This window comes from Bacteroides sp. AF20-13LB (genome assembly GCF_003603065.1).
GTDB lineage: Bacteria > Bacteroidota > Bacteroidia > Bacteroidales > Bacteroidaceae > Bacteroides > Bacteroides uniformis.
Genome location: NZ_QTMH01000004.1, coordinates 57,672 through 288,357, shown reverse-complemented (window position 1 = coordinate 288,357; position 230,686 = coordinate 57,672). Strand labels below are relative to the sequence as shown.

194 protein-coding genes, 11 tRNA genes, 2 pseudogenes and 2 riboswitches (2 of these 209 only partly in view) are annotated in these 230,686 nt (G+C 47.3%); of the genes and pseudogenes, 139 read left to right on the top strand and 68 right to left on the bottom strand.

The features are described from left to right. From DWX62_RS06280 to nqrF, 7 genes are all read left to right on the top strand, one after another. On the top strand, positions 1 to 792 hold the 3' portion of the coding sequence (locus tag DWX62_RS06280; protein ID WP_117713465.1) for a C1 family peptidase. The gene continues 609 nt to the left of window position 1, outside the view; the window shows 792 of its 1,401 coding nt (coding positions 610–1,401); the start codon falls outside the window, past its left edge; it ends in the stop codon at positions 790 to 792. Between the two features lie 220 nt (positions 793 to 1,012). Next, complete coding sequence (locus DWX62_RS06275) at positions 1,013 to 2,362, top strand: Na(+)-translocating NADH-quinone reductase subunit A (protein WP_008663256.1); 1,350 nt, start codon at positions 1,013 to 1,015, stop codon at positions 2,360 to 2,362. A gap of 53 nt (positions 2,363 to 2,415) precedes the next feature. Next, complete coding sequence (locus DWX62_RS06270) at positions 2,416 to 3,585, top strand: NADH:ubiquinone reductase (Na(+)-transporting) subunit B (RefSeq protein WP_005828314.1); 1,170 nt, start codon at positions 2,416 to 2,418, stop codon at positions 3,583 to 3,585. A 14-nt stretch (positions 3,586 to 3,599) separates the two neighbouring features. Continuing rightward, positions 3,600 to 4,289 carry a Na(+)-translocating NADH-quinone reductase subunit C gene (locus DWX62_RS06265; RefSeq protein ID WP_044468080.1) on the top strand — a complete coding sequence of 230 codons (690 nt, stop codon included), beginning with the start codon at positions 3,600 to 3,602 and terminating at the stop codon, positions 4,287 to 4,289. Between the two features lie 4 nt (positions 4,290 to 4,293). After that, positions 4,294 to 4,932 (top strand): NADH:ubiquinone reductase (Na(+)-transporting) subunit D, encoded by a 639-nt coding sequence (locus DWX62_RS06260; RefSeq protein ID WP_005836455.1) that lies wholly within the window; start codon positions 4,294 to 4,296, stop codon positions 4,930 to 4,932. A gap of 113 nt (positions 4,933 to 5,045) precedes the next feature. Continuing rightward, entirely contained in the window at positions 5,046 to 5,672 is a 627-nt protein-coding gene (gene nqrE / locus DWX62_RS06255; RefSeq protein ID WP_005828321.1) for an NADH:ubiquinone reductase (Na(+)-transporting) subunit E, read from the top strand. A 17-nt stretch (positions 5,673 to 5,689) separates the two neighbouring features. Then, entirely contained in the window at positions 5,690 to 6,964 is a 1,275-nt protein-coding gene (gene nqrF, locus DWX62_RS06250) for an NADH:ubiquinone reductase (Na(+)-transporting) subunit F (RefSeq protein ID WP_016272690.1), read from the top strand. Between the two features lie 263 nt (positions 6,965 to 7,227). On the opposite strand, the gene DWX62_RS06245 is transcribed toward nqrF, so the two are convergent. The 5 genes from DWX62_RS06245 to DWX62_RS06225 form a co-directional block, all read right to left on the bottom strand. Next, positions 7,228 to 8,460 (bottom strand): DNA recombination protein RmuC, encoded by a 1,233-nt coding sequence (locus tag DWX62_RS06245; RefSeq protein WP_008663263.1) that lies wholly within the window; start codon positions 8,458 to 8,460, stop codon positions 7,228 to 7,230. A 21-nt stretch (positions 8,461 to 8,481) separates the two neighbouring features. Then, the gene (gene map / locus DWX62_RS06240) at positions 8,482 to 9,336 is read right to left on the bottom strand and encodes a type I methionyl aminopeptidase (RefSeq protein ID WP_005828329.1); all 855 of its coding nucleotides are present in this window, start codon (positions 9,334 to 9,336) and stop codon (positions 8,482 to 8,484) included. 101 nt (positions 9,337 to 9,437) lie between these two features. Then, a complete protein-coding gene (locus DWX62_RS06235) occupies positions 9,438 to 12,860 on the bottom strand; it encodes an AAA family ATPase (protein ID WP_120172650.1) in 3,423 nt (1,140 codons plus the stop codon). Between the two features lie 15 nt (positions 12,861 to 12,875). Next, positions 12,876 to 14,087 carry an exonuclease SbcCD subunit D C-terminal domain-containing protein gene (locus DWX62_RS06230; protein WP_120172649.1) on the bottom strand — a complete coding sequence of 404 codons (1,212 nt, stop codon included), beginning with the start codon at positions 14,085 to 14,087 and terminating at the stop codon, positions 12,876 to 12,878. Positions 14,088 to 14,114: 27 nt separating this feature from the next. After that, complete coding sequence (locus DWX62_RS06225) at positions 14,115 to 14,744, bottom strand: HU family DNA-binding protein (protein WP_009036951.1); 630 nt, start codon at positions 14,742 to 14,744, stop codon at positions 14,115 to 14,117. Positions 14,745 to 15,044: 300 nt separating this feature from the next. Between DWX62_RS06225 and DWX62_RS06215 the strand changes: the two genes are divergently transcribed. From DWX62_RS06215 to DWX62_RS06190, 6 genes are all read left to right on the top strand, one after another. Next, on the top strand, positions 15,045 to 16,097 hold the full coding sequence (locus DWX62_RS06215; protein ID WP_243636248.1) for a hypothetical protein: 1,053 nt from the start codon (positions 15,045 to 15,047) through the stop codon (positions 16,095 to 16,097). A 93-nt stretch (positions 16,098 to 16,190) separates the two neighbouring features. Then, positions 16,191 to 16,520 (top strand): PAS domain-containing protein, encoded by a 330-nt coding sequence (locus DWX62_RS06210; protein ID WP_022401044.1) that lies wholly within the window; start codon positions 16,191 to 16,193, stop codon positions 16,518 to 16,520. A 16-nt stretch (positions 16,521 to 16,536) separates the two neighbouring features. Next, positions 16,537 to 17,406, top strand: coding sequence for an aldose 1-epimerase family protein (locus tag DWX62_RS06205; protein ID WP_005836467.1), 870 nt, complete (start codon positions 16,537 to 16,539; stop codon positions 17,404 to 17,406). Between the two features lie 104 nt (positions 17,407 to 17,510). Next, a complete protein-coding gene (gene araJ, locus DWX62_RS06200) occupies positions 17,511 to 18,653 on the top strand; it encodes an MFS transporter AraJ (RefSeq protein ID WP_120172647.1) in 1,143 nt (380 codons plus the stop codon). Positions 18,654 to 18,710: 57 nt separating this feature from the next. Beyond that, positions 18,711 to 19,145: a hypothetical protein gene (locus DWX62_RS06195; protein ID WP_005828348.1), complete on the top strand. Its 435-nt coding sequence runs from the start codon at positions 18,711 to 18,713 to the stop codon at positions 19,143 to 19,145. Positions 19,146 to 19,155: 10 nt separating this feature from the next. Then, entirely contained in the window at positions 19,156 to 19,569 is a 414-nt protein-coding gene (locus tag DWX62_RS06190) for a hypothetical protein (RefSeq protein WP_005836471.1), read from the top strand. Between the two features lie 65 nt (positions 19,570 to 19,634). On the opposite strand, the gene DWX62_RS06185 is transcribed toward DWX62_RS06190, so the two are convergent. Further along, entirely contained in the window at positions 19,635 to 20,546 is a 912-nt protein-coding gene (locus DWX62_RS06185; RefSeq protein WP_008663283.1) for an RluA family pseudouridine synthase, read from the bottom strand. Positions 20,547 to 20,606: 60 nt separating this feature from the next. Continuing rightward, complete coding sequence (gene rlmD, locus DWX62_RS06180) at positions 20,607 to 22,028, bottom strand: 23S rRNA (uracil(1939)-C(5))-methyltransferase RlmD (protein ID WP_008663284.1); 1,422 nt, start codon at positions 22,026 to 22,028, stop codon at positions 20,607 to 20,609. 203 nt (positions 22,029 to 22,231) lie between these two features. On the opposite strand from rlmD, the gene ppdK reads away from it, so the two are divergent. Continuing rightward, a complete protein-coding gene (ppdK, locus tag DWX62_RS06175; RefSeq protein WP_120141132.1) occupies positions 22,232 to 24,952 on the top strand; it encodes a pyruvate, phosphate dikinase in 2,721 nt (906 codons plus the stop codon). 167 nt (positions 24,953 to 25,119) lie between these two features. Beyond that, complete coding sequence (locus tag DWX62_RS06170) at positions 25,120 to 26,004, top strand: HAMP domain-containing sensor histidine kinase (protein ID WP_119992770.1); 885 nt, start codon at positions 25,120 to 25,122, stop codon at positions 26,002 to 26,004. A 21-nt stretch (positions 26,005 to 26,025) separates the two neighbouring features. Here the strand turns inward: DWX62_RS06170 and DWX62_RS06165 are convergent, their stop codons facing one another. Next, entirely contained in the window at positions 26,026 to 26,634 is a 609-nt protein-coding gene (locus DWX62_RS06165) for a thiamine phosphate synthase (protein WP_117681537.1), read from the bottom strand. A 166-nt stretch (positions 26,635 to 26,800) separates the two neighbouring features. Beyond that, complete coding sequence (locus DWX62_RS06160; protein ID WP_005828364.1) at positions 26,801 to 27,421, bottom strand: superoxide dismutase; 621 nt, start codon at positions 27,419 to 27,421, stop codon at positions 26,801 to 26,803. A gap of 144 nt (positions 27,422 to 27,565) precedes the next feature. On the opposite strand from DWX62_RS06160, the gene DWX62_RS06155 reads away from it, so the two are divergent. The 11 genes from DWX62_RS06155 (at position 27,566) to DWX62_RS06100 (ending at position 32,252) form a co-directional block, all read left to right on the top strand. After that, positions 27,566 to 29,920 (top strand): UvrD-helicase domain-containing protein, encoded by a 2,355-nt coding sequence (locus DWX62_RS06155; RefSeq protein WP_120172646.1) that lies wholly within the window; start codon positions 27,566 to 27,568, stop codon positions 29,918 to 29,920. Positions 29,921 to 30,061: 141 nt separating this feature from the next. Beyond that, positions 30,062 to 31,207: a carboxynorspermidine decarboxylase gene (gene nspC / locus DWX62_RS06150; RefSeq protein WP_117681539.1), complete on the top strand. Its 1,146-nt coding sequence runs from the start codon at positions 30,062 to 30,064 to the stop codon at positions 31,205 to 31,207. 111 nt (positions 31,208 to 31,318) lie between these two features. Further along, positions 31,319 to 31,391: transfer RNA gene (locus tag DWX62_RS06140), tRNA-Gly, on the top strand. Between the two features lie 28 nt (positions 31,392 to 31,419). Next, positions 31,420 to 31,501: transfer RNA gene (locus tag DWX62_RS06135), tRNA-Leu, on the top strand. Positions 31,502 to 31,544: 43 nt separating this feature from the next. Next, a tRNA-Leu gene (locus DWX62_RS06130) sits at positions 31,545 to 31,628 on the top strand. A gap of 14 nt (positions 31,629 to 31,642) precedes the next feature. Continuing rightward, positions 31,643 to 31,715, top strand: a tRNA-Gly gene (locus DWX62_RS06125). 27 nt (positions 31,716 to 31,742) lie between these two features. Next, a tRNA-Leu gene (locus DWX62_RS06120) sits at positions 31,743 to 31,824 on the top strand. Positions 31,825 to 31,867: 43 nt separating this feature from the next. Continuing rightward, a tRNA-Leu gene (locus DWX62_RS06115) sits at positions 31,868 to 31,951 on the top strand. 14 nt (positions 31,952 to 31,965) lie between these two features. Then, positions 31,966 to 32,038 (top strand) — tRNA-Gly (locus tag DWX62_RS06110). A 27-nt stretch (positions 32,039 to 32,065) separates the two neighbouring features. Beyond that, positions 32,066 to 32,147: transfer RNA gene (locus tag DWX62_RS06105), tRNA-Leu, on the top strand. Positions 32,148 to 32,179: 32 nt separating this feature from the next. Then, a tRNA-Gly gene (locus DWX62_RS06100) sits at positions 32,180 to 32,252 on the top strand. Between the two features lie 72 nt (positions 32,253 to 32,324). Here the strand turns inward: DWX62_RS06100 and DWX62_RS06095 are convergent. Together DWX62_RS06095 and yihA are read right to left on the bottom strand one after the other, a co-directional pair. Then, a complete protein-coding gene (locus DWX62_RS06095) occupies positions 32,325 to 32,921 on the bottom strand; it encodes a DUF4923 family protein (protein ID WP_005836520.1) in 597 nt (198 codons plus the stop codon). 11 nt (positions 32,922 to 32,932) lie between these two features. Next, a complete protein-coding gene (yihA, locus tag DWX62_RS06090) occupies positions 32,933 to 33,541 on the bottom strand; it encodes a ribosome biogenesis GTP-binding protein YihA/YsxC (RefSeq protein WP_005836522.1) in 609 nt (202 codons plus the stop codon). 175 nt (positions 33,542 to 33,716) lie between these two features. On the opposite strand from yihA, the gene recR reads away from it, so the two are divergent. The 3 genes from recR to DWX62_RS06075 are packed head-to-tail and all read left to right on the top strand — an operon-like array spanning position 33,717 to position 35,392. After that, positions 33,717 to 34,334, top strand: coding sequence for a recombination mediator RecR (recR, locus tag DWX62_RS06085; protein WP_005824669.1), 618 nt, complete (start codon positions 33,717 to 33,719; stop codon positions 34,332 to 34,334). A 49-nt stretch (positions 34,335 to 34,383) separates the two neighbouring features. Beyond that, the gene (locus tag DWX62_RS06080) at positions 34,384 to 34,842 is read left to right on the top strand and encodes a hypothetical protein (protein ID WP_035448319.1); all 459 of its coding nucleotides are present in this window, start codon (positions 34,384 to 34,386) and stop codon (positions 34,840 to 34,842) included. A gap of 13 nt (positions 34,843 to 34,855) precedes the next feature. Continuing rightward, positions 34,856 to 35,392, top strand: coding sequence for a GNAT family N-acetyltransferase (locus DWX62_RS06075; RefSeq protein ID WP_005836529.1), 537 nt, complete (start codon positions 34,856 to 34,858; stop codon positions 35,390 to 35,392). Here DWX62_RS06075 and DWX62_RS06070 read toward each other — a convergent pair. Continuing rightward, positions 35,385 to 35,978, bottom strand: a complete 594-nt coding sequence (locus DWX62_RS06070) for a YqgE/AlgH family protein (protein WP_057281303.1) — start codon at positions 35,976 to 35,978, stop codon at positions 35,385 to 35,387. The genes DWX62_RS06075 and DWX62_RS06070 overlap by 8 nt on opposite strands. 140 nt (positions 35,979 to 36,118) lie before the next feature. Here DWX62_RS06070 and DWX62_RS06065 point away from each other — a divergent pair, with 140 nt between their 5' ends. After that, the gene (locus DWX62_RS06065) at positions 36,119 to 39,226 is read left to right on the top strand and encodes a SusC/RagA family TonB-linked outer membrane protein (RefSeq protein WP_009036965.1); all 3,108 of its coding nucleotides are present in this window, start codon (positions 36,119 to 36,121) and stop codon (positions 39,224 to 39,226) included. A gap of 19 nt (positions 39,227 to 39,245) precedes the next feature. Further along, on the top strand, positions 39,246 to 40,826 hold the full coding sequence (locus DWX62_RS06060) for a SusD/RagB family nutrient-binding outer membrane lipoprotein (RefSeq protein ID WP_057281202.1): 1,581 nt from the start codon (positions 39,246 to 39,248) through the stop codon (positions 40,824 to 40,826). A 27-nt stretch (positions 40,827 to 40,853) separates the two neighbouring features. On the opposite strand, the gene DWX62_RS06055 is transcribed toward DWX62_RS06060, so the two are convergent. Further along, positions 40,854 to 42,170 (bottom strand): pyridoxal phosphate-dependent aminotransferase, encoded by a 1,317-nt coding sequence (locus tag DWX62_RS06055; protein ID WP_005836540.1) that lies wholly within the window; start codon positions 42,168 to 42,170, stop codon positions 40,854 to 40,856. Positions 42,171 to 42,335: 165 nt separating this feature from the next. Here DWX62_RS06055 and DWX62_RS06050 point away from each other — a divergent pair. Together DWX62_RS06050 and DWX62_RS22225 are read left to right on the top strand one after the other, a co-directional pair. Further along, a tRNA-Asp gene (locus DWX62_RS06050) sits at positions 42,336 to 42,409 on the top strand. A 217-nt stretch (positions 42,410 to 42,626) separates the two neighbouring features. Continuing rightward, positions 42,627 to 43,199: pseudogene (locus DWX62_RS22225) on the top strand (phage integrase SAM-like domain-containing protein); the annotation flags it as partial. A 267-nt stretch (positions 43,200 to 43,466) separates the two neighbouring features. Here DWX62_RS22225 and DWX62_RS06040 read toward each other — a convergent pair. Beyond that, positions 43,467 to 44,264, bottom strand: a complete 798-nt coding sequence (locus DWX62_RS06040) for an AraC family ligand binding domain-containing protein (protein WP_243636247.1) — start codon at positions 44,262 to 44,264, stop codon at positions 43,467 to 43,469. A 153-nt stretch (positions 44,265 to 44,417) separates the two neighbouring features. Here DWX62_RS06040 and DWX62_RS06035 point away from each other — a divergent pair, with 153 nt between their 5' ends. Then, positions 44,418 to 45,635: a sugar MFS transporter gene (locus tag DWX62_RS06035; RefSeq protein ID WP_005825389.1), complete on the top strand. Its 1,218-nt coding sequence runs from the start codon at positions 44,418 to 44,420 to the stop codon at positions 45,633 to 45,635. On the opposite strand, the gene DWX62_RS06030 is transcribed toward DWX62_RS06035, so the two are convergent. Both DWX62_RS06030 and DWX62_RS06025 read right to left on the bottom strand, forming a co-directional pair. Then, positions 45,627 to 46,151, bottom strand: coding sequence for a chromate transporter (locus tag DWX62_RS06030; protein ID WP_005825387.1), 525 nt, complete (start codon positions 46,149 to 46,151; stop codon positions 45,627 to 45,629). The two genes, DWX62_RS06035 and DWX62_RS06030, sit on opposite strands and share 9 nt — an antisense overlap. Continuing rightward, positions 46,148 to 46,699 (bottom strand): chromate transporter, encoded by a 552-nt coding sequence (locus DWX62_RS06025; protein WP_005825383.1) that lies wholly within the window; start codon positions 46,697 to 46,699, stop codon positions 46,148 to 46,150. The genes DWX62_RS06030 and DWX62_RS06025 overlap by 4 nt, the downstream gene beginning before the upstream one ends. 192 nt (positions 46,700 to 46,891) lie before the next feature. Here DWX62_RS06025 and DWX62_RS06020 point away from each other — a divergent pair, with 192 nt between their 5' ends. The 5 genes from DWX62_RS06020 to DWX62_RS06000 all read left to right on the top strand — a co-directional run bounded on the left by DWX62_RS06020 (position 46,892) and on the right by DWX62_RS06000 (position 51,379). Then, positions 46,892 to 47,287, top strand: coding sequence for a hypothetical protein (locus DWX62_RS06020; RefSeq protein WP_005825381.1), 396 nt, complete (start codon positions 46,892 to 46,894; stop codon positions 47,285 to 47,287). A 2-nt stretch (positions 47,288 to 47,289) separates the two neighbouring features. Further along, positions 47,290 to 48,579: a DUF3440 domain-containing protein gene (locus DWX62_RS06015; protein ID WP_008663311.1), complete on the top strand. Its 1,290-nt coding sequence runs from the start codon at positions 47,290 to 47,292 to the stop codon at positions 48,577 to 48,579. Further along, entirely contained in the window at positions 48,576 to 49,109 is a 534-nt protein-coding gene (locus DWX62_RS06010; protein WP_005825377.1) for a ParB/RepB/Spo0J family partition protein, read from the top strand. The genes DWX62_RS06015 and DWX62_RS06010 overlap by 4 nt, the downstream gene beginning before the upstream one ends. Positions 49,110 to 49,274: 165 nt before the next feature. Continuing rightward, entirely contained in the window at positions 49,275 to 50,210 is a 936-nt protein-coding gene (locus DWX62_RS06005; protein WP_005825375.1) for a UDP-glucuronic acid decarboxylase family protein, read from the top strand. A 41-nt stretch (positions 50,211 to 50,251) separates the two neighbouring features. After that, positions 50,252 to 51,379: a response regulator gene (locus tag DWX62_RS06000; protein WP_005836562.1), complete on the top strand. Its 1,128-nt coding sequence runs from the start codon at positions 50,252 to 50,254 to the stop codon at positions 51,377 to 51,379. Positions 51,380 to 51,499: 120 nt separating this feature from the next. On the opposite strand, the gene DWX62_RS05995 is transcribed toward DWX62_RS06000, so the two are convergent. The 4 genes from DWX62_RS05995 to uvrB all read right to left on the bottom strand — a co-directional run bounded on the left by DWX62_RS05995 (position 51,500) and on the right by uvrB (position 61,070). After that, positions 51,500 to 54,391, bottom strand: coding sequence for a PD-(D/E)XK nuclease family protein (locus DWX62_RS05995; protein ID WP_117588768.1), 2,892 nt, complete (start codon positions 54,389 to 54,391; stop codon positions 51,500 to 51,502). A 43-nt stretch (positions 54,392 to 54,434) separates the two neighbouring features. Continuing rightward, the gene (locus DWX62_RS05990) at positions 54,435 to 57,773 is read right to left on the bottom strand and encodes a UvrD-helicase domain-containing protein (RefSeq protein ID WP_347812557.1); all 3,339 of its coding nucleotides are present in this window, start codon (positions 57,771 to 57,773) and stop codon (positions 54,435 to 54,437) included. Between the two features lie 93 nt (positions 57,774 to 57,866). After that, positions 57,867 to 58,922, bottom strand: coding sequence for a linear amide C-N hydrolase (locus tag DWX62_RS05985; protein WP_117588770.1), 1,056 nt, complete (start codon positions 58,920 to 58,922; stop codon positions 57,867 to 57,869). 87 nt (positions 58,923 to 59,009) lie between these two features. Then, positions 59,010 to 61,070 carry an excinuclease ABC subunit UvrB gene (uvrB, locus tag DWX62_RS05980; RefSeq protein WP_117681542.1) on the bottom strand — a complete coding sequence of 687 codons (2,061 nt, stop codon included), beginning with the start codon at positions 61,068 to 61,070 and terminating at the stop codon, positions 59,010 to 59,012. Positions 61,071 to 61,186: 116 nt separating this feature from the next. On the opposite strand from uvrB, the gene DWX62_RS05970 reads away from it, so the two are divergent. From DWX62_RS05970 to DWX62_RS05950, 5 genes are all read left to right on the top strand, one after another. After that, a complete protein-coding gene (locus DWX62_RS05970) occupies positions 61,187 to 62,485 on the top strand; it encodes a phenylacetate--CoA ligase (protein WP_005825361.1) in 1,299 nt (432 codons plus the stop codon). A 52-nt stretch (positions 62,486 to 62,537) separates the two neighbouring features. Further along, positions 62,538 to 62,963, top strand: coding sequence for an amino acid-binding protein (locus DWX62_RS05965; protein WP_005825359.1), 426 nt, complete (start codon positions 62,538 to 62,540; stop codon positions 62,961 to 62,963). Between the two features lie 189 nt (positions 62,964 to 63,152). Continuing rightward, the gene (gene bamD / locus DWX62_RS05960) at positions 63,153 to 63,971 is read left to right on the top strand and encodes an outer membrane protein assembly factor BamD (protein ID WP_005825357.1); all 819 of its coding nucleotides are present in this window, start codon (positions 63,153 to 63,155) and stop codon (positions 63,969 to 63,971) included. Positions 63,972 to 63,995: 24 nt separating this feature from the next. Further along, positions 63,996 to 64,331, top strand: coding sequence for a DNA-directed RNA polymerase subunit omega (locus DWX62_RS05955; protein WP_005825356.1), 336 nt, complete (start codon positions 63,996 to 63,998; stop codon positions 64,329 to 64,331). Further along, a complete protein-coding gene (locus tag DWX62_RS05950) occupies positions 64,331 to 64,792 on the top strand; it encodes a DUF4293 domain-containing protein (protein ID WP_005825355.1) in 462 nt (153 codons plus the stop codon). The genes DWX62_RS05955 and DWX62_RS05950 overlap by 1 nt, the downstream gene beginning before the upstream one ends. A 169-nt stretch (positions 64,793 to 64,961) precedes the next feature. Here the strand turns inward: DWX62_RS05950 and DWX62_RS05945 are convergent, their stop codons facing one another. Then, positions 64,962 to 65,663 (bottom strand): porin family protein, encoded by a 702-nt coding sequence (locus DWX62_RS05945; RefSeq protein WP_008663316.1) that lies wholly within the window; start codon positions 65,661 to 65,663, stop codon positions 64,962 to 64,964. A gap of 80 nt (positions 65,664 to 65,743) precedes the next feature. Beyond that, positions 65,744 to 67,534 (bottom strand): LysM peptidoglycan-binding domain-containing protein, encoded by a 1,791-nt coding sequence (locus DWX62_RS05940; RefSeq protein WP_057255993.1) that lies wholly within the window; start codon positions 67,532 to 67,534, stop codon positions 65,744 to 65,746. 189 nt (positions 67,535 to 67,723) lie between these two features. Between DWX62_RS05940 and uvrA the strand changes: the two genes are divergently transcribed. From uvrA to DWX62_RS05920, 3 genes are all read left to right on the top strand, one after another. Continuing rightward, the gene (gene uvrA, locus DWX62_RS05930; RefSeq protein ID WP_057255991.1) at positions 67,724 to 70,558 is read left to right on the top strand and encodes an excinuclease ABC subunit UvrA; all 2,835 of its coding nucleotides are present in this window, start codon (positions 67,724 to 67,726) and stop codon (positions 70,556 to 70,558) included. A 17-nt stretch (positions 70,559 to 70,575) separates the two neighbouring features. Then, positions 70,576 to 71,055, top strand: a complete 480-nt coding sequence (gene ybaK, locus DWX62_RS05925; RefSeq protein WP_057256108.1) for a Cys-tRNA(Pro) deacylase — start codon at positions 70,576 to 70,578, stop codon at positions 71,053 to 71,055. A 117-nt stretch (positions 71,056 to 71,172) separates the two neighbouring features. Further along, complete coding sequence (locus DWX62_RS05920; protein WP_057252567.1) at positions 71,173 to 72,693, top strand: peptide MFS transporter; 1,521 nt, start codon at positions 71,173 to 71,175, stop codon at positions 72,691 to 72,693. An 89-nt stretch (positions 72,694 to 72,782) separates the two neighbouring features. On the opposite strand, the gene DWX62_RS05915 is transcribed toward DWX62_RS05920, so the two are convergent. Beyond that, complete coding sequence (locus DWX62_RS05915; RefSeq protein ID WP_057255989.1) at positions 72,783 to 73,280, bottom strand: GNAT family N-acetyltransferase; 498 nt, start codon at positions 73,278 to 73,280, stop codon at positions 72,783 to 72,785. Between the two features lie 107 nt (positions 73,281 to 73,387). Here DWX62_RS05915 and DWX62_RS05910 point away from each other — a divergent pair, with 107 nt between their 5' ends. From DWX62_RS05910 to pseI, 15 genes are all read left to right on the top strand, one after another. Beyond that, positions 73,388 to 74,848 (top strand): monomeric [FeFe] hydrogenase, encoded by a 1,461-nt coding sequence (locus tag DWX62_RS05910; RefSeq protein ID WP_005825346.1) that lies wholly within the window; start codon positions 73,388 to 73,390, stop codon positions 74,846 to 74,848. 16 nt (positions 74,849 to 74,864) lie between these two features. Continuing rightward, entirely contained in the window at positions 74,865 to 75,923 is a 1,059-nt protein-coding gene (gene hydE, locus DWX62_RS05905; protein WP_057255988.1) for a [FeFe] hydrogenase H-cluster radical SAM maturase HydE, read from the top strand. 52 nt (positions 75,924 to 75,975) lie between these two features. Next, on the top strand, positions 75,976 to 77,394 hold the full coding sequence (gene hydG, locus DWX62_RS05900; RefSeq protein WP_057255986.1) for a [FeFe] hydrogenase H-cluster radical SAM maturase HydG: 1,419 nt from the start codon (positions 75,976 to 75,978) through the stop codon (positions 77,392 to 77,394). 11 nt (positions 77,395 to 77,405) lie between these two features. Beyond that, entirely contained in the window at positions 77,406 to 78,596 is a 1,191-nt protein-coding gene (gene hydF, locus DWX62_RS05895) for a [FeFe] hydrogenase H-cluster maturation GTPase HydF (RefSeq protein WP_120137661.1), read from the top strand. Positions 78,597 to 78,818: 222 nt separating this feature from the next. Further along, a complete protein-coding gene (locus DWX62_RS05890; protein ID WP_005825341.1) occupies positions 78,819 to 79,145 on the top strand; it encodes a PadR family transcriptional regulator in 327 nt (108 codons plus the stop codon). 82 nt (positions 79,146 to 79,227) lie between these two features. Beyond that, entirely contained in the window at positions 79,228 to 80,337 is a 1,110-nt protein-coding gene (locus tag DWX62_RS05885; protein WP_057281191.1) for a PspC domain-containing protein, read from the top strand. Between the two features lie 542 nt (positions 80,338 to 80,879). Next, positions 80,880 to 81,416, top strand: a complete 537-nt coding sequence (locus tag DWX62_RS05880; RefSeq protein WP_117887276.1) for a UpxY family transcription antiterminator — start codon at positions 80,880 to 80,882, stop codon at positions 81,414 to 81,416. Positions 81,417 to 81,451: 35 nt separating this feature from the next. Then, on the top strand, positions 81,452 to 81,940 hold the full coding sequence (locus DWX62_RS05875) for a UpxZ family transcription anti-terminator antagonist (protein WP_117887275.1): 489 nt from the start codon (positions 81,452 to 81,454) through the stop codon (positions 81,938 to 81,940). Positions 81,941 to 81,954: 14 nt separating this feature from the next. Then, the gene (gene pseB / locus DWX62_RS05870; protein ID WP_005836599.1) at positions 81,955 to 82,977 is read left to right on the top strand and encodes a UDP-N-acetylglucosamine 4,6-dehydratase (inverting); all 1,023 of its coding nucleotides are present in this window, start codon (positions 81,955 to 81,957) and stop codon (positions 82,975 to 82,977) included. Beyond that, on the top strand, positions 82,974 to 84,137 hold the full coding sequence (gene pseC / locus DWX62_RS05865) for a UDP-4-amino-4,6-dideoxy-N-acetyl-beta-L-altrosamine transaminase (RefSeq protein ID WP_120137662.1): 1,164 nt from the start codon (positions 82,974 to 82,976) through the stop codon (positions 84,135 to 84,137). The genes pseB and pseC overlap by 4 nt, the downstream gene beginning before the upstream one ends. Then, positions 84,134 to 84,817 (top strand): pseudaminic acid cytidylyltransferase, encoded by a 684-nt coding sequence (pseF, locus tag DWX62_RS05860; protein ID WP_005829500.1) that lies wholly within the window; start codon positions 84,134 to 84,136, stop codon positions 84,815 to 84,817. The genes pseC and pseF overlap by 4 nt, the downstream gene beginning before the upstream one ends. A 4-nt stretch (positions 84,818 to 84,821) precedes the next feature. Then, on the top strand, positions 84,822 to 85,799 hold the full coding sequence (gene pseG / locus DWX62_RS05855) for a UDP-2,4-diacetamido-2,4,6-trideoxy-beta-L-altropyranose hydrolase (RefSeq protein ID WP_005836604.1): 978 nt from the start codon (positions 84,822 to 84,824) through the stop codon (positions 85,797 to 85,799). Further along, the gene (locus DWX62_RS22220; RefSeq protein WP_243636246.1) at positions 85,790 to 86,725 is read left to right on the top strand and encodes a hypothetical protein; all 936 of its coding nucleotides are present in this window, start codon (positions 85,790 to 85,792) and stop codon (positions 86,723 to 86,725) included. The genes pseG and DWX62_RS22220 overlap by 10 nt, the downstream gene beginning before the upstream one ends. Beyond that, positions 86,722 to 87,861, top strand: a complete 1,140-nt coding sequence (locus tag DWX62_RS05845; RefSeq protein WP_005829494.1) for an ATP-grasp domain-containing protein — start codon at positions 86,722 to 86,724, stop codon at positions 87,859 to 87,861. Before DWX62_RS22220 ends, DWX62_RS05845 begins: the two co-directional genes overlap by 4 nt. A 7-nt stretch (positions 87,862 to 87,868) precedes the next feature. Continuing rightward, the gene (gene pseI, locus DWX62_RS05840; RefSeq protein ID WP_005829491.1) at positions 87,869 to 88,885 is read left to right on the top strand and encodes a pseudaminic acid synthase; all 1,017 of its coding nucleotides are present in this window, start codon (positions 87,869 to 87,871) and stop codon (positions 88,883 to 88,885) included. Between the two features lie 136 nt (positions 88,886 to 89,021). Here pseI and DWX62_RS05835 read toward each other — a convergent pair whose 3' ends face one another. The 3 genes from DWX62_RS05835 to DWX62_RS05830 are packed head-to-tail and all read right to left on the bottom strand — an operon-like array spanning position 89,022 to position 90,077. Then, a complete protein-coding gene (locus DWX62_RS05835; RefSeq protein ID WP_034525799.1) occupies positions 89,022 to 89,435 on the bottom strand; it encodes an N-acetylmuramoyl-L-alanine amidase in 414 nt (137 codons plus the stop codon). Positions 89,436 to 89,437: 2 nt separating this feature from the next. Beyond that, on the bottom strand, positions 89,438 to 89,545 hold the full coding sequence (locus tag DWX62_RS21885) for a smalltalk protein (protein WP_005829485.1): 108 nt from the start codon (positions 89,543 to 89,545) through the stop codon (positions 89,438 to 89,440). 46 nt (positions 89,546 to 89,591) lie between these two features. Then, positions 89,592 to 90,077, bottom strand: coding sequence for a DNA-binding protein (locus DWX62_RS05830; protein WP_005829481.1), 486 nt, complete (start codon positions 90,075 to 90,077; stop codon positions 89,592 to 89,594). Positions 90,078 to 90,285: 208 nt separating this feature from the next. Here DWX62_RS05830 and DWX62_RS05825 point away from each other — a divergent pair, with 208 nt between their 5' ends. Beyond that, complete coding sequence (locus tag DWX62_RS05825; RefSeq protein ID WP_005829478.1) at positions 90,286 to 90,504, top strand: DUF4248 domain-containing protein; 219 nt, start codon at positions 90,286 to 90,288, stop codon at positions 90,502 to 90,504. A 124-nt stretch (positions 90,505 to 90,628) separates the two neighbouring features. Here the strand turns inward: DWX62_RS05825 and DWX62_RS05820 are convergent, their stop codons facing one another. Next, positions 90,629 to 92,404, bottom strand: coding sequence for a DUF3987 domain-containing protein (locus DWX62_RS05820; protein ID WP_120137663.1), 1,776 nt, complete (start codon positions 92,402 to 92,404; stop codon positions 90,629 to 90,631). Between the two features lie 51 nt (positions 92,405 to 92,455). Beyond that, positions 92,456 to 93,088: a BT4734/BF3469 family protein gene (locus DWX62_RS05815; protein WP_182420063.1), complete on the bottom strand. Its 633-nt coding sequence runs from the start codon at positions 93,086 to 93,088 to the stop codon at positions 92,456 to 92,458. Positions 93,089 to 93,654: 566 nt separating this feature from the next. Here DWX62_RS05815 and DWX62_RS05810 point away from each other — a divergent pair. The 19 genes and pseudogenes from DWX62_RS05810 to DWX62_RS05715 all read left to right on the top strand — a co-directional run bounded on the left by DWX62_RS05810 (position 93,655) and on the right by DWX62_RS05715 (position 113,956). Next, positions 93,655 to 94,407 (top strand): aminotransferase class V-fold PLP-dependent enzyme, encoded by a 753-nt coding sequence (locus tag DWX62_RS05810; RefSeq protein ID WP_005829465.1) that lies wholly within the window; start codon positions 93,655 to 93,657, stop codon positions 94,405 to 94,407. After that, entirely contained in the window at positions 94,404 to 94,778 is a 375-nt protein-coding gene (locus tag DWX62_RS05805) for a hypothetical protein (RefSeq protein ID WP_005829463.1), read from the top strand. Before DWX62_RS05810 ends, DWX62_RS05805 begins: the two co-directional genes overlap by 4 nt. Positions 94,779 to 94,802: 24 nt before the next feature. Beyond that, on the top strand, positions 94,803 to 96,113 hold the full coding sequence (gene aepX, locus DWX62_RS05800; protein WP_005829461.1) for a phosphoenolpyruvate mutase: 1,311 nt from the start codon (positions 94,803 to 94,805) through the stop codon (positions 96,111 to 96,113). Positions 96,114 to 96,147: 34 nt separating this feature from the next. Continuing rightward, the gene (aepY, locus tag DWX62_RS21880) at positions 96,148 to 97,275 is read left to right on the top strand and encodes a phosphonopyruvate decarboxylase (protein ID WP_005829459.1); all 1,128 of its coding nucleotides are present in this window, start codon (positions 96,148 to 96,150) and stop codon (positions 97,273 to 97,275) included. A 3-nt stretch (positions 97,276 to 97,278) separates the two neighbouring features. Then, the gene (locus DWX62_RS21875; protein ID WP_005829457.1) at positions 97,279 to 98,007 is read left to right on the top strand and encodes a metallophosphoesterase family protein; all 729 of its coding nucleotides are present in this window, start codon (positions 97,279 to 97,281) and stop codon (positions 98,005 to 98,007) included. Then, positions 98,008 to 99,003 carry an NAD(P)-dependent oxidoreductase gene (locus DWX62_RS05790; RefSeq protein WP_005829455.1) on the top strand — a complete coding sequence of 332 codons (996 nt, stop codon included), beginning with the start codon at positions 98,008 to 98,010 and terminating at the stop codon, positions 99,001 to 99,003. It begins immediately after the preceding gene. Further along, positions 99,000 to 99,740, top strand: coding sequence for a DUF6564 domain-containing protein (locus tag DWX62_RS05785; RefSeq protein WP_005836616.1), 741 nt, complete (start codon positions 99,000 to 99,002; stop codon positions 99,738 to 99,740). The genes DWX62_RS05790 and DWX62_RS05785 overlap by 4 nt, the downstream gene beginning before the upstream one ends. An 8-nt stretch (positions 99,741 to 99,748) precedes the next feature. Beyond that, positions 99,749 to 100,756 carry an acyltransferase family protein gene (locus tag DWX62_RS05780; protein WP_120172660.1) on the top strand — a complete coding sequence of 336 codons (1,008 nt, stop codon included), beginning with the start codon at positions 99,749 to 99,751 and terminating at the stop codon, positions 100,754 to 100,756. Further along, a complete protein-coding gene (locus DWX62_RS05775; protein ID WP_005829450.1) occupies positions 100,744 to 101,931 on the top strand; it encodes a hypothetical protein in 1,188 nt (395 codons plus the stop codon). Before DWX62_RS05780 ends, DWX62_RS05775 begins: the two co-directional genes overlap by 13 nt. 642 nt (positions 101,932 to 102,573) lie before the next feature. Further along, positions 102,574 to 103,880, top strand: a pseudogene (locus DWX62_RS05760) (Gfo/Idh/MocA family oxidoreductase). A gap of 44 nt (positions 103,881 to 103,924) precedes the next feature. After that, entirely contained in the window at positions 103,925 to 105,001 is a 1,077-nt protein-coding gene (locus tag DWX62_RS05755; protein ID WP_005829445.1) for an EpsG family protein, read from the top strand. A 46-nt stretch (positions 105,002 to 105,047) separates the two neighbouring features. Further along, positions 105,048 to 105,998: a hypothetical protein gene (locus DWX62_RS05750; RefSeq protein WP_240054012.1), complete on the top strand. Its 951-nt coding sequence runs from the start codon at positions 105,048 to 105,050 to the stop codon at positions 105,996 to 105,998. A 19-nt stretch (positions 105,999 to 106,017) separates the two neighbouring features. Then, entirely contained in the window at positions 106,018 to 107,268 is a 1,251-nt protein-coding gene (locus tag DWX62_RS05745) for an oligosaccharide flippase family protein (RefSeq protein ID WP_117599515.1), read from the top strand. Continuing rightward, positions 107,268 to 108,104 (top strand): LicD family protein, encoded by an 837-nt coding sequence (locus DWX62_RS05740; RefSeq protein WP_005829440.1) that lies wholly within the window; start codon positions 107,268 to 107,270, stop codon positions 108,102 to 108,104. The genes DWX62_RS05745 and DWX62_RS05740 overlap by 1 nt, the downstream gene beginning before the upstream one ends. A 13-nt stretch (positions 108,105 to 108,117) precedes the next feature. Beyond that, positions 108,118 to 109,305, top strand: a complete 1,188-nt coding sequence (locus tag DWX62_RS05735; protein ID WP_229031910.1) for a glycosyltransferase family 4 protein — start codon at positions 108,118 to 108,120, stop codon at positions 109,303 to 109,305. Between the two features lie 38 nt (positions 109,306 to 109,343). Continuing rightward, on the top strand, positions 109,344 to 110,174 hold the full coding sequence (locus DWX62_RS05730; RefSeq protein WP_005829436.1) for a glycosyltransferase: 831 nt from the start codon (positions 109,344 to 109,346) through the stop codon (positions 110,172 to 110,174). Between the two features lie 121 nt (positions 110,175 to 110,295). After that, positions 110,296 to 111,291 (top strand): NAD-dependent epimerase/dehydratase family protein, encoded by a 996-nt coding sequence (locus DWX62_RS05725; RefSeq protein WP_005829435.1) that lies wholly within the window; start codon positions 110,296 to 110,298, stop codon positions 111,289 to 111,291. A gap of 23 nt (positions 111,292 to 111,314) precedes the next feature. After that, positions 111,315 to 112,265, top strand: coding sequence for a glycosyltransferase family 4 protein (locus tag DWX62_RS05720; RefSeq protein WP_057255928.1), 951 nt, complete (start codon positions 111,315 to 111,317; stop codon positions 112,263 to 112,265). A gap of 128 nt (positions 112,266 to 112,393) precedes the next feature. Then, on the top strand, positions 112,394 to 113,956 hold the full coding sequence (locus tag DWX62_RS05715; protein ID WP_120137728.1) for an ATP-binding protein: 1,563 nt from the start codon (positions 112,394 to 112,396) through the stop codon (positions 113,954 to 113,956). 78 nt (positions 113,957 to 114,034) lie between these two features. Here the strand turns inward: DWX62_RS05715 and DWX62_RS05710 are convergent, their stop codons facing one another. From DWX62_RS05710 to DWX62_RS05685, 6 genes are all read right to left on the bottom strand, one after another. Next, positions 114,035 to 114,823, bottom strand: a complete 789-nt coding sequence (locus DWX62_RS05710) for an N-acetylmuramoyl-L-alanine amidase-like domain-containing protein (protein WP_005829430.1) — start codon at positions 114,821 to 114,823, stop codon at positions 114,035 to 114,037. 97 nt (positions 114,824 to 114,920) lie between these two features. Next, a complete protein-coding gene (locus DWX62_RS05705) occupies positions 114,921 to 118,142 on the bottom strand; it encodes a glycoside hydrolase family 2 TIM barrel-domain containing protein (protein ID WP_120137729.1) in 3,222 nt (1,073 codons plus the stop codon). An 8-nt stretch (positions 118,143 to 118,150) separates the two neighbouring features. Further along, entirely contained in the window at positions 118,151 to 119,038 is an 888-nt protein-coding gene (locus DWX62_RS05700) for an alpha/beta hydrolase (RefSeq protein WP_120137730.1), read from the bottom strand. 18 nt (positions 119,039 to 119,056) lie between these two features. Next, positions 119,057 to 121,048 (bottom strand): oligopeptide transporter, OPT family, encoded by a 1,992-nt coding sequence (locus DWX62_RS05695; RefSeq protein WP_120172645.1) that lies wholly within the window; start codon positions 121,046 to 121,048, stop codon positions 119,057 to 119,059. Between the two features lie 182 nt (positions 121,049 to 121,230). Next, positions 121,231 to 121,626 (bottom strand): DUF1573 domain-containing protein, encoded by a 396-nt coding sequence (locus DWX62_RS05690; protein WP_117599729.1) that lies wholly within the window; start codon positions 121,624 to 121,626, stop codon positions 121,231 to 121,233. A 91-nt stretch (positions 121,627 to 121,717) separates the two neighbouring features. Next, entirely contained in the window at positions 121,718 to 122,425 is a 708-nt protein-coding gene (locus DWX62_RS05685) for a precorrin-2 C(20)-methyltransferase (RefSeq protein WP_171030463.1), read from the bottom strand. Positions 122,426 to 122,548: 123 nt separating this feature from the next. On the opposite strand from DWX62_RS05685, the gene DWX62_RS05680 reads away from it, so the two are divergent. The 7 genes from DWX62_RS05680 (at position 122,549) to DWX62_RS05650 (ending at position 130,144) form a co-directional block, all read left to right on the top strand. Beyond that, complete coding sequence (locus DWX62_RS05680; RefSeq protein ID WP_035448396.1) at positions 122,549 to 123,406, top strand: helix-turn-helix domain-containing protein; 858 nt, start codon at positions 122,549 to 122,551, stop codon at positions 123,404 to 123,406. 90 nt (positions 123,407 to 123,496) lie between these two features. Next, complete coding sequence (locus DWX62_RS05675; protein ID WP_005829413.1) at positions 123,497 to 124,087, top strand: DUF417 family protein; 591 nt, start codon at positions 123,497 to 123,499, stop codon at positions 124,085 to 124,087. A 4-nt stretch (positions 124,088 to 124,091) separates the two neighbouring features. After that, positions 124,092 to 125,447 (top strand): FAD-dependent oxidoreductase, encoded by a 1,356-nt coding sequence (locus DWX62_RS05670; RefSeq protein ID WP_120137732.1) that lies wholly within the window; start codon positions 124,092 to 124,094, stop codon positions 125,445 to 125,447. 102 nt (positions 125,448 to 125,549) lie between these two features. Beyond that, a complete protein-coding gene (locus DWX62_RS05665) occupies positions 125,550 to 126,719 on the top strand; it encodes an ABC transporter substrate-binding protein (RefSeq protein WP_009038557.1) in 1,170 nt (389 codons plus the stop codon). Beyond that, a complete protein-coding gene (locus tag DWX62_RS05660; protein WP_034529853.1) occupies positions 126,719 to 127,756 on the top strand; it encodes an iron ABC transporter permease in 1,038 nt (345 codons plus the stop codon). The genes DWX62_RS05665 and DWX62_RS05660 overlap by 1 nt, the downstream gene beginning before the upstream one ends. After that, complete coding sequence (locus tag DWX62_RS05655; RefSeq protein WP_009038555.1) at positions 127,749 to 128,768, top strand: ABC transporter ATP-binding protein; 1,020 nt, start codon at positions 127,749 to 127,751, stop codon at positions 128,766 to 128,768. The genes DWX62_RS05660 and DWX62_RS05655 overlap by 8 nt, the downstream gene beginning before the upstream one ends. After that, positions 128,765 to 130,144 carry an MATE family efflux transporter gene (locus tag DWX62_RS05650; protein ID WP_005829402.1) on the top strand — a complete coding sequence of 460 codons (1,380 nt, stop codon included), beginning with the start codon at positions 128,765 to 128,767 and terminating at the stop codon, positions 130,142 to 130,144. Before DWX62_RS05655 ends, DWX62_RS05650 begins: the two co-directional genes overlap by 4 nt. A gap of 13 nt (positions 130,145 to 130,157) precedes the next feature. Here DWX62_RS05650 and DWX62_RS05645 read toward each other — a convergent pair whose 3' ends face one another. The 17 genes from DWX62_RS05645 to DWX62_RS05565 form a co-directional block, all read right to left on the bottom strand. Then, the gene (locus tag DWX62_RS05645) at positions 130,158 to 131,243 is read right to left on the bottom strand and encodes a choloylglycine hydrolase family protein (protein ID WP_005829400.1); all 1,086 of its coding nucleotides are present in this window, start codon (positions 131,241 to 131,243) and stop codon (positions 130,158 to 130,160) included. A 67-nt stretch (positions 131,244 to 131,310) separates the two neighbouring features. Further along, on the bottom strand, positions 131,311 to 131,985 hold the full coding sequence (locus DWX62_RS05640; protein WP_057255916.1) for an outer membrane beta-barrel protein: 675 nt from the start codon (positions 131,983 to 131,985) through the stop codon (positions 131,311 to 131,313). Further along, positions 131,982 to 133,877, bottom strand: coding sequence for a cobalt-precorrin-5B (C(1))-methyltransferase CbiD (cbiD, locus tag DWX62_RS05635; protein ID WP_120172644.1), 1,896 nt, complete (start codon positions 133,875 to 133,877; stop codon positions 131,982 to 131,984). The genes DWX62_RS05640 and cbiD overlap by 4 nt, the downstream gene beginning before the upstream one ends. A 32-nt stretch (positions 133,878 to 133,909) precedes the next feature. Beyond that, on the bottom strand, positions 133,910 to 135,763 hold the full coding sequence (gene cobM / locus DWX62_RS05630; protein WP_022401024.1) for a precorrin-4 C(11)-methyltransferase: 1,854 nt from the start codon (positions 135,761 to 135,763) through the stop codon (positions 133,910 to 133,912). A gap of 11 nt (positions 135,764 to 135,774) precedes the next feature. Then, on the bottom strand, positions 135,775 to 137,043 hold the full coding sequence (gene cbiE / locus DWX62_RS05625; protein WP_120172643.1) for a precorrin-6y C5,15-methyltransferase (decarboxylating) subunit CbiE: 1,269 nt from the start codon (positions 137,041 to 137,043) through the stop codon (positions 135,775 to 135,777). Positions 137,044 to 137,142: 99 nt separating this feature from the next. Next, complete coding sequence (gene cobJ / locus DWX62_RS05620) at positions 137,143 to 138,552, bottom strand: precorrin-3B C(17)-methyltransferase (protein ID WP_034529850.1); 1,410 nt, start codon at positions 138,550 to 138,552, stop codon at positions 137,143 to 137,145. 99 nt (positions 138,553 to 138,651) lie between these two features. Then, positions 138,652 to 139,551, bottom strand: coding sequence for a helix-turn-helix domain-containing protein (locus DWX62_RS05615; protein WP_005836667.1), 900 nt, complete (start codon positions 139,549 to 139,551; stop codon positions 138,652 to 138,654). A gap of 209 nt (positions 139,552 to 139,760) precedes the next feature. Continuing rightward, positions 139,761 to 140,585, bottom strand: a complete 825-nt coding sequence (locus DWX62_RS05610; protein ID WP_057087706.1) for a sirohydrochlorin cobaltochelatase — start codon at positions 140,583 to 140,585, stop codon at positions 139,761 to 139,763. A 34-nt stretch (positions 140,586 to 140,619) separates the two neighbouring features. After that, positions 140,620 to 142,689, bottom strand: coding sequence for a TonB-dependent receptor (locus tag DWX62_RS05605; RefSeq protein WP_207806020.1), 2,070 nt, complete (start codon positions 142,687 to 142,689; stop codon positions 140,620 to 140,622). Positions 142,690 to 142,804: 115 nt separating this feature from the next. After that, on the bottom strand, positions 142,805 to 143,137 hold the full coding sequence (locus tag DWX62_RS05600; protein WP_005829376.1) for a DUF2149 domain-containing protein: 333 nt from the start codon (positions 143,135 to 143,137) through the stop codon (positions 142,805 to 142,807). A gap of 21 nt (positions 143,138 to 143,158) precedes the next feature. Next, a complete protein-coding gene (locus DWX62_RS05595) occupies positions 143,159 to 143,764 on the bottom strand; it encodes a MotA/TolQ/ExbB proton channel family protein (protein WP_005836673.1) in 606 nt (201 codons plus the stop codon). A gap of 33 nt (positions 143,765 to 143,797) precedes the next feature. Further along, a complete protein-coding gene (locus DWX62_RS05590; protein ID WP_120172641.1) occupies positions 143,798 to 144,355 on the bottom strand; it encodes a hypothetical protein in 558 nt (185 codons plus the stop codon). A 16-nt stretch (positions 144,356 to 144,371) separates the two neighbouring features. Beyond that, entirely contained in the window at positions 144,372 to 148,283 is a 3,912-nt protein-coding gene (locus DWX62_RS05585; RefSeq protein WP_120172640.1) for a cobaltochelatase subunit CobN, read from the bottom strand. 15 nt (positions 148,284 to 148,298) lie between these two features. Then, positions 148,299 to 149,813, bottom strand: a complete 1,515-nt coding sequence (locus tag DWX62_RS05580; protein WP_005836677.1) for a PepSY domain-containing protein — start codon at positions 149,811 to 149,813, stop codon at positions 148,299 to 148,301. A 69-nt stretch (positions 149,814 to 149,882) separates the two neighbouring features. After that, positions 149,883 to 150,830, bottom strand: a complete 948-nt coding sequence (locus DWX62_RS05575; RefSeq protein WP_117681281.1) for a sirohydrochlorin cobaltochelatase — start codon at positions 150,828 to 150,830, stop codon at positions 149,883 to 149,885. 17 nt (positions 150,831 to 150,847) lie between these two features. Next, a complete protein-coding gene (locus DWX62_RS05570) occupies positions 150,848 to 152,152 on the bottom strand; it encodes a hypothetical protein (protein ID WP_117599539.1) in 1,305 nt (434 codons plus the stop codon). A gap of 21 nt (positions 152,153 to 152,173) precedes the next feature. After that, complete coding sequence (locus DWX62_RS05565; protein ID WP_009038544.1) at positions 152,174 to 154,534, bottom strand: TonB-dependent receptor; 2,361 nt, start codon at positions 154,532 to 154,534, stop codon at positions 152,174 to 152,176. A gap of 121 nt (positions 154,535 to 154,655) precedes the next feature. After that, positions 154,656 to 154,864: riboswitch (cobalamin riboswitch) on the bottom strand. Positions 154,865 to 154,906: 42 nt separating this feature from the next. Continuing rightward, a riboswitch (cobalamin riboswitch) is annotated at positions 154,907 to 155,112 on the top strand. A 134-nt stretch (positions 155,113 to 155,246) separates the two neighbouring features. On the opposite strand from DWX62_RS05565, the gene accC reads away from it, so the two are divergent. The 4 genes from accC (at position 155,247) to DWX62_RS05545 (ending at position 160,719) form a co-directional block, all read left to right on the top strand. Next, a complete protein-coding gene (gene accC, locus DWX62_RS05560) occupies positions 155,247 to 156,758 on the top strand; it encodes an acetyl-CoA carboxylase biotin carboxylase subunit (protein ID WP_005829359.1) in 1,512 nt (503 codons plus the stop codon). A 45-nt stretch (positions 156,759 to 156,803) separates the two neighbouring features. Then, positions 156,804 to 157,319, top strand: a complete 516-nt coding sequence (locus DWX62_RS05555; RefSeq protein ID WP_005829357.1) for an acetyl-CoA carboxylase biotin carboxyl carrier protein subunit — start codon at positions 156,804 to 156,806, stop codon at positions 157,317 to 157,319. Positions 157,320 to 157,373: 54 nt separating this feature from the next. After that, on the top strand, positions 157,374 to 158,906 hold the full coding sequence (locus tag DWX62_RS05550; protein ID WP_009038542.1) for an acyl-CoA carboxylase subunit beta: 1,533 nt from the start codon (positions 157,374 to 157,376) through the stop codon (positions 158,904 to 158,906). Between the two features lie 127 nt (positions 158,907 to 159,033). Next, the gene (locus tag DWX62_RS05545) at positions 159,034 to 160,719 is read left to right on the top strand and encodes a putative transporter (protein ID WP_009038541.1); all 1,686 of its coding nucleotides are present in this window, start codon (positions 159,034 to 159,036) and stop codon (positions 160,717 to 160,719) included. A 95-nt stretch (positions 160,720 to 160,814) separates the two neighbouring features. On the opposite strand, the gene DWX62_RS05540 is transcribed toward DWX62_RS05545, so the two are convergent. Next, positions 160,815 to 161,555, bottom strand: coding sequence for a nucleotidyltransferase family protein (locus DWX62_RS05540; protein ID WP_009038540.1), 741 nt, complete (start codon positions 161,553 to 161,555; stop codon positions 160,815 to 160,817). 25 nt (positions 161,556 to 161,580) lie between these two features. Next, positions 161,581 to 163,011 (bottom strand): RNase adapter RapZ, encoded by a 1,431-nt coding sequence (locus tag DWX62_RS05535; RefSeq protein ID WP_117681283.1) that lies wholly within the window; start codon positions 163,009 to 163,011, stop codon positions 161,581 to 161,583. 94 nt (positions 163,012 to 163,105) lie between these two features. On the opposite strand from DWX62_RS05535, the gene DWX62_RS05530 reads away from it, so the two are divergent. The 5 genes from DWX62_RS05530 to DWX62_RS05510 all read left to right on the top strand — a co-directional run bounded on the left by DWX62_RS05530 (position 163,106) and on the right by DWX62_RS05510 (position 167,791). After that, positions 163,106 to 164,515, top strand: a complete 1,410-nt coding sequence (locus tag DWX62_RS05530) for a cobyrinate a,c-diamide synthase (RefSeq protein WP_117681284.1) — start codon at positions 163,106 to 163,108, stop codon at positions 164,513 to 164,515. Positions 164,516 to 164,565: 50 nt separating this feature from the next. Next, entirely contained in the window at positions 164,566 to 166,284 is a 1,719-nt protein-coding gene (locus tag DWX62_RS05525; protein WP_120172639.1) for a fimbrillin family protein, read from the top strand. A gap of 143 nt (positions 166,285 to 166,427) precedes the next feature. After that, positions 166,428 to 166,625: a hypothetical protein gene (locus DWX62_RS05520; protein WP_005836934.1), complete on the top strand. Its 198-nt coding sequence runs from the start codon at positions 166,428 to 166,430 to the stop codon at positions 166,623 to 166,625. After that, positions 166,625 to 167,218: a zeta toxin family protein gene (locus DWX62_RS05515; protein ID WP_120172638.1), complete on the top strand. Its 594-nt coding sequence runs from the start codon at positions 166,625 to 166,627 to the stop codon at positions 167,216 to 167,218. Before DWX62_RS05520 ends, DWX62_RS05515 begins: the two co-directional genes overlap by 1 nt. A 3-nt stretch (positions 167,219 to 167,221) precedes the next feature. Then, complete coding sequence (locus DWX62_RS05510; RefSeq protein WP_035448420.1) at positions 167,222 to 167,791, top strand: cob(I)yrinic acid a,c-diamide adenosyltransferase; 570 nt, start codon at positions 167,222 to 167,224, stop codon at positions 167,789 to 167,791. Positions 167,792 to 167,822: 31 nt separating this feature from the next. On the opposite strand, the gene pncB is transcribed toward DWX62_RS05510, so the two are convergent. The 4 genes from pncB to DWX62_RS05490 form a co-directional block, all read right to left on the bottom strand. Beyond that, positions 167,823 to 169,007 (bottom strand): nicotinate phosphoribosyltransferase, encoded by a 1,185-nt coding sequence (gene pncB / locus DWX62_RS05505; RefSeq protein ID WP_120172637.1) that lies wholly within the window; start codon positions 169,005 to 169,007, stop codon positions 167,823 to 167,825. A 240-nt stretch (positions 169,008 to 169,247) separates the two neighbouring features. Continuing rightward, complete coding sequence (locus DWX62_RS05500; protein WP_120172636.1) at positions 169,248 to 171,638, bottom strand: ABC transporter permease; 2,391 nt, start codon at positions 171,636 to 171,638, stop codon at positions 169,248 to 169,250. After that, complete coding sequence (locus DWX62_RS05495; protein ID WP_005836940.1) at positions 171,635 to 172,630, bottom strand: efflux RND transporter periplasmic adaptor subunit; 996 nt, start codon at positions 172,628 to 172,630, stop codon at positions 171,635 to 171,637. The genes DWX62_RS05500 and DWX62_RS05495 overlap by 4 nt, the downstream gene beginning before the upstream one ends. Positions 172,631 to 172,642: 12 nt before the next feature. After that, complete coding sequence (locus DWX62_RS05490; RefSeq protein WP_120172635.1) at positions 172,643 to 174,070, bottom strand: TolC family protein; 1,428 nt, start codon at positions 174,068 to 174,070, stop codon at positions 172,643 to 172,645. A gap of 176 nt (positions 174,071 to 174,246) precedes the next feature. Here DWX62_RS05490 and DWX62_RS05485 point away from each other — a divergent pair, with 176 nt between their 5' ends. From DWX62_RS05485 to DWX62_RS05465, 5 genes are all read left to right on the top strand, one after another. Next, positions 174,247 to 175,764 (top strand): cobyric acid synthase, encoded by a 1,518-nt coding sequence (locus DWX62_RS05485; protein ID WP_172679964.1) that lies wholly within the window; start codon positions 174,247 to 174,249, stop codon positions 175,762 to 175,764. Next, a complete protein-coding gene (locus DWX62_RS05480; RefSeq protein WP_117589517.1) occupies positions 175,757 to 176,791 on the top strand; it encodes a threonine-phosphate decarboxylase in 1,035 nt (344 codons plus the stop codon). Before DWX62_RS05485 ends, DWX62_RS05480 begins: the two co-directional genes overlap by 8 nt. A gap of 3 nt (positions 176,792 to 176,794) precedes the next feature. Then, positions 176,795 to 177,763, top strand: a complete 969-nt coding sequence (gene cbiB, locus DWX62_RS05475; protein ID WP_120172634.1) for an adenosylcobinamide-phosphate synthase CbiB — start codon at positions 176,795 to 176,797, stop codon at positions 177,761 to 177,763. Between the two features lie 108 nt (positions 177,764 to 177,871). After that, a complete protein-coding gene (locus tag DWX62_RS05470) occupies positions 177,872 to 179,752 on the top strand; it encodes a HAMP domain-containing sensor histidine kinase (protein ID WP_120172633.1) in 1,881 nt (626 codons plus the stop codon). Then, a complete protein-coding gene (locus DWX62_RS05465; RefSeq protein WP_118264384.1) occupies positions 179,749 to 181,710 on the top strand; it encodes a HAMP domain-containing sensor histidine kinase in 1,962 nt (653 codons plus the stop codon). The genes DWX62_RS05470 and DWX62_RS05465 overlap by 4 nt, the downstream gene beginning before the upstream one ends. Here DWX62_RS05465 and cobC read toward each other — a convergent pair. Genes cobC through cobU form a run of 4 tightly spaced genes read right to left on the bottom strand, consistent with a single transcriptional unit; the run spans position 181,691 to position 184,581 of the window. Continuing rightward, positions 181,691 to 182,230 carry an alpha-ribazole phosphatase gene (cobC, locus tag DWX62_RS05460; protein WP_044467839.1) on the bottom strand — a complete coding sequence of 180 codons (540 nt, stop codon included), beginning with the start codon at positions 182,228 to 182,230 and terminating at the stop codon, positions 181,691 to 181,693. The two genes, DWX62_RS05465 and cobC, sit on opposite strands and share 20 nt — an antisense overlap. 16 nt (positions 182,231 to 182,246) lie before the next feature. Beyond that, positions 182,247 to 182,990 (bottom strand): adenosylcobinamide-GDP ribazoletransferase, encoded by a 744-nt coding sequence (gene cobS, locus DWX62_RS05455; protein WP_117703333.1) that lies wholly within the window; start codon positions 182,988 to 182,990, stop codon positions 182,247 to 182,249. Position 182,991: 1 nt separating this feature from the next. Beyond that, entirely contained in the window at positions 182,992 to 184,029 is a 1,038-nt protein-coding gene (gene cobT / locus DWX62_RS05450; protein ID WP_120172632.1) for a nicotinate-nucleotide--dimethylbenzimidazole phosphoribosyltransferase, read from the bottom strand. Between the two features lie 30 nt (positions 184,030 to 184,059). Continuing rightward, positions 184,060 to 184,581: a bifunctional adenosylcobinamide kinase/adenosylcobinamide-phosphate guanylyltransferase gene (gene cobU / locus DWX62_RS05445; protein ID WP_005829269.1), complete on the bottom strand. Its 522-nt coding sequence runs from the start codon at positions 184,579 to 184,581 to the stop codon at positions 184,060 to 184,062. A gap of 141 nt (positions 184,582 to 184,722) precedes the next feature. Between cobU and DWX62_RS05440 the strand changes: the two genes are divergently transcribed. The 12 genes from DWX62_RS05440 (at position 184,723) to proS (ending at position 200,907) form a co-directional block, all read left to right on the top strand. Next, a tRNA-Gly gene (locus DWX62_RS05440) sits at positions 184,723 to 184,795 on the top strand. 335 nt (positions 184,796 to 185,130) lie between these two features. Further along, the gene (locus tag DWX62_RS05435; protein WP_005829254.1) at positions 185,131 to 185,877 is read left to right on the top strand and encodes a GntR family transcriptional regulator; all 747 of its coding nucleotides are present in this window, start codon (positions 185,131 to 185,133) and stop codon (positions 185,875 to 185,877) included. A gap of 11 nt (positions 185,878 to 185,888) precedes the next feature. After that, positions 185,889 to 188,357, top strand: a complete 2,469-nt coding sequence (locus DWX62_RS05430) for a sodium/solute symporter (RefSeq protein WP_120172631.1) — start codon at positions 185,889 to 185,891, stop codon at positions 188,355 to 188,357. Between the two features lie 37 nt (positions 188,358 to 188,394). Further along, entirely contained in the window at positions 188,395 to 189,312 is a 918-nt protein-coding gene (locus DWX62_RS05425; protein WP_005829247.1) for a dihydrodipicolinate synthase family protein, read from the top strand. A 166-nt stretch (positions 189,313 to 189,478) separates the two neighbouring features. Next, positions 189,479 to 192,658: a TonB-dependent receptor gene (locus tag DWX62_RS05420; protein WP_005836952.1), complete on the top strand. Its 3,180-nt coding sequence runs from the start codon at positions 189,479 to 189,481 to the stop codon at positions 192,656 to 192,658. Between the two features lie 31 nt (positions 192,659 to 192,689). Further along, positions 192,690 to 194,183, top strand: a complete 1,494-nt coding sequence (locus DWX62_RS05415) for a RagB/SusD family nutrient uptake outer membrane protein (protein WP_120172630.1) — start codon at positions 192,690 to 192,692, stop codon at positions 194,181 to 194,183. Between the two features lie 13 nt (positions 194,184 to 194,196). Continuing rightward, the gene (locus DWX62_RS05410) at positions 194,197 to 195,828 is read left to right on the top strand and encodes a sialidase family protein (RefSeq protein ID WP_057087653.1); all 1,632 of its coding nucleotides are present in this window, start codon (positions 194,197 to 194,199) and stop codon (positions 195,826 to 195,828) included. Positions 195,829 to 195,857: 29 nt separating this feature from the next. Then, positions 195,858 to 196,526, top strand: a complete 669-nt coding sequence (locus tag DWX62_RS05405) for a D-lyxose/D-mannose family sugar isomerase (protein ID WP_005829234.1) — start codon at positions 195,858 to 195,860, stop codon at positions 196,524 to 196,526. Positions 196,527 to 196,531: 5 nt separating this feature from the next. After that, positions 196,532 to 197,617 (top strand): aldose epimerase family protein, encoded by a 1,086-nt coding sequence (locus tag DWX62_RS05400; protein WP_005829232.1) that lies wholly within the window; start codon positions 196,532 to 196,534, stop codon positions 197,615 to 197,617. Then, positions 197,614 to 198,693 (top strand): metallophosphoesterase, encoded by a 1,080-nt coding sequence (locus DWX62_RS05395; protein WP_005829230.1) that lies wholly within the window; start codon positions 197,614 to 197,616, stop codon positions 198,691 to 198,693. Before DWX62_RS05400 ends, DWX62_RS05395 begins: the two co-directional genes overlap by 4 nt. A gap of 47 nt (positions 198,694 to 198,740) precedes the next feature. Further along, the gene (locus DWX62_RS05390; RefSeq protein WP_005829228.1) at positions 198,741 to 199,298 is read left to right on the top strand and encodes a YhcH/YjgK/YiaL family protein; all 558 of its coding nucleotides are present in this window, start codon (positions 198,741 to 198,743) and stop codon (positions 199,296 to 199,298) included. Between the two features lie 115 nt (positions 199,299 to 199,413). Then, positions 199,414 to 200,907: a proline--tRNA ligase gene (gene proS / locus DWX62_RS05385; RefSeq protein ID WP_005829226.1), complete on the top strand. Its 1,494-nt coding sequence runs from the start codon at positions 199,414 to 199,416 to the stop codon at positions 200,905 to 200,907. Positions 200,908 to 201,075: 168 nt separating this feature from the next. Here the strand turns inward: proS and DWX62_RS05380 are convergent, their stop codons facing one another. Both DWX62_RS05380 and DWX62_RS05375 read right to left on the bottom strand, forming a co-directional pair. After that, complete coding sequence (locus DWX62_RS05380) at positions 201,076 to 201,411, bottom strand: type II toxin-antitoxin system RelE/ParE family toxin (RefSeq protein ID WP_005836958.1); 336 nt, start codon at positions 201,409 to 201,411, stop codon at positions 201,076 to 201,078. After that, positions 201,402 to 201,635, bottom strand: a complete 234-nt coding sequence (locus tag DWX62_RS05375) for a hypothetical protein (protein ID WP_008663499.1) — start codon at positions 201,633 to 201,635, stop codon at positions 201,402 to 201,404. The genes DWX62_RS05380 and DWX62_RS05375 overlap by 10 nt, the downstream gene beginning before the upstream one ends. Before the next feature lie 176 nt (positions 201,636 to 201,811). On the opposite strand from DWX62_RS05375, the gene DWX62_RS05370 reads away from it, so the two are divergent. Then, positions 201,812 to 201,994: a hypothetical protein gene (locus tag DWX62_RS05370; RefSeq protein ID WP_005829223.1), complete on the top strand. Its 183-nt coding sequence runs from the start codon at positions 201,812 to 201,814 to the stop codon at positions 201,992 to 201,994. Positions 201,995 to 202,223: 229 nt separating this feature from the next. Continuing rightward, positions 202,224 to 203,354: a glycosyltransferase family protein gene (locus tag DWX62_RS05365; RefSeq protein WP_005836959.1), complete on the top strand. Its 1,131-nt coding sequence runs from the start codon at positions 202,224 to 202,226 to the stop codon at positions 203,352 to 203,354. Here the strand turns inward: DWX62_RS05365 and DWX62_RS21870 are convergent. Together DWX62_RS21870 and DWX62_RS05360 are read right to left on the bottom strand one after the other, a co-directional pair. Beyond that, the gene (locus DWX62_RS21870; protein WP_005836960.1) at positions 203,351 to 203,452 is read right to left on the bottom strand and encodes a smalltalk protein; all 102 of its coding nucleotides are present in this window, start codon (positions 203,450 to 203,452) and stop codon (positions 203,351 to 203,353) included. The genes DWX62_RS05365 and DWX62_RS21870 overlap by 4 nt on opposite strands. 54 nt (positions 203,453 to 203,506) lie before the next feature. Continuing rightward, positions 203,507 to 204,016, bottom strand: coding sequence for an HU family DNA-binding protein (locus tag DWX62_RS05360; RefSeq protein ID WP_005829218.1), 510 nt, complete (start codon positions 204,014 to 204,016; stop codon positions 203,507 to 203,509). Between the two features lie 277 nt (positions 204,017 to 204,293). On the opposite strand from DWX62_RS05360, the gene DWX62_RS05355 reads away from it, so the two are divergent. Beyond that, positions 204,294 to 204,554, top strand: a complete 261-nt coding sequence (locus tag DWX62_RS05355) for a DUF4248 domain-containing protein (RefSeq protein WP_005829216.1) — start codon at positions 204,294 to 204,296, stop codon at positions 204,552 to 204,554. 129 nt (positions 204,555 to 204,683) lie between these two features. On the opposite strand, the gene DWX62_RS05350 is transcribed toward DWX62_RS05355, so the two are convergent. Then, positions 204,684 to 206,813 carry a VapE domain-containing protein gene (locus DWX62_RS05350; RefSeq protein WP_120129005.1) on the bottom strand — a complete coding sequence of 710 codons (2,130 nt, stop codon included), beginning with the start codon at positions 206,811 to 206,813 and terminating at the stop codon, positions 204,684 to 204,686. Between the two features lie 122 nt (positions 206,814 to 206,935). Further along, positions 206,936 to 207,259: a hypothetical protein gene (locus DWX62_RS05345; protein WP_005829213.1), complete on the bottom strand. Its 324-nt coding sequence runs from the start codon at positions 207,257 to 207,259 to the stop codon at positions 206,936 to 206,938. Between the two features lie 761 nt (positions 207,260 to 208,020). Between DWX62_RS05345 and DWX62_RS05335 the strand changes: the two genes are divergently transcribed. The 21 genes from DWX62_RS05335 to DWX62_RS05235 all read left to right on the top strand — a co-directional run bounded on the left by DWX62_RS05335 (position 208,021) and on the right by DWX62_RS05235 (position 228,892). Then, positions 208,021 to 208,554 carry a UpxY family transcription antiterminator gene (locus DWX62_RS05335; RefSeq protein WP_022400855.1) on the top strand — a complete coding sequence of 178 codons (534 nt, stop codon included), beginning with the start codon at positions 208,021 to 208,023 and terminating at the stop codon, positions 208,552 to 208,554. A 617-nt stretch (positions 208,555 to 209,171) separates the two neighbouring features. After that, the gene (locus tag DWX62_RS05330) at positions 209,172 to 210,608 is read left to right on the top strand and encodes a lipopolysaccharide biosynthesis protein (RefSeq protein ID WP_332055709.1); all 1,437 of its coding nucleotides are present in this window, start codon (positions 209,172 to 209,174) and stop codon (positions 210,606 to 210,608) included. Positions 210,609 to 210,633: 25 nt separating this feature from the next. Beyond that, positions 210,634 to 211,746, top strand: coding sequence for a hypothetical protein (locus DWX62_RS05325; protein ID WP_243636244.1), 1,113 nt, complete (start codon positions 210,634 to 210,636; stop codon positions 211,744 to 211,746). Between the two features lie 316 nt (positions 211,747 to 212,062). Further along, on the top strand, positions 212,063 to 213,820 hold the full coding sequence (locus DWX62_RS05320) for a thiamine pyrophosphate-binding protein (protein WP_005829203.1): 1,758 nt from the start codon (positions 212,063 to 212,065) through the stop codon (positions 213,818 to 213,820). A 213-nt stretch (positions 213,821 to 214,033) separates the two neighbouring features. Beyond that, entirely contained in the window at positions 214,034 to 215,146 is a 1,113-nt protein-coding gene (locus tag DWX62_RS05315; protein ID WP_034525766.1) for a polysaccharide pyruvyl transferase family protein, read from the top strand. 36 nt (positions 215,147 to 215,182) lie between these two features. Further along, the gene (locus DWX62_RS05310; protein ID WP_005829197.1) at positions 215,183 to 216,070 is read left to right on the top strand and encodes a glycosyltransferase family A protein; all 888 of its coding nucleotides are present in this window, start codon (positions 215,183 to 215,185) and stop codon (positions 216,068 to 216,070) included. An 86-nt stretch (positions 216,071 to 216,156) separates the two neighbouring features. Continuing rightward, on the top strand, positions 216,157 to 216,771 hold the full coding sequence (locus DWX62_RS05305) for a GDSL-type esterase/lipase family protein (RefSeq protein ID WP_022400854.1): 615 nt from the start codon (positions 216,157 to 216,159) through the stop codon (positions 216,769 to 216,771). A 54-nt stretch (positions 216,772 to 216,825) separates the two neighbouring features. Next, positions 216,826 to 217,578 carry a CatB-related O-acetyltransferase gene (locus DWX62_RS05300; RefSeq protein WP_117589526.1) on the top strand — a complete coding sequence of 251 codons (753 nt, stop codon included), beginning with the start codon at positions 216,826 to 216,828 and terminating at the stop codon, positions 217,576 to 217,578. An 87-nt stretch (positions 217,579 to 217,665) separates the two neighbouring features. Continuing rightward, positions 217,666 to 218,646 carry an EpsG family protein gene (locus DWX62_RS05295; protein ID WP_057258535.1) on the top strand — a complete coding sequence of 327 codons (981 nt, stop codon included), beginning with the start codon at positions 217,666 to 217,668 and terminating at the stop codon, positions 218,644 to 218,646. Between the two features lie 21 nt (positions 218,647 to 218,667). After that, the gene (locus tag DWX62_RS05290) at positions 218,668 to 219,864 is read left to right on the top strand and encodes a glycosyltransferase (RefSeq protein WP_005829189.1); all 1,197 of its coding nucleotides are present in this window, start codon (positions 218,668 to 218,670) and stop codon (positions 219,862 to 219,864) included. A gap of 3 nt (positions 219,865 to 219,867) precedes the next feature. Continuing rightward, entirely contained in the window at positions 219,868 to 220,884 is a 1,017-nt protein-coding gene (locus tag DWX62_RS05285) for a glycosyltransferase (RefSeq protein ID WP_034525763.1), read from the top strand. A gap of 2 nt (positions 220,885 to 220,886) precedes the next feature. Next, positions 220,887 to 221,960: a polysaccharide biosynthesis protein gene (locus DWX62_RS05280; protein WP_005829185.1), complete on the top strand. Its 1,074-nt coding sequence runs from the start codon at positions 220,887 to 220,889 to the stop codon at positions 221,958 to 221,960. 100 nt (positions 221,961 to 222,060) lie between these two features. Continuing rightward, positions 222,061 to 222,282: a hypothetical protein gene (locus tag DWX62_RS05275; RefSeq protein WP_005829183.1), complete on the top strand. Its 222-nt coding sequence runs from the start codon at positions 222,061 to 222,063 to the stop codon at positions 222,280 to 222,282. After that, positions 222,279 to 222,683, top strand: coding sequence for a putative toxin-antitoxin system toxin component, PIN family (locus DWX62_RS05270; RefSeq protein WP_005829181.1), 405 nt, complete (start codon positions 222,279 to 222,281; stop codon positions 222,681 to 222,683). The genes DWX62_RS05275 and DWX62_RS05270 overlap by 4 nt, the downstream gene beginning before the upstream one ends. Before the next feature lie 40 nt (positions 222,684 to 222,723). Continuing rightward, positions 222,724 to 223,872 carry a capsular polysaccharide biosynthesis protein CapF gene (locus tag DWX62_RS05265; protein WP_005829179.1) on the top strand — a complete coding sequence of 383 codons (1,149 nt, stop codon included), beginning with the start codon at positions 222,724 to 222,726 and terminating at the stop codon, positions 223,870 to 223,872. A 25-nt stretch (positions 223,873 to 223,897) separates the two neighbouring features. Beyond that, the gene (gene wecB / locus DWX62_RS05260; protein ID WP_005829178.1) at positions 223,898 to 225,079 is read left to right on the top strand and encodes a UDP-N-acetylglucosamine 2-epimerase (non-hydrolyzing); all 1,182 of its coding nucleotides are present in this window, start codon (positions 223,898 to 223,900) and stop codon (positions 225,077 to 225,079) included. Positions 225,080 to 225,088: 9 nt separating this feature from the next. After that, positions 225,089 to 226,321, top strand: a complete 1,233-nt coding sequence (locus DWX62_RS05255; RefSeq protein WP_005829176.1) for a glycosyltransferase family 4 protein — start codon at positions 225,089 to 225,091, stop codon at positions 226,319 to 226,321. A gap of 73 nt (positions 226,322 to 226,394) precedes the next feature. Continuing rightward, complete coding sequence (locus DWX62_RS05250) at positions 226,395 to 226,586, top strand: hypothetical protein (protein ID WP_005836975.1); 192 nt, start codon at positions 226,395 to 226,397, stop codon at positions 226,584 to 226,586. Continuing rightward, positions 226,583 to 226,903: a hypothetical protein gene (locus tag DWX62_RS05245; protein ID WP_005829173.1), complete on the top strand. Its 321-nt coding sequence runs from the start codon at positions 226,583 to 226,585 to the stop codon at positions 226,901 to 226,903. The genes DWX62_RS05250 and DWX62_RS05245 overlap by 4 nt, the downstream gene beginning before the upstream one ends. Positions 226,904 to 226,912: 9 nt before the next feature. Beyond that, positions 226,913 to 227,893: an NAD-dependent epimerase/dehydratase family protein gene (locus DWX62_RS05240; RefSeq protein WP_005829171.1), complete on the top strand. Its 981-nt coding sequence runs from the start codon at positions 226,913 to 226,915 to the stop codon at positions 227,891 to 227,893. A 51-nt stretch (positions 227,894 to 227,944) separates the two neighbouring features. Then, complete coding sequence (locus DWX62_RS05235) at positions 227,945 to 228,892, top strand: glycosyltransferase family 4 protein (protein ID WP_120172629.1); 948 nt, start codon at positions 227,945 to 227,947, stop codon at positions 228,890 to 228,892. Positions 228,893 to 229,264: 372 nt separating this feature from the next. Here DWX62_RS05235 and DWX62_RS05230 read toward each other — a convergent pair whose 3' ends face one another. Continuing rightward, on the bottom strand, positions 229,265 to 230,686 hold the 3' portion of the coding sequence (locus tag DWX62_RS05230) for a S9 family peptidase (protein ID WP_120172628.1). Its footprint extends 702 nt past the window's final position; only the last 1,422 of its 2,124 coding nucleotides appear in the window; its start codon lies beyond the right edge, outside the window; it ends in the stop codon at positions 229,265 to 229,267.

Here is a 230,686-nt window from a genome sequence, read left to right as displayed (position 1 = left end):
GAGTATGGTCTGCAACTGCGTGACATGGCTGCCGCCGGTGCCAAGCCCGAAGCTCTGGAGAAGGAGAAAACTACGATGCTCGGAACCATCTACCGCATGCTGGTGCTGAACCTCGGTGTACCTCCCACGGAGTTCGACTATGTCCGCCACGATGCCAAGGGTAATCCTGTGGAGACAGAGCATCACACTCCCATGTCTTTCCTTGAGAAATATGGAGACAAACAACTGCTGACCAACTACGTAATGCTGATGAACGACCCCAGTCGCGAGTATTACAAGTGCTATGAAATAGACTATGACCGCCACCGTTACGACGGCAAGAACTGGACTTATGTCAACCTGCCCGTAGAGGAGATCAAAGAGATGGCCATTGCCTCCTTGAAGGACAGCACCATGATGTACTTCTCTTGCGATGTGGGCAAGTTCCTGAACTCCGAACGCGGTCTGCTCGATGTGAAAAACTATGACTACGAATCACTGATGGGCACCACCTTCGGGATGGACAAGAAGCAACGTATCCAGACTTTCTCCAGTGGCTCTTCCCACGCCATGACCTTGATGGCCGTTGACTTGAACAAAGACGGAAAGCCCGTAAAATGGATGGTAGAGAACAGTTGGGGAGCCGCTTCCGGTTATCAGGGACATCTCATCATGACCGACGAGTGGTTCAATGAATACATGTTCCGTCTGGTAGTGGAGACAAAGTATGTTCCCGCCAAAGTGATGGAACTGTTTAAACAAAAGCCCGTCTGCCTGCCGGCATGGGACCCGATGTTCGCTGAAGAAAAGTGATGATAAGGATTAGGGGTTAGGGATTAAGGATTAGTGGGCTGCACTATGATTCCGCAGGGTATTAATCCCTAATTCTTAACCCCTAATCCTTGTTCTCGTGTTCGTTAACGAAAGGGATTACGGAAATTTCTCCGTAATTCCTTTCTTTTTTACTCTTTATTCACGTTCTTTTTTGCTACTTTTGCGGCAAATTAATGAAACCATTATTTTAAATAAACGCATGGCAAATGTAATTAAGTTACGTAAAGGCCTTGACATCAACCTGAAAGGCGCTGCTGCCCAGGAACTTGTGTCTGTTAAGGAACCGGGATTCTATTCGCTGGTTCCCGATGACTATACAGGCATCACTCCGAAAGTGGTGGTCAAAGAGCAGGAATATGTGATGGCCGGGGGACCCTTGTTTATCGACAAGAATCATCCTGAATTGAAATTTGTTTCGCCCGTTAGCGGCGTAGTGACAAGCGTGGAGCGTGGTGCACGCCGCAAGGTGCTGAACATCGTCGTAGAGGCTGCCACTGAGCAAGACTATGAGGAATTCGGCAAGATGGACCCGTCCAAGATGAGCGGCCAGCAAGTAAAAGAAGCTCTTTTGCAAGCAGGTATGTTCGCTTTCATCCGCCAACGTCCGTACGACGTTATCGCTGATCCGACGGTAACTCCGAAAGCTATCTTCATTTCGGCTTTCGACAGCAATCCGCTGGCTCCCGATTTTGAATTCGCGCTGAAGGGAGAAGAAGCAAACTTCCAGACGGGACTCGACGCTTTGTCAAAGATGGCAAAGACGTATCTGGGTATTAGTGTAAAACAAAAGTCTGCTGCTCTTGTGCAGGCAAAGAACGTTACCGTAACAGCTTTTGACGGACCACATCCGGCAGGCAACGTGGGTGTACAGATTAACCACATCTCTCCGGTAGTGAAGAGTGAAACGGTCTGGACCATCAGTGCCGAAGCCGTACTCTTCATCGGACGTCTGATGAATACCGGTCGTGTGGACATGACCCGTACGGTGGCTGTAACGGGTTCCGAAGTGTTGAAACCCGCTTATTGCAAGCTGAAAGTCGGCGCTCTGTTGACGAACGTTTTCAAAGGTAACGTGACTACCGACAAAGACCTCCGCTACATCAGCGGCAACGTGCTGACCGGTAAGAAAGTTTCTCCGAACGGCTTCCTCGGCTCTTTCGACAGCCAATTGACCGTTATTCCCGAAGGAGATGAAATCCATGAAATGTTGGGTTGGATTATGCCGCGTTTCAATCAGTTCAGCGTCAACCGCTCTTACTTCAGCTGGTTGATGGGCAAGAAGGAATATGTGATAGATGCCCGTATCAAGGGTGGTGAACGTCACATGATTATGTCCAACGAATACGACCGCGTATTTCCGATGGACATCTTCCCCGAATACTTGGTGAAAGCAATCATTGCAGGTGACATCGACCGTATGGAGGCTCTGGGCATCTACGAAGTAGCTCCCGAAGACTTCGCTCTCTGCGAATTCGTATGTTCTTCCAAAGTGGAAGTGCAGCGCATCGTACGTGCAGGGCTCGATATGCTTCGTGCCGAAATGGCATAATCGGGGCGTATGGCAAATCGTAAATTGTAAATCGTAAAATCGTAAATATATTAATGAAAGCGTTAAGAAATTATCTCGACAAGATAAAGCCGAACTTTGAGGAAGGCGGCAAATTCCACGCATTTCGTTCGGTGTTTGATGGCTTCGAAACATTCCTGTTCGTGCCCAATGCCACTTCGAAATCGGGAACGCATATTCACGACTCCATTGACAGCAAACGCATCATGTCGATGGTGGTCATTGCGTTAGTACCGGCGCTGCTGTTCGGTATGTATAACGTAGGTTACCAGCATTTCCACGCTACCGGTGCTGCCGGAGGCTTCTGGGAAATGTTCATCTACGGTTTTCTGGCTGTATTGCCAAAAATCATTGTATCTTATGTAGTAGGTCTCGGCATTGAGTTCGTAGTGGCTCAGTGGAAGAAGGAGGAGATTCAGGAAGGCTTCTTGGTTTCCGGTATCTTGATTCCGATGATTGTTCCGGTAGACTGCCCGTTGTGGATTCTGGCGGTGGCTACTGCATTCTCTGTAATTTTTGCTAAGGAAGTATTCGGTGGTACGGGTATGAACGTGTTCAACGTAGCTTTGATTACCCGTGCATTCTTATTCTTTGCTTATCCTACGAAGATGTCCGGTGATGCCGTTTGGGTATCGGGCGACAGTATCTTCGGTCTGGGACAGTCGGTAGATGGTCTGACGGTAGCTACTCCGTTGGGTGCAGCCGCTACCTCGGGAGCCGTTCCGGAGTTCTCCTGGGACATGGTGACCGGCCTTATTCCGGGTTCCATCGGTGAGACAAGTGTTATCGCCATCGCTCTGGGTGCCATTCTGCTGTTGTGGACGGGTATTGCAAGCTGGAAGACGATGTTCTCCGTATTCGTAGGCGGTGCCTTCATGGCATGGGTGTTCAATGCAATCGGTCCCGACACTCCGATGGCACAGATGCCTTGGTACGAACACCTCGTGCTGGGTGGTTTCTGCTTCGGTGCCGTGTTCATGGCTACCGACCCCGTTACATCGGCACGTACAGAGACCGGTAAGTATATCTTCGGATTCCTGATTGGTGCCATGGCTATCATTATCCGTGTGCTCAACCCCGGTTACCCCGAAGGTATGATGCTTGCCATCCTGCTGATGAATATCTTCGCTCCGCTGATTGACTACTGTGTGGTACAGGGTAACATCAGCCGTCGCGAGAAACGTGCAATCAAGTCTAACAATTAAATACCGGAAAAGAAATGAATACCAATAGTAATAGTTATACTATCATTTATGCTTCGGTAATGGTTGTTATCGTTGCATTCCTGCTGGCATTCGTAAGTTCTTCCTTGCGCGAGACGCAGAACAAGAATGTGGAACTTGACACGAAGAAGCAGATTCTTGCTGCACTCAACATCAAGGACGTGAAGGATGCCGAAGCTGAATATAATAAATATGTAAAGGGCGATATGCTGATGAACGTTGACGGTACTCTGACAGAGAATACCGGTGCATTTGCTACCGCTTACGAGAAGGAAGCCAAAGAAAATAACCGTCTGCACGTATTCGTGGCAGAGGTTGACGGTGAGAAGAAATATGTATTTCCCGTTTACGGTGCCGGTCTTTGGGGCGCTATTTGGGGATATGTTGCACTGAACAGCGACAAGGATACCGTTTACGGTGTTTACTTCTCCCATGCCAGTGAGACTCCGGGTCTGGGTGCCGAAATTGCCAGTGCGCACTTCCAGGGAGAGTTCCCCGGCAAGAAAACGTTGGAGAACGGCGAGGTAGTCCTCGGTGTTGTGAAGAACGGCAAGGTAGAGAAACCTGACTATCAGGTGGACGGCATTTCCGGTGGTACCATCACTTCTGTAGGTGTGGATGCCATGTTGAAGGCTTGTCTGAGCAGCTACAAAAACTTTTTAACTAATAATAATGAGGAGGAATAAGAATATGGGACAATTGTTTTCAAAGAAGAATAAAGAAGTATTCTCTACTCCGCTGGGACTGAACAATCCCGTTACCGTGCAGGTATTGGGTATCTGTTCTGCTTTGGCTGTTACTGCCAAACTGGAGCCTGCCATTGTGATGGGTCTTTCAGTGACGGTGATTACAGCATTCTCCAATGTAGTGATTTCACTGCTGCGCAAGACGATACCCAACCGTATCCGTATCATCGTTCAGCTGGTGGTTGTTGCCGCGTTGGTAACTATTGTAAGTGAGATTCTGAAAGCTTTTGCTTACGATGTAAGTGTGCAGCTTTCTGTATATGTAGGTCTGATTATTACCAACTGTATCCTGATGGGACGCTTGGAAGCATTTGCCATGCAGAACGGTCCCTGGGAATCTTTCCTTGACGGTGTGGGTAATGGTTTGGGATATGCCAAGATTCTGGTAATCGTAGCCTTCTTCCGCGAGCTTCTGGGTTCGGGAACGCTGCTCGGTTTCAACATCTTGAACTATGAACCTCTGCAGAAGTTGGGCTATGTGAACAACGGCTTGATGCTGATGCCGCCAATGGCGTTGATTCTCTGCGCTTGCATCATCTGGTATCAGCGTGCACGTCACAAAGAATTGCAGGAAAAGCAGTAATAAATAAATGAAGAATGAAAAATGAAAGAATGAAAAATGGGCTGCTCTGCTGCAGTACAAGTTCTCATTGCTTTAATTCTTTAATTCTTTAATTCTTAATTTATCGAAGAGATATGGAACATTTAATAAGTTTATTCGTCCGCTCTATCTTTGTGGACAACATGATATTCGCGTTCTTCCTCGGTATGTGTTCTTACCTTGCCGTATCGAAGAATGTGAAGACTGCCGTAGGACTGGGTATCGCCGTAACTTTCGTGTTGGTGGTTACGCTTCCGGTCAACTATTTATTGCAGACCAAGGTGCTGGCTGCCAACGCAATCATTGAAGGCGTTGACCTCAGCTTCCTGAGCTTTATTCTTTTCATTGCTGTAATCGCAGCTATCGTTCAGTTGGTGGAAATGATTGTAGAGCGTTTCAGCCCTTCGCTGTATGCTTCACTGGGTATCTTCCTGCCGCTGATTGCTGTAAACTGTGCCATCATGGGTGCTTCTCTTTTCATGCAGCAGCGCATCACGCTGGGTGAGAGCGACCCGAAATTCATCGGTGGCATTGCTGATGCTGTCTCTTATGCGTTGGGCTCCGGTATCGGTTGGTTGCTGGCTATCGTGGGTTTGGCTGCCATCCGTGAGAAAATGGCCTATTCTGACGTTCCTGCTCCGTTGAAAGGGCTGGGCATCACGTTTATCACTGTAGGTCTGATGGCAATGGCATTTATGTGTTTCTCTGGTTTGAACATCTAAAAGAAAGGAATAAAACAATGGATATGAATATGATATTAGCAAGCATTGGAGTATTCCTCGTGGTTGTCATCCTGCTTGTTGTTATCCTGCTGGTTGCCAAGAATTTCTTGGTGCCTTCGGGTAATGTAAAACTGACTATCAATGGTGATAAGGAACTGGACGTAGCTTCCGGTTCTACATTGCTGAATACGCTGTCTGTAAACGGTGTGTTCCTTTCCTCCGCTTGCGGTGGTAAAGGTTCCTGCGGACAGTGCAAATGCCAGGTAATGGAAGGTGGGGGTGAAATCTTGCCTTCTGAGACTCCGCACTTCAGCCGTAAGCAAATACAAGATCACTGGCGTCTGGGTTGCCAGGTGAAAGTGAAAGGCGATATGGCCATCAAGGTTCCCGAAAGCGTACTGGGCGTAAAAGAGTGGGAGTGCGAGGTTATCTCCAACAAGAATGTGGCTACGTTCATCAAAGAGTTCATCGTTGCATTGCCCAAAGGCGAGCACATGGATTTCGTTCCGGGTTCTTATGCGCAGATTAAGATTCCTAAATATTCGATGGATTATGATAAGGACATCGACAAGAGCCTTATCGGTGATGAGTATCTGCCTGCATGGGAGAAATTCGGTCTGCTGGGCTTGAAGTGCCGCAATGACGAAGAAACCATCCGTGCCTATTCTATGGCCAACTATCCTGCCGAAGGCGACCGCATTATGCTGACGGTACGTATCGCCACGCCTCCGTTCAAGCCGAAAGACCAGGGCCCGGGCTTCATGGATGTAATGCCGGGTATCGCTTCTTCTTATATCTTTACCCTGAAACCGGGTGATAAGGTAACCATGAGTGGCCCTTACGGAGACTTCCATCCGATATTCGACTCCAAGAAGGAGATGATGTGGGTCGGCGGTGGTGCCGGTATGGCTCCGTTGCGTGCACAGATTATGCATATGACGAAGACACTGCACACTACAGATCGCGTGATGAATTACTTCTACGGTGCACGTGCATTGAATGAAGTGTTCTATCTGGAAGACTTCCTGCAGATTGAAAAGGATTTCCCCAACTTCAAGTTCCATCTTGCACTGGACCGTCCCGATCCGGCAGCCGATGCAGCGGGCGTGAAGTACACTCCGGGCTTCGTACACAACGTAATTTACGAGACTTACTTGAAAGACCACGAAGCTCCCGAAGACATCGAATACTACATGTGTGGTCCCGGCCCGATGTCGAAGGCTGTTGAGAAGATGCTCGACGACCTCGGCGTTCCGGCTCAGAACCTGATGTTCGATAACTTTGGCGGATAATCTTCCTTGTCCGTCTTGAGATAAAAAAACTCCGGCTTGTCCTTCAGGGCTTTGCCGGAGTTTTTTGTTCGGGGCATTTCCTCTCTATTGAAAGAAAGTGGAGTGGATTCTTCGTCGCTTTTTCTTTATTCCTTGATATGAATCGGTGCATTTGCCAGAATGGCTGTTACTTCTCCGGTGGTAATTCCTGTTGACACAGACCTCGTATGAACGGTTCTTGGTGAAGGAGAATGCGGTCTTTCAGAGTTTTCATGTTGGATGTTTTATTGAATGTTATTGTTTTCCTCTTCTGTTTCTTCTTGAATGGTGTCTTTGGGCAGCAATCTTGGAGAAATGCGTTTCTTGGGAGTGAGGCTCATGCCTTTCAGCATTTCGGCTTGGCGCACTACGCTGCCGTTACCGTCCGAGAGCTGGTTGAAGGCTTTGTCGTAATCCCTTTGCAGACTGGCCAACCGGTCGCCGATACCGAGGAAGGTATCGGTAAAGCCTGCAATCTTTTCATATAAGATGGTGCCGCGCTTGATGATGGCCTGCACATTCTTTACCTGGTTCTCCTTCTTCCAAAGGTCGAGCGAGAGGCGCAGGGCACTAATCAGGTTGGTGGGGCTCATCAGTACCACCTTTTTGTTGTAGGCATATTCCCAGAGGTGGGCATCACTTTGGATGGCGAGGAGGTAGGCACCTTCGGTGGGGATGAACATCATAACGAAATCCGGTGATTGGGCGTCATAATGCGAGTAGTCTTTATGGCTGAGCTCGTCGATATGGGCGCGGACGGATTGCAGGTGTGCTTTCAGGAAGTGTGCCTGCTCCTCCTTGCTTTCGGCAGAGGTGTAGGCAGCATAGGCAGTCAGCGACACTTTGGAGTCGATAATCATTTCCCGTTCGTCGGGGTACTTCACGATGATGTCGGGCTGCATCTTCTGCCCGCTTTCCTCGTTGATGATGGCTTCGCCCCGTTCGTCTTTTAGAAACTCCTGGCGGAAGTAGTGTTCGCCTTCAATCAGTCCGGAGGCTTGCAACAGACGTTCCAGAATCATTTCGCCCCAGTTGCCTTGCATTTTGGAGTCTCCTTTCAGGGCACGGGTCAAGTTGTTGGCATCTTCGCTGAGGCGGTTGTTCAGCTCCATCAGTTCCTTGATGCGTTCACCCAGCGAGAAGCGTTCTTTGGCTTCGGTGCTGTATACTTGTTCCACCTTTTGGCGGAAGTCCTTCAGGTTATCGCCCAGCGGGCGGAGCAGATTGCCCAGGTGTTCGGTATTCAGCCTGGTAAAGTCTTCGGCTTTGCTCTGGAAGATACGGTTGGAGAGATTCTCGAACTCGGTGTTCATGCGCTTGTGCAACGCTTCGGCTTCTTCCTTCTGCAGCTTCAATAATTCTATTTCCTTCTTTGTCCCGCTGATTTCTGCCCTCAGTGCGGCAGACTTGCGGTCTGCCGCCAGATAGCCGACTACGGTTCCGATGATTATCCCTATAATCAGTAATACTATCTCCATAGGTGTTTTGAAGTGTCCGCCTTATTGTGTCAATATTTCGTTTCCGTCTTCAGTAATCAGGATTTGGCTTTCCCATTGGGCAGAAGGCAGTCCGTCGTCTGTGCAGACGGTCCATCCGTCGGCTTCGTCGATAAAGACTTCGTAGCTTCCCATGTTAATCATCGGTTCGATGGTGAACGTCATGCCCGGCACTATCAGCATGCCCGTACCACGTTTGCCGAAGTGTTCCACATCCGGTTCTTCGTGGAACTTGACGCCGCAGCCATGTCCGCAGAGGTCGCGTACCACGCTGTATCCGTTCTTTTCCGCATGCTCCTGGATGGCGGCGCCTACGTCACCGAGGCGTGCCCAGGGCTGTGCGGTCTGTATGCCTATGTCACGGCATTCTTTGGTGACCTGTACCAGTCTCTGCATGTCGGGGCTGACTTCGCCAATCATGAACATGCGTGATGCGTCGGCAAAGTAACCTTTGTAAATGGTGGATACATCGACATTTACAATATCACCGCTTTTCAGGAATTCCCTGGTGCTGGGAATGCCGTGGCACACTACATCGTTGATGCTGGTGCACACACTTTTGGGGAAGCCTTCGTACATGAAGGGGGCGGGGATGGCGTCGTGGTCTGTGGTGAAGCAATACACCATATGGTCAATTTCGGCTGTGGACATGCCTTCGCGAATGTTCTCGGAGAGATAATCCAGCAGGGCCGTGTTGATTTTGGCGCTTGCGCGGATACCGGCCAACTGCTCCTCGGTGCGGAGTGCGCTTCGCATCGGCAGTTTATATCCTTCTTTCTTATAATGTTGAATTTTGGCTTCTACTTCGTCGGAATAGTTTTTAGGAGTAAACCGGACTCCTTTCATGAACTTTTTCATTGTCTTTTCTTTTTTATGAGACTGCAAAAATACACAATAATGCAGGTGCTTGTACTATCAAGAGCCGAAAAAACATTCGTTTTCTTTATCCCGATACCAGCTTAGAGGGTATTCACCACTTTTATTTCGCTTCTTGAACTGTCTATCCTCCGTACTTGTATCTGGGTCTTTATGCGCTCTTTCAGTCCTTCCACGTGACTGATGATGCCTACCTTCTTGCCGCCCATCTGGTGCAGTTTTTCCAATGTGTCCATAACGGTGTTCAGGTAGTCGCTGCTCAGTGTGCCGAAACCTTCGTCGATGAACAGTGTGTCTACCGAGAGGCTCTGGCGGCTGAGGGAAGAAAGTCCGAGGGCAAGTGACAGAGATACTAGGAAGCTTTCGCCGCCCGATAAGGTGCATGCCGGACGTGCCGCACCTCCTTGATGGAAGTCGCGCAGCAGGATGGTGAGCGAACCGGCCTGGCATTCCAGTTCGTAGCGGTCGGTCAAGCGTTGCAGATAGAAATTGGCGCCTGCCAGCAGTTCTTTCAAGACGAAGCTCTGGGCTATGTTGCGGAAGTTCTTTCCCCGTTCGTCACCGAAGTGACGGCAGAGGCGGTCCCACTTCAGATACTCTTCGCGTAACCGGTCGGCACGTTCCTTTTCTTCCTTTATCCGGTCGATGTTACGGGTGTTTTCTTCCAGGCGTAACTTCTGCTGGCCGATGGATTGGTTGCCGACGGTTATCTTTTCTTCGAGATTCGCGATGAGTGCATCCAGGGTTTCGAGGTTCTCGTTTTCTTCTATTTCGGGCTTCCGGCTGATGTGCTCTTCCACTTGTCCGGTGGCCAGATGAAAGGCGGTCGATGCAGCTACTTCTTCCTCTTTAAGTGTCTGCAATGAGGCACGCAATGCTTCTATCCGGGAGCCGGACCAAGCGGATAGGACGGTGATACGCTCCTCGTCGAGAGTGGGGTTGGCGGCATAGAACCCGGTTAAATCCTTTTGCAGCCTTGCCATTTGTTCTGCGGTGGAGGATATGCTTTGTTTCAGTCCGCTTGCTTGTGTATTCAGATTATTCCAGGCAATCCCCAGGTCCTTGATTTCCATTTCCTGTGTTGCTGCAGGTGCGTTGCGCCAGTCGGGGAATGCGGCATCGATGCTTTCCTTGTTGATGTTTATCCCTTCCAGCTCTTTGTGGATAAGGGCAATGGCGGATTTCAGTTCTCTTTGTTTTTCCTGCGCCAGACGGTAGTTGCGCGTAGCTTGCGTCAGGCGGTCAATAAAGGAGAGGGGGGAGTTCTCCCATTCCGTGTTCCATCCTTCCCAGAGGATGTGGGGAGTGACGCGGTCCATGGTGGCACGTATGTTCTCCTTTTCGTTGGCGGTGAGCGACTCGTAATTGACGATGTTGTTTTTCAGCTCATTCAGCACTCTGTCGGCAGAGTTGAAGGCTTGGCGTGCAGCGTCCACATGTTTTTGGCATTCGTCCTTTTGCCGTTGCAGAGTTATGATTTGTGCGCTGAGCATTTGAACTTCAGTGAGCTTTTCGTTCAGTTTGTCTGCTTCCAGCTTGTTCTCTTCCAGTAGCTTCTTCAGGGTTTCGCCGGTGGTTGTGGAGAGGCCGATGCCGTTGCATTGGGCGCATTTGGCTTGTGCGTCAGTGTGGGCAAGGTTGTAGCTCCGGAGCGCTCTTGCTGTGGACTGACGGGCATTCTCTGCCAGCGTTCCGTAGGTATTGGATTCTGTCCGGTTGTTGTTCAATGCCTGCTCGGTTTCCTTGTATTCTTTCTCTTTTGTTTCCAGGGAGGTGCGTATGGGAGCAAGGACAGACTGGAAATCTTCATCTTTGCAAAGCGATTTTATTTCTTGTCCGCACACGGGGCAAGTATCCCCGACGACAAGCCGGGAGCGTGTTTCCTTTGCCCACTCTTCTACGGCTTCCTTTTGCTTGTCGTAGAGGGTGCGGATGTCATCATAACTTGTTTTCTTGCTGTCGAATGCCGTTTGCAGGAGGACGTATTGCTTTTGGCACGCCTCCACTTTGGCGTTCAAAGCCTTTTCGTTTTCCTTCGCCTCGTTCAGTGTCCTTTCCGTTTCAGCCAGTAAAGACAAGGCGCTCAATGCTTGCAGCAGGTTCTCCCGTCCGGCATCGAGTTTGTTTTTCTTGTCTTGCAGGGCAGGGCGGTCCATGGTTTCAAGCTGCTTGTTCCGGAGGTTTATTTCGTTTTGCAATGTATGGTTCTCTTGTTCTTTCCGGGTGAGGGCAGCTTCCTTGTCGGTACGCTCCTTGACTTTTACGGGTTGTTGCGCGGCAAGTCTTTCAAGGTGCGCGTTGTAGGTGCCGATGCGTGTTTGGGCATCGAGTGCGGATTTTAGGCCGGTAATGATGGATTGGCTTTGCTCGAACATGGGCAGTAAGGGCGAATGCTCTTGCAAGTACTTCTCGGCACGATGCAGCTTGTCTTCTTGCTCTTTCAGGAAACCGCATAGCCACTTGCTTCCTCCGTCCAGCCGGGCAAAGGATGCTCTTAACATTCCGGCTTGTGCATGGTTCTGTTGTTGCTGCTGTTGCTGCTGTTTCAAGGTAGAGAGCCAGTTGCGGGCGTCGGCGGTGGCATTCCATTCTTTAATCAGGAGTTCTTTCTGTTTGAATTCGTCCGATTGCAGTTGCGCTTGCTTCCCTTCCCACATCTTCTTTTGCTGTTCACGGGTGAGGAGGAGTTCGGAGTATTTCTTCAGCCAGTCCCTTTTTGCGAGGGCGATGGTTTTCTGCTCATTGGCTTCCTTGACTCCAGCATTTTGCGTGGCTATGGCTTCCTTGATTGCAGTGACTTCTTCTTCTGCCAGGATGTGGATGCCTTCCAGCTTCCGGTTCTGGTTTTCGTATTCCGTCCGTCTTTCCTTGGTGGCGGCATATATTTCGGCACCTATTTCGGAGTAGATACTTGTACCGGTCAGCTTTTCCAGAATATCCGATTTTTCGCTTTCCTTGCTTTGCAGGAACTTGGTGAAGTCGCCTTGCGCCAGCATGGTGGTGCGGCAGAATTGTTCGAAGGTCAACCCCACTGCAGCTTGTATTTCTGCCTTTATCTCATTCTTTTTGTTGAGCTGTGCGCCGCTTTTCTTGTTTTCCAGTGTCCAGCGCACATCTTGCACGGCTCCTGAAATCTTGCGGTGTGCCCGTGCCACGTACCATCGGGCGGTGTAGGGCGTTTCGTTCGAGCCGGTAAACTCCAGCTCCGTCCATGCTTCACTGGTGTTACGGCGCATCAGTTGCCTGCTGTCGTTGATGGCAACATCTTCCTTTTTGGCAGAGAAAGTCTGGCTCAGGTCTTTGTATTTTTCGTTCTCGGCATGGTCCATGCGGGGCGTTTCGTTGTAGAGTGCCAGGCAGATGGCGTCGAGAATGGTTGTCTTCCCTGCACCCGTCTCACCGCAGATAAGGAAAAGGGATTCCTCGCTTAGCGGTCCGTTCTCAAAGTCGATGACGGCATCTTCTATGGAGGCAAGGTTCTTTATGGTGAGTTTCTGGAGTTTCATGTTCCGGACAAATGATTAGGAGTTGTTCTTGCTTTTCACTTTTTGCATGACAGTCTCCATCAGCTGGCAAAGTTCTGGGTCCATCTCTTCTCCTTCGGTTTCGCGGTAGTAGAGTCTGGCTATTTCCAGGGGAGACATTTCCTGCATCTCTTGGATGGAGATAGGCTTGCTCTCGTCAGTGTCGGCCTGCCGCTCTCGGGTAGTCTTGATGTAGCAATATTTGCATGCCTTGCCTTTGGCGGCGTTCGAGGCTTTTTCGTTGCAGTCGGGGGGCAGGTAGCCTTTTGTCAGCACATTCAGACGGAGGTATGCAGGTTTCTCTTCCGGATATTCTTCCAGCAGTTTCAAGGCGTCTTCGAAAGGTGTCGGGTCATGGGGAAGTGTGACGAGCGGAATCGGATTTTCAATTTCCCTTGTACTGATTTGTGGCTCTGCCCCTTTCTCCAACTCGATGATGGAGACGGAGTGCGGATAGGTTTCGTCGAAGCTGACGGGGAGGGGAGTGCCGCAATAGCGTGCGTGGTGATGACTGCCTTTGATGTCCTGAGGGCAATGGATGTGTCCGAGTGCCAGGTAGTCGTACCCTTCTCCCATAGCGCTGAGGGGAACATACTCTATTCCGCCGATACTCTCATCGTGCCCGCTACGGTCGCTGCCTTCAATGGAGAGATGGGCCATGAGGACGACGGGAAGCTGTGCCGTATTCCGTTTCTTCACTTCGTCCAGCAGTGCCTGGAAGAAGCGTGCCTGCCGTTGGTCGCGCGGTGTTTCAGTGTCCAGCAGGGGGAAGTTTTGCGGATAGACGTGGGGCACGGCAATGACGTAGCCTATTGTCTTTTTTTCATTGTTTATCTCGATGATATGCTTGTCCAGATTCACTTCCTCGGCTGTACGTTCGATGTTTCCCACGACATTCAGGCCGAAGTGCTGCCAGAGGCTGCTGTCTATCTCCAGTTTCGAGCTGCTGTCGTGGTTTCCGGCGGTGACTACGATGGCCATTCCGGGGCAGGCTTGATGGATGTTCAGCATGGCGTCGGTGTACATCTTCTGCGTGGCGGCAGCGGGAGAGGAGTAGTGGTAGATATCTCCGCTTACCACCATGGCGTCGGGCTGCTCTTCGGTTACTATGCGGGTGAGTTGCCGTAGGAAGGCCTGCTGTTCGGCGGTACGGTCGTAGTTGTAGAGGGTGTGTCCCAGGTGCCAGTCGCTGGTGTGTAGTATCTTCATTGTTTTTATGGTTTCAATGGATGTGGGTTATGGTTTCCTTAGAATATAAATCTTGTGTGTTCCTCGTCCTTTGTAGTCGATGCCCGATTCGGGATTGGCTATCCATTCGCGCAACTCGCGGGAGGCGGCAGACTTCAATAAGCCGGTCAGTTGGCAATAGTCGGCTTGGGTCATGAAGCTGTTCTTTTCCAGGTATTTTTTTGCCCGTTCCAGCCGTTCCTGCGGAGAAAACACTTGTGAGGAGCGTTGGAATTTGTCGGTGGAACGTTTCAGGTGGCAATGGCGAGCGGTACGGTACAGTAGTTCTTTGTCCACCTTGAAATGTATGTCCTTCAGGCAGATGCTGACGGCGTTTCGCTTGGTGTCTCCTTCTTCGCCCGTCTCCCGTTCACGGTCTTGCCGCAGACCGAGGGCAGGGGTGAATACTCCTAAGTTGTCAATCTTCACGGAGTAACCTTGCCCCATTTGGTAGGCTATTTCGTCGGTGATGGCTTGCATCAGTCCGATGATGTCTCCTCGTGTGAAGGATGAGGCGTATGCTATCTTTTCGGTGATGGTTTCCAAGTCCACCTGCCCGTATAGTTTCATTCGTGGGTAGAGAATGCGTTTGCCGTCTTCTCCCGGCAGGTTCAGTTCCTGCATGTTGTATTCTGCCATGATGGTAGCGTTGTTATGAGGTTCGTTTGTTTATTGGGGCTTACAGAGTTTGTCCCAAGGTTGCGGATGTGTATGCCAAGGTTGGGGATTTCTATCCCAAGGCTTGGGATAGACAAACCAAGGGCGAAGGTAATTCTTTATCTCTATACTTGCAAACTTTACTATTAGTAGTTAGGAAGTTTTTTATTGGTAGTCGGGAAGTTTTTTGTTATAGGTTTGAGAGAGGAATTGAAAAAAACGTTATCTTTGTTACATAAGAGAAGTGCATGAATGATGAACAAAACTAAAATTAAGCGATATATGAAACATTATCCGGACTTATTATTGTTGTTTGCCTTATTGTCCGTTACCACAATGATTAAAGCACAAATATCGATAAGACCTTATAGCGAATGGGAAGCAACCCAGTTTGTTGCAGTGAACGGACATCAGCCCGAAGACTATGTAAAGCCAGATAATAATTGGGAAATACTATACAATTTACGGACTCCACGTACTCAAGCCGAACTTCGTGAAATGGGTATTAAATGCTCTGATAGCCAATTATTGTTATTGGAAGTAGGTGGACTTGTCAGTAAAACAAAAGGAAAATGGAAAGCTACTATACCCATTCTCGACAAAGAACAGACCAATTCTCTAAGAAGCTTAAGTAAGGAGATTGCTGAATCCATGTATGTCAAAACAAAGGCAGACTTTATATCATTGGCACAAACTATCAGTGAAATGGGATTCAAGAACAATGTACTCTCACTTGTTTTTTCATACCTTCTGGATGGAAAAATGTGGACAAAGTTAGTCTTGTTTGAGGATGTTGACAATTATACAAGCTGGAGTGGCTGTTACTGGGTATTATACGAATCAAGAAATGGCTTTGCATGCGGTACGAATGGTTTCGGAGAACAGAATTTGATTTTGACTTACATCAATAGCGGCATTGCTCCTGACAACGACATTATGGACCATTGTGCTGATGAAATAGCACAATTCGGAAAAGTAACAGATGCCAAACTCGTTTCTCAGTTAAAACCTTATGGGCTGGTAGATGATAATGGAGATGTATTATTTCCTATTATAAAGAAACGGCAAGACCGCTTTCATCAAATAACTGAAAAATTGGTAAACTCTATCAGTGCGGAACTAAAGAATAATTGTGGCTCCTTAGCAAGCCAATATGGTATTGACAATGAAAAAGTGGCAATGGTGATGCTGTACCATGAAATCATGTGGGATTTGGTAGATAATCTGATTCAAGATAGGATAATCTTCACTCCAGCTATTTTCAAAGATGAAGAATCGAATAAAGAACGATTGAATGAAGTCGTTTTCTTCATAGAAGGAGGATTAATGCAATAATAATTCGATAGAGAAAAGGACATTTGACTTTGAAGAGTTTTCTGTAAATGTATTTCAAGTGCATAGAAAATAGCCAATTAAAAATAAAGAATTATGTACGAATGGGCCAATGAAATGAACTGTGCCGTAACTGTATGCGACACAAAGGGAATCATCCTATATATGAACGAGAAAGCATGCCGTACGTTTGCCAAACACGGTGACCTGATAGGCAAGAATCTCTTTGATTGCCACAACCCGCAATCGCAGGCCAAGATACGCGAACTGCTGGAGACGGGGGAAGTGAATGCCTACACCATTGAGAAGAACGGTGTCAAGAAAATGATTTATCAGACGGCATGGAAACAGGACGGAGTAGTCGGTGGCCTGGTGGAGATTTCGATGGAAATACCCGGAGAGATGCCACACTATATGAGAAAATAACAAAATGATATATGATATGAAAACACTTTCTAATTCAGAACTGACAATTAAAGTCTCCCCACATGGGGCCGAGTTATGCAGTATCTTGCATGATGGAAAAGAATATCTTTGGCAGGCAGACCCCGCTTTCTGGAAACGGCATTCTCCGGTGCTTTTTCCCATTGTAGGCAGCGTTTGGGAGAATGAATACCGTCACGAAGGCGTTTCCTACGCATTGACGCAACACGGTTTTGCCCGCGATATGGATTTTGAATTGATGCTTGAACTGGAAGATGAAGTGCGTTATCGACTGGTTGACAGTGAGGAAACACGCAAGAAATATCCTTTCCCGTTTTGCCTTGAGATAGGCTATCGGATAGAGGGAAAGAAGATTGAGGTGCTTTGGAAAGTCATCAATACCGGAACACGCGAAATGCACTTCCAGATAGGGGCCCATCCGGCTTTCTATTACCCGGACTATGATACGGAGACAACGGACCGTGGATATTTCGGCTTTGATAAGACGGAAGGTTTGCACTATATCCTTATCTCCGAGAAAGGATGTGCCGCTCCGGATAAGGAATATTTGCTTGAGTTGACAGATGGCCTGCTGCCTTTGGACATCCACTCCTTTGATAAAGATGCCCTGATTCTGGAAAACAGTCAAGTGAAAGAAGTTACATTATATAATAAGGAGAAGAAGCCCTATCTCAGTCTGTATTTCGACACTCCGGTGGTGGGGTTGTGGTCGCCTCCGGCCAAGAATGCTCCGTTTGTCTGCATCGAGCCGTGGTACGGGCGTTGTGACCGTGCCCATTATAAGGGCGAATATAAGGATAAGGACTGGATGCAGCACTTGGCGCCGGGAGGAGTCTTTAAAGGTGGGTATACAATTGATATAAGATAAAAAATGAAGAAGGATACTGAAAATAATTCGGTATCCTTTTTATTTGGAGAATGCAATGTCATTATCTTTGCGCCCGGTAAAAAATATAGGTTGTTTTTTAAGGTATGAAGAAGAGTCTTATTGCATTGGCGTTCGGCACATTGGGGCTAGGGATTGCCGAATTTACGATGATGGGTATTTTGCCCTATGTGGCTACTGATTTGGGAATCAGCATTCCCGTGGCCGGTCATTTCATTTCTGCGTATGCGTTGGGTGTTTGTTTTGGTGCGCCCATGCTGCTCCTGGCCCGTAAACGCCCGTTGAAGCAGATTCTGCTGGTCTTGATGGCATTAATGATTGTGGGTAATATTTGTGCGTCTATGGCACCCAATTATTGGGTCTTGCTGTTGGGACGTTTTGTTTCCGGACTTCCTCATGGCGCTTATTTTGGGGTGGCTTCCATTGTTGCGGGAAAATTGGCTGATAAGGGGAAAAGCTCGGAGGCGGTTTCAATTATGATAGCGGGAATGACTGTGGCCAATCTGTTTGGGGTGCCGTTGGGTACTTCGTTGAGCCATACACTGTCTTGGCGTGCCACGTTTCTGCTGGTAGGTGCCTGGGGATTGATAACATTGTACTACATTTGGCGTTGGGTACCGCAGGTCGAAGGACTGAAAGACACGGGATTTAAAGGACAGTTCCGTTTTTTGAAGAAGCCGGCGCCGTGGCTCATATTGGGAGCTACGGCTTTGGGCAACGGTGGCGTATTCTGCTGGTATAGCTACATCACCCCGTTGCTGACCGAGGTTTCCGGTTTTAGTGCGGAAAGCATTACAGCGCTGATGGTACTGGCAGGATTCGGAATGGTTGCCGGCAATCTGGTCAGTGGGCGCATGTCCGACCGGTACACTCCGGGGAAGGTAGGTACGGTGGTGCAAGGGATGATATGTGTTATTTTATTATTGATATTTTTACTCTCGCCCCATCCGTGGTGTTCGGCAATATTGATGACACTCTGTACGGCAGGTTTGTTTGCCGTCTCCAGTCCGGAGCAGGTGTTGATGATTCGTGTGGCCCCTGGAGGAGAAATGTTGGGAGGCGCTTGTGTGCAGATGGCCTTCAATTTGGGGAATGCTATCGGAGCCTATATCGGAGGTCTTGCCTTGAGTGGAGGATACCGTTATCCCGCATTGGCAGGCGTACCGTTTGCACTGATGGGATTTATTTTATTCCTTGTCTTCTACAAGAAATTCCAGGATAAGTATTAAGTGTTTCATTTTTTTTGTGTATGTTTGTCCGCAAGTATTAACTAAACTCGATAACTTATGAAGACTTTGAATTATGTGAAGATATTGCTGTTGTGTGTATTTACGATTGGGCTGGCGTCTTGTGGGGATGATGTGTATTATACTATGCAGAATAGCGACGACAAATTGTGTGGGAAGACGTGGATAGAAGAATATCAGACGGAAAACAAAGATGGAGTTGAAGTGTTATGCAGTCATCAGCTGAAGTTTGCCAAGGCTGATAATTCTGGACAGGAAATCTGGGAGTATTATCGCGGAGGCGAGTCCCGTCCCTATGAAACGACTTCACGTACTTTTACTTGGAAATGGATGGATAAGTCTATGGAGGGGTTGACTCTGAATTATGGTGCCGGTGAAATCAAGTACTTTGATAATGTATGGGTGCGCGAACATTATTTATCCGGTAAACTGGATGGAGTGGTTGTTATGATGGTAGATGCTAATTATAAATAAAGTATGGCTTATGAATAATATGTTGAAATACACAAAAATGTTATTGTTGTTTGTCCTTGTATTAGGATTGACATCATGTGATAGTGAGGAAGAAACGGAATATAATCTGCCCGGTGAATGGTATACATCTGAAGAAATAGATTTCGGGGCATATACTTGGGGTAGGGGGACGATTATGACCTTTAACGCGCGCAACCAAGGTACTATTGGTTCATATGGCGACCCGAATTATTTGCTTTTCAGATGGAATTGGGTTAGTGGGGCTTACAATCTGATGGAATTGGAATTCTATGATGATGGCAGCATGGCTTACATTGAAGGAGCCATGGCTGATTCTTATTCTTTCAGTGGTACTTGGTATAATAGCTGGAGGGAATATCAAGATAATATTCACGGACAGCCTTTTCGTATGCGTCGGCAATGACGACATGCTTATCAATAAAAAACGGAGCAAATCAATTGCTCCGTTTTTTATTGTATGTCAGCTTTTTACTTATTCTTCAAAACCAATTTCTTGAACTCTCCCGGATAAGGTGTTTCAAACCGCATCAGCTCTCCCGTGACGGGATGATAGAAACAGAGTTTGAAAGCATGCAGGGCCAAGCGTCCGATAGGATTTACGTCTTCCAGTCCATAGCGTCCGTCGCCGATAATGGGATGCCCCAAATCCTGCATGTGTACACGTATCTGGTTTTTTCGTCCCGTTTCCAGGTTCAGTTCAACGAGAGAGTATCCATTGGCTCGTTTGATGGTACGGTAATGCGTAATGGATTCTTGTCCCCCGTCATCTGTCGGACTTGAATATACATACAGCTTGCGGTCTGTCAACCAAGAAACCACGGTTCCTGCATCTTTTTCCATCTCGCCGACCACTACGGCTACGTATCGCCGGTCTGTTACAATGTCATGCCAGTTATCGCGTAGTGTACGTTGGGTCTTCTCGTCTTTGGCAAACATCATCAAGCCGGAGGTGTCACGGTCCAGGCGGTGCACGATGTGTACACGGTGCTGCTTGCCCGAGCGTTGCACGTATTCATTCAAGATGGTATAGGCGGTACGTTCCTTTTGCCGGTCAGTGTTGACGGACAGCAAACCCTGCATCTTCTCTATCACGATGATATAGGCATCCTCGTATACAATCTTCATCAGTTTATGGTTGAACTCTTTACGTCCCTTCTCACGGCTGATTTGTACTTTCATACCCGGTTTCAGAGGAAAATTGTATTGTGTAGTGATAACGCTGTCCACATATATAATGCGTTTGCTCAGCAATGATTTCAGCTTGGTGCGGCTGGCGTCCGGCATTTTAGCTGCCAGAAACTCCATGAGCTCCATCGGTTCCTTCACCATGTAGTCCGTATATTGTGTGCGGGCTCTTGCTGTAATTTTTTCTTTTGCCACGACTGGTTTTAATTTACGATTAGACAATTTACAATTTACGATTGAAAACTACTTGTACTTTCAATCTTTTAATTCCAATAATACTACGTTTTCCACATGGTGGGTGTGCGGGAACATGTCTACCGGTTGAACGGCCTTCACTTTATATTTCGCATCGAGCAGTTGCAGGTCGCGCGCCTGCGTAGCCGGATTACAGCTGACGTATACGATGCGTTTGGGCTCGGCAAACAGAATGACATCCACTACATCCTGGTGCATTCCGGCACGGGGAGGGTCGGTGATGATGACATCGGGACGGCCGTATTGGTTGATGAAGTCTTGTGTCAGCATGTCTTTCATATCTCCGGCAAAGAACAATGTGTTTTTAATTCCGTTAATCTCGGCATTGACCTTGGCGTCTTCAATGGCTTCGGGCACATATTCTATGCCGATTACCTGGCGTGCGTGCTTGGATACGAAATTGGCAATGGTACCCGTGCCGGTATAAAGGTCATAAACAAGCTCGTTACCGGTCAGTCCGGCAAAGTTGCGTGCTACTTTGTAGAGGTTGTAGGCTTGTTCGGAGTTGGTCTGATAGAAAGATTTGGGACCTACCTTGAAGCGCAGTCCCTCCATTTCCTCGAAGATGTGGTCTTTTCCCTTGAAGGTGTGTACCTCGAGGTCGGTGATGGTATCGTTGCACTTATTATTAATAATGTATAGCAGGGAAGTGATTTCGGGGAATGTATCTGCTATGTATTGCAGCATTTGCTTGAACAGAGCCATTTCCTCCTCTTTCTCTATCTTGCAGATGAGGATTACCATCAGTTCGCCGGTGGTAGAGGTACGCACAATCATATTGCGTAGCATTCCTTCATGCGTACGCAGGTTGATGAAGGAATAGTTGTGCTGGTAGGCATAGTCGCGTACCGCATTGCGGATGCGGTTGGATATATCGTCCTGCAACCAGCACTTTTCTATGGCAAGCACTTTATCGAAAGCATTGGGAATATGGAAGCCTACGGCATTCATCTGTTCGTACACTACATTCTGCTGAACCTCTTCTGTCGTCAGCCAACGTTTGTTGGAAAAAGTGTACTCCAGTTTATTCCGGTAGAACTGAGTTTTTTCTGAACCTAATATCGGAGAGATTTCCGGCAATTCGATTTTGCCGATGCGGGTGAGGTTGTCCGTTACTTGTTTTTGCTTATACTTGATTTGCTCGGAATAGGGGAGAACCTGCCATTTACAACCGCCGCATACACCATAATGTTGGCAGAATGGAACTGCCCGTACTGCCGAATATTCATGGAATTTCACAGCCTCGGCTTCAGCATAATGATGCTTTTTTCTCTTAATTTGCAGGTCAACTACATCGCCGGGGACGACATATGGTACGAAAATCACCAAATCATTGACTTTTGCGATGGCTTTTCCTTCGGCAGCCACATCCGTAATTGTCACCTTCTCCAGTAGGGGAAGTTCTTTTCTCTTTCTTGCCACTTTTACACCAATCTAATAAATTCTTCGGCAAAAATAGACATTTTTTCGGGATTTCTCTCTATGAAATGAAATATTAAAGATTGCAATGTCGAAATTGCATTTTAGCATAAAGTTTTTTCTGAAAAAGTTTTCTAGTCTGCGAAATATACTTAGATTTGCGAGCAGAAAAGAGAAATCACTATCAAAAACTTTAAATTTATATTATGGACAAAAAAAGAGTTTATACCTTTGGTAACGGCCAGGCAGAAGGAAAGGCCGATATGAGAAACCTTTTGGGTGGGAAAGGTGCTAACCTTGCAGAAATGAACCTTATAGGGGTTCCGGTTCCTCCGGGCTTTACAATAACGACAGAAGTTTGTACGGAATATTATGAAATGGGGCAGGATAAAGTCGTTGCTCTGTTGAAGAATGAAGTTGAACAAGCCATTGCCCATGTGGAAACACTGATGCGTTCCAAATTCGGTGATGTGGAGAATCCGTTGCTGGTTTCCGTACGTTCGGGTGCGCGCGCTTCCATGCCGGGCATGATGGACACTATCCTGAATCTTGGCTTGAATGACGAAGTGGTGGAAGGCCTGACGCGCAAGACGGGCAATGCACGCTTTGCATGGGACTCTTACCGTCGTTTCGTGCAGATGTATGGCGACGTGGTGCTGGGCATGAAACCGGTGAACAAGGAAGATGTAGACCCGTTCGAGGCTATTATAGAAGAGGTGAAACATGCTAAAGGCGTAAAGCTGGATAACGAGCTTGAGGTGGAAGACCTTAAGGAACTCGTGAAGAAGTTCAAGGCTGCGGTGAAAGAACAAACCGGAAAAGACTTCCCGACTTGTGCCTACGAGCAGTTGTGGGGTGCCGTTTGTGCCGTATTCAACTCCTGGATGAACGAACGTGCTATTTTGTATCGTAAGATGGAGGGAATTCCTGACGAATGGGGTACTGCCGTAAGCGTTCAGGCTATGGTATTCGGTAATATGGGCGAGAGCTCTGCTACGGGTGTTTGCTTCAGCCGCGATGCTGCTACCGGTGAGGACCTTTTCAATGGCGAGTATTTGATTAATGCACAAGGTGAAGACGTGGTTGCCGGTATCCGTACTCCGCAACAGATTACAAAAATCGGTTCTCAACGTTGGGCTGAATTAGCCGGTGTAAGCGAAGAAGAACGTGTCAGCAAATATCCTTCCATGGAGGAGGCTATGCCGGAAATCTATAAGGAACTGGATGCTTTGCAGACAAAACTCGAAAATCACTACCGTGATATGCAGGATATGGAGTTTACAGTACAAGAGGGTAAACTCTGGTTCCTCCAGACCCGTAACGGTAAGCGTACCGGAGCCGCTATGGTGAAGATTGCCATGGACTTGCTCCATCAAGGTATGATTGACGAAAAGACTGCATTGATGCGTTGTGAGCCCAATAAGTTGGACGAACTGCTCCACCCGGTATTTGACAAGACAGCGCTGAAGCAAGCCAAGGTATTGACCCGTGGTCTTCCCGCTTCTCCGGGTGCCGCTACGGGACAAATCGTATTCTTTGCCGATGATGCTGCCGAATGGCATGCTGCCGGCAAGCGTGTGGTGATGGTACGTATCGAGACTTCTCCGGAAGATTTGGCAGGTATGGCAGTTGCCGAAGGTATCCTGACTGCCCGCGGTGGTATGACTTCGCATGCGGCAGTGGTTGCCCGTGGTATGGGTAAGTGCTGTGTGTCCGGTGCAGGTGCCTTGAACATCGACTACAAGGCGCGTACAGTGGAAGTGGATGGTGTACTGTTGAAAGAAGGTGACTATATCTCCTTGAACGGAAGCACCGGTGAAGTATATAAAGACAAGGTGGAGACAAAAGCGGCTGAGCTGTCCGGTGACTTTGCGGAACTGATGGATTTGGCTGATAAATATACGAGACTACAAGTTCGTACCAATGCGGATACTCCTCATGATGCCGCAGTAGCACGTAATTTTGGTGCGGTGGGTATCGGTCTTTGCCGTACGGAACACATGTTCTTTGAAGGCGAGAAGATTAAAGCCATGCGCGAGATGATTCTGGCAGAAAACGCCGAAGGACGTCGCAAGGCTCTGGCTAAGATTCTTCCTTACCAGCAAGCTGACTTCAAGGGTATCTTCAAAGCAATGGCCGGTTGTCCGGTGACTGTACGTCTGCTCGACCCTCCTTTGCATGAGTTTGTTCCCCATGACCTGAAGGGACAGCAGGAAATGGCAGATACGATGGGCGTAAGCCTCCAGTATATCCAGCAACGTGTTGAGGCACTTTGTGAGCATAATCCGATGTTGGGTCATCGTGGTTGCCGTTTGGGAAATACATATCCTGAAATTACGCAGATGCAGACGCGTGCTATCCTGGGCGCTGCTTTGGAATTGAAGAAGGAAGGCGTTGAAACCCATCCTGAAATCATGGTGCCTCTGACCGGTATCTTGTATGAGTTCAAGCAGCAGGAAGAAGTGATTCGTGCTGAGGCTGCCCAGTTGTTTGAAGAAGTGGGTGACAGCATCGACTTCAAGGTAGGTACAATGATTGAGATTCCGCGTGCCGCCTTGACTGCCGACCGCATTGCTTCCTCTGCCGAGTTCTTCTCATTCGGTACGAACGACTTGACTCAGATGACATTTGGTTATTCACGCGACGATATCGCTTCCTTCCTCCCGATTTATCTGGAGAAGAAGATTCTGAAAGTAGACCCGTTCCAGGTACTCGACCAGAATGGTGTAGGACAGTTGGTGCGCATGGCTACTGAAAAGGGACGTGCTATCCGTCCGGATTTGAAGTGCGGTATCTGCGGCGAACATGGCGGTGAGCCTTCTTCTGTGAAGTTCTGCCACAAAGTTGGCTTGAATTATGTCAGCTGTTCTCCGTTCCGTGTGCCTATTGCACGTCTGGCTGCGGCGCAGGCTGCCATTGAAGGCTGATATCAATAATACTGAATAATGACATTTATGGGCTGCATGCTTTACTTGGTAATGGCATGCGGCCCATTTTGTTGGAAAAAACTGTAGTTTCTATTAATTTATTTGTGTTTTCTTTAGTATATTTGCTTCCTATAATTTTATAGTTTCCAATAAGCAAGCAATAAACGATGATATTAACAATTACGGCAGCATATGATGTCTGGACCAGCGACCTCTATCAGAAGAATGAAGCACTAATATACAGTTTTGGAATGATTGTCATTCTGCTCTTGGTCATCATGATAATCATTTCCATCAGCAAGAGCAAAAGGTTGAAGACGTTGCAGCGCATCAATGAGGTTGCCGAAGAATCCAATCAGCTGAAGAATGCTTTCATAGCTAATATGACTCACGAAATACGTACTCCTTTGAATGCTATTGTAGGCTTTACAACCATGCTTGCCGAAATGGATAATCTGGACAGAGAAACCCGTATGGCTTTCCTGAAAGAGATTAATGATAACAAGGACTCGCTGCTGCAACTGGTCAATGACTTGCTGGACTATTCGAAGATTGAGGCAAATACCCTGGAATATAACGATGGAGAAGTGGATGTAAACGCGCTGATTGATGAAGTCTGCACGACGGAGAATATGCGCTCGCATCCCACGGGCATTCAGGTGGAGTTTGTAGAACGGTTGCCTCAATGCCGTTTGGTGGTAGACCGTGTGCGTTTTGCCCAAGTCATAGGTAACTTGGTGAGGAATGCCTTGAAGTTTACGGAAATGGGCAGTGTGAAAATCGGTTGCAGGAGATTGAGCAACCATAACTTCTATTTTTATGTGGCAGATACAGGCTGTGGTATCGATGAAGTGGGAAGACATGCCATCTTTGAACGGTTTGTGAAGATGAACTACAATATCAAAGGTACGGGGTTGGGGCTTTCCATCACCAAATCTATTGTGGAGCACTATGGGGGAGGTATCGGTGTGGAGTCTAAGAAAGGGGAAGGCTCCACCTTCTATTTCACGTTGCCTGCCGGTATTGAATACAAAGAGTACGGTAAATTTTGATTTGCCAGTCCAAGGCAAGGCTCAATCAGCCATTTTTTTTAACTTCTTGAAGTGGCAGATTACTTCCAGATAATCGCGGTCGGTGCAGGCATTGAATTTATTCCATAAATCACCCATTACAACGGCACCACCGAATCCGTAATCCTTAATCTCCAGTATGTTGTCGGGAGTAATGCCTCCCAAAGCCATGACTCTACTGTCTATGACCTTACTTTTTCCTGCTTGCCGCAACTCTTCGGCTGTGAAGCCGGACGTGACTCCGGACTTTGTGATGCAATTATATATCGGGCTTAGGAACAGATAGTCATAGAAATGCTTCTTGTTCTGCACTTCGTCCAGTGAATGGCAGGTGCAACTGATGTGGCCCGAATAGTCGTGGGGCTCTTTGGGATTGCGGGTGTTTAGATGAATCCCCATCAGGCTGAACTCTTCCTGCAGGTAGAAGTGCTCATGGGTAATGATGCGCTTATGGTATTTTTCGGGTATCAGCGTTAAAAGCCGTTCTGAATACATGGCGGGAGTTTCCGGCTTCCTCAGATGTAGAATATCCAGCCCCTCTTCGAATAGTGCCGTGATAATCTTGTCTTCTTCCACAAAAAATGTGGGTGCTGTTACTACGATGAGTTTCATTTCTTTTGTTTAACTTTTAAGTTTAGCAAAGTTAATGAATACTTATGGTAGAAGCCAAAGAATTTCTTTAAAATATGTTAGATGGCTATTTTAAACAAGAAAACGCATTCTTGAACCTTAGTTGCTCAAGAATGCGTCATTAACATGTTTAGTGGGACCTTGTTGCTTATTTCAGTCTTTTACCTACTACATCCCAGTCGATGATGCTCCACAGTTCGTTCACATGGTCGGCACGGCGGTTCTGGTAATCAAGATAGTAGGCATGTTCCCACACGTCGAATCCGAGTAGCGGAACAAGACCGGCGCGTACCGGATTGCTACCGTTGGCTTCTTTGGTGATGTGGAGTTTGCCGTTCTTGTCGGCAGACAACCAAGCCCATCCGGAGCCGAACAAGCCGACAGCTGCCGCGTTGAATTCCTTCTTGAAATTCTCAAAGCTGCCGAAGTCGCGTTTGATGGCTTCTGCCAGCTTGCCGGTAGGCTCGCTGTGGGCAGGCTTCGGAGCAAACTGTAAGAAGTATAATGTGTGGTTCAACACTTGTCCTGCATTGTTGAAGATGGCACCGTCCGGTGCTGTGGCAACAATGGTTACCAGGTCTTTGCCTTCAAATTCCGTTCCCGGAACGAGGTTGTTGAGGTTGTTCACGTAGGTTTGCAGATGTTTACCGTAGTGGTAATCTATGGTTTGCTGACTGATTACAGGTTCCAGTGCATTGTTGGTGTAGGGAAGTTTTGGCATTTCGTAAGTCATAACTGTTATCATTAAAATCGTTAATATTGTATTCATAAGTTTCAATTATTTAATTTTGGAACTTTACTATATAAACACTATAACCTATAGAAATGTTCGTACGTCTCCGAAGCTTTTTTTATCTTTGCCTCCGTAAAAACAAAGGAAGAAAAAATATCATCATTTTAAGATTATACGGATATGCCCGATTATATAGAGGAACTGAACGAAGGACAACGGAACGCGGTGTTATACAATGACGGTCCGTCACTGGTGATAGCCGGTGCCGGTTCGGGAAAGACGCGCGTGCTGACCTACAAGATTGCTTATCTGCTGGAGAATGGCTACCAGCCTTGGAACATTCTGGCATTGACCTTTACCAACAAGGCGGCGCGCGAAATGAAGGAGCGTATAGCCCGTCAGGTAGGGCCGGAGAGGGCGCGCCATCTGTGGATGGGAACCTTTCACTCCATGTTCCTGCGCATTCTGCATGTCGAGGCCGGGCATATCGGCTTCACTTCGCAGTTTACCATTTACGATACGGCAGACAGTAAAAGCTTGATACGTTCCATTATCAAGGAAATGGGGCTGGATGAGAAAGTGTACAAGCCGGGGATGGTGCAGGCGCGTATCTCGAATGCCAAGAATCATCTGGTTTCTCCGGCAGGCTATGCCAACAACAAGGAGGCTTACGAAGGAGACCGTGCAGCCAAGGTTCCGGCGCTTCGCGACATCTACCAGAGATATTGGGAGCGTTGCCGGCAGGCAGATGCGATGGACTTCGACGATTTGCTGTTCTACACATTCCTGCTGTTCCGGGACCACCCCGAGGTGTTGGCGCGTTATCAGGAGCAGTTCCGTTACATTCTGGTGGATGAGTATCAGGATACCAATTTTGCACAGCACAGCATCGTGCTGCAACTTGCCAAGAACCATCAGCATGTCTGTGTGGTGGGGGATGATGCACAGAGTATCTACTCCTTCCGTGGTGCCGATATTGACAATATTCTCTACTTTACGAAAGTATATCCCGATACGAAGGTCTTCAAGCTGGAGCAGAATTACCGTTCCACCCAGACCATTGTCCGCGCGGCCAACAGCCTGATAGAAAAGAACCAGTGGCAGATACGCAAGGAAGTGTTCTCGGAAAAGGAGAAGGGAGAGGCCATTGGTGTGTACCAGGCATACAGTGATGTGGAAGAAGGGGATATTGTGGTGAATAAGATAGCTGAACTGCGGCGTGAAAAGCGCTATGCCTACTCTGATTTTGCGATACTCTACCGTACCAATGCGCAGAGCCGTATCTTTGAGGAAGCCATGCGCAAACGCAGTATGCCTTACCGTATTTACGGAGGCTTGTCGTTCTATCAACGCAAGGAAATCAAAGATGTTATTGCTTACTTCCGTCTGATAGTGAATCCCAATGATGAAGAGGCTTTCAAACGTATTATCAATTATCCTGCACGGGGTATCGGAGATACGACAGTGGGAAAAATCATTGCTGCCGCCACCGGGCACAATGTAAGTTTGTGGACCGTGCTTTGTGAGCCGTTGGCGTATGGCTTGAACTTCAATAAAGGTACGGTGGGAAAGTTGCAGGCATTCCGCGAACTTATATCCGCCTTTATCACAGATGCTGCGGAGAAGAATGCCTACGAGATCGGTGCCGACATTATTCGCCAATCGGGCATCATCAATGATGTGTGTCAGGACAACTCTCCCGAGAATCTGAGCCGTAAGGAGAATATAGAGGAGCTGGTGAACGGTATGAGTGATTTTTGTGCCCAACGGCAGGAGGAAGGAAACCCGAACGTGTTGTTGGGTGACTTCCTTTCGGAAATTTCCCTTCTTACCGACCAGGATTCGGATAAGGATGGGGACGATGAGAAGATAACCCTGATGACTGTACATTCGGCCAAGGGATTGGAGTTCAAGAATGTGTTTGTAGTGGGGATGGAGGAGAATCTTTTTCCCAGCGGCATGGTGGGTGACTCTCCCCGGGCATTGGAGGAAGAACGGCGGCTGTTCTATGTAGCCATCACACGTGCCGAAGAACACTGTTTCCTATCGTATGCAAAGACGCGTTTCCGATATGGCAAGATGGAGTTTGGCAGTCCCAGCCGTTTCCTGAAGGATATAGATATACGTTTCCTGCGTCTGCCTCAGGATGCGGGAATGTTCCGCAGGGTAGAGGAGGAAGCCGCCGCTTTCCGCAGGGAGAACGCCAGAGGTTTTGCGCCTGATAGGGAAGATGCTCCGTATGGAGGAAAAGAGCGTGTGTCTGTACGACCGAAACAGCAGATTATTGCGCCGACCGTTCCACGTAATCTGAAACGGGTGGCGCCTTCTGCAAATACGGCAAGTACATCGCCTTCTGCCGGCGGGTCTGCCAATCGTGTACAGCAGGGACAACTGATAGAGCACGAACGTTTCGGCCTGGGTGAAGTTTTGAAAGTGGAGGGCGAAGGAGACAATGCGAAAGCCACCATCCGCTTCAAGAATGCGGGAGACAAACAACTTTTGCTGCGCTTCGCGCGTTTTAAAGTGCTGTCATAGGATAGTCGCATCTTTTGTCTCACACAGAAACGGGATATTTGTAAGAGGATGATGGCATAAGTGTAGGACCGTGGTATCTTAAAAAAAGACAGTTAGAACGATACATACGGACAATTTAGAATAGTAAATATAGATAGAAGAATGACAAATAAAGACTTTTCCCTTTTCCCTTCTCCCTGCTATATTATGGAAGAAGGATTGCTGAGAAAGAACCTCGCACTGATAAAAAGTGTGGCCGACCGCGCAGGTGTGGAGATAATCCTCGCTTTCAAATCATTTGCCATGTGGCGTTCCTTTCCCATTTTCAGGGAGTATATAGACCACTCTACGGCAAGTTCCGTCTACGAAGCCCGTCTGGCATTGGAGGAGTTCGGAAGTAAGGCGCATACGTACTCACCGGCCTATACCGAGGCCGATTTTCCGGAGATAATGCGGTGCAGCAGTCATATCACTTTCAATTCGCTTTCGCAGTTCCACCGCTTTTATCCGGTAGTGGTGGCGGAGGGAAGCGGCATTTCCTGCGGTATCCGCATCAATCCCGAATACTCTGAGGTGGAAACGGAGCTTTATAATCCCTGCGCACCCGGTACCCGCTTCGGTGTAATGGCCGACCAGCTTCCCGAAGAACTTCCGGCGGGTATTGAAGGTTTTCACTGTCATTGTCATTGCGAGTCTTCTTCCTACGAACTGGAACACACATTGGAGCACTTGGAAGGAAAATTCTCCCGCTGGTTCTCACAGATTAAGTGGTTGAATTTAGGAGGCGGGCATCTGATGACGCGTAAGGATTATGATGTAGAGCATCTTGTCCGTCTGTTGCAAGGCTTGAAGGGGCGCTATTCGCATCTTCAAATCATTCTTGAGCCCGGTTCCGCTTTCACTTGGCAGACCGGTGTGCTGAGCTCGGAGATAGTGGACATCGTGGAAAACCGCGGCATTCGTACTGCCATTCTCAACGTTAGCTTTACGTGCCACATGCCGGATTGCCTGGAGATGCCCTATCAGCCTGCAGTGCGTGGAGCGGAGATGGGTGATGCGGGTCCTTATGTCTATCGTCTTGGAGGAAACTCCTGCCTAAGCGGCGACTATATGGGACTGTGGAGTTTCGACCATGAGCTGCAGATAGGGGAGAGAATCATCTTTGAGGACATGATACATTACACCACTGTAAAGACGAATATGTTCAATGGAATTCACCATCCGGCCATTGCAATGTGGACAAAAGAAGGAAAAGCTGAAGTTTTCAAGCAATTTTCTTATGAAGATTATCGTGGGCGAATGAGTTGATAATCAAAAGTCTGCTTGTATGCCTGGCGAAAATGTACACTTTTCTGTGTGAAAAAAGTCTGCGGAATGTTTGCAGGTTTAAGGAAAATATCTACCTTTGCATCCGCAATCGCGGAAATAGCTCAGTTGGTAGAGCATAACCTTGCCAAGGTTAGGGTCGCGAGTTCGAGTCTCGTTTTCCGCTCAACGCAGTTTAGATTGCAATTACCTATGCCCAGGTGGCGGAATTGGTAGACGCGCACGTTTCAGGTGCGTGTGTCGAGAGGCATGCAGGTTCGAGTCCTGTTCTGGGCACAAAGGTAAAGCAGTCGGTTCTTTGAATTGTTGAAAGTAAGTTGGAGAGGTGGCGGAATTGGTAGACGCGCTACTTTGAGGGGGTAGTGACAATTATGTCGTGGGAGTTCGAGTCTCCTTCTCTTCACGCTTTTATACATTGCGGAAATAGCTCAGTTGGTAGAGCATAACCTTGCCAAGGTTAGGGTCGCGAGTTCGAGTCTCGTTTTCCGCTCTTTCAGATGTATTGAAGATGACCTATGCCCAGGTGGCGGAATTGGTAGACGCGCACGTTTCAGGTGCGTGTGTCGAGAGGCATGCAGGTTCGAGTCCTGTTCTGGGCACAAAGGTAAAGCAGTCGGTTCTTTGAATTGTTGAAAGTAAGTTGGAGAGGTGGCGGAATTGGTAGACGCGCTACTTTGAGGGGGTAGTGACAATTATGTCGTGGGAGTTCGAGTCTCCTTCTCTTCACGCTTTTATACATTGCGGAAATAGCTCAGTTGGTAGAGCATAACCTTGCCAAGGTTAGGGTCGCGAGTTCGAGTCTCGTTTTCCGCTCTTTCAGATGTATTGAAGATGACTTATGCCCAGGTGGCGGAATTGGTAGACGCGCACGTTTCAGGTGCGTGTGTCGAGAGGCATGCAGGTTCGAGTCCTGTTCTGGGCACTTTACTCCTCAAAAAAGGAGAGTCATCCCATGCGGAAATAGCTCAGTTGGTAGAGCATAACCTTGCCAAGGTTAGGGTCGCGAGTTCGAGTCTCGTTTTCCGCTCTTTTCAGATAAAAAAATCCCGCAAGCATTGTTCGGTGCTTGCGGGATTTTTTTGTTGTATGGAAGTTGTTGTTACAGTTTCTGTAATGAGAATCCGAGCATCATTCCGTCGTAGCTGTTGGCCAGCGAGCCGATACTCTTCAGAGTGGAGTTGCTGCTTTTGCTGGAGAGGAAGGTTATCAGTTTCAGTAGCTTGTCCGATTCGAACAGCAGGTCCATAGTTGTGGAGGTAGCGTTGACCTTGGCATTCATACCTATCAGCTTGGCGAATTTCAAGTTGACCTTTTGGGTGGATGCATCGTAGGAGTAGCTTCCCTTCATGCTCTTTTGCCCTACTTTGGCGCTGAATGTGCTGTCGGCGTTGAATGTGAATGACATTTGCCCGGCTTTGATGCCTACTTTGGCAAGCTGTTCGTCCAGTTTCTTTTCTGCGGCTGTGGCGGCAACGGCACCGCCGGCTTTCTGCAGCAGGTTGTCCGATTCGAATTCAATGGCGGAGCCGGTATACGACCAAGTGCCGGTCATATCCGCTGTTGACTTGCCGGTCACGGCATTTACCGCCTTCTCTATATTTTCTTTGTTGAACAAATCCTTGATGGATTGTGCATGACTATTGCTGGTCAGCAGTAGTGCGGCAACAAACAGTTGCCAAAAAACTAATCTTTTCATTTTACTTATTTCTATTGTTTGCTATTCAGGCTTTTGTTGATACTTTCGATATAGTCCAGCAGTTCTTTCCGTCCCATGCGGTTTTCAGAAGAGGTGATGAAGTAGGGGGGCAGCTCTTCCCATTGTTCCTTCAACTGTTCCAGGTATTCGTTGATGTGGGTGTTCAGTCTGCCGCCTTTCAGTTTGTCGGCCTTTGTGAAGACGATGGCAAAGGGTACACCGTTCTCGCCCAGCCATTCCGTAAACTCGAGGTCGATGGCTTGGGGAGCCAGCCGGCTATCTATAAGAACAAACAGACAAGTCATCTGTTCGCGTTGCAGTATATAACTTTCTATAATACGTTTGATTTGTTCCTGCCCTTTCTGTCCCCGTTTGGCGTAGCCGTATCCCGGAAGGTCTACAATGTACCAGCTCTTGTTGATGAGGAAATGGTTGATGAGCATGGTCTTTCCCGGTGTGGCAGAGGTCATGGCGAGCCCTTTTCTCCCGGTCAGCATATTGATGAGACTGGATTTTCCTACGTTGGAGCGTCCGATGAAAGCATATTCGGGAAATGTACCGGTGGGGCATTTCCGCACGTCTGTGTTACTGATGACGAATTCAGCGTTTGTAATATCCATTTTATTGCCTTTTTGGGGTTTTACGTGTGGCAAAGGTAGCACTAATTTCATAAGTTTGCACTATCTTTGCCCAGAAAGCGAAGATAGGCTGCACCTCAGCATAAAAAATGAACGAGTTCATTTTATTCTGCATTCGGTTTGCACTATCTTTGTGGCCAATAGGAGAATTTTAAGTATGAATGGACAGTTTCCCTCTACATTATTGGAGAAGGCGGTAAATGAGTTTGCCAAGTTGCCCGGAGTGGGACGCAAGACGGCTATGAGGCTGGTTCTTCACCTGCTCCGCCAGGATACGGCAGTGGTGGAAGCGTTCGGCAATGCCATCGTGACGCTGAAGCATGAAGTGAAATATTGCAAGGTATGCCATAATATATCAGATACGGAGACGTGCCGTATCTGTTCCAGTCCGCAACGGGACGCCTCTGTGGTTTGTGTGGTAGAGAACATCCGCGATGTGATGGCTGTGGAAGCCACACAACAGTTCCGTGGTTTGTATCACGTGCTGGGAGGCGTCATCTCGCCGATGGATGGCATTGGCCCCGGAGACTTGCAGATAGAAAGCCTTGTGCGGCGGGTAGCCGCCGGCGGCATCAATGAAGTGATTCTTGCGCTGAGCACGACGATGGAGGGAGATACTACTAACTTTTATATCTACCGCAAGCTGGAAAAACTGGGTGTGAAGCTCTCCGTCATAGCCCGTGGCATTTCCATCGGTGACGAATTGGAGTATACGGATGAAGTGACTCTGGGACGCAGTATTGTGAACCGTACTCCATTTTCCGGAACTGCCTGATTGTTTGGGGCCATTATCAATTATTCATTATCCACTATCAATTTACTAAATGGAAGAACAAATAAAGAAGACCGCAGCGCGTGTCCGAACAACTTTTGCCTATTTCTGGATGCTTCCCATCCTGTTCGTTCTACTTGGAGAAACCGGAGGCGGATTGGTAGGTATGTATGCTGGAGATGTACGTGCCACCTATATGGCTGAGACGGTAACCATTCTGCTGGCTGCCTCTTGCGTACCCATAGCCCTGAAACTCTTTTCATGGGTATTAATCCGGAAAATAGATGTAGTGACGCTTCCCGAAGCCCTCCGTCTCTATGCGCTGTGGAGTGGCGTGCGGCTGGCATTGCTTGCCATACCGGTGCTTGCAGGCTTTTTCACCTATTATATCATGTTGAGCAGTACGGGTGCACTGTGTGCACTGATAGGACTGACGGCTTCTCTGTTCTGCCTGCCGGGTGAGGGACGCCTGCGTAAAGAACTGCATATCAATAAAGAAGAAGAAATGTAACCGACTGGAAAATATGAATAAATCTTATTTCTGCAGTGAAAGGGTGCGTCTCCGTGCTATGGAGCCGGAAGACCTGGAAGTGATGTATGCTATGGAGAATGATTCCCAGACTTGGGATGTGACGAACTTCACCGTACCCTATTCCAGATTTGTCTTGAAACAATATATTGAGAATTCCGAATGCGATATGTTTGCCGACCGCCAGCTGCGTATGATGATTATACGTGTAGAGGATGATGCGGTGATAGGCACCATCGATATTACAGAGTTTTCTCCCATGCATGCCCGGGGAGAGGTGGGTATTGCCATACGGAAGGAGTATCAGGGCAATGGTTATGCCAAGGAAGCGCTGCGTTTGCTGTGCGACTATGTTTTCAGTTTCCTATATCTGAAACAGTTGATAGTCCATATCTCGGTGGATAATGAGGCAAGTATCTGCCTTTTTGAATCCTGCGGTTTTGTGCGTTGTGGGCTTTTGAGGGAGTGGTGGCGCGTAGGAGGGTGCTATAAGGATGTCGTACTGTTGCAACTTCTCCGCAGCACTAATTGAACGTTGGAATCTGGGGGAAGCGCGACCATATTTCATATTTTGCTCCCAGCTTGCACAATGCCTTCTTCCAGAGTGTGCCGCTGGCCGCCTCGTCCATTAGCGAACTGATGTTTTCTTTGCCTACCAGCCAGGTGTTTTCTTCAATTTCCCGGCCCAGCTGTTCGTACTCCCAGCCGGAGTATCCCAAAAAAAATCTGATTCTGCCTTTAACGGGATTTCCCTGCATGATGTAGTCTTTAATGGCTTCAAAATCACCGTTCAGGTAGAAGCCTTTGCCGATGGACAATGCTCCGGTAATGCCCTCGAGCGTGTGTAGATAGAACAACGTATCTGTGCTGAGCGGTCCTCCTTTATAGATAGGTATGTTTTCCGGGCAGTCGAAGTCTTTCAGCACATCATTCAAGAATAGGGGGAGCGGTTTGTTCAGAACCAGTCCCATTGTGCCGTCATGTGTATGGTCCACCAGTAGAATGACGGATCGCCCAAACATATGGTCACACAAAAAGGGTTCGGAAATCAAGACCTTTCCCCGGGCAGGAACCACATGGTTTGTTTCTATCTTGAATAGATCTATATTGCTATACATGCCCCTAATATACATAATATTCCACAATAAACAAAAGTTCTTCGCTGTTTTTCATTTTAAAAGTTTCTTTTCTCAGATTTTATGGCTTTTTTTATTCGGAGAAAATACTTAAGTTTGCAAGTAATTGGCAATTTAATGCAATGAAATATACTACATTATATACGTTAATTTTAGGGCTGTTTTCTATAGGATGGACGGATTGCCCGGAGGATTTTATGGAGCGTATGCAGCGTCCGGGACATTCTGAAATACAGCTTTCTAAAGTGACGATAAGTGGCCGTGTGCTGGATGAAAGCGGGTTTCCGCTGGCCGGTGCCACTATTCAAGAGAAAGAAACTGCCAATGGTGCGATAGCGGATTCGGAAGGAAAATTCACTCTGGTGGTTGCCGATAATGCAGTGCTTCGTGTTTCGTTTATCGGCTACATTTCCCAGGATATTGAGGTGGAAGGACGTTCGACCTTTCATATCACGCTAAGAGAAGATATGATAGAGCTGGATAACGTTATTGTTACCGCTTTGGGTATCGAAAAGAAAGAAAATTCTCTTTCTTACGCCACAGATTTAATAAAAAACGAGGAGTTGACGCGAGTAAAAATGCCCAACTTAATTACTTCGTTGACCGGCAAGTCGGCAGGTGTGCGTGTCAATCAGGTTTCTTCCGGTCTGGGAGCCTCAGCCAAAGTCAGTATCCGTGGAATCCGCTCGGTGGCGAGTGACAACCAACCGCTGTATGTGATAGACGGTGTTCCCATTCTGAACTCCACTTCCGAGCAAGCATACTCTGCCATAGGTGGAACGGCCAATGCCGGCAACCGTGACGGAGGAGATGGCATTTCCAATCTGAATCCTGAGGATATAGAGAGTATCAGTATCCTGAAAGGAGCTCCAGCGGCAGCTTTGTATGGTAGTCAGGCCGCCAATGGGGTGATACTGATTACTACAAAGAAGGGGCAGTCGCACGGGCAGCGCAGTGTTTCTTTCTCGACGAGCCTGATGTTCGACAATGCTTTTGCACTACCCAAGATGCAGAACCGCTATGGAGTAAGTGACGGTGTGGACAGTTGGGGAGAACGGGCAAACCTTCCCGAATATGATAATCTGAGAGACTTCTTCTCTACTGGTGTCACCTCCATAACTTCCATCTCCTTGAGTCACGGCAATGAGAAGTTGCAGAACTATTTCTCCTATGCCAATACTACGGGGCATGGCATCATTGGGAAACATAACCTTTCGAAGCACAACCTCACTTTCAGAGAGACTTCCGTTCTGTTGAATTCCCGTCTGAAGTTAGATGGCAGTATGAACTTGATGCGCCAGGTGGTGAAGAACAAGCCTACCGTGGGTGGTTTCTACATGAATCCTTTGGTGGGGCTCTACCGTTTTCCACGGGGTGAGGATATTTCTTATTATAAGGAGAACTTCGAGGTTTATGATGAGGGTAGAAACCTGAACATACAGAATTGGCATACCTCCTACGAGGATTTTGAGCAGAATCCCTACTGGATTACCAATCGCATATTGAGCAAGGAGAACCGTATGCATGTCATAGTCTCCTTATCTGCCAATCTGAAGATAAACGATTGGTTAAGCCTGCAGGCCCGTGGCAATGTAGACTATATTAACGACAAGGTGCGCCAGCAGTTCTATGCCTCTACCGCTCCGGCGTTAGCGGGAGCCAATGGGCGTTATATCGAGATGGACTATCAGGAAACCCAATATTACGGAGACGCCATACTGATGATGAAAAAGCAGTGGGATGCATTCTCTCTCAACGCGGCGCTCGGTGCCAGTATCAATGACAAGACAGTGAACTCCACCCGCTATGACTCTAAAACAGCTTCGCTGAAATATGCCAATGTGTTCAATCTGGCCAATATCATCATGAATGGTTCCGCTGGGCTGGACCAGAAGATTGATGCGCGGCGCCAATTGCAGTCCTTGTTTGCGACGGCACAACTGGGCTACAACGAGTTTGTCTATCTTGATTTGTCGGCCCGTAATGACTGGTCCTCCACGCTGGCTTATACATCTCATGAGAAAAGCGGGTTCTTCTATCCCTCCGTGGGATTTTCGCTGATATTCAATAAGCTGATGACTTTACCCCGATGGGTGTCACTGGCAAAGATAAGGGGGGCATACAGCATGGTGGGCAATGATATTCCCATGTTCATCACAAATCCTTCCTCGCATATCACGGCGGGTGGAGAGTTCCTGGCAAGTGATGCCGCGCCGTTCAAGGATATGGAACCGGAGATGACGCATTCCTTTGAGGCGGGTATAGAAGCGCGTTTTTTAAAGAACCGCATTGGTTTGAATGCCACTTTCTATAAGACGAATACCCGGAACCAGTTCTTCAAGCTTCCCACTCTGTCGGGCGATAAATATGCCTACCGTTATGTCAATGCGGGTAATATACAGAATGTGGGGTGGGAGGTTTCATTGGATGCCGTTCCTTTGCTGACAAACCATTTCAAGTGGAAAACAGAGGTAAACTTCTCCACCAACCGCAACAAGATAATTTCACTGCACGAAGCGCTGAAGGAGTTTCTTTACGGTCCTACCAGCTTCTCGTCCAGTTATGCCATGAAATTGGTGAAAGGGGGCTCTATCGGTGACATCTACGGAAAAGCTTTTGTACGTGACGATGCGGGCAATATCGTTTACGGCACGGAAGGAGACAATACCGGCATGCCTTTGGTGGAAGGTGATGGCAATACGGTGAAAGTGGGCAATGCCAATCCAAAACTGATGCTGGGCTGGAATCATATGCTGTCTTACAAGAATTTTTCTTTCTATTTTCTGGTGGATTGTCGCTTTGGAGGCGATATTTTGTCCCAGACGCAGGCGGATATGGATATGTATGGCGTTTCTGAAGTCACGGCCCGGGCCAGAGACAAAGGTTATGTAATGCTTGAAGGTAACCGGATAGATAATGTGAAAGGATTTTATAAGAATGTTGTAGGCGGACGGGCCGGGGTGACGGAATATTATATGTATGATGCCACGAACATCAGGCTGCGTGAGCTGTCCGTGGGCTACCAACTGCCTGCAGCCTGGATGGAAAAGACCAAAGTCCTCAAGCGGGCACAACTGTCCTTTTCGGGACGCAACTTGTTCTTCTTCTACAAAAAGGCGCCTTTCGACCCTGACCTGGTACTCTCTACGGGCAATGATAACCAGGGAATTGAAGTCTACGGTATGCCTACCACGCGTAGTTGGGGATTTTCTTTGAAGTGTGAATTTTAAGAGGGGGGGGAGACTTGATATGAAGAGGATTATAGTACTGATTGGCATGGTTTTCGTGTTTCTGGCTTGTACGGGAGACTTTAAGGAAATCAATACGGACAAGTCCGGTGTGACGGACGAGAACTTGCAGGCCGACTATAACGAACATGGCATCCGTCTTGGAATCATCCAGCAAGGCATCTATTTCAATTACGACTACGGAAAGGGGAAGAACTGGCCTTTTCAGTTGACCCAGAATTTGAATGCCGATATGTTCAGCGGTTACATGCACGATGCCAAGCCTCTGAATGGAGGTTCGCACAATTCGGACTACAACTTGCAGGATGGATGGAACAGCGCCATGTGGGGACATACCTATGAGTATGTTTTCCCGCAGATATATCAGTCGGAGAATGCCACACGTGATCGCATGCCTGCCTTTTTCGGCATTACCAAGATACTGAAGGTGGAAGTGATGCACCGTGTCACGGACTATTACGGCCCTATTGTGTATAGTCATTTTGCCGATCTCGAAGCCCGTTATATGCCCGACACGCAGAAAGAGGTCTATAATGCATTTTTCTGTGAACTCGATACGGCTGTAGCTGTACTTTCCGATTATATTGTCGAGCATCCGGGAGCTTCGGAGTTTGCGCGTTTCGATATGTTGTTGGACGGTGATTATGACTCTTGGATAAAGTTTGCCAACTCGTTGAGGATGCGGCTTGCCATGCGCATTGCGGTAGCCAGTCCGGAGAAGGCAAAAACGGAATTCCGTAAAGCGATGGATAATGAATACGGAGTCATTCGGGAGGCGGACGAGTCGGTGGCGGTTTCCACGGCGAGTGGATATACCAATCCGTTGGGCGAGATAAACCTTGTTTGGAATGAAGCTTATATGGGAGCGCCGATGGAGTCCATACTGAACGGATATGAAGATCCCCGTCGTGAAATCTATTTTGCCACTTGCCAGGATGAACAGTTTGCAGGCGAGTATCGCGGCATTCGTCAGGGTACATGCTTTGCACATAACTATTATAATACACTCTCAAAATTGAAAGTTACCCAGCAGACTGATGCAGTGTTGATGCCGGCAGCAGAAGTCTGGTTCCTGCGTGCCGAGGCTGCCCTACGGGGATGGACCGATGAGTCGGTGAAAACCTGCTATGAAGAAGGGGTAATGGCTTCTTTCCGTCAGTATGGCATCTTGCAGTCCGATGCTTATCTGGAGAGCGACTTGTTGCCTGCCGATTTTGTGGATACCTACGATATGGAGAATGATATTACCGCCCGTTGTCAGGTTTCGCCACGCTGGCTGGAGTCAGCGGATAGGGATACGAAACTGGAGAAGATTATTACCCAAAAATGGATTGCCATGTTTCCCGAAGGGTGTGAAGCTTGGGCGGAACAGCGCCGGACGGGGTATCCCCGGCTATTCCCCGTGCGCTTTAATCACAGTAAAGACGGGTGTATAGATACTGAGACAATGATTCGCCGTCTGAACTTTCCCGGCGGACTGAAGACGGAGAATGCCGAGCAGTATGCCGCTTTGGTAGAGGCACTGGGTGGAGATGACAATGCCGGTACCCGATTGTGGTGGGATACCGGCATCAACTGGTAGAGATACCTTATTATATAGGGATATTTTTTATTGGATGGGGTGATTCTCGGCAAAAATTGCCATACGTTCGTCCAACTGGTCGTACTGATGGTCTTGGATAAAGGAAGTGCAGGCACGTAATCCTTCCTGATGGCTTCCGGTGGTCACCAGTGAAATGGCGCTTACACCGTAGTACATTAGTTCCCGCGCAAGTTCTCCGCTACTCATGCCCGGGTAACCGATGGTGAAATAGAAACCGTCGGCAACGGGATCACCCAAATCATTGTCGTATACCAAGTGGAAACCGTGGCGCAAGAAGATTTCTTTCAGGCGGCGGGCACGTTCACCGTATACTTTCACTTCATCAAGAAAGTTGTATTGATCTTCATTAGCTGCTTTAAGCATGGCGGCAAGAGCATACTGAGCAGAGTGGCTGGTGCCGGAGGAGAGTGCATAGAGTACGCGGTGGATGAATACTGTGCCGAAGGTGCCGCCGCCGTAGCGTTGTGTCAGCCCGGGATAGGCCCGGTGATACAGTTTGTCCGAAATGCAGCTGACACCGATACGTTGACCGGCATAGCTGAAAGCTTTGGAACCGGAAATGAGCAGCACGTAATAGTCCGTATAGTGTGCCACAGAAGGTTGGTAAGGCGCTTGGAACGGTTTGCTCAAGTCTTGGCGGAAGTCCATGGCAAAGTAGGCGAGGTCTTCCAACACAATGACGTCATATTGGGTTGCCAGTTCGCCGATGATGCGCAACTCTTCTTCTTTCAGGCAAATCCAGCTGGGGTTGTTGGGATTGGAATAGACGATGGCAGAGATATTGCCTTTGCTGAGGTAACTTTCCAGCTTCGCTTTCAACTTGTCGCCACGGTAGTCATATACGTCAAAGGTTTCATATTTCTGTCCCATCACGACCAGCTGCTGCTTCTGTACCGGGAAACCGGGATCGATGAAGAGAATGGTATCCTTTTTCTCATCGCACTGGCTACATGTGAGGAATGAAGCGAAAGTTCCTTGCATGGAGCCGGTAACTGGTACACAACCTTCGGGGGCTACATCTACATTGATAAAGGCTTTGATAAAACGTGATGCTTCCTCTTTCAAGGCGGGAAGTCCGTTAATGTCCGGGTAGAGGCTGGCAATACCATTCTGCAATGCCTCCACCTCGGCCTTTACGCCGACGGCTGAGGGGGGGAGTCCGGGTACACCCATTTCCATTTTTATGAATTCCACACCCGATGCCGCTTCGGCATTGGCTGCAATGGCTTTTACTTCACGGATGGTTGCTTTGGCAAAGTCTGTGATATGAAAATCTGCGATAGTTTCATCTATCAACTTACGTTCAATAGGAGTATTTCTCATGATTTCAATATTAATTTAGTTTTGCAAAGGTAACATAAATCTCTTATAATCAAGCTATGTTAAAAAAAAGATGATTTTTTTTCTTTCAAGCTATTGCAGATATAAGAATTTTGTCTACCTTTGCAACCGCAATCGAGAGAGATAGCAACGAAAGAATGAAATAATGGTGCGTTAGTTCAGTTGGTTAGAATACATGCCTGTCACGCATGGGGTCACGGGTTCGAGTCCCGTACGCACCGCGAAAGGGAGTAACATTAGTTACTCCCTTTTTTGTTGTGTATCAAGCAATTAAGGCGTTGGGAGTAGATGGAGAACATATAAAAATTGGGTGCATATTTACCGGAAACTTACCAGTATTTCCCGATTTTTACCGATATTTTCACCTATAATGATACCGCCTTTGATACCATTTTTTTATTGTAGCGATAATCAGTAGATACCAAAACTCAAAAGAATATGAAATATCCGACAATGAGATTCGTCTTTGACCGTAAAAAGGTTGCGACAAAGACACACAAGGGACTCGTTCAAATTGAAGTTTTGAGCGAAGGTAAGAGAAAATGGATCGGAACCGGCGTTAAAGTCTATTCCGACCAATGGAATGATCGAAAGAAGATAATCAATTCGGTTGAAATGATTCAATTGAACCAGTGTCTTGATGAACAACTCCGGATTATCCAAAATTGGATTAATGAACTTATCAGCAAAAAGGAAGTTTTTGATTTTGATAAGCTGGATAGATTTTTGAGATATACCAATAAATCGGAAAGTTTTGTTGACTTTGTAGAAAGAAGAATTGAAGAGCGTGGAGATATAACGGAAAGTACCAAAGCTTCCCATCGGACATTTGCGACCTCATTACGTGAATTTGACAGAATAATATATTTTTCTGATCTCACAAAAGCCAATATCACATTGTATGATGATTGGTTACATGCTAAGGGCTATTCACAGCCGACAATATATAACTATCATAAACGTAACAAACGTTATATCCACGAGGCCATAAAGTTTGATTTGCTAAAAAATGATCCGTATAAGGGGGAGCGTTTTTCCCGTGGCAAACATGCCATCAGGAAATATTTGACTGCCGAAGAATTGAAGAAAGTGAAAGATGCTCAAATAGACTCGGAAACGATCTGTAGAGTCCGTGACCTTTTTATTTTTCAGGCATATACTGGAATATCCTATGCTGATCTTGCTAAATTCAATTTCAAACGTGACGTACAAAAACGCGGCAATAAGTATGTTATATTGGATATTCGTTTAAAGACAGAAGAAAACTATTTTATCGTATTACTGTCTCCTGCAATGGAAATATTGAAAAAATATGATTATGTGCTTCCGATTATCAGTAATCAACAATACAATTTGCGGCTTAAAATAGTTGCTGATTATGCAGGGCTTGATAGAAATTTGACCGTTCACATGAGCAGGAGTGATGCATAGTTTATCGGCATAGAATTGTACAGAATGCTGCTCCCGGAAGTGCTCCCCAACCAATTCGAAGAATCGGCTGAGGTGGAAGCTGCTGATATCTTTATGTGGCTCCTTACCCGTCTCCGGAGGGATAGAGGTGCGGTAGGCACGGTTGAGTAGCATGAGGACTTCGTAAAGTAAGGCGCGTAATATGCCCGTATCGTGTGGGTGGAAAGAGTCGATTTCGACCTTTATGTCGTGCAGAAGTTGGAGTATTCGTACATAGAGCCCGTTCGGCAGTTGGAGTTTGTCTACCATTTTTCCCATTCGGAAGAACGGGAGGTGCTGCACGAATAGTGGGTCTTTGAAGAAAGAGGTCAAAAAGGTATCCTCAAAAATTAGAGCATGACCGTTGCCGATACGGTCTGTGTCCCAACTGCGCACCTCACCTGGTTTGGAGAAGAATACATCACCGGGAGCTGCCAAGTGTGTCCGGTTACCGATAGTGAATTCTCCTTCTCCTTCTGTGATGAAGGTGATGTCATAGTAGGTCAGAATATGTACTTTTCCCTGGGTCAAGAATTTCCGGGTATACTGCAAATCAACGACATCTATCAGAAGTTCGCTTCCGTACTTAGTTTTGTAGAAATTGTATCGTGGGATGGCATTTTTCATGGCTTAACATTGTATGATGGCAGTAAAGTTAGAGAAAAAGCTGCTCCGTACAATAGCGAATAGGAAAATGTTGGGTAAAGACCGGGAGTTTTGTTTATCTTTGCACCCGCAATTATCAATCGCCTTGCAACGATTGTCTGGAATTATCATATTATGAAACAGAAACGAATACCATTGGTGGGCAGACAATACCTTGTGCCCTTCATTTTGATTACCTCTCTTTTCTTTTTGTGGGGATTTGCCCATGCCATTCTGAATGTACTGAACAAGCACTTTCAAGAGATACTGGATATCACGAAGACACATTCGGCCTTTATACAGATGACGATGTATATGGGATACTTCATTATGGCCATTCCTGCAGGATTTTTCATCAGTCGCTTCGGATACCGCCGGGGTGTGGTATTCGGTCTGTTGCTTTACGGCGTCGGTTCGCTGCTCTTTATCCCCGGGCAGCATTATCTGTCTTTTAATCTTTTCTTGTTTGCATTGTTCGTGATAGGCTGTGGACTGACGTTTCTTGAAACTGCCGCCAATCCTTATGCCACAGAATTGGGCGCAAAGGAAACTGCTGCCAGCCGGCTGAATTTCGCGCAATCCTTCAACGGTCTGGGATGTATCTGTGCACCGGTACTGGCTGGACTGCTGCTCTTCTCGAAGGATGGGCAGACGGGCTCGGGTAATGTCGCATTGCCCTATATCTGCATGGGGGTAATTGTGTTGCTGGTAGCGTTGGTCTTTTCAAGAATCAAGTTGCCCGAGATTGAACATAGTGTGGAGGTGGACGAAGCTGGTAATAAGGTCGGATTGTGGTCACACCGGCTTTTCATTTTCGGGCTGATAGCCTTGTTTGCCTATGAGGTCGGCGAGATTTCCATCAACAGCTTCTTCATCAACTACGTGGTGGAGCAGAATTGGATGAATGCCCGCGAAGCTTCCGTAGTGCTTTCTTTCGGTGGACTGGGATTATTTATGTTAGGACGTTTTGCCGGTAGCTGGATTATGGGACGTGTGCGTGCCGAGAAGATGTTGCTGGTTTGTGCTACGGGCACTGTGATGACTACCTTGTTGGTGTTGCTGGATGTAGGAATGGTGTCGCTTGCAGCTCTGTTGTGCGGATATGCATTTGAGGCTATTATGTTTCCCACGATTTTTGCACTTTCCTTGCGCGGGCTGGGCAACCATACCAAGAGGGCTTCCTCTTTCCTGATGATGTCTCCCGTGGGAGGCGTGGTAGGTCCGCTGTTGATGGGACTGGTGGCAGACCATACGACGATGGTGTGGGCGTTCATCGTACCGCTGGTTGCCTATTGCGTGGTGTGGGCATATGCCCGCAAGATGGTGTCCGTCTCTACCGCTTCTTCAATATAGAAGGAAGCCTGCGACTCCGGCAAGGATTATCAGTAAGATAGGGTGGAGGTTCCACTTCCACGTCACGCCGAAAGCGGCTGCAAAGATAAGTATGCTTTTGTAATCTATGAAATTTTCCTTGTTCATCAGCAATAGGGCAGCAGCAGCTATCAATGATACGGACATGGGCAGCAGTCCCGACATTGCCGCCTTGATGTATTTGTTGTCCTTGCATTTCACGAAGAAGTAAGAGATGAGCAATACCAGGATGAACGAGGGAAGACATACTGCAATGGTGGTCACGACAGCTCCCCACACGCTTTGAGTAACTGCATAGCCCACATAGGTGGCACTGTTGATGCCTATCGGACCAGGCGTCATCTGCGAGATGGCCACTACGTCCGTGAATTGTTGCAGGGTGAGCCAGTGATGGTGGTCCACCACCTCATATTGGATGAGGGACAACATGGCGTAACCGCCTCCGAAACCGAACATTCCGATTTTTAGATATACCAATATCAGCTGCCAATAAATCATATCTGTAATTTTCTCAGTTTATCTTTTAACCATAATGTATAGAGCATTCCTCCTGCAATTCCTGCAAGGACAATGTATACGGGGGATAGCCCGAATTGCCAGATGAGTATGGTGGCGATGGCTGGAAGCACCAGTTGCCAATACTTCAGCTTCAGTGCCCGTGCAGCCGAAATGCAGGGTATCACAATCAGTGCGACTACTGCCGGACGGATACCGTTAAAGATGCGTATCATCACCTGGTTGTCCTGAAAATGAGCGAAGAACATGGCTATCAGCATCATGATGACAAAAGAGGGGAGGATTGTGGCAAGTGCACACACCAGGCTACCTTTTACTTTATGCAGCTTGTAGCCGACGAATATGGATATATTGACAGCAAAAACACCGGGAAGTGACTGGGTCAACGCAAACATTTCCATGAAATCTTCTTTACTCATCCATCTCTTTTTTACGATTTCCCGTTCAATGAGAGGTATCATAGCGTATCCGCCACCGATAGTGAACATTCCTATCTTGGCAAAGGTCATAAAAAGCAGTAAATATTTCATTATTTCTCTTCGGGTGACTTTCTTTTGCAAAGAAACCCAAATTAATCAACATATACAAATTAGGGGGATAATATTTATTTATTAATATTTTATATTACAGGGCTATATTCTTAAATCTATTTAAAAGGAGAATATTCCGTCGTAAATAAGCTTTATCTTTAACACGTAATTACAAATAATATAAATGTAGATATGATACAGATAGTGCAATTACATGGTACGGATAAAAAGCTGTACGAGCTTGTAGCCCCTTTGGTTATGAGCCCGGAAGTGCTGAAACAGAACTACAATTACCCTTTCCGGACATCGGAAGAGTACGAGTGGTTTGTTGCTCTGGATAATAAACATGTTGTAGGTTTTGTGCCGGTGGAGCACAAGAAGTATGAATGTGTCATCAACAACTATTATATTAAGGAAAGGAATGTTGACACGCTAAAATTGCTTCTGGAAAAGGTACTTGAGAAGCAGGGCGAGGAGAGTAGTCTGACGGCTGTTAGCTTTGTTGAAGATAGGGATGTCTTCAGCGAGCTGGGCTTTTTGGAAGACAAGGTATGGACCCGTTATGTGAAAATGAAGAAAAACAGATAATTATGGCTACACCCAAAAATGTGTATGAACTGGCGCAAGAACGTCTTGATGTGATTTTTAGGGAATTTGACACGATATGCGTCTCTTTTTCGGGAGGAAAAGATAGTGGAGTGTTGCTGAATTTGTGCATAGACTATATCCGCCGGAACCGGCTGAACCGTAAACTGTGTGTATTCCATATGGACTATGAGATACAGTACAGCATGACCATTGATTATGTGGACCGGGTATTGGAGGCGAATAAGGATATATTGGAGGTGTATCGTGTTTGTGTGCCTTTCCGTGTAACGACTTGTACGTCGATGTACCAGAGTTACTGGCGTCCGTGGCAGGAGGATTTGGAGGACATTTGGGTAAGGAAGATGCCGAAAGGCTGCCTCACTAAAGAGACGTTTCCTTTCTACACTCCCGAAATGTGGGATTATGAGTTCCAGATGCACTTTGCCAAATGGCTGCATGAGAAGAAGGATGGAGTGCGTGCCTGCTTTCTCATAGGCATCCGTACGCAAGAGAGTTTTAACCGCTGGCGCAGCATCCATCTGAACCGGAAGTATCAGATGTACCACAATTACCGCTGGACCTCGAAGATAGGCAATGACATTTTCAATGCTTATCCCATTTATGATTGGAAGACGACGGATATCTGGACGGCCAATGGCAAATTCGGCTTTGACTATAACCATTTGTATGACCTATATTATAAAGCCGGAGTCAATATCGAACGCCAGCGTGTGGCAAGCCCTTTTCTTTGTGAGGCACAAGAGAGCCTGAAGCTGTATCGTGTCATCGACCCGAATACTTGGGGAAGAATGATAGGGCGGGTCAACGGGGTGAACTTTACCGGTATTTACGGAGGGACGCGTGCTATGGGGTGGCAGACGGTCCGACTGCCCGAAGGGTATACGTGGAAAGGCTTTATGCAGTTCCTGCTTTCCACCTTGCCGGAAGAGACCCGGAGGAACTACTTGAAAAAGCTTACCGTCAGCATTGAATTCTGGCGTACAAAAGGGGGGTGTCTGGCTGACGAGACCATCCAGAAGCTGAGGGATGCAGGAGTGTCCATTGAAGTGATAAATACCACGAATTACAAGACAAACAAGAAGCCGGTGCGCATGGATTATCTGGATGATATTGACATCGCGGAATTCCGGGAAATTCCCACTTATAAGCGGATGTGCATATGCATCCTGAAGAATGACCATGCCTGCAAGTACATGGGTTTTGCCTTGAACAAGGAAGAGGCATACAAAAGAGACAAGATAATGGAACAATTCAAAAATATGATGTTATGAGCGTAGATAAAAGTCCGGTATATAACGTAAGGGCAATTCCAATAGAGAAAATACAAGCAAACGATTACAATCCGAATGTAGTGGCACCGCCCGAAATGAAGCTTCTGGAGCTTTCCATCTGGGAAGATGGTTTCACCATGCCTTGTGTCTGTTACTATGATGAGGAAGAGGATAACTACATCCTGGTGGACGGTTACCACCGTTATCAGGTGTTGAAGACATCCAAAAGAATTTATCAGCGCGAAAACGGGTTGCTTCCCGTGGTCGTGATTGACAAGGAACTTTCCAACCGTATGGCGTCCACTATCCGTCATAATCGTGCCCGTGGTACGCATAATATCGAGTTGATGTGCCATATTGTTGCGGAATTGGACAGAGCCGGTATGTCTGATGAATGGATAATGAAGAATATCGGAATGGATCGCGACGAAGTGTTGCGTTTAAAGCAAATTTCGGGTCTGGCAGACTTGTTTGCGAACAAGAACTTCAGCATTCCGGATAAGAAAGAAGAGTATGTGGCGGATAAATAAATGAATATTTCAGGGGTGGATTTTTTAATCTGCCTCTTTATATTCATTAACAAGTGAAATATTTCGTTGCAAACTTGCATAATTTAGTCAAATCGCCTACATTTGTCAGCATCAAAACAAACAGAATAGGTCCTATGTGCTTTAAGGCACTATAAAAAACATTACATGAAGAAAATTTTGGTTAGTGGCGGTGCTGGTTTTATAGGTTCTCATCTTTGTACCCGATTGATAAACGACGGGCATCAGGTGATTTGTCTGGATAATCTTTTCACCGGTTCGGAAGGAAATATCACTCATCTGAAGAGCAATCCCCGCTTTGAATTTGTACTGCATGATGTGGAAACCCCTTATGAGGCAGATGTGGACGAAATCTATAATCTGGCTTGTCCTGCTTCTCCCATCCACTACCAATATGATGCCATTAAAACCATCAAGACTTCTGTATTGGGCGCCATCAATATGCTGGGACTGGCCAAAAAGACGAATGCCAAGATATTGCAGGCTTCTACCAGCGAAGTGTACGGTGACCCCGTTATTCATCCCCAAGTGGAAAGTTATTGGGGAAATGTAAATCCAATTGGCCTCCGTTCTTGTTATGATGAAGGGAAGCGTTGTGCCGAGACATTGTTTATGGACTATCACCGCCAGAATGGAGTGCGGATCAAGATTATCCGTATATTCAATACGTACGGTCCTCGGATGTTGCCGAATGACGGACGGGTGGTTTCCAATTTCGTGGTTCAAGCATTGCAGAACCAGGATATTACAATATACGGTTCGGGTAATCAGACGCGAAGTTTCCAATATGTAGATGACTGTATAGAAGGTATGGTGCGGATGATGAACACGGAGGACGATTTTATCGGTCCGGTAAACTTGGGAAATCCGAATGAATTCTCCATATTGGAACTGGCGGAAAAGGTCATTAGGCTGACGAATTCCAAGTCGAAACTGATTTTCAAGCCACTGCCTCATGATGATCCCAAACAGCGTCAGCCGGACATCACTCTGGCAAAGGAAAAGTTGGGCTGGGAACCGACTATAGAGCTGGAAGAGGGTTTACAGTATATAATAGAGTATTTTAAGGAATATCGTTCCTAACTAAATAGTAATTTTGATAACGGGAAAAACAATATAGAAAGATGAACATGGAAATAAATCCTTCCGAATACAAGATTCTCATCGTTGACGATGTGATGTCAAACGTTTTATTGTTGAAAGTGCTTTTGACAAATGAGAAATTCGCGATTGCTACTGCAAGTAACGGGCGGCAAGCGTTGGAACAGGTGGAAAAGGAAAATCCTGATTTGGTTTTGCTTGACGTAATGATGCCGGACATGAGTGGTTTTGAAGTAGCTCAACATTTAAAGTCAAATCCGAATACAGCTGATATTCCAATCATCTTTCTGACCGCACTGAATAGTACGGCAGATATTGTGAAGGGGTTTCAGGTTGGCGCGAATGACTTCATCTCTAAGCCTTTCAATAAGGAGGAATTGATTATCCGTGTTACCCACCAAATATCTTTGGTAGCTGCCAAACGGTTGATTTTGAGTAAGACGGAAGAACTGCAACGTACTATTGCCGGGCGTGACAAGCTTTATTCGGTGATTGCCCATGACTTACGTTCTCCGATGGGATCCATCAAAATGGTGCTGAATATGCTGATATTGAACTTGCCATCTGAGAAAATTGGCGCCGAAATGTACGAGCTTCTGACGATGGCTAATCAGACTACGGAGGATGTGTTTTCATTGCTGGATAACCTGCTGAAATGGACAAAGAGTCAAATCGGTAAGTTGAACGTGGTTTATCAGGATGTGGACCTCGTCGAAGTGACAGACGGTGTCATTGAGATTTTCAGTATGGTGGCAAGCCTGAAGAAGATAAGAATCCGCGAGATGAAACCGGAAAAAATGATGGTCAACGCTGATATTGACATGCTGAAGACAGTGGTCCGTAACTTGTTGAGTAATGCCATTAAGTTCAGTAAGGAGAACTCAGAGGTACTGGTGAAGATGGAGGAAGTAGATGGTATGGCAGTTGTCAGCGTCCAGGATTATGGCTGTGGCATCAGCGAGGAGGGGCAGAAGAAGTTGTTGCATACTGATACGCATTTCAGCACGTTCGGCACGAACAACGAAGAAGGCTCGGGACTGGGCTTGTTGCTATGCAAGGATTTTGTCGTGAAGAATGGCGGTAAACTGTGGTTTACTTCCAAGGAAGGCGAAGGCTCCATATTCAGCTTCTCTATTCCGGTGAAGAAGTGATAACGAAGAAAATAGAACGGATGGTCCGTTGAAGTAAAACAGACCATCCGTCAGACTCAAATAGACCGTCTGTTACGGTCGTACAGACCATCTGTTTCTTATGAACGGATGGTCTGTTTTTTATCTCTTACACAGACTGCGGAAATCGCAATATTCACATTTCCGGGTATCCTCTGTTTGGCTGAATGTTTCTTCTTGGCTGAATATCTCCTGCAGGAGTCCGTGCAGCCGTTCGCGAAACTCGTCTTCGAAGAAAGCGAAGTTGTTGACCGGTACCTTGGGTTGTCGTGGCGCTCCCATTTCGATGACCGGGGAGTAGCTTTCGGAAGCTGCCCGGTGGATGTAGAGCAGGGAAGGGGCTACCTTCAGCGATTGCTTGCGGCAGAGGATGGCGGCGTACAGAAACGTCTGGAAAATATAGTTGGGACGGTTGTCGGCGGGAGTAAACAGTTGTTCTATATTTTCGGGAGTCTTGGGAGTACCGCCTGTCTTGTAGTCCACGATACGTAGCGTGTCTCCTTTGCTGTCCAGGCGGTCGATGGTACCGCCTATCTGTAAGGCAAGCTTTCCTTGCGGAGTATCTATTTCCATCATTTCTCTGACGTCCTGTTCCATGCCCTCCATACGGAACGGGGCGTATTGCAGGTCATTGCGCAGGAGCTGGCGCAGGTAAGAGGCGATGACTTTGGAATGGATGAGCTGCGTACCGTTATACTCCGGTTGCTCCGTAAGGGGCACATGGAAGAACTTTTCTTTGAAAGCATTGTCCACATAGGCTTGCAGGCGAACATCGTCTTTCAGTAATTGTTCCAGGTCGTCTTTACGTATCTCCCGTCCGTTGGCTGTCAGTTCGTTGTACACCAGTTCGGCGGAACGGTGGAAGATGGTGCCGAAGAGGGCGGAGTCTATCTCGGCGCTTACTTCATCGGGAGCTTTCAGGCCGGCTACGTATCGGTAGTAGAATTTCAGGCGGCAGTCCAGATAGGCATTGAGGGCAGAGGGGGAGAAGAACGCTTTGGGACGTTGGTGGATGTTGTAGGCGTCGAACATCTGTTGCAACATCTCCGGTGTCTTGTGAATCTCAATTTCCCGGGCTTGCTGTGGAGATTGTCCGGCTTCAAGGTACTCAAGGGAGATGTTGTGCGGCGACTCTACCAGGAATTGCAGCATGAAGCGGGACATTTCCCCGCGGTTCAGTCCGTCCGAAGAGGTGTTATATAATAAGGTGACGTTTTCTGCCCGTTGGATGAGGCGGTAGAAGTAGTAGGCATAGACGGCATTCTTGTGTTCTATGGTGGTCATGCCGAAGGCCTTCCTCAGGTTGTAGGGAATGAAGGAGGAGTCGCCTCCGGCTTTGGGCAATTGCCCTTCGTTGAGGGAGAGCATGATGAGGTTACGGAAATCGAGGTTACGCGTTTCCAGCACCCCCATTACTTGCATGCCGATGGCGGGTTCTCCGTGGAAGGGAATGTTGGCAGAGGTAAGCAAGCGGTTCAGCAGTCGCTTCAGCGTGTCTGTGCGCACACCACTCAATTCGCCGGTCTCTATCAGGCTGAGCAGGCGGTTGACGAGGGTGTAGCTTTTGAACAGAGACTCGCGGTACAGCTGGTTGAAGATGTCTTCCACGTCTTTTTCCTGGCGGTAGAGGACGGCCACTTCGCGAAGCAGTTCGGTGAGGTAGCTGCATAGGGCGGCGATGCCGTTCTGTGGTGTAAAGACTTGTTCAAGGAATGCGTCCTGCTTCAGCTCCGAGGGAAGGGGATAGAAGCGGTTGTCCCGGGTAAGCTGTTTTTCCAGTGTTTCGGCATTGGGGGAAAGTTGCCGGGTGTAAGGGTGTTTCAGCAGCGTGATTACGGTTTCGTAGATGTATCGTCCGGTACCTGCATGGTAGCCGGTAGTCTGTAGCTCTACAAGGGCGTTGATAAAACTGTACACCGGAGTTTGGGCAAGGGGAAATCCCATTGTGATGTTGACGTTCTTTACCTCTGCCGGAATGGAGTGGAGGACGGGAAGCAGTAGGGATTCGTTGCAAAGGACAACGGCAGTGTCTTTGAATGAAGAAGGGGTTCTTAATTCTTCATTCCCCCTAATCCATTGCGGCAAGTAGCGGGCTTGTGCATTTTCGGTAGAAGCGGAGATAAAGCGTACGTTCTTGGGTTTCCGCAGTACATCAAAAGAAGTTTCGGGCAGTTGGTTGGGAAACAGCTTTAGGTTGCGGAGGATGAATTCGCCTGCTTCGTGGGTATAGGGCGGCTTTTGCTCAAGGGGAAGACGGGTGTAGAACACGTCGTAATCCCAATAGAACATTGCTTTCCCGGCATCCTGCAAGAGCTGGAAGAAACGGGTTTCTACTCTATTCAGCACGTTGAAGCCGACAAATACATAGCGGTCGTAGCGCAGTCGGTCGGTGTCGAGTTGCTCCATGACATTGCGGTACATCATGCCTTCGTAGGCGATGCCCAGTTCTGTAAGATTGCGGCGGTAGTGGCGGTAGATGTCGCCCAGTTTATCCCAGAGGGAGATGAATTTGGCTTTCAGCTCCGTGCGCTTTTCTATGGAAAAGTTCTGGAAGAACTGGCGGATGGCTTCTTCTTGTTCTTGGTCGAGGAAGTCGTAATTGTCCATAATGTTCTTCAGTTCTTGCAGGTTGCTGAAGAGTTTGTCGGCATCTACAAGGTTTTTGTCTACGTCATCGAAATCGCTGATGAGCAGTTCTCCCCAGAAGTAGAAGTCATCCAGAGTTTCTTCGCTGCGGGTCTCTTCGCGGAATACCTTATACAATTCGCATACCAGACGGATAGGGTCACCGGACTTCAATGGAGAGAGTTGCCGGAACAGTTCGCTGATGCTGACGTAGGCAGGCGACCACAAAGGGCGGTCCGTTTCAGCTGCCAGATATTCGTTGAAGAACAGACTGGCACGTTTGTTGGGGAAAACGATGGCGGTGCGCGAGAGGTCGTTTCCTATTTTGGCGTAAAGGTCGCGGGCGACCAGTTGGAGGAATGTTTCCATGATTTAGTTGATAATTGATAATTAATAGTGGATGGGGAGTGAGTTATACCGGTTCTATGTTGTTCTCCTCTACATACCACAAGTAACCTCGTATATTTTCTGCGACATACCCCATGCGGACCAGCAGTTGCATGTATCCCTGCACCTGCTTGTTGTACTTCTTGTTCGGCTTTCCGAACTTGAAGTCCACCACTACGATTTCTTCGCCACGCATCATCACGCGGTCCGGGCGGCGTGTCCGCAGTTCACCGTTTTCCTGCCAGATGATGTCGCATTCATTGAATAGCTGCCACGTTCCTGAATACCAGTCCTTGACTTGAGGCAGGGAGAAAGCGCGTTGGGTGAGGTTGCGTATTTCTTCTTCCGTCTCACTCCGTCCAATCACACCTTCAAAGACGAGCTGGCTGATGGCATTGTCAATGTCTTTTTCCGTTTCGATGGCAGAGAATAGGGTATGCAGCAAACGTCCCCGGTTGATGAAGCGCTGGCTGGACTCTGCTTCGTCCACTCCTGCTATGAAGTCTGCCGAACGGTTGGATTGCCGGAACTCGATGTCGTGGAGCATGCTCTCCATGTGGACGGGCAGTTTGACCGGCTTTTGTGAAAGTCTGTTGACTGGTTGCTGTTCGTAAACCTCAGGTTTACGTTCGCAGTATAGAGGTTTCTGTTCGTAGTATAGAGGTTTAGCTTCGTCGTTAGCAGGGTTGTCTGCGTCATGCTGTGAGACGGGGACGGGGGAAGGGCAAATCTTGCCGTTCTCGTATATGGAAGCCTCTTCGTCCCAACTGCCTGCTCCGTCTTTGGCTATGTGGGGCAGGGTGTTGGCAAGGAGTTCGGACATGGTTCCCTTCTGTTCCTTTCGGCTCCAGAGGATGAGGTTCTTGCCGGCACGGGTAAAGGCTACGTACAGCAGATTCAAATTGTCTACCCACAGCTGAAGACGTTCGTGCAGATAGTCCTGCCGGTATATGGATTCCGCCATGGTGGTGGAATAGTTCACCGGTACTAAGCTGATGGCATTATAAGGCTCTTCCGGTGGGGCGCACCACACCAGCTGGTTGTTGGTTTCGTTCTCCAGCTTCCAGTCGCAGAAGGGAATCAGTACGGTATGGAATTCCAGTCCTTTGGACTTGTGGATGGAGAGGATGCGTATGCCGTTCATCTCACCGCTGGGGATGGTTTTGCTGCAAAGGGTTTCGTCCCAGTAGCGGATGAAGCTGGCCAGTTCGGAAGAATTGCTTTGCAGATACTCCGTCACAGCATCGAAGAAGGAGAAGAGGTAGGCATCTTGCTTTTCAATGCGGCTCATGCCGAAGATGCTGAACAGTTCTTCCAGTAACTCATACAAAGGCATCAAGCGCAGCGTTTCCCGTCGGGAGGTAAAGGTTTCGGGCAGGGGAGTGGCTATGATGAATCCCGACTGCTCGTCATTTGTCATTTGTAATTTGTAATTCTCCATCAGCGCAGCCTCCGCAATCTTGTTCTCCGGATTCGATAGGCAGCGCAGGGCATCCATCAGCATGCAGATGGCAAGGGAGGCATCCAGACGGAAAGCTTCGTCGGACACGACAGAAAGATGCAGTTCTTTGTCAAAATAGTCGGCTATCGGCGGGATATTCTTGTTCTTGCGGACAAGGATGGTGATATCATTCAGTGTTACGCCCTCTTCCAGCAGCCGTTGCACCTCTTCTCCTAAAGCGAGAAGGGTCTGCTCTGTATAGTTGTGTTCATCGTCCGGTTCAAGGAAGGTGGCTTTTACGTAGCCGTACTCCGTGCTCTTGGGCGATTCCTGCACTACGTCGGCATAAGCGCGTTTCAGGGGTAGGCAATCCTCTTTCAGTTCGTTCAGGTGTAATGCATTGAGGTAGTCTATGGCAGCGGTAAATACCTGGTTGTTGAAACGGATAATGTTGGTTTCGCTACGCCGGTTTGTTTTTAGGGTTTCCACACGGACGGGGAAGGAGTTTAAGTTTAATTCTTTATTCCCCAAGCTGTTCAGTATTCCCCAGTCCCCGTTCCGCCAGCGGTAGATGGACTGCTTCACATCTCCCACAATCAGACTGTCGGCTCCTTGCGAAAGTCCTTCGAGCAACAGCAGACGGAAGTTGTCCCATTGCATGCGGCTGGTGTCCTGGAATTCGTCAATCATGACGTTGCGTATGTTGGCGCCGATTTTCTCGAAGACGAACGAAGAGTCACCCTCGCGCACCAATTTGTGCAGCAGGGCGTTGGTGTCCGAAAGTAGAAAGCGGTTATGTTCTCGGTTCAGTGTACGTACCTCTTCGTCAATATGGTTGAGGAGTTGTAGTTTGTTGAGATGCTGGAGCGAGAGACGGCAACTGTTCAGGGTGCGGTTGCGTTGCGGACGCATTCTTTCGGCTTCCTGCAGTAGAGGTATCAGGCTGGTTTTTGCCAGACAGATGATGTCGTCCTTCCGTGAGGATGTTTTCGTTGCCCAGTTTTTTGCATCTGCCAGGCTGTTTTGCAGGGTGGCGTTCAGCACATCTTTGTCAGACAGTCTGCCGTCGCGCAGTTTGCGGAAGTAACTGCCGATGCCTCGGGCACCTCCTTTCAAGTCTTCGGGAGTGAGGGCATGCCCTTCCAGTTCGCCTTCAAACTGGTCGTAGAAACTTTTCATCTGTTCCAGAGCCTCGGTTTCCATATCGCGCAGCACATCCCGGTAGAGTTTCAACGTGTTCGGAGTACGAAGGCATTGCCGTAGTTTTTCGCCGCGTTCTATGTAGCTTTCATCGAAGATGTTTCGTCCGAAACTTTTCACCTCATTCGATACGTTCCAGCGTTTGTCGTCGCGGATGCGCTCGTCGATGTAGTCCAGGAGCCATGCCAGCACGGGAGAAGTGGGGGTAAGCTTCTCGATGAGGCTGTCTACGGCATCACTCAGCACTTCACTGTTGTTCAGCTCTATGTTCAGGTTAGGACTCAGTTCCAGTTCGCGGGCAAGGTTGCGCATCACAGATTGAAAAAAGGAGTCGATGGTTTCCACGCGGAAACGGCTGTAGTCATGCAGCATGTATTGCAGTGCCATGCCGGCCCGTTGACGAATCTCCCCGTCCGTCAATCCGTCCCCGCCTTCTTCTTTAATTTTTAATTTATAATTTTTAATTCTCTCCAAGTATGCTTCGGAAGAAGGTGCTCCCTTCCAGATACCGTAAAGCTGTGTCAGTATGCGCTCCTTCATCTCTGCCGTAGCCTTGTTGGTGAAGGTTACGGCAAGTATCTGCCGGTAGGCGCGTGGATTGATTATCAAATGCTTGATGTATTCCACAGCCAGCGTAAAGGTCTTGCCTGAGCCGGCAGAGGCTTTGTATACTAATAATTCCATGTAAATTGCTGCATTGAGTATGTATCTGCAAACGTACACAAAAATAATGAGAAAAATAAATGCTTCCCTGCTTTCTCTTATAGAAAGAAGTGGGAAGCATCCATTATTGAGGGGCTATGTGTAGGGGCTGTGCTACATTACCGGCGTCTGGAAAAGAAATACAAATCCTTTGCTGTCTTTCAAATCCTTTATGGCATCTCCGGCATAGATTTCTCCGTTTGTCAGTGAGAGTTTCTTGATTCCTGCATTCGGGCTAAAATCGATTTTCTTCAGGTCGAGCCAGAACAAGTTAGGGGTCAGTGTGGACTCAAAATAATATACTTTGTTCTTCTGGTCGGATACAGAACGCCAACGGGTGGAGGAGATATGGGGCTTGTCCGGTGTGGTGATACCGAACGGTACAGAAACATTGCGCATTACGCTCAATACACTGGGTACGGCAATCTTTGCATCCGCTGTTTGCGGAATGGCATTGATGTAGAACGATGCGCGTACAAAGCGGTCACTGGAGCGGTTGGTTCCCGGCAACATATTCAGTCCGCCTACCTCTTTCCAATAGTCGTTGATAGCCAGCTGGAGTTCATATTTGGGAGAGTTGGTCATTACTTGATACTGCTTGCCTTCATGTATCTCAAGGTTTCCGTCTATGTATTCCAGGACAGCCGTGTTTCCGGTTTCATCTGTGATGGCCAGATGCAGGGTGGAAGCGGCTCCGTTGGGCAGGTCTGGTGCATCAATGCGGAAGGATTCTTTTTTCAGTTCATCCACAGCTTCGCGTACGGTTGCAAAATTGTCGAGTACGTATTGCGTCCAGATACTGATGCCCATAATCGGGCGGTTGTCTCCCGGGCGGTGGTAAACGGACTCCGGAAGGAAGAGCAGGCTGGCAACCAGACCTTTCTCGTTCATACCGTCGCAGGTACCTATGTCATAACCGGCGGCAATGACGCTACCGTACTTGGAAGTCCAGTTCACTGCATTCCCTTTGTTGTAGCCTGCCCTTTGCATGCCTCGTGGGAATACATAGATGTTACTCATAAGGTCTTCTTTCCAGTCCATCGTACGTCCTGTAATGACTGTATTGTCAGGACCGATGTAGGTGGCTCGGGTACACGCTTCTGTTTGTTGCACACTCATGGAGGCTATGGCAGCCAGTGCAACAGCTATTGTCTTTATTGGTTTATTCATCTCGCTTTTGTCTTTATGAATTAATACTCTGTTTCATAGAATAACAAAAGGAGGGGAGTATAGTTTGAGAAAAAGAGGTGAAATCCCTTACTCGTCTTTTTCTTTCAGCAATTCCTCCATCTTCAGCACCTCGTCCCGATACTGTGCGGCTTCGATAAAATCGAGTTTCTTGGCAGCCTCCTGCATAAGCTTCTTGGTACGTTCGATACTCTTTTCCAGTTGCTTGCGGCTCATGTACTGTACTATAGGGTCGGCAGCCATCGTAGATGTACTTTCTTGTTCCACATAGGGGCGGGGAGTGCTGGAAGTGAACTTCTCGCTGCTGAGGACGGCTTCGCCGGAAGCCTCGTTGGTGGCAAACACATTGAGGTTCTTGGCTTTCTTGATTTGCTGTGGTGTGATGCCGTGCTCTTCGTTGTACTTCAACTGCTTCTCGCGACGGCGGTTGGTCTCGTCGATGGTCAGTTGCATGCTGTCCGTTATTTTGTCGGCATACATGATGACCATACCGTTCACGTTACGGGCGGCACGTCCGGCAGTCTGTGTCAGTGAGCGGTGGGAACGAAGGAAACCTTCCTTGTCTGCATCGAGAATGGCAACGAGAGAGACTTCAGGCAGGTCGAGTCCTTCACGCAGCAGGTTGACACCGACAAGTACATCGTAAATGCCCTCGCGCAAGTCACCCATAATCTTCACACGTTCCAAAGTGTCTACGTCGCTGTGGATATAATTACACTTCACGTTGTTGTTCAGCAGATATTCCGTCAGTTCTTCAGCCATTCGTTTGGTGAGGGTGGTGACGAGGGTACGCTCGTTCTTCTCGATGCGTGCTTGGATTTCTTCCATCAGGTCGTCTATTTGGTTGTGGCTGGGACGCACCTCAATAATGGGGTCTAACAGTCCCGTCGGGCGGATGACTTGTTCTACTACGATGCCTTCGGATTTCATCAGCTCATAGTCTGCCGGTGTGGCGCTGACGTAAATCACTTGTTTGGCCATCTCTTCGAATTCATCGAATTTCAGCGGGCGGTTGTCCATGGCAGCCGGTAGGCGGAATCCGTACTCCACCAGGTTTATCTTGCGGGCGCGGTCACCTCCGTACATGGCACGTATCTGCGGGACGCTGACGTGGCTTTCGTCAATGACTATCAGGAAATCTTCGGGGAAGAAGTCCAGCAGGCAGTAGGGGCGGGTACCGGCAGCACGCCCGTCAAAGTAGCGAGAATAATTCTCAATGCCGGAGCAATGTCCCAATTCGCGTATCATTTCCATATCATAGGTCACCCGTTCCTGCAAGCGTTTGGCCTCGAATGGGCGGCCTTCGTTTTCAAACCATTGCACCTGCTTGTGAAGGTCATCCTCTATTTCGTGTATGGCACGCAACGTGGCTTCCTTGGTGGTCATGAAGAGGTTGGCGGGATAAATCTTGTAGGCATCGAACTTGGCGACGGTAACGCCGCTCATAGGGTCCACTTCCTCAATACTGTCTACCTCGTCTCCCCAAAAGGTGACGCGCAGCAAGTTGTCGGCGTAAGCCAGATAAATGTCCACCGTATCGCCTTTCACGCGGAAATTGCCGCGGTTCAGGTCAATGTCGTTGCGTACGTAAAGACTGTCCACCAGGCGTCGCAGGAAGACATTGCGACTGAAATTCTTGCCTTGCTGTACTTCGATGACGTTGTTGTAGAAGTCTGCCGGATTCCCCATGCCGTATATGCACGAAACGGAGGATACCACCACTACATCTTTCCTGCCCGAAAGCAGGGCGGAGGTGGCGGCAAGGCGCAACTTGTCTATCTCGTCGTTGATGGCGAGGTCTTTTTCTATATAGGTGTCCGATGATGGCAGGTAGGCTTCGGGCTGATAGTAGTCGTAGTAGGACACATAGTATTCCACGGCATTGTTCGGGAAGAATCCCTTGAACTCGCTGTATAACTGGGCAGCCAGCGTCTTGTTGTGGCTCAATATCAGCGTTGGCTTGTTGATGTTGGCAATGACGTTGGCTATGGTGAATGTCTTTCCGGACCCGGTGACACCAAGCAGTGTCTGTGCGGGAAGTCCCTCGCGCACGCCCTCGGTCAGCTGTGCGATGGCCTCCGGCTGGTCACCGGTGGGCTGGTAAGCGGATGTCAGTTCGAATTTGTTCATTTTCTCTTCTTAGGAGCGGCAATATTCGGTAAAATCTTTGAGATAAACAAAATTTTTTTGTTTACTTTGCAGCTATATTGATAACAACCATTAATAATTGTAATACAACGAAGAACATGATTTGGAATGAAAGCATCGAATGCATGGATCGCGAAAGCCTTCGTAAAATCCAGAGCATTCGTCTCAAAAAGACTGTGGAGCGTGTGTATCATGACACTCCTTTTTATCGTAAGAAAATGCAGGAACTGGGAGTTACTCCCGATGACATAAACAGTATAGATGATATTGTAAAACTGCCTTTTACTACCAAGTACGACTTGCGGGACAATTATCCCTTCGGCCTCTGTGCCGTACCTATGAGCCAGATTGTGCGTATTCATGCCTCTTCCGGCACAACCGGAAAACCCACTGTGGTAGGCTATACCCGAAAAGACCTTTCAGCATGGTCCGAATGCCTTTCACGGGCCTTTACCGCCTATGGTGCCGGTAGCTCGGATATTTTCCAGGTGTCCTACGGTTACGGACTTTTTACCGGCGGACTGGGTGCGCATGCCGGTGCCGAGAATATCGGCGCTTCCGTCATCCCGATGTCCAGCGGCAATACGGAGAAGCAGATTACACTGATGCATGATTTCGGTTCTACCGTACTTTGCTGCACGCCCTCATACGCCCTCTATCTGGCAGATGCCATCAAAGACTCCGGTCTTCCCCGTGAAGAGTTTAAGTTGAAAGTGGGAGCTTTCGGCGCCGAGCCGTGGACCGAAAGTATGCGTCGGGATATTGAAACCAAGCTGGGTATCAAGGCATTTGATATTTATGGGCTTAGTGAGATTGCCGGTCCCGGTGTAGGTTACGAATGCGAGTGCCAGCACGGTACCCACCTCAATGAAGACCATTACTTCCCCGAGATTGTAGACCCGAAGACCCTCGAACCGGTTGCCCCTGGAGAAACCGGCGAATTGGTGTTCACTCACCTTACCAAAGAGGGGATGCCGCTGTTGCGCTACCGTACCAAGGACCTCACCGCCCTGCACTACGATAAGTGCTCCTGCGGACGTACACTGGTTCGTATGGACCGCATCTTGGGACGTAGTGATGACATGCTGATTATCCGTGGTGTCAACGTGTTCCCCACGCAGATAGAGTCCGTTATCCTCGAAATGCCGGAGTTCGAGCCTCACTACCTCTTGCTGGTAGACCGCAAGAACAATACCGACACCATGGAGTTGCAGGTTGAGGTTCGTCCCGAATACTATTCCGATGAAATCAACAAGATGCTGGCTCTGAAGAAGAAGCTTGTGGCCCGCCTGCAGAGCGTACTCGGTCTCGGCGTAGATGTCCGTTTGGTAGAACCGCGCAGTATTGAGCGCAGCGTAGGCAAAGCCAAGCGCGTCATCGACAACCGCAAATTGTAAATCGCCAAATTGTACATGGTAAATCGTAAATCGTCAAATAGTAAATAAACCTATGGTAGCAAAACAACTTTCCATTTTTCTGGAGAACAAGTCCGGTCGCCTCACAGAGGTGACTGAAGTTCTTGCAAAAGAAGGTGTCAACCTTTCTGCTCTATGTATTGCAGAGAATGCCGATTTCGGTATCCTTCGTGGCATTGTTTCCGAACCGGATAAAGCATATAAGGCTTTGAAAGATAATCACTTCGCAGTGAACGTAACGGATGTAGTAGGCATCAGTTGTCCCAATATCCCCGGCTCATTGGCGAAAGTGCTCCGTTTCCTCTCCGATGAAGGCGTGTTCATCGAGTACATGTATTCCTTTGCCAATGGTGAAACGGCCAATGTCATCATCCGTCCCAACGACATGGATAACTGTATCCGTGTATTGACAGAAAAAAAGGTCGATTTGCTGGCGGCAAGCGAACTCTATAAACTGTGAAAACGAAGGATTAGGGAGGAAGGATTAGGGATGAGGACTATGCAGTTGATAGCACAGTCACTAATCCCTAATCCTTCACCATTCATCCCTAATTCCTGCCCGTTCGTCTGGTTTTTGAAAAATTAAGGCTCGTATCGTTGCTTTATTCGATGCGAACCTCTATCTTTGCGCATTATTTGAACAAAAGTAATGAAGAAGAACATCCTAATAACTCTGCTTGCAGCATTGCTGCTCTCCTCGTGTGGAGAATACAACAAATTGCTGAAAAGCACAGATTACGAATACAAGTACGAAGCGGCAAAAAATTACTTCGCAAAAGGCCAGTACAACCGTGCTGCTACTTTGCTCAATGAATTGATTGCCATTCTCAAAGGTACTGATAAGGCGGAGGAATCCCTCTATATGCTGGGCATGAGTTACTATAACCAAAAGGATTATCAGACTGCTGCGCAGACTTTCATTCAATACTACAACGTTTATCCCCGCGGCACATTCACTGAACTGGCACGTTTCCATGCCGGTAAAGCTCTATATTTGGATACTCCGGAGCCGCGTTTGGACCAATCCGGTACGTATAGCGCCATCCAGCAGTTGCAGATGTTTATGGAATACTTCCCGCAAAGCTCCAAGAAAGAAGAAGCGCAGAACATGATATTTGCCTTGCAGGACAAGCTGGTGATGAAGGAGTATCTGTCTGCAAAACTTTATTATAATATGGGTAATTATCTGGGCAACAACTATCAGGCTTGCGTTATCACTGCGCAGAATGCTTTGAAGGATTATCCCTATACCAACCTACGTGAAGATTTATCCATTCTTATCTTGCGTGCCAAGTATGAGTTGGCTGTGTATAGTGTGGAAGATAGAAGAGCCGAACGTTACCGTGAAGCGGTGGATGAATGTTATGCCTTTAAAAATGAGTTCCCCGAAAGTAAGTATATGAAGGAAGTCGACCGAATCTTTAAGGAAGCACAGAAAATGCTGGGAGAAGGAAGTGAAGAGCAATAATATAATAATACAATAGATAAATTTATGGATTACAGAAAGACAAATGCTCCTACTACTACGGTGACCCGTGATATGATGGAGTTGTGTGAGGATACCGGTAATGTATACGAAAGCGTAGCGATTATCGGAAAACGTGCCAACCAGATTAGTGTGGAAATCAAGAATGACCTTTCCAAAAAGCTTGCTGAGTTTGCCTCTTACAATGATAATTTGGAAGAAGTGTTCGAAAACCGGGAACAGATTGAGATTTCCCGCTATTACGAAAAACTGCCGAAGCCGACATTGATTGCAACGCAAGAGTATGTGGAGGGTAAGATTTACTATCGTAACCCGGCTAAGGAAAAAGAAAAATTACAGTAATGATACAACGTATTCAATCTGTTTATTTGTTGTTGGTAACTATCCTGTTGGTTGTGGCAATTTGCATGCCTGTAGGACAGTTCATCGGAGCGGACGGAGTGACAGCACATGTTTTCAAACCTCTGGGAGTGGCTTTGGCCGACGGAGGATTTCAGTCTACTTGGGGCTTGTTCGGGATATTGTTGCTCAGTGCACTTGTTGCCTTCTGTACGATATTCCTTTTCCGTAACCGTATGTTGCAAATACGCATGACGATTTTCAGCAGCATTCTGCTGATAGGCTACTACATAGCCTTCTGTGTATTTATGTTTATTTTGAAGGGTGATTTGGATGCAATGACTTTCCAGTTGGGATGGGCGCTTTGCCTTCCGGTGGTAGCCATCATCCTCAACTATCTGGCCTTCCGTGCCATCTACAAAGATGAGGTGATGGTGAAGGCGGCAGACCGTTTAAGAAGATAAGAAGGTTTATCTACTTGATAATAACAAAAGGCAGACCACGTATTTCATTCGGAATACGTGGTCTGCCTTTTTTATCGTTTCCTCTTGAGGTTACAGTCGTTCCATTATACTGTTCCCATTAGAGGAAATTGTCGTTCCTACGTGTGGAAACGGGTGTTTCCTATAAGCATTACTTCTTCAAGTCGAAGAGATAAGTTATCTTGGCCGTAATGACTCCGTGTGCGGAGCGTGAGAAAAAGTCCTTCTTGGTGCTACCATAGAAATCGGATAAAGCATAGTAGTATCTTCCTTCTACGATGAAATTGCCTGCCTTGGTGCGCAGCTCTATGCCTGCTCCACCTGCAATGCCGTAGTCGAATTTGTTGTCTATGGCCTTGCCGTGCTGTTCCACGGTGATGTTGGTGTAGGATTCTGCTACAGTGCCGTCCCAGTCGCCGTCTATCTTTTCGCTGTCGCCAAGCAGGAAACCTATCTGCGGACCGGCATGGATGAAGAATTGCAAACCGCGGTCCTTGCCGAATGCCAGATGCGCCAGGAACGGTATTTCCACATAGTTCATGGTGCGGGTGTAGCTCAGTGTGGGATAGTCCTCGTAATACTCGTCCCAACCGTGTTGTGAGAAGTTCAGCTCGATTTGTGCACCGCAAATCATACTGAAGTATTTTTCGGAAATGTATCGGGCTGTTACACCGCCGTTGATACCCATCAGATTCTTCTGCTTGACAGAGGGAGAGAAGCTTACGCTATTCAGATTGATGCCTCCATTGACGCCCACAGCGAAGTTGTGGCGTTGCTCGCCCACCTGCGCATGCAGGGGCAATATACATGCACACACCAGCAGGGCGAATATGATGATTGTTCTCAGGTTCATGTTATAAGTTATAAGTTACGAGTTACAGGCTACAAGTTGATAGTTATATAGTGGATTATCAGATGATTAATCCTTAATCCCTAATCAAAGTCCAATTTCACCAGCTCAAAGTTCTTGGTGAAGTGCACGAAGAACACCTTCTTGTTGATGAAGCCTCCCCAGTTGTTTACCCGTTGGAACTTGAAGCCGGTCTGGATGGGAATCAAATCCAGTCCCTGCATGTTCTTCTCGAAAGAAGAGCCATAGCGCGCAAGTCCTTTCAGGAAGAAATAACCGGTATCGAAGCCCAACATGCCGAATTTGGGATAGCGTTCGTCCATCTCCTTGCCATACCATCTGCGGTAGCTCTTGGTGAAGTTGATGGCGGCAGGAAGCAGGTTGTTGGTATAGAAAGAGGAATAGAAATAGGTGTCCAGTTCGAAGAAGGCTTCCAGGTGGTCTTTGGTGTAGGTCTGCCACTCCGGATAGCCGAACAGATGGACACGGCTTTCGGGTTGCTCGCGTACCAACAGCGTCAATTGGGGAAGTATCTTAATCAATGTCAGGTTACTGCCGGATGTGGGGATAAAGATATTCTCACGGTCCGTGCGTAATACTGTTTTCAGGGATTCTACGGTGACATCCTCTTTCAGGCTCTTCATCGGGATGGAACGGTTGCGCAGTTCATCTTTCAGTCCCTTGATGAATTCTGCCTTGTCCTTGGTGCCCTGGCTGGCTTCAATGAAGATGACGTTGGCATTGGGGAACTGGCGCACAAAGTGGTCGTACACCTCGGAGTACAGATAGGATTGGGGGGTATTTATCTGATAGACCGCCGGATTCTGGAATACCGTGTTGTCTTTCGATGTGAATGGTATCACCAGGCGTGTGTCTTGTTTCTTGGCAAACTCGGCCAGCGGTTTGATGTGCTGTTGGTACAGAGGCCCGAAGATGATGTCCATGTCCTTCATCTCGCTTTTGCCCAGGATGGAGTTCAGCGAGGCACTTTCGGGACCAGAATTGTAAGTGTACAAGTCAATGGAAGTGCCAGTACGTTTCAAGCTGTCTACGGCCATCAGCAGGCCTTCGTAGTATTCCACCATACGGGAAGACTCGCTCTTTGATACCCCGTCCAGGAAGGGAAGGATGACGGCAGCCTTGATGGTGCTGAAGCGTTCTGTCTTTTTCCGGTTTTCACGGAACAGTTCGCTGTCGGTAGGTATTGCCTGCGACTGGATATTTTGCTCCGTCTGTGCTTTGGGGTAGGGAATGCAGAGGAAGGTTCCCTTCTTTATTTTGTTTTCGCCTTTTAATTCCGGGTTGGCGGCTATCAGTTCGGCTTCGCTGATGCCGTATTCACGGCTGATGCTGAATACGGTTTCTTTCCGCTTCACTTTATGCATGTCACGGCATCGTGACTCTACGGGGCCGAGAATATTGTTGTTGGCAACTACAGTGCTGCTTTGTGTCTCAGCCGGGACCATGGTTTGGGTCTCGGTTGTGGAAGGGATACGGATTACTTGTCCGATACGGAAATTCTCGGCGCTCAGTCCCGGGTTGGCGTCACAGATGGCTTTGGCAGATACATTGTATTTCACGGTCAGCCGGTAGAGGGTCTCACCGGTTTCGATGGTATGGTATGTTTCTTTTTGTATGTTGGCAGCGCTGCGTGGAATACGCAATGTGCGTCCGATGAATATTTTCTCGTCACTGCCGGGGTTCAGTTTGATGATGTCCGACTGGCTGACGCCGTACATGCTGGCGATGGAGTAGAGACTTTGTCCTTTTTCGATAGTATGCAGAAAATAAGATTGATTCTCTTGTGCTATTGCACCGATACTGCATGCACTGGCAAGCAGCAGGGAGCAGATAATGCGGTTAATCGTTTTCATTCAGTAATCGTTGGTTTATGTTTACAATTTCCCAAAGTAGCTGCAAAGGTACGAATATTGTGGCATTCAAACCAAAGGATTGCGTTAAGAAATAATATTGTGCATTTCAAAACTGAAAAATAGCGCTTTTCGGCTGATATTCGGGGGGAAACAGTTATTTTTGCAGTTAAAACGATAGGATAAATCAACATGCAAGAAGAAACAGAATATATCAATGTATATGGTGCGCGCGTGCACAACCTCAAGAATATCGATGCCGAGATTCCCCGTAACAGCCTGACTGTGATTACAGGCCTGAGCGGAAGCGGCAAGTCCTCTTTGGCATTCGATACTATTTTTGCCGAAGGGCAGCGCCGCTATATCGAGACTTTTTCGGCATACGCCCGTAACTTCCTGGGAAACCTGGAGCGTCCGGATGTGGACAAGATAACGGGACTGAGCCCGGTTATCTCCATCGAGCAGAAAACCACCAACAAGAATCCGCGCTCCACCGTGGGCACTACCACCGAGGTGTACGATTACCTGCGTCTGCTCTATGCCCGCGCCGGCGACGCCTACTCCTACCTCTCGGGCGAGAAGATGGTGAAGTACACCGAAGAGCAGATACTGGACCTCATCCTGAAAGACTATAAAGGAAAGCGCATCTACATCCTTGCCCCGCTGGTGCGGGGTCGTAAGGGACACTATAAGGAGCTTTTCGAGCAGGTGCGCAAGAAAGGCTACCTCTACGTGCGTGTGGACGGCGAGGTGCGCGAAGCCCTGCCCGGTATGAAGCTGGACCGCTACAAGAACCACGATGTGGAGGTAGTGATAGACAAGCTTGTGGTGGCAGATAAGGACGACACGCGCCTGAAGAACAGCGTAGCCACCGCCATGCGCCAGGGCGACGGGCTGCTGATGATACTCGATGCGCAGACCGACAGCGTGCGCCATTACAGCAAGCGGCTGATGTGTCCCGTGACGGGCTTGTCCTATCGGGAACCGGCACCGCACAACTTCTCCTTCAACTCCCCGCAGGGCGCATGCCCTAAGTGCAAAGGGCTGGGGGTGGTGAGCCAGATTGACATCGACAAGGTGATTCCCGACCGCGAGCTCTCCATCGCCGGAGGTGCCATCGCACCCTTGGGGAAAGCCAAGAACAGCATGATTTTCTGGCAGATTACCGCCTTGCTGGAGAAGTATGAGGCAACGCTGAAAACTCCGGTGAAGGAGCTGCCGGAGGATGCACTGGACGAGGTGCTCTACGGCTCGGACGAGCGCATCAAGATAAAGAGTTCGCTGATAGGCACCTCTTCCGACTACTTCGTGACGTTTGAGGGTGTCATCAAATACATTCAGATGTTGCAAGAGAAGGATGCTTCCGCCACGGCGCAGAAGTGGGCGGACCAGTTTGCCAAGACTGCCGTTTGTCCGGAGTGCCATGGCGCCAAGCTGAACAAGGAAGCGCTTTCGTTTCGCATCCACGACAAGAACATCTACGAACTGTCCACAATGGACATTAGCGAGCTGTATGACTGGCTATCTGCCGTAGACCCGCATCTCAGCAGCAAGCAGCAGCAGATTGCCGGTGAAATCCTGAAGGAAATCCGTACGCGGCTCAAGTTTTTGCTCGATGTCGGTCTGGATTATCTTTCGCTGAACCGTAGTTCCGTCAGCCTTTCCGGTGGTGAAAGCCAGCGTATCCGCCTGGCTACGCAGATAGGTTCACAGCTGGTGAATGTGCTGTATATATTGGATGAGCCGAGTATCGGCCTGCACCAACGCGACAACCAGCGCTTGATACACTCTTTGAAGGAACTGCGTGACATTGGCAACTCCGTCATTGTGGTGGAGCATGACAAGGATATGATGCTCGCCGCCGATTATGTCATTGATATGGGGCCGAAAGCCGGTAGGCTGGGAGGGGATGTTGTCTTTGCCGGTACTCCCCGTGAAATGCTACGGACGCATACGCTGACTTCCCAATACTTGAATGGTGAGCGTGCCATTGAGGTGCCTGCCAAGCGTCGCGAGGGCAATGGACACAGTCTGTGGCTGCGTGGCGCCAAGGGTAATAATCTGAAGAATGTGGATGTAGAGTTCCCGCTGGGCAAGCTGATTTGCGTTACCGGTGTTTCCGGCAGTGGCAAGTCCACGCTTATCAACGAGACGTTGCAGCCTATTCTTTCGCAGAAGTTCTACCGCTCCCTTCAAGACCCTTTGGAGTATGACAGCATTGAAGGGTTGGAGCATATAGACAAGGTGGTAAATGTGGACCAGTCTCCCTTGGGACGTACGCCGCGCTCCAATCCTGCCACCTATACGGGTGTGTTCTCGGATATCCGCAATCTGTTTGTCGGCCTGCCCGAAGCGAAGATACGCGGGTACAAGCCGGGACGCTTCTCCTTCAACGTCAGTGGCGGACGCTGCGAGGCTTGCCAGGGCAACGGCTACAAATGTATTGAGATGAATTTCCTGCCAGATGTGTATGTGCCTTGCGAGGTGTGCCACGGCAAACGCTATAACCGCGAGACGCTGGAAGTGCGCTTTAAAGGCAAGTCCATTGCCGATGTGCTGGATATGACCATCAACCGTGCGGTGGAGTTCTTCGAGAATGTGCCCCAGATATTGAATAAGATTAAGGTTATCCAGGAAGTGGGATTGGGCTATATCAAGCTGGGACAGTCCTCCACCACGCTCTCCGGAGGTGAGAGCCAGCGCGTAAAGTTGGCTACGGAACTCTCTAAGCGTGATACGGGCAAGACACTCTATATCCTCGACGAACCTACCACCGGACTTCATTTTGAAGATATCCGCGTACTGATGAATGTACTGAACAAACTTGTTGACAAAGGAAACACCGTCATCGTCATAGAGCATAATCTCGATGTCATCAAGATGGCGGACTACATCATTGATATGGGTCCCGAAGGTGGCAAGGGGGGAGGGGAACTCCTCTCCTGCGGAACACCCGAAGAGGTGGCGAAGAGCGAGAAAGGCTATACTCCGAAATTCCTGCGTGAAGAGCTGGGGGATAATTACTAATTTTGTAACTTGTTATGGTGAAAATTAATAAGACGAATGCAGCGCGGCTGCTCGACAAAGCCAAGATAGCCTATGAACTCATTCCCTACGAGGTGGATGAGAACGATTTGAGCGCCGTACATGTAGCCGCCAGTTTGGGCGAGGACATCAACTGCGTGTTCAAGACACTTATTCTTCACGGCGATAAATCCGGCTACTTTGTCTGCGTCATCCCGGGTGAGCACGAAGTGGATTTGAAACTGGCGGCAAAGGCATCGGGCAACAAGAAGTGTGACCTCATTCCGGTTAAGGAACTTTTACCTCTGACGGGCTACATCCGCGGAGGTTGTTCGCCCATCGGCATGAAGAAGCCTTTCCCTACCTATATCCATGATACGTGCCTACGGTTTCCGTATATCTATATCAGTGCCGGACAACGTGGTTTGCAGCTTAAACTGGACCCGAAGGATTTGGTAAAAGAAGTGCGTGCAGAAGTTTGTGTTCTTTTTAATGAATAAATTTTCTATTTCTGCCGAGATATTTTAATTTTATAAGGAAATATTCAATAGAATTTATATATTTGCAGGAATTATTCAAGAAATCAATCCAATTACTAATTCTAAAAACTAATTTTTATGTTCAACAAACACCCTAAAGGTCTGATTGCCGCATCCTTTGCTAATTTGGGCGAGCGTTTCGGCTTTTATACCATGATGGCCATTCTTGTACTTTTTCTGCAAGCCAAGTTCGGACTGGATGGAAAAGAGGCAGGTTTGATCTACTCAACATTTTATTTTTCTATTTACATTCTTGCATTGATAGGTGGTATTATTGCCGACAGAACCCGTAATTACAAAGGTACCATCTTTACCGGCATTGTCTTGATGGCGGTAGGCTACTTGATGCTTGCCATCCCGTCTCCTACACCGGTTGCCAATAAAACCTTGTTTTTGGTGATTACTTGTGCGGCCTTGTTTGTCATTGCTTTCGGAAATGGTCTTTTCAAGGGAAATCTTCAAGCGCTGGTAGGGCAGATGTACGACAATCCCCAATATTCCAGCATGCGTGATTCTGGTTTCTCCTTATTCTATATGTTCATCAATGTAGGTGCCATCTTTGCTCCGTTTGCCGCAGTAGGCGTACGTAACTGGTGGCTGTCCACATTCGGCTACAATTATGATGCCGACCTGCCTGCCCTTTGCCACGGACATCTGGCAGGAACGCTGACTCCCGAAGCTGTGGACACTTATAGTGCACTGGCAACGAAAGCCACTATTTCCGGAACACCCGTAACGGATATGACGGTATTTGCCAATGAATATCTGAACGTGTTTACCACCGGTTTCCATTATGCATTCGGTGTAGCTATCTTGGCTATGGTTCTTTCTTTGGTAATTTTCGTCATTAACAGAAAGAAATTCCCCGATCCCAGCAAGAAGGTGGCTGCAAAAGCGGGCGATGCCACTGCAGTGGAGATGAGCGCACAAGAGGTAAGACAGCGCATGTATGCATTGTTTGCCGTATTCGGTGTGGTAATTTTCTTCTGGTTCTCGTTCCATCAGAATGGGTTGACACTGACGTATTTTGCCAAGGAATATACAGATTTGAATTTGTTCGGCATGGCTATTTCCGCTGAGCTGTTCCAGTCTTTGAACCCGATTTTCGTTGTATCTCTGACACCGGTCATCATGGCTGTCTTTGCAGCACAGCGTGCCAAGGGTAAAGAGCCTTCCACTCCGCGGAAGATTGCCATCGGTATGGGTATTGCTGCCACCGGCTTCCTTATAATGGCTATCGGTTCTTATGTAAGCAACTTGCCGATGCACAAGGATATAATCGCTTTGGGTACCTCTCCGGTGAAGGTGACTCCGCTGTTGCTGATGGTTACCTATCTGATATTGACTGTTGCCGAATTGTACATTTCTCCGTTGGGCATTTCATTCGTGTCCAAGGTGGCTCCTCCCAAATATCAGGGTATCATGCAGGGCGGTTGGCTCGGCGCTACTGCCATTGGTAATCAGTTGCTCGTTATCGGTGCTATCCTTTACGAAAGTATTCCTATCTGGATGACGTGGACGGTATTTGTAGTAGCGTGCTGCATTTCCATGTTCACCATGCTGTTCATGCTGAAATGGCTTGAAAAGGTGGCGAAGTAATCGGAAACGAAAGATAAAACTAAAGGCTGCGCAATGTTCGTAATGAACTGCGCAGCCTTTAGTTTTTGGAGGGCTTTTAATGCCGGGGCTCAGATTTCCAGTCCCATGATGTAGTCATTCATGTAATATCCGTTTCCTATCGGGAAATCCCCTTCACGGAGTTTCCGCATTCCCATATGTTCGTAAAACTGCAGTGCCTTGTTGTTACGGTTCACATTCAATTCCATCAGACAAGGGCCGGGATGCACTTCCTTGATGTACTTGATGGCTTCGCGAAAGAGGAAACTGCCGCAATGTGCACCCTGGTAATAGGGGAGCACATAAATCTTTTGCAGGTGGAATAAATTTTCTCCTTGCTGCTGTACGGACACATAGCCCGCCGCTTCACATTCTTCGTAGGCCAGGAAGTAGACGTGACCTTCCTCTTCCATTTGCTTGCGGATATTGTCCAATGAATACATCCATTCCATCATGTAGTCGGTCTGTTCGGGAGTAAGGATATCCTTATACGTGACAGGGAATATCTGCTGCGCAAGTTTCTGAATCAGTGCGCAGTCTGCTGTCGTTGCTTTTCTTATGGTAAACATATCGGTTGTATTTATACTGTTTGGGGTGTAAAGTTAAGCCTTTTTTGTGAAACAATCGTTATCTTTGCAGACCGTTACCGAACTAACTAATTTTGATTTTAAAAATTATGGCATTTACGAGCAACATTATGATTGTCCGCCACAGATTACTGAAGGAACTGGTAAAGCTGTGGAATAACAACGAACTTGTGGATAAAATAGACCGGCTGCCCATCGAGCTGAGTCCGAAGAGGTCCAAGCACGCGGGACGCTGCTGTGTGCACAAAGAGCGCGCGGTGTGGAAGTACAAGTCATTGCCGCTTCTGGGACTCGATATGGAGGACGAGACGGATGAGCTGACCCCCTTGTCGGAGTACGCTGCCCGTGCACTGGACAGAGCGGAAAATGGCAGGCCGAAAGACAATATCATGTGTGTGATTGACGAAGCTTGTTCGGCATGTGTGCAGATTAACTACGAGATTACGAACCTCTGCCGCGGATGTACGGCACGCAGTTGCCAGGTAAATTGTCCCAAGAAGGCAGTGCACGTCAAGGAGAGCGGGCAGGCATGGATTGACCATGATGCGTGTATCAGTTGCGGCATCTGCCATAAGAGTTGTCCCTACCATGCCATTGTTTATATTCCCGTACCTTGTGAGGAAGCTTGTCCCGTGAAAGCCATCAGTAAGGATGAGAAGGGGATAGAGCATATTGACGAAAGCAAATGTATCTATTGCGGAAAGTGTCTCAATGCATGTCCATTCGGAGCAATTTTCGAAATATCGCAGGTGTTCGACGTGTTGCACAGAATCCGCAAGGGTGAGCAGGTGGTGGCTATCGTGGCTCCGTCTATCCTGGGGCAGTTCAAGACGACTATTGAACAAGTATATGGCGCATTGAAACAGGTCGGTTTTACGGATGTCATCGAGGTGGCTCAGGGAGCGATGGATACCGTCAGCAACGAGGCGCACGAGCTGATTGAGAAGCTGGAGGAGGGTCAGAAGTTTATGACGACTTCCTGCTGTCCGTCTTATATAGAGTTGGTGAACAAGCATATTCCTGCCATGAAGCCTTACGTGTCGGGCACCGGTTCGCCGATGTATTATGCTGCCCGCATTGCTAAAGAGAAGTATCCGGATGCGAAGGTGGTCTTCATAGGTCCTTGCGTTGCCAAGCGCAAAGAGGCGCAGCGCGACGAGGCGGTGGACTTTATCATGACTTTCGAGGAGGTGGCTTCCGTGCTTGCCGGGCTGGATATTCAGATGGAGCAGGCAAAGCCCTATTCCATGAGTTTCACTTCCGTGCGCGAGGCGCATGGTTTTGCGCAGGCAGGAGGCGTGATGGGTGCCGTGAAAGCCTATCTGAAGGAAGAGGCAGATAAAATCAATGCCGTACAAGTGGCTAATCTGGATAAGAAGGCTATCGGTGCGTTGCGTGCTTACGCCAAGTCGGGCAAGGCTCCGGGGCAATTTATTGAAGTGATGGCTTGCGAGGGTGGTTGTATTACCGGGCCATGTTCGCATAATGAAATAACTGCCGGAAAGCGCCAGCTGACGCAGGAGTTGGCAAAGAGAAAAGAGACGTATTAGCCCTTTGTCCGTTTATATGAAGCATTTGATTGACAAATTGCGGAGCAATCGCAGGCTGGATGCCGAAGAGTATAAAGCCTTGCTTCTTTGTCGGGACACAGAACTTGCAGCCTACCTGCAGGAGCTTGCCCGGGAAGAAGCGCTTGCCTGCTTTGGCAATAAAATCTTCATTCGCGGACTGATTGAGATAACCAACCGTTGCCGCAATAACTGCTACTATTGCGGCATACGGAAGGAGAACCGGAACATAGTCCGTTATGAGCTGGCGCAGGAGGAGATTCTTTCGTGTTGCCATGAAGGCTATCGGTTGGGTTTCCGTACCTTTGTGCTGCAAGGGGGCGAAGCGCCGGCGGTGAAGGATGAGGGGATGGTGGAGACAGTTGCCGCCATCCGGCAATCCTTCCCGGATTGTGCCATTACCTTATCCTTGGGCGAGAAATCGCGGGAAGCCTACGAACGTTTCTTCCTGGCAGGTGCCAACCGCTATCTGTTGCGGCACGAAACCTGCAACGAAGGGCATTATCACCGGCTTCATCCTGCGGAGATGTCCCTTTCCCATCGGTTGCAATGCTTGGACTGGCTGAAAGAGATAGGCTATCAAGTGGGAACCGGAATCATGGTGGGCAGTCCTTACCAGACGGTGGACCATTTGGTAGAAGACATTCTCTTCATCGAACGGTTTCAGCCGGAGATGATAGGCATGGGACCTTTTCTTCCGCATCACGATACTCCGTTTTCCTCTTTTCCGCCGGGAGATATGGAGTTGACGTTGAAGTTGCTTTCTATCTTCCGGTTGATGCATCCCGCGGCACTGATACCTGCTACCACTGCCCTGGCCACACTTGCTCCGGACGGACGGGAACGGGGAATATTGGCTGGCGCCAATGTCGTGATGCCTAATCTTTCGCCTTCTCATCAGCGGGCGAAGTACTCCCTCTATGATAACAAAGCTTCTGCGGGTGCCGAAGCGGCAGAAGGTTTGCTAAAATTGGAGGAACAACTGAAAGGGATAGGCTACGAGGTATCAAGAGAGAGAGGAGATTATGAGAATGGAGAATTGACCGTTGATAATTGATAATTTTCAAATCTTCATTCTTTATTTTAATTACCAATTATCAATTTACGAAGTGTATAACATAAAGTCAAGACAAGCAGAAGAATTCATCAATCACCAGGAGATATTGGATACATTGGAGTATGCGCAGGCAAACCGCAACAACCGTCCGCTCATTGAAAGTTTGATTGACAAGGCTGCTTTGTGCCAGGGGCTTTCCCATCGGGAGGCGGCCCTGCTGCTGGAATGTGACGAGCCGGAACTGGTGCAGCGCATCTATCGTCTGGCACGTGAAATCAAACGGAAATTCTATGGCAACCGCATTGTGATGTTTGCCCCGCTTTACCTTTCCAACTATTGCGTGAACGGTTGCGTCTATTGCCCGTATCATGCCAAGAACCGTACCATCCCCCGCAAGAAACTCTCGCAAGAGGAGATACGCCGCGAGGTTATCGCCTTGCAGGACATGGGACATAAACGCCTGGCGCTGGAAGCCGGAGAAGACCCTCGAAACAACCCTATCGACTATATCTTAGAGTCTATCCGCACCATCTACAGCATCCACCACAAGAACGGGGCCATCCGCCGGGTGAATGTCAACATAGCCGCCACTACAGTGGAAAACTATCGGTTGCTGAAAGAGGCAGGTATCGGCACTTATATCCTTTTTCAGGAGACTTACAGCAAAGAGCATTACGAAGCCTTGCATCCCACGGGACCGAAAAGTAATTATGCCTACCACACCGAAGCGATGGACCGCGCTATGGAGGGTGGCATCGACGATGTAGGTATCGGTGTATTGTTTGGTCTGAATACCTATCGCTACGACTTCGTAGGATTGCTGATGCATGCCGAACATCTGGAAGCTACCTTTGGCGTGGGTCCGCATACCATCAGCGTACCGCGCATTTGTCCGGCAGATGATATTTCGACCGAGGATTTTCCCGATGCCATCTCGGATGAGATGTTCTGCCGTATTGTGGCGGTTACCCGCATTGCGGTGCCTTATACGGGAATGATTATTTCCACCCGTGAGTCGGAAGCCGTACGCCGTCGGGTGCTCGAACTGGGCGTTTCGCAGATAAGCGGCGGTTCGCGCACCAGCGTGGGAGGCTATGCCGTGCCGGAAGCCAAAGAGGAAGATTCCTCCCAATTCGATGTGAGCGACCGGCGCACGCTGGATGAAGTGGTGAGTTGGCTGCTCGACCTGGGGCATATCCCCAGCTTCTGCACCGCCTGCTATCGCGAGGGACGTACCGGAGACCGCTTCATGTCGCTCGTCAAGCGCGGACAGATAGCAAACTGCTGCCAGCCCAATGCACTGATGACATTAAAAGAATATCTGGAGGACTATGCCTCCTCCGAAACCAAGGAGAAGGGCATACAGCTGATTCGTGAGGAGATGGAGCATATCCCGAACCCCAAGATACGGGCGATAGCCGAACGTAATCTTCAGGAGATAGGGGAGGGGAAAAGAGACTTTAGATTTTAGATTTCGGATTTATGAATAATACACCTCGTTCCAACCGCCTGCACATTGCCGTCTTTGGACGACGGAACAGCGGAAAGTCCAGCCTTGTCAATGCCTTGACCGGGCAAGACACGGCATTGGTATCCGCAACGCCCGGCACTACTACCGATCCCGTAACCAAAGCCATGGAAGTATATCCTTTGGGCCCGTGCCTCTTTATCGATACCCCCGGTTTTGATGACGACGAAGGCGAACTGGGCGGTATGCGCGTGGAGCGTACCTTAAAGACGGTGGAGAAAGCGGACATCGCCCTCTTGCTCTATGAAGCTGACGGAACGCTGGAACAGCAATGGATAAAGCTGCTGGCAGCGCGCGAAATTCCCGTGATACTGATACTGAATAAAGCTGATTCGCGTCAAGACACCGCTTCCGTGGTGCTTCGGATTGAAAAGGAGTGCGGGCAGGTTCCCGTTGTGGTCAGTGCCAAAGAGGGTACCGGCATTCAAGGCATCTTCGATGCTATTCTCGAAAAGCTTCCCGAGAATTTTGGTGAGCAGACCATCACGGGAAACTTGGTAAGCGAGGGTGATGTCGTCCTACTGGTTATGCCCCAGGATATGCAAGCCCCAAAAGGCCGTCTCATTCTTCCGCAAGTGCAGACCATCCGCGAGTTGCTGGACAAGAAGTGCCTGGTGATGAGTTGCACCACCGACAAGCTGCAAGCTTCCCTGCAAGCCCTTGCCCGTCCGCCTAAGCTGATAATCACCGATTCACAAGTATTCCCCATCGTCTATCAACAAAAGCCTGCCGAAAGTAGTCTTACTTCCTTCTCGGTTCTTTTTGCCGGCTACAAAGGAGACATCAATGCCTTCGTGGAGGGAGCTGCCGCTATCCATAGCCTGACACCCCAATCGCGTGTACTGATAGCCGAAGCTTGCACCCACGCCCCGCTGACCGAGGACATCGGTACCGTCAAAATTCCCCGCCTGCTACGAAAGCGCATCGGCGAGGAATTGCAGATAGACTTTGTATCTGGAAATGACTTTCCCAAAGACTTGTCCCGATATGATTTAATTATCCATTGCGGCGCTTGCATGTTCAACCGGAAGTACGTTCTCAATCGTATAGCCCATGCCCGCGCACAGCACATCCCCATAACCAACTACGGAGTAGCAATTGCGAGTCTGACCGGTATATTGGATAAAATTGTTATCTATCGGTAAATATCCCTTTCCCTCTCTGTTCACGTTACTGATGTTATAGAGTAGCGTGAACTACTTTTCTTGTTAATAATGTTTAATATATGGTACTTTGTAATGCAAGGTACTGATATAATACATATATTTGTGCCATACAAGGAACAACAATAGAATGAATAAGGACACTCATTACTCTATTGCGCAGCAAAATAGTAAATCGTAAATTGTCAAATAGTAAATACCATTATGGATGTAAACAATGTAAAGTCGCAAATGCGCAAGGGCATGCTTGAATATTGCATCATGCTGCTGCTTCACAAAGAGCCGGCTTATGCTTCGGATATCATTCAGAAGTTGAAAGAAGCCAGACTGATTGTGGTGGAAGGTACACTTTATCCGTTGCTCACCCGTTTGAAGAACGACGACCTTTTGGGGTATGAATGGATTGAGTCTACACAAGGTCCTCCCCGTAAATATTACCGGTTGACGGAAAAAGGAGAAGTCTTTCTCGGTGAACTGGAAACATCCTGGAAAGAGTTGAACGAGACGGTGAATCACATCAGCAATTCTTGAAATGACCACAGAGAATATGCCGCATTCGTCGAATGGTAAATAGTAAATCGTAAATAGTCAAATTGTAAATAAATAGTGTGTTATGAAAAAGACATTAACTGTAAATTTAGGTGGAACCGTTTTCAATATTGATGATGACGCATACCGTCTTTTGGATAATTATCTGAGTAATCTCAAGATGCACTTCCGCAAGGAAGTCGGTGCCGACGAGATTGTAGATGATATTGAACGCCGTATTTCCGAACTCTTTGCCGAGAAATTGTCGGCCGGTTCGCAAGTAATCACGATAGCCGATGTGGAAGAGGTGATTGCCCGCATGGGAAAGCCGGAAGATATGGAGGCGGAAGGAGAGAGTGCTAGTGCCGATTCCGGCAGCACGAGTGCCGGGGGCGGCTATGGTGCCGGTGCTTGGAACAGCAATACCGCTTATGGCACTACACGCCGTCGTCTATACCGCAATCCGGATGACAAAATGCTGGGTGGTGTCATCAGTGGAATGGCTGCCTACCTGGGATGGGATGTAACTTTACTTCGACTGTTACTGCTTGTCATCTTGATTTGTGGGGTAGGGACATTGATACCGGTCTATATCGTGTGTTGGCTGGTTATACCGGAAGCCCGCACAGCGGCCGAGAAGTTGAGTATGCGTGGCGAGGCCGTTACGGTGGAGAATATCGGAAAGACGGTGACGGACGGTTTTGAGAAGGTTGCCAATGGGGTGAATGATTATATGAGGTCGGACAAACCCCGTACTTTCTTGCAGAAGTTGGGAGATGCATTGGTGATGATTGTCGGCTGGTTCTTGAAAATCTGTCTGGTGATATTTGCCATTATCTGCAGCCCGGTATTGTTTGTATTTGGAGTGGTATTTGTGGCGTTGTTGTTTGCTGCGATAGCGGTGGCTGTTGGTGGCGGTGCGGCTCTCATTTCCTTTTTCCCGATGGCTGATGTGGTACTGCCTACTTCTCCGTTGTCTGCCATTGTGATGTACATTGCAGGAATCTTGCTGGTAGGAATTCCTTTGGTCAGTCTTGTATGGGCCATCTTCAGTCAGATATTCAAATGGCAGCCGATGAATTCCGGTTTGAAGTGGACGCTGGTTATCCTTTGGATTGTAAGTGCGGCTTGCTTCGGAATCTGTTTTGCAGTGCAAGGGGCTACTTTCCCGGAATTGGGTATCTTTAACTTCTGAGAATAGTAATTTCTTTTTTAATTGATATCGTGTTTGTAGGAATCTGATTTCTATAAACACGATATTTTTTATTTCAATGTAATTATTTGTTATACAGTGGAATATTTCGTTTGGAAAAGGTGTTTTTTAAACGTTCGTTTAATGAACGCAAAGATAACGTGTATTTTTGAATCTCGCAAAATGTTTAATAAAAATATTCTATAAATTTCTTTTTAGTGAGTATAATACTTTGTCAGTAAGCCTATTGCATTGTATTTCTCTAACTTCTTCCTTTTACTAATTTTTAAGTAATCTTCCCTCTTTAGTTTTCTTAAATATTGACGTTCAAAAAACGAACGTCTATTGAACGCTTTTTGCTTGCAATAGATTCGTTTACAGCATTTTACCTGACAGGTAATGAATGACTGCAAAAAATCTGTTGACAAGAAGGGCATAAAGCTTGTCGTATTCTACATAAAGTGTCCGCAAGTAATTGAATTTCAAGTGTATGCAAGAGGTTCAAAGCCCCAGGAGAACACCCTTGTCTGAACAAAAGCATAAAAATGGGAATAGAGAAAGAGGTCGAAATCTGGTATGCTATGCGTGCCACCTACCGCAGAGAACCAGATGCCATGCATCTGCTCAAGAAAGAAAATTTGGGCTGTTTCATTCCTATGCAATACAAGATATGTATAAAAAAAGGGAAAAAAGTCCGTGCTCTGGTTCCGGTCGTTCATAATCTGCTTTTTGTCCATGCCCGTCCTTCCGATGTGCAGCGTGTAAAATCTCAAGTCACTTATCTGCAATATATTACCGATACCCGCAGTGGGCAGAAGATTATTGTCCCCGACAGTCAGATGCAGCGTTTCATTGCCGTATCCGGCACTTACGATGACCATCTTCTTTATTTTCAACCGGATGAATTGAACTTGTCCAAAGGTACCAAAGTCCGGATTACCGGCGGTGAATTTGAGGGGCAAGAGGGTATATTTCTGAAGGTGAAAGGCGCACGTGACCGTCGCGTGGTTATCGAAATACAAGGTGTCATAGCTGTTGCCATGGCCACTATCCATCCCGATCTTATAGAAGTAATCGGCTGAACTTTAATTTTTAATTTTTAATTCTATAATTGCTTATGTCTCTTTCCGAAGAAGCAATCACTCTTCAGCGTGCTGCGCACGAACTGATGTATTTGGGTATGGACGGTAGTCCCGTCTATAGCGATGACTTGTCACGGCGGAACGGTGAGGTCTACCGTCTTACCATGGCTTTGTACCGGTCGGGTGTAAAAGGCACTACCATCGACGAGCAGGCAAATGTCTGTCTTGCCCTTCTTATGGGTTACAGCGCCTCTTTTGTGGATCATGGCGAAAAGCAGCGGCATGTCCAGAAAGTGCTGGACTGTTGTTGGGATGTGCTCGACGCTCTTCCCGCTTCCTTACTGAAGCTCCGTCTGCTTACCGCCTGCTACGGTGAAGTGTTCGACGAGTCTTTGGCCGACGAAGGCCGTTCCATCATCGCCTCCTGGGATTCCTTATCACTTACTCCCGAACAGCAGGAAGCGGTTGATGAGTTTCAGAATGTGACAGACAATCCCTATCCGTGGGAATATATCGATGAATAAAACTTTTCATTATAATGCTTAACAATAAATCCGTATTGATTACCGGAGGAACGGGTTCCTTCGGAAAGAAGTTTGTGGAAACCATTCTCCGTGATTATCCGCAAGTAAAGAAAATTATTATTTACTCCCGCGATGAGCTGAAGCAATTTGAGCTGAAACAGAAATATCCCGGTCATAAGTATCCGCAACTGCGTTTCTTTATCGGTGATGTCCGTGACCTCGAACGTCTGACGCGGGCTTGCGAAGGAGTGGACGTGATTATCCATGCAGCCGCCATCAAGCAGGTGGATACCGCTGAATACAATCCCGAAGAGTGCATCAAAACCAATGTACACGGTGCGCAGAATGTGATAAAGGCTGCTCTTGCCACCGGTGTACAGCATGTAGTGGCCCTTTCTACCGACAAGGCATGTGCCCCCATCAATCTTTATGGCGCCACCAAGCTCACTTCCGACAAGCTGTTTACTGCCGCCAACAATATCAGCGGTTCCAAGGACATCAGGTTCTCCGTAGTCCGTTATGGCAATGTGATGGGTTCCCGCGGTTCCGTAATCCCTTTCTTTATCAACAAGCGTGACAACGGGGCGAAGGAACTTCCCATAACCGATATGCGCATGACCCGTTTCAACATCTCACTGGAAGCCGGTGTCGCTTTGGTCATGTATGCCATCGGACATCACCTGGGTGGTGAAATCTTTATTCCTAAGATTCCTTCCTATCATATCCAGGACGTGGCTACCGCCATTGCGCCCAATCTGCCGCAGGTGGAAGTGGGCATCCGTCCGGGAGAGAAACTGCACGAGGAGATGATTACTGTAACCGATGCTCTTGATACAATCGATTTGGGCAGATATTATGTCATTCTTCCTTCCGTATCTTTCAAGCACAGTCGCGAAGAGTTCATCAGACATCACAATGCAGTACCCGTTCCCGACGGTTTCCACTACAGCAGTGACAACAATACGGAGTGGGAGACAGTAGAGACTATGCGCGAGAATATCAAGAAATACGTTGACCCTAATTTCGAGGTGAAATGATAAGCAAGCCTATTCCATACGGTCGTCAGCATATCACAGATGAGGATATCCGGGCAGTCATTGATACCCTGAAAAGCGATTACTTGACACAAGGTCCCAAAATCAGGGAATTTGAAACGAAATTTGCCGAATATGTAGGTGCACAATATGCCGTAGCAGTGAACAATGCCACTTCGGGGCTTCATCTTGCAGCTACCGCACTGAATGTAAAGCCGGGTGACAAGGTGATTGTCACTCCCATGACCTTTGCTGCCAGTGCCAACTGCATCCGCTATTGTGGCGGCGAGGTGGTATTCTGTGATATTGACAAGGATACTTACCTCATGGATATCCGTAAACTCGAAGCCATGCTTAAAGCTTCTCCCCGCGGTACTTACAAAGGTATTGTTCCGGTTGATTTTGCAGGCTATCCTTTGGATCTGGAAGAGTTCAGAAAGCTTGCCGACGAGTACGGCTTGTGGATTATCGAGGATGCCTGCCATGCTCCCGGCGGCTATTTCATGGACAGTAAAGGCAAGAAACAACATTGTGGCAACGGTTGTTTTGCCGACTGTGCCGTATTCTCTTTCCATCCCGTGAAACATATTGCTACGGGTGAGGGAGGCATGGTGACCACCAACAGCAAGGAGCTTTATGACAAGCTTTGTCTTTACCGTACGCATGGCATTACGAAAGACCCTGCTTTATTGCACGAGCATCATGGTGGCTGGTATTACGAGATGCAGGAGTTAGGGTATAATTACCGTCTGACTGATTTTCAGGCTGCCTTGGGTATTTCTCAGCTGGAGCGTGCAAAAGCAGGTCTTGAACGCCGCCATGAAATCGTAAGACGCTATAATGAAGCGTTTTCCGGAATAGATGGCATCAAGACTCCGTTCAATACTGCCGATGTCTATCATGCTTATCACCTTTATATCATTCAAGTAGCTGACCGCTTGGGCCTTTATAATTATCTGCACGAGAACAATGTCTATGCGCAGGTTCATTATGCTCCGCTTCATCTGATGCCTTACTATCAGCAGTGGGGAAATAGGAAAGGCGATTTACCTATAGTAGAAGAGTATTACGAACATTGTCTGAGTCTTCCGATGTATCCCACGCTGACGAACGAGGAACAGGAGTATGTGATTGAAAAGGTTATAGAATTTGTAGCGAAATGAAAAATATAGCAATCATTCCTGCACGTGGCGGCAGTAAACGTATTCCGCGTAAGAATATCAAGCCCTTTATGGGTAAACCTATCATTGCATATTCCATAGAGGCAGCTTTACAAAGCGGTCTTTTTGAGGAGGTGATGGTTTCTACCGATGATGAGGAGATTGCCGGAATAGCTTGTAAGTATGGTGCCAAAGTTCCTTTTATGCGGAGTGCCGAGATGTCAAATGACTATGCCGGTACTGATGATGTAATTCTTGAAGTACTGAGGAAGTATAAAGAGCAAGGCAGGGAGTTTGAAACGGTTTGTTGCATTTACTCAACGGCTCCTTTTGTCACTCCCGAAAGACTCCGGGAAGCATACGGAAAAATGAATTCGGAGATAGATTCCGTTTTCACTTGTGTGGCTTATTCCTATCCTATACAGCGCAGCCTTCACATCGTGGATGGAAAAATTAGTATGGTTTATCCCGAATACAAAAATGCACGTTCCCAAGATTTAGAACCGATTTATCACGATGCCGGTCAGTTCTATTTCTCTCGCACTGCTCCCTTTGTGGAGAGCCGGACTTTTTGGGGTGAGAATACAGCCGGGTTGGTACTTTCCGAACTTGAAGTGCAGGACCTTGATACACAGACTGACTGGGCATTGGCAGAGATGAAGTATGAGTTGCTTCATAAATGATGTAATGCAGAAAATCTATCTCCGTGCCGATGCAAGTGCTGCCATCGGCTACGGTCACTTTATTCGTACTCTGGCTTTGGCCGATATGCTGAAGGACGATTTTGATTGTACCTTCTTTACTTGCCATCCTACCCCTTATCAGGTGAGTGAGATGGAGAAGGTATGTCCTTTCATCCCCTTACAGGAAGAATCACATTATGATGAGTTCCTTTCCCTTTTACAAGGTGACGAAATTGTGGTACTTGACAACTATTTCTTTACTACTGATTACCAGCGTGCCATCAAGCAAAAAGGTTGCTGTCTGGTGTGTGTGGATGATATGCACGACAAGCACTATGTGGCTGATCTTATAGTCAATCAGGGATTGGGTTACACGCGTGATGACTATTCGTGTGAACCATATACTCAATTTGCCTTTGGGCTTCAATTTTCATTGTTGAGGAGGCCTTTCTTCAATGTTGCGCTGCAGAATAAACGGAACAATTATTCAGGAGGTTTATATGTATTGGTGGCTTTTGGTGGTTCTGATTTCTTGAATTTGACGTATCAGACCATTCATGCAATTAAAGCCAAAGACAATGTGAAGAAGATAACGGCAATTGTCGGTGATTCGTATGCAGCCGAGAATATGGTTGATGACCCCAAAGTAACCTATCAGAAGAATTTGTCTGCCGGTTCCATTGCAGACTTGTTTAGTACTGTAGATGTCGCCATATTGCCTGCCTCTACGATGATGAATGAGGCATTGGCCTGTGGAACTCCTGTTATAGGAGGGTATTATGTTGATAATCAGGAGCACGACTATTATATGTTTTTGCGTGAAGGGCTGATTCAGGGGGCGGGTGATTATACCGATGCCGCTGCCTTTACTCTTGTTGCTGAGAATTTGGATAAGATGGCCATTCGTAAAAGACATGCCATCACTCCGGATATTCCCAAACGGTTTGTCAATTTGTTTAAAAGTCTGTTGATATGCAAGTAACTTCACAAAGAGCTTCGGCCATATTGTATAATTATCTGTCTGGCAACCATTTTGATAAACCGTTCTTATTGCCGGCAAATGTGTGTCCTGTAGTGCCCCTGTCGTTTATGAAAGCAGGTGTCGGTTTTGAGTTTATAGACATAGATGAAAGCCATGCCATGTCAACCGAGAAATGTTTGACAGCTATAGAGGCGGGAAAATATTCCGGTCTTGTATTTGTGCATGCCTACGGGAAAAAGTATGACAACAAAGAATTTTACCGAGCAGTGAAAAGTCTCGATCCAAATCTTTGTATCATTGATGATTGTTGCTTGTGCATTCCCGAATTGGTAGATTCCTTGCCTGAAAATGTGGATCTCTGCCTTTACAGTACCGGATATGCTAAATTCATAGAACTTTCCTATGGTGGCTATGCAAGTTTTAGGGGGGGGTACGAAGTTGTTGATTATCAGTATGATAGCATTAGTGAACAAAAGCATTCGGTATATATAAGGAAATGTCTCCTGGAGAATGTCAGATATATGCTTCCGGCTGACTATCCTTGGCTGGACGCCTCAAATTTGCAAATGACCGATGAGGAATATTTTGACATCATTGAAAGAAAGCTCCCAAAAGTGATTGCGGAAAAAGAGAAAATAAACAAGATATACAGGAATCTGCTTCCTGAATCGATTCAGATGGGAGATGATTTCCAGAACTGGAGGTTCATGATTGTCATCGAGAACCGGCAGAAGGTTCTTGACGCAATATTCAAGGCCGGTCTGTTTGCCGGGACTAATTTCCCTTCGGTTTCATACATGTTCAAAGGTGTTTCTTCTCCTGTTGCGGAAGTGGAGGCGAAGCATATCGTCAATTTGTTTAATGATTTCCGGTTCAGTGAAGCACAGGCAAGAAAGATTTGTGATGTGATAAATTCGGTTATATGAATAAAAGATTATTGATACTGGGCGCAGGTGAAATGCAGGTTCCTGTCATCCGAAAGGCGAACGATATGGGATTGCATACCATAGTCGCAGATATGGATGCGAATGCTCCGGGAATGGGGTACGCCTCGGAACCGGTTCTTGTCAGCACGATGGATAAGGAAGGTGTTTTGGAATGTGCCAAACGTCACTCTGTTGACGGCATACTTACTACAAGTGACGCGCCTGTAAATGTGGTTTCCTATGTCGGGGAACAGCTGGGGCTTCCGTCCATGTCCACTGAGGTTGCAAAAATCTGTACAAACAAATACTTGCAGAGGGAAATGTTTGCGGCCAACGGGATTGATGTACCATTTTTCATGCTTTGTGATAAAGATACGGACTTGGGCACATTGCAAGATTATCCATATATTGTCAAACCGGTAGATTCCTCTGCAAGCCGCGGAGTAAAAAAGGTTACAAATCATAAAGAACTTGTACTTGCTTTTTCCGAAGCTCTCGGTTATTCCCGTACCGGAAAGGCCATTGTCGAGGGCTTTATAACAGGCCGTGAATTCAGTGTTGAAACATATACGCAAAACAATAAAACTACCGTTGTCACTATTACGGAGAAACTTTGTATCGGTGAGGCAGAAGGCTTCTTTGTTGAAGATACGCACATTGAACCGGCGCGTATAACGAAACAGGAGTGGGAGCTGGTTTCGGAGACCGTATCAAAAGCACTTTGCCTGATTGGACTTAATAATTGTCCCTCGCATACAGAAATAAAGCTGAATGAATCGGGCGCTTATATCATAGAAATTGCTTGCCGGCTTGGAGGAGATTATATAACCTCTGATTTGGTTCCATTGTCAACCGGGATAGATATGCTGAGAAATCTGGTGAACTGTTCTCTTGGTTTGCCCGTTGATGTCCTTCGCAAACATGAAAAATGCTCAGCGGTACAGTTCCTTAATCCGCTCAACTATCAGCGTTGTGTGGATTTTCTAAGCTCTTCCCGGTCATCGGCTGTTTTTCGGTCTGAAATAAGACCTTATTCTGAAAAAAAAATAAAAAACTCTTTAGACCGTTTAGGGTATATCATACTTCAGACTGATAGTATGGAAGAGCTTGAAAGTATTCTAAGGACGATTAAATAGTAAAGACATGAGAGATAAGTGTATGATTGTGGCTGAGATGTCTGCCAACCATAACGGTAAGAAAGAAACAGCCATTGAAACCGTCAGGGCTGCAAAACGTGCCGGAGCCGATGCCGTCAAGTTGCAGACCTATCGGGCTGATACCATTACGCTTCGCTGTGACAAGCCTGATTTTATAATTAATGAAGGCTCTATATGGGACGGGCAATATTTTTATGATTTGTATGAACAGGCTTATACTCCTTGGGAGTGGCATGAAGAGTTGTTCCATGTGGCCAAGGAAGAAGGACTGATCTGTTTTTCTTCTCCTTTTGATAAGACAGCCGTCGATATGCTTGAGGCTTTGGACTGTCCCGTTTATAAGATAGCTTCTTTCGAAATTACGGATATTCCATTGATAGAATACGCGGCTTCGAAGCATAAGCCGATGGTACTTGCTACAGGCATAGCCACCGAAGAAGATATTCAATTGGCTGTTGAAGCTTGCCGCAGAATGGGAAATAATGATATTACGGTTCTTAAGTGTACCTCTTCTTATCCGGCTCCAGTTGAGGAAGCCAATCTTTGTATGATTCGTGATTTGGCAGAACGTTTCCAGGTAAAAAGTGGACTTTCCGACCATACCCTGGGGAGTGTCTCTCCCATTGTGGCGGTTACTCAAGGTGCGAGTATGATAGAAAAGCACTTTATTTTGAATCGTTCCATCGGTGGTCCGGATTGTTCTTTTTCTATGGAAGAGAAAGATTTTGCCCAAATGGTAAAAGATGTGCGCATGGCTGAGTTATCTTTGGGGAAAACGACTTACGAATTGACGGAGAAAATGAGAGGTAGCCGTTCCGCATCACGTTCTCTCTATGTGGCCGAGGATATGAAGGCCGGAGAAGTGATTACGGAGCGGAACGTTCGCTCCGTCCGTCCGGGCTTCGGCCTGCACCCCAAATATCTGAAAGATATATTGGGAAAGAACGTGAACCGGGATTTGGAGAAAGGGACGAGGTTTGCATTGGAGTACGTGAATGGTTAGCCTGATAAAAATAAGAAGATAAAATAGAGGTCTGGAATTTATTTTTCTATCTTTGTTCGTAGGTAATGGATATGGAAAAGTTGATTACTTTAGGTTCTGAAATATAAAGACTCAAATAAAGGATTATAGGGAGCCTTTACAGCCCCCTATACTCCTTTTCCGCATCGAAGCACGGACACGCTTTCGTCGGATTCAAGTCATGGTGCCCCACAATCAGCGCCCGTGGAAAGATACGCTTCAACTCACGTAGCAGTGCCAGTAACGAAGCCTTCTGTTCCAATGTACGGGTATCGGCAGGAAAACTTGCAGCATCCAGTCCTCCTTCATAACAGATGCCGATAGAATGGCGGTTGTGATTGAGGCAATGCGCACCTATTTTTTCCAACGGGCGGCCGCGGTGTATTTCGCCGTTGCGGGTCAGATAGAAATGATAGCCGATGTCACGGAAGCCGCGGTGGTGGATGTGGTCGCGGCGGCAATCCTCAAAGCCCAGGGCCACGCCTTGAGGCGTGGCTGAGCAATGAACAATGAGCAGGGTAATCGTACGCATGGCTATTTGCAAGCGCCCAGACCTAAAGCTCCCGCTATGGCGGTAGCTACGGTGATGATTACTTTGAGGACAATGCCCCACACGGATTTTGACTTTTTGTCTTCACTCATGATGATTGGTAATTGATAATTAGTAATTAGTAATTTGTAATTATTCTCATCCTAACGGATTCTCGCCCTGATTGCCGTCACTTCCTCCGGAACCGCCGTCGGAACCACTGCCATCGGGAGCTTTTCCGCCTACGGTGTACAGGGAAGATTCCTTCAGCTGTCCATCCAGGTTGATTTGGGCATTACTCAGTTCGCCGGTGGCACGGGCGCGGAGCTTCAGCCCCTTCACGTTGTTGGCCAGCGAGAAGTCGGCAGCGGATTGCGCCCCTTTCTTGCTGACGATTCCTACGGAGAAGATGGCAAGGTCATCCAGTTTCACGTTCTTGCCGTCCAGAATCAATTCTTTGGTGCAGGAAACCATGTCTGCCAGTACCCCCTTGATGACACCACTCGAATAGGGGGTGTTGTGATTGGACATGTGCTTGGCCAATTTTTCGATGTCGAAGGTTTCTTCGATTACGGGGCGTGCATACCAGAGGCCTTTCAGTGGGCTGTCTTCGCCCGTCACTTGATACTTTTTGTAACGAATCATACAATTAAAATTTAGAAGTTAAAGGATAAAAACATTTGCTGTGTTGAACTCAACGATGCAAAGATAAGGCTGTGGATACGGGCGTTTGTCGGTTTTTGCAGGTTCTCGTCTGTTTGGGTCTGTTTTAGTCGGTTATTTACGCTTGTAAGTTTGATAATGTCATGATTTATAGTTACTTTTGATGAAATATAAATCGTAACTGTCAACTATGGATTCTTTTGTCATACGTACATACGGGCGTACCGAATTGGCCCAAATCTATTGTCCCAATCTTTGTCCGGAGGCTGCCTTCCGCAAACTGAAACACTGGATAGACCTTTGTCCCGATTTGCGTGACGGACTTTCCGCTTTGGGCGGTTCTTCCCGTTCCCGCTCTTATACGCCTGCCCAAGTGCGGCTGATAGTGGCTGCACTTGGAGAGCCTTAAACCTGAGGTTGGATGGCGTAAAGGTCAGGCCGGGAATCGTAAAGGTGAGGTTGGTACACTTGGTACAGAGGTTCATCCATCCTTTCGCCTCACACACATACGCGTGCGTGAAGCGAAGTGAATGTCAGACTTTTGGTTTCCGGTAGTTTCCCTTGCCATCTACATTTTCCACCAGCCCGTGTTTCTGCATACGTTTGAGCCAGGTGGAGGCGGTTTCCGATTTGATGCCCATCTCTCCGGCTTTCTGCAGGAAAGAGGCCCGTGTGAATTCTTCTTCCATGCTGTCTACCAGCGCATCCCGGTCGGCATTGCCGCGGCTTGTCACTTCGGTGTTGGGCAGGAAGGAGAGGATATGGGTGGTATGCCGGTAAAGGCTTTCGGCCAGTGAGAGTACGGCATGAAAGTCATCGGAAGCAATGAGGAGATCCCATCGGCTGACAATGTGGTCTTTCAGATTGTCTGTGGCTGTGTGAGGGTCGGGTGACACGTAAGGCGAAGCGGTGATTTCCCCTTGTTCCATTGCGCGGAGCATGGCCACCACTTCCATGATGCGGCAGATGTTGATGGCCAGACGTGCCACGCTGCTTGACATCTCGTTTCCGTTGGCTAGTCCGGAGCGTACGAAAAGCCGGGAGAAGAGCCGGTTGAATTCATCTTTCTGTCCGTCCGTAAGGTGAAGGGTGAATATTCCGTTCATGACAATGGTTTTCAGTTTGTCCTTCCATTCCATGCCCAGAGCCTTGAAGGTATCTTCAAGATCGCTGTCATTGCGGTCGAACTGGTTTTGCCAATGATGTATGGCAGGCATGTAGTAGAATACCTGGCGAGAAAAGAGCCCGTTCTCAGCAGTGGGAATCAGTGGTTTCACTTGTGAGGGGGTGCCTGACAGAAGTACGGAAAGATAAGTTTTCTTTACCTCTCGGTATTCGTGGTCGGTGCGCCGGTTGTAGGACAGTCGGTCGTGGTCGAAGGCTTTGCGCATGGTGTCGCTCCAGTGTCCGTATTCCGAACCGATGGCGGTGGAGATGGTGTCGGCTTCGCTTTCGCATATCAGTCCGGTACCGTCGGAGTCCATCAGGTTTTGCAGGATGCCGGTTCCGGTGTTGTTGCCCGAGATGAGGAACATCTTGTTGAGAGGCATTACGGGAGTCTCCGTTTTTCCACGTTCCTTGCCCAGTGTGTCGTATTTTGCTTTTTCGCGGCGGTAACATGCCATGCTTTCGTCTACCTGCCCACGTATTTCATCGTGAATGGGCTCGGCAAGCAGGCGTACCAAGGAGAGCACTCCTTTGCCGGATGCAGGTAGGGCTACTACAAAGGTTTGCAGGCAGGGGGACATCATTTTTCCTCCGTAGGAACATCGGACGTGTTTTCCCATACTGGCACCCAATACGGTGATGGCACCCAGTAGCAGTACATCGTATTGGGCGGGGGAGGTTCCGCAGCTCATGATGTGATTCAGGGGATAAGGCCAGTGGAGGTGTTCGTCGAAAGTGGGTAATGGAGACAGTGGTTCAATGCCCGATGCGGACTCTTCCTCGCGTGCGCGTGTGTGTGAGGTAGAAGAGAGGGGTGAACTTTGTGTACCAAGTGTACCAATGGCGGGTGCGGCTTCATGCTGAATCTTCACGCCGCAAAACTCGGCCAGATGAAAGGCAGTTCCCAGATGCACGTCGTTACGGCCGGTCTTCAAGGCATTGCTGAAGAGCTTGTCGGCTGCCCGTCGGTCGTACTTGGACGACAGGCTGCACAGACTTAAAAAATCATGCCGTCCTGCTTCTCCGCAGTCGGTGGCAATGGCAAATGCCAGTTGTATATATTCTTGATAGGTTGGAGCAATGTCTGCTCCTGCATTTCTGACTGCTTCGGCCAGAAGGTGCAATGAAGATAGTGGTTCCATCGGATTTGGTAATTTATAATTAGTAATTTGTAGTCGGTGATTTGCAATGACTCATAATTCGAAGTTCACAACTTTTCTGAGCAGTGCTTTCGGGTCATGGCAGAGGAAACAGGCGCGTACGAGGTCTTTCCCCGAAGTGTCCACTCCTTTTCCGGGTTGTGTGTTTTCGGCGTCATACATGCAGTGGACGTAGTTCATGGCCCAGCGCACCGCCTCCGTGCTGTCTTTTCCGATAGGGCAGGGTACAAAAGCCTTTACACCTCGTCCGGTAGGGCTGATGAACACCAGTACCGGTGCGAGGTAAGGGTCTTTGAACAGTAGTTGCTTCAGGCGTCCGGCTTCGTCAGGCGAGTCGAGATGGTCTACGTCCACCACCACCAGTCCGGAGGGTAGCTTTAGGCAGTCGCTCCGTCGTCGGGTGAATACGCCGCAGGGGGTGACGTAGGGTAAGGTTTGCTGTTTCAGCATCCGGCAGTTGTTATCATCGCCTTGTAGGGCAGCTTCGCGGATGGCTTGTGTTAGGGTGATCAGCCGTTTGTTGGCTGTGATGAGTTGGTAAACTTCGTTCAGTTCTAAAGTACGCAGGGGGGTAAGCGTGGCGCTTTTCACGATTTTCCCGGTCGCTCCGTCCTTCATCGGTGAGATGGGTGGCATGAAAAGCGACATTTTAAAAGATTTTGGCATATTATACGTTTAAATAGTTGGCTCAAAGGTATTCATTCTCTTTCGTTGAATCTTTCCCACATGTAAGAAAGATTTTAAAGGAACAAAGTAAATAATAACAATATATAACATAGTATTCTATCTAATTACTTAAAATTTATCTAAATGGGCAAAAATTTTATTCACCCTTCATTGGGCTTTTTTATCGAGCGAACGAGAAAACAGAGTGGAGTCACTATTGAAACTCTTTGCAAGGATTTGCATATTTCTCCATCCACGTACATAGACTTAAAAAAAAGGGTGTAACGCCTCACTTAGTACATACGAAACTCTTCTGCGATACTATATCGATGAACTGGAGGAACTGGATGATGACGAAATCAGGAAATTGGCTGGGGAATGGGTGGAAAAATGGCTGGAGGTTAGGAAGAAGGGGGAGTGGTGATTGGATTGGTTGATTATTACTGATAATTAAAGGAATCTATATAAATGATTAATTTTACAGTAGGTCCGGTGCAATCTTCTGATGCTGTACGGGTCATAGGTGCCGAACAGGTACCATATTTAGAACAGCAGAGTTTTCAGAAATGATGCTTGAGAATGAGCGCCTTGTTAAGAAATTTGCTAATGCGACTAAAGATAGTAAGGTTGTTTTCATGACATGTTCTGGCTCTGGTGGTATGGAGGCTGCCATCATAAATTGCCTTACGCCACAGGATAAGGCTCTTGTAATCAATGGTGGTAGCTTTGGTGAGCGTTTTGTGGAATTGCTTACCCTTCATAAAATTCCTTTTACGGAAATTAAGCTTAAGTATGGTAGAGCTTTGAAGCCTGAACATCTTGCTGAATATGAGAGCAAGGGTTACACTACTTTCCTTATGCAGAAGCACGAAACTTTTACGGGGGTACATTACGATATCAATCTTGTTTCTGATTTTTGCAAACGTAATAATTGTTTCTTGATTGTTGATATAATCTCTACCTTCCTTTGCGATTCATTTGATATGGTGGCAATGGATGTAGGGGTGATGATTACTGGAAGTCAGAAGGCTCTTGCTTGCGCTCCGGGTATTGCAGTTATGCTTCTTGCTCCTTCGGCTATTAAACGTATAGAAAAGGTCCAATGTTGCTGTCAGTATCTTGATTTGAAGCTTGCTCTTAAAAATATGGAGAGAGGGCAGACTCCTTGTACTCCTGCTGTTGGTATCCTTCGTCAAATTAATGTCCGTTTAAAAGAAATTGAGTCTGCAGGTGGTGCGGAGGTGGAGATTGCGCGTTGTGCAGAATTGGCTAAGTATTTTCGTGATAAGCTTGTTAAGAATAATCTTCCACTCTTTTGACTTATCGTCAGGTTGGAACAAATAGCTTTACAGTTAAGTATTATGTTGAGAAGTTTATTCTTGACATGAATACGATGAAGATAATTAGGGTTGACGAGTATCGCGACAAAAAGAAGATTAATCGTCCCGCAGGTTCGTTATTCTCTGTAGATGGAGAAATTTATCGAGTGGCACAAAAATGCAGTCGTGCATATGGAGAGTCGATCTTTGTGTATAAGACAAGTAAGAATTTTGATTTTATTAAAGATAAAAAGGTAGCAGAACTCACTGGTCAGAGTATAGTCCTGAGTGATGGTAGAAAGCCGATTTTGTTGCACACTTATTCTCAAGCAGGAGGGATTGAGGTGATTGACTATAGATGCTCTTTATAATAATTTGAAAAATGTTAAATAATAATGGCAAAGACAGTTTATCTTGGTATGATAGGTGATATCATGCATCCGGGTTACATTAACATCATTAACAAAGCTACTGAGTATGGCGATGTGATAATCGGTTTGTTCACTGATAAGGCGATTGCTAACCACCGTAGACTTCCTTATCTCACTTGGGAGCAAAGAAAGAACGTTGTTGAGAGCATCAGGAACGTATCAAGGGTGGTCCCTCAGGATGATTGGAGCTATGTCTCTAATCTCCTTAAGTACAAGCCTGATTACATCATTCATGGTGATGATTGGCAGGTGGGTCCTGACAAGTATATCCGTGATGAGGTATTCAAAGTAATGGAAAAGTTGGGTGGTGAGGTTATCGAGATTCCTTACACCCAAAACATCTCTGCTTCTGGTATCAAACAAGAGATTGATGCTCTTGGTGTAACTCCTCAGATGCGTCTTTCTTCTCTCCGTCGCCTTATTGCAGCTAAACCGATTGTACGTATTCTTGAAAGTCACAATGGTCTTACTGGCCTCATAGCAGAACATACTAAGGTAGAGGTGAATGGTCAGGAGCGTGAATTCGATGGCATGTGGGCTTCCTCCCTTACCGACTCTACCTCTAAGGGTAAGCCTGATATTGAGGCTGTCGATTTGACTACCCGTCTCCATGACCTCAATGATACCCTTGAAGTAACCACAAAACCTGTTATCTTCGATGGCGATACTGGTGGCAAGATTGAACACTTCGGTTTTACCGTTCGCACCCTTGAGCGCTTGGGAATCTCTTGCGTTATAATTGAAGATAAGGTAGGTTTAAAACAGAATTCACTTTTTGGTACTGATGCTGTACAGACTCAGGATACAATCGAAGGTTTTCAGGCTAAAATTCGTGCAGGTAAGGAAGCGCAAATTACTCGTGACTTCATGATTGTCAGCCGTTGTGAGTCTCTCATTGCTGGTAAGACTGTAGATGATGCTTTGGAGCGTTGTCATGCTTACGTAGAGGCAGGTACTGACGGTATAATGATCCACTCCAAAGAGAAGTCTGGAGAGGACATCAAGGAGTTTTGCTTGCGCTTTCGCGAGAAGAATGCTCATACTCCTATCATCGTTGTGCCTACTACTTATAACCAGTTCACAGAAGAGGAACTTGCTGAATGGGGTATTAATGTAGTGATTTATGCTAATCACATGCTTCGTTCTGCTTATCCTGCAATGGTTAAATGTGCAGAAACCATCCTCTATACTAGCCGTTCGCTTGAAGCATCTGAGCAGTACTGTATGCCTATCAAACAGATTCTTAATCTTATTCCAGGCACAAAGAAGAAGTAAACATTAATTTCTTACCCCTTAAACTATTTTACAAATGGTAAGACCCGAATTTTTTGTAAATATACTCAAGGAACAAGGTATAGACTTTTATGCTGGTGTTCCTGATTCGTTGCTCAAGAACATTTGTGCATATATTACCGACCACCTTCCTGCTGAGCAGAATATTATTGCTGCTAACGAAGGAGGGGCCATGGGTATTGCTGTAGGTTATCATTTGGCAACAGGTAAGGTGCCTGTAGTTTATATGCAGAACTCTGGTGAAGGCAATATCATTAATCCGTTTGCCTCTCTTACCGACAAGGACGTTTATAACATTCCTGTGCTCCTCGTTATCGGTTGGAGAGGGCGCCCTGGAGTTCACGATGAACCTCAGCATGTGAAGCAAGGTAAGGTGACAATCGGTTTGCTTAATACCATGGGTATCAACTATGCTATTCTGCCAAAGGATGAAGAGGGAGCTGCAAAGCAGATAAAAATAGCTGTCGACTTCATGAAGGCAACCAACGAGTGCTATGCCCTTGTGATAGAGAAGGATACTTTCGATACCTATAAGCTTCAGAGCGTTGAGGTAAACGAACTGGCAATGTCTCGCGAAGAGACGATTCAGAAGGTGGCTTCAAACATTGAAGATAATGCTTGTATCGTATCAACTACTGGTATGATTTCTCGCGAGCTCTTTGAGGCACGTACTGCTTGGAGCCAAGGTCATGAACGTGATTTCCTTACTGTAGGGGCGATGGGCCATGCTTCCCAGATAGCTCTCGGCATAGCTCTCCAAAAGCCTGAGCGTCGAGTATATTGTTTTGATGGTGATGGAGCCAGCATCATGCACATGGGTAATATGGCTATTACAGCCAGCATGAAATGCAAGAATTATGTGCACATTGTGTTCAACAATGGCGCACACGATTCTGTTGGTGGTCAGCCTACTGTTGGTCTCAAGATTGATTTTTGTGCAATTGCTCAAGCTGTAGGCTACAAGGCTGCTTATAGTGTAGAAACTATGGAGGCACTTGAAGCAAAACTTGCAGAATTCAAGAACGCAGAAGGTCCTGTTTTCCTTCAGATTTGCGTAAAAAAGGGAAACCGCAAGGACCTTGGCCGTCCAACTACAACTCCTATTCAGAACAAAGAGGCTTTTATGGAATTTCTTAACAAGTAAAGTATGAAAGTAATTCTGTTTGCTGATATACACGCCAATCTTTCTGCTTTTGAGGCGGTTCTAGCTGATATTGAGAAACACTATCAGCCAGATGCCATGATTAGTCTAGGTGACTTTATCGACTATGGTATGCGTTCAAATGAAATTATTGAACGTATACAAACTGTTAATATTCCATTACTTGCCAATTTGAAGGGCAATCACGAGAAGGCTTTGATTGATGGGGAACTCTCATGTTTCTCTTCAGAAAGAGCTCGTGTGATGTCCAAATACACAAGAAACCATCTCACTCAGACATCTATTGATTATATAAGCAATGTGATGCAAGAGCCAATGCAAGAGTTGGAAATTGGTGGTAAGAAAGTACTTCTTTTACATGGAACTATTGATGATCCCTATTGGGGAAAACTGACTCCAGCAAAAGTGGAAGATGAAAAGTATCAGGATTTTGACTACGTATTGAGCGGTCACATTCATCAACCTTTTAAGATAGATGTATTCTTCAAAGTTGACAATCCAATCATGCGCAATCAGAAACGTACGACTTTTATCAACCCAGGTTCAGTTGGACAACCTCGCAATCAGAATCCATATGCACAATATGTGTATATCAATTTTAAAACGGGGGAAACCCATTTCAATGCAGTTCCTTACGATATTGAAGCTGAACAATCTCTTTTCCCCAAAGAGATAGATACTTTTTACAGCGAACGATTAAAATTTGGAATATAAATGAAGAACTTATATGTAATAAGTGGTGTTACTGGCATGACGGGTAGTGAACTGTCTCGTCAGTTTGTTTCTCAGGGTCATACGGTAATCGGTTTCGACAACTTCTTTGCAAGTTCTATTGATACCGTTAAAGACATTATTGACAATCCCTCGTTCATCTTCTATAATTACGACATTAACAAAGTCGCTCAGATGGATGAAGTATGCGATAAGGCGAAAGAACTCAAAATTGAGTGCGATGGCCGTCTGGTGTTTATCAATTGTGCTGCTGTTGTCCATACAAAGCATTTCTATGAGGTAGAGAGTACTTTTCAGACTAACGTCCTTGCTATGAAGGATTTCTTGGAGCGTGCCATTTCTATGAGGGCTGATACTTACATTAATTGTTCAACTTCGGAGGTTTACTCAATGCAGTCTTGGAATGAGAATGGCGGTGTGAAAGAATCTGATTATTTGGCAATGTCAACAGCGGAACATAGCCAACGTACAAGTTATGCTTGCGGCAAGTTGATGACTGAATTCTTTATGAAAGATGCTGTTGGCAAGGGACGAATTAAAGGTTGTTCTATTCGCTTTGCTAATGTATATAGCAGGCACGAGCGTTTTGCAGAGCACATTATCCCTCATATCATTGATAATCTGCTTGAAAGCCATACCGTAACCCTTCTTGAAAACTCGAAGGTGAACAAACGTACCTTCCTTCATAATATTGATAGCTGTCGTGCCGTTATGGAGCTCATCGCTTCTGAGGATGCTCTTGATGGTACTGTTTATAATGTGGCTACTGAAGAGGAAATTGCCATTATTGATCTAGTCAAGACGATTGCAATAAAAATGGGCATCAACGATGTGGATATCCGTTTCGAAGGTTACCGAAAGTCTGATCCTGAGCGTCGATTGCTCAATACGGACAAGATTCGTACCCGTACTAGCTGGAAACCTATCATCACTCTCGATGAAGGCCTCACGATGTGTGTAAATAGTATCAAGAAATGAAATATTTGATTATAACTGTTGCTGGAACGGCTACGCGTTTTAATCGCGACACTAAGGAAGAAACCCTCAAATGCTTGTATTATACCGATGAACCTCAATACGCTCTTCTTGCTCAATTGCTGAAGAATTGTGGTGAGTACGATAAATATATCCTTGTGGGGGGCTACCTTTATGAGAAGTTGGGAAGATTTGTAAAGAACGAACTCTCTGGTTATGGCAAAAAAATAGAACTTGTTTACAACGAGCATTTCAAAGACTATGGCTCCGGCTACAGTTTATACAAAGGTATAGAGGCAATAAAGGAGGCAGGTGATGTGACTTTCGTAGAAGGCGACTTGTTCTTTATGGCTACAGATTTCAGGCAAGTGTATAATTCGCCAAAGAGTGTGATTACCATTAACCGAGAACCAATCTACTCGAATAAGGCAGTTGCGTTATACATTAACGTTGATGGCAAACCAAGGTATTTATATGATACGAATCATCAGACATTAACTGTATCAGAGCCATTCAAGGCAATCTTCAACAGTGGTCAGATGTGGAAATTTTCTTCATCTGAGAGGCTTTTGAAGACTGTTGATTCGCTTACAAAAGAACAACTTCAAGGTACTAATCTTGAAATAATTCAGGCTTACTTTAGTGATATGAATAGTGAAGAGTATGATGTAGTGACTTTCACTGACTGGTTCAACTGCAATACTGTTGCAGATTATGATATTGTAAGAAAATTGATGTAAAAATGAATATGGCTGTATTAGAAAGAGATTACAGAATAGATGGAATAAAGTGGTTGCTCATTGTATTAGTTACATTCGGTCATGTAATAGAACCTGCTTTAAGCAATCCTATTGCCAATAAGCTCTATTCTATAATCTACATTTTTCATATGCCATTATTTGTCTTTATCAGTGGTTATTATGCAAATGTTAAGGATAAAGAAAAACTGATTAGTAAAGGTTTTATGCTTTTGGAAACATTTTTGGTTGTGATGATTCCTCTATGTTTTTATTATGGAAGTATCATCCCTTTACTAAATCCGGAGAACTCAGGCTGGTATTTAATCAGCCTAATAACTTGGTATATTATTTTTCTGTTGATTATCAATAAGCTAGTTGGCAAAATTGTCGTACAATATAATGGGTGCGGGGGGCAGTTATTGATATTCAGTTGCTTGTTGGCCGTATTTGCATACATGCTTCCGTTGAAACAATTTGGTAACCTGTTATCGTTCCAACGGTCGTGTATGTTTCTACCATTCTTTATGATGGGTTTCTTGAGAAGAGTAAAAGGCCTGCCTATTATTCCTGATGTTTCAAAATGCATAAAGCTTGTTTTGGCTATAGCCTCTTTAGTATGTTTTGCTTTTTGTCTCATCTATAGTGGTCGTATACTACATGTATTAGAGTTTAATAATGCCAATGTGTGGCACATGTCAAATTTGTACAATCAAAATATAGGAATGCTTCTTGTTTTGAAAGTATTGGTTTATATTGGATCAATTATTACTACATTCGCTGTTTTAATGTTTGTGAACCTCCCCAAGTCGATATGTGCTTATGGATCAAAGACTTTAGCATATTATGTAATACAAGGCATGTTTGCACACATATTATCAACCTATTTGCAAGTTAATTTTTACCAGGCCTTGTTTCTCTGTGTTTGCATATTAATCCTTACAACAGTTCTATTACGATTTGTTGATTCTAAATTTATTACAAACCCGTTTTCTACTTTATTAAAATGGAAATACTGAACAGAAAACTTTCCCTTCTCAAAGGGAAGGTTGAAAATAGTCAGCCAATAACTATTATGATTATTGGTTTGGGTAGCGTTGGATGCTACTTGTTGGATTATCTTGTATCACTAGGTGATTCACAACTTCGTCTTGTTGTGGTAGGACGTAATGCCGAAAAGATGCAGATGGATATAAATATTATTCGTACTGCTTCAACCATTCGTCACCAGTGCCGTAGCGAGATTAAGGTGGTTGATAACTGCGACCTTAACGATGTGAACAGCATTGCAGCTGTACTTGAAGCAGAAAAGCCTGACTTCATAGTAAATAGTAGTCGAGTTTACTCTGGTTTGAAGTATGGTAGCATCTCATGGAGTAATCTTCGTGCATACGGCATTTGGACTCCGCTTTCTATTCGATATGCAAAGAATATAATGGAGGCATACGATAAGGCCAACTGTGAGGCAATCTCAATCAATACTTCATATTCCGATGCTGTTATTCCTTGGCTAAAGTCTGCGGGTAAGGCTTATTTTGACTTTGGTAGTGGTAATTTGAATCATCTTGTGCCTCGTATAAAATTCTATATTGCAGAGAAATATGGTATAAAGAATTTTAATGACATTGATGTAACTATTGCGGTATCACATTTTCATGATGTTGTCATTTCTAAGGAAGGTCATGCAGAAGGTCAGGACATCTTGCTTGATATAAAGTTTCAAGGCAAGGATATGGATTTTAATAAGGAAGAACTTCTTAAATCCTGTTCTATAGCAATGCCTGTAGATCAGAAGCGCAATATGATGAATGCTTCCAGTAATTTTGATATCATATTCTCTGTTCTTACTGCTCTTCGAGAGGAAAAACAAGTCAAAATACATACTCCTGGGGTAAATGGTGAAATTGGTGGTTATCCTATAATTATTGATGGAGTAACTGCTACTGCCAAGTTTGATGAGTCTGTATGGACTATAGACCAGATGCGTAAAGCTAACCGTGAGTCAATTTATTGTGATGGAGTAGAGAATATAACTGACGCTACTCTCGTCTATACTGATGAACTTGTAGCTAAGGTAAAGAAGTCGTTTAATGTTGATTTGCCTAAGTCGGTAAAGTTTGTGGATATTGAAAATGTAGCAGATTTAATTATCAATCAGATAATTAAACCTCAAGTGCTTATTTTTGTGCAATAATTTGTAAACTAATGGCAGATAATAGATTGTTGTTAATTTTCTGTATAATCTTTAACTTATAGTTTTATGATATACACAGCTATGTAAGCACTTTAAAAAGTTCAAAATGAAATGTTAGCCTTCGTTGTAAATTAAAATTAGCAAGATATGTATAGCAGCGAAGATTTAGCAAGTTTTTATTTTCAGTACCAGACCAAGGCTTTACCTCATGTCAAGTTCCTCCAGTCCTTTTGTATGAAGCATAAAGTTCCTATAATATTTTTCATAAGTGGTATAAGGATACGCGTAATAAAATAATTACAGTTCTATATCTCCGATTGTCAAATGAAAAATGTAATAAATATGGATATCACAACAAAGATAAAAAGAAGTAAATTACTTTATTACGTCTACTATTACGTAATGTCAGGTTTGGTAAATTTGTACAAGTTGTTCTTGAAGCCAGACGGTAAACTCATGCTTTTTGTATGTTATGGTGGACGTCATTATTCCGATAGTACGCGAGTGATTTATGAGGCCATGTTGAAGGATGAACGTTTCAAGGACTATATAGGATTACGACAAACTGATTGCTGCATTTATTGATTTAAGAGAAAAGCGATTTATCTAAGGTTATGAAGAAAGTTATTAGGAACATACGATTTGTTTCATCAGGGGCATTATAACCTCTTAAAACGTGCGAAAGCTTTAGGTGATTACCTCATTGTGGGTGTTACCACAGATAATTTCGACTTGGAGAGAGGCAAGATGAACACGTGCAATAACGTGATGGAACGTATTGAAGCGGTTAAATCCACTGGTCTTGCAGATCAATTGTGATAGAAGAATATCGTGGGCAGAAGATTGATGATATACAGAAATATGGAGTGGATGTTTTTGCAATCGGTTCAGATTGGGAAGGCTATTTTGACTATCTCAATGAGTTCTGTAAAGTCATTTACCTTCCTCGCACTCAGGGTGTCTCATCTACTTTGCTTCGCCAGAAGCGTCCTATTGTTAATATTGGCATTATTGGTACTGGCAGTATTGCTTCACGTTTTGTTCCAGAGCCGAAAAATGTGAATAGTGCGTCCGTTTCTGTTGCATACAATCCTAATCAAGAAGAATGTGTTTCGTTCTGTGAAAAATTCTTGATTCCTATAGTTGCTCGTGATTTAGAAGAGTTGTATGAAAATTGCGATGCCGTTTATATTGCATCTCCACACTATACTCATTATGAATATGCAAAGTCTGCTTTGAACGCGGGAAAGTCTGTTCTTTGTGAAACTCCATTTGTATTTAGTAAGAAGCAGGCAGAAGAACTCTACTCGATTGCAGAGAAAAAAGGGTTATTGCTTCAGATCGCACTCAAAACTGCTTATTGTCCTGCTTTCGGGCACTTATTCTCTCTGCTCAACTCCGGTGTGATTGGTGAGATCGTTGAGGTAAATGCTTCTGTGACCACTCTTACAGACGAAAATTCAGCAAAGCTTGACAGCAAATACTTTGGCGGTAGTATGAGTGAAAATGCTTGTTTTCCTCTGTTGCCTATCTTTAAGTTTTTGGGAACAAAGTTCCGAAACATTAATTTTTATTCCAAGATGAAGAATGATGTGGATATGTTCACTAAGGCTGTTTTTCGTTATGATCATGCCGTTGCTTCATTTCAAGTAGGCTTGGGCGTTAAGACAGAAGGTTCTTTGACTATTGCAGGAACCAAGGGGTATGTGTATGTACCAGCTCCATGGTGGAAGACTGATTACTTTGAGGTTCGTTATGAAGACCAAAATTATAATAAGAAGTATTTTTATCCATATGTAGGTGAAGGTTTACGTTATGAAATAAAAGACTTTGTAGTCGCAATCTTAACGGATGGTTATTACTTTAGTAAGGTGTCGAAGGAAGAGAACCTTATGATGGCAGAGGTTCAGGAAATATACATATTGGGGAAGAACGTGTACAAGTTGTAGTATTGTTATTGACAAGTTAGGGCAGTTAATTTGTAATCAAGTAAATGGGGATTTATTATTTTTTATTGTGGATAGGTGTTATAGGAACATTTCTGAGTCAGGATAGCAGATTGAAGAGAACGGGGTTTTATATTATTTTCATATATATTCTTGCACTTTTCGTAATGGTAGTATTTAGGTATGACGTAGGAACTGATTACTTGGAATATACGGATTATTATTATCGAATTCATTCTTTGTTTGAATTGACGAGTGAAGATTTTTTTGTGGAACCTGGTTATGTGCTGTTATCCTCCTTGTTGCGTTCTATTGGTGCTCCATTTGAACTCCTTTCATTTATTCTTTTTTTGATAATAGTTTGTAATCTAAAAAGAGCCATTGCTTTTTTTTCAGATAATATACCTTTGTCAGTCGTATTATATGTATTTCTATTCTTTTTATCTTTCCATTTTAACTTGATTCGTCATGGGGTGATGGTGAGCTTTGTTTGGAAAGGGTATTCCTGGTGGTTTGTCGGTAAAAAGAAAAGAGCATTTATTTCTCTTGTTTGTGGTGCCATGTTTCATGCGTTAAGTCTTTGCTTCTTATCATTATTGTTTATCCATTTAAGAAAATATCCCATCTATATATATGCAGGTGTTTTGGTGTTTTCTTTTATTATATCTGCTCATCCCGATTGGCTCCTTTCTCTATTTGATACGTTGCTTTCTTCTATAATAGGTACTGACAATAGATTGTTTTTTTATTTAAATGGGGGACATTCAGGAGTTTTGAATGAGACAGGGGTTACGATAGGAATGTTCTTTAATCTCACTCTTTTTTGTGTTTCTTATTTTCTACTTATAGACAAAAAAAGTATATTTCTCTATAATATCTTATTTATAGGTATTACTTTTTTTTTATTATTCAATTCTTTTGGTGCTATTTCAGAACGTATAGCAAGCACATGTTATGTAGCAAATATTTTTATTCTCCCATCTGTTTTAAATCTGATGTATGTTAATAAATGGCGTTTTTTGTGTTTAGCTGTTATTCTTTTGTATGGAATTTTAATGTTCAACAAAGAAGTGTCAAAGGAATCAGCTAATTATATACCTTTTACTACGATTTTTTCAATGTAACCTAATTGAAGGATTTTGCAAAATGTTTCGTTCTTACTTTTCACGAGTGCTTAAAGAATCATTCCTTTTATTGTCACTCTATAACACTTATTATCGCCTGAGAAACAAGAAACGGTTTTGGAAAGAGATTAACCGTCGTCAGGCATTGAGCATGTTTGATTATAAGGAATTAGTAAAACCTATACCTTATTATCCAATAGAGGCTATTAAGGATTCTAATTTTTATGGTCAGGCTTATGCTTTGAAACAATACTCTGGTGTAAATAAGTTTGGATGGTCAATAGAACATGGACTTTATGTAGATGATTATGTGCCTATGGCCGCGTGGTGTAAAACGACCAAACGTATCATGACTTTCAGCAACATACGAGTGAAGGGGCTTGGAAGTTTACATAAACCCGTGATTGCTATTGGCCCTTACATACATTATGCTGAATGTATGTTGAATAGTGAAGAGATGAATTCCTTGAAAAAGGAATTAGGCAAAACTCTTCTTTTCTTTCCTACACATACATGCTGTGAGGGTGGCTTAGAATATGAAATACATTGTATGATTGATGAATTGCTAGAACTTAAAGAGAAGCTTGGATTTGATACTGTAATTGTGAATATGTATTATTTAGATGAAAATAAAAACGGTTTTGGTGATTTATATAATAAAGCTGGATTTAAAGTGACCACTGCTGGTCATCAGTTGGATATAAACTTCTTGAATCGTCTGAAAACGATTATCTTATTATCTGATTATACTTGTTCAAATAGTATTGGTACTCATACAGGATATTGCGTATATCTCGGCAAACCTCATCTTGTAATTAATCCTGTACAAACCTTGGAAGAAGTGAATCCTTTATGGCGTGATTTATGGGAAACTTTTGAAAAAGATTCATCACAAGCACAAGTGGATAAACGACTTCTTGCCTCCAAATATTGGGGATTTGATTGTATTAAAAGTAGGGAAGAAATGAGGGCTCTATTAATAAATAATGAATGTTGAATATCTTAAATAGGTAAAGTTGAAACGGGTAATAATAGATAAAATATTATCAAATAAAATCTTGGTAAAGAACTATTTTTTTGTTTCTATACTTAATGTATTAGCTTTGTTTTTACCATTAATTACTTATCCTTATATTATTAGTAAACTGGGTGATGAATTATATGGCTACATTGTATTTTCGTTTACGGTAATTACATATATTGAAATGGTGGCTGCATGGGGATTTGATATCTCTGCGGTGAAAGATGTAGCCCAATATCAACATGTCAAGCACAGATTGAATGAGATTGTATCATCGGTGCTTTACATTCGCTTTATATTTTGTATGTTTTTGCTGTCGCTATTAGTGGGAGCATTAATGTTATTTGATGTAAAGATGAAAATGCTTTATATCCTTTTTTCAGGACATTGCATAGCTTCTGTATTATTCCCGGGTTGGTTTTTTCAAGGAATACAAGAACTGAAGTATGTTACCTATTTTCAGTTGATTTGTAAACTTGTTTTTGTGATATTGATGGTTGTGTTCATTCATTCGAAAGCCGACTATCTGTATTATCCTATTTTGTTCAGTCTTGGTAGCTTGTTTGGCACTGCTTATGGATTGTATGTGATGTTTGAGAAATATAAGGTTAGGCTGATAGGGGTAAAAATGCGCAATGTGGTGTATCGTTTCAAACGCTCTACTTCCATTTTTTATTCACGTATTGCTGATATGATAATAGAACGAAGCAATGCTATTTTGCTTGGCAATTTTATTGGTATGCAGGAAGTGGCATATTATGACTTAGCTAATAAGATAGTTCGTTTAGGTTCTTTTCCTATAATGATTCTTAATCAAGTTCTCTATCCTAAAGTGGCATCTGAACGTAATTTTCGATTAATGCGTAAGGTTATGGCAATATCTTTTTGGGTTGCTATACTGATATGGGGGCTGTGTGTGCTGCTGGCACCTTGGGGAGTTGAACTTTTGGGCAAAGGGTTGATGGAACCCTCTGTTGAAATAGTATATATTCTTTCTCCGCTGATAGTTACCAATTCTATCATTTATTTGCAAGGTAGTCCCATCTTGGTTGCAGCTGGCTATTTTAAAGCATTTAACATAACCATGTGGTGCTCTTTGGGGGTTTACGTTGCATGCATGTTATTTGTATTTATTTTCAACTTGCATACCAATCTTTTATCAATTTTGATTATACAGCTTATAACTAATATTTCATTATTAGTGGCAAGAGCATATTACATTAGAAAATTTAAAATATTAAGATAATGCTGAAAGATGACCGTGAAAAAGGTAAGAATGTGAATGAGCAAGCCAGACTTATTATGCTTAAATTACTTAGAGAGTTAGATCGCATTTGTACAAAATATGATATTCCTTATTGGCTTGATGGAGGAACTTTGTTAGGAGCTATTCGTCATGGTGGATTTATTCCTTGGGACGATGATATTGATGTAGCGATGTTGCGTAATGATTATTATCGTTTTTTAGAAGTTGCAAAAACTGAATTACGCGATGATATCTACCTGCAAACCAGAGAAACAGATTCTGATTATCCCATGTTTTTTGCGAAATTACGTGATAAATACAGTACTTTTCATGAGCCAATGTATGAACGATTGAAATGTCATAAAGGTATATTTTTAGATATTTTCCCTTTTGATTATGTAAAACATTCATGGTGGCAATCGCATCTGAAATTATTTCTTCACGATACCAATTATTCAGTAGTAAGACATGGAGCTTTTTTGCAACGTACAGTGGGGTATTTGATGAAACGTTTTATTAGATATTCACATATTCCTCTTTATAATTGGCTCAATGACTTTTTCCATGCTGAAACAATGGAGGAAGCCGATAGCTTGGCTTGGGCCATGGAAATAAATGAGTATAAGCTTTTATCCAAAGATGTTCTTTTCCCTTTGAAACGTCACGAGTTTGAAGGAGAGATGTTTAATATCCCATGTAATTATGATACTTATTTGCGCGAATATTTTGGCGATTATATGCAATTGCCTCCTCTTAACAAACGAGTCAGTCATAATAATGGAATAGAACCTTTTACACGCTGTAATCACAAAGAAAGTTTAGAATGGAATGAATGAAAATAGGAGTATAATGAAAAAAGTAACGATTATTTTCCCCGGATGGATAAAAGCACCTAATGGGGCTGCACGGTTTGTCTTTGGGTTAAGAAGTTGCATCAATGATTTTGCGAATCAGGGAATCGGACTATCAACTTTCACACTTGACGATGTACATGGTGAAGTAAGAAATTTTTCTAACAATGATAAAATCAAGAGGAAAGCGTCACTAAAAAACAAGTTGATGAGATATGCTAAATATAGCCATCTCATGACGTATGCTATGATTTATTTTTCTGGATTACGATATTCCAAACGGATAGTAGAAGCCTTCGATGAAATACCCAATGATGAATTGCCGGATATTATTCATTTTCAAGACTTGTTTACTTGTTATTACTATTTGCGTAAAAGAAAAAACAAAAAATCTGTGTATTTGACACTGCATAGTAATGGCTCTTTATGGTCAATGTATGAAGAGTATTACCCTTTGTTTCGTTCTTGTTTTTTTGGTATTATGAAACGTAGGATAGAGGATGTTGTACTGAATAGAGTGGATAAAGTAAATTTTGTAGCCGATTTCCCACGTTGGAATTTTTGTCATCTTTACCCCCACATATCTTCGCAAAAGACTTCATTTGTCTATAATGGCATCCCTGATATTGAAGGTGGAAGTAAGGGTATATCTTCAACCAATCAGACTAGGTTAGTATGCGTAGGAACATTGTGTAATCGTAAAAATCAAATAGGCATACTTCATGCATTATCTAAATTGACCTCTGAACAACAAAAATCTTTTTCCATGACTTTTGTCGGAGATGGTCCTTCGCGTAATATTTTGGAAAAAGTAGCAGCTACACTTTCTGCTGATATTTATTTTGTGGGCAACTCAAACCAAGTAAATGACTATTTGACTAACTCGGATGCTTTTATTTTGTTTTCTAAAGACGAAGGATTGCCAATATCAATTATTGAGGCTATGCGTTGTGGTTTGCCCATTATATCTACTCGTATAGCAGGTATTCCAGAAATGATTGTTGAAGGTATTTCAGGCTATTTGGTAGATGTAGATGAACAACAACTCTCTGAGTTGTTTGAAAAGATATTGATTGACAGACCTGATTTTGTAAAAATGGGGGAAAAGTCAAGAATTATTTATGAAGAAAAATTTTCTCAAAAAGCTATGATATTATCTTATGCGAAATTATGGCAGAAGGCTTGAGAATAGCTATGGATCCTTAAATAATTCATCTTATATAAATGTCACCTAACTATTCTGTATTGATTTCGGTCTATTATAAAGAAAAGCCGATTTATTTGAAGTCTGCACTTGATAGTGTACTGAACCAAACGCTTCCTCCTTCTGAAATCATATTGATTAAGGATGGACCTCTCACTGTTGAATTAGAAAAAGTTCTATCTTCTTACGATACTAATTTGCTTAAAATTATTCCTTTGCCTAATAATTTAGGATTAAGCAAGGCACTTAATATAGGCTTAAAGCATTGTAGCTATGAGTTTGTGGCTCGTATGGATACAGATGATATTTGCTATCCATCTCGTTTTGAGAAACAAGTTCTTTTTTTGCAATCACATCCTACGATAGATATTGTGGGGGCCTATGCGACTAAAATTGACGAATGTGGAAATAATCTTGAAGAGGTTATAAAGGTTCCAGTTTCGCATGAGGATATTGTTCGTCTGGTCTGGACTTGTCCCTTGAATCATCCTACTGTGATGTATCGAAAAAATGCAATCTTATCAGTAGGTGGGTATAAACCTGATGCCGGTCCGCGTCAGGATGATTATGATTTATGGTTCAGGTGTGCAGAAAAAGGATTGCATTTTGCCAATATTTCGGAACCATTGTTGCATTATCGCTTCTTTGCTGACAGTGTGAGAAAAAACAGTATAGAAGTAGGGTGGCATAGAATGAAAATAGGTTTACGTGGCTGTAGAAGACTTCATTTGTCTTTCATTGCATATATTGGAGTTTGTATACCCTTTGTCCGTTCTTTATTGCCATATCCTTTAAATGTTTATTTTCAAGGGCTGATGAATCGCATGAATCCCCGTAAAATGAGAGAGTAAATAGGAATATCTTATATGCTATTTCTGGCAAGTAATAAATGACCTACCTTTGTCCTCGGTAAAGGCTTTGTCCCTAACTGGTAATCACGTTTCTGGTCAGTATATTTTATAGAATAATTCCATGAACATATTAATCACTGGAATCCACGGCTTTGTGGGCTCCAATCTTGTTGTTGCCCTAAAGGAACGTCATAGCCTTTACGGGCTGGATATTGTCGCTCCTGAAAAGGAGGGGGTGGTAAAGACTTTTTTCTGGAAGGATATTGAACCGGCTTCTTTTCTGATGTGGGATCTTCCTGAATTCGATGCCATTATTCATCTGGCTGGTAAAGCCCATGATATGAAAAATCGGTCCGCAGCCCAATCCTATTTTGATATCAATACGGGATTGACCCAAAAGATATTTGATTTCTTTCTGGAATCGTCTGCGAAGAAGTTCGTATTCTTCAGTTCTGTGAAAGCCGCTGCAGACAGTGTGGTGGGTGATATGCTGACTGAAGATGTGGTGCCTGCTCCGGTAGGGCCTTATGGGGAAAGTAAGATAGCTGCCGAGAATTACATCCTTGACAAGTTGAAGGTTGAGAATGGGAAATTGAAAGCTAATCCTTATGATGACAAGCAGGTTTATATCCTGCGTCCCTGCATGATTCATGGTCCCGGTAACAAAGGCAATCTGAATCTTCTTTATAATGTGGTGAGGAAAGGTGTTCCCTGGCCTTTGGGGGCTTTTGAGAACAGAAGGTCTTTTACTTCGATAGACAATCTCTGCTATGTGGTGGAAGGTCTTTTGACCAAGGAGGTAGCGAGTGGTATCTACCACATGGGAGATGACGAAGCCTTGTCCACGAATAAGCTGATAGCTTTGATGTGTCGGGCTTTGGAGCGCAAGCCGCATATCTGGAAGATAAACAGAGGACTGATGGAATTCTGTGCCCGGCTTGGGACTCTGCTCCATTTGCCTTTAAATGAAGAGCGTCTGCACAAGTTGACTGAGAATTATGTGGTGAGTAATGCGAAGATAAAGGCTGCCCTGGGTATTGACAGAATGCCGGTGAGGGCAGAGGAGGGGATAGTGAGAACGATAAAATCGTTCTCAAATATAAAAGTAAACAATTAAAAATTAAAGAGGAAAATACTGTTATGTATTATCTGATTATATTGGTTCTGCTGTTTTTAGCAGAACTTTTTTATTTTAGAATAGCTGATAAGTGCAATATCATCGACAAGCCCAATGAGCGGAGTTCCCATACGAAAGTGACTTTACGCGGTGGTGGGATTATTTTCTATTTCGGGGCGTTTGCCTATTTCCTGACGAGTGGCTTTGAATATCCCTGGTTCCTGCTTGCCTTGACACTGGTGACGTTCATCAGCTTCGTGGACGATATAAAATCCACCGGACAGATGACAAGACTGCTTTTTCATTTCTCTGCTATGGCTATGATGTTTTATCAGTGGGGGCTGTTCTCCTTGTCCTGGTGGTGGATAGTCATAGCCTTGATAGTCTGTACGGGCATCATCAATGCCTACAATTTTATGGATGGGATTAATGGGATAACGGGAGGTTATTCTCTGGTTATTCTTGCTGCGTTGGCCTATATCAATAAGGAGGTGGTTACTTTTGTAGAAGCGGATTTCATCTATACCGTTATCTGTTCCGTTCTAGTCTTCTGCTTCTTCAATTTCCGCAAGCGTGCCAAATGCTTTGCGGGTGATGTGGGTTCTGTGAGCATTGCCTTCATCCTTCTTTTTTTGATAGGAAGACTTATCATTAGAACGGGTGATTTCAGCTGGATAGTTCTTTTGTCCGTTTATGGGGTAGACAGTGTATTGACTATCATTCACCGCCTGATGCTTCATGAGAATATCGGGCTACCGCATCGCAAGCATCTGTATCAGATTATGGCGAATGAGCTGAAGATTCCCCATATAATGGTTTCTTCTATTTACATGGCAGTACAGGCAATCATTATCGTAGGATATATAATGTGTTTAGGTTACGGTTATTGGTATTTGACAGGTATAATTCTTTTGCTTTGTTTTTCTTATACCTGCTTTATGAAGAAGTATTTCGGATTGCACCAGTCTACGTGAGTAATACTGAAATGATGATTAGTAAAATAATGAAAGGCGATGGAGACTAAAATCTCCATCGCCTTTCGTCTTATTTTTGAAATATAAATCGTACCTTTGTCATATACCAATCAGGTTATAATAATAACATGGAACAGATGCGTAAACTGCCGATTGGCATACAGACTTTTGAGGAAATACGTAGGGATGGTTATCTCTATGTAGATAAGACGGCTATGGTTTATCAAATTGCAAATGTAGGTAAACCTTATTTCTTGAGCCGTCCCCGTCGTTTTGGCAAGAGTCTGCTTCTTTCTACCTTTGAAGCCTACTTTCAAGGACGCAAGGATCTGTTTCAAGGTTTGGCCATCGAACAGCTGGAAAAGGAATGGGAAGAATACCCGGTTTTGCACTTGGATTTGAATGCCCGGAAATATGAAGCTGCTGCTGACTTGACGGCTATGCTTAATCAGTATCTGGAGAAATGGGAGCTGCTCTATGGTCAGGAGAAGAAAGACCGTAGTCCGGAAGAGCGTTTTGCTTACGTGATAGAGCAGGCATGCATGCAGACAGGAAAGCAGGTTGTTGTCCTGATTGATGAGTATGACAAGCCATTGCTTCAAGCGGTCTTGGATGAGAACTTGCTGGATGAGTATCGGAAAACATTGAAAGCATTCTACGGTGTCTTGAAGAGCGCTGACCGTTATCTTCGTTTTGTTTTCCTGACCGGAGTGACCAAGTTTGCGCAAGTAAGTGTGTTCAGTGACTTGAACCAGCTGAATGATATCAGCATGAAGTCTCCTTACGCTGCTTTGTGTGGTATTACCAAAGAGGAGTTGGTGAAAACCTTTCTGCCGGAACTTGAGAGACTGGCTAAACGAAGAGGGATATCTTTACAAGAAGTGATTGATTTGATGGAACGTCAATATGATGGTTACCATTTTCATCCGGAAGGTGTAGGAATGTTCAATCCGTTCAGTGTATTGAATGCTTTTGATGCAGAAGAGATGGGGTACTATTGGTTTCAGACCGGCACACCTACTTACTTGGTTGACTTGCTGAAGCAGAGTGATTACGATATACGTCTATTGATAGATGGAGTGGAAGTGCTGGCTTCCGCTTTCTCTGAATATCGTGCGGAAAAAAATAATCCTCTTCCGATGATTTATCAAAGTGGTTATTTGACCATAAAAGGGTATGATGATGATGTGAAGCTATACACTTTAGGCTTTCCGAATGATGAGATACGTTACGGCTTTCTGAATTTTCTGGTTCCTTTTTATACTAAAGTTACTGATGATGAGACTGGTTTCCACATCGCTAAATTCATGCGTGAATTGAAGAGTGGGGATGTGGAGGCGTTTATGGAGCGTCTTAAGATATTCTTCTCCGGTATTCCGTACGAGTTGAGTGATGATACGGAACGTCATTATCAGGTTATTTTTCATGTAGTGTTTACTTTGCTGGGACAGTTCATCCGGTCTGAGGTTCGCAGCAGCCGCGGCCGTGCGGACGCGGTAGTTCATACCCCTACCGCTATTTATGTTTTTGAGTTCAAACTGGACGGTACAGCCGACGCAGCTCTGAAGCAAATAGATGAGAAGGGGTATCTGATTCCTTATACCTTGGATGGCAGGAAATTAGTGAAAGTAGGTGTGAACTTCAGTAAAGAAACACGGAATATTGATGAATATATTGTCGTAGAGGAATAGGAACGAACAATCCTATATATGGAAAAGGCGATGGAGATTCTATTCTCCATCGCCTTTTCCGTATTATAGTATTTCACCTTATTTCTTCATTCTCAGCACCCGTATTCCCGTCCATTTATTATTGTCTTTCAGCATTTGGGACAAGGGGACTTTGGAGACGACCACTTTCTTGTCGGTAGAGGAAGCGTGTACCAGCAGGAGTTTGTTATCCGCATAGAAAGCGATTCCCATGTGGGCTACATCCAGCCCCGGAGTGTTGGTGGTGATGGCTATGATATCGCCGTCTTTAATCCACGGGAGACCATCGGCGGGAAGTTTGGCTTTGGGAAGATAGTGAACTTCCTTGCCGGACAAGGATTGTTCAATCTTCTTCATTTTGGCTACGTTCTCCGGCGAATTGGCCAGCTGCTTGTAAAGTTGGGGATGGGAAGACATGTAGGAGATAGACAACCGTTCGGTGTCGGGACTCATGGCGCCCGTTACATCTTGAAGGAAGCCGTTGCGTACGCCATTGTTTATCCAGTCGGCAATATAATGCAGGCGGGAAGTGTACCCGTCGATTTTACCGTCACGGTAACGGATTTTTTGCAGGTTATCGGCGAAAGCGCTTTCCGAGATGTCTCCGTCGGCCAATTTGGGGGTAAGCGTCTCTGCCAGTACATATTCCACCAGCGTGGTACAGTCTACTTCATCGCAGTTGATGACGAGTTCTTCGGGACCATCTGCCTCCAGCGTATGGGCTACGTATGGCACATCCAGATACTTTATTCCATTGCTCAACATATCTTTCCCTCCCTGGGCAGAAACGGAAGTTACCATGGCTGCGGCGCAGAGGGCGCTGAACATAAATTTAGTCATTGTTTTCATTTTTCTCTCTTTTGATTATTATTGTTCTTAAACGTAAAAAGGATGCAGCAAATTTACTACATCCTTTTTATAAAAGCTTAATCCGGAGGGATTAAATTCAATATTGCTGGATTAAATATTTATAATCCTCCTTTTTATCGAACGGAACAAGGGAGAAACTGTATTCAATGGCGTTCTCTTTGCCCGGACGAATCAGATAGGGTTCATGGGCGGTTGCGCCCCAACTGTCGTCTCCACCGACACCCATCATGCGGTAATCAATGAATAAATCGACCATCTTTTCCGGCAGAGGGTCGGTGAGGTGGCGGTGATGGGTCTTTTCGGTACGCGGGGTACCGTTGTCAATTGTATCGCCGCTATCCATGCTTTCCAGGGAATAGTTGGAGGCGTTCAGCTCAAAAGTACGGTCGGCGATGAGCAGCAGGCCCCGTTGCGCCTTGTCGGTAAGGGCGCACCAATAGATATCCGTGCGATGGTTGTTCTCCTGCGGACGGACGTAAGGCTCGTACATATCCTTGACCGGGATGGCGTACTCTCCGATGAACTGGGAGGTACGGCGGTCTCGGTAATTCTCTTTCGGACCGCGGCCGTAGTAGGTCAAGTCTGTAAAACTTTCCGGTAACTGCATCCGCAGGCCTACACGCGGTATCATCGGAGCTTGGTCTCCTTCGGCCATGAACCGGTTGTCTACCTTGATGACTCCGCTGGCATATATCTTATAGGTGATGTCCCAACGGGCCTCTGTCTGCGGAAAACGGTAGGTCACCTTTACTGTCGTGGCATTGCTGCCCGGAGTCACTTGGAAACTTTCGGCTTTTGGTTCTTGATAGCTTGCCTCTTTCCAGGCTTTGAGGCGGACGGGGAGGTTGGCTCCATAATCATTGTCCGTCGGTGCACGCCAGAAGAATGGGCGGGGACCTTGACCGTTCAGTATGTACTCGTGCTTCTTGTATAAATAGGAGGTGAGCAGACCGCTTTGCTTGTCGAAGGTGGCTTTGAAGTCGGGACCGGAGAACGCCACCAAATTTCCCTCTTCCTTAGAAGTGGCGGGCTGCTGTGCCGTAGCCTCTTTCTTGTAGAAAGTATGGACGTAGGTCTGTTCGCGTGCGATGACCGTGCCGGCCGGGAGGAAAGGCTCTGCCGTCTTGATGGCTGCATAGAACTCGATACGCACATCTCCCGTTGTCTGTTTCTCTTTGGGTATGCCGTTCAGGAAGCCGGTGGTTACCGTCTTGCCCGGTGCGGCATGGATATTTTCAATCTTGCCACGGTAGACTTCCTTCCCGTGGTCGCGGATGATGTAGTAGAAGTCGTACTTGTCGAGATTGGTGAAGGAGAAATCATTGCGGATTTTCACGGTAGAAGTCTGCTTGTCGAAGTCGAGGAACTTGATGTTCTGGTAGACCTTCCCCATCTCTTCCGTCTGCGGCTTGACACTGCGGTCGGGGTATACCACGCCGTTGATGCAGAAATTGCCATCGGAGGGGGTACCGTTCTCGCCATAGTCGCCGCCATAGGTCCAGTATTTACGGTCGTCGTCTGTCTTGGCGGCAAAGCCCTGGTCTACCCAGTCCCAGATACAGCCGCCCTGGAGGATAGGATATTTCTCGATGATGTCCCAGTAGTCCTGGAAGTTGCCGAGGCTGTTGCCCATGGCATGGGCATACTCGCAAAGAATGAGGGGACGCGTCATCTCCTTGTTCCGGGCATACTTTTCCAGATAGGAAGGGGAAGCGTACATCGGGCAGTAGATGTCCGTATTCCATTCCAACAGTGCGCGTTCATACTGGATGGGACGACTGTCGAGCGTCTTCAAGGTGTTGTAGGTAACGTAGAAATTCAATCCGTTTCCGGCTTCGTTGCCCAGCGACCAGATGATGACTGACGGATGGTTCTTGTCCCGTTCGTACATATTCATGGTACGGTCGAGGTGGGCATTCATGAAGAGCGGATTGTTTCCCAGCGTGCCGCCTACACGCAGGTCGTAACCCATGCCGTGGCTTTCTATATTGGCTTCGTCGATGACGTAGATACCATATTCGTCACAGAGTTCGTAGAAACGTTCCTGCTGGGGATAGTGACAGGTGCGGACGGTATTGACATTGTATCTCTTCCAAAGCTCGAAATCTTTCTTCATCAGTTCTTCGGAGACATAGTGACCGGTATTCTCGTTGTGTTCGTGATAGTTCACGCCTTTCACGAGGATAGGTTGTCCGTTTACCAACAGTTGCTTGTCCTTGATTTCCACTGTACGGAAACCTACTTTGCAGCTTGTCGCTTCAATCACATCTCCGTTCGGGCGCTTCAAGCTGACGACGAGGGTATAGAGGTTGGGCGTTTCGGCTGTCCATTGCAGGGGTTCCTGGATGGTCTTCTTGGTGAATTCCACTTCCGTTTGGTCACCGCTGACCTGAGTAGAGGACTGGGCTATCTGCTGGTCGTTCTTGTCCAGCAGGCGGTAACCAACGACAAATGGGGAATTTTGTCCGCTTTCATTGGTAAACTGCACCTTTACCTTGAGGATACCGTTCCGGTAGTTCTCATCCAAAGGAGACTCCACCTTGAAGTCCGTGAGATGGATTTGAGGCTGGGCATATAAGTAAATGTCCCGTTCGATACCACTGATGCGCCAGAAGTCCTGGCATTCCAGATAGTTGGCATCGGAAAAGCGGTGTATCTGAATGGCAATGACATTCTTCCCTTTCTTGGCAATGGCGCTGACGTTGAAACGCGCCGGAGTCTTTGCATCTTTACTCATGCCTACAAACTTGCCGTTGAGGTAGTAGAAGGCTGCCCCGCGTACGCCGTCGGCACTCAGGAAAATTTCCTTATCGTCCCAGTCTCCCGGAAGAGTGAACTCGCGGCGGTAGGTGCCGGTGGGATTCCATTCTTGGGGAACGTATGGAGGATTGGGCTTGTCCCAATAAGGAGGATAGCCCGAAGAACAGAATTCATAAGGCTGGTTCACATAGATGGGCGTACCGAATCCCTGCAACTCCCAGTTTCCGGGTACATTGATGTCCGGCCAGCGGCTGGCGTCCACACGGTCCATCATGAAGTCCGTGGGGCGGTCGGCGAAGGTTTCCACATAATGGAATTTCCATTTCCCGTTAAGGGACAAGCGGAATGTTCCGTTCTTGCGGTCATTGATGACGGCATCAGCCTCCGTGACGTAGGAGGTGAACGTGCTGCGGGCAGGCTCCCGGTTGATGCTTGTCAGCTTGGGGTTGGTAATCTCTTCGTAGCGATTGTTCTCCTGAGCAGTCAGGGCAAAGGGAAACGCTGCGAGGCAAGTGAGTAAAAAATACTTTTTATTCATAATTGCTTTTATTTCTTTGTGGTAGGTTCAGAGACCGGGAATACGAGCCCTTCACGCAACCACTTCTCCAGTTCTTCCGTCCATTGACGCTTGTAGGTGAAGTTGTCCCGGAATCCCCAGCCATGTCCGCCGGTGGGGTAGGCATGCAGGCTGGCAGGTACTTTATGGTCGCGCAGGGCAAGGAAGTAACCGATGCCGTTGATGGGCGGCACTGCGTCATCGTCCGAAGAAAGCATGATGAAAGCTTGCGGAGTGCGTGGGGACACTTGCCTTTCGAGGGAGTATTTTTGTTCCAGTTCCTGAGATGGATTTTCTCCGATAAGGTTCTTACGGGAACCTCCATGGGTAACGCCTTTCTGCATGGAAATCACCGGATAGAACAAGATCTGGAAGTCGGGACGGGTCTTGTCACTGCTGTATAGTGTGGCAAGCGAAGCTGCCAGATGGCCGCCGGCAGAAGCGCCCATGATGCCTACACGCTGAGGATTGACACCCCATTCGGCGGCATGTTCGCGTACCATGCGGATGGCTTGTTCGGCATCGGAAAGGGGCACTTCATGGTGCCCGTTGGGCATACGGTATTTCAGTACTGCATAGGTGATGCCTTGTGTGTTGAACCAGGGAGCCATGTAGTGTCCCTCGTGCTTCATGGCCAGCCCCCCGTAGCCGCCTCCCGGACACATGATGATGGCCATGCCGTTGGGGTGGGAGGCAGGGTACACCGTAAGGGTAGGGGTGGTGACATCGGACACCCATTCGTTGTTATGGTTCTGTCCGGAATTGGTCAGTTCGTTGTTATTGGGGGCACCGTTGGGCCATAGGGGCAGCTCAACGGGCTTTTGTGCAGATAACATGGTCGCTGCAAATAGAAAAGATAAAAGTAGAATCTTTTTCATGTTCTTGGTATTTAAAAGTTATTTGGTTTTCATGGAAGCTTTGATGAGGTAGAATATCAGAATGGCATAAGCACCCAGCGCCAGCACTTCGGACCAGGTGTTCTGCAACCATGCATCGTTTACGAGGTTGATTCCTCCGAAACGCATGGCAGCACTTGCCACGCCCATCAATGCACCGCCGGCAATGAAACCGGAGGCAAGCAGGGTACCTTTCTCCCCGCGTTCGGCATTGAGAGCGGCATCCTTGCTGCGGCTGGTCACGTACCAGTTGATGGCACCGCCCACTACCAACGGAACATTCAGTTCCAATGGGATGAACATACCCAATGCAAATGCCAGTGCGGGAATCTTGCAGAAGTTGAGGATGACGGCCAGCACTGCACCGATGCCGTAGAGCAGCCAGGGCGCACCCACACCGTTCATCAACGGTTCGATAACGGCCGCCATGGCATTGGCTTGCGGAGCGGCCAGCTGTCCGCTGGTGAAACCGTATGTCTTGTTTAGGATAATCATTACACCACCTACGGTAGCGGCAGAAACGATGGTTCCGAGGAACTTCCAGGTCTCCTGCTTGGCAGGCGTGCTACCCAGCCAGTAACCGATTTTCAAGTCTGTGATGAAGCCTCCCGCCATGGACAGTGCCGTACATACAACACCACCCATCACCAGTGCCGCAACCATTCCTCCGGGACCTTTCAACCCTACGGCTACCATGACTACGGATGCCAGAATCAATGTCATCAGCGTCATTCCGGATACGGGATTTGTGCCCACAATCGCAATGGCATTGGCTGCCACGGTAGTGAACAGGAAAGCGATACCTGCTACCAGCAGGATGGCTACAATGGTATGTGTCAGGTCACCTTGCATCACATCGAAGTAGAAGAACAGAACAACCATCAGCAATGTGATGATGGAGCCGATGGCGATAATCTTCATGGAGATGTCCCGTTGCGTGCGCTTCACGCTGGCCTCTACATTGGATTTACCGCCCATTTCCTTGGCAGCCAGCCCTACGGCGCTCTTAATGATGCCCCAGGACTTGATAATGCCGATGATACCTGCCATGGCTATACCACCGATACCGATGCTCTTGGCATAGTATTTGAAAATATCTTCCGGAGCCATAGCGCCTACGGTTGCTGTGATTTCGGGGTTCCATTGGTTCAGTACGGAGTCTCCCCAAATCATGGACATACCGGGGATGATAATCCACCATACGGCCAGCGAACCGGCACAGATGATGGACGCGTATTTCAGTCCCACGATATAACCCAGACCGAGCACAGCAGCACCCGTATTAACCTTGAATACCAGCTTGGCTTTCTCGGCCAGCATTTCGCCGAGGCCGCATACGCGGGTAGTGAAATTCTCGTTCCACCAGCCGAAGGTTGCCACGATGAAGTCGTATAGACCACCGATGATACCTGCCATGAGTAATGGTTTTGCCTGGCTGCCGCCCTTTTCACCGGAGACGAGCACTTGTGTGGTGGCTGTTGCTTCGGGGAAGGGATACTTGCCGTGCATGTCGCTCACGAAATATTTACGGAAGGGGATAAGGAAGAGAATACCCAGCACACCTCCCAGCAGAGAGCTGATAAAGACTTGTGCAAAGGTAACAGTGATTTCTTTCGGATAGGTTTCCTGAAGGATATAAAGCGCCGGAAGGGTGAAGATGGCACCTGCCACGATGACGCCAGAACTGGCACCGATAGACTGGATAATGACGTTTTCGCCCAATGCGTTCTTGCGTTTGGCGGCACCTGATACGCCGACGGCAATGATGGCGATGGGGATGGCGGCTTCGAATACTTGCCCCACCTTTAGCCCCAGATAGGCGGCTGCGGCCGAAAAGAGAATGGCCATCAGAATACCCCATGTCACCGACCAGGCATTTACTTCTGAATACTTCTTGTCCGGGCTCATCAGAGGGTTGTACACTTCTCCCGGTTTCAGTTCACGGAACGCATTTTCCGGCAAGCCGGTAATAGGTTCTTCTTCTTGTTTCATAGGTTTTGTAGTTTTATGTTTTTCTTTAATAGACTTCAAAGATAGTGCAAACCGAATGCTGGATAAAATGAGCAAGCTCATTATTATTCTGCTGAGGTGCAGCCTATCTTCGCATTTTAGGCAAAGAAAGCAAAAAAAAAGGAGATTTAAAAAAATCTCCTTAATTCTGTATGGTAAAATGCTTATTTGGCATCTTTAGCGGTCATGTCCCCTTCGATAAACAATCGCATGATTTCCGTTTTGGCATTGGTGCGCAGGGTGATGGATTTCTTGAAGTGTCCGGGGTATCTTCCGGTTCCATTATAGGTTACTTTCACTGTTCCTGTCTTTCCCGGTGCTATCGGTTCTTGTGAATATTCGGGAACGGTACATCCGCAGGAAGCTACAGCTTGATGGATGACAAGCGGAGCATCGCCTACGTTCGTAAACTTAAAGGTGTAGCTGACTACCGGACTGTTTTCGGAGAATGTGCCGAAGTTGTGGGTGGTCTGTTCGAATTTGATGTCTGCCTTTCCTTGTGCATAGGCATAACCGATGCTCATAACCAGCATCATCATATAAAAAACGACTTTCTTCATGTTCTTATCTTTTTTATATTTCAACGGCGCAAAGGTAACCCATTTTCATTAAAATAATGCCTATGGTGTGCGAAATTGTATTAAATCGGGCTCAAAAGGCCTCTGGGCGAATGATAAGCAGGGAAAAATAGGGGAAGCGGATGGCCGCTATCCGCTTGCTGTCATTGATATACTTCTCTTCCGGAGTGCCAACATTCTCAAAATAGTGATACCGGTATTCGGGATGCAGGCGGATGCAGCGGTGAATCTCATCGGTGCATCTGGACAGCTTCATGATGACAACCGCACTGTTTTCGCTTGTCAGTCTTTCTATCTCTTCTGTCGTGACGATGCCGGGTATCACCGTCAGCCGTTCTTCCTGGCTGGCTACATGGAGCCCGCCCAATGCGCCGGCGGCAATGAAGGCGGGGATACCGGGGATGTGCTTCACGGGGATGCCGTCTGCCTGCAATTTGTCATATACATAGTGTATGGAAGAGTAGAATCCGGCATCTCCTTCGGCAACGATACAGACCTTCTTTCCTTGTTGCCGGAGGGTGGAGCTCTCCATATAGACCTCGTCGTAGGCGCTCAGGGCTTTTTCGCGCTGTTTGCTCATGGGGAGTGGAAAGCGGTGCACCGTGTTTTCCGGAATGTCGAGTTGCAATAGGATGTCGGCTGCGCGTGAAACTCTGTTTCCATCTTTGGCCAGTGTCTCGGGACAGAATATACAGTCGGCTGTCTGCAGGGCTTTCAAGCCTTTTACGGTAATCAGTTCCGGTTCGCCGGGACCGAGAGATACAAATATGACGGGGAACATTTGCATGAAGACATTAAAGGTTAAAAATTAAAGAACAGCAAAACGGCTACAAAAGTGGGGAAATAATCAGTAGCAAACAAGATATTCGCTATCTTTGTTATTTACTAAAACAATCTGTTTTTTATGGATTATCAACTGAACACCCGCTTGAATGGCAACATAGCCATGACTTCCAGCTACCATGAGCGTGCGTCGCTGCAACGTGACAAGACTCTGTATAAATTCATTTGGGTACAGAGCGGTACGCTCACTCTGGAAATAGACCATATCTCCATGCGCTTGGAAAAGGACGAAATCGTGACCTTGACCCCGTTGCATCACCTGGAGGTAAAAGAGGTGGACGGTGAATACCTGACGTTTGTATTCAACAGCAATTTTTATTGCATCTATGGACATGACAACGAGGTCTCTTGCAACGGATTCCTTTTTTATGGCTCTTCCAAGGTGATGAGACTGGCGCTTTCTGCCGGGCAGTCTTCCAACCTGCATGACATAGTCCGCATTTTCCGGCAGGAATCGGTCATTCATGACAATCTGCAGGAGGAGATGCTGCGCATTGTCTTGAAACGTTTCATCATTACCTGCACACGCATTGCGCGCCAGCTTTTCGGGGTGGGGCAGGAGAAGGAAAAGACGTTTGACATCATCCGGCAGTATTATGTGCTGGTGGACCGGCATTTCAAGGAGAAGAAGCAGGTGCAGGATTATGCCGATATTCTTTGCCGTTCTCCCAAGACACTTTCCAATCTGTTCTCGGCCTGCGGGTTGCCTTCCCCGTTGCGGGTGATTCATGAGCGCATTGAGGCGGAAGCCATGAGACTGCTGTTGTATACCCGCAAGAGCGCCAAAGAAATCAGCTCCATTCTGGGCTTTGAAGACTTGCCCGCGTTCAGCCGTTTTTTCAAGAAAATGACCGGCGAGAGTGTCTCGGACTACCGGAAAAGAGTGAAACGGGAAGAATTGCCAACTGTTGCGGAATAATTGCCATTTCGTACGTGGTGGAAAACAAGGAACTTTGCAAAAACAAAAATCAAGTCATATTACTGAAACCATTTAAAAAGTAGAACAAAGATGAAAACGAAATTGCAAAACTTGTTTATGGCTGCGTTGACGCTGGCCGCTTCCACTCAAAAGTTGGGTGTTAATTTGATTCGTGTAGCCATCCTGGTTATTTTCGTATGGATTGGTGGGTTGAAATTCTGGAATTATGAGGCTGAAGGGATTGTCCCTTTTGTGGCGAACAGCCCGTTCATGAGCTTCTTTTATACAAAGAGTGCCCCGGAGTACAAGGAGTATAAGCTGAAAGAGGGCGAGTTCAATGAGGCGAAACATCAGTGGCACGTGGAGAACAATACGTATGGTTTCTCTCACGGTCTGGGCATTCTGATTATGACCATCGGCATTCTGACATTTCTGGGGATATTCTCTCCGAAAATCGGACTGGCGGGAGCTGCACTGGCCATTGTCATGACAATAGGTACCCTCTCTTTCCTGGTGACAACCCCTGAGGTGTGGGTGCCCGACTTGGGAAGCGGGGAGCACGGCTTTCCGTTGCTGACGGGGGCAGGGCGCTTGGTCATCAAGGATACGGCCATTCTTGCCGGTGCCATTGTCGTACTGTCTGACAGTGCAAAAAGAGTATTGAACCAATTAAGGAAATAGACGTATGAAACAGTATGATGTCATTATCATCGGATTCGGCAAAGGCGGAAAGACATTGGCTGCCGAGTTGGCAAAACGGAAGCTGGACGTTGCCGTAGTGGAGCGTTCGGAAAAGATGTATGGAGGGACATGTATCAATATCGGTTGCATTCCCACAAAAACATTGGTGCATGCGGCAAAGCAGGCGGACAAAGACGCTTCTTGGGAGGTCAAGAAGGCATACTATCGTCAGTCCATTGCAAGGAAGGAAGAGGTCGTCTCTTTCCTGCGTCAGAAGAACTATCACAATCTGGCCGACAATCCTCATATAACGGTCTATACGGGTATTGGCTCCTTTGCAGGTCCGGATGTGGTGGAAGTTGGGATGGTGGAAGGGACATTACAATTGCAAGCTCCCCGGATATTCATCAATACGGGTGCCGAAACCGTCATTCCACCGATAGAGGGGATACAAGGTAACCCACGGGTATATACCAGCACCTCCATTATGGAACTGACTGAGCTGCCGGTACAGCTCGTCATTGTAGGCGGGGGATACATCGGACTAGAATTTGCTTCCATGTATGTTTCATTCGGTTCGCAAGTCACGGTGCTCGAGGGCTCTTCCGAACTGATATCCCGGGAGGACCGGGACATTGCGGACAGTGTCCGGGAGGTATTGGAACAGAAAGGAATCGTTTTCAGGCTGAATGCACGCGTGCAGTCCGTGAAAGACTCTGACGTCATTTACCGGGATGCGGTCACGGGAGAGGAACATCAGTTACACGCAGATGCCATCCTGCTGGCTACCGGCCGGCGTCCGAATACGGCTGGCTTGAATCTGCCGGCGGCAGGTGTAGAGGTGAATGAGCGCGGAGCCATTGTGGTAGACGACTATTTGCAGACTACCAACCCCAAGATACATGCTATCGGTGATGTAAAGGGCGGTTTGCAGTTCACCTACATTTCTTTGGATGATTACCGCATTCTGCGCGAAGACCTTTTCGGGGCGGGAGAACGCAAGGTGTCCGACCGTGACCCGGTGAGCTATTCGGTATTCATCGACCCGCCGCTTTCACGCATCGGGCTGAGCGAAGCGGAAGCACGCAAGAAGGGATTGAATATAAAGGTCAACAAGCTGCCGGTAGCCGCCATTCCGCGTGCCAGGACTTTGGGCGATACGAACGGACTCTTCAAGGTAGTGGTAGATGCCGATACGGACAAGATTTTGGGCTGCACGTTGTTTGGGCCGGAATCGAGTGAAGTCATCAACCTGGTGGCAATGGCCATGAAGACCGGGCAGGAATATACCTTCCTCCGTGATTTTGTCTTTACACATCCCAGCATGAGCGAAGCGCTGAATGACTTGATGGGCTTTTAAAGATTATTTAGGCACAATATCCACCAATTTGCGGGAAGAGCATTTGCGTATTTCCCCAAAAATGACGAATATTGTGCCCGAATTCTATAAACCCCAATAGTCATGACCCGGATATCTGCCATAGGCATTGCACTGCTGTGCATTTTATGCGTAACCTCTTGCGGCTTAAAATCAAGACAGACTACTACCGAATCTTCTTCCGAAACGGGCTATTCTCCGGTTACGACAGACACGGCAGCTACCATTGTACCGTGCTATGCCAAAGGCTATACGGTGAAATATCTTCCGCACCATGTCCGTCTGGTGGATATACACGACCCTCAAAAAGAAAGCAGCAGCACTTTCCACTATGCGCTGGTACCGAAAGGCATAAAGCCTGTCGGTATACCGAGCGACTATACGGTGATTGAAACGCCGGTAGAGCACGTTATGTGTATGACATCCCTGCAACTTTCCAACTTCATCCGTCTGGATGCCTGCGATTATGTGGTGGGCATCACCAGTACGCGCCATCTCTTCAACAAGGAGATGAACGAACGTTTGAAGTCCGGCGAGACCGTGAAGATTGGTATCGAAGGGAACTTTGATAATGAAGTGATAATGAGCATGAATCCGGATGTTATCTTTATCTCTCCTTTCAAGCGGGGCGGATATGATGCCATGCGGGAAATCGGTATTCCACTGGTTCCCCATTTGGGATATAAGGAGATGACCCCGTTGGGGCAGGCTGAATGGATAAAATTCATCGGCATGTTTATAGGCCAGGAAGTGGAGGCGAATGAAAAGTTTGCTGCGATAGAGAAGCGCTATAACGAATTGAAGGAGCTGGCTGCCAACGTGAAGAAGCGTCCGATGGTATTCAGCGGCGAGATACGGGGTGGCAACTGGTATGCAGTGGGAGGAAAGAGCTTTCTTGCCGAACTGTTCCGTGATGCCGGTGCGGATTATTTCTTGAAAGACGATCCCCGTTCGGGAGGTGTCACGCTGGATTTTGAAACCGTATATAGCCAGGCGGAGAGTGCCGACTATTGGCGCATTGTCAACAGCTATGACGGGACATTCACGTATGATGCCTTGAAGTCCCTCGACCCGCGTTATGCCGACTTCCGTGCGTTTCGTGAGAAGGGAGTGGTATACTGCAACATGCGTGAGAAACCCTTCTACGAAAGTATGCCCATGCAGCCCGAAATTGTATTGGAAGACTTGATACATGCTTTCCATCCCGATTTGTTGCCTGACTATAAACCGACTTACTACGAACTGCTGAAATGATAAAAAGACCCGTACTTCCGTTGATGTTGCTGACACTGGCATCTATCTTTCTTTTTTTCCTGCTGAACCTGCTTTTGGGGTCGGTTCACATTCCTCTGCGCTCCGTGTGGAACATATTGTGGGGAAATACGGATGAATCCGTTATTTGGCAGAATATTATCTGGAAGTCCCGCGTGCCCCAAGCGTTGACGGCATTGGTGGCGGGAGCAGGGCTGTCAGTCAGCGGTCTGCAGATGCAGACGGTGTTCCGCAATCCGCTGGCAGGGCCTTCGGTATTGGGCATCAGTTCAGGTGCCAGCCTGGGTGTGGCTTGTGTGGTATTACTGTCCGGGGCGATGGGCGGTGTGGCATTGAGCCGTTTGGGGTATATGGGCGAGGTTGCCTTGTCGGTTGCCGCCATTATCGGTGCGCTGGCTGTGATGGCGCTCATTGTCTATGTCTCCCAGAAGGTGAAGGGCAACGTGACGCTGCTGATAATCGGTGTGATGATAGGCTATGTGGCAAGTGCCGTCATCGGCGTATTGAAATATTTCAGTGTGGAGGAAGATATACGTGCATATGTCATTTGGGGATTGGGTAGCTTTGCCCGTGTTTCGGGCGACCAGATGGTGCTGTTTGTCTGCATCATGGCTGTGCTGCTTCCGTTGTCCTTCCTGCTGATAAAGACGATGAATCTGTTGCTGCTGGGCGATGGCTATGCACGCAATCTGGGACTGAACATCAAGCGGGCACGCCTGCTGGTTATCTCATGCTCCGGCGTGCTGGTGGCTATTGTAACGGCCTATTGCGGTCCGATTATGTTTATCGGATTGGCGGTTCCCCATCTGTGCCGTGCCATCTTCCACTCTTCGGACCATCGGGTACTGATGCCTGCCACATTGCTGGTAGGCGCTTCCCTGGCATTGGTCTGCAATCTGATAGCCCGTATGCCCGGCTTCGAGGGAGCTTTGCCGGTCAACTCGGTGACGGCACTGGTAGGTGCGCCGGTAGTGGCTTCTGTACTTTTTAGAAAACGGAAAGGAGAATTGAATGAATAAGGAAACCATACATATAGAGAATCTTTCCATCGGTTACCCCGGTAAGGGGGATGTGAAAGTGGTGGCAGACGGCATTTGCGCCGGAATTAACAGTGGTGAGCTGACTTGCCTGTTGGGAGCCAATGGAGTGGGGAAGTCCACGTTGCTCCGTACGCTGTCCGCCTTCCAGCCGAAACTTGGAGGAAACATATTTATTGAAGGAAAAGAGATAGGGGACTATACCGACAAGCAGCTTTCGCGCGTCATCAGCGTGGTGCTGACGGAGAAGTGCGATATACGCAATATGTCCGTCGTAGAACTGATAGGTCTGGGGCGTAGCCCCTACACCGGTTTCTGGGGAACCCTTTCGAAAGAGGACAAGATTGTGGTGGACAAATCCATCGCCCTGGTAGGCATTCCCCATCTGGCACACCGCATGGTGCATACGCTGAGTGACGGTGAACGGCAGAAGGTGATGATAGCCAAGGCGCTCGCCCAGGAAACTCCCGTCATCTATCTGGATGAACCGACAGCTTTCCTTGATTTTCCCAGTAAAGTAGAGATGATGCAACTGCTTCACCAGCTCAGCCGGCAAACGGACAAGACGATTTTCCTTTCTACTCACGACCTGGAACTGGCCCTGCAGATAGCGGACAAAATATGGCTGATGGACAAGGTGAACGGCGTAACTATCGGTACGCCCGAGGACCTTTCGTTGAACGGCAGCCTGAGCAACTTCTTTGCCCGTAAGGGTATTGCCTTTGATTTGGAAACGGGACTGTTCAGGGTAGCCAATGAATATACCTCCCAGATACGCTTGGCGGGCCACGGGCAGAAGTATGCCATGGTGCGCAAGGCACTCCAGAGAAACGGGATTCTGGCAAACCGGAATGTTGAATCGGAGATTTATATCGAAACCGGAGATTTGAAGGGAGACGGCAGCTTCGTATTCCATCGACCGGGCAAGGAGCCGGTAACAGTGTACTCCATTGAGAAATTGCTGCAAATAGTCTTGTCATTCCATTCCCTATGATGCACCATTCTGCAAAGGATAATTATGTCCACTTAACGACGACTCCGGTCCCCCGGCTGATTACGTCATTGGCTGTGCCGACCATCATCAGCATGCTGGTGACGTCCTTCTACAACATGGCAGATACCTATTTTGTGGGTAAAATAAATACCCAGTCTACGGCTGCCGTAGGTATCGTGTTTTCTGTGATGTCCATTATCCAGGCTGTGGGATTCTTCTTCGGTCATGGTTCGGGGAACTACATCTCCCGTAAGTTGGGGGCGCAGGAAACGGAGAGTGCCGAGAAGATGGCATCCACCGGCTTCTTTTTTGCCTTGTTTATCGGAGCGGCTCTGGCTGTGCTGGGATTGCTGTTCCTTACACCGCTTTCCCTTGCTTTGGGGTCGACACCTACTATTCTTCCGTATACGGAGCGCTATTTGGGAATCATTCTGCTGGGTACTCCTTTTATGACCGCCTCATTGGTGCTGAATAACCAAATACGTTTTCAAGGTAATGCGGCGTATGCCATGGTGGGGATTGTGAGTGGGGCGGTCATCAACGTGGTGCTCGACCCTATCCTGATTTTTGTATGCGATATGGGCATATCCGGTGCCGCACTTGCCACAGTAGTCAGCCAGATATGTAGTTTCATCCTTTTGCTATATATGGGGCGCAGAGGAGGAAATATACGTATACGTTACAGAAACTTTACGCCTACACTGGCTTTCATCAAGGAAATTATTGGGGGTGGAACTCCGTCACTCACCCGGCAGGGACTGGCAAGCGTGGCAACCATTTTGCTGAACGTGGCGGCCGGTGCATATGGTGACGCAGCTATTGCAGGGATGTCCATTGTGACGCGTATCTCTATGTTTATCAATGCTTTCCTAATTGGTTTCGGGCAAGGCTTCCAACCGGTATGCGGATTCAATTATGGTGCCGGGCTGTATGCCAGAGTGCGCCAAGGATTCTGGTTCTGTGTGAAGGTAGGCTTTTTCTTTTTGCTGGTTTGTGCGGTGGCAGGTATGGGATATGCCGAGGAGATTGTCTCCATCTTCCGCAAGGGAGACCCTGCTGTTGTAGCTACCGGTGCGGCAGCATTGCGCTGGCAGTTCATCACCTATCCGTTGGGTGCATGGATTGTGGTCAGCAACATGATGCTGCAGACTATCCGCAAGCCCGTACGCGCTACGATACTTTCCTCTGCCCGTCAAGGGCTGTTCTTCATCCCCCTCATCTTCATTCTTCCTTATTTCTTAGGACTGAAAGGGGTGGAGATGTGCCAGGCGGCGTCGGACATGCTGACCTTCTTCCTCGCCATTCCATTGACCTGCGGGGTGCTGGCGGAGATGAAGAGGAAGGAGGCGGAACAACTGCAACAGCGGCAATCTTGAAGTTTCTGCGTCCCTATTCAATTTTCACGGGAGCTATCGGTTGCCGCTTCACTTTATCGAGGGGAGCTGCATGGTACTCGATGCGCCCGAAGTCTATCTGTCTCAAATCAATGCTTCTGATTGTACTGTTGTACATGGTGCGATAGTAGATGATACCGTTTGTCATATCTGTGGCCGATGTCCATTGGGTGGCACTTGGAATATTGGCAGGAACCTGGCCGAGGGGAAACTCGATGCCTACGGGTATATCAAAGTTATTCAGTATCTGAAAACATTGGAGAACGGTTTCCTGTGCGGTATTCTGTGGTGGTGTAGAAGTCTGGTAGAAAGCGGCACGGATAAAGCGGGAAGGGGGAGTCACATCTCCCGGAATTCCCAAAAAGCCGCTTCCCGAACCGAAAGGGGCTATAGTCACATTGCCCAGCGATTTGCTTTCGGCACTGCCCGGGTAGAGGTTCACATAATTGTTTAAGTTGGTCATCTGCCAGTCAAAGCCGGGGGAGTTTGTCAATACTCCCAGTTTGTTTTCATAGAAACGGGGCTGTCCGTCGATGAACTCCAATACCAGTTGGCGGCCGGTCTTGTCTGCAATCCGCCAATGTACGGTGGAGGCGCGTGGGTCAATGGCTATGACCGTCACATTTTCAATAGCCTCCTTTACCTCGTCCACAGTAGAAAAGCTTCCCAACAGCCATGATACCAATTGTAAATCGGCTATGCTCGACGCTTTTCGTGTGGGGTCGTACTCCTCATATTTGCCATATCCGGGAAAGTAGAACAGCCCGGCGGAGAGCCCGGCTTCATTCAGACCTTCGGCCACGAACTCCTTTTGCTCCACTGCCAGGCCTACGTAGCCATAGCGTGAGGTGAACTCCATGCCGGACAGACTGCCTCCGGGTGTCAGTGATTGTTGCGAATAACCGCGCGGTACGATGACGTACTGGCTGTTCAGCTCACTGCCTCCCCATTCGATGGTGCGAGCTACGACGTGCGCATTGTCTTTGGCCGTCAGGGTGATACCGGTACATGCCTCTGCTGTTTGAGGGGCGAAGGTGAGGGCTGTCATTGCTGCCAGCAGGATAGGAATTCTTTTTGCCATATTATTCAGTTTATATTGTTGAGTATCTGTTTGTATACTAAACAACTCTGTATGGCAAAATGTTCCCTTACCAGAACCGGTACCCCAGCGTGAAGAATGCGGCGAAGTTCTTGGGGAAATATCCTCTTTCTTCCGAATGACCTATCATCTGGTTTATCTGCTCATTGACTTTTACCAGTCCCACTTGTGTCTCTGCACCGATGATGAATCTTCTGTATTCAAAAGTAAGTCCCAGGGCAATACCTGCATCGAAACGGTTGTTACCCATTTTCCCGTCTACCATACTGCCGAAAGTGTCTATCTTGAACTGGTATCCTCCCTGCATACTGCTGCTGCTATAATCGTAGGTCTCGCCGGAGGTCTTGCCTGCCACGCCTATGGCCGCATAAGGGCCGACGCTCAGCGAGGCATGATAATCCCTGCCCAGATGGAGGCGGGCCGCTATCATGAGGGGGATTTGCAGATACAGTTCATGCATTTTGGCCTTGCCGATGTGGCTTATCTCGTCTTTACCGCCGATGGACACGAATTCCAATGCGGATTGCAGCACCCAGGTCTTGTTGAGGACATATTCTGCACCGACACCAGCTTTGTAAGCTATTTGGGTGTCACTACTGGAGTGTTTTCCATGAAAATGGGAGGTACCGATTCCAGCTTTTGCATGAAAGGACAGCGGGCTTTGTGCCAGACCGGTCAGTACGGTCATTGCCATACAGACGGTAATGATTATCTTCTTCTTCATGAGTAAATTTTTCCGTTTTCGGTTATGAGTAATATTGTTAGTTCGCCATTGGGCAGTAAGGGGGCACAGTGCCGGTGACAGAGCTCAATCAGTGCCTTGCCAAACTTTTCCAGCAGCTCTTCGGGAATGATGTCCCAGAGTTCGCGCGCCAGGTTCATCTGTCCGATGGCGGCAAGTGTTTCTTCGCTGCATCCCGTCTGGCGTGCCAGGTCTTGAATGAATTCCTTATTCATGGTCACTTTCTTGCTGTGGGTATCCAGATTGCCTTCGGCCAGTTTCACGGCCTTTCCCATCATCACGCCGAGGGTGACGTGCGGTACTTGCTCTTCGGCTGCTATTTTCAAGGTTTCGCCGATAAAGTTGCCGTAATGCACGAAAGCCTGGGTGGGGAGGTCGGGATAATACGCCTTGATGAAACGTTCGCTCTTTGCACCGGAGCTGATGACGATACGAGGGTTCCGGGTCGCCTTTGCCACTTCCATGGACTTCCGGATGGAATTGACGAAGGCTTCCGAGGAGAATGGCTTCACGATGCCGGAGGTCCCGATAATGGAAATGCCTCCTTCGATACCGAGGCGGGGATTGAAGGTGCGTTTGGCTATTTCTTCTCCACCGGGGATGGAGATGGTAATGAGAATAGGATTGGGCTGTTTGGCAATATGGAGGCGTTCAAGCCATAGCTTGACGTTCTTCTTTATCATTTCGCGCGGGGTGTCGTTGATGGCAGAGCTACCGAGCTCAAGTCCCAGACCGGGCATGGTGACGACACCTACGCCTTCGCCGCCGCAGACGATGATGTTGTAGTCGTCCTGGGGAGTGTCTTCCGGCAGCGGGTCGTCTATGCGGAAAGGTATGGCTATATTGGTCACAACTTTCATCCCGTTGGTGATGTCCGGGTCGTCGCCGGCATCCTTGATGACGGTAGCGCTTGTCTCGAACATGCCGTCACCGTTTTCCAGAAGGTCGGAGTGGGGAATATGGTGCTGAGGCTCTACGGGAACCTGGATGGTTTCTCCGTTGGGAAGAACTACCGGAAATTCCGTAGGACGCTTTTTGAAGTAGATATTGAATACATCCCAGGTGGCGGCTACGGCGGCAGCGGCGGCACATGTTCCGGTGGTCAGTCCGCTGCGCAGGGGGAAGAAGTCGGGTAAATGTTTCTCGATTATGCGGCGCAGGCCATGCTCGCCGTTTACACAGATAAACTTGCCGGATGTCTTGGGGCGGCAGATGGCAAAGATGCGTATACCCAGTTGCCGGGCAGCTTCCACCTTCTCGCAGAATCCACCGGATATCCCGCTTTCTTTGAGGAGGATGGCTTCGGGATGAAGCTGTTTCATCAGGATTTGCTCGTCTTCTCCGGGCGTGTAGTAGTAGAGGTTCTTCTCGGAGAAACCTTGTTCCCGGGCGAGCTTGCGCGAGCTGTCACGGTCAAGGATGCGGAAGTAACAGCAGGCATTCTGCCACAAAGGCTTCAGCTTACCTATGGTCTGTACGCCGGTCAGTGCAAGTAAGATGAAAATCTTTTCTTTCTGTATCTTCTCGATGGCATCGTCATAATCCCTGCACCAGGTGATGTGTTCTTCATCGCGTTCCGGGAAGATACGCTCGAAACGGATGACGGGGATATTCGATTCCACGGAGACTTGTTCCAGAGTCTCATGCAGCTGTGTGGCAAAGGGGTGCGCGGCGTCTATCAGCAGCTTTATGTGATGCTGTGCACAGAATGTTTCTATTTCTATTGCATCCATCGCGCCTTGCAGGCGGATGCCATTATGCAGAAGTACGTCCTGCTCATCCCCTTTGGTAGAATAGTAGAAAGTTTTTCCGGCTTCTTCAAGGGTTTGGATGGCTATGCGTCCTTCGGTGGTTCCGCCAAATATTAATATCATGTTTGAATGTTTATGGGTGATTAATCGTTGATTTATTTCCGGTACAGATGCTTGAACTCGTGTGCATAGAGCCGTGACAGACCTTCACGGTTGCCGATGGCTTCGCCTACGACAATCATGGTTGTCAAGGTGAGGTTATTTTCCTTCACTATTCTGGCAAGGTCTTTGAGTTCCCCCCTGAATATTTGTTCGTCTTTCCATGTCAAGTGGTAGCAGACAGCTACGGGGGTAGTTTCCGGATATTCCTGCAACAGTTCTTCCTGCACCTGCTTCGCAATGCTTGCACTGAGGAAGATGCACATGGTACTTTGTGAGCGTGCCATGAGATGTAGCTTTTCGCGTTCGGGCATGGGCGTACGTCCTTCGCCGCGTGTTAGGATGATGCTTTGCACTTTTTCCGGAATGGTGAACTGCGACTTCAAGGCAGCTGCCGCCGCCTGGAAGGAGGATATGCCGGGGGTGATGTGGTAGCTCATACCGTGCTGGTCAAAGTAGTTCATCTGTTCCTGAATGGCACCATAGATACAAGGGTCACCCGTATGCAGGCGTACGATGAATTTTCCCTTGTCATAGAACTTCTTCATCACTTCAAATTGTTCTTCCAAATCCATGGAAGCGGAGCTGAGTACGGTAGCCCCGGCCTTGGCACAGAGAGTCAGCTCCCTGGGAACGAGACTGCCGGCATACAGAATGAGGTCGGCGCGTTCCAGCATTTGGCGTCCGCGTACGGAAACCAGGTCCGGGTCGCCCGGGCCGGCACCCACTATTTCGATGTGGCCCTGGCGCACAGTTCTTATGTCGAGGGCGGCGGCCACGGTATAGTTCTCTCCTTTCTTCTTGGGCACCAGCAGCCGGGAGTTGTTTGCACTCAGTAAGGCGGCGGCTTCGCTGACGCTGGGGGTACCCATGTGCTTCATGACGGTTTTGCTGGGATGGGGCACCTCTATCTCTGTCAGTTCCTCGGCTGTATAGAAGTAGACCGGGAACTTCTTTTGGAGCGCTTTCACTACCGGTTCGTCACTTTTGGCTTTAATCGTGGAGATGGAGGCGATGCTTTGGGGCATGATACCGTATTCCTTCAGCGTGTTCATAATCTCTTTCTCCACTTTCCGCACAGGGCCTGCCAGCCGGGCAAGGCCGATGCCGAGGTGTACGACACAGGGCACGTAGCATATCATAGGCATTTCCGGGAAGTTGGGGACTTGGGGAGATACGCACAGAATCAGTTTGAAGCGTGAAGGTTTAATGTCCTGCACCCGGTAGAATACTTCTACATGAGGCGGCAGGTGCGCCTCCATCCAGTCCGTACCTTCATTGCGCACCGTGAGCAGCAGGGCGGTGGGCTTGCCGGAAACGAAGAGGCTGATATGCTCGTTCATGCATACTCTTTTTTTCTCTTCGGGCGTCTTGGCAAGTTCTGCCAACAGGAGGGTGGAGGGCTCGGCGTTGATGACCGGAAACCACCCGAAACGTTGGGGCAGGGTATCGAGTCCCCATAGACCGGTGCAGTCGCTTTGCGTGGTGACTACCGGTTCGGCCCCGAGGATATTCGCTACCTGGTGGGTCAGTTCGTTGGCTCCTCCGATGTGTCCGGAAAGTACGGAGATGGCAAATTTACCGGTACTGTCCACGCAAACCACGGCAGGGTCGGTATATTTGTTCTTCACGCAAGGAGCGATGGTGCGGACACAGATTCCCATGGCGCCAATGAAGACAAAGGCATCATAGCGGTTGAAGTTTTCCGCTGTGAATTTGCCGGCGGATTCTATATGTGTGCATCCCTCTTCGTGCCTGAGGGTGAAGATTTCGGAGTCGGGAAGTTCGTTGAGCAGTGATTGGGCTATGCTCAAACCGGCTTCGGAGATTAGAATAATAGCTGTTTTCATAATGGGTATGTTTAAGAAAGCGTGGCTTTCATAATTTCAATGGGGTTATATTCGTTCAAGGCGATATGGGTGGAAGGGTGGAGCACCATTCCGTTCCGCTCGATTCCTCGGCAGAACGCCTCCTTGCTTTCTGCCGATACGGAGTTGAAAACGATACAGCCTTCGGGGTGCAGCACTTGTTTCACTTTCTCTATCATTTCCTCCAGATGTCCGCCGTGTCCACCGATGAAGACGGCATCGGGGCGGGCAAAGGGAGTGAGGTCGGTGTGCAGGAAATCTCCGGTTACCGCCGTAATGCCCGGTGCGCCGAAGCGGCGGGAGTTGGTGTCCATCAGCTCTTTTCCTTCGGGACGTATCTCGAAGGAGATGACGGCGAGATGGGGGAATTGCAGGCGGGCTTCGATGGAGACGGAACCGGTACAGAAACCGATGTCCCAGAAGACGCGGCGGCGGTTCAGTTCCAATGCCTGCAGGGTGAGCAGGCGGATGGGAGCCTTGGTTATCATGCGGGCGCGTCCGTCAAGATGTGCAAACTCTTCATCGGGGATGCCGAAGGGACGGACTGGAAAGTCCGGGGCTTGTACGCTGCCGTGCAGGGAGTTTGTGCGGCATTGTCCGGGATGGCTGTCCAGCAGCAGGCAGTTGGGATGTTCGAAGTCGCCGGCAACCGCTTCCCGGGGTGTCATCCGGCGTATGCGTTCCTTTTCGGGATTGCCGAGATGCTCGCCGATGTATAGTGTGTAATGGGAGTACCCGTATTCCAGCATGCGGGCGGCAATGGTGGCCGGGGTATGTTCGCGGTCGGTGAGGATGCCTATTTTGGGGGCACGCTCTATGAGGGCACGGTCGAACTCCTGCCAGGGACGTCCTGTCAGGGAGACGGTGCACATGTCGTCATACGGCATGACGAGGCGGTGTGCCAATGTCTGCAAGGAATTGAAAGCGGGATAGAGCAGAATGTCTGCCCCGGGAAGCTTGCGCTTTATGGTATTGGCAAAACCGAAGAACAACGGGTCGCCGGAAGCGAATACAATGATGGAGTCGTCCGTCGCCGTCTCTTCGAAGCGGGCAAATATTTCTTCATAACGGGAAAAGACGCGGTCCAGCGGTACGGTGATGGAAATCCATTCGGCCCCGGCAGGCAGCAGAGGACCGACAATCTCCTTATGCCGTATGCCACCGGAGAAAACCTTCCCCTTCCGTATCTGCGCCAGTGCTTCCGGTGGAAAGAAGGGGGAACGGTTGTCATCCATTCCTATGATTATAAATCTGTGTTTCATTCAACGGGTAATCTTATGAAAATATCAAGTAATGTAAAGGGGCATAACAAGTAATGTTATCGGTCGTAACAAGTAATGTTATGGAATGTCTTTTTTCACTTACACATCCCTGCCCGGGCGCAACTGCTCCGCATCGTTGTAGCACAACACGGAGTTCACCAGCGTGGCAGCCAAGTTGCTGCCTCCCTTACGTCCTTCTACGATAATCTTGGGTATTTCCGTAAAGGGTTTCACCATGTGTTTGGACTCTTGCACATGCACAAAGCCTACCGGTGCGGCAACAATGCCCGCCGGATGTGCCTTGCCCTTACGTATCAGGTCGCAGAGTTCCATAAGTGCCGTAGGTGCATTGCCGAATACAAAGAAAGCATCGGGATGCTCCTCCACAGCCAGGCGGATGCCTGCCTGGGTACGGGTGAGGCCTTTCTCTGCAGCCATCGTCGCCGTGCGCGGGTCGCCGAGGTAACATTTCACCTCTATGCCCAGCCGCTGCAAAGCTCCTTTGCGGATACCGCTGGCTGCCATCGTGACGTCTGTGACAATCGTCTTGATTCCGCCTTTCTCGATGGCTTGATACAAGGAAGCCACGGCACCTTCGTCCGTATGCAGCAGATGCTCCATTTCAAAATCGGCGGTGGTATGTATGGCATGGAGTAAAGCCCATTTATGGTCGAGGGGAATATGCTTGTTCTTCAGTTCCTTTTCGATGGTACGGAAACTGCGAATCATGATGTCTTGCCCGATGCCCGTGGCTTCGGTATTCGTGTCCCGGTAATAGCCGCGCGGAGTGATGAAGGCTCCGTTCCATTCGTAGGACTGTGAGTTGCCTATCAATACGACTGTAAACATATCCACCTCTTCGGGATTGAAATCTCCCAGCGTGGTGATGTGTACCGCTTGTTCCGGGCGTCCTGCCTGGCGCACATATCCCACGGGCGTTTCCGGTGAGCGTCCTTCCTGCAGAAAGAGTTCTTTCAAGCGGTAAAGCTGCCAGTAGCGTCCTTCACTTTTGGGGTTGTAGACTGCCGTCACGAAGTCGGCGGCAGCGGCTGCGGTGATACGTCTTTCAATACGTTCCCAGGGAGTCATCAGGTCTGAAAGGGAGATGACACAGAAGTCATGTCCTACGGGAGCTCCCAGCAGTGAGGCTGCCTTTTGGAAAGCGCTGATGCCCGGCAGCGAAACGATTTCTACGTCGCTGTTCCTTTCCCGCTTCATCTCGTAGACAAGCGGCGTCATACCATAAATGCCCGCATCCCCGGAACTGATGACGCAGACCGTCTTTCCCTGCTCCGCCAGCTCGAAAGCCTGCTCGGCACGGGCGCGCTCACGCTTCATGCCGGTATCTATGCATGCTGTTGAGGGGTGGAGATAAGGGGTTACAAATTGGAAATAGTACTTATATCCCACCACTACATCTGATTCTTGCAAAGCGGAAATTACGGCGGGAGTTATATCCGATTCATTGCCCGGTCCGATGCCGGCAACAATTATTTTGGGGTGTTTCATATCCATATGTTCTATTGGCATACAAAGATAGAACTTATATTTGATGAAACCGAAAAAACTCTGTGTTAATCCGCGTAATCTGTGGTGAATCCTTATTGTCTAAACCTGTAAGTGCCGGTATTCGCTCGGAGTATAGCCTACGTTCTTCTTGAACACGCGGTTGAAGTGCTGCGAATACTGGTATCCCAGCTCATAGGCAATCTGGCTGACCGTCTTCCCGCTTCCTATAATCATTTCTTTGGCCAGGTCGATGATTTTGTTCTGGATATATTCCTGCGCCGTCTTTCCGGTTTCCTTCTTCACCAAATCTCCGAAATAGTTGGAGGAGAGGAACACTTTGTCTGCGAAGTATTTCACGGAAGGCAGTCCTTCGGTCTGCGGTTTGTCGCTCTGGAAATAGTCGTCTATCAGTGCTTCAAATTTCATCAGGATGTCTTTGTTGGCTGCCGAGCGGGTGATGAACTGGCGTTCGTAGAAACGCATGCAGTAGTCCAGCAGTAGCTCGATGTTGCGTGCAATCAGACCCTTGCTGTGCTTGTCGATGGGGCGTTGGATTTCCATCTTAATCTTCTTCAGACAGTCGAGGAAGATTTCTTTCTCGTCTTCGGACAAATGCAGTGCCTCGGTAGAGGAATAGGAAAAGAAGGAATACTGCTTTATTCCCTGTCCCAGCGAGGTGCCTTTTATCAAGTCGGGGTGGAACAGCAGGCCGGAGGCGCTGGGCTGCATACCTTCCAGCATGTTGACCTCGGTCACCTGGCCCGGGGCGAAGCTGGTTACCGTGCCTTCCTGGTAATCGTAATACTGTTTTCCATAGCGTATGTCTCCGCATTTGGTGTTTTTGAGGAAAAGGGCGTATACGCCATAGTTCAAGGTGAAATGCCTGGGATATCCGGTGGCTTCGGACAAATCGACTACGCTGACCAGCGGATGCAGGGTTTCGAGACCGAACATCTTGTTGTATTGGTCTACAGCATTGAGCTTGATTACTTCTTCCATAAACGTTCCTGTTAGTTTTGTACAAATGTAGAGAATAATCCGGAAAGTTCCATATCGCAGGAGGAGGAATCCGTAATATGGTTACAAATGTCCGTAATCTGTGTACATTGAAAAGAGCTACACCCTTTGTCCGGGATGGTGTAGCCATCCGGAGCAAAGGGTGTAGCCTTGGTATGTAAAAGGTGTAGCCCTTTTACGCTTGCTGGTTATCAATCTTTTAGCATAGCTTTGATGTGTTCCATATAGAGCTGGCGGATGGCTTTGTTTTCGCCCAGTCCCTGCATGCGTACATTCACTTGATAGCCTTGCTTTTCAAGTTCCGTCTTCCACACGCCGGCAATATCTTCCTTGGTATGGTTGCCGCATACCAACAGCAACGGAACCAATGTCACGCTCTTGGGGCGTGTCTCTTTCAGTTGCAGCAGGGTTGCGTCCAGGGTAGGATATCCTTCAATGGTGCTGACGTGGAAGTTCTTCAGTCCATGGGCTTTCATCATGAAGTCGAGCATGGCGTAAGTAGCCGTGCTGGGTAGCTGGTTGCCGTGCCCCACATAGACAATGTCTTCTTTCTTTTCCGGCTGTTCGGCGGTCAGTATACCGATTACCTTCTCGCAGTCTTCGACGGAGTAGAGCAGGGGATTTCCCACTTTTATCTCCTTGAAGAAGGGACGGAGCTTGTCTGCATCCCTGCGGACGGAGGTCATCTCACTGCCTTCTATCAAGGTGGTGCTCTGGACGTAGATGGTCCGGTAGCCTTCGGCGCGAAGTTTCAGCAGTGCATCCGTAGGGCTGTCTTTGTACACACCCTCCTTGGCAAGTCTTTTTCGTACAATCGGCGAGATGTATGCTTCGCGCACTGTAAACTGCGGAAAGGCTTCTTGTGCCTCACGGGTCACGACGTCGAGCGTCAAGGCACGTGTCTGAGGGTCCGAACTGCCATAATGGGTGATGAGCAGAGCCGCCTTCTCCTCTTGTTGTGCGGAGGAGAAGAGGCTGATGCCGAGTAAATAGAGAGTGATGAAAAAATGTTTCATAATTGTTGTTGTTTCTAAATGCGTTATGGAGAGATTATTTTAGTCTGAGTGCCAGGCTGATTACTACCGAACGTCCCGGAGAATACAAGGCGAAGTTCTTGTTCAGCGGGCGGTTGTCTTTCTTGTTGAAGATATTGTCTATGCCGATGCCCGGTTCGATGACAAAGTTGCGGAAGCCGTCGAAGGTATGGCGGGTATTGAGGTTCCAGATGCCGTAACCCGGAGCATTGCCGTCTGCGTCACCCGGATAATAGACTTTGCTTTGCAGACGACCGTTCAGGTTGAGGTTCAAGGTATAGTCGCTCCAGCTGTGTGTATAGTTTCCGGTGATGGTGGCTGTATGGCGTATGCTGCGCTCGATGTTTTGCCATTCGCCTCCTTCGTTCAGACCGCGTCCATAGGCGTAGGTATAGTTTCCGGCCAGGGTGAAGCCCGGGAACAGATTGCCGTTCAAGTTCACTTCAAAGCCTTTGACGGTAGCTTTCTCGAAGTTGAAGTAGTTTTTGACACTTAGGTTTTTTGTGGATGAAAGGTCACCGATTTCGGGGAACTCTTCACGCAACTGGTTCTGCTCTGCTTCCGGTAGGTCATCGAATTTAGTGGATTTGGAAGTTACCATGTTCTTTACATAGTTCAGGTAACCGGTGACAGAAGCACTGAAACGGTTGGTACGGTATTCCATGTTGATGGAGTAATAGTTGCTGTGTTCGGGGTCGAGGTTCTCGTCACCCAATGAGATGGTGGCTCGTGTACCCATTGTCTTCTTGAACATGTGGTAGTAGAGCTCGTCAATTCCCGGAGCGCGGAATCCGGCAGCATAGGTGGCACGTACATTGAAGTTGCCTATGTTGTACATGGCTGCCACTTTGGGGGTGAAGCGTCCGCCCGTCTGTTCGTGATGGTCGTAGCGTACACCCACAACACCGGTCAGATGGTTCCATAGCTTCACTTCATGCTGGCCGTAGGCTGATGCCGTATAGACACTTTTGTCCAAATCGGAGTCGGGACGGCGGAGTACTTCACGGCGATAGTCCACACCGAACACCGTAGTGCTGTTGGTTGTAAAACCGAAGATACCTTTCAACTCGGCATCATGGAATTTCTGAAGCTTGGTAAGCGCATACTGTCCGGGCAGGTATCCGCTGTTTTCTATCAGGTATTTATAGCGTGATGCGTAATTGTTTCCTGAATAGTCGAACTGGATAACGTTGCGTTTACTCAGTTTGTATTTGGCGCCTGCCCCCCAGTTGTAACCTTCGTAGGTAGTGTTGTACTTGCTTCCGCCGGTGATGTCTTCGCGTTCTACCGGACGTTCGAGTCCGCGGTTGTAGTATCCGCCGTTGGCATAGAAGGAAAGCTGGTCCGTAGCATCATAGGTAAACTTCTGCGAAAAGTTATTCGAGCTGTAGCCCAGGGAGAGCGGGGCAATCGTTTCGATGATGTCTTCTCCATCTTCTGTCAGATGGCTGTTTTGCCAACCGTCGGAGTGGTCGTATTTATAGGAAGTATAGGACCCTATTTTTCCTTGGGCGATGTCCAGATTCAAGCCTTGGGAGAATTGATTCTTTCTCGTATAGCTGCTATTGCTGCTGAAGGCTACCACATCTTTAGGCTCGTTGGTAATGATATTGATTACACCGCCGATGGCATCCGAACCATAAAGGGAAGAAGCGGCTCCGTTCAGCACCTCGATGCGCTTGATGCGGGTCATATCTATTTGGTTGAGGTCGATGTTACCGGTGATGTCTCCCGTGACCTTGCGTCCGTTTACTAATATCAGCACGTGTTTGTTGGAGAGTCCGTTCATCATCAGATAGGACCCCATCGCGTTCGGACGGAAGGAGAGCGAGGGTACCATCATGGTCAAGGCCTGCTGGAAGTCGGTGATACCGGCACGCTTTATCTCGTTGGCAGTGATAACCGATACCGGAGACGGAGTGTTCTTCAGTCGCTGATGTGTACCCGTACCCGTTACTACGACCGGGTTCAACTCGTGAGTTTTCTTGGTCATATCGTCGCTGTCACCTTTTTCTGCTTGTGCATAGGCACCGGTGGCGATGATTCCTCCCATAAGGAGAGCTGTGAGAAGTCTTTGCTTTATCATATATTGTTTTATTTTATATAACGCTGCAAAGGTACATACCATTATCGGAGGGTGAAATACTTAATAGTTGTTATACTGCGATGGCCAAATAGCTATTAATAGGTACTGTATTCCCTTATTCCGGCACATAGATAATCTCTCCATTTTCAAGCTGATAGGCAACTCCCACTTTCTTTCCTCTTTTACCGGAGGTCTTTTGGTCTTCGCTGGGAGTGTATTTCTTGATTTCCTGCCCTTCTTTGGTAATGATTTCCATATTTTCCTTTCCGGGATTCTTCACCATGGTGAAGTCTTCTTTAGAAAACATCTCCGTCATATTGAAGCGGGAGACGAGAGCCACCATCAAGGCTACGGCAAAGACCATTGCTACGTCAAAAAGATTGGCTACCGTACCCATGGGGTCGGAGTCCGAATCGCTGTGCAGTAATCTGTTTCTCTTACTCTTCATAGTTTTCGTATCGTTAGTCCGTTATTCCTTTTCGGCCGTTTGGCGGCTTATCACTTTGTACAGATATTCCAAGTCGTTCATTTCGCGGGCATACCAGCGTTGTTTCACTTGCAGGGTAATGATGCCGACAGCAGCAATGACCAAACCTACCACTGTAGTGGCAAAAGCCACCTGCATATTGTAGGCCATGGAGGAGATGTCTCCTTGTGCCAGCCCCACCAGTGCGGGACCCATCGGGATGAGGGTACCCATCAGTCCCAACATGGGACCCAGTTTGATGAATGTACGCGAACGTTCCAACTCCTTCTCGGCTTCCACTTCATAGTTGGCAAGCAGGTGTTCGCAGTAGGCAGCGTCGTCCCGGTGTGCGGACAATTTGGACAAGCTGCGGAGGAGAGGGGAGTTGCCTGCCGATGGGAGTTGCTGCAGCAGTCCGTCTATATTCTCTGGGATGATGTTCTCCAGTGTTTCAGTGAATTGCTTCTGTAATTTCATCCGCTGGTAGAACTCGCCGAAGAAACCTCCCGCAAGGATAATGGCACGTAGAAAGAATAGCAGCAGCAGGACTACGACGGGAACCAGCAGCCCGTTTGAAATCCAGAACAGTGTGTTTGAGATTGTTTCCATATATCTTTTTAGTTTTTAATTCTTTAATTCGTTTCAATAGCCCGTGGCAATGATGCTCAATATAACAATGAAAATATTGACAATGAACAATACTTCCAAGCGCAGCGGCTTGTCACCGATAGCATATCGCAGCAAATGGCTACCGGCACCGACTGCAAAGAAAGTAACGCCGGCTGCTATCCATGAGAGACTGCCGAAATCTATTCCGGGAAAAGTGAAAAGCAGCAGTGCCAGGACATAGCATATTACTCCGCCTATCAGTATGCCGGGGTATAACTTCAGGAAGAGGGTGACCGCTTGTTTGAAGGCCGTGTTGCGGGTACGCATTTCTGCGAAACAGTCGAAACAGAAAGTTATCATTACGGCGGCTTCCAGAGTGACACATACCGACAAGTTCAACATCTGTGGACGGGAGGCAAAGAAAGCTGCCACCACGGTCTTGGACTGTTCCGTCATCCATGGAGTCACCAGCCACGCAAAAAAGGCATAGCCTGCGGCAACCGTCCACATTCCCCAGCGTGGATAGAACCCCACCTTTAATAGAAAATTGAGGGCGATGAATAGGGCTAACAGATGAATGGCGTATTCCATAATACTCTGTTTCTATTTATTCTTTTTTTCTTTTCTTCAACAGTACGACCAGTCCGATGAAGGTGATGACGACAAGACTGCCTGCAATCACTCCGTTCACCCTGTTCTTACGTACCGTTTGTTCGGAAGTCAGTTTGTGTTCTTTCAGTACGACATCCTTGCCATCGGTTGCGGATGCTTCGTGTACCTCCTTCATGTTCTGGGTATAGGTCTGCTTCTCGCTATTATCCAACTGGTCGGCAACGAACGACTGTAGCTTGTCATTGTCGCAAACGAATTCGGTACAAGCGGCACCTTTTTCGCGTGTGATTTGTGCATGCAGGGAAGCAGTGGTTTTCAGTTGCTCATCAGATGCTTTCCAGTAACCTTTGCGGGCGCTTTCCAGCATGACGGCTGTCATAGCCTGGAATGCGGCGGGATTGACGCGGAGGAAGTACTCGTGAATGCCCAGCTTATTCTCATCCTTTATATACATTCTATACAAGTCATTGAACAGTTCTTTGTCCATGGCCGACGGACGCATGACGTGCCAGCCGAAGATGTTGCGGAAGATTTCGCCGAACATCTGCGCCGAACCTTCCCCGCCTTTCATCCGCTCTTGTATAAAGGTAGGGTTCAAGATGGTGGAACGTGTCTCTACGGCAATGGCCTCTTTGGCATCCTGCATGCGGCGGTTGGTCCGGTTGCGGTAGTCTGCCATATAAGCATCCGGTTCCTTGCCGGTCACGGTTTTGACGGTGAGCGAGAGTCCACCCGTAAATTCGTATACATGATCCAGGGAGATGGGGCCCCATGTGTTACTTTGACGGGGCTGGATGACAACATCCGTTTCGGACAGTGCCGAGGCAAACAAACCTTCCTGGACGTCTCCCCAATTTTCGTCGTCCCCATAAGAGGCACCCATATTGTTGAGGTATCCTTCGGCTATCTCCTTTTCGCTTTCCCACGAGCCGCTGTGCTCGGTATAGGCCATCATACCGGTACTGTATCCGCTGTTGACCGGTCCGAATACACGCATCACAGACATTTCACGGGCACGTTTGGGGGAAGTTCCCTTTTCTACCAGTAATTTTTCCTGCAACAGTGTACCCGATGCCACATAGTTGGGATAGGTCTCATCTCCGGCTTCCGATGTCAGACGTATAGCATCGGTCAGTAACTTCAAGCGGGAACCGGCTATGTCGCGTAGCTGTCCGGACACTTGTACCAGCACATTGATGCGCGGACGCCCCAGTTCTTCACTGGGCACCAGTTTCAGGTCAACCACTCTGCCTTGGGCGTCGCGTACGGGTTCTACTCCCAGCATCCAGAATACCTGGGCCAGCGTAGCTCCTTCCGTATTGATGAATTCGCCTGCCCAGAAGGTATAGCTTACTTTCCGGGGATATTCGCCGTGCTTGCTGATGTACTGTTTTAAAGTCGCTTCTGCCAATCGCTTTCCATCTTCCCAAGCCCTTGGGTTGGGAGTATTCTCGGCGTTGATGCTGTACATGTTGCGTCCGGTGGGCAGAACGTTCGGGTTCAGTACGGGGTCACCTCCCGGCGCAGGGAATACGGTTCCTCCGCTGAGTGCACGCACCATGGCATTCTGTTCGTTGACGGGGGAGGCAAGCAACTGTTCGCGATAGAGTAGGGCGGGGCGAAGCTCCGGTGCTACAGATGCAGTATCCTTGGGTGGATTCTGGAGTAAGGCGGTCAGCCTTTTCCTGGCGGCAGGCAAGTAGTGGTGGGCTATATAGGTGAAGTCTTGCAACTGCTCTGTGGTGATTTTGCCTTTATCGCGGTCCTTGCGGGCCGTTTCGTATGCCAGCGGGTCGGCAGCGACGGCGAGAGTGGTAGTCAGCAGGTCGCGGTCAGAATAAGGCTCGTTCATGGTGTAGTACGCACCCAGTATCTTTTCGTTGGCTATCTCTTCGGTGAAGGCATCCAGACGTTCCAACTCCTTGGTTGTGTAGGGGTCACTGGAGATGGAGTCGAGGTTGAGGTCGCGATGCAGTCCCAGACGCATGGCTTCTTTTTTGATACTTATTCCTAGGGTTCGGTGTTTTTCGGTACCTTCGTCCAGCACTTTGTGAATATCTTCGAGCAAGGCCGAATAGCGTTGGCGCATACCGCTCTCCACGTAGGGCGGAGTGAGATGGGTGACCAGTACGGCATGTGTCCGGCGTTTGGCAATGATACCCTCGCCTACGTTTCCGGTGGTATAGAAATAGAAGTGGGGGAGGTTACCAATCAGTACATCCGACCAGTCGGCCTGCGACTGTGCCACATTCTTTCCGGGCGTGTATTCCAAGTTGCCGTGGGTGCCGAAGTGAATCACTGCATCTGCCTTGAATCCTTTTTGCATATACAGATAAGGAGCCAGGTAGCTGTGGGGCGGCGCTACCGGCATTCCATGCACCAGTTTGAACTCATCATCTCCCAATGCCGGGCGGGGCTGGGGGAAGAGTAGGATATTGCCGAATTGCAAGCAGGCAATGGCAATACTGTCCTCTGTTACCAGCAGATTGCCGGGCGCATCTCCATATCTGTCTGTTACTTCCTGATATTTCTCGGGAAGGAGTACTTCGTGTGCCCATTGTTCGTATTGCTCGGTAGAAAGCCATATCGGGTGTGCCGTTTTCAAAAACTGTTCTTGTGCTCCTTTGGCATACGAACCCATGACGGCACCGTCACGATGTATCCGCTTGCCGAACTCCTCTACAGTAGCAGGCAGTCCACTGACGTCGTACCCTTCCGAACGCAGGCGTTTCAAGAAGTTATAGAGTGAAGGAATCACTTCCATACCGCTTGCCAGCAGGGCGTCTTTTCCCGGAGTCTTGAAGTAACAGATAGCAACGCGCTTTTCTTTGTTGGACATGTCTCTCAAGGACATGTACTTGGTAATATGGTCCACTACGGCATCTATCCGTTCATTTTCAGCGGTGTACAGATAGTATCCGTGTTTGTTTTCGTTTTGGGTAGCGATGCAGAGGGGTAGCATGCCTCCATCTATCTCAGGCACCACTACACGGGCGGTCAGTGTGCCACCGCTGACGGGGGTATCCGGGTCCAGCCATTCCTCGTGGGGCTGAATCAGCGGGAAGGGCATGAATAAAGGAATGTTTTCCTGGTGCAGCCAGTTGATGAGTGAGTCATTGCCCAGCCGTCCCATAGGCAGGTAGACTACTGCATCGGGATGGAGGGTACGTATCATATCGGCACGCGGTTGACCTCCGGCTGTGAAAGGATAGACATTGAAGCCTGCTTGTGTCAAGCACGTGATGAGGGAATCTACGTGGGCACGGTTTCCTTCCATCGGAAAGTTGAGTCCGGAAATCAGGGCAAGGTTGCGTCCGTCCTCATGGTAGAGATTTTTTTCTTTCAGATAGGCGGTCACCTCTTGCGGAGTACTGAAGTAGCGGCCGTATTCGCGGTGGTAGAACATGTTCTCCAGCAATGGGATGGGAGGCTCGTAATCCTGGTGTCCCCACCGGTGGGGAGTGGCGATGTGGCGCAGGTAGAGTAAGGCATTCCGGTAGTTGTGCTTGTTGCCGTTCTTGAGATACTCCCGTAGCGTATGCTGTTGTTCATTGGTAACATTGTGATTGAGGGAGAGGGTGAAATTTCGTAACGTATTCGTAAAGACTGGTACTCCGCTGGCACCCACCCGTTCCACTTCGGCAATCTGGCCGTCGTCAAGGTATAGCCCTCTGCTGTACATCACGATGGCATCATAGCCGGAAAGGTCCTTCACCTCTTCTTTTTTTATGCAGGTGACTTCTATCCGGGCGCAGTCATTGTTCAGGGCAATGTCGGCAGCTTGTGCCAGGGTTGCGTTGATAATAAGTATATGTGTAGGAGCAAGCCAGTACTGATAGGCCGCAAAGCTGCAGACAATCAATAGGGCTATGCTGCCGAGGAATATTCCAAGTCTTTTCTTATTCATACAAGTTTATTCTCGTTAATAGCGTTTTTGTCTTTTACAACATTTTCTTCTTATATAATTCACACTTAACGCCACACCCGTGATGCAAACGGCTGTACCTCCAAGCAGCAATACCCAAAGCACAGTCTTGCGCAGGGTGGCATTGGAGTTCAGACCGGGCAGACGCATGCGGTGCAGGGCTGTATAGCTCCAGTATTTCCAGCGGGAGGAGGTGTCTACATGGCGGATGATTCCCGTTTCCGGGTGAATGTAATAGACGCTCCGGTCCGGGTCGTCCACCGTTATCTTCCAGACGGGAAGCTGGGGTCGTCCGCGATACATATTGCTCATGTCGCGATAGTAGGTCTCGAAATGTTCGAGCCGGGAGATACGTATGCCGGGGATATGTTGTGAAGAATCACGCTGGGAGGTATAAATGCTTTCCACGCCTTTCAGGATTTCTTCTTCGGAGAGTTGTAACGGACGCGGCAGGCTGTCGGCGGCATCGATGTAATACTCGTTTTTTCTATCTTTTACGATGTAGTAGGGATGTTCGCGGAAGTTGCGCCACTCTATCTGCAAAGCTTGGGGATAGGCAGCTATGACACGGCGGTAGTCCAAGGGGTAATCCTCCGGTTGTGGGGCACGGGCATGGAGCGTGCGTGTGGCGCTGCCTTTCTTCAGTGCCGGTTTATGAATCCATTCGGGAATGTCTGCCAGAGACATCATGCCGCTGAAGGTGAAGGTCAGTACGAAGATGCCGAAAAAGATTCCGCTGACGTAGTGCCAGTGATACCATCTTTTTCGGTAGGGGGAGAACTTGGGATGGCGGCTTCGGTGCGTCTTACGCCATACATCCACAGTTACCCAAATGCCGGCAATGACCATGAGACAACCCAGAGCTGTGAGCCAGATGACGGTCTTAGTCCAAAGGACGGTGTCCTGCCGCAGCCAGGTGAAGTATACCCAGTGGGGAATGGCACCCAGCCATGCCCAGAAGCGTTCGCTTCTGTTGGAGAACTGCAAGGCCTCACCGTTTTGTGAACTCAGATAGAGCTGTGTCCCGGCATCGTCGGCAAAGTATATTTTATAAATGGGCATTTCCTTTTTCAGTTCAGCGAAGGGAATCCATTGGTCCAGAGAGTGGAGGGTGTCGATACGGGTAATGGGAGAAGAACACCACAAAGCTGCTGTCCGGTGCAGGTGTTCACTGTCCAGAGAGGGTCGTGAGATGGTGGAATCGGCAAGGAAATGAAGCGTGCCTTTTGTGGTACTAAAGCTGAACTCGGGGTGTCCGGCATTGAGGTTCAGTATCGTAGACCTGACCTTTACGCCACGGGGCAGGCGGGCTGTGACGGAGGAGATGTCCGGAAGTGAGTCTCCGGTTTGGGAGAGCATATCCAGCTTTTGCATTTTCTCTTTGGCGCTGACACGGGGAAAGCGGTGGTACATCATCACGAAGGCGGAGAGGAACCACATGAGAAATAGGATACAGAGCAAAGTGCCCAGTATCCTATGAATAGAGTACATCAGTTTGGTGATAACATTCATTGTCGTTCGCGTTTTTCCTGCAAAAGTACAAGATGATTCAAGAACACTAAATACCCACTAATGGGTATATTATTCTGTGTCTTTTCCGGCAGCATAGGCCGCCTTCTTCGTCATGATGTCCAGCATGCGGTGCTTCAGTCCGAAACGGATATGGTCAATGAATATTTCTTGAATTTCCGGAATTTGTCCCAGTCCTTCCAGTTGTGCACTGACGGTGAAGCCTTCTTTCTCGAGCATCTCCTTCCACTCTCCGGCAATGTCGTTTTTGGCATGGTCTCCGGCAACAAACATGAAGGGTATGAGGGTCACACGTTTGGCTTTCCCGGCTTTCAGTTGTGCCAGCATGGTGTCAAAGGTTGGATAACCTTCGATGGTGCCCACATGGAAATTGGTCAGTCCGCCTGCTTTCAGCATATAGTCCATCTGACTGTAGATGGCGGTACTGGGGGTATAGGTGCCGTGGCCCACAAGGACGAAGTGTTCTTTGGTAGCTTTCTTGCTTTGTGCCGGGGCGTTGTAGCGGTTCCCCAGAATACTTGCCACTTTCTCTGCATCTTCGATAGAGTAGAGCAGGGGAGTACCTACACGTATTTCCTTGAAGAAGGGTAGTGCGCTTTCCACATCCCGGCGGAGGGATTCCATTTCTACTCCGTCAATGATGTTGGTACTCTGTACGATGAGGTGTGTGTAACCTTCGCTGCGCAGTTTCAGCATGGCATCCAGTGGAGTCAGCTTCGTGATGCCGCGCTCTTTCAAGCGGCGGATGATGATGCGCGACGTATAGGCTTCTTGGAACTTCAACTCCGGGAAGGCGGCTTGTGCCTTGGCGTTGATGGCATCAATGGTAAGGGCACGGGTATCGTCATGCGTAGTGCCGAAGTGCACCATGAGCAGGGCGGCCTTGTCACCGGGTTTCATACTTGCAAGCATATCGCTGTGCTCGTAATTGCCTCCCCCGTGCGCATGGCAGAGGAGGAGGAAATTACAAAGGAATAAAAAGACAAACAAATTCTTCATAAATACTGATGCTTGTTTTAATCGTTCTCTATGACACGTATCATATCGAAGTAGAAGCGTCCGTCCACTTCGGCTCCTTTCTCTACATTACCGGTCTTGATGTCATAGATGTAGATAACGGCGTTGGCATCTTCTTCAGTGTTTACACCAATGTATGCTTTGTTGTTGAAGATGACAGAACGCTGTGAGAAGCGACCGCCGCTGTAACCGATTTCCTTGCCATCATAGCTTAAGCGTGTCTTGGTTCCGGTGGTAAGATCGAGGATGGCGTAGTAGTGAGAGTAAGCGTCGATGCCGGGTTGCTTATCTGCAGCGGGTCTATCGGCATTGTCATTACGTGCATACACTAAGGCTTTGTTCCCTTCCAGATATTGAACGGTCAGCAATTTGCCGTCGGCATTGGGATAGCCGTTGTAGGAAGCGTCGAATTCTGTTTCGCCTTTGTTGATACGTAGCAGGATGCCTTTGAAAAAAGCGTTATCTTCTTCGTGGAAACAAGCTAGGTAGAGATTGTCTGCTTCGTCGTACATTACGCAGTTTTGCATCAGTTCTCCGTAAGCGCTTCCTGCCATTTCGCATTCGATGGGAGAGAGCACATCTTTTTCTACTTCCATGGTAGAGGGGTTGATAATGGCTGTATGGAAGTTAGGCTCTTGCTGGTCTATATTCGTCAAACCGTCTGTCTCTTTCCAATAGTAGAAGTAGTACAATCTGTTGTCTGATTTGCGGTAGGTGAGGATACCGGAGCTTGTCAGTTTGAGCCAGTTGGTGGGGGCTGGTATGTTGAGTTCACCTTCAGCAAGGATAGTCAAGTCCTCTGCGTTCAGTTTCGTATAAAGAATCTTGTCCTTCTTACCATTGGTAGACATGATGACGAGTGTGTTGTCATCAATCCAGGCATGTGTGTAGGAACGTACCTTATAGCTGTTGGCCTTGAAAGGACGTTCTGCAATAACCTGAACTGCATTGTTCTTGATTTGATATTTTACGAAACGGTCGTTGGTTGCGGGTATTTGGTAGTAATATTTTCCTTTTGAGATAGTCTCCATGGAGTAATCTCCCAGTTCCGAACCTTCTCTTTTCACAGTGATGACACCCTGCTCTGCGGCCAATGAGTTGACGCTATGGACGATAGTGGTATTCTTGCTACTCATCCCGCCGTGCTTGTCTACGGTTACAAATAGGTCGAAGTGATAGTTATCCTCATTGACTTCCGGGTCCGGATTAGGATTAGGTTCCGGGTCATCATCGGAACACGCTGTGAATGACAGTGCCATCATGGCAGCCATAAAGGCAATCAGTGTAAATTTGAATTTTCTCATTTTGAATGAATTATTAAATGATTAGTTAATGAATAGTCTGAATTTAGCAAAAAAAGCACGTCCGGGCTTCTGCAGCTTGTAGTTGTCATAGGCTGTCTTGTCGAGGAAGTTGGTACACTCCAAAGCCAGATTATAGCGTCCGCGTCTCCATGAGTAAGTGATGTCGGCATTACAGATGTGCTGGGCGGGAATGCGTGCCTTGTTGTCATACGAGCCGTAAGCTTCCCAGGTCAAAAAGTACCAGTGCACCCACTGATAGGTACAACCCAGGCGCAGTCTGCTTTCGGGCAGGGCGATGTTGCGGAAGGTATAGTATGCTTCTACACTGCCAAAGAGCCAGGGACGGTTGGGCACACGGTTGTTGTAGGTGGCGGAGGGTTTTCCGTCGCCCTTGTACTTCTGCTGGTCGCGGGTGTCTTGGTAACTGACGTTGGTGGAGAGCTGCAGTCTGCCTTGCCAGTCGTAGCGTATTTCCCCTTCCACACCTTTCACGTGGACGGCAGGGACGTTGGTATATTGCATCGTGCCTTCTTTCTCGGCAATGCTGGTCTGAATGTAGTTGTTTACCTTGCGGAAAAATCCGCTCATCTCGTAATAGAATGTATGTCCATTGCCCGGGTGCCATGTGCCGAATAGAGAAGCATTGAAGTTGTTACTGTTTTCCGGTTTCAGTGCCACGTTGGCATAGATGGTGGTACCGTTTCCCAACAGCTCGCGGGCAATGGGTAGTCTCACACTATGTTCGTAGGATACTTTGATGGATAAAGGTTCTACGATGGTGTATCGAAGTCCAGCACCGTAGCCCAAGTAGTTCTTGGTGGTGGAACCTTGCACATCCTTCGAGCCGGTCACGCTGGATTGGTCGGTCTGCCGGATATTGGGATGGTTGATGTAGTCTTTTATGAAGAATACGTTTTCCATCTTGCCATCCAACAGAGACTGGTTGTAGGAGAGTCCCAGGATATGTTTGGTAACCACATCTTTTGACGGCTCGAAGCTGGTATCAAGGTCATCGAAGCGGTCGTTTCCGGTACGGCTCAAATGGTAGTTCAGATTAAAGCTGTGATGGGTATTCAGCTGATAGTCCAGGTTGGTGCGCATAATGGTGAGCGGACGCTTGTAGTGGCGCATGGATGGTTCTTTGCCCATAATCTCGTTGCGCTGGCTCACGATGTATCCTCCATCCCAATAGTACTTCCGATAGGCAGTGTCCACGGTCAAGGAATGGTCCCAGGTGTGGGAGAGGGAGGCATTCAGTTGCATGTTCTTCAGGATGAAGTTGTACTTCTGATAGCGGGCAGAGATGTTCCAGGAATCGGAATTCCTTTCTGCCATTCCGTATACTTTGTTTTGGACAGACCCCGTCTGCAGTTCCTTGTCTGTTTTTGAATAGGAGGCGGAAACAAAGAAGGCATCAGCCCAGGATTTGTTGACAAATCCGGCTTCCACCTGTGCCAGTAGCGAGAAGTAGCCGTCATGAAAACGCTTGGGATTGCCATATATGAAATTGTCTCCGCTTTCGTCGCGCATCTGCACATTCTTCATTCTATAATCGTTTTTGGAGTAGTTGATGCCAACGGTTGGCCGGACTATTAGTCCGGTTCCCTTTTCTACGAACTGGGTGTTCAGGTCCGTCTTGTGTGTATGGAAGGAGCCGATGCCGTAAGATACATCCAGATAATTCTTCTTCTCCTGCTTTGTAATGATATTGATGGCACCGCCCAGTGCATCTGTTCCCAAGCTGGCAGGGACTACTCCTTTGTATATCTCAATCCGGTCTATGATGTTAATGGGTAAGTTGGCGAGGGAAACACCGCTTCCTTTGGTGTCCAGTGGCATTCCGTCCAGAAAGTAGCGGATTGAATTTCCGGACAAGCCGTTGATGGAGAGGTCGAAGTCCGAGCCAACCCCGCCTTCCTCTCTCACCTTGATGCCCGTTGTACGGTTCACCAGGTCGTTGAGGTTATTTAGTGAGTTTACTATCGGCTTGATGTCGAGTGCATTGACAGCAAAGGCCCCTTCCTTCACTTTCTGCGTTTGGGTCTTTCCGTATACTTCGACAGAATTCAATGCCACGGCGCTTTCCTGCAATGTGAAATTCTGTTTTTTATCCTGCCGGATGTCGAGGGATTGTTTCACGGTTTGGTAGCCCAGGAAGGAGACGACGAAGGTGTGTTTGCCCGGAGCGACTTGCAGTGAATACTTCCCCCGGTCGTCCGTATAGGTGCCGGAGGTGGTGTTTTCCACAGCGATGGTGGCTTGGGCTATCGGTGTCCCGTGCTGGTCTATGACTTTTCCGGATAAGGTGACCTTATTCTGTGCCATACTACCTGCAGGCAGTAGGCAGATAAATGTAAATAGCAGTCCTGTGATGAATCTCATTTCAGTTCCTTATAAGCGTTCGTAACTTGCCCTCAAGGAAAAATGAACAAAGAGAAAGATTCCTTTATATGGATAAAGAATGCCTCGACTCAATGTTTTGTTGCTTTATTCCCCGAAAGCACTAAAACTATGTTGTCTTGGCAGGTCTTCTGACTTATCCCTCTTTGAATGCCTTCCCATCCGCCGGGCGGACAGTGGCTTGTAGAATATTCAAAGATTTTGGAAGGACTTACAGCAGCGGGTCTGTTCAGGATTTGCACCTGATTCCCTTTTTCATCACTCATCTCCAACAGAACCGGGAGAGGTGAAACCAAAACTGGGACAAAGATAACAAAAACTATTAGGTTTGCGAATACTCCTGATAATTTTTGTTATCTTTGCCCGCGAATTGGTTCCGGATGCATGTTTCCATCATCTGGATTAAAAGGGAATCGGGTGTAAATCCCGGACAGTCCCGCTGCTGTGAAGCTCCGTTTATATCATGAAAAACACCCTTGCCACTGATATGCATTGAAATATCGGGAAGGCTTCAGGATTAGGAGTCAGTCAGAAGACCTGCCATTCATTAAAGGCTGCCTTTGCTCGTGGGTTAGGAAGACAGTACGAAGATATTAGTTGAACATTTAAACAAGAAATGGAATGCCTTTGTTAAAGGTATGTCCGCATTGTGGTGTGACTATATATATCCTTTATATATTAAAGAAAAAGTAAAATGATTAAGAAAGTATTGATTGCCAACAGAGGTGAGATTGCCTTGCGCGTCATGCGTTCGTGCCGGGAGATGGGACTGCTTACGGTTGCGGTCTTCTCCGAGGCCGACCGCACCTCTCATCATGTGGCATATGCCGATGAGGCTTATCCGATAGGACCGGCCGTGGCAAAAGAGAGTTATCTGAATATTGAAAAAGTGATTGCCACGGCAAAGCGATGCGGTGCCGATGCCATCCATCCGGGTTACGGCTTTTTGTCGGAGAACTCGGAGTTTGCACGCCGTTGCAAGGAGGAAGGGATTATCTTTATCGGTCCCGCCGCCGAGACGATGGAGGCGATGGGCGACAAGATAGCTGCCCGCAAGCGAATGATTGCGGCAGGCGTACCCGTGGTTCCCGGAACGGAACAACCTTTGCAGAGTGCCGAAGAAGCCGTGCGCATCTGCAACGAGATAGGTTATCCCGTGATGCTGAAGGCGTCTATGGGTGGCGGTGGTAAAGGTATGCGCCTTATCCATAACGAGAGCGAAGTGGTGGAAGCCTACAACACGGCACGCTCCGAGTCCATGTCCTCCTTTGGAGACGACACGGTCTATCTGGAAAAGTTCGTGGAAGAACCCCACCACATCGAGTTCCAGATATTGGGCGACAACCACGGCAACGTCATCCACCTCTTCGACCGCGAATGCTCCGTGCAGCGTCGCAATCAGAAGGTGGTAGAAGAAAGCCCGTCACCCTTCCTTACGCCGGAATTGCGCCGGGAGATGGGAGAGAAGGCGGTTGCCGCAGCCAAGGCAGTAAACTACTCCGGTGCAGGTACCATCGAGTTTCTGGTAGACAAGAACCGTCGGTTCTACTTCCTCGAAATGAATACGCGCTTGCAAGTAGAGCACCCCATCACGGAAGAAGTGGTAGGCGTGGACCTGGTGAAAGAGCAAATCCGCATTGCTAACGACGAGGTGCTGCACCTCAAGCAGGAGGAACTGTTCCAGCGCGGCCATGCTATAGAGTGCCGCATCTGTGCCGAAGATACGGAAAACAACTTCATGCCGTCTCCCGGTGTCATCAAGCAACTGACGGAGCCGAACGGAATCGGTGTGCGTATAGACAGCTATGTGTACGACGGCTATGAGATTCCCATCTACTACGACCCTATGATAGGTAAGCTCATCGTATGGGCAACCACCCGCCAGTATGCCATCGAGCGTATGCGCCGTGTGCTCTACGAGTACAAAATTACGGGCGTAAAGACCAACCTTGCCTATCTGAAGCGCATCATGCACGTGCCCGACTTTGTGAAGGGAGAGTACAACACCCTCTTTATCGAGAAGAACGCCCGCATGCTGGTACGCACCAACACTGCCAACGAAGAGTTGGAGAACATAGCCATGATAGCTGCCTATATGGACTATCTGGTTAATCTGGAGGAGAATGTTTCGGCACAGCTACCCGATGCCCGCCCCATCAGCCGTTGGAGGGAATTTGGCTTGCAGAAGGGAGTGCTCAGGATTTAAGGAATGGATAATTGATAATGGATAATTGATAATGGATAATTAATAATGGAAATACATATAGGAGACCGTATCGCAGACATTACCCTGGTGGGTAAGGAAGGGAATAAGGTACAACTTACCATTGACGGAAAGCCCTACGAAGTGGACATTGTGATGGCAGAGAACGGAAGTTGCTCCATCCTGCACAACGGAAACTCGTTCAACGCAGGCCTTGTGCGCGGCGAGGGCGGCAAGAGTTATGACATCAGCATGCTCCAGCGTTCCTTTCATGTGGACATCGTGGACACGCAAGCCAAGTATCTGCACATGAAGAAAGGAGCCGACGAGAAGCAGGGCGACAAGATTCTGGCGCCGATGCCGGGCAAGGTAGTGAGCATCCCCGTCAAGGTGGGCGACCGACTGGCTGCCGGAGACATTGCCGTGGTGCTGGAAGCCATGAAGATGCAGAGTAACTATAAGGTAAATGCCGACTGCATCGTCCGCAACATCCTCGTGGGCGAGGGCGAACCGGTAAATGCCAACCAAGTATTGATTGAATTGGAGTTGATAAAGGAGGAATAATCCCGAGTCGCATTCAGTCCGTATATTATAAATCACTAAATTGTAAATGCAAATATGAACAGAGAAGAAATATACCGCCAGTTTGAGGAACTGGATAAACGTGCCTCGCTGGGTGGGGGCGTAGACAAGATAGAGAAACAACACGCCTCCGGCCGCATGACTGCCCGCGAACGTATTGACATGCTGCTGGACAAAGGCTCGTTCAATGAGCTGGACAAGTTCGTGAACCACCGTTGCACCAACTTCGGCATGGAGAAGAAACAGATTGCCGGAGACGGCATGGTGTCCGGTTACGGAAAGATAGACGGCCGCCTTGTATTTGTCTATGCCTACGACTTCACGGCGCATGGCGGTTCGCTCAGCGAGACGAATGCCGCAAAGATTGTAAAGGTGCAGCAGCTTGCCCTGAAGAACGGTGCTCCCGTCATTGCCCTCAACGATTCGGGCGGCGCACGCATCCAGGAAGGTGTGAACAGCTTGGCAGGCTATGCCTCCATCTTCTATCAGAACACCATTGCGTCGGGTGTCATTCCGCAGATATCCGCTATTCTGGGTCCGTGTGCCGGTGGGGCATGCTACTCTCCGGCGCTTACCGACTTTATCTTCATGGTAAAGGAGCAGAGCCACATGTTTATCACCGGTCCGGACGTGGTAAAGACCGTGACCCACGAGGAGGTGGACAAGGAGGAACTGGGCGGTGCCTATACGCATAGCAGCAAGAGCGGCGTTACCCACTTCATGTGCAATACGGAGGAGGAGACACTGATGAGCATCCGCGAGCTGCTGAGCTTCCTGCCGTCCAACAATATGGAGGATGCTCCCTTCACTCCCTGCTCCGACGATATCCATCGCCGGGTAGAGGCGCTTCAGACCGTCATTCCTGAGGACCCGAACATGCCCTATGACATCAAGGATATTATAGAACCGGTGCTGGACAACCAGTACTTCTTCGAAGTGATGCCTCACTTTGCCAAGAACGTCGTTATCGGTTTCGGTCGTCTGAACGGGCGTTCGGTAGGTATCGTGGCAAACCAACCTGCCTATTTGGCGGGTGTGCTCGATATTGATGCCAGCGACAAGGCGGCACGTTTCATTCGTTTCTGCGACTGCTTCAACATCCCGCTGATAACCTTCGAAGATGTTCCCGGCTTCTTGCCCGGAACGATGCAGGAGCACAACGGCATCATCCGCCACGGCGCCAAGATTGTCTATGCCTATGCCGAGGCCACCGTGCCCAAGATAACGCTGATTACCCGCAAGGCATACGGCGGCGCCTACATCGTGATGTCCAGCAAACCGACGGGTGCCGACGTGAACCTGGCTTATCCGCAGGCGGAAATCGCCGTGATGGGTGCCGAGGGTGCAGTGAACATCCTCTACCGCAAGTCCTCTGCCGAAGAGAAGCAGGAGATTATCAAGGAGTATGAAGACAAGTTCTCCAACCCTTACCGCGCCGCCGAGCGTGGCCTCATAGATGAGGTCATCATGCCGCGTGACACCCGCTACAAGCTGGTGCAGGCATTGGAGATGGCGCACAACAAGAATCAGAGCAATCCACCGAAAAAGCACGGCAACATGCCTTTATAATAGTAGTTATTTTTTATGTGTGAAATGCGTATCCCCGGAGAAGTGATTTCTGTGGGGATACACTTTTTAAATAGAGAATTAAGAATTAAACAATAAGGCTGAAAAGTAAAAACTAAAGATAGAAACTATGGAACTATTAAGAAACCTCTTTGAGGGTTATCCCAACCTTTGGGGCGGAGGAGTGGCACACTCTGTCCTAATTCTGTCCCTGGTCATCACCTTCGGTATCATGCTGGGCAAGTTGAAGGTGGCAGGCATCTCGCTGGGTGTCACCTGGATTTTGTTTGTGGGCATTGTCTTCGGACATTTCGACATGAACCTCGACGAACATCTGCTGCACTTCCTGAAGGAGTTCGGCTTGATACTGTTTGTCTATTCCATCGGTCTGCAAGTGGGACCGGGATTCTTCTCCGCTTTCAAGAAGGGCGGACTTACGCTGAACATGGTAGCAATGCTTTCCGTCTTCCTCAGCGTGGTTATCACCATTGTGTTGCACTTTGCCACCGGAATCCCCATTACTACGATGGTGGGTATCTTGTCCGGAGCCGTGACCAATACCCCCGGTCTGGGTGCTGCCCAGCAGGCAAACAGTGACCTCAACGGGGTGGATGCTCCGGAAATCGCACTCGGATATGCCGTTGCCTATCCGCTGGGTGTGGTGGGCTGCATCCTGGCGCTGCTAGCCTTGAAGATTTTCATGCGGATTAATACCCAAAAAGAAGAGGAGGATGCCGAGCACGGGCTGGGTCATCTGCAGGAGCTGACCGTGCGTCCCATATCGGTAGAGATACGCAATGAGGCAATAGACGGCAAGCGGATCAGAGATGTGAAACCATTGTTGAACCGTGCGTTTGTCATCTCCCGCATCCGGCACACCGGCAGTCAGGAAACAGAACTGGCGAATGCCGATACGGTGCTGCACATGCAGGATGAAATTCTGTTCATTGCCAACCCGAAAGATGTGGAGGCCATTGTTGCCTTCTTCGGAAGAAAAATTTCGGTGGAGTGGGAACGGGAGGACAAGAACTTGATTTCACGCCGCATCCTCATCACCAAGCCGGAACTGAACGGCAAGTCTCTGTCTCAGCTCAAGATACGTAACAACTTCGGTGCCTGCATCACCCGTATCAACCGTTCGGGCGTGGATCTGGTGGCAACTCCCCACTTGCAGTTGCAGATGGGAGACCGTGTGACGATTGTAGGCAGTGAGCTTGCCGTGAGCCATGCGGAGAAGGTATTGGGAAACTCGCTGAAGCGTCTCAACCATCCAAACTTGATTCCTATCTTCCTGGGTATTGCCCTGGGATGTATCTTGGGCAGTCTGCCGTTCATGTTCCCCGGCATTCCCCAACCCGTGAAACTGGGACTGGCCGGTGGACCGTTGGTGGTTTCCATCCTCATCAGCCGTTTCGGGCCTCAATATAAGCTGATAACCTACACGACGATGAGTGCCAATCTGATGATACGCGAAATCGGTATCGCCTTGTTCCTGGCCTGCGTGGGGTTGGGTGCAGGAAAGGGATTCATCGATACCATTATCTACGAAGGCGGCTACGTGTGGATTGGATACGGTGCCATCATCACGGTCGTTCCGTTGCTGGTGACAGGATTCATGGGGCGCTATTTCTGGAAGCTGAACTACTATACGCTGATAGGTGTGCTGTCCGGAGCTAACACCAATCCGCCTGCATTGGCCTATTCCTCGGACTTGACATCCTGCGATGCCCCTGCGGTGGGATACGCCACAGTCTATCCGCTGGCTATGTTCCTGCGGGTGCTGACGGCTCAGTTGCTGATACTGGCGTTGGCGTAGTTTCACCATAGATAATCTATGGTACATAGGTTGATTTGATAACAAGTAATGTAAAGGGAGCTAACAAGTAATGTTAGGCTGCTTTACATTACTTGTTATTTTTGTTTGTAGTATTCCTCCGCTTGTGCCAGTGTCTCCGGTTTGCCGATGTCGAACCAGCGGAATCCTTGCAGCGGATAGCCTTGTATGTGCACCTTTGTGCAGGCGGACAAGTAGAAAGGAATGATGGAGAACTTGCCGTTCCACTGCCCATCGTCCATCAGGTGGAAGAGGGAGGGGGAGATGATGTGGATACCTCCGAAGGCGAGTTCCCGGTACTTCGTTTCCCGGTAGTCGAAGCCTGCCGGTTTCACCTCTCCGGTGGACTTGTTTATCCAGCCGTGCAGGTGGTAGTCGTCGTCAAAAAGGAGATAGCGGGAAGTCTTGCGCTCGCTCACAAGCAGGGTAGACTCCGCATCGCTCTCCAGATGGTGGCGGTAGAGACCTGCAAGGTCAATGTCCGTCAGAATATCCGCGTTGTGCACCAGGAAAGGTTCTTGTCCGTCCAGAAAGGGGCGTGCCTTTTTGATGCCTCCTCCGGTGTCGAGCAGCATGCCGCGTTCGTCGCTGATGTGAATCTCCGTGCCGAAGTTGTCGTGGGCACGGAGGAAGTCGATAATCTGCTCCCCGAAGTGGTGGATATTGACCGTTATCTCGTTGAATCCTGCTTCCTTCAACCGCAGTATCACCCGTTCCAGCATGGGCTTTCCTGCTACGGGAACGAGGGCCTTGGGCATGTTGTCCGTCAAGGGGCGCAACCGGGTGCCTAGGCCGGCGGCGAAAATCATGGCTTTCATATTGGCATATTCTCACATTAGCACATTAAACTTTGGCCTTAAACGTCTGTTCAATATTCTGTTCTCTATGTATCAGGTTCACTTGCACGCCGAACTTCTTGTGCAGATGTTCCGCCAGGTGTTGTGCCGAGTACACGGAGCGGTGCTGTCCGCCGGTGCAGCCGAAGCAGACAGACAGATTGGTGAAGCCGCGTTCCATGTAGCGCTTCACGGAAGCGTCGACAAGGGCGTAGGCATGCTCCAGGAATACGGCTATCTCGCCGTCGTCTTCCAGGAAGCGGATAACGGGTTCGTCCAGTCCCGTGAAGGGTTTGTAACGCTCGTACTTGCCGGGGTTGTTCACAGCGCGGCAGTCAAAGACGAAACCTCCTCCGTTGCCCGTGGAATCTTCGGGGATACCTTTTTTGTAGGCAAAGCTGGTGACTTTCACCACGAGGCGGCGCTTTTGCAGGTCGTCTGTAAACTGTTTCAGATCGGTGAGTTCGCGCAGAATCCGGCAGAGGTAGGGATATTCTGGATAAGGTTCTTGGAGCAGTTGGCGAAGGTTCTCGATGGCGAAGGGGACACTTTGTATGAAGTGGGGCTTCTTCTCGAAGTAACCGCGGAAACCATAGGCACCCAGCACCTGCATGGTGCGGAACAATACGAAGTGGCGAAGCTGGGCATAGAAATAAGCCTCGTCCACGGGCTGGTACTTGCGCAGGGCGTCGATGTATTCCTTCAGCAACTCTTGGCGCAGGCTGTCGGGATAGTTTGCTTTGGCCTGCCACAAGAAGGAGGCAACGTCGTAGTAGACCGGACCTTTGCGTCCGCCCTGGAAGTCGATGAGCCACGGTTCGCCGTCCTTTATCATAACGTTACGGCTCTGGAAGTCGCGGTACATGAAGGTGGCGGAGCTGCTACGGAGCAACACGTCTGCCATCTTCTGGAAGTCGTCTTCTAGCCGGTCTTCCTGGAAGTCCATTCCCGTAGCCTTGAGGAAGCAGTATTTAAAGTAGTTCAAGTCCCACAGAATGCTGCGGCTATTGAACTCTGCCTGCGGGTAGCAGTAGGAGAAGTCCATGCCGTCGGCTCCGGCAAACTGTACGGCGGGCAGCAGACGGATGGTCTTGCGCAGCAACTGTTTCTCTTCCTCACCGAATACGCTGGTCTTGCGGCCTTTCTCGATGGCATTGAATAGGAGCGAGTCGCCCAGGTCTTCTTGCAGATAATAGATATCATCTTCGGAGCGGATGAACACTTGCGGTACGGGCAGTCCTTTCTGGCGGAAATGTTCTGCCATGTAGAGGAAGGCGCGGTTCTCCTCCACAGACTCTCCGCTGACGCCGATAAGTGTAGGGTTTCCGGTGAGGCGGAAGTAGCGGCGGTTGGAGCCGGAGGAGGGGAGTTCGTCAATCTGTTCCGGTTCGTGTCCGGTATGTGCGATGTAGAGTTTCTTAAGTTCTTCGGTTATCATGGTGGTATGTTTTATTTTCGCAGCTAAGATAAAACTTTTGTCGGAGATATGCTTACCTTTGCAGGAGGAAAATATTTAATTTGATAGCTTCATAATGGATTCCATTCCTCAGTTTCTCATAGCCGCCCCTACATCGGGCAGTGGAAAGACCACCGTCAGTCGTGGACTGATGGCATTGTTTGTGAAGAAAGGTCTGAAGGTGCAGCCTTTCAAGTGCGGTCCCGATTATATAGATACTAAGTATCACGAGGCGGTATGCGGCCGTCCTTCCATCAATCTGGATACTTTCATGGCATCTCCGGAGCATGTCCGCAGTCTGTATGCACGCTATTCGGCAGATGCTGATGTTGCCGTGGTCGAGGGGATGATGGGGATGTACGACGGATACGACCGCGACCGGGGCTCGTCGGCAGAAGTGGCACGGCTCTTGGGTATTCCTGTGGTGCTGGTGGTCGATGCCAAGTCGGCTGCCTATTCCATGGCTCCTTTGTTGTCGGGGTTCATCAATTTCCGTCCGGATATACGTATTGCGGGAGTTATCTTCAATCGTGTCGGCTCACCCCACCACTACCGGATGCTGCAGGAGGTCTGTGAAGACTTGAACGTGACTTGTCTGGGTTATCTGCCCAAACGGAAGGAACTGGAGCAGGAGTCACGCCATCTGGGGCTGGATTTCAGCCGTTCTAAGGAGACGGAGGGGCTGGACATGCTGGCAGGCTTGCTGGAGGAACATGTGGACTGGGAACTGCTGCTCTCGACAATCGGGCTTCCATTGCCTGCGGCGGCTGTGGAGGAGAAGTCGGTACTATCAGAGCCGGGGAAGCTGCATATTTCGGTAGCGCGCAACGAAGAGTCCTTTTCCTTCCTCTATGCGGAGCATCTGGATATTCTGCGCCGTATGGGCACGGTCACTTTCTTCAATCCGGAGCATGACCGGCCTATTCCGCAAGAGACGGATTTGCTCTATCTGCCCGGCGGCTATCCCGAGAACCGTCTGGAGGAACTTGCCGGGGCAAGGCTTGCCAGGGAGTCTATCCGCAGCTATATAGAGGCCGGTGGCAGGACGCTGGCAGAATGCGGGGGGATGATATATCTTTCGCAGTCCGTTCTTTCTGATGGGGATACGGACGGGGGAAGTATTAATACCGATGGAAGAAGCACCGGGAACAGTGTAAGCAATGTCGGAAATGAGATGGTGGGAGTATTACCTTTCAGCATCACGAACGAGCGTAAACGCAGGAAACTGACATTGGGATACCGTCGGTTCGACTATAACGGATGGCGGCTTAAAGGACACGAATTCCATTATACGCAGCTTGCTGTGCCCGAAGCTGGTGGAAAAGAAAGTGGTGCGTACAGTCTTACTCCCTCGATAGTGCAGGTTTTCAATGCCAGAGGAGAGAAGGTCGCTACTCCCATTTTTCGTTATAAGAACCTGATTGCCAGCTATACACATCTGTATTGGGGCGAGATGGATGTGATGTCTTTGTTCGGTGGAGCCTAATCTTGTAAAACATCTTTTGAATCTGCTGGACTTTCCTTCTTTTTCCTTTCATGTTTTGCTTGAAAAGTCCCGGTATTTCTGCATATTTATATTCCAAATTTGTTTGTATCTTTGCGATAGAGAAAAGGTCTACGGGCTGTGAGGGAGTCCCCTTTACAATCCGGGCTATAGTAGCTGATTTTGAAGAGTTATCCCATGCAGGAAAGTCCTCTACACGTACCTCTGTAAAGGATGAACATCTTAAAATGGAGTTTGTCGATGGTGATTCGATTGGTGTTTTTGCCATAAAGGACGGTGCTATAATGGATGATATTGATAATGCCAAATTGGTTTACAATAGGTCAAGCGGCAGTTGGAATCCGGTGGGAAATGGTACACTTTATTGGTATGATGGAGTGAGTTATGTCGCATACTATCCATATAGGAGGAATATCACAATAGATGTCTCAAAGGGTATGGACGGAGCTATTGCCTCACTGACCGGGAATGAAAAACTGCAACCTTCGAAAGACCAGTCCACAACAGAAAAGCATATTGTCAGCGACTTGTTGATTGCCACCGGCGTACCTGCTATTGACAATTCTTCCGGAATAATCTTGAGCTTGCAGTTTCAACACCAGTTTGCATTGCTTGTGTTGCAACCGCAAGTATACGTAGGTTGTTTTGCTCCTGAAAAGGCAGGCTTTGTTTACCATATGGAATCGAGGGTTTTAGGAACAGACTCGGTAGCTATTAATGTGAGTCTGAATGGTATTACTCCATATCAGATAGATTCTTTGAAATATTGTGCCATTGTTCCGCCACAAGCAAATGCACGGGTTACCGGAAACTATACGACTACCAATGGAAGAGATGATACGAATATAAAGATAAATTATTCGGGCAGCTCCATTACTCTTGTTTCTGGAAAATGCTATACTCTGAAAGTTATCAGTCCCGTACCCGGTAAAGGAAGTATAGAAAGAAAGCTTTATCCCGGGGATTTTATCTTTCAGAACGAAATCGATAGAAGAATAGAGGTACATCCAGGAAATGGAATGTTGGAAGAAGATGGGAAAATCTATGATTATAAAAATGCTATCGGAATGGTAATTACTTGCGATCCGGAAAGGATGACAGACAAGAAGTGCAATGAAAAGGGATGGAATCATGCCTATGTGATGATGTTGGATAGTTTGAAAGAAGGGAATTGGGGACCGGTGGATTTAATCGAAGTGGGTATTGACACAATATCAATAGCTGATGTAAAGTCAAAGCATGATTTTAGTAGAATCAAGAATAACATGAATGGCTACTCTGAAACTTTACAGATACTGGCAAATCATGAGAGTGATGCATCTTTTGTAAGCGACTGTCGTGCTTTTTATCTGGTGAAAACTTACAATAACAGCAATAAGGTACCGGATGGGATTGAACGCAGTCCGTGGTTTCTGCCAAGTATAGGGCAATGGTTTGATATGTTGGTGAATATTTGTGGAAGATCTCCGGAAAACTTCCAGCACAATACCGGTAATGGTTTACAAGATGAAAAGTGGGGACAGGAAACGTTAGATAAATTAGAAGGACAGTTATCCAAAGTTGGTAAATCGTTACCGCAGTTTAACGTGAACTACAGACTTGGTTTCAGTTGCAGTTCTCAATATGATAAAGATAGAAGCTGGATGCTTCTCTGGCATATTGATGATCCCTTATATAAGTGGGAAAGGGTTTGCTTACAAGGATATAATAAGACTTCTGCATGGCATGTCCGGCCGTTTTTTGCATTTTAATCATTCCTTGATTAAAAATAGTCCTAATCTAAGTTTGAATTCATTATGAAAAAGTCCGGATAACGCATTGATATTTTATGTAATTTCGTTTGTGTTCTCGAAATAGTGGAGTATCTTTGTTTTCATTTAAATATATTATGATTATGAAACTGAATACTTATCGCTTGTCTTCTTTGGAAGACCCTACTGATGAACAACTGCATGCTTTGATGGAACAAGTGGCTGTTGCGGCCCGTGAAAGTTCTCGCAAGGCAAAAAGAGAATTGGAGCGGAGAATGCAAGAGGTGAGAGAAAAATTGAAAGCATATAGAGCTAAAAATGTAAGTGATATATCCATGTGATGAACGAAAAAAATCCGACACTTTGTATAGTAGCTGGTCCGAATGGTTCGGGTAAAACTTCTACGACAGTGCAACTGCTTCATAATGAATGGGCAGAAAATAGCCTTTACATTAATCCTGATAATATAGCGCAAGAACAATATGGTGATTGGAATTCTCCCGTTGCAGTATTGAAGGCAGCAGAATTGGCGACTAAAATGCGTTATGAGTGTTTAAGGAAAAGGCAAGATTTTGTATTTGAAACAGTCTTTTCCTCAGACGAAAAACTTGCATTTGTTGAAGAAGCAAAAAAAGCAGGATTTTTTATTCGCATTTTTTTTGTCTGTACAAATAATCCTGAGATAAATGTACGGCGTATTATACAGCGCTATTTGAATGGAGGGCATGAAGTTCCCATTTCCAAAATTATTTCCCGTTATTATAAATCGTTATTGAATATAGGCAAAGCAATATCCTTGGTTGATAGGGTATATGTCTACGATAATTCAATAGAAAATCAAATTCCTCGATTATTGTTCCGCACTGTAAACGGGACCCTCTTCAAACAATATGTAGAGGAAATCCCGCAGTGGGCACAGTTCCTTATCAAATAGAGAATGAAAAGAGTCTATACCAAAACTGGAGACAAAGGAACAACAGGTATTCATGGTGGCATGCGCGTGCCGAAAGACGATATCCGTATCGAAGCAAACGGATGTCTTGATGAATTGAATGCCGTGATTGGTATCGTGCGCTCCATGCTGGCGGCAAAAGATGCCTGGCAGGAGTTGCTGCATGCTGTCCAGCGGGAACTGATGGTGGTGATGAGCCATGTGGCCACTCCTTCGGGAGTGGTGAACCCTAATCCGCTTTCTGCCGCAGAGCTCACGCTACGCTGTGAGCAGGAGATGGATGCCATGACCGTCCTGCTGACGGACAACGGCTACTTCCTTTTGCCTGGTGGCACTCCCATATCAGCCCAACTGCAGTTTGCCCGTACCGTGGCCCGCCGTGCCGAACGCCGTTTGTGGACACTCCATCGCCAAGACCCCGTGAACGAGGATATTCTGCGCTTCATCAACCGCCTTTCGGACTTGTTCTTCGTCATGGCCCGCATGGAGATGCAGCGGCAGGACTGGCCGGAGGAGAAATGGCAAGAGTTTGCCTACAAAAGGAAAAGACAGTAAGCACTTATCGCTAACCGCCGGGAAGCTGTTTTCAGCATAGGGATTCTATTTGCTGTCCGAGCCTTAAATCATACAGACATGCCCGTACTTCCGCTTCGCTGCCGATATGCTTTCCTGCATCGTCGGACAGCTTCACGCATTCGCGCCATTCCTGGTTGACGTTCATCTTGCATTGCGTCAGTTTCATTACAATGTTGGAGGGCTTGAATCCGGTATCATTCGTCAGATTGGTGCCGATGCCGAAGGAGCAGCGGATTTTGCCCCTGCAATGCTCCTGGATGTCGAGTGCCTTGCCAAAATCGAGCGCATTGCTGAAGACGATGGTTTTAGTGGTAGGGTCGATGCCCAGTTCGCGATAGCGGGCAACGAGCTTGTCGGTGAAATCGAATTCATCGCCGGAGTCGCAGCGTACACCGTCGAATAGTTTGGCCTGCTTGCGGCTCAGGTTACTTAAGAAAATGCCGGAGGTATAGGTATCGGACAGTGCGATGCCCAAGTCACCGTCGTACACGTTCACCCAGTTTTCCAAGGCCATGTAGTTGGCGTGTTTGTAGCCGAACTGTGCGCCGTGGAACATGAACCATTCATGCGGATGCGTCCCCATAGGCTTCATGCCGTATTTCATGGCGAAGTGGCAGTTGGAAGTCCCGGTACAGTATTCGGCGGCTTCCTTCAGACGGTCTATGACTTTGTCCTGTACCTCGAACGAGAAGCGTCTCCGGGTGCCGAACTCCGAAAAATACAGCTGGTGTCGGTTGGAGAGTGCCACCTTTTCGGACAGTTTGCAGAGTATGCCGTCCATGTCGGCCACGTTTCCCAAAGAACGGTTCTTTATTTCGGATACGATGGAAAGCAGGGGGACTTCGTAAAGGGTGGCCTTGTACAGATAGTCCGTGATTTCAATGTTCAGGTGCCGGTCCTCGTCCAGATGGATGCTTACCTTCTCCGGCTGGAAGCGGAAGGAGGAGAGCCACTCCCAATAGACCCTCGGCAGGAAACGGCAGTGGCGGGTCATGTATTCCAGCTCTTCGGCAGTAAGTACGGTCTGTGCCAGGCTGTCCACCGCCTCTTGCAGTTCCTTCAGAAACGTGTCCGTATAGGCGGTGTCGTCTCTGTCCTTGAAGCTGAAAGTGCCCATGGCATAGGGAAACAATTTGATGTAGGCATACGAGGTGGTGAATTTGTAAAGGTCTGTATCGAGTATGGTATGAATCATGGCAAAATATTCTTTAGTTATGATGTTCGATTTTGGGGATGAAGATAGTGAAAATTTCTTATTTGACCAGCCTCTATCTGTTAACAACGGCATATTCCTATTAAACCATGTTATAAATGAGACCGTCATGGACAGAAATTTTGGAGAATTCGGAGGAGTCCGTATATTTGCAATGTGTTTTTCATAGTATTAGATTTAAGGTTAACAAAAGATTGGCTGTCTGGGATAGATAGCCTTTTTTTATGCCTTCACTTTTCCTTTTCCGTAGAGGTGGCGTGTAGTGCAGAGCGCCAAAGTTCCATAGACCAATACTTGTATCCACATCGTCAACATCTGTGGCCATACGTCGGCCAGCGTTCCACCCATTGAATTCAGTTTTACAAAAGCAAGTACGGCAGGACCTGCCGGAAACAGATAGTGGGCTGCCTGCCAATACCACGGCATCAGCTCCAGCGGATAAGACACGCCCGAAAGGAAGATATAGCCCACAGAGAAGAAGGCTATCATCAGCAACGGCGCTTCGGAGTCTGTAAACCAGCGGGAGACGGCCAGGGCAAGGAAACTCGTGCCCAGCAGGAAGGGTATCATCATGGTGACGATATCCTTTCCGCTGCCGATGTGGGGGATGCTGAACAGATGCGGCAGCAGTCCCAGCAGGAATAGGGAAAACACCACGTAGAGCATGAAGTATACGAAGGTCCTGCCTCCGACAATCCGTAATGTATCCTTCAATGAGTCGGCACGCATCAGCCGTATTCCTTTTCTTCGGGCTTCTGCTTCCTCGCCCGTCAGCATGGCAATCACCATCAGCATCGTCTGGAAGATGATGACAATTAGGACGGCGGGAATCAGATAGGAACCGTAGCCCTCTGTATAGTTGTAGAGCGCCGTGCCGGACACGCTGACGGGAGCGGACGAAGCCACTGCCAGCAGTCCTTGCGGAGGTAGGAATACGGTGCCCTCCATGCGGTGGGCATCGTTCACGGCAAGCATGACGCGCGCACTGGATTCTTGCAGTCCTTTGAAGTTGAGGAAAGCGTCCGTGGCGGCATAGAGTACGAAGACCGAAGTCTCGCCCCGTGCCACACGTGCCTCGAAGTCGGCAGGCAGGTAAAGGATGCCTGCCACGTCGCCCTGCTTCATCCATTGGCGGGCTTCGAGGATGTTGGGTGTCTGGCCGTAGACGGCGGTCTGGGGAGTGGCGTCGAGCAGTCGGATGTATTCGCGGCTGAGGGCGGAGTGGGAGAGGTCTACCACTGCGACGGGAGCCTTGCGCACCAGGTTGGGGGCGTACATGTAGTTGTAGAGCAGTCCGTAGAGGAAGATACCGCCTGCCAGCACGAGCAGGATGGCGGGATTGGTGGCGATGGCATGCCACTCGTGGCGGATGACAGAAGCTGTTGACAATGCGGTAGGTGGGCAAGGTGATGGGGAGGCGGAGATTGCTTCTTCCCTTATCTCTTTTTTTATCCACCATTTCAGCAATGGCAGTATCAGCAGTGCTGCCAATAGGAAGATGAAGAGTGTAGCTACCGACTGCCAGAAGTAGGCAAACCCTGCATCGAAGTAAATCATGGCTTGTGCCGCCTCCGTGAAGTGCCGCACGGGGAAGAGGTAGGAGGCCGCATGCACGGGCGCATACATGGCTGTAACGGGAAACGTGACTCCGGACAGCGTAGCCCCCAACGACCCCACCATGGATACTACACTGATGATATAGGCAATCTTGGGAAAGACAGAATAGATAAAGACCGCCAATGCCTGGGTAGCGATGATGAAGAGCACGGTCACTGCATTCATCAGCCACAGACTGCCAGCGAAGGGGATATGTAGCGGGCCGAACAGTACATAGTTTGCCAGGATACCGATGGACGAGAAGATGAGGGTATAGGGCAGCAGTTTCCCTGCTACGGCAGTGAGGATATTGCCCCGTGCCGTCTTCAGCCATTCGCCGGCACTGCCGAACTTCAGTTCGCCGCCTATGGAGTAAACGGTGGTGAGCAGGATGAGTATCTGGAACAGTACGAAAAAGAAAGGCTGGCTCAGGTAGATGGAGTAGTCCATGTCCGGGTTGTAGAGGGGATGGGTACTGGCTTCTACGGGGAGCAGAAAAGTCTGTATCTGTTCTCCGCTGACTCCCAGAGCTTCGGCCTGCATCACGATGGGCGAGAGCGCCACGGGGGCAAGCGTATTCTCGAACGCTGCCATCAGCTCGCTGCCTACCGAAAGAAGGGCATAGTGGTAATAATAGGTGAGCGTTGCGCCAGTTCCCGTCACCGCCTTCTGTTCGAAGCGGGGCGGGATGACGAGGTAGCCGTATATGTCCTTCTGTTGCAATGCCCGGCGGGCGTCGGCTTCGTCGGTGAAGTGCTCCGTCACACGGAAGGTGGGGGCGGCAGAGATGCGTCGGGAGATATTGCGCGAAGTGGCAGTGTTGTCCAGGTCGACGATACCCACGGGAATGTTCTCCATCTGTCCGTTTCCAAAGATGGTGGCCATGAAGAACAGACAGAGTAAGGGTAGCACGACGCAGACGCCGAGGTATAGACGGCGGGAGGTCATGCGGTGCCATTCGCGACGGATAACCATGCGAAGCGCTTTCATTGCGCAGCCAAATTCTTTATCTTTCATTTTTCATTCTTCATTTTTAAAAGTACGGACATCCCCGGTCTCAATCCCTCTACCTGCTGTGTGGGACGTGCGTGTATCTCGAACGTCTGCATGTCATAGCTGCCCGTCTGTTTGGTGGATTTCCAGGTGGCGAAGCTGCCCAGCGGACTGATGTAATAGATGCGGAATTCAATGTCCTTGCCGTCGATGGCGGGGACATCGGCACGGAAAGTGCCTCCCATCTTGAACTGCGGCATCAGGTCCTCGCGTATGTTCAGTACCACGTGTGCATCGTCCATCACGACAAGGCTCATGATGGGAGTGCCGGGGGCCACCAGCTCTCCGCGTTTGGGGAAGATGGTGGCTATCTGGCCGTCTTCGGGAGCAGTCAGGCGGGAGTCGACGAGGAGGGAGGAGACTTCATCGACGGTGCTTCGCGCCGCTTCCACCAGGCTGCGGGCCGAGGCGCGGTCCTCGCTCTGCGCTCCGTCTACGGCCATCTGGTATTGCTCGTAGGCGGCACGTTCGGCGGCTTGGGCGGCTTTGTACATGGCTTCCACCTCGTCACGCCGCTGGGAGGTGACGACACTGTCCTTATAAAGCGTTACAATGCGCTGGTAAGTGGTCTTGGCGAGGGCAAGGTCGCTCTGCGTCTTGTTCCAGAGTTGCCGGGCGGTGGCCACAATCTGGCGGCGGGTACCGGCGTCTATCTTCTTGTTCTGCTCCTGGGCCACCTGCTCCAGGGCATTCACCTGGCGGTATTTGGCTTCGATGGTGGGGCTGTTGATGACGACAAGCGTATCGCCTGCCTTCACCCAGTCGCCCTCTTGTACGAGGAAGGAGTCCACACGTCCGGGTAGCTTTCCGCTGATACGTATTTCCGTTGCTTCCACTTGTCCTTGCAGGACCAGGGGCTGCCGGCTCATGAGTAACATGCCGGCAAGTGAAATGATGACCGTTGCAGCCAGGATAATGACGAATGCAATGCTGATGCTTTTATTATTGATTTTCATAAAGGGTAGGTTTTAATAAGTTGTCTCGAAATATTTCTCGAACCGTTCCGGCGTTCCGCAGATAGCCAGCAGGTTCATCAGTGCCACATCATATTCGTAGTAGGCTGCCAGACGCGCCACGCGGACGGTTGCCAGCATCGTTTCCGCATCTACGACCTCGGTACTGGTTGCCATGCCTTCGGCAAAGGATTTCTTGCGGATTCGCACCAGCTCTTCGCTCAACTCGATGGTGGTATTCAGGGCGCGTACGTTGTCTTGTGCCTTTTGCAGTTGGGTGTAGAGCTTGTCGATGCCTACGCTCAGGTCTTCTTTGGCTTTTTCTTGTCCCAAGGCGAGGGTTTGCTGGGCTATCTTCGACTGGCGGATGCGCTTCTCACGCGCCAGTCCGTCGAACAGGTTCCAGGTGAAGCCCACACCTACGATGGTGCGGGGGACAAGATTGCTTTGTATGCCGTGGGCATAGAGGGTCTGCTTGCCGAATACGGCGATGTCCGGCAGGTAGCCGCTCTGGTCGATGCGGAGCTGCTGGCGGGCAATCTGTGACTGCAGTTGCAGTTGGTTCACGGTGTAGTTCTCCACCCGCATGGCTTGCAGGAACTCCTCTTTAGCGGGCAGTTGGTCGTTGATGAAAAGCTCCGAAGTAGGATGGATGCTGCATGTGTCTTGCAGGTTGAGCAGGGTGCGCAGGGCACTTTGTACGACGGAGGCCTCCTTCCGGGCAGCCTCCAGTGAACGGGCAGCTTCATCCATATTCACTTGGGCAAAGAGCCGGCCTGCCTTGTCTATCATGCCGGCAGCTTCCAGTTTAAAGGCATTCTGGTAATGGCGTTGCAGGCTGTTGTAAGTCTCCTGCCGCACGCGTACTACCTCTTGCGCAAGTTTCAGCCCGAAGTAGCTTTCTGCCAGCAGGGTGCGTTGCGTGGCATCGGTCTGTCCCCGGTTTTCGCGGGCAATGTCTATCATGGTGTTGCCTATCTTCGAGGCCCGGATGCGCTTGCCGCCGGAGAATACGACCCATTCGGCGGTCAGGCCGACGGAAGTCAGGTTGCGTGGAGCCAGTGGAAAGGCAAGGGTATGGGAGCCTATCTGGTCGAGTATGCTGCTGATGAATTGGTCGTCCGGCACGATGTTGTGCACAAAGTCCTTTGCCGGGTCGGTGAACTGGGAAAGGGGCTGTTTTACCTCTATCTTTTCGGAAAGATGCACGAACGTACCGGCACCTTGCAGGGAGGGGTACCAGAGGGCATTCAGTTTGTCACGTTCCGCACGGGCGGCTTCAATTCCCTTGTCAGCTATTTTCAGGCTGCGGTTGCCGTTTTGCATCTGCCTTAGGGCATCACCGAAGCTAAGGGGAAGGGAGGTTTGTGCAGCCACTTCACCGATGGCAAGCAGCACGCAGGCAGCAACCGGAAAAAATCTCCGGCATGATAGATTATTCATAAGTTCGTTCGGTTTAGGGGTTCTTGTTTCTCTAAACAAGAGGAGGTGGGAATTGTTCAGTAGTCATCTTTTTGAATAGAACGTTACAAATATAGGAATAGTTTCCGAAGATATGGCTTATGAATGGGAGAGATATTCGGATTTGCACTATCTTTGCATTCGCTAAAGTGGAATTTATGGAGAAACTTCATCCGATTATGTTTGCCGGGACGGGCAGTGATGTGGGAAAGAGCATCATTGCTGCCGCCTTCTGCCGCATCTTCAAGCAGGACGGCTATCAGCCCGCACCGTTCAAGGCACAGAATATGGCGCTCAATTCATTTGCCACTCCCGAAGGGCTGGAGATAGGCCGTGCCCAGGCTGTGCAAGCAGAAGCCGCCGGAGTGCCTTGCCACACGGACATGAATCCGCTACTGCTGAAACCACAGTCGGACCATACCTCGCAGGTTGTTCTTAACGGGCGTCCTATCGGCAACCGCAATGCTTATGATTATTTCCGCAAGGAAGGACGCGACGAACTGCGCCGGGAGGTTTGTGCTGCCTACGACCGCCTTGCCGCCCGCTATAATCCCGTTGTGCTGGAAGGCGCGGGAAGCATCTCCGAAATCAATCTGCGGGATACCGACCTTGTCAATCTGCCGATGGCCCTGCATGCCGGAGCCGATGTAATTCTTGTGGGCGACATTGACCGTGGCGGTGTGTTTGCCAGCGTCTACGGTTCGCTGATGTTGCTTCGTCCCCATGAGCGGGAGCGAATTAAAGGAATTCTTATCAACAAGTTCCGGGGGGATATACGTCTCTTCGAGTCGGGCATTACGATGCTGGAGGAGCTTTGCGGCATTCCCGTTGTCGGGGTGGTGCCTTACTACCGTGATATCTACATTGAAGAAGAAGACTCCGTGGCGCTTGCCGCAAAGTCTGTCCGTGCCGAGAAGGGAAAGGTGAACATCGCCGTCATCCTGCTGCGCCACCTCAGTAACTTCACCGATTTCAATGTGCTGGAGCGTGACCCGCGCGTACATCTGTTCTATACCAACAATGTGGATGAGCTGGCAAAGGCCGACGTCATCCTGCTGCCCGGCTCCAAGAGCACGCTTGATGACCTTTACGAATTGCGCCGTAACGGTGTGGCGGCTGCCATCATCCGTGCCCACCGTGAAGGTGCCACCGTGATGGGTATCTGCGGCGGCTATCAGATGATGGGGCAGGAGGTGCTCGACCCTGAGCATGTGGAGGGGGACATCGAACGCCTGCCCGGACTGGGGCTGTTGCCCATCAGTACCCGCATGTCGGGAGAGAAGGTGACCCGTCAGGTGAAGTTCGGTCTGTGCAATCCCCATTCTCCATCTTCCACTCTCCATTCTCCATTCATGCAGGGCTATGAAATCCATATGGGAGTGACCACCCCCGTGGAAGGTACTCCCGATTCTCCCCTGAATCTTTTGGAGAATGGCTCTACCGACGGTTACTGCGTGGACTCCACCTGCATGGGGACCTATATTCATGGCATTCTCGACAATCCGGAATTCATAGATTTCCTGCTTGCGCCTTTTGCAGACAAACTGTCCGGGAATGCCGGCGCTTTCGATTACCATACATTCAAAGAAGAACAATACGATAGGCTTGCCGAGCACGTGCGCCGCCACGTCAACCTGCCGCTTATCTACCAAATATTGACAAAGAACCATGATTGAAGGACACGGAGACGATTCCTATAAATACAGCCGTCCCATTACGGCAAACTTCAGCTCGAACGTTTACAGCAGGGTAGACCTCTCTGCCTTGAAGGCGCATCTGTGTGCCCGGATTGACGGCATCGGCAACTATCCCGAACCGGAGCCTTACACGCTTGAGGCCTGCCTTGCCCGCTGCCACCGTCTTCCTGCCGAGGCAGTGTGCGTGACGAACGGAGCTACCGAAGCCATCTATCTTACCGCACAGACTTTCCGCGGGACAAACACCGCCATTGTGCAGCCCACTTTCAGTGAATATGCCGATGCCTGCCGCATGCACGGCCATCGGGTCACTTCCCTCTACCGGCTTCCTGCGGAGAGCGAGGGGTATCGCTTGCCGGAAGAGGTGCGCATGCTGTGGCTGTGCAATCCCAATAACCCTACCGGAACGGTTGTGGAGAAGGAATATCTGGCAACACTTATCAGTCATAATCCGCAGGTCTGTTTCGTCATCGACCAGTCCTACGAGTTTTTCACCTTGCGTCCGCTTTTCTCTGCTGCCGAGGCTGCGGAGTTTCCCAACGTCTTGCTGCTGCACTCCATGACCAAGCGTTATGCCGTTCCCGGTCTGCGACTGGGATATGTCACCGGCGCCCCCCACCTGCTGCACCGTCTGCGTACCAACCGTATGCCCTGGTCGGTCAACCAGCTTGCCATTGAGGCAGGGCTCCATCTGCTGGAACATGATGTTCCCAATCCGCTGGATGTGGCGTCTTACTTGCAAGAGGCTGCCCGCCTGCGCAGTGCGCTCGAGGCATTGGGAGGACTGGAGGTATGGGTCACCGAAACCCATTTCATGCTGGTGTGCCTCCGTATGGGTAGGGCTTCCGCTTTGAAAGACTATCTGGCAGGGGAGCATGGTATCTTGATTCGGGACGCCTCCAACTTCGACGGACTGAATGAGCGCTTCTTCCGTATAGCCGCCCAGAGCCGGGAGGAGAATGACAGGCTTGTAAAAGCAATAGGACAATGGCTTGAGGAGGAATAACCGATGGAAGAAGATGTGCTTATACTTTTGGGTGTCGCCTTCAACTTGAACCTGCCGCTTCTCACTGCCTGGCTGCTCGACCATTGGCTGGGCGACCCGGCGTGGCTACCCCATCCGGTGGTCGCTTTCGGCAAAGCCATCTCTTTCTGTGAGCACCGGTTGAACCGGGGCGATTCGCGTTTCCTGAAAGGTGCGTTTGTGGCGGTGTCTCTTGTCTTGGGGGTATATGTCATTACGCTTTTGTTGCTCCGCTTGGCGGCACTCTTTTCTCCGGGCATGCTTCTGACGGTGCAAATATTGCTGATATTCTATTGCTTGGCGGGCACTACGCTGGTTCGCGAGGTGCGTATGGTGTTCAAGGCGGTGGACCGTTCCTTGGAGGAAGGGAGGATGCAAGTGGCACGTATCGTAGGGCGTGATACGTCTGCACTCTCGGAGCAGGAGGTGAGAACCGCGGCATTGGAGACTTTGGCAGAGAATTTGAGCGATGGGGTGGTTGCTCCCTTGTTCTGGTATCTGCTGTTGGGAGTTCCGGGCATGCTTGCCTATAAGATGGTGAACACGCTGGATTCCATGGTCGGCTACAAGAATGAACGCTATCGTCGGTTCGGCTGTTTTGCCGCCCGTCTGGATGATGTTGCCAATTATATTCCTGCTCGTCTGACAGCCTTTCTGATGGTACTGGTTTCCGGTCGCCTTTCCTTGTTTGCTTTTGTGGGCAGATATGGCAGCCAGCATGCCAGTCCCAATTCCGGTTATCCGGAAGCCACCCTTGCCGGTATTTTGAATTGCCGTTTCGGGGGGCCGCACAACTATTTCGGCGAGGAGGTATGGAAACCTTATATCGGTTCTAATGAACGGCCTCTGAAGACAGAAGATATGCGTGTGGCTGTCCGCATCAACCGGCGTGTGGAGTGGTGGATGGTAGTTGCCGTAATAGTGACATCGACCTTGGCTTCCTTTTGTTTTTAAAATGTTGTTATTTTAACTGATTCTTTGTCCGTTCCAAAAAGATATAATATCTTTGCAAGACCGCGTTGCATTAAAAATGTAACTTTTAAAGCAGACAAAGTCTTATAAATGAGGATAAAGCAACTATATATATTCCTTTTCTTTATTTGGTTCGGGAACACAATAATTGCATCGGCAACAGATAAAGCGGATTCTTGGACTAAAGAAAAGGAAAGTATAGTCCATGAGGTCATCTCCACTTTTCACAACAGCCTCGGTTTCGACTATCTGACCCGGGAGGAGTGTGACTCGCTGAATGCCGACGGCCTTTTGTCCCAATTGGATGAATCCCAGCGCTATTACACCTATTTCGAACTGGAAAGAATACTTATAAAATCCTCCCTTTTCCGTGGAGAAATCCGTATGGCTATTGCCCAGAGCGACCAGATGTACTCCAAAGCCCGCGCGCTTGCCTACCCCTTCGGCAATGCCCTTGCGCTGAATGCCATGGGAGAGGTGTACAGCTATACCGGCAGGCTCCGGGAAGCCGGTGTCGCTTATGAAGAGTCCTTGAGACTGCTGGATGGGATGGACGGGGAGGATGTGCATATCCGTATGCTACTGGTGGAACTGATAGATTATAACCTGCGCATACGGAATGTAAACGGTGCCTCGCGTTATCTTGCACGTCTGAACCTCTATCCGGAAGACCGGCTTTCTCCGCTGGAGCTGGCCATGCGTCACATCTCCAATGCTTCCTGCCAATTATTCAAGGGTGACTTGAAAGCTGCCAGCCATTGTCTGGTACAGATAGGCCAGCTTGAAACGCAGCTGATTCCGGAGATACGGCAATACCTTCTGATTATAGATGCCCGTTATCTGGTGGCCACCGGAGAGCATGAGGCAGCCTTGACCGCCTACAATGATTTCCTTCAAACCGAATATGCCCGGATAAACCATAACATCTACAAGGAAGCTCTGCTCGAAAAAGCGGATTTACTGGTGAAGATGGGAAATAAGGAAGAAGCCTACGGACAGTACGGCAAGGTCTTTTCGTATATCAAGACTTCGTTCGAGAAGAACTATCCCAAGGAGATAGACCGGCTCTGTACCCGTTTCCAGGCCGACCAACTGGCCTACCAGAACGAACGCGACCGCATTGTATCCATGCGTTTCTATCTGGCAGGCATCATTGTGTCCGTACTGTTTCTGATATTCCTCCTGGTGCTGGGCTGGAAGAAGATATTCCGTTTGAAGCGTTCCCAGATGCGGCAGGAGGCGATGAAGGAGAAAGCGGTGCAAGCCATACAACGGAAGAATATGTTTCTTTCGAACATGAGCCATGAGGTACGTACGCCGCTGAATGCCATTGTCGGATTCTCGGCGGTACTGACGGATGAGGACGAGTCGTTCGATGACGAATCGCGCCGGGAGTTCTCCGAAATTATCAAGGTGAATTCCTTTCAGTTGCTGAAACTTATCAATGACATTCTGGATTTCTCGGATTTCGAGAATGACAATATAACCTTCAACATCCGCACGCATGATGCCGTGAAGTTGTGTAATGAGGTCGTGGAGACCGTGATGGCCTCGCGCAAGCTGGAGGTTGAAATGCGTTTTGACACGGATTTGTCCGTCCTGATGCTGGATACGGACGATGCGCGCCTCCGCCAAGTCTTGATAAACCTGCTGGTGAATGCCACCAAGTTTACGGAACAAGGCTCCATCGTGCTGGAACTGAAGATGGCTGATGCCGGTACGGCACTTTTCTCCGTGACGGATACCGGATGCGGCATTCCACCGGAGAAGCAGCACTTGATTTTTGAACGCTTTGAAAAGCTGAATGATTTTGTGCAGGGAAGCGGACTGGGCCTTTCCATCTGCCAACTGATTGTGAAATATATGAACGGCAAGCTGTGGGTGGACAGTGGGTACACCCGTGGCGCGCGTTTCTGTTTTACGCATCCTTTGAAGTATAATCCCGCATTACACGGAGGAACGGCGCAATGAAACGAATACTTATTCTCATCCATGTTTTGTTTTGCGGATATATCTGTCCGCTGCTGGCAGAAGACACGGGGGCTGTCCGGTATCAGGACAGCATCCTGAAGGTTGCCGATACCCTGCCGGCCACCCTTGTCCGGCTGACGTATCTCCGTGACATGGCCTACAAGCACCAGTATGCTCCCTATAACATGACTTTTTCCACCCGTCTGTACGAGGAGGCGCGGCGGCAGAAGAACGCTTTCTATGAGAATATGGGCGCTTACTATCTGGCGGCATGTTATGACAAGAAACACGACCCGGACAGTCTGTCGTATTGGGTGGATGTGCTGAAGGATTTTGTCCCTCAGGTAGGCACTTACGATTATTATCTGGAGCAGAAGGCTGCCATCAGCCGCGCCCTGGCTTCCAAGAGACAGATAGAGAAAGCGGTGTATGTGGCTAAGGAGACGTTGGAGGAATCAAAACTCCGCCATAGCAATAACGGGATGATAGCAGCGTATAACAGTCTGGGATGTGCCTACGGAGTGTCCAGCCGCCCGAATGAGGCACTGGACTCTTTCTTGGAGGCTTACCGGAATTTCTCTCCCCAGACAAAGGCCAGCCTGAAGGTGGATATACTGTCGCGTATTGCCCAGGTATACGGCAATGGCGGTAAAGACAGCCTGAAGCTGCCCTATTTGCATGAAATGGACACGACGTTGCAGACGGTTATTTCCAAAGAACCCGAGACACGGAAGAACTGGAGCAATTTCGAGATTGACTGCGAAGTGAAGTATATCCTGCACTACATGAACCGGAAGAACTTTACAGTGGCGCACGAGCATATCGAGAAAGTAAAGAAACTGCTTGAACCGCATGTAGATCCCGTCTTCTGGCTGAATGTCCAGTTGATACAGCTTCAATACTATGCCAAGACCGATGAGTATGACAAAAGCATCGCATTGATAGACGAGGTGACCCCTACGGTACTGAACAACTACGTCTCCACCTTTGCCACTTTGATAAACTACAAGGCGAGTACGCAATATGACAAGGGGGACATTGACGGGGCCATCGAGACCCGGCGCTACCTCATACGCAAGCAGGATTCGCTGAACAATGCCTTCTCGGCCAACCAGTTGAAGCAGGTGAAGGAGATTTACCACATTGACGAGCTGCTGTTGGAGAAGCAGAAGATTCAGGACATGAATTACCGTATAGGATTTATACTCCTGGGCGTCTGTCTGCTGCTGATGCTGCTTTTCTATCTGTATACGCGCTATGTCTCCGGAAAGATTGCTGTCGTAGAGAAGAAGACGGCTGAAGCCGCTTTGCAGGCAGAGACGGACAACATCGCGAAGGAACGTCTGAAATCGGAAATCAGCCATGATATACGTACTCCGCTGAATGTGGTGGTGGGCTTTGCCGAATTGCTGACCGGGAAGGAGGAGCTGGATAAGGAGACTAAGAGGGAATACGGGCAGATGATTCAGACCAATGCGGAAAGTCTGCTGAATTATGTCAACAGCATTCTGGAGTTGTCCCGCTTGGAGTCCGGCAAGATTCAGTATGAGGACGAGGAGTGTGACATTATTCAGTTGTGCAGTGAGGTGCTGGATAAAGTGAACGGTCGTGGGGAGAGCACTGTGTCTGTCAGCCTGCAGACCGATTTCAAGGAACAGCTTGCAAGGACGGACCGGAGGTGGTTCGATACATTGCTTGTCAGCATGCTGACTCCGTCAGAGAATGACACTGCCCGTTATGAGGCGATTATCCGCATCAGACGGGACCGCACTAGGTCGGCCCTCTATTTCGACGTGGTCAACGCCCCGTTTGCAAAGGTACATTTTGAGAATAAAACGAGCTTGATTCGCCATGAAATCAATGCCCATTTTATTCATTATTTTGGAGGTATCTACAAGGTGCAAACCGAAGCGGAGGAAGGCCCTACTATTTCGTTCACTATTCCTTGTCGAGATTGATGCGGACGATGCCGCCGTAGGGCGTCAATGCGTCGAAGGCTTCTTCGGCTTTGAGGATTCCGGCATAGAGTTGCGCGCAGATTAATACGCCTCCGTGTGCGAAGATGGCAACGCGTGTATAGGGCTTCTTCTTTAATTCGTCCAAAAACTGGCTGACACGCCGGTATTGCATGGTAAAAGATTCTCCACCGGTAGCTGCCACGTTCATGTAGTCGGCATACCATTCCTGCAGGCGTGGGTCTTCATTCTGCTCGAACGGCTTCATCTCCCAGTCGCCAAAATTGATTTCCATAATCCGTTTGTCCCGTTCTGCATCGGGATAGCCGCAATAGGTGGCGAGGCGCACGCAGCGGGTTAGGGGACTGGTGTAGACGTGGTCGAACGGAAGGTATGCCTTCAAGTTTTCTGCCGTCACGGCGGCTTCCGTTTCAAACGTGGGTTTCAGGGGAACATCGGTCTGACCGTAGCACATCCCCGGAGGAACATCTACCGAAGTGTGTCGAATGAGTATTACTTCCATCTTTAATTTTCAGTTGTTAATTTATAATTAGAATAAGGCTTCCCAAGTAGAAGGACAGTTCGCATAGCAGGAAAGTGGCCCCGCAGCAGTCACCCGTATATCCTTGTAGGCGCCGCTTCATCAATCGGTAGAGCAGGAAGAAGGTGAGCAGGGGGAAGAGGGTGGCAATCCACAGTTTTATAGGCAGCAGCAGTACGAAAGGAAGCAGGCCGCAAAGAAATCCGGCCAGTAACTCGTGCCAGCTCATGCGGTTGTAGACGGTCTTGCTTTTGCTGTCTTCCTCTTTCCGGGCATAGGGCAGGTAGTTGACAATCTGGGAGGCACAGAACTTGGACCAGCAGTCACCGCAGAGCACAAGGATGCAGAGAAGTCCCAGTGGCAGGTGATGAAGTTGGAGCAACAGCAGGAAATAGCATATCAATCCGATGACACCGTAGCTTCCGATGTGGGAGTCCTTCATGATGGCTAGAGTCCGTTCTCGGGTGGTGCCGCCACCGAAACCGTCGAAAAAGTCCGCCAGCCCGTCTTCGTGCAGGCAACCGGTGACAAGCAGGCGTGCGATGAGGGCAAGAATCCATGCCAATGACACCGGCATAATCTGTCCGGCAAGCCACAGCACTGCCGCCATCACGCCTCCCGTCAGCCAGCCTACAAGCGGCCAATAGGGAACCACATGCTTGAAACACTCTGCCGGTACTTCCTTGATTTTCCAGAAGGGCAGTCGGGTGAGCATGATGAATGCTGCTAAGATATTATTCATGTTAAAAGTATTTGGTGATGGAGGCATGTGCAAAGTTATCCATTTCATTGAGCATCCGCACGGCCGAGTCGACAATGGGATATGCACAGATGGCCCCCGTTCCTTCTCCCAAACGCAGCCCCAGATTCAGCAACGGACGGGCATGCAGGGCGTCGAGTACCAGTTTGTGGCCCGACTCGTCTCCGCAGTGTCCGAAGATGGCGTAATCCGTCACTTCCGGGTAGAGCCTGGCGGCGGCAAGCAGGCAGTTGGTCATGATGAATCCGTCAACAAGGATAATCATCCTCAGCTCGGCAGCTTGCAGCATGGCGCCTATGGCCATTACCATTTCCAGTCCACCAAAGTAGCGGATGATGTCCCGGGGAGAGCCGTCGCCTTTGTAATTCTCCATAGACTGTTTCAGCACTTCGTATTTGTGGCGGATGCCCGCGCTGTCGAGTCCGCTGCCTGCGCCGACACATTGTTCCAGAGGAATACCGGTAAAGCAGGTCATCCACAAGGAGGATGAAGAGGTGTTTCCGATACCCATTTCACCGAAGCTGAGGACATTGCTGCCTTCTTCATGGCATTGGCGCACCACCTCGGCACCCCGTTCCAGGCACATCTCCATTTCCTCTTCCGTCATGGCTGCCTCGTGCAGATAACTCCGGGTACTTTTGCGCACTTTCATATTGATGATGCCTTTCTTGTAGGGGAGGTCGTAGTCTACTCCTGCATCTACTATTTTCAGGGTAAAGCCGTGCTGCCGGCAGAGGAAATTGACACCTGCCCCTCCATGAAGGAAGTTGCTGATTTGCTGCCAGGTGATTTCCTTTGGAGACAGACTGACCCCTTCTTCTACAATGCCGTGGTCGGCGGCGAAGATAATGTTTTGCGGATGTTTCAAGGTGGGGGATAATGTCTGTTGTATGAGTCCGATTTGGAGTGCCAGTTCTTCTAAAATGCCCAATGAACCTTTGGGTTTGGTCAGGTTGTTGATTTTGTCAATCAATGCGGGACGGATTGACTCGTCCGGACGGGTGATATGAAATGTTTTCATCAGTCTGTTGGATTTTAATTGTCTGTTGTTTTATGAATGAGTGTTTTTTACGGTAAGTGGGATGCCGGATACCATCAGTATCACTTCGTCGGCACGGGCGGCTACATATTGGTTCATCCAGCCTTGCATGTCCGTGAACTTTCGTTGCAGTTCGTTCTCGGAAGTTCCTCCCATACCTATTTCATTGGTTACAAAGATGAAGGTTGCGTCTTGTGCCGTGAAGCGGTCGAACTCTGCCTTTACTGCGGCAAGTGCCCGGTCGGTATCTGAATGCAGGTCGAAGAAAAAGTTGGTACACCATAAGGTGATGCAGTCTATCAGGACGATCCGTCCCTCCAGCCGGTGGCGGCTGAGTTCTTTCTCCTCTTCGATGTTTGTCCATTCCGGTCCCCGGCGTTCCTGATGCCGGATTACCCTCTGGCGGAATTCTTCGTCCCAGATGCGTGCCGTGGCAAGATAAACGGGAGTGGGAGAGAGCTCGAGTGCCAGCTTTTCCGCATAGGTGCTTTTGCCGGAACGTGCTCCTCCGGTGATGAGTATGATTCGTTTCATTGGTATTTAGTCTGTATTTTGAAAGAATATCTTTGTTTTCCCGAGCAAAAATAGGAAATATTTGACGAAACGTTTGTTTTTTTAGGAAGGAATTTATTAACTTTGCCACCGTTTTTAAGGCATGACCTTGGAAATGTTTATGCGGCAGTAGCTCAGTTGGTAGAGCATCAGCTTCCCAAGCTGAGGGTCACGAGTTCGAGTCTCGCTTGCCGCTCTTTATAAAAGGCTGAATACTTAGTTATTCAGTCTTTTTCTTTTTTAAGAACATTCATTCTCAGGTATTAATAATTCTTCTAAACTATTTTTTAAGCTGCACTTATATTGTTTTTCCCCTTTTTCTGTTTTTCTTATTGTTTGTTCGCATATGTAATATAGCCGAAACATATATTACATCGTGAATAGTAAATTTGCAAAAATGCAACACTTTAAAAGTTAATAAATATAAAAGAAGAAATAATATATTCTTTATATGTTGCTTTTATTAAAAATTATCCATTTATTTGTCTGACAAATAATACTAATAGGACTAATAATAACACGATTTAATATATGGAAAACTTAAAAATTGATGGGCAGTCGATTACTTTGGTAGACCAAGTGGAAGACAAGTTATTGAATTATTTCAGAAGTCAGGACTTGAAAGTGGGTGATTCTATCCCTAACGAAATTGAGTTGTCGTCAGCGTTGGGGGTAGCTCGTAGTGTTCTTCGGGAAGCTCTTAGCCGTCTGAAAATGATGGGAATGATTGAAAGCCGTACACGTCGTGGAATGATATTAACTGAGCCTTTCATCTTAGGGGGAATGAAGAGAGTGGTTGATCCCCGTATTATGAGCCAGGAATCACTTCTCGATCTTTTGGGATTTAGGGTTGCCTTGGAGATAGGAATCAGTAGTGACATATTTCATAATATTAAAGAGCAGGATATTATGGAACTGGAAGAGATTGTTAATGCAGGCGTTGCATTGGGGAACAACGAATATGCCAATCTCAGCGAATATACTTTCCATTCAAAACTATACGAAATAACGGGGAATAAGACGATTGTACAGTTCCAAAGCATCATTCATCCGGTTATGAACTTTGTAAAAACCAATTTGAGGGAACGGGTGGAAGCTATAAATATAGAACTGGAGAAAAAGGGAAAGATTGTAACTCACACCGATTTATTGAACTTTATCAAGAATAAGGATGAAATGGGCTACAGAAATGCTATCGAGCAACACTTTTATGTCTATAAGAAGCTGATTTATGATAGGGCAGTGTTAGGAGAACAGAATAAGGGTCAATCACAATAAAAATATGACAAATGACACGGATTGTAAATAATTGTGTTGCATTGGTATGCCTTTGTTTGTTTTGGGGTCAAAGCCTGAGAGCTGCAGATGCTTCTCATTCTGAGCAGATAAAGTGGGGCAACGAGAGTGTTTTTAATGAGGAACACAACACTTTGGGACTCTTTTCCGGAGTACTTGGCGGACAAATTGTATTGGCAGGCGGCACTTCCGACGATTATAGCCGATGGGGAAGAAATGCGGTATGCCTTTCTGAAAATGCCGGATTCGCTTTGTATGAAGATGTGTTGTCCAAGCCGTTGGCTTATGGCGCTTCCATAACACTCTCTGACGGTATCTTGTGTATTGGAGGGCGTGATTCTTCCCAATGCTACGAAGATGTATTTCTTGTCACAATGCAGCAGGGCAAACTGAATGTTTCGGAAGATTGGCCGCCACTTCCTTTTCCGTTGTCTAACGCGGCAGGAGCACTACTGGACAATAAGGTATATTTGTTTGGAGGCAGGAAGTCGGTAAGTCCGTCCAGGTTATCGGATTCTTTTTTTGTGCTGGACTTGTCGAACAAGTCCAGAGGATGGAAAGAACTACCGGGCTATCCGGGATGCGTCCGGGAAGATGCAATTCTCGTGGTACAGAACAACGGCGTTTCCCCTTGTCTGTATTTATTGGGTGGACAGACGGAAACGGAAGAAGGGTTGTCTTCTTGCTTGACTGACGGATATGTCTATAACCCCCAATTGGGTAAATGGAGTTCATTAGGTTCGGATTTTCCGAAAGGAATATGTGCTGCTGTCGCCAGCGGAGCCAACCATATACTTCTTTTTCAGAAAGAGCCGGAAGATACACAGCATCTTAAAAAAGAGAATGCTTTATGGAAATACCATACAATTACGCAGACTCTTGTCAAGTCTGAATGTATTCCAGGTACCTATGACACCATGCAAGTCTTGCAAAGAAACCGTTCCTTCGTTATACTCGGTAGCAATGCCAGTTCCGGAACGAATAGACTGTACAGCCTTCAAGGGGATATTGTTCCTTTGGAAAAGGGGTTGGGACTTGTCAATATCCTTGTGATTATCGGTTATTTTGCCGTATTGGCCGGAATTGGAATTTACTTTTCACGGCGCCAGAAAAGTACGAATGACTATTTCAAGGGTGGAGGACGCATTCCGTGGTGGGCTGCCGGGCTGAGTCTTTTCGGAACCGCGTTGAGTGCCATCACCTTCATGGCTATACCCTCCAAGGCATATGCCACTAACTGGAGTTATGTGTTGTTCAATACCGGTATTGTGTTTGTTGCCCCCGTCATTGTTTATGTCTTTATTCCTTTTTTCCGGAGATTGAATATAACGACTGCCTATGAATATCTGGAGATACGTTTCAATGTCTTTATCCGGGTTATTTGCAGTCTGGCCTTTATTATTTTCCAGGTAGGGCGTATGGGTGTCGTGCTTTTTCTGCCCTCCATTGCTTTGAATGTGGTGACTGGATTGGATATATTCCTATGTATCGGTATTATGGGAGTTTGTAGTATTCTATATACAATGATAGGGGGAATAGAGGCGGTTGTATGGACAGATGCCATTCAAGTAATTGTACTGTTGGGAGGAGCGATATTTGCAGTGATATACATCTCGTGTTCTCTTCCCGGTGGATTGGGTGAAACGATTGATATTGCCGTGGCAAACGGTAAGTTCGATTTGGGAGCGACGAACTTTGACTTGAAGGATGCTACGATGTGGACCGTCATTATTGCCGCATGTTTTACCCATCTTACCACCTATGGGACGGACCAAAGTATGGTGCAGCGCTATCTCACTACCTCTTCGATGAAAGAGGCACGGAAGAGTGTATGGACCAATGCGATACTGACTGTTCCCGCCACACTGATTTTCTTCTTTATAGGCACTGCGCTTTATGCCTATTACAAGGTGTATCCTGAGAATCTGAGTATCAGTATTCCTAACGGCGATGCTATTTTCCCGTGGTATATTTTTACCCAATTGCCGGTCGGTATTGTAGGGTTGTTGATTTCGGGCATCTTCGCAGCGGCAATGTCCACTTTGAGCGGCAGTATGAATTCGGCAGCCACAGCTTATATAGTAGACATTTATTCACGTTTCTTTCATAAGGGAGAGGGGGGCAATGAATTGCGTGCGGCACGTATGGCAACTTGTGTGATAGGAATCATTAGTCTATCTTTTGCTTTTCTTATGGCAACATGGAATATCGCTTCATTGTGGGACGAATTCAACAAGATACTCGGGCTCATATTGGGTAGTATGGGAGGACTGTTCATGTTGGGCATGCTTACCAAACGCGCCAATTCCGGAGGAGCAATCATTGGTATAGTCGCAAGTATCATCGTACAATTGTTTGTTGCCAGATTCCAGACGTTCCATTTGCTTTTGTACACGGCGTCCGGCTTTATCTCATGTTTTGTCATAGGCTATCTGACAAGCTTGTTCTTTAAGAAAAAATAGGTTTGAACCTATCATTAATTATAATATAATTTTATTTATGAACAAACGACTTTTAACAGGATTAATCGCTGCACCATTTACGCCAATGCACGAAGATGGTTCCTTAAATTTGCAGGTGATCGGGCCGTATGCAGAGTTTCTGATGCAAAAGAAATGTGTGACGGGAGTGTTTATTTGTGGCACGACGGGAGAATCCGTTTCTCTGACAACAGAAGAACGAAAGGCTGTTGCGGAAAAATGGATGGAGGCAGCCAAGGGAAAACTGAAAGTGATAGTGCATGTAGGTGGCATGTCGCAGGTTCAGTGTGCCGAGCTGGCAGCCCATGCGCAAGCTATTGGAGCTGATATGATAGCAGCCATGGCGCCCTGCTTTTTCAAGCCCGGTTCTGTAGATGAGCTGATAGGTTTTTTCAAGCCGATAGCTGCATCGGCTTCCCGCTTGCCGTTTTATTACTATAACATGCCGTCCATAACCGGGGTTTCCTTGCCGGTACACAAGTTCCTTATAGAGGGCAAGAAGCAAATTCCCAATCTGGTGGGAGTCAAGTTTACTCATAACAACCTGATGGAGATGCAGCAGTGCATTCATGCGGACGGTGGGGCGTTCGAAGTCTTGCATGGTTTTGATGAGATACTGATTACCGGATTGTCGGTTGGAGCCAAGGCTGCCGTAGGCAGTACCTACAACTATGTTCCGGGTATATACAAAGCTGTGATGGAAGCCATGGAAAAGGGAGACCTTGAAACAGCCCGTGAAATGCAATGGAAATCTGTTGAAATCATTGATGTGCTGATAAAGCATGGGGGAGGAGTCAGAGCCGGTAAGATATTCATGAAACTGGCAGGAATAGACTGTGGACCATGTCGATTGCCGATAGCTCCTTGTTCTGAAGAAGAGCTGGAGGAGACAAGAAACGAATTGAAAAATACGGAATTCTTCAAATACATTAATTAACTAAAAACGATTGCCTATGGAGATATTGCAACAATACATCCAATGAAAAAACTCATTGGCCAACTTAAGTTTGACCCCCGAAAAGGGAGGGGAAACGAGTATTGGCACTTCCCGTTTCCCCTTAAATAAATTACTGAAACAATTTATTATTAAAATCGTAACAAAGATGAGAAAAATATTTCATTTTCACCTCATAACTTTTCTACTATTTTGCCCATTTTTGCTTTGGGCACAAGAATTTAACCTATCAGGTGTAGTAGTGGACAATACTGGTGAAACTCTTCCAGGAGTTTCCATCGCTGTGAAGGGTACGACTCGAGGAGTTATTACGGATATGAATGGCGCTTTCCAGCTGAAAGTAAGCAAGGGGGAAACTCTTGTATTTTCCTATGTGGGCTATGATGAACAGCAAATCTTGATTACTAATCAAAAGATTCTTAACATCCGGATGGAACCGACCACCATGGGGCTGGATGAAGTGGTGGTTGTAGGTTATGGTACCCAATCCAAGCGTACCGTAACATCCGCCATCAGCAAGGTGGATGGAGAAACATTGAAGGCAACTCCTATCAATACTGTGGGAGAAGGGCTGAAGGGTAAAATTGCGGGTGTACGCGTGTACAATGAGAACAATACTCCGGGTGCAGAGGCTACGTTCTTGATTCGTGGTGGTTCATCTATCAGTCAGAGTAATTCTCCTCTTATATTAGTTGATGGCGTAGAGCGCAGTACAGCGGGTATCAATCCCAATGATATCGAATCTATCGAAGTCTTGAAGGATGCCGCTTCTTCTGCTATTTATGGTTCGCGTGCATCGAATGGAGTTGTCCTGATTACGACAAGAAAAGGAAAAAGCGGTGCTCCTCGAGTGACGTTTGAGGCTTCCTTTGCAAACGAGAATGTGGAGCGGATGATTGAGTATCTGGATGCTACCCAAGCTGTTACTATCATGCGCGATCGTTGGGCTTCCGGACCCAGTCCGGAAAAGTTATACCTTGACGGATATGCTTATAGTTCCGGCAATACGGATGCTTCCAAGTTTTCTACCCGTTACCTGAGGGATGGAGAGAGCATTCCGGCAGGATGGAAGTCTGTGGCTGATCCGTTGGATCCCAGTAAGACTTTGATTTTTGAAGATAATGATTGGGCCAGTACTTGTTTCAAGAATGCTCTTTGGCAAAATTATTATGTGGGGATAGAAGGAGGTACGGAGAAATTGAGCTATGTGGGCAGTATTGGCTATATGAAAGATTCCGGTGTAGGTGTAGGCACGGCATTCGACCGTTTCAATGCCCGTACTAATGTAACTGCCAAAATCAGAGAGAACCTGACTTTCAGTAGCAACATAGATTACAGCCAGACGAATAGCGAAGAGTATGCCAGTCAGTATCAGGTGATTTCCCGTGGACTGATGACCCCGGCCGTTCAACGTAAATATTGGGTGTCTGACAATGAATGGTACGGAACCCCGACGCCAGGTCCAAACTCTTCGTCTCCGAATCCGAGCTTCTACTCGTATTTTAATGATAACAATCAGCGTACCAACCGTTTGGGGTTAGTCGGCTCTCTTGATTGGGAAGTTTTGAAAGGATGGCATGCTGTGGGCACCGCTTCTTTGTTTACGCAAAACAGCCATGGAGATACATTCATGCGTGCCAACCCGATGAATGGAACGCGGAAGGCGACTACCAACATGACGGATGAGCAACGGAAGAAACTGGAATTCTACACCAGCTATACAAGAACGTTTGCCGATAAACACAGCATCAGTGCGATGGTAGGATATTCCTATCAGCAATATTTGTACAAGTATGTGTATGCTGCCACTACCGGACACAGCTCCGACAAGATACCGACATTGAACGGAGGTTCTGTTTATTCCGATGCAACGTCGACCAAGCAGGAAGATGTGAATATCGGTTATTTCGGCCGATTGAACTATGATTATCTGAAAAGATATATGTTGACTGCTACTTTCCGTGAGGACGGCTCTTCCCGTTTTGCCAAAGGCAACCAATGGGGATTCTTCCCCGGATTGTCTGTCGGATGGGTTATGAGTGATGAGCCTTTTATGCAGAATATCGGTTTTATAAGTAATTTGAAGTGGCGTGGCAGTTATGGGCAGACCGGTAACAACTCCATCGGCTATTACGATGCATTAGGATTGTATGCCATTACCACCAGTTATGATCAAAGTGCTGCGACCGTTTCTTCGGCCATGCCTAACAAGGCTCTTGAATGGGAGACTTCCACACAATTGGATTTAGGTTTTGATTTAGGCTTGTTCAAGAACCGCATCATATTGGGTATAGACTATTTCAATAAGATTACGGATAACCTGATTACTTCCAAAGTATTGCCCAATACGTCGGGATACGGTTCCATCCTTACCAATCTTGGAAAAGTACGTTTCCGTGGTTTCGATGCTGAAATAACAACACGTAACATTGTCAAGAAGGATTTCACGTGGGAATCTAAATTCACCATTACTTACGTAAAGAACAAGGTGCTTAAACTGCCCGAAAACGGACGGGACAAGAACCGCCAGGGAGGATACTCTGTAAAAATGCAGGATGGCACGACCAAAGAATTCGGAGGTGTTGCCGAGGGTGAACCGTTGGGGCGTTTCTATGGATATAAGAAAGACTTTATCATTACAACTCCCGAGCAGGCTGCCAATGCCCGTTATGACACCTCATCCAAAGGTTGGGACTGGACCACGAAACAGAAACTGGGTGTCGGAAAAAAGACTATCGGAGACTATGAGTGGAAAGACCTGAACGGAGACGATATCATCAACAGCAATGATATGTTCCTGCTGGGAAATACGATTCCCCATACCACCGGAGGTTTGAACAATACTTTCACTTACAAGGGCTTCACTTTGAATGTCTATCTTGATTTTGCTTTGGGGCACTCCATTTCCAATGGTTATCTGCAACGCCAGATGTGTAATTTCATGAATGGAAACACCAGCCTGCCTGCTGAAATCCTAAAATGCTGGAATGTGGGGGATGACCCGAGTAAGGCCAAGTATGCCCGTTTCTCAGGCAATGACTCCGATGAGTTGAATAAGAATTTCCGGGACAACTCCGATGTTTTCACCCAGAAAGCCGATTATCTCTGTATCCGTGAAATCTCTCTGCAATATGCTCTGCCTCAGGCATTGCTGGCAAAGATTGGTCTGAAAGGGCTGGTATTGACCCTGGCCGGAAACAATCTGCATTATTTTACGGAAGTAATAGGCCTTTCTCCCGAAGTAGGTGCATCAAGTACCTATTCCGGTAGTTTCAACACCTATCCGCCTATCCGTAAGTTCTCTATCGGATGTAAAGTTACTTTGTGATAAAAGAAGTTTAATACGAAAAATAAGAATTATGAAAATAAAAATATTATCCGGCATTCTTCTTATAAGTGGGGTCTCGTTTTTTACATCATGTCATGGAGACCTGAATGTGATACAGCCCAGCCAGTTCACCAGCTTGTCCATGTGGACAGAGGAGAGCGATGCTACGAGTGCGGTAAATGGAGCATATACTCAATTCCGTTCTGCCTTTTCCGATTTGCTCAACATCTATGGAGAGATGCGCTCAAACTGGTATGAGAGTGGGGCGGTAAATGATGCGTTTTTTAATAGAGTGGGTACAAACGTATTGCTGAGCGGTGATGCAGGTACAAATTGGAGTAGCATATATACTACCATTAATAGTGCAAATTTGATTCTGAAGCATACTCCGGAAATCTCTTTCACCAATGAAGCTACACGTAATGAGGTGATGGCCAATGCCTATTTCCTACGGGCATATTGTTACTTTACTCTGGTGCGGGTATTCGGTGACTGTCCACTACTGACTTCCGGCTTTGAGTCAGAAAAGCAGGAGGACATGTATCCCAGCCGTACGGCGGCCTCTGAAGTATATGCTCAGGTCGAAACCGATATAGAAGAAGCTTTAAGGTTGATGCCCGCTTCTTCCAAGCTTCTCCATAAGGCATCTCCGGCAGCCATCAACATGTTGCGTACTGAATATTACTTATGGAAGGCAAAGCGTCTGGGAGGAGGGAATGCGGCTCTGAGTACGGCGCAGTCTTCTGTTGATGCGGTATTGAAAGCCGGATATGCACTTCTTCCCACGTTTGCCGATATTTTCAATTTAAACAACGAAGCCAATTCTGAGCTTATCTGGACATTGCCCTATATCGTCAATGAAAATGTGACTCCGGGAACATCCCCCAACTTTTTCGCCTATTATCTGGCACCTAACGGTGACAGAACCCGGCTGAGGGAAGCCGGATATACCGAGGATGAGGTTCCTGCCGGTTCCCATGCCCAGTATGTTGTGCCCACGCAAGCCTATTGCGATTTCCTGGCTGAGGATGCACGTGACACGCGTACGGATGTTTCAGTACGGGTATTCGAGGATAAGTTCCTGACGGAAGAAGTACAGATTAAAAGGATGGTTGTGAAGTTCAAAGGCTCCTTTGCCAATGATACGCGTAGTTTTGACAGTGATGTCCCCGTCTATCGTTTGGCCGAAGCCTATATTTTGAAAGCTGAAGTGGAAAATGCCTTGGGAAATACGGATGCCGCTTTGCAGAATCTGAATGTAGTGGCCAAGCGTGCTTATGGGGTAGACAACTACTACACGGCAAGGACTCAGGATGCCATAGACAATGCCATTATCAGCGAAATACTGAAAGAGTTTGTCGCAGAATCAAAAGCATGGTGGGCATACCTTCGCTTTAATAAGGAATTCGAGCTTATTGAGACCTTGAAGGGGCGTGAAGGGGAGAAGAATGTTACCTTGTGGCCTATTGCTCCTGCTTGTCTCAATACTAATCCGAATATAACACAAACGGAAGGTTACAAATAAATATTGGGATGATATGAGATATAAGACTATACTTTTACTGGTCTTGTCTGCTTGGGGCATCATGGCATGCCAAAATTATACGGATAAGATAGCGGTGGAGATTCGGCAACCGGTATATCCGGTGTTGACATTGAAGGAGCATAATCCGGTATTGTGTCTGCGTCTGATTAGGAACAGCGGCGTGGCATATCAGTTGGAAAAGATAAATTTCACTTTGGATGGAACTGTCCGTTCCGGTGATGTCGTTTCCGCTTCGCTGTTCTTGGATGAGAATTGTGGGCAGGTTTGTGCAAGTGCCAAACCGGTGAACAAACAATTGAGTTTTAAGGTAGGCCGGCAGATAGAGGAAGATACACTGACATGCTGGGTGACACTCCGACTGAGGGATGATGCGGCGCAGGCTACAAGCAAGATTGAAATCTCATGCAGCAGTGTCCAGACAGACTTGGGGCTGGTGGGCATCCGCCAGTTGCCCGCAGTAAAGCCGCTCCGTATAGGAGTGGCCCTGCGGCAGCCGGGTCAGGACGGGGTACACACTTCCCGCATTCCCGGATTGGTGACTTCGACGAAAGGTACCTTGCTGGCCTTGTATGATGCACGCAATGAAAGAGATGACGATTTGCAGGGCGACATTGATATTGCCATCAATCGCAGTGAAGATGGAGGGCGGACTTGGCAACCCATGCAGACTGTTCTGGATATGAAAGAATGGGGCGGGCTACCTCAGAAATATAATGGAGTGAGTGATGGTTGCATCTTGTCGGATGATTTCACCGGAGACCTCTATGTCATAGGGTTATGGATGCACGGAGTCTTGGACCCCAAGACGGGCAAATGGATAGAGAATCTTACCGATACCTCGACCGTATGGAACCACCAGTGGCGTGCGCACGGTTCTCAGCCGGGATATGGTGTCAAACAAAGTTCTCAATTCCTGATTAGTAAGAGTACCGACGACGGACTTACCTGGAGTGAGCCGCGTAACATTACCCGCCAAGTAAAAAAGGAAAAATGGTGGCTGCTTGCTCCCGGACCGGGTCGTGGCATCACAATGGAAGACGGTACATTGGTATTTCCGGTAGAGGGGCGGAACGAAGACGGGCTTCAGTTCTCTACAATCATGTGGAGTAAAGACAAGGGCGAAAACTGGACCGTAGGCGAACCGGCCTACTACAATACCAACGAATGTCAGGTGGTAGAACTTTCAGACCATTCCTTGATGTTGAACATGCGTGAGCGCAGCAACCGGGGACGTCAGGAAGGTAATGGGCGGGCCATTGCCGTCACTGCCGATTTGGGAAAAACGTGGACGGAACATCCCACGTCGCGCAGAGCTCTCATTGAACCGGCTTGCCAGGCATCCTTGCTGCGCCATGATTATATTGAAGACGGAGAAGAACGTCATGTATTACTCTTTGCCAATCCTAATTCAAAAGAGCGCCGTAACAACATTACCATTAAGGTGAGTTTCGATGACGGGCAAACTTGGCCCGAGGAGTATTGGATGTTGTTGGATGAAGGTAGGGGGGCGGGGTACTCTTGCATGACTTCTATTGACGAGCATACCATAGGTATCTTTTATGAGGGGAGTCAAGCCGACATTCAGTTCCAGGCTATCCCGCTGAAAGAATTATTGAAGAAATAAAAGTATAACACCTTAAAAAATAGATAAATATGAAACGCAGTGAAATCAATCAATATATCCGCGAAGCCAAAGCATTTATGACAAAGTACCACTTCATGCTGCCTCCATGGGCGGACTGGACTCCGGACGACTGGAAGACCAAAGGACCGGAATGTGATGATATCCGGGAAAGAGCCATGGGTTGGGACCTGACCGACTTCGGCTGGGGCGATTTCCTGAAAATCGGCCTGACGCTGGTAACCCTCCGTAATGGAAGTCTGCAGAAGAAAGACAAACCCTATTGTGAAAAGATTATGTTTGTCCGCTGCGGACAAGTTACTCCCACCCATTTCCATTGGCTGAAAACGGAAGACATCATCAACCGGGGTGGAGGAATCCTCTGCATGCGTCTGTGGAAGGCCGACAAGGAAACTGAAATGCTGACTGAAGAACCGCTTGTCGTTTCCATCGACGGAGTCAGTACACGGGTAGCTCCCGGAGAAACGGTGCGTCTTGCTCCCGGACAAAGCATTTGTTATGAGCCTTATCTCTACCATACTTTCTGGGCCGAGGACGACCATTGTCTGGTAGGCGAAGTCTCTACAGTGAACGATGACATGAGAGACAACCGTTTCCTCACCCCCAAGGGGCGTTTCCCGCAGATAGAAGAGGATGTTCCGGCCGAACATCTGTTGTGCAACGAATATCCCGAAGTTTAGAAAGTATGAAAGATAAGACCAACCTGACGGGATTGAATCCTGATAATTTCCGGTCCGTAATCAACGGAAAGGATACCGGCCTTTATATACTGCGCAATGGCAGCGGTATGGAGATGTGCGTCACGAACTACGGGGCCATCGTCTTATCCATCATGGCTCCTGATAGTCATGGTAAGTTTGAAAATGTCGTCATAGGCTTCGATACGCTGGAAGAGGCCCGCAGGCAAAGCAAGGACTATTATATAGGAGCTACTATAGGCCCCGTAGCCGGACGCATATTGCACGGCGCTTTCCGTGTAGGAGAAAAAGATTATCACTTACAGCTTAACTCTGTTTCTAATACTCTGCACAGTGGTGATAACGGTTTTCACACGGTGGTGTGGGAAGCACAGCAACCGTGTGAAAACCAACTTCTCCTCCGGCATTTCCATGCCGATGGAGAAGCCGGTTTTCCGGGCAATGTTACGGTAAGGATGATGTATACCTTGACGGACGACAATGGGTTCCGTATAGATTATGAGGCGGAGACAGACCGCGACACCTTGTTCTGTCCCACCAATCATGCCTATTTTAACCTGGCGGGCATGGGAACTCCCACTACTTCCATTGAAGACCATCTGGTGAGGATAAACGCGGATTTCTACCTGCCTATCGACATGAATACGAACAATACCGGTGAAGTCAGGGCAGTGGGCGATACGCCTTTTGATTTCCGCGACTACCATTCCATAGGCGAACGCATCAACCGGAAAGACTTGCAGTTGCTCAACGGCCACGGTTATGACCACTGTTTTGTCTTGAAGAAACCCGCGCTGCATGAGCTCTCTTTCGCCGCCACCTGCATCAGTCCGTCCAGTGGGCGCAGAATGGATATCTATACCACAGAGCCGGGGCTTATCATGTACACCGGCAATTATTTGCCGGGCTTCACGGGCATGCATGGCACTGTGTATCCGCGTCGTAGCGCCGTCTGCTTTGAAACCCAGTGCTTTCCCGATACACCGAACAATCCGCATTTCCCCTCCATCGTATTACGTGAAGGAGACCTTTATAAACAGACATGTATTTATCAATTCAGTACGCAACCATGAAAAACAGAATCATTCTTTGTTTGGGATGCCTGCTGGCATTCCTCCAGCTCCGGGCACAAGTCAATACCAACCAGCAGCATTTGTGCAATCCTAATTCTTTTTCCATCGTCCTGCTGGGCGACCCGCAAAACTACGTGAAGTATGACTATAACCAGCCGGTTTTTGAGCTGATGACGGCGTGGACCGCTCATCATATAGACTCCCTCCGTGTAAAGGCGGTGCTTTGTACGGGCGACTTGGTAGACCAGAATGAATGTATTCTACCTCCCTTCCCGCGTTTCGGGAATCTTACGAGCCGGGAGCAGTGGACATTTGTGTCGCGGGCTTTCGGGCGGTTGGACAACAAGGTCCCTTATCTCATTTCTACCGGAAACCATGATTACGGCTACACCCGTTCGGAGAACTCGATGACCCGCTTCCCGGAATATTTCCCGATAGAGCGCAACAGCCTATGGAGAAAGACCATCGTGGCCGCCACCAATAACAGAAACGGCCTGCCTACGCTGGAGAATGCCGCCATGGAGATAACGGACGAGCATTGGGGGAGGATTTTGATTATTGCCGTTGAATTTGCCCCGCGCGACGAGGTCTTGTCATGGGCCAGGGAGCTGGTGGCTGCCCCGCGCTTCAAGGACCATACGGTGATTCTCATCACCCATTCCTACCTTACCGGCTTCGACAGCAAGCGCATCACCAAAGAAGGCTATAAGATAACCCCGTCCAATACGGGCGAAGGCATCTGGCAGAAGCTGGTGCAACCTTCCGCCAACATCCGTCTTGTGTTGTGCGGACACTATGCCACTCCGAATGAACGGTTGGACTATACCACGGGATTCCGTACCGACAAGAATGCAGCCGGACACGATGTGCACCAGATGATGTTCAACTGCCAGGCGTTGGGTGGCGGCATGAGTGGAAACGGGGGAGACGGCTGGCTGCGTCTGCTCGAATTCCTGCCCGACGGACATACGGTGCAGGTCAGGACCTATTCTCCGCTTTTCGGCTTTTCTCCTCAAACCAAGGACAAGGCATGGCGTACGGAATCTTATGACCAGTTTCAATTCACGATAAAATAAAAAATATGAAGCGTATATCAATTATTTATTCATTAATACTCTTTTGTATGTATTTATCAGCACAGACAAGTCCGGAGTGGACTTCCGGAAATGCGAAGAAATGGATGAAAAGTGCCGTTTGGTCCAATGGCTGGACTGTCTCTCCCCATAAATCAGTCAATGCTGTTGAATTTGCCTGCCAATATCATAAGAACAAGGATGTCTGGGATGCTGCATTCCGCTTTCTTGCCGAACATGATTTGGAAGCGCTGTCCATTGGCAACCATGTCATTCTGGAGGGGAAATGCTGGGCTACGGTCAGTGAATACATTCCCAAAGAGGTGGAGAAAGGGAATATTGAAAGTCACCTCCGTTTTGTCGACCTTCAGTATGTACTCTGGGGAAATGAAAAGATGGGGCTGGCAAGTGACGTCGAAGTACGTCAGGCGTATAATTCAAAAAAGGATGTTGCTTTTTATACCTCTTCCCGGATAAAACACTACTCTGCCGATGCCGGCAGTTTCTTCTTGTTTTTCCCTTCGGACATTCACCAGCCTTCTGTTCGGGGAAAGGGGGAACTTGTTAAAAGCAGGAAGATTGTGATTAAAATAGAATATGTAGATTAGTGTGTTTTCGGTTCTATTAAAAATACTATTTGTTTTTCAAATAAATTTCCTTTAAAATTTGTACTTTTGCCGACTGTTTAGAGAAATCAACGAAAACTTTAAAAAACGAAATAGAATGGCAGTAGAATTGAAAGACCTTACCAAACGTAGTGAGAACTATTCTCAGTGGTACAACGAGTTGGTGGTAAAAGCCGATTTGGCAGAACAATCGGCTGTACGCGGCTGTATGGTGATCAAGCCTTACGGATACGCTATCTGGGAGAAGATGCAACGTCAGTTGGACGATATGTTCAAGGAAACGGGACACGTCAACGCTTATTTTCCCTTGCTTATTCCGAAATCATTCCTCAGCCGTGAAGCGGAACATGTGGAAGGCTTTGCCAAAGAGTGTGCCGTCGTGACGCACTATCGTTTGAAGAACGATCCGAATGGCGGCGGTGTGGTGGTGGACCCTGCTGCAAAACTGGAAGAAGAGCTGATTATCCGCCCCACTTCCGAAACCATCATCTGGAACACCTACAAGAACTGGATCAATTCATACCGCGACCTGCCTATCTTGTGCAACCAGTGGGCAAACGTGTTCCGTTGGGAAATGCGTACCCGTCTGTTCCTCCGTACCGCCGAATTCCTCTGGCAGGAAGGACACACGGCACATGCCACTCGCGAGGAAGCCGAAGAAGAAGCGGTAAAGATGCTGAATGTATATGCCGAGTTTGCCGAAAAATACATGGCGGTGCCCGTGGTAAAGGGCGTGAAGTCTGCCAACGAGCGTTTTGCCGGTGCCCTCAACACCTACACCATCGAAGCGATGATGCAGGACGGAAAGGCTTTGCAGAGCGGTACTTCCCACTTCTTGGGACAGAACTTCGCCAAGGCGTTCGATGTACAGTTCGTCAATAAGGAGAACAAGCTGGAGTATGTTTGGGCTACCTCCTGGGGTGTTTCCACCCGTCTGATGGGAGCGCTTATCATGACGCATTCCGATGACAACGGTCTGGTACTTCCTCCGCACCTGGCTCCGATACAAGTAGTCATCGTACCTATCTACAAGAATGCAGAGATGCTGGCTAAGATTGACGAGAAAGTGGCAGGCATTGTTGCCAAGCTGAAGTCAATGGGTATTTCCGTGAAGTACGACAATGCCGACAACAAACGTCCGGGCTTCAAGTTTGCCGACTATGAGGTGAAGGGTGTTCCCGTTCGTCTGGTGATGGGTGGCCGCGACCTGGAGAACAATACAATGGAAATCATGCGTCGCGATACACTGGAGAAGGAGACGCGTTCCTGCGAGGGTATCGAAGAGTACGTGAAGGATTTGCTCGAGGACATTCAGGCTAATGTCTACAAGAAAGCGCTCGATTACCGTAACAGCCGCATCACCAGCGTGGACAGCTACGAGGAATTCAAGGAAAAGATTGAAGAAGGCGGCTTCATTCTGGCTCATTGGGACGGGACTACCGAAACCGAAGAGAAAATCAAGGAAGAGACCAAAGCAACCATCCGTTGTATTCCTTTCGATTCATTTGTTCCGGGTGACAAGGAACCGGGCAAGTGTATGGTTACCGGCAAGCCTTCTGCCTGCCGCGTGATTTTCGCACGTTCCTATTAATAATACCCACCCCGGATTACGCGGATTAACACAGATGATTTTAGGAGTTCTGATAATCAGAAACTTTTATCTGCGTTAATCCGCGTAATCCGGGGTGATTGTATATCTTGATACGTCCTCTCGGTTTTAAATTTATAGAGTTATCTCTCATCATGAATTGATGAACAGCTATTTATATTGCTTCAGAAATTCTGAGATTGTTTTGCGTACAGTTTCCGGAGATTGTTTTGAATGAAGCATTGCTGCAATGACAATCCTATTCTCATCAATCAAATAATATATCACGTTAGGGGAAAGTTTTAAATGACGGACAGTAATGTTGTTAAATAGAGTAGAAAAATCACTGTCTATAATTCCTATATACGGATGTTTTGCTAAAAGATTTACTTTGTCTTGTATCTTTTGACGTGTTTTCTGTGCCGTCAACATGCCAAAATTATTCTCTACATAAATAAGTATCTCTAAAAAGTGCTCATAAGCCAACTTAGACCAGACTATTTCCATCCCATGCGTTCATTTATCATACTCTCTATTTGGGAGTTTGATATACAGTGTCCTGCTTTATTCTCTTCTAAGGCAAATAGAAGGGCTTCAGCCAAAGCATCTCGGGGAATACTGTTGATAAAGTCGTCCATCGGTATGGCTGATTGATGATAAGTTGCCATCATCGGTTCTTGTGCCGTTTGTTTGGGAGAGTCCTGCTCTTTATATGGTTTAATTTTACCCATTGCTTTTATTTTTAATCAAAGGTAAACTGAATAAATGAAAACTCCTAATATTCAATCCATTTATTTTCCACTGCATCAAAGCCAACCAATCTACATACTATTGTAACCTCCTTCACATCTTCTCGTAACAACTTTCCCTCATTTTTGCAGCGTAAAAAAAGAAAGGAGGCCCGAATATGAAACTGAACAGAAATGACTATACCGTAGAGGCGGCAGCCGGCGGTGGTTTTTACGCTTATTTTATGAATAATGTGTTGTGCAGCGCCTACGGTGAAACGCCTGACGAAGCCTGCGAAAACCTGGAACAGATTGTTGACGATTTTGTCAGTGATATGTATATGGTCGAGGAATTTGTCTGATATTCCGGCATCATATGCCGACCGAATTATCCTTTTTACGTATTTATTCCATAAATTCTCTTGAAGTCATGTCTGCGCGATGCCGGTGTGACTTTTGTCATTTATAACCGAATTGTCACATTCTTCACATTCTGCCGTAACACGGAGGTGCGATATTTGCATCAACTAAATGCAACGTCATGTGCTGCATGTGTTTCAACATTAATTTGTAAATCATCAAGTCGTCCCAATGAAAGTCCTTTTTATCGTTCAAGGAGAAGGCCGCGGGCATCTGACCCAAGCCATAACAATGGAAGAGCTGCTGCGCCGCAACGGTCACGAGGTAGTGGAAGTGTTGGTGGGCAAAAGCAATTCGCGCTGTCTGCCCGGTTTCTTCAACCGCAGCATCCAAGCTCCGGTGAAACGTTTTCTCAGTCCCAATTTCCTGCCTACGCCTGCCAACAAGCGGGCAAGTCTTGCGCGTAGTGTGGCCTATAATCTCACCCGTCTGCCCGTCTATCTGAAAAGCATGCACTATATACACCGCCGCATCGAGGAGAGTGGTGCCGAACTGGTCATCAACTTCTACGAACTGCTCACGGGGATGACCTATCTCTTCTTCCGTCCTTCCGTTCCTCAAATAAGCGTCGGGCACCAGTACCTGTTCCTGCACCGCGATTTCGAGTTTCCCGGTAAGAACGGCTTCCATCTGTGGCTGCTCCGCCTTTTCACCCGCCTCACGTGCATAGGTGCCCGCGAAAAGCTCGCCCTTTCCTTCCGCGAGATGGAGGATGACGAAGAAGCGTATGTCCGCGTGGTTCCGCCATTGCTGCGGAGGGAGGTGCTGTCGTGCGAAGGTACGGAAGGGGATTATCTCCACGGATACATGGTAAACTCCGGTTTTGGCGAGAATATCCTCCACTGGCACAGTGCCCATCCGGAAATACCCCTCCACTTCTTCTGGGACAAGCAGGACGAAGCCGAGGTGTGCCGTGTGGACGACACCTTGAGTTTCCATCAGCTCGATGACGTCAAGTTCCTGCGCTACATGGCAGGCTGCAAGGCCTATGCCACCACTGCCGGCTTCGAGTCGGTCTGCGAGGCGATGTATCTGGGCAAGCCTTTGCTGATGGTTCCGGCGCATATCGAGCAGGACTGTAACGCCTACGATGCATTCCGTAGCGGTGCCGGTGTCATCTCCGAGGAGTTTGATTTGGAACGTCTGCTGGACTTCTCGGAGCATTTCCACCCGAACATGGCTTTCCGCTATTGGGTGCGTAGCTGCGACTGGCGTATCCTGCGCTGTATAGAGAGGGAAGAGAAAGAGGAAACCTTTTTCGGGGTTTCCTCTTCCTGCCGTCCTTTCTTTCCGGCGACTTAAATGTTCACGTTCATCGCATTGGCTCCCAATGCCCCTAAGATGGCAGAGGCTACTGCAATTACGACTTTCAGAATTTTATCCCAGATACTTTTTTTCATGCTATATACGTTTTAAAAGTTGAACATACGAATCGGTAGTAAAATCAGTCATACTTATCCCAACGGATTTTCGCCCTGGTCTCCGTCCGAACCGCCTCCGTCTCCCGAGCCGGAACCGCCGCCGGAGCTTCCTCCTTCACCGTCTCCCTTGTTCACCAATGCCTCCAGGTCGTAGAAGTCAATCTTCTGCCCGGCACGCGTGGCGGCGATGTCCGGTCTTACGGTGCTGGAAGGCCGGAAATTGATTTTCACCGCTTTGATGTTCTTGGCGGTGCACTCCTTTACATCCAGTACGCCTGCCGTACGCGCCGACAGGCTGAATACGCCGAAGTTCTTGATATTCACTGACTGGCCGCTGTAGAGGGTTGTTATCATGGCCTCCACAAAATTGGTCAATACACTCTGGATGTCTCCCAGTGTCAGCGAACTCTTCTCTTTCATCACATACGCAATGTCGTCCAGCGTCGCATTGTCGCCCAGTGTCACCAGCTGCGGGTAGAACTTTGCCACCGCATCTGCCTTTCGAGGATCTTTCCTCGCAATCTTCTTGAATGGTACTCCCATAAACAATTAAATAATTAAAAATTAACAATTAGAAATTAAAGTCCCGTATTGCAATACTCTTCTCTTTCTCCTTTAGGGGGGGGAAGAGGGGTGCTGCAAAAGTACTTCTCCGGCTTTTTCTGCTCATGGCTTTCTTCGGGTTACGCCGTCTCTTTCCCGTTTCCTTTCTGTTCAGGAAAAGTTCTTCGTCCGATGCCCGTTTATGTCTGTATACGCTTGGTCATACCGCTGATATTCAGTATCTTTATGGTGTAATAATCAACCAATAACATAAGGAATGAAAACAGAAAAAGAAAAGAGGGAAGAGGAGGAGGAAGACCTTCGTCCGTTCCGCATCCACGCCTATTCGAAGGAGGAGCTTGCCATGCTCTACAACCCGACTTACTGCATCAGCAATGCCATCTATACCCTGGCGGCATGGATACGCCACAACAAGGCGCTGAAGGGTGAGCTGGAGAAGGTGGGCTACAACAAATACCGGCGCACCTTCACTCCGCTGGAAGTGAAAGTGCTGGTGAAGTATCTGGGAGAACCCTGACAGGATGCCGGCCGGAAATAGGGAAGCCGTGTAAAGAAAACGCCAATATATGTAAAGCCCCGTAACAATATATGTTGTCATGCACAACAATATATGTTACGGGGCTTCTCTCTTCTCCTCGAATACCGGTTACTGATATAGCTGGATGTCCACTACCTCATATTCGGTCGTCTCCTGCTCGTTGGTCCGTGTGCCGAATCCGTACTTTTCCAGTGCCTGCACCAGTACCAGCTGGGTGTGCGGGTTCACCTGCACCTTCCCGAATATGCTGAGCTTGGTCAGTATGACGCTGGCAGGGAGCCATTTTACCTGCAGGTCCTCGGGCAGCGGTTTGCGGAAGAAGACGAAGAGGTTCTCCTCCACGGGGTCTTTCATGCGGTGCCGTTCGTTGTGCTTGTTCAGCTGTTCTATCTCCTCGCCCTCGTACCAGTATCTGAAACCGTCTTTCAGCAAGGCGAGCGCCTGGGCGTAGATGCCGGGATGGTTCACCGGGGTGTGGTAGTCTATGCCGGTGACGGTGATGGGGAGGAAACGCCGGTTTCCACCGATGTCCTGCAGGCACTGCCGGTTGTTGGTGCTCGCGATGAAGGAGCAGTGGCGGGGCAGGGTGAAGGCTTCGATGTCGTAGGCCTTGCGCTGCGTCACGTTGTCCTGCGCGATGATTCGCTTCAATGCTGCCAGCTCGCCGGGCTTCACGCCTTCGAACTCCTCCATGTTGATGATGATTCGCGTGGCGAGCAGGCGGGCATCGTCCTTGTTGCTCGGGTCTATTATGCCGTTGTAGAAGTACTCTTTCCACTCGGGCGGCAGCAGGCGCCGAATCCAGCTGCTCTTTCCCTTTCCCTGCTCGCTGTAGAGGATGATGACGAGCTGGTTCATGTCCTCGTCGCTCAGCGCGCAGTCCACCAGGCCCACTATCCACCGTTTGAAGCCCTCCTGCCACAGTTCCCGGTTCTCGGTCGTCAGGGTGTCGGCAAGTTGGGCGATGTAGTCCGTCCCGTCCCAGGGGGGAAGCGCGTACAGATAGTCGGTGTAGGGGTTGAACTCCTTGGCGTAGTTGGAGTCTATCACGGCTCTGAGGAAATTCTGGTAGCAGGAGATGCCGGCCATCTGCAGGTCTACGAATATGGTGTTGTAGTCCTTTCCGCGCATGGGGCGGTAACCTTTTCCGGCATCTGCCGACAGGGCATAGGGCATGAATTCGAGGCGGTCCAGGATGAGGTTCCTGCGGATGCCGTAGTGCTCTTCCAGAAAGCTCATCACTTGGTTGATGACGGGCTTTTTCTCTTCCTTCTTTGTAGCGGCTTCGCTGGTCTTGTCGGTATAGATGTAGGCATTGTGCAGGGGAGATTCCACGTCGGGATACTCTTGTCCGAACTCGTTTTTCGCCAGTCTGATGGCTGTCTGCTCGTCCAGGCCCTTGCTGTAGCATTTGTTGCCCAGGGCGAAGAGGAAGTTGTCGCGGTTGCCTGCCCGGAACCTGGTGGTGCGCTTCACGGCGGTCACGGCTTGGGAGAATATCAGCTTCTCCCAAGGCTTTGCGTCCTGCGGCGTGGCGGCAGAGGAGGCGGGGAGGGGGTGTACCGTTTCGACGGGCGTCTTCTTTGGGCTGTTCTCCTTCTTCGCAGGCGGGATGATGCGTGCCGGCAACGGGGAAATCTGTTCCAGCAGTGCGGCATTGATATAGGCATGCGGGTCGAAGGACATGAAGTATCCTCGCGAGATGTCCTTTCCGCTTCCGTCCACCTCTACTCCGAGAAGGGCCTCGTAGTGCTCTTTGGCGGCGCTGTACAGCTTCAGGTGTATCTCCTCGAGCGTGGCGTAGGTCACCTCGCCCTGCCGGAGACGGTCATACAGACGCCGGGTGTATTCCGTCTGCATGAAGACGAACAGCTTGTAGCCGTGCCTTTTGGGGGAGAGGAAACTGCCCAGGGTGTGCGGGTCTTCGTTGATGAGGGTCCGGGTCTGCTCCAACTGTCCTTCTTCCAGGTCGTCGATGTCGAGCGTGATGACGGGGTTGTAGCGGGTGATGCTCGGTGCGAGCCTTCTTTCCCGGTAGTTGGCCGTGAGGGTCCTGAAGGGAAGCTGCTTCTTGACGTGGTTGGCTTCCTCCACCTTTCCCTGTGCCACGAGGCTGGCGATTTTGATGATTAACTTGGCATGCTTGCCGTTTCTTATGTCAGCCATGTCCTGCGTGAAGGTTGTCTCCCCGCTGACGGCGCTGAAACCACGGTAGGTGGTCACTGGAATGTTTTCCATTCTACTTGTATTAAGTTTGCCTTATTGGCGGCGCAAAGATGCCGTTTATTTCCTTAGGAAGCAAAAACGGCCATCCGCAGTGGGACAGCCGTTTTTTTACAATTTGAATTCCTTGGTCCGTTTTACTCCTTGGGATATAGCTCATTGAAGAGCTTATATATCTCATCCTCAATGCAATCGGGGTTCAGCGTATTGCCGCTTCCGTCCGCGTCCATAAAGTTTACAAGTAGATGCAGCAGCTTGGCGAAGGGGCTTACACCCTTCAGTCCGTGTTCCTTTTGGGGATTTATCAGCAGTGGGATGAAGGGTGTCAGGAAAGCCTTCCGCTCCTTGTATTCCACGGTTAACGACTTGTGTTCTACCATAGAAAGCAGGTCGATGGCCACTTGCACCTCTTTGCTCTCTTTGGTGTACAGCACTTGGTAATCTCTCCCTTTGATTTGCATCACGCTAATTGGCGTTTTTTTGTTCTCATAACTACAATTTGAAAATACAATTTTATATTAAGTTAACGAATCGGGTGCAAAATTAATAAAAAAGAGAAGTCTGTGCACTATGTATTACACGGATTGGCACGGATTTTTGTAGTTTCTGTGCGTATCACTTTTGTGTATGTCCGTGCGTATCATCCTTTTGTTTCCGTGAGTATCCGTCACTCAGAACGTAGCGAAGAATTCTTCTCTGTGCTCCTCTGTGCCAATCTGTGTAATCTGTGGTGCCCCTCTCCGTGAACAAGTGAAGCGTGTGTGTAGTCTGTATGTATAGGGTGAGGTACCGGAACCTATGGTTATATATGTAACACACTCTTTCTTTAAAAAAATAAGAAATGACGCGCGTGCGCGTGTATCTTACCTAATAGGCGTAATTCTTTGATATATAGTGTGATGATGTCTGCATTAAAAAAGATTATCATTTTATCAATCAGAATATTTTGTACTTTCATTTCTTGACGTTACCTTTGCGTTCATTAAACGGAACGTGTTATAAAACATTTCTTTCATCATAAACGTTTCGTTGATAACGGCTTATCGCAAGATAGCTTGAATATAACTATTTCGTCGCCTTCCTTCCGAGATGGTGGAGGGTTTTGAAATAAAATGAATGCATATAGCCTATTTAAAGTAACCGCATTACATTACTTGACCGGGAGGTACTTCGCTACTCCGGTGTCCCCCAATCATATTTTTTCGTGAACGAGAATGCAGAAATGCACTGGTATGCAGTGCGTGTCACCTATAGCCGAGAGCTTTTTTTCAAGGAATACCTGGATGCAGCGGGCATTGAAAACTATATACCCATGCGCTATGAGTATGTCGTGAGGAAAGAGCGCCGCCTGCGCAAGCTTGTTCCTGCGGTCCATAACCTGGTCTTCGTCCGCTCCACCCGCGAGCGTATGGACGAAATAAAGAACGAACCGGGCATGAACATCCCCATCCGCTATATCATGGACCGCGAAACCCGCCAGCCCATCGTCATCCCGGACTCACAGATGCGCAGCTTCATCGCCGTGTCTGGCACCTACGACCAGGCTGTGCTCTATCTTGAACCCACCGAACTGAACCTCTCCCAAGGAACCCGGGTACGCATCACCGGCGGCATCTTCGAAGGAGTGGAAGGGGTGTTTGTGCGTGTGCGCCATGACAGGAGGGTGGTGGTGAACATCGAGGGGGTGATGGCGGTGGCGACGACGTTTGTGCATGCGTCGCTGGTGGAGGAGATAGGAGATAAGTATTCAAATTAGGGTTCAAGTGTGACAGACAGCGTGAAGCCCTGAATTATTCTCACAAGTTCTGGAATGAGGCCTTCTTATATAAAGGACGGCTGTTATCCAATCTCGAACAATCCAGGCAGAGAGGGTAGTCCGTCCCTTTTACAACCCAACGAAAGAACTCCCTGCATTTTGAAAGCGATGAGGGAGTGGAGATTGCTGCCGTATATCATATATAATCAGCATGGTGAAGCTGCAAGGTAGGTCCGCATGGGATTATCTTGGCAAATTTTTTACCGGAATTTTTAACGGTTGCAGAGATTTTTTGAGTCTGACATCGCCAAATATAGACTCGGTTGTATGCCAATAGTTAAAAATCAATCAAATTTGATAACATTTTTTGTGGGGTACTCATTTTGGTGCCTTATAAAAAGGAAATGCTCTAAATTGGGTATTAACTGTACTTGCATAATTTGTTTAAAAGAAAACCGCCTCTGGGTGGTATTCTCTATGCGATAGTCAAAATTTGATGCTAACTACCGATGCCTACTGTTTCTGAAAATAACAAGCGTATAGCTAAGAATACTCTCTTCCTTTATTTCCGGCAATTACTAGTGATGGCGGTTAGCCTTTATACTGTAAGGGTAGTATTGGCAGAACTGGGTGCCGAGGATTATGGTATATACAATGTGGTAGGTGGTTTCGTAGCTATGTTTTCCATTATATCTGGAAGTATGACTTTGGCGGTCAACCGTTTTATTACGATTGAAATCGGAAAGGATAATGTCTTGCAGGCAACCCGGATATTCTCAACCTCCGTGATTATCCTTTTGCTTTTCTCAATTCTGGTTTGTATCGGCTTAGAAACTTTTGGCGTATGGTTCCTAAATGCTCAAATGGACATACCAGACGGGCGTACTATAGCAGCCAATTGGGCTTTGCAGCTTTCGCTTTTAGCCTTTGTTATCAACTTGATGAGTGTGCCCTACAACGCTGTAATTATCGCCCACGAGCGGATGTCGGTTTTTGCTTTGATTTCCATTTTGGAAGTTACTCTTAAACTTGCTGTGGTTTTCGTACTTAAGTGGATACTCTTTGACAAGCTGATTACTTATGCATGCCTCACCACGTTGGTGGCACTTATCATTCGTACGGTGTATGCCGTTTATTGTAAGCGCCATTTTGAGGAGTCCCGTTTTAAGTTCACTTTCGACAAGGGATTATTGTGCGATATGCTGGGATTCACAGGCTGGGCTTTTTGGGGAAATTCAGTTATCTTACTCAAAGACCAGGGAGTGAACGTGCTGCTCAACTTGTTTTGTGGTCCGGTAGTGAATGCGGCGCAGGGCATCGCAATGCAGATCAATGCTGCAGTGTACAGTTTTGTATCTAATTTTATGATAGCGATAAGGCCGCAAATCATCAAGAACCATGCTTCCGGAAACTTTCAGGCCATGCATATCCAGATTATAAAAAGCGGGAAATTCGGTTTTTTCATAATGCTGCTCATCCTGCTGCCGCTTTGCGGTAATATTGATTATGTGCTTGGACTATGGCTGGTGGATGTGCCAGCACATACGGCAAACTTTGTCGTGCTGGTGTTGTTGTATTCCTTGTTGGACGGTATTTTAACTCCGATTGCAATAGGAGTTTTCGCTCAGGGTGAAATCAAGGCATACGAGATAGCTTTGTGCATCATTTATGCAGTTAATTTCATTGCTTCATACGTGTGTCTTAAACTGGGTATGGCTCCAGAGACGGTCTTTGTACTCAATATTGCTTTTAAAGCATGCGTGTTGGCAGATTTGCTGGTGCATTCCAAGGCGAAGTATGCTTTTCCTGTTCATGCTTTCCTGAAGCAATGTCTGCTACCTTCAGCGGTGGTTTTCGTCTTATCAGGAGCTTTTACTTATTTCATGCCGTGGGAAGCACCAAATAGCTTTTGGGAATTTCTTCTGCACACACTGGCGATAATAATCTGTACCTCGTTGATGGCACTTGCTATAGGCATGACGAAAGGAGAGCGGCTCTTCCTAAAAAAAAACTTGCGGGATAAGATTACAGTGAAATTATATCGTAAAATATAAATTCTCATCTAAACACACAATTAGTATGAAAAGAACCATTGAGTTGACCCGTATCGCGGTCGATGGAGACACTGTCAAGTATGAGATTCACGATAACACAGGACTTGGTCTGCTTCGGAAAGAAAAAGTGGAGGCTCAGATACAGTTCCATAATGCTGATGCTTTCGGTTTTGAGCCGGATAAATTGCCGGAGTCTGTACTAGCTTTACCCATTACGCTTTATCTGCTTCCAGTAACATTTTTCTACCATATAGAACTCATATTGTCATCCATAGACAATACTCTTTATCATAATATACCGACACTATATGCAGCTTATTCTCAGATGTATGGTCCTTTTAAGGAGGAATGGCGTGGAAAAATCGTTGCAAAAGAGATTGTTGCAAACCAGATGCCCGATGCAAGATATGACCGTATTGTATTCTTCTCCGGTGGTGTTGATGCCATCCATGCAGGAATAAACAACCCTGGTAAACGGAATGTTTTAGTCAGTGTGCCAAGCATAGAGGTACATTCCAGAAACGAAGGTGCCTTACGGAATGAAAAGTTTGTTATGATAAAAGAGTTCTCCCGTGTTATAGGAAGCGATTGGCTTTTGGTTGCCAATGATTTCAACCAAGTTGTTTTCGATGATGAAATAGGAAGAAATGGTAAAATTACGAGGTACCTTAGGAACACTCTCCAGCTGAATACGGTAGCATTTAATCATTCAGGCTTTTGGGGAATGAGGTATATTCCCAATTTGTGCTCAGTGGCTCCTTTTGCATACGCTATGGGAATAAAAGAACTCATCATGGGGTCTTCTTTGATAGAAGATAAACTTGAACCAGCTTTGGATGGAACCAACCCATTGTTAACCAATGGGTTCAAGTTCGTAGGCATTTCTTTTGCGGAACAAGACGGGCTTTATACCCGGCGTTCCCAAAAAGTGAAAAATATAGTTTCTACTTTTAAGAACCAAGGCAAACATGTTAGGATTTGGGCATGTTTTGTAGACAACAGCGAACAGTGCGGTGAATGTGCCAAGTGCGTTAGGACGCAACTCAATATCCTTTGTACCGGAGAAAACCCGAAGGATTGGGGATTCGCCCGCTTTGATGAAAAAAAGTTCTCGCAACTGGTGCGTTCTTACTGTTAGTTTGAAAATAGTATTGATGATGTATGGGGTATTATTGACTCCATAGACGACTCCCGTACTTATCCTTATAGTAACGAACTGCTGCATTGGCTTAAGCGAGTAGGTTATAAACGGTATTTCAACCGTTCCCGATGGATGCGCAAACTGATGTTGAACATAATTTTTAAGTTCAGTAAATATCCGCATTATATTTGTGTTGCTTGGCACAAAATGATAGGAAGATGAAAACGGCAATAAACTCGTAGAGCTGATTCTTATACATCCAAATTACAATCAAGATATGAAAGCAGGTTAAGAAAAATATAAAATAAAAAATATGGCTAAGGAAAAATTTTATACATCAGAGAGGAATGTACAAATCGTGTTGTCGTTGTTGAAAGCCAATGGTATTAGAAAGATTATAGCTTCACCGGGTGCTACTAACTTCACATTTGTAGGTAGTGTGCAAAATGATCCATTCTTTGAGGTCTATTCTGCTGTGGACGAACGTTCGGCAGCATATATGGCTTGTGGCATGGCGGCTGAAAGTGGAGAAGCTGTGGCTTTGAGCTGTACGGGTGCGACCGCCTCGCGTAATTACTATCCAGGATTAACAGAGGCTTTTTACCGCAAATTGCCGGTGCTTGCCATCACTTCGCACCAAGGGACAGATAGGATAGGACAACTTATTCCTCAGAACATAGACAGGCGTATTCTTCCGAATGACATAGCACGGCTTTCGGTAGAACTGCCTGTGGTCAAAGATTGCAGGGACGAAGACTATGTCGTGATGGAAGTAAACAAAGCCATGCTTGAGTTGCGCAGGAATGGAGGAGGACCGGTTCATATAAATTTGATAACAACCTACAGTCGTGATTTTTCGGTGAAAGAATTGCCTCATGTGAAAGTCATGCGTCGCTTCCAAGCCTGGGATGAACTGCCTGTGCTGCCTGAGGGAAGAATAGGTATTTATGTGGGCTCTCATACACATTTTTCTGAAAAACAAAATAGGGCTATTGATCGCTTTTGTGCCACTTATGACGCTGTAGTGATTTGCGACCATACGAGCGGCTATTACGGTAAATACAAGTTACTTCCGACGCTGGTCCAGTTGCAATCCGATATCACTTCACCATTCCCTCCATTGGATTTGATGGTTCACATCGGGGAAATATCAGCAGCTTCTTTCAACGATACAATCCCAGCAAAGGAGGTTTGGCGAGTAAGCGAAGATGGGGAATTGCGTGATCCGTTTAAAAAACTGACAACGGTATTTCAAATGTCCGAAGAAATGTTTTTTCTGCATTATGGGAAAGATGGTTGCAATCGGCACGTTTTGATAGATGAATGCCGAGAACTGTTTGGTGAAATCTATGAGCAAATTCCTGAATTGCCTTTCTGCAATATTTGGACTGCCATGCAGCTATCTTCGAGACTTCCCAAAGGAGCGTTGTTCCACATGGGCGTTTCCAATACCCGGCGTTGTTGGAATATGTTCCAGTTGCCGGAAAGTGTTGAGTCTGCTTGTAATGTAGGTTGTTGTGGTATTGACGGTTGTGTCAGTACATTGGTCGGGGCTTCATTAGTCAATCCCGATAGGCTTTGCTATGTCGTAGTGGGTGATTTGACTTTCTTTTATGACCTGAATTCCTTGGGCAACCATCATATAGGGACGAATTTACGTGTTATGCTTGTCAATAACGGGAGGGGTACGGAATTTCGCTTGGGCATTCATCATTGCAATGTTTTTGGCGATGATGCCGACAAGTATATGGCTGCAGCTGGGCATTTTGGTAATAAATCTCCTCTGCTGGTTAAGCATTATGCTGAGGATTTAGGTTTCCACTATTTGTCTGCTACTACCAAAGAAGAATTTATGACTGCATTGTCTAATTTCACCAATCCACAGTTAAGTGATCATTCTATGATATTGGAAGTCTTTACTGACTCGAAAGATGAAAGCGAGGCTTTGTATCTGATGAGCCATATTCAAAGCGATGCCAAAGGCATGGTACGTAGTAAGCTGAAAGATGCGGTAAGGAATGTGGCAGGAGAAAAAGGCATTAATGCTATAAAAAAAATTTTGAAAAAATAAAAGATGGAAACGTATTGTTGGTAGGAATAGGTGAGGCTACAACTACGGCTGCAAAGCCATCGGGTGTGGGACGGTGAATATCTTGGAGCAGGTAGATTTCACGTTTCTTTTTTGCAACTTGTGAAATTTGAATATATCTATATGAATAATAACTGTTTAACAAGCGAAAAGGTAGAAAATATTCAACTACTGATTCGCATTATTTAAGAAATAGTGCATATCTTAATAATTTCTCTTCCTCTTCATACCAATATAGGAGGTATATTACAATCCTATGCCTTACAGACTGTTTTATCTCGCAATGGTCATGATGCAATAGTTCTGAACAGACCATTTTGCAGTAAGCCCAGTGTTGCGAAAGTTCTAGCCAAGGCTTGTTGTAGATTGCTTAAGAAAATGCTTGGTCGTGAGACTGTACCATTATTTTATGACTTCAAGCATTATAAAGAATATACTGTCATCAGTCAGCATACTGAGGCATTCATAGAGAAGAATATCCATTGTCGTTATTACAAACGCTATACAGATATACGGGAAGCGGATTGGGATGCTCTCGTGGTGGGTAGTGACCAAATCTGGCGGCGCAACTTCAATCAAAAGATTGAGAATGTATTTTTCGATTTTGCTTGGGACTGGAAAAATGTGAGACGGATTGCCTATGCTCCTTCTTTCGGACTGGATACTTGGGGATATTCAGATGTTGAAACGAAAAATTGTGCAGGGTTGGTGAAGAAGTTCAATCTTGTTACAGTACGTGAGGAGTCTGCAGTGGGGCTTTGCGAGAAGCATTTAGGCGTAAAGCCTATGCATGTCTTGGATCCAACGATGCTTCTCGATCGAAAGGATTATGAAGCACTGACATCAGAAGTTAAAGAAAAGTCTGATGGTGATATGTTGGTCTACTTGCTCGATCCGATGGAATCAAACCTTGTTACGGTAAAGGAGGTGTCTGCAGTGCTTCATCATAAACCTTTCTATGTATTCTCAAAGGTCAATGACACAAGTCTGCCACTCAGTGAACGTATACAGATTCCGGTAGAGAAGTGGCTAAAGGGGTTTCAGGATGCTAAGTTCGTGATTACAGACAGTTTCCATGGCTGCATATTCTCTATTATCTTCAATGTGCCTTTTGTGGTGTTGAGAAATGAACAAGGTGGATTGGCGCGTATTTATTCTCTTTTGAGCATGTTCTGTTTAAAAGACCGTTTAGTAGACTCAGTTGATGATCTGAAGCAGTTGAAGATTATTGATTGGAATAAGGTCAATGCCATCCGAGAAAAAAAGAAGTATTTTGCATTGGGATTAATTGATAAAATACTAAGATAAACCAACAGCTTCCTTTACAATAATAAATATGTCTTTATGCTCTCAATAATTATTCCCCTTTATAATAAGCAAGCTGTAATAGCGCGCACCATTGAGTCGATACTCAGCCAATCCTATATCAATTGGGAACTGATTATCGTGGATGATGGATCTACCGATGGCAGTGATGAAGTGGTGAGACTGTATCTTGGTGATCAGCGTATACGGTATATACGTAAGCCTAATGGTGGGGTGTCATCAGCCAGAAACCGGGGTATCAAGGAGGCTAAAGGGGAGTGGATATGCTATATTGATGCGGATGATTATTTTCTGCCGGAGGGATTGAAGACAATGGTTGAATTGGCAGAGAAATATAATGTAAAGGTGGCTGCAGGACGTTTTTTGATAGAAATTAAAAAAAAGAGATTTCCGGGAGTGAATGGTAAAAGAGAAGGCGTATTGGAAGATAATTTTAAAGAGTGGTTTTTTAATAGGGTGATACCTCGTGCAGGAGCTGCTGTCTTTCATGCCGAATTATTGAAGAATCATTTGTTTGATGAGACATTGAGTCGATATGAAGATGCAAAATCTCTTTTTGAAATTTTACGTGAAAACAGAATGGCTTATACTCCTATTGATGTGATGACTTATTCTCTTGATAATCTCGGTCTAAGTGGTAAGGTGGCTGATTTTTCAAAGGATTTTATATTTAGTATGAACTTTGATGGAAAGTCTTATTGGGAAAAAATGCTTTTGGGGGATATGCTCAACCAGGGATTAAAGCTATATCCCGAATATAAACAATTCTTATTGAATAAATATGGCAACGATTTAATGTGGAGTAATAAGGCTAAACGATGCAATTTTATGAATAGGATAATATTTATTCCGAGAAAACTAATAATGAAGTTAAAGTTTTATTTGTCAGGTCCTTTAGCGGGATAAGCTATTGATAATGAGTTTATTATTGGTGAATTTTGTTGTTTTGTATAAATCTGATTTCTTGCCTAAAGTAGGTAAAAGGCTAAACCTTGATTGAAGTTAGTCCGACTGACGCACCCGATTACTGGGCTATACGTGGTTGGACAAATACATTGCAAAAAATGAGTTATGATGCGGATATTTGCTTTTTGGGTAATTCAATTACGTATGCGAGTAATTTTCAAACTTATTTCACGGATAAGAAGATTGTAGAACTAGGCTATCCTGGTGATACCATGATTGGCATGATGCGACGTATGGATATGCTGCGTGCTGTTTGTCCTGAAAAAGTGTTTTTGATGGCAGGTATCAATGACTTGGCAAATCAAAGTATGGATATGGATGAGTTTGCTGAGCGGTATAATGTTTTAGTGGATTCTATAACTAACGCTTGTCCTCATGCAGAAGTCTATTTGGAATCTATACTTCCAGTCAATCGTAGTCATAGAATGTATAGAAACTGTGACAGAATTATTCAAGCTAATCAAATTATTACTCGTATAGCAGGTGAAAAAGGAATGATATATATTGACCTATTTTCTCTATATTGTATAGATGGACAGCTGCCTGATGAACTAACTAATGATGGCATTCATCTTTTACCAAAAGCTTATGATAGATGGGCTGAAGCTATTCGTGAGTATGTAACAAGTTCTCTCAAATAAAAGTATATAAGACCACTAATACTCTTTGTGCTATTGATATATGGTTGTTTTGATATGGTGAATAAGAAAAACAATAGGAGTTCATTTTTTTGTGTATTTAAATACTTGATATTTATATTACAACATTTTCTAAGATGGATTTTTATTAATAGTTTATCTAGAGGATTTTATTATAGTATTAAATATTCTAGTACGGTTACAATAGGTTATGGAGCTAAGGTTACCCGTATATCTAAGTTTGAAGGATGTAATAGAGTTTGTGCGCACAGTACATTTAATGGCACATTAGGTTATGGATCTTATATAGGATTCAATTCAAGAATAAGTGGAGAAATTGGACGTTTTACTTCTATTGCAGATGATTGTATGGTTGTTCGTGGACGTCATCCTTACGAGTATCCTTATGTAGCCACAAGTCCTATGTTTTTCTCTATGATGAAGCAAACTGGATATACTTTTGCTGATAGGCAAATTTATAATGAATTTAAATTTGTAAGAGAATGTGTTCCAGTGGTTATTGGTTCTGATTGTTGGATAGGAGCAGGAGCAAAAATCATTGAAGGAGTTACGATAGGTATAGGGGGCATGGTACTTGCTGGCGCTTTAGTTACTCATGATGTACCCCCTTATGCAATAGTGGGAGGGGTTCCCGCTAAAGTCCTCCGGTTTCGATATAATGAAGACGCTATACAAATGCTTCTGAAATCTAAATGGTGGGAGAAAGATGAAAAGTGGTTCAAGATAAATTGGCGTTTACTAAATGACCTAGATGCTTTTGAAAAGTATTTTGCTAATGAAAGTAAATGAGATGGGGAATTCACTAACTAAAACAAGATGCTGATATATATATTACTGATTATATTGTCTACCATAATATTTATTTCACACATATATGTGAAAGATGAAAAGGTCAATTTTGTGACAGCATTTGTGTGGGTATTGTTGATGACACTCTTTGTTGGTTCACAAGATGGTATAGGAACAGATCACAGTAATTATATTGCTCAAATAGAGAGCCCTTGGGTTGTTCCATCAGAACCTTTTACGATTTTAGTTTTTGCAATAATTCGTTCATTTGGAATATCTTCATATGCCTTTTTTTATATATATGCTTTCTTGACTTATTTTTATTTAGCAAAAGCAGTGCTATTATCTGATCGAAATATTAGGTTTATTGTTGTAATCATGATATTACAATCATTGTTGTTTTTTCAATCATTCAATTTGGTTCGTCAGATATTAGCTTGTGCCATTTTCTTGTATGGCTTAATGTTAATTTCTTGTGGGAAGAAACATTACATAGTTTTTGTTTTGGCTTTTCTAGTGCATTATTCTGCATTGTTCGGGATATTGATGATTGTATTAGCTAAAATGATAAAGGTGAATATTGTAGTGTTGATGATATATATAGGATCCGTTTGTATCTTACTATGGGGAGGATTTATGAGTGGCTTTATATCAATATTTGAGCCTATAATTGGAAAAACGTATTATGGCTATTATTTGGAATCAGCACTTATAAATGAAAATCAAACAGCTCATTTTGGTGTAGTATATCAAGTGATATTTGTATTATCTCTTATTGTTTATGCGAAGAGAAATTATTATGTATCGAATAATTTAGAATTGATTTTGAATGTTTTTTTTCTTGGTCAGATAATGTATAATGTGCTTTCTGCTAATATAACTTTACAAAGAATTACATATTATCCCTATGTCTCTATGGTTTTTGTAATTCCTTTATTGGCTAAGTCTTTACATTCTTATTGGACGACTAGAAATGCTTTATTATTATACTTGATTTATTTTGTTTTCATCTTGGCTTCTTTATCTTCCAAAGGAAGCCCGTATGTACCATATAAAAGTATTTTATAAATATTTGCAAAATATAAAGTGATGAAAGTTCTTTATTTAGGTTGCTTTTGTGAACCTACAATTTCTACATTTATAAAAGAATGTACAAAAGGGGTTATTACAGTAAGCGCAACTACATTTCAGAAAGCTCTTTTAGCGGGATGTAACGAGTGTGGTATAAGACCTGATTATATAGTGAATGTACCTGATATTGGTAGTTTCCCATTTCGTTGTAACAATTTGTTTTTTTCAAAATCTAAGTTTGAATATGCTTCAATAAAAGGGGTAAATGCATCTTTTTTTAATGTCACATATTTAAAAAAATGCAGTATATATCATACCATTATGAGAGAAGCCAAATTGTGGCTTAATAAAAATAGGGAGGAAAAAGTAACAATTTTAGTTTATTCTTTGATTTATCCTTATTTGAAAGCTGCTATTGATTTGAAAAAAATGTACCCAAATGTTCAAATTTGTTGTATCGTATTGGATTTGCCTGAATATTTTGGAGATAGCACTTCTTTATTGTACCGTTTTTTAGGTAATTTGGAAACTAAACGAATATATTCATTAGTACCCTCTGTTGATTCCTTTGTTCTTCTTACCAAGTATATGAGAGAAAAACTTAATGTTGGTTTACGTCCCAGCTTACTCTTAGAAGGAATATATAATCCAGTATGTATAGTTCCTCAGAAAAAGCGGAAAAAAACTATTTTATATACAGGCAAGCTAGACATTCGTTTCGGGATTAGAGATTTAATCAAAGCTTTTAACGATATTGATGATTCAGAATTTGTTTTGTGGATATGTGGATTTGGACTTGATAGAATCTTTGTTGAAGAAGCTGCAAAAAAAGATAAGAGAATAATATATTGGGGAGTTGTAGAACAGAAGCATGTTTTTGAAATGCAACAACAAGCTACATTGTTAGTTAACCCTCGTAAAGGGCATGAAGAATATACCAAATATTCATTTCCATCAAAAACAATGGAGTATATGGCTTCGGGTACTCCAACTATAATGTATAAACTTCCAGGATTACCTATAGAATATGAAGAATACCTTGTTCTATTACCAGATAATTCACAAGAAACATTGACTGCTATTTTAAAACAATGGGGAAGTAAAACACAAGCAGAACTATATGAGTTTGGAGAGAAGGCGAAACGGTTTATATTAGAGAATAAAAATTCTGAGATTCAGGCCAGTCGACTAATGAATTTTATAAAACATAGCTAAGGTGTGAAAAGAATTTTATTTTATTCGAGTGTGAATTCACTTGAGTTATTTAAGACTCAGAAATTCTATCAGATAGATATATCAATATTGAAAGATTTAGGATATGACGTTTTACTATCTAATCGAATATTCGATAGCCTTTTATTTTGGAAATATGATATTCTGTTTTCTTATTTCTATCGATATTCATTTTTTGCTGCATTGTTAGCAAAATGTTTTGGTAAAAAAACATATTTTACAGGAGGTATTGACTCTTTGGATTCGGATTATGCATCTGCTTTTAATTATAAAATACAAGCATTGTTTTTTAAACTTTGTTATTGGGTGGCTGATTCTTGTATAATTGTGTCGCAATCAGATTTGAAAAACATCTTTAAGGTATCATCATTAAAGAAAAAATTGAGTTATAGCGAGCATGTTATTAACACAAAACTTTTTATTGCTGATGTTCCAAAAGAAAAGATATTTACTTCTATAGTTTGGATGGGAGATGAAGGTAATGTGGTAAGAAAGGGGGTGGATAAGGCTTTACAAATTTTTGCTGAATTGAAAAAAATACCGGAGTTTGTTGATTATCGATTTGTAATTATAGGCAGAAAAGGAGAAGGAGAAGTCTTGGTTCGGTCAATAATAGATAAATATAATTTGAAAGGCTCAGTTGAATTGAAAGGAGAAGTGTCTGAAGAGGATAAAATTAATCTTTTGAAACAATCTAAATATTATTTTCAACTTTCATTGTATGAGGGATTTGGTTTAGCTGCATTGGAGGCATTATGTGCTAATAATATCATAATTCATTCAGGAAAGGGTGGTTTGGCTAATCCTATTTATAAAGAACAGTTGTTGTTTGACATAGATAATGATTTCGATAGTGAATTGCTTAAATTGGTTAATAAATTAGCTTGTTTTACTCCAATAACTTCATATGATAATCTTCTAGAATATTATGATATTCAAAGGCGAAAAGATGATTTTGAAGCTATAATAGTTAATGGGAAAAGCAATTATAAATTAAAATAGTTATGTCTATATTCAAAGACAAAATTTTATTAATCACTGGCGGTACCGGTTCCTTCGGTAACGCCGTATTGCGTCGTTTCCTCGATTCAGATATCAAGGAAATTCGCATCTTTAGCCGTGACGAGAAAAAGCAGGATGACATGCGTCATCACCTGCAGAATCCGAAAGTGAAATTTTACATTGGTAATGTCCGTGACCGCCAGTCTGTGGACGGTGCCATGATGGGAGTGGATTATGTGTTTTCCGCCGCCGCCTTGAAGCAGGTTCCCAGTTGCGAGTTCTTTCCGTTGCAGGCTGTGCAGACCAATGTGATCGGTACCGACAATGTACTGGAATCCGCCATAGCGCATGGTGTAAAGAATGTAGTAGTGCTTTCTACCGACAAGGCTGCCTATCCCATCAATGCCATGGGCATCAGCAAGGCCATGATGGAGAAGGTTGCCATAGCCAAGGGCCGTGCGTTGGGTGAGGAAGCCGGCACAACCATCTGCTGTACCCGTTACGGCAATGTGATGGCAAGCCGCGGTTCTGTAATTCCCTTGTGGGTGGAGCAGATAAAGAACGGCAGGCCCATTACGGTAACGGATCCTAACATGACCCGCTTCATGATGACGCTGGACGATGCCGTGGATCTGGTAATCTATGCGTTTGAGCACGGACATAACGGTGACCTGTTCGTGCAGAAGGCTCCTGCCGCCACCTTGGATGTACTGGCGCAGGCCTTGAAGGAAACATACGCGCAGGTTGATCCGAAATACGGTGAGACGGAGGTGAAGACCATCGGCACGCGCCACGGCGAGAAACTGTATGAGACACTGGTAACCCGCGAAGAGATGGCAAAGGCTGTCGACATGGGCGACTACTACCGCATCCCCTGCGACACCCGTGATCTGAACTATGACAAGTTCTTCACGGAAGGCAATGAGGATATTGCCCGTATAGAGGACTATCACAGCCATAACACTGCCCGCCTGGATGTGGAGGGCATGAAAAAGCTTCTTTTGAAACTCCGCTTCATCCGCGAAGACCTCGGAATGGAGGAAAAGGCGAAGAGCGCGGAAATCAAGAGTGAATAAGTCTTTAATTTGAATAATACAACAGGAAAGAAAGAGGGAATGTATTGTTCCTTTAGAAAAAAAAACTATCTTTGCCATATTGAAACTAATAATTGAGAATATGGCAGCAACAGTATTAAATTCAGTTCAACAACATCTTTTGAAGATGTTTGCTTTTGATGGTTCGGAGGAGCGATTGAATGAAGTTAAAGAAGTGTTGACCAAATATTTTTCTCAGAAGTTAGATGACCGCTTGAATGACTTATGGGATTCGGGAGTTTTAAACCAAGAAAAACTTGATGAACTGAGAAAAATTGATGTCCGTACACTTCCGAAGAGATGAATAGAATTGTATTAGATACAAATAGCTTGATACAGTGCATTTCTCCCAAAAGCAGGTACCGTAAGATTTGGGATTGCTTTTTGGATGGAACGAATCAGTTATGCGTTTCTGATGAAATTCTTAATGAATATGAGGAAATATTAGAACGTTTGGCAGGTGTGGAAATAGCTAAGCTGGTGATTGATGTCATTCTCAATAATCCTTATACTTTGTTCTTTACTCCTTATTATAACTTCAATCTGATAAAATCAGATCCGGATGATAATAAGTTTGTGGACTGTGCAATTGTGGCTAATGCCAAGTTTATTGTTACGGAAGATCATCATTTTCATATATTGAAGCAATATAATTTCCCAAAAGTAAGTTTTATAGGTTTGGATGATTTCTGTCATTCACTATGAATATCTTCTCTTTTCTGTGACAAACAGAACCCATTAGTTTATGAAAATCTTAGTGACCGGCTCCCGAGGGTTTGTCGGCCGGAACCTTGTATCCCAGCTGCACAACATCCGTGACGGGAAAGCCCGTAATTACGGCATTGCAGGTGAGGAACTTACTATTTACGAGTATGACATGGACAGTGACCCTGCCGAACTGGATGTCTATTGCAGACAAGCTGACTTTGTCTTCAATCTGGCAGGCGTGAACCGTCCCCAGGATGCGTCTGAGTTTATGAAAGGGAACTTCGGCTTCACCTCCACGCTGCTTGATACATTGAAGAAGCACGGCAATACCAGTCCGGTAATGATTTCCTCTTCCACGCAGGCCGCACTCGACAACCCTTACGGTGAATCGAAACGGGCAGGGGAGCAACTGTTGTTCGAGTACTCCAGGGAAACGGGAGCAAAGGTACTGGTGTACCGCTTCCCGAATGTTTTCGGCAAATGGTGCCGCCCCAACTATAACAGCGCGGTGGCCACTTTCTGCAACAACATCGCCCATGACCAGCCCATCCGGGTGAACGACCCTTCGGTGGTGATGCACCTGGTTTACATAGACGATGTGGTGGACGAGCTTATCTCTGCCCTGAGCGGCATGGAACACCGCAACGGGGATTATTGCGAAGTACCCGTAGTACATACCATTACCTTGGGCGGCATTGTGGAACTGATAAGGTCTTTCAGGCAAATGCCCGGTACCTTGTCCGTCCCGGATTTGAGCGATGCCTTTACAAAGAAACTCTATTCCACATACCTCTCATACCTGCCTGAAGAACGGTTCAGCTATCCCCTGAAGATGAATGTGGACGACCGCGGCAGTTTTACGGAGATTATCCGTACTTCCGACCGCGGGCAGTTCTCGGTGAACATCTCCAAGCCGGGCGTTACGAAAGGCCAGCACTGGCACCATACCAAGAACGAGAAGTTTGTGGTGGTGAGCGGACACGGTCTGATACAGCTCCGCAAGATAGGTACGGAGGAGGTTGTCAGCTTCGAGGTAAGCGGCGGGAGGATGGAGGTCGTGGAGATGATTCCCGGCTATACGCACAATATCGTCAACCTTTCGGAAACGGAAGACCTGGTGACCTTCATGTGGTGCAACGAGTGTTTCGACCCGGCACGTCCGGACACTTATTCTGAAAAAGTCTGAAACGAGTTAAAGAATATAGGAACAGATGGAACTAAAATTGGATTATTCGCAAGTCAGGTTTCAGGAGAACGGCAGACTGAAACTTCTGATTATAGTGGGCACCCGTCCGGAAATCATCCGCTTGGCGGCTGTCATCAACAAATGCCGCAGTTATTTTGACTGTCTTCTGGCCCACACCGGCCAGAATTACGACTATAACCTGAACGGTGTCTTCTTCCGTGACCTGAAGCTGAAAGCCCCCGATGTGTATATGGATGCCGTCGGTGATGACCTCGGTGCCACGATGGGGAATATTATCAACGCCAGCTACAAGCTGATGGTGCAGGTGAAACCTGATGCTGTGCTGGTGTTGGGAGACACGAACTCCTGCCTGAGCGTGATAGGCGCGAAACGTCTGCATATCCCCATCTTCCATATGGAGGCAGGCAACCGCTGCTTTGACGAGTGCCTGCCTGAGGAGACCAACCGCCGTATTGTGGACGTCATTTCCGATGTGAACCTCTGCTATTCGGAGCATGCCCGCAGATACCTGAACGCTTCGGGCGTGGCGAAAGAACGTACATACGTAACCGGTTCGCCCATGGCGGAAGTCCTGCATGAGAATTTGTCCGAAATAGAGTCTAGCGATATTCATCAGAGGTTGCATCTCCAGAAAGGTAAATACATCCTGCTTTCCGCGCACCGGGAAGAGAACATTGACACGGAGAAGAACTTCCTGTCCCTTTTCAGCGCGGTTAACGCTATGGCCGAGAAATATGACATGCCCATACTTTACAGTTGTCATCCCCGTAGCAGGAAACGTCTGGAATCAAGCGGCTTTGCACTTGACAGTCGTGTGATTCAGCATGAACCTCTCGGTTTCCACGACTACAACTGCCTGCAGATGAACGCCTATGCCGTTGTGAGTGACAGCGGTACTCTGCCTGAGGAGAGCAGTTTCTTCACTTCTGTGGGGCATCCTTTCCCTGCTGTATGCATCCGTACCAGTACGGAGCGTCCCGAGGCTCTTGACAAGGGTATCTTTGTCCTTGCCGGCATTGATGGGAAATCCTTGCTTCAGGCTGTAGATACTGCCGTGGAGATGAATAGGAATGAGGACGATGGCCTGCCGGTGCCCAATTATACGGATGAGAATGTATCGGCCAAGGTTGTGAAGTTGATTCAGAGCTATACGGGGGTGGTGAACAAGATGGTTTGGAGAAAATAATGGTGAGACATGCCTAAGAAAATCTTGATACATAGCCTGATTTTCAGTCCGGATGGAGTTTCGACAGCCTATCTTTATAATGATATTGCTCTGAAATTCCAAGAAAACGGTTATGAAGTATTGGTATTGACAACTACGCCTCATTACAATGTTGTGGAATCACAACTGGCAGTACAACCTCTGAAATGGAAGGTTTGGGGGATTTGTAAAGAAAGCTGTTTTCATGGAATCAGAGTTCTTCATGTACCCCAGAAGAAATTCAGAAATACATTTCTGCGTGTCCTGGGATTTGTCTATTGGCATATTATCTCTTTCCTGATTGGTTTGTTCCAGAGAAATATAGATGTCATACTGTCACCTTCCCCTCCTTTGACTATCGGTGTAATAAACATTTGGCTGGCGAAAATCAAGGGATGTAAAACCATATATAATGTGCAGGAAATATATCCTGACATCTTGAAACGAAAGGACGGGCTTGTTATAGAACAGCTACGTAGGATGGAACGGTATGTTTATAATAACTCAACGGCCGTAACGACAATAGACCAGGTTTTTTATAATGTAATAGCCGGAAGGTTTAAGGATAAGTCCAAGCTTTGTATAATACCTAATTTTGTAGATACAGAATTGTATAATTCTCAAGGTGGAAATGTAGAATGTCTGAATCCCCATTTTTTCCCTGCCACAGATTCTTTGAAATTGCTTTATGCCGGGAATATTGGTTATGCCCAAGATTGGGAGCCCTTAATTTGTCTGGCAGAAAAGACGAAAGGGGTTTCCATTGAATACTTTATAATCGGTGAGGGAGTCATGAAACCCGTTCTTGAGGAGAAAGTACGTGAGTTGGAGCTGGATAATGTGCATATTTTGCCCTATCAGCCCAGAAGTTTGATGCCGTCCATTCTTGCCTATTCAGACATCCAGTTTATTTTCATGAACCCTGAGATGGAGATGCAGGGATTCCCTTCCAAGGTTTATACAATCATGGCATGTGGTAGGCCTTTATTGGTCTGCTCGGGAAAGGATACGCCTATCATCAACTTCCTGCAGGAACATGGCTGTGCAAAATTGATTACAGAGAAGAGTTTGGAAAAGAAGGTGGGAGAAATGGCGGACTGGCTGAATTCCGTCTCAAAAAGCGAACTGGCTTTACTGGGTCGAAATGGTGTAGAGGTGATTAAGCGATTATATTCCAAGGATGTGGTAACTCAAAAATATGTAGACTTAGTTGAAGCTTTATGAACATACGATATTTATCAATCAATTATTAGGATATCTTGATATTCCCGGGTATCTTTGTAGAAAGATTGGATTCATGAAGAAGAACAAGCCATATAAGGAACAAGAACCGATGGTGCCGAATGTTGGTGAACCGGTAGTTGTATATACGGGTAATGAGAATAATCCGAATATCGTTACGGAAGGACGTGATGACATTAGGCATGCTATTTCCGGTGAAGAATTATTGGATAGGCTTTGCCCTCGTATAAAGGCTTTGTTTGGATGAGAGTCGTATTCGCTCCCGAAGTAGAGGAGGATTTGTATGGGCTTATAAAAATACTTGTTGAGAAGGAGTATTTGGGTACTTATCCTTTTGCTATTTCTTATGTAGAAGAACTGATAGCTGATATTCAACAGAACATTCATTCTAAATTAAAAAAGAAAGCGCCCGCTTTTTTTGAACGTTATGGTAAGGATATGTATTACATCACTTACCAACGTAATTCTAATACAACGTGGTATATTTTTTTCTCTGTCATCGGAGATACTTATTTTATCAAATACATAACCAATAACCACGTTTCCGGTCAGTATATTTTTTAGCATATTTCAATGAACATACTCGTCACTGGAATCCACGGCTTTGTGGGTTCCAATCTCGTTGTTGCCCTAAAGGAACGTCATAGCCTTTACGGGCTGGATATTGTTGCTCCTGAAAAGGAGGGGGTGGTAAAGACTTTCTCCTGGAAGGATATTGAACCAGCTTCTTTTCCGATGCGGAATCTTCCTGAATTCGATGCCATTATTCATCTGGCTGGTAAAGCCCATGACACGAAGAACCGGTCTGCTGCCCAAGCCTATTTTGATATCAATATGGGATTGACTCAAAAGATATTTGATTTCTTTCTGGAATCGTCTGCGAAGAAGTTCGTATTCTTCAGTTCTGTGAAAGCCGCTGCAGACAGTGTGGTGGGTGATATGCTGACTGAAGATGTGGTGCCTGCTCCGGTAGGGCCTTATGGGGAAAGTAAGATAGCTGCCGAGAATTACATCCTTGACAAGTTGAAGGTTGAGAATGGGAAATTGAAAGCTAATCCTTATGATGACAAGCAGGTTTATATCCTGCGTCCCTGCATGATTCATGGTTCCGGCAATAAAGGCAATCTGAATCTTCTTTATAATGTGGTGAGGAAAGGTGTTCCCTGGCCTTTAGGGGCTTTTGAGAACAGAAGGTCTTTTACTTCAATAGACAATCTCTGCTACGTGGTGGAAGGTCTTTTGACCAAGGAGGTGGCGAGTGGTATCTACCACATGGGAGATGACGAAGCCTTGTCCACAAATGAACTGATAACTTTGATGTGTCGGGCTTTGGAGCGTAAGCCGCATATCTGGAAGATAAACAGAGGACTGATGGAGTTCTGTGCTCGGCTTGGGACTCTGCTCCATTTGCCTTTGAATACAGAGCGTCTGCGCAAGTTGACAGAGAATTATGTGGTGAGTAATGCGAAAATAAAGGCTGCCCTGGGAATTGACAGAATGCCGGTGAGGGCAGAGGAGGGGATAGTGAGAACGATAAAATCGTTCTCAAATTAAAAGTTAAGAATTAAAAATTGATAATTAAAAATTAAAGAGGAAAATACTGTTATGTATTATCTGTTAATATTGGTTCTGCTGTTTTTGGCAGAACTTTTTTATTTTAAGGTGGCTGATAGGTGTAATATCATCGACAAGCCCAATGAGCGGAGTTCCCATACGAAAGTGACTTTACGCGGTGGTGGGATTATTTTCTATTTCGGAGCGTTGGCCTATTTCCTGACGAGTGGCTTTGAATATCTTTGTTTCCTGCTTGCCTTGACACTGGTGACGTTCATCAGCTTCGTGGACGATATAAAATCCACCGGACAGATGACAAGGCTGCTTTTTCATTTCTCTGCTATGGCTATGATGTTTTATCAGTGGGGACTGTTCTCCTTGTCCTGGTGGTGGATAGTCATAGCCTTGATAGTCTGTACGGGTATCATCAATGCCTACAACTTTATGGATGGCATTAACGGCATAACCGGTGGTTATTCTCTGGTTATTCTTGCTGCGTTGGCCTATATCAATAAGGAGGTGGTTACTTTTGTGGAAGCGGATTTCATCTATACCGTTATCTGTTCCGTTCTAGTTTTCTGTTTCTTCAATTTCCGCAAGCGTGCCAAATGCTTTGCCGGTGATGTGGGTTCGGTGAGCATTGCCTTTATCCTTCTTTTCCTGATAGGCAGGCTCATCATTGAAACGGAAGATTTCAGTTGGATAGTCCTTTTATCCGTTTATGGTGTGGATAGTGTACTGACTATCATTCACCGCCTGATGCTTCATGAGAATATCGGGCTGCCGCATCGCAAACATCTGTATCAGATTATGGCGAATGAGCTGAAGATTCCTCATGTCATAGTCTCTTTGGCCTATATGACAATACAGACTCTTATAATAGTAGGATATATTTATTGTCAACGGTATGGTTATATCTTTTTGATAGGGTGTATCTTACTGTTGAGCGCAATATACGTACTCTTCATGAAAAAGTACTTTTCAAGACATGTCTCTTGAATTACTTTCCCATTACCAAAAGTAATCTTTAATCGGGATATTGGAGTATTGCTTTCCGAATCATTGGTTACTTGGTACAGTTTCTTTGCTGCTTCAAGAAATCTTGGAAATAATGTTCCCCACTGGTTGTTGACAACAATTTTTGTTCCGTCTGCTAATAAAATAATTTCATCAGGCTTAAGAAAGTAACGTTTCTTTAAATCGGGATGAGATTTGATTTTTTCTTGGACTTCTATCAAGGTACGTATTACACCTAATACTTTCAAATTATAGTCATAAAAAATGAATCGGGCGGTGTACAATAAAAACAAATAGTCCCGGATTCTTGACAAAGAATCCGGGACTATTTGTTTTTATCGTTTTTGAGAGGCTTTACTTAGCCGGCTTCAGCCATTTGTCCAGCCATTCAAAGAAGGTACGTTGCCACAGCACGCCATTCTGAGGTTTCAGTACCCAGTGGTTTTCGTCCGGATAGATAAGCAGTTCGGCAGGAACGCCACGCATCACGGCTGCATCGAAGGCGGCCATTGCCTGGTTGGCAAGGATGCGGAAGTCCTTCTCTCCGTGGATGCAGAGGATAGGGGTGTCCCATTTGTCGACGAAGAGATGCGGGGAGTTGGCAAAAGTGCGTTGTGCCGTAGCGTTGTTCTTTTCCCAATAAGCGCCGCCCATATCCCAGTTGGCAAACCATTTCTCTTCCGTTTCCAGATATTGCATTTCCATGTTGAAGATACCGTCGTGTGCGATGAATGCCTTGAAGCGTTTGTCATGGTGTCCGGCAAGCCAATATACGGAAAAACCTCCGAAGCTGGCACCTACGCAACCCAGGCGGTCTTTGTCAACGAAAGGTTCCTGGGCCATTTCGTCAATGGCAGTGAAGTAGTCCTTCATGCACTGGCCGCCATAATCACCGCTGATGGCTTCGTTCCACTCTACACCGAAGCCCGGAAGACCACGACGGTTGGGAGCTACAATGATATAATCGTTTGCTGCCATAATCTGGAAATTCCAACGGTAGCTCCAGAACTGGCTGACGGGACTCTGAGGACCACCTTCACAGAAGAGGAGGGTGGGGTACTTCTTGTTAGGGTCGAACTGCGGAGGATAAATCACCCAGGTCAGCATCTGCTTGCCGTCGGTGGTCTTCATCCAGCGGGCTTCCACTTTACCCATCTCCAGCTGGTCGTAAATCTGCTTGTTCTCTGTGGTCAGTTGCACTGCTTCTGCAAAAGCGTCGCCGTTACGTGCACTGTTTACGGCATAGATTTCGTCGCCCATGCTCATGGAATGGCGTTTGGCGATAATCTTGTCTCCGCAAAGGGCAAGCGAAGCATAGTCGTACATGCCGTCGGTGAGCTGGGTAAGCTTGTCGTTTCCGGCAAGGTCGATGTTGTAAATCTGTGTCTCGCCATGCCATACACCGATGAAGTAGATGCTCTGGGAATCTTTGTTCCACAAGAAGGCGTCCACGTTCGATTCGAAAGCTTTGCTTACAAAACGTTTCTCGCCGGTCTCGAGGTTCATGATAAACAAGCGGTTCAAGTCGGCTTCGTAGCCGTCACGCTCCATGCTCTGCCAGGCGATGTATTTGCCGTCGGGAGAGTATTGGGGATTCGTATCATATCCCTTGTTTTCTTCCGTGATGTTTTTGGTTTCCTTGGAGGCAAGGTCGTAGATATAAATGTCGGAGTTGGTGGAAATGGCATACGCCAGTCCGGTTTTCTTACGGCATGTATAGGCCACCTTATCAGAAGACGGGCTCCATGCCAGCTGCTCGATACCGCCCCAGGGCTT

Coding starts and splice junctions, on each gene's coding strand:
- DWX62_RS06275 (WP_008663256.1), top strand. CDS start 1,013: ATGGCAAATGTAATTAAGTTACGTAAAGGCCTTGACATCAACCTGAAA.
- DWX62_RS06270 (WP_005828314.1), top strand. CDS start 2,416: ATGAAAGCGTTAAGAAATTATCTCGACAAGATAAAGCCGAACTTTGAG.
- DWX62_RS06265 (WP_044468080.1), top strand. CDS start 3,600: ATGAATACCAATAGTAATAGTTATACTATCATTTATGCTTCGGTAATG.
- DWX62_RS06260 (WP_005836455.1), top strand. CDS start 4,294: ATGGGACAATTGTTTTCAAAGAAGAATAAAGAAGTATTCTCTACTCCG.
- nqrE (WP_005828321.1), top strand. CDS start 5,046: ATGGAACATTTAATAAGTTTATTCGTCCGCTCTATCTTTGTGGACAAC.
- nqrF (WP_016272690.1), top strand. CDS start 5,690: ATGGATATGAATATGATATTAGCAAGCATTGGAGTATTCCTCGTGGTT.
- DWX62_RS06245 (WP_008663263.1), bottom strand. CDS start 8,460: ATGGAGATAGTATTACTGATTATAGGGATAATCATCGGAACCGTAGTC.
- map (WP_005828329.1), bottom strand. CDS start 9,336: ATGAAAAAGTTCATGAAAGGAGTCCGGTTTACTCCTAAAAACTATTCC.
- DWX62_RS06235 (WP_120172650.1), bottom strand. CDS start 12,860: ATGAAACTCCAGAAACTCACCATAAAGAACCTTGCCTCCATAGAAGAT.
- DWX62_RS06230 (WP_120172649.1), bottom strand. CDS start 14,087: ATGAAGATACTACACACCAGCGACTGGCACCTGGGACACACCCTCTAC.
- DWX62_RS06225 (WP_009036951.1), bottom strand. CDS start 14,744: ATGGCAGAATACAACATGCAGGAACTGAACCTGCCGGGAGAAGACGGC.
- DWX62_RS06215 (WP_243636248.1), top strand. CDS start 15,045: ATGAAACATTATCCGGACTTATTATTGTTGTTTGCCTTATTGTCCGTT.
- DWX62_RS06210 (WP_022401044.1), top strand. CDS start 16,191: ATGTACGAATGGGCCAATGAAATGAACTGTGCCGTAACTGTATGCGAC.
- DWX62_RS06205 (WP_005836467.1), top strand. CDS start 16,537: ATGAAAACACTTTCTAATTCAGAACTGACAATTAAAGTCTCCCCACAT.
- araJ (WP_120172647.1), top strand. CDS start 17,511: ATGAAGAAGAGTCTTATTGCATTGGCGTTCGGCACATTGGGGCTAGGG.
- DWX62_RS06195 (WP_005828348.1), top strand. CDS start 18,711: ATGAAGACTTTGAATTATGTGAAGATATTGCTGTTGTGTGTATTTACG.
- DWX62_RS06190 (WP_005836471.1), top strand. CDS start 19,156: ATGAATAATATGTTGAAATACACAAAAATGTTATTGTTGTTTGTCCTT.
- ppdK (WP_120141132.1), top strand. CDS start 22,232: ATGGACAAAAAAAGAGTTTATACCTTTGGTAACGGCCAGGCAGAAGGA.
- DWX62_RS06170 (WP_119992770.1), top strand. CDS start 25,120: ATGATATTAACAATTACGGCAGCATATGATGTCTGGACCAGCGACCTC.
- DWX62_RS06165 (WP_117681537.1), bottom strand. CDS start 26,634: ATGAAACTCATCGTAGTAACAGCACCCACATTTTTTGTGGAAGAAGAC.
- DWX62_RS06160 (WP_005828364.1), bottom strand. CDS start 27,421: ATGAATACAATATTAACGATTTTAATGATAACAGTTATGACTTACGAA.
- DWX62_RS06155 (WP_120172646.1), top strand. CDS start 27,566: ATGCCCGATTATATAGAGGAACTGAACGAAGGACAACGGAACGCGGTG.
- nspC (WP_117681539.1), top strand. CDS start 30,062: ATGACAAATAAAGACTTTTCCCTTTTCCCTTCTCCCTGCTATATTATG.
- DWX62_RS06095 (WP_005836520.1), bottom strand. CDS start 32,921: ATGAAAAGATTAGTTTTTTGGCAACTGTTTGTTGCCGCACTACTGCTG.
- yihA (WP_005836522.1), bottom strand. CDS start 33,541: ATGGATATTACAAACGCTGAATTCGTCATCAGTAACACAGACGTGCGG.
- recR (WP_005824669.1), top strand. CDS start 33,717: ATGAATGGACAGTTTCCCTCTACATTATTGGAGAAGGCGGTAAATGAG.
- DWX62_RS06080 (WP_035448319.1), top strand. CDS start 34,384: ATGGAAGAACAAATAAAGAAGACCGCAGCGCGTGTCCGAACAACTTTT.
- DWX62_RS06075 (WP_005836529.1), top strand. CDS start 34,856: ATGAATAAATCTTATTTCTGCAGTGAAAGGGTGCGTCTCCGTGCTATG.
- DWX62_RS06070 (WP_057281303.1), bottom strand. CDS start 35,978: ATGTATAGCAATATAGATCTATTCAAGATAGAAACAAACCATGTGGTT.
- DWX62_RS06065 (WP_009036965.1), top strand. CDS start 36,119: ATGAAATATACTACATTATATACGTTAATTTTAGGGCTGTTTTCTATA.
- DWX62_RS06060 (WP_057281202.1), top strand. CDS start 39,246: ATGAAGAGGATTATAGTACTGATTGGCATGGTTTTCGTGTTTCTGGCT.
- DWX62_RS06055 (WP_005836540.1), bottom strand. CDS start 42,170: ATGAGAAATACTCCTATTGAACGTAAGTTGATAGATGAAACTATCGCA.
- DWX62_RS06040 (WP_243636247.1), bottom strand. CDS start 44,264: ATGAAAAATGCCATCCCACGATACAATTTCTACAAAACTAAGTACGGA.
- DWX62_RS06035 (WP_005825389.1), top strand. CDS start 44,418: ATGAAACAGAAACGAATACCATTGGTGGGCAGACAATACCTTGTGCCC.
- DWX62_RS06030 (WP_005825387.1), bottom strand. CDS start 46,151: ATGATTTATTGGCAGCTGATATTGGTATATCTAAAAATCGGAATGTTC.
- DWX62_RS06025 (WP_005825383.1), bottom strand. CDS start 46,699: ATGAAATATTTACTGCTTTTTATGACCTTTGCCAAGATAGGAATGTTC.
- DWX62_RS06020 (WP_005825381.1), top strand. CDS start 46,892: ATGATACAGATAGTGCAATTACATGGTACGGATAAAAAGCTGTACGAG.
- DWX62_RS06015 (WP_008663311.1), top strand. CDS start 47,290: ATGGCTACACCCAAAAATGTGTATGAACTGGCGCAAGAACGTCTTGAT.
- DWX62_RS06010 (WP_005825377.1), top strand. CDS start 48,576: ATGAGCGTAGATAAAAGTCCGGTATATAACGTAAGGGCAATTCCAATA.
- DWX62_RS06005 (WP_005825375.1), top strand. CDS start 49,275: ATGAAGAAAATTTTGGTTAGTGGCGGTGCTGGTTTTATAGGTTCTCAT.
- DWX62_RS06000 (WP_005836562.1), top strand. CDS start 50,252: ATGAACATGGAAATAAATCCTTCCGAATACAAGATTCTCATCGTTGAC.
- DWX62_RS05995 (WP_117588768.1), bottom strand. CDS start 54,391: ATGGAAACATTCCTCCAACTGGTCGCCCGCGACCTTTACGCCAAAATA.
- DWX62_RS05985 (WP_117588770.1), bottom strand. CDS start 58,922: ATGAATAAACCAATAAAGACAATAGCTGTTGCACTGGCTGCCATAGCC.
- uvrB (WP_117681542.1), bottom strand. CDS start 61,070: ATGAACAAATTCGAACTGACATCCGCTTACCAGCCCACCGGTGACCAG.
- DWX62_RS05970 (WP_005825361.1), top strand. CDS start 61,187: ATGATTTGGAATGAAAGCATCGAATGCATGGATCGCGAAAGCCTTCGT.
- DWX62_RS05965 (WP_005825359.1), top strand. CDS start 62,538: ATGGTAGCAAAACAACTTTCCATTTTTCTGGAGAACAAGTCCGGTCGC.
- bamD (WP_005825357.1), top strand. CDS start 63,153: ATGAAGAAGAACATCCTAATAACTCTGCTTGCAGCATTGCTGCTCTCC.
- DWX62_RS05955 (WP_005825356.1), top strand. CDS start 63,996: ATGGATTACAGAAAGACAAATGCTCCTACTACTACGGTGACCCGTGAT.
- DWX62_RS05950 (WP_005825355.1), top strand. CDS start 64,331: ATGATACAACGTATTCAATCTGTTTATTTGTTGTTGGTAACTATCCTG.
- DWX62_RS05945 (WP_008663316.1), bottom strand. CDS start 65,663: ATGAACCTGAGAACAATCATCATATTCGCCCTGCTGGTGTGTGCATGT.
- DWX62_RS05940 (WP_057255993.1), bottom strand. CDS start 67,534: ATGAAAACGATTAACCGCATTATCTGCTCCCTGCTGCTTGCCAGTGCA.
- uvrA (WP_057255991.1), top strand. CDS start 67,724: ATGCAAGAAGAAACAGAATATATCAATGTATATGGTGCGCGCGTGCAC.
- DWX62_RS05920 (WP_057252567.1), top strand. CDS start 71,173: ATGTTCAACAAACACCCTAAAGGTCTGATTGCCGCATCCTTTGCTAAT.
- DWX62_RS05915 (WP_057255989.1), bottom strand. CDS start 73,280: ATGTTTACCATAAGAAAAGCAACGACAGCAGACTGCGCACTGATTCAG.
- DWX62_RS05910 (WP_005825346.1), top strand. CDS start 73,388: ATGGCATTTACGAGCAACATTATGATTGTCCGCCACAGATTACTGAAG.
- hydE (WP_057255988.1), top strand. CDS start 74,865: ATGAAGCATTTGATTGACAAATTGCGGAGCAATCGCAGGCTGGATGCC.
- hydF (WP_120137661.1), top strand. CDS start 77,406: ATGAATAATACACCTCGTTCCAACCGCCTGCACATTGCCGTCTTTGGA.
- DWX62_RS05890 (WP_005825341.1), top strand. CDS start 78,819: ATGGATGTAAACAATGTAAAGTCGCAAATGCGCAAGGGCATGCTTGAA.
- DWX62_RS05885 (WP_057281191.1), top strand. CDS start 79,228: ATGAAAAAGACATTAACTGTAAATTTAGGTGGAACCGTTTTCAATATT.
- DWX62_RS05880 (WP_117887276.1), top strand. CDS start 80,880: ATGGGAATAGAGAAAGAGGTCGAAATCTGGTATGCTATGCGTGCCACC.
- DWX62_RS05875 (WP_117887275.1), top strand. CDS start 81,452: ATGTCTCTTTCCGAAGAAGCAATCACTCTTCAGCGTGCTGCGCACGAA.
- pseB (WP_005836599.1), top strand. CDS start 81,955: ATGCTTAACAATAAATCCGTATTGATTACCGGAGGAACGGGTTCCTTC.
- pseC (WP_120137662.1), top strand. CDS start 82,974: ATGATAAGCAAGCCTATTCCATACGGTCGTCAGCATATCACAGATGAG.
- pseF (WP_005829500.1), top strand. CDS start 84,134: ATGAAAAATATAGCAATCATTCCTGCACGTGGCGGCAGTAAACGTATT.
- pseG (WP_005836604.1), top strand. CDS start 84,822: ATGCAGAAAATCTATCTCCGTGCCGATGCAAGTGCTGCCATCGGCTAC.
- DWX62_RS22220 (WP_243636246.1), top strand. CDS start 85,790: ATGCAAGTAACTTCACAAAGAGCTTCGGCCATATTGTATAATTATCTG.
- DWX62_RS05845 (WP_005829494.1), top strand. CDS start 86,722: ATGAATAAAAGATTATTGATACTGGGCGCAGGTGAAATGCAGGTTCCT.
- pseI (WP_005829491.1), top strand. CDS start 87,869: ATGAGAGATAAGTGTATGATTGTGGCTGAGATGTCTGCCAACCATAAC.
- DWX62_RS05835 (WP_034525799.1), bottom strand. CDS start 89,435: ATGCGTACGATTACCCTGCTCATTGTTCATTGCTCAGCCACGCCTCAA.
- DWX62_RS21885 (WP_005829485.1), bottom strand. CDS start 89,545: ATGAGTGAAGACAAAAAGTCAAAATCCGTGTGGGGCATTGTCCTCAAA.
- DWX62_RS05830 (WP_005829481.1), bottom strand. CDS start 90,077: ATGATTCGTTACAAAAAGTATCAAGTGACGGGCGAAGACAGCCCACTG.
- DWX62_RS05825 (WP_005829478.1), top strand. CDS start 90,286: ATGGATTCTTTTGTCATACGTACATACGGGCGTACCGAATTGGCCCAA.
- DWX62_RS05820 (WP_120137663.1), bottom strand. CDS start 92,404: ATGGAACCACTATCTTCATTGCACCTTCTGGCCGAAGCAGTCAGAAAT.
- DWX62_RS05815 (WP_182420063.1), bottom strand. CDS start 93,088: ATGCCAAAATCTTTTAAAATGTCGCTTTTCATGCCACCCATCTCACCG.
- DWX62_RS05810 (WP_005829465.1), top strand. CDS start 93,655: ATGATGCTTGAGAATGAGCGCCTTGTTAAGAAATTTGCTAATGCGACT.
- aepX (WP_005829461.1), top strand. CDS start 94,803: ATGGCAAAGACAGTTTATCTTGGTATGATAGGTGATATCATGCATCCG.
- aepY (WP_005829459.1), top strand. CDS start 96,148: ATGGTAAGACCCGAATTTTTTGTAAATATACTCAAGGAACAAGGTATA.
- DWX62_RS21875 (WP_005829457.1), top strand. CDS start 97,279: ATGAAAGTAATTCTGTTTGCTGATATACACGCCAATCTTTCTGCTTTT.
- DWX62_RS05790 (WP_005829455.1), top strand. CDS start 98,008: ATGAAGAACTTATATGTAATAAGTGGTGTTACTGGCATGACGGGTAGT.
- DWX62_RS05785 (WP_005836616.1), top strand. CDS start 99,000: ATGAAATATTTGATTATAACTGTTGCTGGAACGGCTACGCGTTTTAAT.
- DWX62_RS05780 (WP_120172660.1), top strand. CDS start 99,749: ATGGCTGTATTAGAAAGAGATTACAGAATAGATGGAATAAAGTGGTTG.
- DWX62_RS05775 (WP_005829450.1), top strand. CDS start 100,744: ATGGAAATACTGAACAGAAAACTTTCCCTTCTCAAAGGGAAGGTTGAA.
- DWX62_RS05755 (WP_005829445.1), top strand. CDS start 103,925: ATGGGGATTTATTATTTTTTATTGTGGATAGGTGTTATAGGAACATTT.
- DWX62_RS05740 (WP_005829440.1), top strand. CDS start 107,268: ATGCTGAAAGATGACCGTGAAAAAGGTAAGAATGTGAATGAGCAAGCC.
- DWX62_RS05735 (WP_229031910.1), top strand. CDS start 108,118: ATGAAAAAAGTAACGATTATTTTCCCCGGATGGATAAAAGCACCTAAT.
- DWX62_RS05730 (WP_005829436.1), top strand. CDS start 109,344: ATGTCACCTAACTATTCTGTATTGATTTCGGTCTATTATAAAGAAAAG.
- DWX62_RS05725 (WP_005829435.1), top strand. CDS start 110,296: ATGAACATATTAATCACTGGAATCCACGGCTTTGTGGGCTCCAATCTT.
- DWX62_RS05720 (WP_057255928.1), top strand. CDS start 111,315: ATGTATTATCTGATTATATTGGTTCTGCTGTTTTTAGCAGAACTTTTT.
- DWX62_RS05715 (WP_120137728.1), top strand. CDS start 112,394: ATGGAACAGATGCGTAAACTGCCGATTGGCATACAGACTTTTGAGGAA.
- DWX62_RS05710 (WP_005829430.1), bottom strand. CDS start 114,823: ATGAAAACAATGACTAAATTTATGTTCAGCGCCCTCTGCGCCGCAGCC.
- DWX62_RS05705 (WP_120137729.1), bottom strand. CDS start 118,142: ATGAATAAAAAGTATTTTTTACTCACTTGCCTCGCAGCGTTTCCCTTT.
- DWX62_RS05700 (WP_120137730.1), bottom strand. CDS start 119,038: ATGAAAAAGATTCTACTTTTATCTTTTCTATTTGCAGCGACCATGTTA.
- DWX62_RS05695 (WP_120172645.1), bottom strand. CDS start 121,048: ATGAAACAAGAAGAAGAACCTATTACCGGCTTGCCGGAAAATGCGTTC.
- DWX62_RS05690 (WP_117599729.1), bottom strand. CDS start 121,626: ATGAAGAAAGTCGTTTTTTATATGATGATGCTGGTTATGAGCATCGGT.
- DWX62_RS05685 (WP_171030463.1), bottom strand. CDS start 122,425: ATGTTCCCCGTCATATTTGTATCTCTCGGTCCCGGCGAACCGGAACTG.
- DWX62_RS05680 (WP_035448396.1), top strand. CDS start 122,549: ATGGATTATCAACTGAACACCCGCTTGAATGGCAACATAGCCATGACT.
- DWX62_RS05675 (WP_005829413.1), top strand. CDS start 123,497: ATGAAAACGAAATTGCAAAACTTGTTTATGGCTGCGTTGACGCTGGCC.
- DWX62_RS05670 (WP_120137732.1), top strand. CDS start 124,092: ATGAAACAGTATGATGTCATTATCATCGGATTCGGCAAAGGCGGAAAG.
- DWX62_RS05665 (WP_009038557.1), top strand. CDS start 125,550: ATGACCCGGATATCTGCCATAGGCATTGCACTGCTGTGCATTTTATGC.
- DWX62_RS05655 (WP_009038555.1), top strand. CDS start 127,749: ATGAATAAGGAAACCATACATATAGAGAATCTTTCCATCGGTTACCCC.
- DWX62_RS05650 (WP_005829402.1), top strand. CDS start 128,765: ATGATGCACCATTCTGCAAAGGATAATTATGTCCACTTAACGACGACT.
- DWX62_RS05645 (WP_005829400.1), bottom strand. CDS start 131,243: ATGGCAAAAAGAATTCCTATCCTGCTGGCAGCAATGACAGCCCTCACC.
- DWX62_RS05640 (WP_057255916.1), bottom strand. CDS start 131,985: ATGAAGAAGAAGATAATCATTACCGTCTGTATGGCAATGACCGTACTG.
- cbiD (WP_120172644.1), bottom strand. CDS start 133,877: ATGATATTAATATTTGGCGGAACCACCGAAGGACGCATAGCCATCCAA.
- cobM (WP_022401024.1), bottom strand. CDS start 135,763: ATGAAAACAGCTATTATTCTAATCTCCGAAGCCGGTTTGAGCATAGCC.
- cbiE (WP_120172643.1), bottom strand. CDS start 137,043: ATGAAACACAGATTTATAATCATAGGAATGGATGACAACCGTTCCCCC.
- cobJ (WP_034529850.1), bottom strand. CDS start 138,552: ATGAAACACCCCAAAATAATTGTTGCCGGCATCGGACCGGGCAATGAA.
- DWX62_RS05615 (WP_005836667.1), bottom strand. CDS start 139,551: ATGGAAGAAGTAATCAAGCTCAATGCTGTAGACCAATACAACAAGATG.
- DWX62_RS05610 (WP_057087706.1), bottom strand. CDS start 140,585: ATGAAACATTTTTTCATCACTCTCTATTTACTCGGCATCAGCCTCTTC.
- DWX62_RS05605 (WP_207806020.1), bottom strand. CDS start 142,689: ATGATAAAGCAAAGACTTCTCACAGCTCTCCTTATGGGAGGAATCATC.
- DWX62_RS05600 (WP_005829376.1), bottom strand. CDS start 143,137: ATGAAGAGTAAGAGAAACAGATTACTGCACAGCGATTCGGACTCCGAC.
- DWX62_RS05595 (WP_005836673.1), bottom strand. CDS start 143,764: ATGGAAACAATCTCAAACACACTGTTCTGGATTTCAAACGGGCTGCTG.
- DWX62_RS05590 (WP_120172641.1), bottom strand. CDS start 144,355: ATGGAATACGCCATTCATCTGTTAGCCCTATTCATCGCCCTCAATTTT.
- DWX62_RS05585 (WP_120172640.1), bottom strand. CDS start 148,283: ATGAATAAGAAAAGACTTGGAATATTCCTCGGCAGCATAGCCCTATTG.
- DWX62_RS05580 (WP_005836677.1), bottom strand. CDS start 149,813: ATGAATGTTATCACCAAACTGATGTACTCTATTCATAGGATACTGGGC.
- DWX62_RS05575 (WP_117681281.1), bottom strand. CDS start 150,830: ATGAAGAATTTGTTTGTCTTTTTATTCCTTTGTAATTTCCTCCTCCTC.
- DWX62_RS05570 (WP_117599539.1), bottom strand. CDS start 152,152: ATGAGAAAATTCAAATTTACACTGATTGCCTTTATGGCTGCCATGATG.
- DWX62_RS05565 (WP_009038544.1), bottom strand. CDS start 154,534: ATGAGATTCATCACAGGACTGCTATTTACATTTATCTGCCTACTGCCT.
- accC (WP_005829359.1), top strand. CDS start 155,247: ATGATTAAGAAAGTATTGATTGCCAACAGAGGTGAGATTGCCTTGCGC.
- DWX62_RS05555 (WP_005829357.1), top strand. CDS start 156,804: ATGGAAATACATATAGGAGACCGTATCGCAGACATTACCCTGGTGGGT.
- DWX62_RS05550 (WP_009038542.1), top strand. CDS start 157,374: ATGAACAGAGAAGAAATATACCGCCAGTTTGAGGAACTGGATAAACGT.
- DWX62_RS05545 (WP_009038541.1), top strand. CDS start 159,034: ATGGAACTATTAAGAAACCTCTTTGAGGGTTATCCCAACCTTTGGGGC.
- DWX62_RS05540 (WP_009038540.1), bottom strand. CDS start 161,555: ATGAAAGCCATGATTTTCGCCGCCGGCCTAGGCACCCGGTTGCGCCCC.
- DWX62_RS05535 (WP_117681283.1), bottom strand. CDS start 163,011: ATGATAACCGAAGAACTTAAGAAACTCTACATCGCACATACCGGACAC.
- DWX62_RS05530 (WP_117681284.1), top strand. CDS start 163,106: ATGGATTCCATTCCTCAGTTTCTCATAGCCGCCCCTACATCGGGCAGT.
- DWX62_RS05525 (WP_120172639.1), top strand. CDS start 164,566: ATGTTTTGCTTGAAAAGTCCCGGTATTTCTGCATATTTATATTCCAAA.
- DWX62_RS05520 (WP_005836934.1), top strand. CDS start 166,428: ATGAAACTGAATACTTATCGCTTGTCTTCTTTGGAAGACCCTACTGAT.
- DWX62_RS05515 (WP_120172638.1), top strand. CDS start 166,625: ATGAACGAAAAAAATCCGACACTTTGTATAGTAGCTGGTCCGAATGGT.
- DWX62_RS05510 (WP_035448420.1), top strand. CDS start 167,222: ATGAAAAGAGTCTATACCAAAACTGGAGACAAAGGAACAACAGGTATT.
- pncB (WP_120172637.1), bottom strand. CDS start 169,007: ATGATTCATACCATACTCGATACAGACCTTTACAAATTCACCACCTCG.
- DWX62_RS05500 (WP_120172636.1), bottom strand. CDS start 171,638: ATGAAAGATAAAGAATTTGGCTGCGCAATGAAAGCGCTTCGCATGGTT.
- DWX62_RS05495 (WP_005836940.1), bottom strand. CDS start 172,630: ATGAAAATCAATAATAAAAGCATCAGCATTGCATTCGTCATTATCCTG.
- DWX62_RS05490 (WP_120172635.1), bottom strand. CDS start 174,070: ATGAATAATCTATCATGCCGGAGATTTTTTCCGGTTGCTGCCTGCGTG.
- DWX62_RS05485 (WP_172679964.1), top strand. CDS start 174,247: ATGGAGAAACTTCATCCGATTATGTTTGCCGGGACGGGCAGTGATGTG.
- DWX62_RS05480 (WP_117589517.1), top strand. CDS start 175,757: ATGATTGAAGGACACGGAGACGATTCCTATAAATACAGCCGTCCCATT.
- cbiB (WP_120172634.1), top strand. CDS start 176,795: ATGGAAGAAGATGTGCTTATACTTTTGGGTGTCGCCTTCAACTTGAAC.
- DWX62_RS05470 (WP_120172633.1), top strand. CDS start 177,872: ATGAGGATAAAGCAACTATATATATTCCTTTTCTTTATTTGGTTCGGG.
- DWX62_RS05465 (WP_118264384.1), top strand. CDS start 179,749: ATGAAACGAATACTTATTCTCATCCATGTTTTGTTTTGCGGATATATC.
- cobC (WP_044467839.1), bottom strand. CDS start 182,230: ATGGAAGTAATACTCATTCGACACACTTCGGTAGATGTTCCTCCGGGG.
- cobS (WP_117703333.1), bottom strand. CDS start 182,990: ATGAATAATATCTTAGCAGCATTCATCATGCTCACCCGACTGCCCTTC.
- cobT (WP_120172632.1), bottom strand. CDS start 184,029: ATGAAAACATTTCATATCACCCGTCCGGACGAGTCAATCCGTCCCGCA.
- cobU (WP_005829269.1), bottom strand. CDS start 184,581: ATGAAACGAATCATACTCATCACCGGAGGAGCACGTTCCGGCAAAAGC.
- DWX62_RS05435 (WP_005829254.1), top strand. CDS start 185,131: ATGGAAAACTTAAAAATTGATGGGCAGTCGATTACTTTGGTAGACCAA.
- DWX62_RS05430 (WP_120172631.1), top strand. CDS start 185,889: ATGACACGGATTGTAAATAATTGTGTTGCATTGGTATGCCTTTGTTTG.
- DWX62_RS05425 (WP_005829247.1), top strand. CDS start 188,395: ATGAACAAACGACTTTTAACAGGATTAATCGCTGCACCATTTACGCCA.
- DWX62_RS05420 (WP_005836952.1), top strand. CDS start 189,479: ATGAGAAAAATATTTCATTTTCACCTCATAACTTTTCTACTATTTTGC.
- DWX62_RS05415 (WP_120172630.1), top strand. CDS start 192,690: ATGAAAATAAAAATATTATCCGGCATTCTTCTTATAAGTGGGGTCTCG.
- DWX62_RS05410 (WP_057087653.1), top strand. CDS start 194,197: ATGAGATATAAGACTATACTTTTACTGGTCTTGTCTGCTTGGGGCATC.
- DWX62_RS05405 (WP_005829234.1), top strand. CDS start 195,858: ATGAAACGCAGTGAAATCAATCAATATATCCGCGAAGCCAAAGCATTT.
- DWX62_RS05400 (WP_005829232.1), top strand. CDS start 196,532: ATGAAAGATAAGACCAACCTGACGGGATTGAATCCTGATAATTTCCGG.
- DWX62_RS05395 (WP_005829230.1), top strand. CDS start 197,614: ATGAAAAACAGAATCATTCTTTGTTTGGGATGCCTGCTGGCATTCCTC.
- DWX62_RS05390 (WP_005829228.1), top strand. CDS start 198,741: ATGTATTTATCAGCACAGACAAGTCCGGAGTGGACTTCCGGAAATGCG.
- proS (WP_005829226.1), top strand. CDS start 199,414: ATGGCAGTAGAATTGAAAGACCTTACCAAACGTAGTGAGAACTATTCT.
- DWX62_RS05380 (WP_005836958.1), bottom strand. CDS start 201,411: ATGGAAATAGTCTGGTCTAAGTTGGCTTATGAGCACTTTTTAGAGATA.
- DWX62_RS05375 (WP_008663499.1), bottom strand. CDS start 201,635: ATGGGTAAAATTAAACCATATAAAGAGCAGGACTCTCCCAAACAAACG.
- DWX62_RS05370 (WP_005829223.1), top strand. CDS start 201,812: ATGAAACTGAACAGAAATGACTATACCGTAGAGGCGGCAGCCGGCGGT.
- DWX62_RS05365 (WP_005836959.1), top strand. CDS start 202,224: ATGAAAGTCCTTTTTATCGTTCAAGGAGAAGGCCGCGGGCATCTGACC.
- DWX62_RS21870 (WP_005836960.1), bottom strand. CDS start 203,452: ATGAAAAAAAGTATCTGGGATAAAATTCTGAAAGTCGTAATTGCAGTA.
- DWX62_RS05360 (WP_005829218.1), bottom strand. CDS start 204,016: ATGGGAGTACCATTCAAGAAGATTGCGAGGAAAGATCCTCGAAAGGCA.
- DWX62_RS05355 (WP_005829216.1), top strand. CDS start 204,294: ATGAAAACAGAAAAAGAAAAGAGGGAAGAGGAGGAGGAAGACCTTCGT.
- DWX62_RS05350 (WP_120129005.1), bottom strand. CDS start 206,813: ATGGAAAACATTCCAGTGACCACCTACCGTGGTTTCAGCGCCGTCAGC.
- DWX62_RS05345 (WP_005829213.1), bottom strand. CDS start 207,259: ATGCAAATCAAAGGGAGAGATTACCAAGTGCTGTACACCAAAGAGAGC.
- DWX62_RS05335 (WP_022400855.1), top strand. CDS start 208,021: ATGCACTGGTATGCAGTGCGTGTCACCTATAGCCGAGAGCTTTTTTTC.
- DWX62_RS05325 (WP_243636244.1), top strand. CDS start 210,634: ATGAAAAGAACCATTGAGTTGACCCGTATCGCGGTCGATGGAGACACT.
- DWX62_RS05320 (WP_005829203.1), top strand. CDS start 212,063: ATGGCTAAGGAAAAATTTTATACATCAGAGAGGAATGTACAAATCGTG.
- DWX62_RS05310 (WP_005829197.1), top strand. CDS start 215,183: ATGCTCTCAATAATTATTCCCCTTTATAATAAGCAAGCTGTAATAGCG.
- DWX62_RS05300 (WP_117589526.1), top strand. CDS start 216,826: ATGGTGAATAAGAAAAACAATAGGAGTTCATTTTTTTGTGTATTTAAA.
- DWX62_RS05290 (WP_005829189.1), top strand. CDS start 218,668: ATGAAAGTTCTTTATTTAGGTTGCTTTTGTGAACCTACAATTTCTACA.
- DWX62_RS05280 (WP_005829185.1), top strand. CDS start 220,887: ATGTCTATATTCAAAGACAAAATTTTATTAATCACTGGCGGTACCGGT.
- DWX62_RS05275 (WP_005829183.1), top strand. CDS start 222,061: ATGGCAGCAACAGTATTAAATTCAGTTCAACAACATCTTTTGAAGATG.
- DWX62_RS05270 (WP_005829181.1), top strand. CDS start 222,279: ATGAATAGAATTGTATTAGATACAAATAGCTTGATACAGTGCATTTCT.
- DWX62_RS05265 (WP_005829179.1), top strand. CDS start 222,724: ATGAAAATCTTAGTGACCGGCTCCCGAGGGTTTGTCGGCCGGAACCTT.
- wecB (WP_005829178.1), top strand. CDS start 223,898: ATGGAACTAAAATTGGATTATTCGCAAGTCAGGTTTCAGGAGAACGGC.
- DWX62_RS05255 (WP_005829176.1), top strand. CDS start 225,089: ATGCCTAAGAAAATCTTGATACATAGCCTGATTTTCAGTCCGGATGGA.
- DWX62_RS05250 (WP_005836975.1), top strand. CDS start 226,395: ATGAAGAAGAACAAGCCATATAAGGAACAAGAACCGATGGTGCCGAAT.
- DWX62_RS05245 (WP_005829173.1), top strand. CDS start 226,583: ATGAGAGTCGTATTCGCTCCCGAAGTAGAGGAGGATTTGTATGGGCTT.
- DWX62_RS05240 (WP_005829171.1), top strand. CDS start 226,913: ATGAACATACTCGTCACTGGAATCCACGGCTTTGTGGGTTCCAATCTC.
- DWX62_RS05235 (WP_120172629.1), top strand. CDS start 227,945: ATGTATTATCTGTTAATATTGGTTCTGCTGTTTTTGGCAGAACTTTTT.